This is a genomic window from Methylobacterium dankookense, from assembly GCF_902141855.1.
Classification (GTDB): domain Bacteria; phylum Pseudomonadota; class Alphaproteobacteria; order Rhizobiales; family Beijerinckiaceae; genus Methylobacterium; species Methylobacterium dankookense.
The window spans coordinates 1-214,977 of the sequence record NZ_CABFVH010000005.1 but is presented as its reverse complement, the minus strand read 5'-3'; the positions used below and the strand labels follow the sequence as shown (position 1 = coordinate 214,977).

The window sequence follows — 214,977 nt, the reverse complement described above, 5'->3', positions numbered from 1 at the left end:
GGTCCACATGGCAGATCCAGGTCAGGTTTCAGCACCCTCTTGGAATCACTGCCATCCCGGCCACTCAACCCTGCCTCAGCCCCTTATCGGACGGGCTCTAAGCGATAAGGAACTCTCAGATATATGGGCCTATTCTTCCTCCCATATCTATCCAACGAGCAAAGAGGGCTACAGGGCCTTCTACAAGCTGATCTGTGATACGGCAGACCAGCATGTGCGAGGCGTTCTGCCCAAAAGGGTCAGGGTCATACCCGACCTGTGAGGCTGTCCCTCGCAAGGCTGCGACGATCGATTGTCCAAGGGGCCAATCCCTGCGCCCGAGCCGAGGGGCGGAGCCCGTCCTTCGCGCCGCGCCACCTTCAGGGGTCTCGCCCCTGAAGACTCCAACCCAAGGGACCGGGTCCCTGGGGATCCCCGGATGAGCCGCTCATACGACATCCGGGTGCTCCCTTCGGGATGGCGGATGTCGCCTTCGCTCAAGCGCCGCGCGGGCTTGCTGAGACCGCCTCCGGTCCGATCAACCGGACGCGGTATCAGAGGGGCCGACGCACGCGAGGCGCGGCATCGCCGATCCGCCTTGGCGAGGTTCCTGCAGGGGTATAATCCCGTCGGCGGCGAACCGGTCGGCTCGGGTGTCGGCGCCGTCGCCCCTCAAGGATACCGGGAGCCGCCCTTGGCCACCATCATCCCCGTCGCCTCCTTCGACTGCGTCGTGTTCGGCGCCACCGGCGACCTGACGACCCGCAAGCTGCTGCCGGCCCTGTTCTACCGCTTCCAGGACGAACAGATCCCGGAGACGAGCCGCATCATCGGCGCCTCGCGCACCGCGATCTCGGCGGAGGAATTCCGCGAGCGGGCGCGCGACGCGATCAAGCGCTTCGTGCCGCCGCAGGACATCCGCGAGGGCGCCCTGGACGGCTTCATCGCGCATCTCGACTACGTGCACGTGGACGGCGCGGGCGAGGAGGGCTGGAGCGCGCTGGCCGCGCTGCTGGCCGAGCGGCCGGACCAGGTGCGGCCCTACTACCTCGCCACCTCGCCCGACCTCTACGGCCCGATCTGCCGCAACCTCGCCAAGCACGGGCTGATCGGCGAGAAGTCCCGCGTCGTGCTGGAGAAGCCGATCGGCAAGGACCTGACCTCGGCCCGCGCCATCAACGACGCGGTCGGCGAGGTCTTCCCCGAGCACCAGATCTTCCGCATCGACCACTATCTCGGCAAGGAGACGGTGCAGAACCTGCTGGCGCTGCGCTTCGCCAACACGATCTTCGAGCGGCTCTGGACCGCGGACGTGATCGACCACGTCCAGATCACAGTGGCCGAGACGGTGGGCGTCGAGGGCCGCGCCGGCTACTACGACAGATCGGGCGCGCTGCGCGACATGCTGCAGAACCACCTGCTGCAGCTCCTCTGCCTCACCGCGATGGAGAGCCCGCTCAACCTCGACGCCAACGCGGTGCGCGACGAGAAGCTGAAGGTGCTGCGCGCCCTCAAGCCCATCACAGCCAACGATGTTCAGCAGGTGACCGTGCGCGGCCAGTACGGCGCCGGCGCCGTCAACGGCCAGCCGGTCGAGGGCTATCTCAAGGAACTGGACGGACCGAGCCGGACCGAGACCTTCGTCGCCATGAAGGTCGAGGTGCAGTCCTGGCGCTGGGCCGGCGTGCCTTTCTACCTGCGCACCGGCAAGCGCATGCCGCAGAAATTGTCCGAGATCGTGGTGCAGTTCCGCGCCTCGCCGTTCTCGATCTTCCCGGAGGAATCCTTCGGGCGCGAGCCGAACCGCCTCGTCATCCGCCTGCAGCCGCAGGAGGGCATGAAGCTCGAGGTGATGACCAAGGATCCGGGGCCCGGCGGCATGCGCCTGCGTCCGACCAACCTCGACATCTCGTTCGAGGAGACCTTCAAGCAGCGCTACCCGGACGCCTACGAGCGCCTGCTCATGGACGTGGTGCGCGGCAACGCCACCCTGTTCATGCGCCGCGACGAGGTCGAGGCGGCCTGGGCCTGGGCCGACGGCGTCCTGAAGGCCTGGGCGGACCGGCCGGAGACGCCCCGCCCCTATCCCGCCGGCACCTGGGGGCCGACCGCGGCGATCGCCCTGATCGAGCGCGACGGCCGCACCTGGCACGAGGAACTGCGATGAAGCGGACCGCCCTCGTCCTCGCCCTGTCGCTGGTCGCGGGGCAGGCCGCGGCCCAGCCGCGTCCGGACGTGACGACGATGACCTGCGCCGCCGCCCAGGCCCTCGTCGCCCGGTCCGGCGCCATCGTCGTCACCACGGGCCCCGCCACCTATTCCCGCATCGTGGGCGATGTGAGCTTCTGCACGATCGAGAAGTCGACCCGGCCCGACTACGAGCGCACCCGCGACGTGGCTGATTGCTTCGTCGGCTATCGCTGCGTCGATCCGTTCTCGGAGGGCCGCGACGGGCCCTGACGCCACGACCGTCAGGGCGCCTCCACGAGCCGGATCTGCGGGGCCTGCCTTGGCAGGGCGTCCGCGGTCGGCGGCGCGCAGCGGGTCCGGTTGCGGCCCGCCGCCTTGGCCTCGTAGAGGGCGGCATCCGCCTGCGCGTACAGGGCTTCCGGTGCCACCGACCCGGATGCGCCGGGCGGCGCGACCGCCATCCCGACGCTCACCGTGACCGATCCGGCCGCGATCCCGGCCGAGGCGACGGCGACCCCCGCCGCAGCCTGGTGGATCCGCTCGGCGACCCGGAACGCGCCGGCCGCGTCGGTCGCGGGCAGGAGCACGGCGAATTCCTCGCCGCCGACCCGGCAGACGAGATCCTCGGGCCGATGGACGGCGGCGCTGAGGCCTCGGGCGAGCCCCTTCAGCACCGCATCGCCGGCCGCGTGGCCGTGGCGATCGTTGATGCGCTTGAAATGGTCGGCGTCGACCAGCAGGAGGGCGAACGGGGCCGCGCCGGGATGGTCGCAGACCCCCGCGAGATCCGTGTCGAACCGGCGCCGGTTCGGCAGGCCGGTCAGCCCGTCGGTGAGCGAGAGCCGGGCGAGCGTGTCCTCGATCGCGGCGCGGCGGCGCAGCTCGCGCCCGAACAGCACGGCGAGGCCGGCGGTCAGGCCGCCGAGGAGCAGCATCGTGCCGCCGATCACCACCGCCTTGCCGCGCCACTCCGCCTCGACGTCGTCCGCGCCACGGGCCACCGTCGCGATGAGCGGCGTGTCTCCCACCGGCCTGAAGGCGTAATAGCGCCGGACACCGTCGCGGATTCCGACCGCGGTGAAGCCGCCCTGGCGCTCCCGCAGGACCCGGTTGAAATTCTCGCTGCTGGCGAGGCTCGCGTTGATGTCGCTCTGGACAAAGGGATGGCGCATCAGGCGGATCCCGTCCCTGCGCAGGAGGCTCACCGCCCCGTCCCCGCCGAGATCGACGGAATCGAGCAGGGTCGCGAGGTAGGACAGCTTCAGCGTGGCCAGGACCACGCCGCCGAAGGAGCCGTCCGGCTTGTCGATGCGCCGGCTCAGCCCGATCATGTCGACCCCGGAGAGCCGCGAGCGGAAGGCCTGGCTGATGTACAGGCCGGTATCGGACCGGTCGCGCTGGATCCGGAAATAGTCGCGGTCGGCGAAGTTGCCTCTCGGCAACGGCCGGCCCAGGGAATCGGCGACGAGGTCGCCGTGCTCGTCGAGCACCACGATCATCCCCAGATCCCGCGCCGTCGAGGTCCGGTGGAACAGGAGGTGCCGGCGCATGTCGGGATTGGCCTGCGCGATGCCGGGCAGGCGCAGGTTCTCGATCACCGCCTGCAGCGAGAGATCCAGGATCTCGATGTTGCGGCCGATATCGTTCTCTACGAGGCGCAGGAGATTCTGCGCGCTCTGCTCCGCCTTGTCCCAGGCCTCCTGCCGCAGCTGCATGAGCATCCCTCCCGACAGGACCAGCATGCCGAGGGGCGCGAGGATGCCGAGCAGAACCCAGACGCGGGTCGACGGCAGGCCGCCGGCAAGGCAGCGCGGCAGAAGCATCGGAAACCCCTTCGCGGGCGCCCGGGCCGGCGCGCGGCTTCGACCGAGCGGCGCTTGGGCAGTCCCAGTCATGCGCGCGTCTTAAAACGCCGACCGACCTAACAAAATCTATACAGAAATAGATTCTTCCAGGGATCTATTGCGGAGCAGAAATTTTATTCTACCTCGCCAGGTTGCAATCCATCCGGCGAATACCCGATCCCGTTGTGGCGGGATGCGATCTCCTCGTGGCCCGGAGATGGGGCGTGCCCATCGAACGGCCAAGCTGCCCGATTCCGGCCCGTCCGGCTCCTTGTTGCGGCCAAGTCCGTTCCCGATCCTGCCGATGCGGGTGATCGCTTCCCATCGAGTGCGGGCGGCGCCCGCGCGAAGGGGCTTGTCCATGTCCGATCCAGACGCCGTCCGCCTGCAGCTCTCGGTCGCCGCGACCCTGTGGGAGATCGCAGCCGTCCGCAACGAGCGCGAGGCACCGCGGGTCAATGCCGCCCGCCGCTATCTCGGCGCGGTCCACGGTGCCAGCCGCCTGCGCAAGCGCCTGGAGCGGGACGACCGCTCGGCCTGATCCCGAACGGTCCGGATTCCCGAAGGACCGCCCCTTCGGAACCGGGGCGGAACGCCGTCAGGCCGCCGCGTCCCAGATCTCGCTGATCGGACGGCCGTCCTTCTCGAGATGGGCGCGCAGCACCACGTCGCCGGCCGGCAGCGGCTCGGGCGGCTGCCACTCCACATAGATCCGCCAGCCGCCGGTCTGCGGCACGAAGGCCGCCCCCGGCTCGACCATGGTGCCGGCCCCCGCCGAGACCACGGCCGTCACGCCGTCATCCTGCGCCTTCGGCAGGTTCGGCCCCTCGAAATCGATGGCGTAGAGCCGCCGCTGCGGGCTCGGCGGCTCGGTCGGGCGCAGGCGCTCGGCCGAGCCGACCCGGGTCGAGACCACGCGGGCAAGATCGCCGGGCAAAGCCTCGGTCGGCTCCGCGCCGACCGTGGTCAGGCGATAGGCGAAGCGCAGCGGCGTGCCGGGCTCCGCGGGCGTGGCCGGCACGAAGGCCGCCACGATGTTGTCCATGTATTCCTCGCGCGAGGGGATCTCGAAGAGCTGCACCGCCCCGTCGGCGAAGGGGCCGGCTTGCCGCGGCGAGGCCCCGCTCGCCACCATCTCGGGGCCCGGCGCGCCCTCCGTGGGCTCGATCCACAGGCCCGGCCGCGCCTCGTGGCGGGCCTCGACGTCGAGATAGGCGGCAAACGTCCGCTCGCGCTGCATCAGGCCGAAGCCCTTCAGCGGCTGCGCCCGGAAGGCCGAGATCTGCGGGCTCGGCCGCCCGTTGACGAGGGGGCGCCAGAGCCGGTCCGTGGCGGTGCGGACCGCGAGCCCGTCCGAGTCGTGCACCTGCGGGCGGAAATCGTCGAAGGCTTGCGCGTTACGGGCGCCCGGCCCGCTCTGCCCGTGCAGGAACATGCTGGTGAGCGGCGCGAGGCCGAGCCGGTCGATCCGCCGCCGCGGATGCAGCGAGGCGGTCACCGCGATGCGCGCCGGATCGCCGGGCGTGATCTCGAAGCGGTAGGCGCCGGCCACGCTCGGGGAATCGAGGAGCGAGAGCACGCTGATGCGGCGCGCCTCGGGCTCCGGCTCGCAGATCCAGTGGGCCACGAAGTCCGGGAATTCCTCGCCCTCCGGCGCGCCGGTGCCGATGGCGAGACCGCGGGCGGAGAGGCCGTATTCCTGCCCATCCCCGCGCAGGCGGAAATAGGAGGCGCCGAGGAAGACCAGGAACTCCTCCTGGAAGCCGGGCACGCGCCCCTTCGGCGCGTCCGAGAAGGCGTAGTGCAGGCGGAAGCCCGCGAAGCCGAGATCCGGCGCAAAGCTCTTGCCGGCGAGGTCCTTGCCGAGGTCGAACAGGCGCGACTCGTAGGGAACGGGCTGCGGCGCCCCGGTGCGCGGCTGCACGAAGAGCCGCACGCGCTTCTTCTGCAGGAAGCCGCGGTGGAAGAGCTGCGCGCTGAAGTGCCGCCCGAGACGCAGGGACTCGGCGGGGCGGAAGACGATGCGGCGGTAGCCGTCGTAGGAGAGGCCGGCGAGCGCGGGCGGCAGGTCATCCGGCTGGGGCGCGTAAGCGGCGGCGGCGAGGCGCTGCGCCTGCTCGACCACGCCCTCGAACGTCATGGCGGCGGCCTGGGAGCCGGCCTGGGAATCCTGTGCCATCGTTCTGGCGGTATTCAGGTCGATGGCGCTAGGGACAATCGCACCGGCAATAGCGGTCGCGGCCGTCCGAAGAACCGATCGACGGGAAGGGGAACCCGAACTGCTCAGGTGCGGCGTCTCGCGCCGCTCCGATCCCAGCCCTTCGCCTCGCTCAACGGCGTCCTCGTTCATGCGGTCCCTCGATCCTCGATGGCGGCCGGATCGTCTCCACGTCGAGTTCCACGCGCCATGTCCACCACACCGATGCCGCATGAGACACAGGCGGTCGAGGCCCGCGCAGCGGACCGCGCCGCACGGGTCGGCGCCTCTATCGAGGCTTGGCACGGCGAGGACAAGGGTCCCGGCCGGGGGAATTTCGGTCCTGCCAGCCGCGTCCTGCTGCTGCGCCGCCTCGCCCTGGCGCTGCCGACCCTCGCCACGGCGGCGGCCGTCGCGGCGCTCGCGGCCTCCGCCTATCCGGTATCCGGCTGGCTCGGCGGCACGGTGCTCGGCCTGTTCTGCGTGCTGATGGCGTGGCAGTCCTTCACCGCCTGGCAGTATCTCTACGGGCTGATCGCGGCCCTCCTCGGCGACCGGGCCAAGTCGGTGCTGGAGCAGCGCTCGGCGGGGGCGGTGCCCGCCCCGAGCGGTCGCTCGCGCACCGCCGCGGTGGTGGCGATCCACGCCGAGGACGCGGTGGCGGTCTTCGCGGCCCTGCGCGTCATGGCCCGCTCGCTCGCCCGCGAGGGCGCCGAGGACATCGACCTCTTCGTCCTCTCCGACACCCGGGACGGCGCCATCGCCGCGGTGGAGGAGCACGAATTCGCCCGCATCCAGGCCTGGCGTGAGAGCGCGGGCCCGGGCCTGCCGCAGGTGCGCTACCGCCGCCGCCGCGAGAATGTCGGCCGCAAGGCCGGCAACATCGCCGAGTTCTGCGAGACCTACGGGCACGAATACGACTTCATGATCGTGCTCGACGCCGACAGCCTGATGACCGGCGCCGCCATGCGCCGCCTCGTCGGGATGATGGAGGAGAACCCGCGCGTCGGCCTGATCCAGACCGTGTCCTACGCGGCCGGCCGCGACACCCTGTTCGCGCGCATCCAGCAATTCGCGGTGCGCCTCTACGCGCCGCTGGCCCTGCGCTGCCTGGAGACCTGGCAGGGGCCGGACGGCAGCTACTGGGGCCACAACGCCATCCTGCGCGTCGAGGCCTTCGCGAACAACGCCGCCCTCCCCGTCCTGCCCGGGCGCGCGCCGCTCGGCGGCGAGATCCTCTGCCACGACATCGTGGAGGGCGCGCTCCTACGCCGCTCCGGCTGGGAGGTGCGCCTGCTGCCCGAGATGGGCGGCACCTGGGAGGAGATGCCGACGAACCTCGTCGACCTGCTCGGGCGCGAGCGGCGCTGGTGCCAGGGCAACCTGCAGCACCTCTCGGTCCTGCCCTGGAAGGGCCTGCGCGCGGCGAGCCGCTGGCACCTCGCCACCGGCATCCTCGCCTACCTGATGCTGCCGCTCTGGATCGCCTTCCTCGGCCTCGGCACCTGGCTCGCGGCCCGCACCGGCGATCTCGGCCTCCTCGGCTACGGTCTCACCGGCGCGGGCGCGGCCGCCCATGCCCTCGCCGCCGTCACCGTGCTCGTGCTCGCCCTGCCGAAGGTCCTGAGCCTCGGCTACGTGCTGGCCTCGCCCCGGCGCCGCGCCGAGTTCGGCGGCACCGGCCGGCTCCTGGCGAGCGCCGCCCTGGAACAGGCGATCTGGGTGATCCTCTGGCCGGTGATGACCCTGTTCACGGCCGCCGCCGTGGTCTCGACCTTCTTCGGCCGGGTGGTGCGCTGGGATACGCAGGCGCGCGACGATCGCCGCGTGCCCTGGTCCGAGGCCTTCCGCCTCCAGGCGGACGCTGTGGTGGTCGGCGCGGTGCTGACGCTCGGCCTCATCCTCGCCGGCGATCTCGTCCTGGCCCTCTGGATGGCGCCCCTCGCCTTCGCGCTCGTCACCAGCCCGGCCCAGAGCATGCTGACGAGCAGCGCCGGCCTCGGCCGTCTCGCGCGGCTGCGCGGCCTGTTCCTCACGGTGGACGACACCGCCCAGGCCCCGGAACTCGCCGAGTTGCATCAGAGCCGCCTGCCGGCTCCGGCACCGCAGGCCGCCCGCGAGGCGCAAGGGGCGGTCTGGCTCGCCGCCGACGAGGCGTAAGGAACGGTCCGGGCCGTCCTATTTCTGCTCCAGCACCTGGATCGGGTTGGTGCGCTGGCTTGCCGAGGGCTCCTGCGTCAGCGCGCTCGCGCCGCCCGAACGCTCCCTCGGTGCCTGGGTCGCACCCTTCGGCGAGCCGGGGCCACCGACGGCGGTGCCGTCCGAGCCGGTCTGGGTCGGAACCGTGCCGCTCGCGAGTTCGAGGCAGGTCACCATCTCGACATAGGATGGGTAGCCGCCGGCCTTGAACTGGCTCTGGCACTGCATCTTGGCCGCCGCACTGTAATCGCCCCAGCGGCGCTGGGCCTCCTGCTTGGCCTCGCGCTCCGAGCGCATGCAGCCGTTGCGGCTCTCCTCCTCCGTGGCGCTGGAGCCGATATTGACCCGGCCCGCCGAGGCGCAGGTCTTCTCGATGTCGAGCTCGGGCACGGCGTCGGCGCGGGCGGCGAAGCTGCCGAGGAGGACGAGCACGAGGGCTCCCGGCAGGACGGTTCGGATCTGTGCCATGGTCGGGCTCCGGCAGAGATAGGCGTCCGGCCGAGCGGCCGGAGCGTGAATCTGCCGGCACAACGCGCCTGCGGCCCGATCGTCGCCGGAGCGGGGTGAAATTCCGCCGCTCCTGCCCGACATCCCGCGATCACAGGATCCTGTCGGCGTTAACCCTGCCCGCCCCGGGCCGGGCTGCACGGGGGAGCCTTCGGGCAGCTGCGCCGTTGTCGCGCATGCCCAGGCTCACGACGCTCTCCCTGCTCGCCCTTCTCGCGACGCCCCTGCCGGCCTCCGCGGCGAGCTTCCCCTGCGACAAGGCGGAGACGCCCGACGAGAAGGCGGTCTGCGCGACCCTCGCCCTCAACGACCGCGACGTCGAGATGGCCACCCGCTTCGACATCCTGAAGGAGGTGCTGCCAATGGGCGGCCGCTCCAAGATGCAGGATGATCAGGAGGCGTGGCTGAAGGACCGCCGCACCTGCGGCGGCGAGGTCGCCTGCCTGCGCGACCTCTACGACGCGCGGCTCAAGACCCTGCGCGGCCTGCTCTCGGAATTCGCCAAGCAGGGGCCGTAACGGGGCCGCTCAGCCCGGGAGCCGTGCCAGAAGCCGCTCGGCGAGCGGATTCTCCGCCGCGAAGGCGTAGTCGATCCGGCGGACGCTGATGGCCCGGGCGCCGGCCCGGACGAGGGTATCGGCGAGGTCGAACACCGCCGCCTCGGGACAGCGCAGCACGATCTCGCCGTCGATCCCGCACGGGGCGCCGTAGGGCAGCTCGGCCTCGTGCTCCGCCGCGATCGAGGCGAGGTCGATCTGGCCCGTCTCCGGCAGGCCGGCGCGCACCTCGCGGGTGGTGCGGGCACGCTCCTCGGCGCTGATCCGGCCCATCACCGCCCGGAAGGCCGTGCGCTGCGTCTCGCCCCAGGGCGCGTTGAGGGAGGCGACGAGGTTCGCCTCGGAGCGCAGGATGATGCCGTCGTCGAGGATCTTGAGGGCGTTGGCGGCGAGCGTCGCGCCGGTCGTCGTGATGTCCACGATGATCTCGGCCGAGCCCGCGGCCGGCGCGCCCTCGGTGGCGCCCAGGCTCTCCACGATGCGGTAGTCGGCGACCCCCTTCTCGGCGAAGAAGCGCCGGGTCAGGTTCACGTATTTGGTGGCGATGCGCAGGCGCTTGCCGTGGCGCGCCCGCATCTCGGCCGCGACCTCGTCGAGGTCGCTCATGGCGCGCACGTCGATCCAGGCCTGGGGCACGGCGACGACCACGGTGGCGTTGCCGAAGCCCAGCGGCGTCAGCAGCTCGACCTGGCCCTTGGCGTCCGGCAGCGTCTCGCGGATCAGGTCCTCGCCGGTGATGCCGAGATGCGATGCACCGGAGGCGAGCTGGCTCGCGATCTCCGAGGCCGAGAGATAGCGCACCTCGACATTCGGCACGCCGACGAGCTTGCCGCGGTAGTCGCGCGCGCCGGACCCTTGCGCGAGCTTCAGGCCCGCGCGGGCGAAGAAGGCGTTGGCGTTCTCCTGCAGCCGGCCCTTCGAGGGCACGGCGAGGACGAGAGGCCCCTCGGAGACGCTCACCGGCCCGCTCCCACGACACGATCGACCCAGAAGGTGCAGCCGACGGCGGGCTGCGGCGTGGCGCTGCCGAGATGGGTGAGGAGCCCGTCGTAGCGCCCACCGCCGACGAGGGTCGGCCTGCCCTCCCCGCCGGTGATCTCGAAGATGAAGCCCGTGTAGTAGTCGAGGTTGCGCGCGAAGGCCCCGCTGAAGCGGAAGCGGTCGAGGGGCAGGCCGCGGGCGGCGATGAAGCCGTTGCGCTCCTCGAACAGGTCGAGGGCGGCGTCGAGCGCGGCATGGCGGAGGCCGGCCTCCCGGACCAGATCGCGCAGGGCACGCGCGGCGGTGTCGGGATCGCCCGCGATGGCGCGGTAGCGGTCGACCAGGGTGCGGTTCTCGGCGTTGAGCCCGGCCCCGCCGCTCGCCTGCGCGGCGGCCTTGGCGAGGAAGCGCTCGGCGATCTCGCCGGCGCTGCGGCCGCCCACCGCGGAGATGCCGGCGATGGCGAGCACGTCCTCCACGAAGGCGCGCACGCCGCGCGGGTCCTGGCCCTGGATCGCCGCGAGCAGGCCCGCATGCGGGTCCTCGGGCAGGGCCGCGTTGACGACGCCGTCGAGTGACCGGCCGGCGGCGAGCGCCCGGAGCGTCCGGCGCTTGGCGGCGGGCGGCACGGCGAGCCCGTCGAGGAGCGCCACCGTCAGGCCCATGTCGCCCAGCCGGACATGCGGCTCGGCATGGCCGAACAGGGCGAGCCCTTCGAGGGCGATGCCGAGCACCTCGGCGTCGGCCGCCGGGATGTCGGGGCGGCCGATCGATTCGATGCCGGCCTGGAGGAACTCGTCGGGCTCGTCCGCCGCGAGGCGGAAGACCGGTCCGAGATAGCTGTAATCGGCGCTTGCGCCGCCGGCCCGGGCCTGGTGCAGGCGGCAGACCGGGATCGTGAATTCCGGCCGCAGGCACATCTCGGCGCCGGCCACGTCCTGCGTCACGAAGATGCGCCGGCGGATGTCCTCGCCGGACAGTTCCAGGAACGGCTCGACCGGCTGGAGCACGGGCGGCGTCACGCCGGCATAGCCGGCTGCCGTCAGATGCGCGAGGAGCCGCGCCTGCGCGCCGCCATCCGCCCCCGCATTCCCTGCCTCCGGTCGTGTCATGCGCTCCACTCGCCCGTTTCCGGCGGCTCTGTAGCAACCGGGGGGCGGCTTGGCGACTGCCGACGCATGCGCGGGGGGCGCCGATCGCGAAAGCTGGTCAACGGCTTCGGGCGGTCAGCGGCGCATCGCGTCCATGCGCAGCCCGTGCTGGGGCCGCACCGTGACGCGCTGCACCGGGATCACCGGCGGATGGTCGGCGGGCAGCGCGAGGCGGACGGCGCGGACGACATGCGCCAGCACAATCACCGCCTCCTGCAGCGAGAAGCTCTGGCCGATGCAGACGCGCGGTCCCGCCCCGAAAGGCAGGTAGGCGAAGCGCGGGATCGCCTCGCGCGCGGCCCCGAGGAAACGCTCCGGCACGAAGGCCGCCGGATCCTCCCAGAGCGCCCGGTGGCGGTGGAGCACGTAAGGGGACACCATCACCACGGAGCCGCGGGGCACCTTCACCCGCCCCAGCCGGTCCTCCTTCAGGGCCTGCCGGCTGAGGATGGCGGCGGGCGGGAAGAGGCGCAGGGCCTCCTCGATCACCGCCTTGGCGAAGGGCAGGCGCTCGATCGCGAAGCGGCCCTCCGCATCGGCCGCGGCCTCCACCTCCGCCTCCAGCCGCGCCAGGGCAGCGGGGTCCTGCGACAGGCAGTAGAGCGCCCAGGTCAGCGCGTTGGCGGTGGTCTCGTGGCCGGCGGCGATGAAGGTGACGATGTTGGCGCTGACGTCGAGGTCGGAGAGGCCCTCGCCGGTCTCCGGGTCCTGCGCGGCGAGCAGCAGCGTCAGCAGGTCCTGCGGCGCCTCCCCCGCCGCCATGACGGCGCGGCGGCGCGCGATCAGCGCCTCCACGATCTCGGCGAAGTAGCGGATCGCCGGCCGCGCCCGCAGCCGGCCGATGCGCGGCACGAAATCGGGCACGCCGAACACGTCGAGCGGATCGATCGGCCCGACCGATTCGAGGAAGCGGGTGATGGCGCGCGCCAGCGCGTCCGGATCGTTCTGCGGCCCGTTCGTGAAGATCGTCCGCTCCAGCACGTCGAGGGTGACGCGGGTCATCTCCTGGGCCACGTCGATCCGGGTGCCGGCGCGGCGGACGAGGCGCCGGGCGAGACGCTCCCCGGCCGCGTTCATCGCCGCCTCGAAGCCGCGCACGGTGCGGGCCGAGAAGATCGGCGCGAGGGTGCGGCGCTGCAGGCGCCACGCCTCGCCCTCCGCCGTCAGCAGGCCCTCGCCGAGGCCCGGCGCCAGCACGCGGCGCTGCAGGTCGTCCTTGCGGTAGGCCCCCGCATTCTCGACGAGCACGTGCCGGATGAGGGCGGGCTCGCTCACCACGGTGATGCGGCCGAGCACGCCCTCGGCAGCCACGAGCGGCGCGGTGAAGTGAGCCTCCATCCAGGTGGCGAGGGGGTTGGCGCGCACCGTCTTCAGGAATTCGAGCAGGCCCTGCGGCCGGCGCAAGGGGGCCGGCACGGGCGGGCGGAAGCGGGCGGAGAACGGGTTCTGCGGCGCGGATGCGAGCATCGGCTGGCGGCTCCGGGGCGGTCCTTACCAGGGCGACCTACAGGTCGCGGAGTTTGTCAGGGCGGCTGCGCGGCGCGTTCGCGTTTCCGTCCCGCCTTCGCTAAGTAGGTGCCGCACTGCACCAGACGTAGAGGCCACGATGTCGCCCACCGAGACCGCCACCCGCACGGAATCCGATACGTTCGGCCCGATCGAGGTCCCGGCCCACCGGTACTGGGGCGCGCAGACCCAGCGCTCGATCCAGAACTTCAAGATCGGCACCGACCGGATGCCGGCCCCGCTGGTGCACGCGCTCGGCCTCGTGAAGCAGGCGGCGGCGCTGGTGAACAAGGATCTCGGCGGCCTCGACCCGAAGGTCGCCGACGCGATCGCCGAATCGGCCGCCGAGGTGGTGGCGGGGCGCCACGACGACGAGTTCCCGCTGGTCATCTACCAGACCGGCTCGGGCACGCAGTCCAACATGAACGCCAACGAGGTGATCGCGAGCCTCGCCAACGAGCGGCTCGGAGGCAAGCGCGGCGGCAAGTCGCCGGTCCATCCGAACGACCATTGCAACCGCGGCCAGTCCTCGAACGACGTCTTCCCGACCGCGATGCACATCGCGGTGGCCCGCGAGATCCAGGAGCGCCTGCTGCCGGCGCTGTCCCACCTGCACGGGGCGCTCGACGCCAAGGCCCAGGCCTTCGAATCGATCGTCAAGATCGGCCGCACCCACCTGCAGGACGCGACCCCGGTCTCGCTCGGCCAGGAATTCTCCGGCTACACCGCCCAGGTCGCGCTCGGCGGCGCGCGCGTCGCCGCGACGCTGCCCGGCGTGCTGGCGCTGGCGCAGGGCGGCACCGCGGTCGGCACCGGCCTCAACGCGCATCCGGAATTCGCCGAGCGGTTCGCGGCCAAGGTCGCCGAGCTGACCGGGCTGCCCTTCACCTCGGCCGAGAACAAGTTCGAGGCGCTCGCCACCCACGACGCGCTCGTGTTCACGCAAGGCGCGCTCCAGGCGCTCGCCGCCGGCCTGTTCAAGATCGCGCAGGACATCCGCTTCCTCGGCTCGGGCCCGCGCTCGGGCCTCGGCGAATTGTCGCTGCCGGAGAACGAGCCCGGCTCCTCGATCATGCCGGGCAAGGTCAACCCGACCCAGTGCGAGGCGCTGACCATGGTCTGCGCCCAGGTGATCGGCAACGGCACCACGGTGAGCTTCGCCGGCTCCCAGGGCAATTTCGAGCTCAACGTGTTCAAGCCGGTGATCGCCAACGCCGTGCTGCAATCTGTGCGCCTGCTCGCCGACGCCGCGATCAGCTTCACCGACAATTGCGTGGTCGGCATCAAGGCCAACGAGGACAAGATCGCCGACCTGATGAGCCGCTCGCTGATGCTCGTCACGGCGCTCGCCCCCACGATCGGCTACGACAAGGCCGCGGAGATCGCCAAGACCGCCCACAAGAACGGCACCACCCTCAAGCAGGAGGCGCTCCGCCTCGGCTACGTCACCGAGGAGGAGTTCGAGCGCGTGGTGCGCCCGGAGACCATGCTGGCCCCCAGCGCCGAGGCGTAAGAGGAGACATCCGGCCGGCGCGAGGCTCGCGCCGGCCTTGAACGGGAGGCGGATGCGATGGGTGAGGTCATCAACCTGCGCCAGGCCCGCAAGGCACGCGAGCGCGCCGCGAAGGAGGCCCAGGCGGCCGAGAACCGCGTCGCCTTCGGCCGACCCAAGAAGGCCAGGACCCTTCAGGAGAAGCGCAAGGTGCTCGAAGAGACGCGCCATGAAGGCCACCGCCTCGAGCGGGACGAACCCGAGGCGTGAGCGGCATCCGCAAGCGCTCGGTGATGATCGCCGGGCACCCGACCAGCGTCTCGCTGGAGGAGCCGTTCTGGGAGGCCCTGCGCGCCGTCGCCGTGGCCCGCAGCCTTTCGGTCCAGGCCCTGATCGGGGCGATCGATGCGGGGCGCGGGGGCCAGAACCTGTCCTCGGCGATCCGCGTCTTCGTGCTGGAGGCGGTGCGCGCGCCCGCCGCCGTGCAGGCCGCAGGGGATGTCGCGCGGATCGATTGATCCGACCCGGTCGCCGTCGATCCCCCGCCCCACTCGCGGGGAGAGGATGCGATGCCGACCGAAACGATCCCCCCGAAGCGATCACCCCGAGGTGATCACCCCCGGCGCGGCATGAGCCGTTCCGGCCGTCAGCGCGCGAGGGCGGCCGCGACCTGCGCCCGGATCGCCTCCGGGTCGGCGAAGCGCAGGCGCACGGGCAGGATCCGGGCGCCGAACCCGGCGGGCAGGCGCACGGCGTCCTTCTCGGTGGTGACGAGATCCGCACCGAGCCGATCCGCCTCGGCCGTCAGCGCCGCGAGATCGCCCGCGCCATAGGCGTGGTGGTCGGGGAAGGGACGGGCGGCGGCGATCTCCGCGCCGCAGGCGGACAGGGTCGCGAAGAATTTCCGCGGCCGGCCGATCCCGGCGAAGGCCAGCACGCGGCGGCCGGCGAGCCCGGCGCCCTCCGGCTCCAGCACGGCCCGGTGCACCGGCAATCCCCGCGCCTCGGCCTCCGCGGCGACCCGCTCGCCCGGCTCGCCCGAGCCGACGAGGATCAGCCCGGCGACGTGGCGCCATTGCCGCGCCAGCGGCGCGCGCAGGGGGCCGGCCGGGAAGGTCCGGCCGTTGCCGACCCCGCTGCCGGCATCGACCACGGCCAGCGCCAAGTCCTTGGCGAGGCCGGGATTCTGCAGGCCGTCATCCATCACCACCGCGTCGGCGCCGGAGGCGGCGCAGAGGCCGGCTCCGGCCGCGCGGTCGCGGGCGACCACCGCGGGGGCGAGGCGGGCCAGCAGCAGCGGCTCGTCGCCCACATCGGCGAAGCCGTGGCGGGCCGGATCGACCAGGACCGGGCCGGGAAGCCGCCCGCCATAGCCGCGGCTGAGGAAGGCGGGCGCCCGCCCGAGGCCGCGCAGGATCCCGGCCAGCGCCAGGGCGGCAGGCGTCTTGCCGGCGCCGCCCAGGGTGAAGTTGCCGAGGCAGAGGACCGGGCAGGGCCCGGGCCGGCCCGGCCGGTCCATCCGCGCGGCCGTCATCCGGCCGTAGAGCGCGGCGGCCGGCGCCAGAGCCAGGGCGGCGGGGTGGTTCGGCGGGCCGTCCCAGAAGGCGGGCGGGCGCATCAGCCCTGCAAGGCCGCGAGCTTCATCTGCGCCACGAACGGGTCGAGCACCGCCAGCGTCCGCGTCACAGCCCCCTCGAAGGGGCGCAGCGCTCGCTGCCCGGCCTCCGCGACGGCGCGGGCGCGGGCGGGCTCGGCGAGGAGGTCGCCGAGGCTCGCGGCGAGCTCGCGCCCGTCGCTCACCGCCAGTGCGCCGCCGGCCGCGTCGAGGGCGCGGTAGACCTCGGCGAAGTTCTGGATGTGCGGCCCGTGCAGCACCGCCGCATCGAGGCGCAGGGGCTCGATCGGGTTCTGGCCGCCGCGCGACACCAGCGAGCCGCCGAGGAAGGCGACGGGGCTGAGACGGTAGAACAGGCCGAGCTCGCCCACCGTGTCGGCGACGTAGACGTCGACGCCCGGATGCGGACGCCCGCCCGCCGCGCGGCGCGCGCTGCGCAGGCCAGCCTCCGCGGCCCGCGCCGCCGCCTCCGGCCCGCGGCCCGGATGGCGCGGGGCGATCAGGGTGAGGAGATCGGGGAAGCGGCTCTTGAGCTGCGCGTGGGCGGAGACCGCCGCCACCTCTTCGCCGGCATGGGTGCTCGCCGCGATCCAGACGGGCCGCTCGCCGATCATCTCGCCGAGATAGGCGAGTTGCTGCCGGTCGGCCGGGGGCACGGCGGAATCGTATTTGAGGTTGCCCGCGACGCTCACCCGCGGCGCGCCGAGGCGGGCGAAGCGGGCGGCGTCGTCCTGCGTCTGCGCGAGGCAGATCGCGATGCGCGCGAGCAAGGCCTCGGCGGTGCGCGGCGAGCGCTCCCAGCCCCGGAGCGAGCGCTCCGACATCCGGCCGTTCACCAGGATCAGCGGGATCCCGCGATCGTGCAGGCCGAGGATGACGTTGGGCCAGATCTCCGATTCGGCCACCAGCGCGAGGTCCGGCTGCCAATGATCGAGGAAGCGCCCGACCCAGCGCGGCGCGTCGAGGGGCATGTACTGGTGCACGGCGCCCGCCGGCAGGCGCGTGCCGATCAGCTCGGCCGCGGTGCGCGTGCCCGTGGTGACCAGCACCGAGAAGCCGCGAGCGATCATGCCCTCCACCAGCCCGACCAGGGAGAGCGCCTCGCCGACGCTAGCCCCGTGCATCCAGACGAGGGGCCCCACCGGGCGGGCCCGGCCCGGCAGGCCGCGGCGCTCGGACAGGCGGCGCGGATCCTCCTTGCCGCGGCGCGCGCGCCAGGCGAGGAGCCCCGCCACGGCCGGCTCGCCGAGGCGCAAACCCGCCCGGTAGGCCCGGAGTGGCAGCGTCAGGGGCGGAGCCCTCACGCCGCGGCCTCGCGCCAGCGGGCGCCGACCCGATCGGGCCGGCCGACCAGGGTGTAGGCCCGGTCGTGCACGCGGTTCATCTCGACCTCCAGGCGCAGGCGCAACGCCTCGAACGCGTCGGGCTCGACCTCGCGCGGCACCAGGATCGGCTCGCCGAACACCACGGCGCCGCGGCCGAAGGGCAGGCCGAGGCAGGCCCGGTCCCAGGAGTTGAAGCGCAGGTGCCGGCTCGTCACCACGGCGACCGGCACGATCGGCCGGCCGGAGAAGCGGGCGAGCGTGAGGATGCCCGCATCGGCGCGGCGCGAGACCTTCGGCACGTCGGCGCTGAAGGCCACCGTCTCGCCGGCCTTCAAGGCCTTCAGCATGGCGCGCAGGCCCTCGGCGCCACCCTTGGCACGTGCGTCCCGCACGGCACGGCCCCGCGCGCCCGAGGCGCGGATCACCCGGACGCCCATCCGGGTCAGGGCGATCGTGTTGATGTTGCCGTCGGGGTTGCGCGAGATGATCGTGGCGATCCGGTCCTGCGGGCGGCGCGCGAAGGACACCATGATGTGCTGGCCGTGCCACATGCCCGCGATGAAGGGCGTGTTCCGGTCGAGTGCGGCATCGGCATCCGCGGGCTCCACCGTGAACCGGTTGGTGCGCCGGACGAGGCCGAGATAGCCGGCCGCGACTGCGCCGAGCAGGGACTGGACCGCCGGCAGGCGGATGATGCGTTTGGCGAGGCTCATGTCGCGCGTCTGTGGCCGGTGTCGCGGGCCAATCCGTCCGCGTCGGTCGGCAGGTCGGCGGGGCTGTCTACCCCCGGCCGTATCCCAGGCGCAACCGATGCACGGGCGCACCGCATCGTCCCGGGGCTCTTGTTTGGAATGATTCCATGATATAGATTGGAACCATTCCAGGAAGGATCACGGATATGGCGGCGGGTATGGAGGGTGGCATCGCCCTGAACGATGCGGCGGAGCGGCACCGGGCCTTCGTGCTGCGCTACGTGCAGCCGGGCCTCGCGGGGCTCATCGACGGATCGGTCTCGACCCTGGCGCCGATCTTCGCCGCCGCCTTCGCCACGCAGGCGAACGGGCCGACCTTCCTCGTGGGCCTCGCCGCCTCGATCGGCGCCGGCATCAGCATGGGGCTGACCGAGGCCCTCTCCGACGACGGCCAGGTGACCGGCCGCGGCGATCCCCGGATGCGCGGCCTCGTCTGCGGCGCGATGACGGCGCTCGGCGGCCTCGGCCATACGCTGCCCTACGCGATTCCGGATTCCTGGCCGAACGCCTTCTGGCTCGCCACGAGCCTCGCGATCCTCGTGGTGGCGGTGGAGCTGGTGGCGATCGCCGCGATCCGCACCCGCTACATGGCGACGCCGTTCGGGCGAGCCGCGCTGCAGGTGCTGGTGGGCGGGGCGCTGGTGCTCGTTACGGGAATGCTGATCGGCAGCGCGTGAGCGCGGGGCGACGGGCAGCCGCTTGACGCGCGGGCCCGGAGCCGCGATGCGCTGGCCCCGATGACGGACACGCCCTTCCGCCTCGCCCATCTCAGCGACCCGCATGTGGGGCCGCTCTCGCGCCCGCGCCTGCGCCAGCTCCTCGGCAAGCGGGCCACGGGCTATGCCAACTGGCGCCGCGGCCGCTCGCGCAGCCACGACATGGAGGTGCTCGCGGCCCTGGTGGCGGATCTCCGCGCCCAGGATCCCGACCACATCGCCTGCACCGGCGACCTCTGCAATATCGGCCTGCCGAGCGAGTGGGAGACGGCCCGCGTCTTCCTGGAGGCGCTCGGCGCGCCCGGGGCCGTCAGCTTCGTGCCGGGCAACCACGACGCCTATGTGCGCGGCTCGCTCGAAGGCCTGCTCGCCGCCTGCGATGGCTGGACCGCGGACGATGGCGGGCTCGGCGGCTGCTTCCCCTATCTGCGGCGGCGGGGGCCGCTCGCCATCATCGGCCTCTCGACCGCGATCCCGACCAAGCCCTTCGTGGCGAGCGGACGCCTCGGACCGGCGCAGATCGCCGCCGCCGAGGCGGTGCTGCGGGCGCTCGCCACGGAGCCCGGCCGGCCCTGCCGGGTGGTGCTGATCCACCACCCGCCCCATCCGGGGGGCGCCCTGCCGGGGCGCGAACTGACGGATGCGAAGGCGCTCGCCGCGATGATCGCCCGGACCGGGGCGGAGCTGATCCTGCACGGCCACAACCACGTCACCAGCCTCGCGGCGCTCACCGGCCCGAACGGGGTGCCGGTGCCGGTGGTCGGCGCCTCCTCCGCCTCGGCCCGGCCCGGCGCGCACGGCCCCTCGCCGGCACGGCGGGCGGCCTACCTGCTCTTCAGCTTCGTGCGGGAGGGGGGGCGGCACGTCATCACGGCGCGCCAGCGCGGGATGGATCCCGACGGGAACGTCGCCGATCTCGGCGCGCTGGCACTGGTCTGATGCGGGCCCGAGGCCCGGCTCGGATGCGGGCTCGAGGCCCGGCTTGGGCGGCTCAGTTGCCAGCCGCGAGCAGGCCCTGCTGCTGGCGGGCGATGCTGGCCTCATAGCGCTCCGCCTGGAGCCGGGTGAGGCCGGAGATCAAGGCAATCGTTCCGCGATAGACAGTATAGGTTCCGTCCTGGGTCGGGGTGACACGAATCATCTCGGACATCGGAGCCATCCTGCGTTGATTGTCGTTGGGATGCGGATTTTATCTTTCCAAAACGCGGCGCCTTGAGACGAAAGTCTTCCTTTCGGTTCGTTTCTGCTCGAAACATGGGTTGCAAGTTCGGGACGTTAACTGAACGGATGCCCAACGCAAGGGGCCAGACCGATCTCTACCTAAGTATTTGTTTTGCGTCGCAGCATGCTGTCGACAGCATTGAATGCTATCTTTGAGGAAGCCGGATGACGGCTTTTCGGTCCCCGGATCGGGGCTCGGCGCGCCGCCCCGCATACGCGGCCGCGCTTCCATGGCGCGGCGCAGTCGCACAGATGTCTACAGGGCGACCTCGATCAGGAACGGCCCGCGCTGCGCCAGCGCGTGGCGGAACACGTCGATGAAGGCGGCAAGCGTCTCGACGCGGCGCGCCTCGACGCCGTAGCCGCGGGCGAGGCTGACCCAATCCACCGGCGGATCGTCCAGCGTGAGCATGCCGAGGGCCTTCGGGCCCGGGTTCAGCGCGCCGACATTGGCGAGCTCGCCGCGCAGGATCGCGTAGGCGCGATTCGACCAGATCAGCGTCACCACGTCGAGGCGCTCGCGCGCCTGGGTCCAGAGGGCCTGGGCGGTGTAGAGGGCGCTACCGTCGGCCTGCAGGTTGACGACCTTGCGGTCGCGGGCCGCGAGCGCCGCGCCGGTGGCGAGCGGGATGCCGACGCCGATCGAGCCGCCGGAGAGCTGGAGCCAGCTATGGGGCGCGGCCCCGTGGGTGGCGGCGAAGAAGTTGCGCCCGGTGGTCAGCGATTCGTCGCAGATCACCGCCCCCTCGGGGATCAGGGCGCCGAGCACCTGCCCGATCGCGTCGTCCTCGAGGCGGCCGGAGCCCGGCAGCGTGGGGCGCGGCACGGCCGGCAGCGCCAGCTCGGCCGGCGCGCCGACCGCCTCGGCCAGGCGCTCCAGCGCCTCGATCTGGTCCTCCTCGGGCGTGGCGAGGGTCAGCGTCTCGGCCTCCTCGTGCGTCAGCACGCTCGGCTTGCCGGGATAGGCGAAGAAGCCCACCGGCCGGGTGGCGCCGACGAGGATCACCCGGCGATAGGGCGCGAGCGCCGCGATGGCCTGGTCGATCGGATAGGGCAGCCGCTCGATCGGCACGGATCCGGCGCCGCGGTCGATCCGGGCATTGGCCTGCATGGCCATGAGCTTCGCGCCGGTCTTCGCCGCGATGCGGGCGGCGATGCGCTTGCCCTCTCCGCGCACGGCGCGGTCGCCGAGGAACAGGAGCGCCGGCTCGCCGCTCGCCAGCGCCTCCGCCGCCTGCCGCACGGCATCGTCGGCGGCCCGCGCCCGCTCCGGGATCGCCGGCACCGGCGCAATGCCGCCGCCGGGCTCCCAGGCGGTGTCGGCGGGCAGGATCAGGGTGGCGATGCCGCCGGGCGCCGTGCGGGCGGCCGCGATGGCCGCCGCCCCGTCCCGGCCGATCTCGGCGGCGCTGGTGCCGGTGCGGGTCCAGGCCGAGACGGTGCCGGCGAGCGCCTCGATGTCCGAGGTCAGGGGCGCGTCGTACTGGCGGTGATAGGTGGCGTGCTCGCCGACGATGTTGACCATCATCGAGCGGGCGCGCCGGGCGTTGTGGAGGTTGGCCAGCCCGTTGGCGAGGCCGGGCCCGAGATGGAGCAGGGTCGAGGCCGGCTTGTCGGCCATGCGGGCATAGCCGTCCGCCGCGCCCGTGGCGCCGCCCTCGAACAGGAACAGCGCGCAGGCCATGCCCTCGACCCGGTCGAGGGCGGCCACGAAATGCATCTCCGAGGTGCCGGGATTGGTGAAGCAGACCTCGACGCCGCCCGCCACCAGGGTGCGGACGAGGCTCTCGGCGCCGTTCATCGAGTCGGACAAGGCTCAGGTTCTCCGCCGGTCGAGCCCTCATGGTGATGCGCAAGCGCGCGCCGGCAAGCCCCGGGCACCGCCGCAGCCCTGCGCCGCCCGCAAGGGAATCCGGCGCGGGACTTGCGGCCAAGCATGAGTTGCCGCCCGCGCGTGCGCCGCGCCGGAGGCACAGGCCTGCCCTCACGAAACTCGGGCCTGCCCGAGATCCGCTTGCCCGTACCCAAGTCGGGCCCGTCCCAAGTGTGGGGAGAGGGGGCCCGCGCCGGATCCGGACAACGGTGGAGAGCCGGAACCGCGCCCTCCCTCCCCCCTCTGCGGGGGAGGGAGGGCGTGGCGGCAGGGCAAAAAGACCCGCCCTAAGACAAAAAGCTTGACACGCGAGAACAAAACACGTACATCGCTGGCACGCGCTGTCCCGCGGCGCGACGGGTCCTGCAACCCGCCGCGCCGCGCGCAGGGAGCCCGGGCCGCCTGACCACGGCCCGGGTCGAGGACAGCGCAGCGGTTCCCGCGTCGCCGGCCGGTCAGCCGGCGCCCCGGGCGCCTCTGCGCGACACAGGGCCGTTCTCGGCGCCAGCCCGGACGAACACGGGACAGCGCCGATAGTCCGGCCTGCACGAGGAAGTTGGAACCGATGCCGGGCCCAATACGAGGCCTGGTGCACGACGCTTCAAGTCTGCCGGGGTGAGGCTGGGAGAGCCGGGTTACGGCAGCCACGCAGCCCGCCACGATCGGGGTCGATGCAGGTGGAAAGAGACCGCGACGGACAAATCGGGCGAGGCCGGCGCATCACCGCCCCCTCGTCCGCGGGACGCCGGGGAACTCGGTATCCGTACGCACATCATTTGGGTTCCGCGGCGTCCCGCGTCTCCCGCCTCCAGCCAAGCCTCCGGCGCCAGCGGCGCGCGGAGCCGAAGGCGCGTGGACGTCCGGGTGTCGAGAGAGGTCACCCCTCTCGCGGGGCCGGGCAGAGCCCGGAACCAAGCCGGCGTGCCTTGTCCCCGGCGAGCGACTGGCACCAGCGCCCGCAGGCGGCTATCTCGGTGTGAAGCAGGAAGGTGCCCATGGCGCACGACGATCACGACCATCATCACGATCACGCGCACGGCAGCGAGCTCTCGCCGATCGAGGCGCGGGTTCGGGCGCTCGAATCGATCCTGGTCGAGAAGGGCTACGTCGATCCGGCCGCCCTCGACGCCCTCGTCGAGATGTACGAGACCAAGGTCGGCCCGCATAACGGCGCCCGTGTCGTCGCCCGCGCCTGGACCGACCCGGATTACCGGGCGCGGCTTCTCGCCGACGCGACGCCGGCCATCGCCGAACTCGATATCGGCGGGCGAGGCGGCGAGCACATGGTGGTGGTCGCAAACACCCCCGAGACCCACAACCTCGTCGTCTGCACCCTGTGCTCCTGCTATCCCTGGCCGGTCCTCGGCCTGCCGCCGGTCTGGTACAAGGCGCCGCCCTACCGGGCGCGGGCGGTGAGCGACCCGCGCGGGGTGCTCGCCGAGTTCGGGGTGAGCCTGCCGGAGGCGACCCGCATCGCGGTGTGGGATTCCACCGCCGAGACCCGCTACATGGTCCTGCCCATGCGCCCCGCCGGCACCGAGGGCTGGGACGAGGCGGCTTTGGCCGCCCTCGTCACCCGCGACGCGATGATCGGCACCGGCCTTCCTCGGCTGCCGGGCGAGGTGGCGGCATGAACGGCGCGCAGGATCTCGGCGGCATGCACGGCTTCGGGCCGGTCCGGCCGGAGGCGGACGAGCCCGTCTTCCACGCGGATTGGGAGCGGCGCGTCTTCGCCCTCGCCCTCGCCATGGGCTTCACCGGCACCTGGAACCTCGACGGCTCGCGCGCCGCCCGCGAATCGCTGCCGCCGGCCGAGTACCTCGCGTCGAGCTACTACGCGATCTGGCTGAAGGCCCTGGAGAAGCAGGTGGCCGAGCACGGGCTCGCCACGCCGGAGGAGATGGGCAGCGGCGTCTCCGCCGGGCCGGGCCGGCCGGTCGCGCGGGTGCTGACCGCCGACATCCTGGGCCCGCGCTTCCGCGCCGGCTTCCCGAGCGACCGGCCGGCGCAAGCGCCCGCCCGCTTCGCGGTGGGCGACACGGTCCGCGCCCGCAATATCCACCCGAAGGGCCATACCCGCCTGCCGCGCTACGTCCGCGGCCATGTCGGCCGGGTCGAGCACGTGCACGGCGCCTTCGTCCTGCCGGACACCAACGCGGTGGGCGCCGGTGAGAACCCGCGCTGGCTCTACACGGTGGGCTTCGCCGCGTCCGAGCTGTGGGGCCCCGACGGCGACCCGAACCAGCGCGTGATGGTCGAGGCCTTCGAGCCCTATCTCGATCCGGAGGCCGCGTGAGCCTCGCCGATCCCGGCCCCTTCGCCGCCCCCTGGGAGGCGCAGGTCTTCGCCCTCGTCGTCTCCCTGCGCGATGCCGGGCTCTTCACCTGGTCCGAATGGGCGCAGGCGCTCGGCCGGGCGATCCGCCCCGAGGACGATGCCGAGGCGCCCGCCGATTACGGGCGCTGGCTCGCGGCCCTCGAAGGGCTGCTCGCCGAGCGCGGCATCGCCCTGCCGGAGGGCGTGACGGAGCGGAGCGACGCCTGGATCCGGGCCGCCGCCGCGACCCCGCACGGCCAGCCGATCCGCCTGGAGAACGACCCGCTGCGCGGCTGAGGGATGGAGGGATCCGCGAGATTCCCGCTCCCCGCGCGGGACATATCCATCTGCCCAATGCCTCCAAAGCTACCGTGCGGGTCCCCATCTCTCCGGTCTGTACATCCCGTACGGGAGAGGGGCCGCCCCGGGGCAATCGATCCCATCAATTGGATTTGATGCAGGTGATGACCCCGTCGATCCCCTTCTCGATCTCGTCCTGAGGTGCCGCAGCAGGGCAGAGACCTCGAAGGGGCCCTCCAGCGAACACCAGGGCTTCTGGAGGCCTCCGAGGCCGCTGACGCGGCGCCTCGGGATGAGGTGGCGGATGGGACGAACGGAATCGCGGTGAGACCGGCCGATCCCCCTGAACAGGCTCTCATACGACATCCGGGTGATCTCTTCGGGATGGCGGATGTCGCCTTCGCTCAGGCGCCGCGCGGGCTTGGCCGAGACCGCGTCCGGTCCGATCAACAGGACGCGGTCTCAGAGCGCAGCCCGCTCGGCGCGCGACAATTTCCGGCTGACGAAGGGGGAGCCGGCGAGGAGGAAGCGCCACGGCGTCTCGGCGCCGCGGGTGATGCCGATGCGGCGGCCGGCCTCGACCGCCACGGGCGCCCTGCGCGGCTCGAACCGCAGGGGCGCCCGGTCGAGCGGCCAACCGTCGAGGGCGTCGGTGACGCCGAGCGCCTGGCACAGGCGGCCCGGCCCAGCGCAGAGCAGGCGCGGCTCCGCGGTTCCGCGGCGCGCCGCCATCGCGGCAAGGCCCTCCGTCGGCTCGATCGCGCGGATCAGCACCGCGCTGCCGGGCTCGCAGACGAGGTTGAGGCACCAGTGCAGGCCGTAGGAGCGGTAGATGTAGGCGTGGCCCGGCGGCCCGAACATGCTGGCGTTGCGCCGGTTCGGCCCGGCGAAGCTGTGCGAGGCCGGGTCGGTGCGGTCGTAGGCCTCCGTCTCCACGATGAGGCCGCCCGTCTCCCCGACGAAAAGGCGCGCGCCGATCAGCTCGGGCGCGACCGCGGCGGCGCCCCGCGCGAAGAAGGACGTCGGCATGCGCGGAATCGGTTCGTCCATGCCGACGCGGGCGCTACTTCGCCGGCACGACCTGGCCGCGGATCTCGCCGCCCGGATTGGCCGCCGTGTGGACGTTGAAATAGAGCTTGCCGGCGGCGAGGTCGGCCGCCTTCGCCTCGTCGAGGGTCGCCGAGCCGGAGAAGGGGCTGGCGGGCGCCGGGGCCGGGACGAGCACGCCGGCATTCTTGCCGGGCTCCGCGGGCCCGTGGAAATGCGCCGCCGTCGCCGGCCCGGTCAGGCCGCTATAGCTGCCCTTCCAGCTGAGCTGCCGGCTCGCCGGGTCGTAGGTCGCGGTGACCTCGCCGCTGCCGGTGCTGGTGTTGGCGGGCACCTCGTTCGAACCCTTCAGCTCGGCCCGATAGGTCGCTTCGCCCGCGGCCTGGGCCGAGACGAGCGAGGCCAGCAGGGCCAGGGCGGCGACGCCGCTCCCGAATGCACGGATCATGGGAACCTCCCGATGCGCAGCCGGCGACAGCCGCTGCGCGACGGAGGATATAGGCCGCGCCGCGGACGAAATCCCGGTCCGGGGTCCCGAAGGGACGAGGTCCTCGGGTGGGTTGTCAGGGCTCTGCCCTGGACCCGCGAAAGGGGTGACCCCTTTCGGATCCCGGACTTCCCGGAGCGTTCCACCGCCTTCGCCGTTTCTCTACACGGGAGCCTGCGGAGGACAGCCAGGGATGAGCACGGAGAGGGCCAGCCCCCGTTTCAGCGAGCTCGATGCCTGGGGCAGCGCCGACATCCTGCAGGCGCTCTGGGAGGGCCAGCTCGCGGCGGTCGCCGCCATCGGCCCGGCGCTGCCCGCCATCGCTGCGGCGGCGGAAGCCGCCGAGGCCGTCCTGCGCCGCGGCGGGCGCCTCCTCTATGTCGGAGCGGGCACCTCGGCACGGATCGGCGTGCAGGACGGGGCCGAGCTGCCGCCCACCTTCGACTGGCCGGAGGAGCGCCTCGGCTTCGCCGTCGCGGGCGGAGAGGGCGCGCTCGTCACGGCCGTCGAGGGCGCCGAGGACCGGACGGAGGATGCGGCGCTCTGGGTCGAGCGCGCGGAGATCCGGCCGGAGGATGTGGTGATCGGCCTCTCCGCGAGCGGGACCACGCCCTTCACCCTCGCCGCGCTCCGCGGCGCCCGCGCGCGGGGCGCCGTCACCGTCGGCATCGCCAACAACCCGGACACGCCGGTCCTGCGCGAGAGCGCCCATCCGATCCTGGTGGCGACCGGGCCCGAGGCGGTGGCCGGCTCGACCCGGCTGAAGGCGGGAACCGCGCAGAAGATCGTGCTCAACCTGCTCTCGACGCTGATCATGATCCGGCTGGGGCGGGTCTATCGCGGCCGCATGGTCGCGATGCGCGCCACCAACACCAAGCTGCGCCGCCGCGGCGTCACGATGGTGGCGCAGATCGCCGGCTGCGAGGCCGAGGCGGCGGCCGAGGCCCTCGCCGCCGCGGAGGGCGACATCCCGCGCGCGGTGCTCCTCGCCCTCGGCCTGCCCCGCGCGGAGGCCGACCGGCTGCTGGCGGGCAGCGGCGGAAACCTGCGCGCGGCGCTCGCCGCCGCCGGGCCGGCATGAGCGGGGCCCCGCCCGTGCCCGCCGCGTCCGAAAGCGTCTCCGAAAGCTCCGAAAGCTTCATGGCGCGCGAGATCGCCGAGATCCCCGAGGCCGCCGCCCCCCTCTGCGCCGCCTGGCCGGAGGCAGAGCGCGCCGCCGCGGCGCTGCGGGGCCGCGCCTTCCCCTTCGCGGTGGTCTGCGGCCGGGGCAGCTCGGGCCATGCCGGCGTCCATCTCCGCTACCTGATCGAGACCCGCCTCGGCCTGCCCGTCTCGGCTTCGGCCCCCTCCGTCGTCACCGGCTACGGCCGGCCGCCGCGGATGGAGGGCGCGCTCTTCGTCACCATCTCGCAATCCGGCCGCTCGCCGGACCTCGTCGCGGCGACGCGCGCCGCGCGAGAGGGCGGGGCGCTGACCCTCGCCCTCCTCAACGATGCCGCCTCGCCCGCGGCGCAGGCGGCCGATCTCGTCCTGCCGATCGGCGCCGGGCCGGAGCGCGCGGTGGCGGCGACGAAGACGGTGGTGAACTCCCTGGTCGCGGGCGCGGCGCTCGTCGCGCACTGGGCCGGCGACGGCGCGCTGGCCCGGGGCCTCGCCGCCCTGCCGCCCCGCCTCTCCGCCGCGCTCGCCCTCGACTGGGGCGCCTGGGCCGCCGACCTCGCGGACGCGCCGGCCGCCTTCGTCACCGGCCGCGGGCTCGGGCTCGGGCCGGTGCGCGAGATCGCGCTGAAGCTCGCCGAGACCCTGCGCCTGCCGGCCCTCGGCTACAGCGCCGCCGAGCTGCGCCACGGGCCGCGCGCCGCCATCGCGGCCGCCACGCCGGTCTTGGCGCTCCGCCAGGACGACCCGCTCGCGGAGGGGATCGACGCGCTCGTCGCCGACCTCCGGCAGGCGGCCTTGCGCGTGCATGCCTGCGGCGGCCCCGGCGGCAGCCTGCCCTGGCTCGCCCCCGGCCACCCGGCCTGCGACCCCATCGCCATGCTCGTGCCCGCCTACCGTGCCATCGAGCGCGAGGCCCGCCGCCGGGGGCTCGACCCCGACGCGCCCGTGGGCCTCACCAAGGTGACGGAGACCCTGTGAGCCCGCCCGAGAGCGTCATCGCCGCCGAGCGCCTGTTCGACGGCGAGCGCTTCCTCGCCGACCGCGCCGTCGTGATGCGCGGCGGCCTCATCGCCGACGTGACGGCGGAGCCGCCCCCCGGCCTGAAGCTGCTCCGCCTGCCGCCCGGCGCGATCCTCGCCCCCGGCTTCGTGGACGTGCAGGTCAATGGCGGCGGCGGCGTCCTCCTCAACGACGATCCGAGCCCGGCCGCGATCGCGCGGATCGGGGCAGCCCACCGCCTCGGCGGCACCACCTCGTTCCTGCCGACACTGATCAGCGACACGCGCCCGGTGATCCGGCAGGCGGTCGGAGCGGTGTCGGCCGCCATCGCGGCAGGCGTTCCGGGCGTCCTCGGCATCCATCTGGAGGGGCCCTTCCTCAGCCCGCAGCGGCCGGGCATCCACGATCCCGCCCGGCTGGCGCGGTTCGAGCCGGAGGACGTCGCGCTCCTCACCGGCCTCGGCGCGGCGGGCGTGACCCTCGTCACCCTCGCCCCCGAAATGGTGCCGCCGGGCAGCGTCGCGGCCCTCGTCGCCCGCGGCGCCCGTGTCTGCGCCGGCCACACGGCCGATCCGGGCCCGGCGATCCGCGCCGCCCTCGCCGAGGGGCTGGCCGGGTTCACGCACCTGTTCAACGCCATGTCGCAGATGAGCGCGCGCGAGCCCGGCGCGGTCGGCCTCGCCCTCACCGCGGCGGGCGCCTTCGCCGGCATCATCGCGGACGGCCACCATGTCGGGGACGAGGCGCTCGCCGTGGCCCTGCGCATGAAGGGGCCGGGCCGGCTGATGCTCGTCACCGACGCGATGCCGCCGGTGGGCGACCCGGAGGCGCGCGCGAGCTTCACCCTGTTCGGGCGCACCATCCACCGCACGGCCCATCCGAATGGCGACCGCCTCGCCAGCGCGGACGGGACGCTCGCCGGCTCGGCCCTCACCATGGCGGGCGCGGTCCGCCACATGGTTTCGCGCGGCGGCGCGAGCCTGGAGGAGGCCCTCGCCATGGCCGCCCCGACGCCGGCCCGCTTCCTCGGCCTCGACGGGGGGATCGGGCGCGCCGCGCCGGGCTATGCCGCCGACCTCGTCGCCCTCGATCCCGGCCTCGGCGTACTCGGCACCTGCATCGGCGGCGCGTGGCAGCCGGGCCCGGCCGCTCAGGCCCGCGCCTCATAGATGGCGAGCACCTCCCGGATCTCGGGCAGGAGCTTCTCCGTCGCGCGGCGGCCGAGCGCGATCGTCTCGGCCGCGCGGTGGAACTCGAACAGACCGATCTCGGCAAGCCGCGGCGAGATCATCAGGTCCGGCGGGTCGCCGGCGAGGCGCGAGCGGGCGATGCGGTCCTGGGCGATGTTGAAGGCGTCGGTCAAGATCGTCGCGGGCCGCGCCACGCGCATCACGGGCCGGGCGCGCGCCGGCTCCGGCAGGGCGCGCCGCGCCTGCAGCCGCGCCCACCAGCCCGCCGCGCTGGTGGCGGGGGCCTGCGGCGCACGCGCGCAGCCATGGGCGGGGATCACCGTGCCGCGGGTGCGCGGGTCGCCATTGAGGTTCACGCAGATGACGATGTCCGCACCGAGCGCGCGGGCCAAAGTCACTGGGATCGGGTTGACGAGGGCGCCGTCCATCAGCAGCCGCCCGCCCGAATTGAGCGGCTCCAGGATCCCGGGCAGCGCGTAGGAGGCGCGGATCGCGTCGACCAGGGAGCCTTGCGTCAGCCAGACCTCGTGCCCGGTCGCGATCTCGGTGGCGACGGCGGCGAAGCGCAGGGGCAGGTCGCCCACCGCATAGGCGCCGAGGTCGCGGTCGAGCAGCGCCCGCAGCCGCTCCCCGCCGATCAGGCCCGCCCCGCCGAGCTGGAAATCGAGCAGGCCGAGGATGCGCCGCCGCGTCAGGGCGCGGGCGAAGGCCTCGATCCGGTCGAGCTTGCCCGCCGCGTAGCAGCCGCCGACCACCGCGCCGACCGAGCAGCCGGCGATCACGTCGGGCTCGATCCCGGCCTCGGCGAGCGCCTGCAGCACGCCGATATGGGCCCAGCCCCGCGCCGCCCCGGAGCCCAGGGCGAGGCCGATCCGCAGGCCGCCGCGCCGCGCTGGGGCGGCAGGCGGCAGATCCGGCAGCGCCAGCCCCGCGGCGCCCATGCTCTGGCGTTCGTCGTCCATGGCTCGACCCGACTGCCTTCCCCCGGCGCAGCTTCGGCCGTTCCTGCTGCCGAAAGATGAATCGCACGGGGCGGCTGAACGGATCCTGTGGCCCGGCGCGCCTCGGGCCCGGCCCCGGTCGATGCACCGGAGAGAGGCGCGCCTGCAACACAAGTGAATTCTTTGCGTTGTCAGCTTTGGTAAGCCCGTCGCGTCCGGGTCTTCAGTGCTGAGAATCCGGAATGCGGTCGGTCCAAAACTTCGCCCGTCCGGGCCGAGGCGCGGCGTTGCAGCGGCGCTCCCGGCACGAGAAGGCCGACCCGCAGGACGGCGATCCCGCAACGACGTCCCATGGAGGTACGCCCGGTGTCATCGCAGACAGGTTCGACCGACACGCTCTCCCCGCAGATCGAGCGGGCCCTCGCCGAGTGCGCCACCGGCGCGCGGATCGCCGAATGGAAGGCGGACCGGTATCTCCAGCTCTCCCAGGGCGAGGCGGACGACACGGTCTACGAGGCGTGCCGCTCGATGAGCCGGTTCTACGGGGCGATGCACGAGTTCTTCATGGAGGAGCAGCGCGCGATCGACGCCCTGCTCGGCACCTGTCCCCCCTCCGATCCGCTCCGCCCCACCCGGCACGCCTGATCTCCGCACGAGGGGTGTGTGGCATGGGGGCGGTGCACCCTTTTCGAGTCCCGAACGTTGGCATGAGCGTGCCGCCGCAACGATTGCGGGCACACGGCCCGTGTTTCGAACTCGAACTCGGAGAACGCTCATGAAGCGCACACTCCTCATCGCGACCCTCGTCCTGTCTCCCGTCGCCCTGGCCGCATCGGCCCATGCGCAGGGCACCATCCGAGGCGCCGAGCGCGGGGCCGAGGATGGAAGCCGGGCGGCCGGACCCGTCGGCGGTGTCGTCGGCGGAGCCGTCGGTGCGGCCACCGGAACGGTCGGCGGCGTGCTCGGCGTCGATCCCGAGCCGCGCCGGGACCGGATCGAGCGGCGCGAGGAGCGCACGACCGTTCGCGAGCGCCGCGAGCGCTGAGACGGTCCCGCCCGGCTGCCCCGCGCAGCCGGGCCGACCCTACGGGTTGGCGGAGGCCGGGAGCTCCCACGCCTTCTTGATGTTGGTGACCGTCTTCGCGCCGAGCTTCAGGGGCGGGACGGAGCCGCTGCCATCGAGGGGCAGCGCCTTTCCGCCGACGACCCCGCCGGTCGCGATCACCAGCTTCCCGATGAAGACATCGTCCTGGCTATGGGCCGAGTTCGTCAGCCCGATGCAATGGACGAGCTCGTGGACGAGGATGTGGATGCGCACGGGCGGTCCGGCATCGACGCCGTTGATGCGCGGATTGGCCGGCACGCGCAGCTTCAACGAGCCGAGCCGCTCCCGATCGCCCGACCCGACGAGCGACAGGATCGAGTTGCCGTGAAGGCCCGAGCCCGGGAAGGTCTCGGCGACGATCGGGTTGCCCGCCTCGCTGTCCGTCTTCCGGAAGACGAGGGCGATGCTCTTGTCCTTGAGAAGCTGGTTGATGGCCGTGATCGCCTTGTCGAGGACCGTCCCCCAGACGCTCCCGGCGAAGCCCGGCCCGGGAAACACCGTCAGCTCGCCGGTCCGCCGAACCCGGTCAGGCCAGGGAATGATCTCCGGCTCCGGCTTGGTCTCTGGTTCGGCCATGAGGTCATCCTCGGCGAGGCCCCGGTGCGATCTTAGGACCTTTTCGAAGAGCCGCACAAGAACTCGGCCATGATTTCGGCCGTCGATGCTCGCGAATTGAGTGTCCGAGAGCATACCGGTCGCGAGGTTTGTGGAATACGAGAGACTTGCAGGATTCCGGCGTCATCCCTCTGCTGGGACACATCGTCGTGTACCCGGCCGGCCGCCGCTTCGGTGATCGCGCTTCGGGTCGGAAGCCACTCAGCTTGACCATGCACAGAATCGCTTTCGACCCTGCTCGGGTTCTCGGACGGTCTGCTTGCCGGCTCGTGCCCGAGCGCCGCCTCCGGCGCAGGCTGTAAGCGAGCCTCGGCCGCCTTGATGCAGGGGCGAGGGCCGCCCCCCTTGCCATTCGTTGAGCTCGCGGTCTTGGCGGCCTATGGATAGCCCCATGGAACTCCAAGATTCTGCCGAACGAGCCTTGGCTCCCCTGGCCTGCAAATCGCCGCCTGCCGGAAAGGCCGCGCCGTTCCTGCCGATGAGCCGCGCCGAGATGGCGGCGCTCGGGTGGGAGGCCTGCGACATCGTGCTGGTGACGGGTGACGCCTATGTGGATCACCCCAGCTTCGGCATGGCCATCATCGGCCGGCTGCTCGAGTCGCAGGGGTTCCGGGTCGGCATCATCGCGCAGCCCGACTGGCAGTCCGCGGAGCCGTTCAAGGCGCTCGGCAAGCCGAGGCTGTTCTTCGGCGTCACCGGCGGCAATCTCGATTCGATGGTGAACCGCTACACGGCCGACCGCCGGCTGCGTCATGACGACGCCTACACGGCCGGCGGCGAAGGCGGCCGGCGGCCGGACCGCTGCACCATCGTCTACACGCAGCGCTGCCGCGAGGCCTTCAAGGACGTGCCGATCGTGCTCGGCGGCATCGAGGCCTCGTTGCGCCGCATCGCGCATTACGATTACTGGTCCGACAAGGTGCGCCGCTCGATCCTGGCGGACGCGAAGGCGGATCTGCTGATCTACGGCAATGCCGAGCGCGCCGTGGTCGAGGTGGCGAATCGCATGGCCGCCGGCGAGACGCCGCGCGAGCTCGATTCCATCCGCGGCGTCGCCCTGTTCCGCCGCGTGCCCGAGAACTACACCGAGCTGCCCGCCGACGATCTCGATTCCGCCGACGAGGCCGCCTCCCGCCGCCCCGGCGAGACCGTGATCCGGCTCCCCGCCTACGATGAGGTCGTGGGCGACAAGGAAGCCTATGCCCGCGCCTCGCGCGTGCTGCACCGGGAGGCCAATCCCGGCAACGCGCGCCCGCTCGTCCAGCGCCACGGCGACCGCGACCTGTGGCTGAACCCGCCGCCGATCCCGCTCTCCAGCGACGAGATGGATGCGGTCTACGACCTGCCCTACGCCCGCGCGCCCCATCCGTCCTACGGCGACGCCAAGATCCCCGCCTGGGACATGATCAAGTTCTCGGTGACGATCATGCGCGGCTGCTTCGGCGGCTGCACCTTCTGCTCCATCACCGAGCACGAGGGCCGCGTCATCCAGAACCGGTCAGAGGGCTCGATCCTGCGCGAGATCGAGCGGATCCGCGACAAGACCCCGGGGTTCACGGGCGTGATCTCGGATGTCGGCGGCCCAACCGCGAACATGTACCGGATGGCCTGCAAGGACCCGAAGATCGAGGCGGCGTGCCGGCTGCCGTCCTGCGTCTTCCCGGACATCTGCCCGAACCTGAACACCTCGCATGACGACCTGATCCGGCTCTATCGCAAGGTCCGCGAGGTGAAGGGCGTCAAGAAGGTGATGGTCGCTTCCGGCGTGCGCTACGACCTCGCGGTCAGGAGCCCCGAATATGTCGAGGAGCTCGTGACCCACCATGTCGGCGGCCGCCTGAAGATCGCGCCCGAGCACACCGAGCGCGGCCCGCTCGACCTGATGATGAAGCCGGGCATCGGCACCTACGACCGCTTCAAGGAGATGTTCGAGGCGGCGGCAAAGAAGGCCGGCAAGAAATACTACCTGATCCCGTATTTCATCGCGGCGCATCCGGGCACGACCGACGAGGACATGATGAACCTCGCGCTGTGGCTCAAGAAGAACGACTATCGCGCCGACCAGGTGCAGACCTTCCTGCCCTCGCCGATGGCGACCGCCACGGCGATGTACCACACCGAGCTCAACCCGCTGCGCGGCGTGCGGCGCGGCGGCAGCGAGCAGGTCGATGCGATCAAGGGCCTGCGGCAGCGACGGCTGCACAAGGCGTTCCTGCGCTACCACGACCCCGAAAATTGGCCCGTGCTGCGCGAGGCGCTGAGGAAGATGGGCCGCGCGGATCTCATCGGGCCGAGGCCGGACCAGCTCGTACCGTTCTCGCAGCCGCCGGGAACAGGCTCGGGTGCGGGCAAGGCGGGAGGCCAGCAGCGACCCGTGCGCCACGCGGGCGGCGGGCAGCGTTTCACCACGAAGGGCGTGCCGCTGAGGAAGTGACGGTTTCGCGCGTCCGATAAGCGGATGGTCCGGTGGCGGCCACGCCGCAATGACGGATCACCACCCTCAACAGCCCGTCACCCGGTCGAGCCGACCGGTTTTAGACCCTAGCCATCGAGGCCGAAGCGGGCGACGTCCGCCAGGAGGGCGACGAAGGCCCGGGCGCCGTGGTCGAGGGCGGCCTGCCCGGCTTCCGCCGTACCGAGCCGCGCGTCGCCGAGGGCGCCGGCCGGGTTGAGGTCCTGCGCCTTCCAGGCGAAGGCGGCCGGACGGCCGGCGCTGAGATGGGTGAAGTCCGCGCGCATCCGCTGCGCCCGGGAGGGGAAGTCGGCGACGCGCTCGCGGCGCACGAGGTCGGGCCGGAGCGCCAGCATCAGGGCGGTCTCGATGCCGCCGGCATGGATGCCGTAGGCGACCTCGTCCGCCGGGAACAGGCCGTCCGGATAGCCGAACCGGGCCCAGGCGGTGGTCACCGCGACCATCCCGAACCGCCCGCGCAACTCCGCCGCCACGAGGTCGATCAGCGCGCTGTTGCCCCCGTGCGAGGAGACGATGACGAGGCGCCCGCAGCCGGCCCGGTGCACGCCGGCGCCGATCTCGGTCCAGGCGCGCAAAGCGGTCTCGGCGGTGAGGGTGAGGGTGCCGGGGAAGGCGTCGTGCTCGTCCGACTTGCCGATCGCCTGCACGGGCAGGATCAGCACGTCGAAATCGTCGGGGACCAGGGCGGCGGCGCGGGCGAGGTAGCCCTCGGCGATCACCGTGTCGGTGGCGAGCGGCAGGTGCGGCCCGTGCTGCTCGATCGCCGCGACCGGCAGAACCGCCACGGCCGAGGCCATGTCGCGGGCGCGGATCTCCGCGGTGGTCAGGTCGGACCAGTAGCGCGCCGGCATGCAGGGATCCGTGCGGTGGGCGCGGCTGAGCGCGCGAGCCCACCTCCTAGAGCCGTTGCCGTTCCGGTGTCCACTTCGGCTCAGGAACGCTCCCGCACGGGGGGCGCTCAGGCGAAGAGCGCGTCGATGTCGTCCTGAGCCGTGGCGGGGCCGTTCGGCTGCGGGCCGTTGAGGATCAGGCGCTCGGCCCGCTCCCGGCGCTCCGCCTCGGCAGGGTCGACGCCGCCCTCGTCGCGGGCGCGCACGGCACTGGCGAAGCGGGCGAGCCTGAGCTCGAAGTTGCGCAGCGCCTCGACCACCTTCCCGATGCGCTGGCCGGTGATGTCCTGGAAGGCGCAGGCCTCGAAGATCGTGTAGATCTGCGCCTCGACGTTGGCGCGGTATTCCGCGTCGTCGGGCAGCGCCAGCATCGCCTCGGCCGCCTCCATGATGGTGTTGGTGGCGCCCGCGGTCGCCTCGAGCACGTTGCCGAGCTCCTCGTGCGCCGTCGGGATGCGGTCGCGCGTCATCTCGTTGGCGCGCAGGGCCGCGATCTCGGTGCGCATGTGGCTGATGTAGTCGGCGATCTCCATCAGCTCGGCGATCATGGATTGGGGGCAGTGCCGGTCGGCTTTGGCCTCGGGCAGGGTGGCGGCGTATCCCATCGTCGTGTCCTCAAACCCCAAGCGTCCGGCCGGCATTCTCGACACGCGCGCCTGCTTCCGGCAGGCGCGCCACCGGCGCCGGTTCGGATCGTGTTCGGCTGGCCGGTCCGCCGGGGCCGCCCTCTCCCCGCGATCCGGCGCGGCTCCGTCGGTGACGCCGGTCAGGCGCCGCAGACGGCCTCGATCTTGGACTTCAGCGTCGCCGCGTTGAAGGGCTTGACGATGTAGTTGTTCACGCCGGCCTTCTTGGCGGCGATGACGTTCTCGGTCTTCGACTCGGCGGTGACCATGATGAACGGCGTCGTGCGCAGGCCCTCGTCGGCGCGGACGTGGCGCAGCAGCTCGTAGCCCGTCATCGGCTCCATGTTCCAGTCGGAGATGACGAGGCCGTACTTGCGGTTCTTCAGCTTGGCCAGCGCCGCGGTGCCGTCCGAGGCGTCGTCGACTTCCTCGAAGCCGAGCTGCTTGAGCAGGTTGCGGATGATGCGGACCATCGTCTGGTAGTCGTCGACGACGAGGATCGGCATGTTGAGGTCGAGGGCCATGGACGAAGGACTCCAGTGTGTTCCGATAAGGAGCGGCCGTGAGGAGCGGCCATCTCCCGCGCGATCCCATTGCGGTGAAGCGCCAATGCCCGATGGCGCCTCCTGTCCGCGAAAATAGGCTTGGTCGGATTGCGAACCGGTTAACCTGGGACGGGCGCCGCGAAACCTGCGCGGATCCGCATCCCGCCCATCGCGAACGGGCTCCGGCCATGCGCCTCTCGCGCCGCCGCGCGCTTGACCCTGCCCCCGGTTTTCGACAGGGTCCGCGCCGATTCCGGGGCGCTCGCTTCACGCGCCCGCCCTCCCGCACGAGCGATCCGCAAAGCGAACGATGGCGTCAGGCGACGAGACGGCCGGGCGGCCTTTCACGATCTGCCGCGCGGACGAGGCGCTGCCGCCGCGGCTCCGGGGCGGCATCGCGGCGATCGGCAATTTCGACGGCGTGCATCGCGGCCACCGCGTCCTCGCCGAGGCCGTGCGGCGCGAGGCGGGAGACCGGCCGGCCCTCGTCCTCACCTTCGAGCCGCATCCGCGCGCCTTCTTCGCGCCCGACCTGCCGATGTTCCGGCTCACCGGCCCGCGGGCGAAGGAGATCGTGTTCGGCCGCCTCGGCCGCGAGGGGCTGCTCGACGGGCTGATGGTGCGCCGCTTCGACGCCGCGCTCGCCGGCACGGGCGCGCGCGCCTTCGTGGAGGGGCTGCTCCGGTCGGATCTCGGCCTCTCAGGGGTAGTGATCGGCCACGACTTCCATTTCGGGCGGCGCCGGGAGGGGACGCCCGCGGTGCTGGCCGAGCTCTGCCGCGAGATGGGCCTGTCCTGCCGCATCGTGGAGCCGGTGACGCTCGCGGACGAAGCCGAGCCGATCTCCTCCTCGGGGATCCGGCGGGCGCTGGCCGGCGGCGCGGTGGGCCGCGCCAACGCGCTGCTCGGCTACCGCTGGTTCGTGCTGGGCCACGTCCGCCACGGCGACAAGCGCGGGCGCACCCTCGGCTACCCCACCGCGAACGTGGCGCTCGCCGATTGCGACCTCGCCCACGGCATCTACGCGGTGCGCGTGCGCCTGCCCGACGGCGCGATGCGGGACGGGGTGGCGAGCTACGGCCGCCGCCCGACCTTCGACGACGGCGCGCCGCTCCTCGAGGTCAACCTGTTCGATTTCGCGGGCGACCTCTACGGCCAGGAGATTGCCGTCGAGTTCGTCGCCCATATCCGCGGCGAGGAGCGCTTCGCGAGCGCCGAGGCCCTCGTCGCCCGGATGGACGTCGACGCGGCGGAATCCCGCCGCCTGCTCGCCGCCGACCGCACGCCCTCCATGCTGGACTAGAGCGCTCTCCGCCGAAGTGGATGCCGGTTCGGCGGGAGAGAGCGCGTCAAAACAAAGACTTAGAGCTGTTCTTGATTGCAACGCGATCGGGAGCGGCTCTGAGCGGAAGGGACCGGCCCCGCGCTTTCCTCCGCGCCGGAATGGTTTATGGAGGAGGGTGATCGAGCGAGGATGCGGGATGCTGGGCCGGTACGAGCGGGGGGCCAACGGCGAGGCGGTCGTCGAGTACGGCGACGGCACCATGCGGGTGATCAAGCCCGGCTCCTACGTGCGCTGCGCCGTGACCGGCGAGGCCATCCCCCTCGACGCGCTGCGCTACTGGAGCGCCGTGCGCCAGGAAGCCTACGCCTCTCCGGAAGCCGTGATGCAGCGCCTGAAGCAGACCGGGCGCCCCTGAACATACGGATCGTCGGCGGCGAGCCGGAGCGGGGCCCCGGCTCCCGGGCGGTCAGTTGTCGAAGCCGACCTTGTCCACGAGCAGGCTCGCCGCCTTGCGGTTGCGGGCGATCTCGGCGAGCGGCGTCGGGTCGATGGTGAGCGGGCCCATGGCGCTGAGCAGCGGGTCGATCGCGGCGCCGGCCTTGACCGGGTACTCGTAGTTCATCTGCGCGTAGAGCCCCTGGGCCTCGTCGGAGACGAGGTATTCGAGGAGCTTCACCGCCTCGTCGCGGTTGGGCGCGTGCTTGGCCACCACCGCGCCCGAGACGTTGACGTGGGTGCCGCCGCCCTCGAAGGCCGGCAGGACCACGGTGATGGCCTCGCCCCACTTCACCTGCTCGGGGCCGCCCTTGCCCGAGCGCATCAGGCCGACATAATAGGAATTGCCCAGGCCCAGCTCGCAGCTCTCGGCGAGGATGTCGCGGGCCACGTCGCGGTCGCCGCCGGCGGGCTTGCGGGCGAGGTTCGCCTTCACGCCCTTGAGCCAGGCCTCCGCCTTCTCCGGCCCGTGCTTGACGAGGTAATGGGCGATCAGCGCCGTGTTGTAGGGGTGCTGGCCCGCGCGCAGGCAGAGCTTGCCCTTCCATTTCGGGTCGGCCAGATCCTCGTAGGCGAGGGTCTTCAGGCTGGCGAGGTCGCGGGCGTCGGCATAGGCGACGCGGGCGCGGGTCGAGAGCGAGAACCAGCGGCCCTCCGGATCGCGCAAGGGGGCCGGCACCGCGCCCTCGAGCGCGGCGGACCTCACCGGCTGGGAGAGCCCGCGGTCGACCAGCTCGATCAGGTTGCCGATGTCCACCGTCATCAGCACGTCGGCCTTGGCGCGCTCGCCCTCCGCGGCCACGCGCTCGGCGAGCCCCTTCTCCACGAAGACCGTGTTGACCGTGACCCCGGTCCTGGCGGTGTAGGCGTCGAGGATCGGCCGGATCAGGCCGGGCTCGCGGGTGGTGTAGAGGTTCACCTCCGCCGCCTCGGCGGCTCCCGCGGCCAGCACCGCGAGGGCGGCGAGGGCGGCATGGTTCGCGTATCGACTCGGCATCGGTCTCTCCCCTTGGGCGGGGGAGCTAGAGCGGCCTCGGCTACGCGAAATCAAGCTCTAAGTTTTTGATTTGAAACAGTTAAAAACTGGATCTCTGTATCCGCGGCGGATCTACCTTTAATCCCCCGGATCGACAAAAATAAACACGGCCTCGCGGTCGAGGCTGAGGCCCAGCACCGCGCCGGGCCCGTAGGGCGCGTCCGGCGGCACGGGCAGGCGCAGGGGCTCGGAGACGCCCTCCACCGCGAGGTCGAGGCGCAGCCAGGCGCCGAGATAGCTCCGGCGCAGCACCTTTGCCGGCACGCCGTCCGCGGCGAGGCTCAGCGCTTCGGGGCGGAAGGCGGCGCGGACGGGGGCGCCCTCGGCGAATCCCGGTGCCGCGAAGGGCCCGAACGGCGTATCGAGGACGCCCGCCCGGGCCGGGCCCGCCAACTCCACCAGATCGCCGAGGAAGCGCGCCGCGAAGGGCGTCTCGGGCCGGCGGTAGAGATCCTCGCCGGTGCCCGTCTGCACGATGCGCCCGGCCCGCATCAGGGCGATCCGGTCGCAGACCTCGAGCGCCTCCTCGGGATCGTGCGTGACGAGGAGGGTGGTGGCGCCGGATTCCCGCAGCACCGCGAGGGTGTCGGCGCGGACCCGGTCGCGGGTGCGCCGGTCGAGGTTGGAGAAGGGCTCGTCGAGGAGCAGCAGGCGCGGTCCCGGCGCCAGCGCCCGGGCGAGCGCCACCCGCTGCGCCTCGCCGCCGGAGAGGGTGTCCGGGTAGCGCGCGGCGCGGGGTCCGAGCCCGACCTGGGCGAGCCGCCCCTCGGCGACCGCCTCGGCCTCCCGGCGCGGCCGTCCGGAGAGGCCGAAGCGCACGTTCTCGGCGACCGTCAGGTGCGGGAACAGGGCGTAGTCCTGGAACATCATGCCGACGCCGCGCGCCTCCGGCGGAACGCCGGCCCCGACCACGCGTCCGTCGAGGCGCAGCACGCCCCGGTCCGGCGCCTCCAGCCCGGCCACGATCCGCAGGAGGGTGCTCTTGCCGCAGCCGGAATCGCCGAGCAGCCCGACGATCTCGCCGGGCGCGACCGCGAGCGACACATCGTCGAGGGCGCGCACGGCGCCGAAGCGGCAGCCGATGCCGGCGAGTTCGAGGCGGGGCGTCTCAGGCATGGATATCGGGCATGGATCTCGGCCGCGTCCGCGCAGGACAAGGCGCGTTCCTTAACCGACGCCCCACCCGGCGCAATCCGGTGCTCGAGCGCTCTCCGCCGAAGGGGGCACCGGTTCGGCGCAAGAGAGCGCGTCAAAACAAGACCTTAGAGCCGCTCCCGATTGCAACGCGATCGGGAGCGGCTCTAGGGTGCAGGCCGGGGAGAGCGCCGGGGAGGCGAGGTGGCGGCATCGCAGGGGTTTCCCCGCTTCCTCGCCCTGTTCTCGGGCCTCTACGGGGCCTATGGCTGCCTCTCGCCGCTCCTGCCGAACCTGATGGCCGCCCGGGGCCTGAGCCCGGGCGAGATCGGCCTCGTGCTGGGCACCGCGACGCTGGTGCGGCTCGTGGCCGGGCCGCTCGCCGGCCGCTACGCCGACGCCCACCGGGCGGCCCGCGCCGTGCTGGCGCTCGCCGCCGCGGGGGCCGGGCTCGCCGCCCTGGCGCATGGACCGCTCGCCGGCTTCTGGCCGGTTCTCGCGGCCGGCCTCGTCTACGCGGTGGCGACCGCGCCGCTGGCGCCGCTGGCCGACGCGCTGGCGCTGGCCGCCTCGCGCGGGGGCGCCGCCTTCGCCTATGGCCGGGTGCGCGGGGCGGGTTCGGCCGCCTTCATCGCGGCCTCCGCCGCCACCGGCTGGCTGGTGGAGGCGGCCGGCCTCGGCGCGGCCCTCGTCGCCGGGGGCGCGCTGTTCCTGGCGACCGCGGCGCTCGCCCGCGCCGTGCCGGAGGCGGAGACCGCGCCGGCGGAGGCGAGCCTGGAAGGCTGGCGCGCGCTCGCGGCCAATGCGCGCTTCCGGCGCATGGTGCTGGTGGCCGCCCTGGTGATCGGCGCCCACGCGATGCACGAGGCCTTCGCGATGATCCTGTGGCGGGGCGCCGGGATCGGCGCGGGCGCGGCGGGCCTGCTCTGGGCGGAATCCGTCGCCGCGGAGGTGCTGGTCTTCCTCCTGTTCGGGCCGCCCATCCTGCGCCGGATCGGCCCGGCCTACGCCCTGGCACTGGCCGCGGGCGCGGGCGCCCTGCGCTGGGCGGCGATGGCGCAGACGGTGGCGATCCCCTGGCTCATGGCGGCGCAGGCGCTGCACGGCTTCAGCTTCGCGCTCCTGCACCTCGCCTGTGTCGGGCTGATCGAGGAGAGCGTGCCGGACGGCGCGCGCGCCACCGCGCTCGCCCTCTACGGCAGCGTCGGGCTCGGCCTCGCCGGCGCCCTGGTGACCCTCGCCTCCGGTCCGCTCTACGGGCATTTCGGCGCCCACGCCTTCTGGGTGATGGTGGTCCTCAGCCTCTGCGCCCTGCCGCCCGCTCTCTCCCTGCGCGCGCGCTGACCGCGCGGGGCCGCCTATGGTACGGACCCGGAACGAGCCCCGTTCCGTCCCTGCCGGAGTTCCATGCCGGACGTCGCCGAGATCCTGATCCCGCTGGCCCTCGACACGGCCTACAGCTACGTCGTGCCCGAGGGGCTGCGCCTCGCCGAGGGCGACGTGGTGCAGGTGCCGCTCGGCCCCCGCGAGACGGTGGGCGTGGTCTGGGGCCTGTCGCACAGCCCCGGCGGCTCGAACCTGCGCCCGGTGACGGGCCGCGTCGACGTGGCCCCGCTCTCCGAGCCCCTGCGCCGGCTGGTCGACTGGATCGCCCGCTACACCCTCGCCCCGAAGGGCTCGGCGCTCGCCCTCGTGCTGCGCCTGCCCGACGAGGCCGCCGCCCGCGAGACCGCGCGGGTCGCGGTGCGGGTGTCCGGCAAGCCGCCCGCCCGCCGCACGGCCGCACGGGACAAGGTGCTGGCGGCGGCCGGCGACGGGGCGCTCCACGGCAAGAGCGCGCTCGCCAAGCGCGCCGGCGTCTCGCTCGGCGTGGTGGACGGGCTGATCGACGACGGCGCCCTGGAGGCGGTGGCGGTCGAGCCCGAGCCGGTGGCACCCCCGCCAGACCCGGACCATCCGCGGGTGCCGCTGTCGGAGGCGCAGGAGGCGGCTGCCGCGCTCCTCATGCCGACCGCAGCAATCCCGCTCGACCCGTCCAGCGCGGGTCCCCTCCCCCTCGCGGAGAGGGGTAGGGGTGGGGGTGGCTCAGAATCGAGCGCCCCGGTGCCTTCTGAACCATCCCCACCTCCGGCTCCTCCCCGCAAGGGGGAGGAGAGGCCCATCGCAGATCGACGCGACCACTCCGGACAATTCTCGTCCCTCACCCCAACCCTCTCCCGAACGGAAGCGGGGGCCGGTCGCGGCGCCGGCGCGGGGGCCGTCCTCCTCGAAGGCGTCACCGGCTCCGGCAAGACCGAGGTCTATTTCGAGGCCGTGGCCCATTGCGTCCGCGCCGGGCGCCAGGCGCTGATCCTGATGCCCGAGATCGCGCTGACCGCGCAGTTCCTCGACCGGTTCGCCGCCCGGTTCGGGGTGCGCCCGGCCGCTTGGCATTCCGGCATCGGGGGCAAGCGGCGCGAACGGTTGCGCGCGGCGGTGGCGGCGGGCGAGGCCCTGGTCGTGGTCGGCGCGCGCTCCGCCCTGTTCCTGCCCTTCCGGAATCTCGGCCTCATCGTGGTCGATGAGGAGCACGAGGCCGCCTACAAGCAGGAGGACGGCGTCCACTACCATGCCCGCGACATGGCGGTGGTGCGTGGGCGCCTGGAGGGCTGCCCCGTGGTGCTCGCCTCCGCCACGCCCTCGATCGAGACCCGCGTCAACGCCGAGCGCGGCCGCTACCGCCACGTGCGCCTGCCCGAGCGCTTCGGCGGACGGCGCCTGCCCGACATCACCGCCATCGACATGCGCCTCGACGGGCCGGAGCGCGGCCGTTTCTTAAGCCCGCCGCTGATCAACGCCATCAAGGCGAATCTCGCGGCCGGCGAGCAGGCGCTGCTCTTCCTCAACCGCCGCGGCTATGCCCCGCTGACGCTCTGCCGGGCCTGCGGCCACCGCTACCGCTGCCGCAACTGCTCGACCTGGCTGGTGGAGCACCGCTTCCGCAAGGCGCTGGTCTGCCACCAATGCGGCTATGCCGAGCCGCGCCCGCAGGCCTGCACCGAGTGCGGCACCTTCGACAACCTCACGCCTTGCGGCCCCGGCGTCGAGCGCATCGCGGAGGAGGTCTCCGAGCTGTTCCCGGACCGGCGCGTCATCGTGCTGTCGAGCGACTTTCCCGGCGGCGCCGAGCGGCTGCGCATGGAGCTGGAGGCGGTGGCGGCGGGGGAGTGCGACATCGTCGTCGGCACGCAGCTCGTGGCCAAGGGCCACAACTTCCCGCACCTGACGCTGGTCGGCGTGCTCGACGCCGATATCGGCCTCACCTCGGGCGATCCGCGCGCGGCCGAGCGCACCTTCCAGCTCCTGCAGCAGGTGACGGGTCGCGCCGGCCGCGGCGAGCGGCCGGGCCGGGCCCTGGTCCAGACCTACCAGCCGACGCATCCGGTGATCGCGGCGCTGCTGTCGGGGGATGCCGAGCGCTTCTACGCGGAGGAGGTGATGGCGCGCGAGGCCGCCGGCCTGCCGCCCTTCGGGCGCCTCGCCGCCCTCGTCGTCTCGGCCGCGGAGCGCGAGGCGGCCGAGGCGCACGGCCAGGCGCTCGCCCGCGCGGCGGAGCCGCCGCCCGGCGTGATGGTGCTCGGCCCCGCCGAGGCGCCGCTCGCCCTGGTGCGCGGGCGCTACCGCTTCCGCCTGCTGGTGAAGACCGAGCGCAACATCGACCTGCAGGGCTACCTGCGCCACTGGCTGGCCCGCGCGCCGAAGCCCCGCGGGAACCTGCGCGTCGCGGTGGATGTCGACCCGCAGAGCTTTTTGTAGGAGAGTGGTCCCGGCAACCGCCCCCGAGGAGCGTGATCAGTGCTCAGCTACGCCAAGAAGCCGGATTCCAACGTCGCCGAGATCGTGGTCGACGGGAAGATCACCGATGCCGAGATGGACGCGGCGATGACCGCGATGAAGGCCGACCTCGACAAGGGCGGCAAGCTCAAGCTCCTGGAGGATATCCGCGCCTTCGAGGGCATGGAGCCGGCGGCCTTCTTCAAGGACCCGCGCTTCGGCCTCTCGATGATGAAGAGCGTGAGCCATGTGGCGCTCGTCACCGACGCGCCCTGGCTGAAGGCGCTGGCCGAGACCTTCAACTTCGTCTCGCCCGCCCAGATCCGCGTCTTCGAGCGCGCCCGCATCGAAGAGGCGCGCTCCTGGCTCGCGGGAGCCTGAGAACATCCCGGGTGTCGAGAGGGATCATCCCTCTCGCGGGGGGCGGGGCAGAGCCCCGATCTGCATCCCAGGGCTCTGCCCTGGATCCGCCAAAGGGGCGATACCGCGTCCGGTTGATCAGGCCGGAGGCGGTCTCAGCCAACCAGCGCGGCGCTTGAGCGAAGGCGACATCCGCCATCCCGAAGGGATCACCCGGATGTCGTATGACCCCTTCGGAATCCCCTTACTCAGCCTGGGCGGTGCGGGTGTTGGAGCGCCGCGCCGTCCAGCGGCCCGAGCAGAGGGCCGAGACCTTCCAAGTGCCCGAGCCCGTCTGGGCCTGGAGCCGGCCCGAGGCGGTGCCGCTGGCGCTGCCGTTCGAGACGGTGAGGCCGACGGTGCCGTCGGGGCCGACGCGCCCGCTCATCCGCGCGCTCGAATCCGTCGCGGAGGCGAGGCGCATATGCCCCTCCGCGATGAAGACCGCATAGTTGTAGCGGCTGTCGCAGATCCCGCTCTCGGTGACGAGCTCCACCCGCCAGGTCCCGTTGAAGTCGCCCGCCTGCGCTGGGGCGGCCGGCAGCAGGATCGGGAGCGCGAGGCCGGCGGCGAGGGTGAGAGCGGTGATGGTCGACGTCATGGAGTCCCCAAGGCACGAACAGTCAAGGCACGAACGGTTTGGTTCACCGCGAAGGCAATCGCGGCGCATTCATTGTGAGACCCTTCGGGTCGTTCGGCAGGTGATGCGCTCAGGTAGATCTGCGAAGCGGCAAGATTATGACGCCGAATTCTTCGATCTGACCAAGCTTTGCCGTTCGGAAGCGTATCCATAGACTGCCGTACAGTCTCGGTGCCAGAGGCAACCTGTACGGAACCTGAATCAGCTCGCCCGTTCAGGCCGGCTCGGCCGACCGGAAGGTCGCGCCCACGAGCCGCAGGACGGCCTCCGTGCGCGGCTCCCCGGCGCGGGCATGCAGCACCACCTCCGCCGGCGGCAGCGCGGGCAGGCCGAAGGCGGCGCCGACCTCCACCGCGCCCGTGGGCGCGACCCGGCGGGCGAGCGCCGCGACGCCGAGCCCGGCGCTGACCGCGGCGGCCACCGCCAGCACGCCGCCGCCCACGAACACCTCCGTCCAGGGCAGGCCCGCCGCGTCGAGGAGGCGGGCGGCTGTCTCGCGCACGCCGCAGGGCTCGGCCAGGGTCGCGAGGCGCAGGGGCTCGCCCGTGCGGTGCCGGAAGCCGGGGGCCGCGAACCAGCCGAAGACCTCGCGGGCGAGCAGGCGCCCGTCCTCGCGCCCGTCCTCGTTGCGGACGATCACGGCGTCGAAGCTGCCGCGGTCATAGGCGGCGATCAGCTCCTGGGAGCGCGCCACCCGCACCTCGATGACGAGGGCCGGATCCTGCGCGGCGATGCGGCCGATCAGGACCGGCAGCTCCGGCCCGGCGACATGGTCGCTGATGCCGAGGACCAGCCGACGCCGGGCCGGAGGCTCGACCTGCTGCCAGGCCCGCTCCTGCGCGAGCAGGAGGTCGCGCGCGGCCGGCAGGAAGGCCTCGCCCCGGGCCGAGAGGCGGACCTGACGGGGCGTGCGCTCGACGAGGCGATGGCCGAGCCGGTCCTCCAGGCGCTTCAGGCGCAGGCTGACCGCGGCCTGCGAGGTGCCGAGCGCCTCCGCGGCACGGGTGAAGCTCGCGAGGTCGGCCACCAGGACGAAGGCCTGGATCGCATCGGCATCGAGAGTGCGGGACGGCCCGAGCATAACGAACGCTCATTGCTGAAATAGCAGGCCATATCTTTCTCTGATGGTCAGGATTCCGCAAGATCCCTCCGCTCCCGACGCGGAGCCCCGAGGTTCAAGGATCATCCCATGCCGCTGACCCGCATCTCCATCCTGAAGGGCAAGCCGCCGGCCCACCGGACGGCGCTCATGGAGGGCGTCTACGCCGCCATGCGCGAGACCTTCGCCGTGCCCGAGGACGACCGCTTCATGATGGTGCACGAGCACGAGCCCGCCGACTTCGCCTACGGCGCGGGCTATCTCGGCATCGCCCGCAGCGACGACCTCGCGATCATCCAGATCACCTGCACCGGCAGCCGGGATGCCGCGACGAAGCAGGCCCTCTACCGCGCCATCGTCGCGAATCTCGCCCGCGATCCGGGTTTGCGGCCGGAGGACGTCTTCATCAACCTCGTCGAGGTGAAGGCCGAGAACTGGTCCTTCGGCCACGGCCGGGCGCAATATGCCGAGCCGGCCTGAGCCGGGCGCGGAATCGCCCTCCCCTTTGGCTAAGCCGGACCGGCGTCCGCTAGTCGATCAGCGGGCGCGCCTCTTCCGGCAGCATGATCGGGATGCCGTCGCGGATCGGGTAGGCGAGCTTGGCCGAGCGGCTGATCAGCTCCTGCCGGGCGGAATCGTATTCGAGCGTGCCCTTGGTCAGGGGGCAGACCAGGATCTCGAGGAGCTTCGGGTCGACGCGGGTCGCCTCGACGGGGGCGGTGAGGTCGTTGGCCATCGGTTCAGTCTCTACGGTCTCTCGTCACTGCAGCGTCGGCTCGGGGCCGGAGCCGCGCACCAGTTCCATCTGCGTGACCGCGATCAGGATCTCGGCCCGCGTCTTCAGGTCCGCCGCCTCCAGCATGGCCTGCTTCTCGCGCACGCCGAAGGGGCTCATCATGCAGAGGGCGTTGACGAGGGCCTCGTTCGGCGCCTCCTCGATGCCCGCCCAGTCGACCTTGAGGTCGTTGGAGTCCACGAAGTCGCGCAGCGCCTTCAGCACGCCCTCGCGGTCCACCTGCTCCTCGCCCGCCCGCGCCTCGAAGTCCACCGCGAAGTCGTCGTAGGAGACCTGGCAGCGGCGATAGGCGCTCGCCGTGGCGAGCTCGCTCTCGACGCGGAAGCGCCCGATCCCGGTGAGCGAGATCAGGTAGCGGCCGTCGCCCGTCTCGGCGAACTGGGTCAGCCGCCCGAGGCAGCCGACCCGGTAGAGCTTCGGGTTCATGGGCGATCCGCCGCCGCCCTCCGGGTCCGGCTGGATCATGCCGATGACCCGGTCGGTGCGCAGGCAGTCGTCCACCATCGCGAGATAGCGGGGCTCGAAGATGTTGAGCGGCATCTGGCCCCGCGGCAGCAGCAGGGCGCCGGGGAGAGGGAAGACCGGAATCACGGCCGGGCAGTCGGCCGTGCTCCTGTAGCCCGCATGGGTGCTCAATCGCGCCTCCCCTCCGGCGATGCCGACGCTACGAGAACAGCAGGGTCGACAGCTTGCGCCGCCCGCGGATCGTGTCCGGATCCATCACGCCCCAGGCCTCGAAGAACTGGAGCAGTTGCTTGCGGGCGCCATCCTCGTTCCAGTCGCGGTCGCGCCGCCGGACCTCGATGAGATGGTCGACCGCCGAGGACCGGTCGCCGCGCGCGGCGAGGCCCAGCGCAAGGTCGAAGCGGGCCTGGTGGTCGTCCGGGTTCGCCTCCACCTGCGCCTGCAGCCCGGCGAGGTCGCCGAGCGAGGCCGCCTGCTCGGCGAGTTCGAGGGCCGCCCGCACGCTGGCCAGCGCCGGGTCGTTGGCCTTCGCCTCCGGCACCATGGCGAGCACCTGCTTCGCGCTCTCCAACTCGCCCGCGTCGAGCTGGATCTTGGCGAGCCCGGCCAGCGCCGTCAGGTTGTCCGGCTCCTGCTCCAGCACGGCGGCGTAGAGCTCCGAGGCGCCCGCGAGGTCGCCCTCGCTGGCGAGGCGGACCGCCTCCTCCAGCGCCGCCTCGACCGGGCTCGGGCCGCCGGGGCCGGCGATCCGGTCGATGAACTTCTTCACCTCGCCCTCGGGGAGCGCGCCCATGAAGCCGTCCACCGGCTGGCCGCGCTGGAAGGCGATCACCGCGGGGATCGACTGGATGCCGAGCTGGCCGGCGATGGAGGGATGCTCGTCGATGTTCATCTTGACGAGCACGACCTTGCCGGCGGCGGCCGTGACCACCTTCTCCAGGACCGGCGTGAGCTGCTTGCAGGGCCCGCACCAGGGCGCCCAGAAATCCACCAGGACCGGGCGGTTCATCGATTCGGCGATGACGTCCTGTCGGAAGCCCGCGGTGGTGGTGTCCTTGACGAGGTCGGCCGCGCCGGGCTTCGGCGTGTCGCCGGCGAGGGAATCGTTCAGCATCGGGTCGTGCCTCGGGATCTGGACGTGCCGGTCGGGGCGGCCGGCTCCGCGAGCCGAGCCCTAACCCCGATCGCGCCCGCGCACAAAACGTCGCGAGCGCCCGGGTAGATGGGATTCGGAAGGCGGCCTGACCAGTCCGCCGCGTTCAGCGCGCGGCCGGTGCCGGCGCCTGGGCGGCCTTGGTCGCCGTCACGAAGGTGCCGGAATAGGCGGCCCCGCCCGGCGCGCTGGCCTCGCAGGTGATCGCGGTCTTGCCCGGCGCCGGCGTCGAGAAGCTGCAGGCGCCGATCGCCAGGGTCGGGGCGGCACCCCCGCCCTGACCCGCGATGACGAGGTTGATCGGCTGGAGCGGATCGGTCTCCTCGGTGCGCTCCTGCTGGGCGCCGTTGCCGGCGAAGCTCAGCGTCCGGCCGTCGGCGGCCGTGAAGTCGAAGCTCGTCCGGCTGCGCGAGACCGTGTTCATCAGCGTGCCCTGGCAGGCGCCGCTGAGGTCCTGGCCCGCGATCACCAGCTTTTCGCAGGTGCCCTCGAGCTTCACCGCGGTCTGGGCCATGGCCGGGCCGGCGAAGAGCACGAGGGCGAGGGGGGCGAGGCGCAGGATCGTCATGGACGGCAGATCTAGTCGGAATCGGGCGGCCGTCGAGGGCATGGGCGAGGGCATGGGCCGGCCTCGACGGGCACCCGGGGGGGTCACGCGCCGAAGCGCAGGGCCCGGTCGTTCGGCGCCGAGAAGTCGAGGGCCGGCCCGAGCGGCACGATCCGGGTCGGGTTGATGGTGGTGTGGCTCCAGTAATAGTGCCGCTTGATGTGGTCGAGGTTCACGGTCGCGGCGATGCCGGGCAGCGCGTAGAGGTCGCGCAGGTAGTTCGACAGGTTCGGGTAGTCGGCGATCCGCTGCCGGTTGCACTTGAAGTGGCCGACATAGACCGCATCGAAGCGCACCAGCGTCGTGAACAGGCGGATGTCGGCCTCGGTGAGCCGGCTCCCGCAGAGGTAGCGCCCGCGGCCGAGGCGCTCCTCCAGGGCGTCGAGCTCGGCGAACAGCGCCTCGTAGGCCTCGGCATAGGCCTCCTGCGTGGTGGCGAAGCCCGCCCGGTAGACGCCGTTGTTCACCCGCTCGTAGACGCGGGCGTTGATCGCGTCGATCTCGCCGCGCAGGGCCTCGGGGTAGAGGTCGGGACCGGAGCCGCCGAAGGCGTCGTTCAGCATGCGGATGATCTCGGCCGATTCGTTCGAGACGATGGTGCCGCCCGCCTTGTCCCACAGCACCGGCACGGTGACGCGGCCCGTGTAGTGCGGGTCGGCCGCGCGATAGACCTCGTAGAGGCGCGCGGCGCCGTGGAGCGCGTCGGGCGTCGCCCCCGGCGTGTCGCCGAAGACCCAGCCCTCCGCGCCCATATGCGGGTCGACCACCGAGACGGAGATCGCCTCCTCCAGGCCCTTCAGCGCCCGCACGGCCAGGGTCCGGTGGGCCCAGGGGCAGGCGAGGGAGACGTAGAGGTGGTAGCGGCCCGCCTCGCCCCGGAAGCCGCCCGCGCCGGAGGGGCCGGGGCTGCCGTCGGCGGTCACCCAGTTGCGGAAGGCCGAGGCCTTGCGCTCGAAGCGGCCGCCGGCCGACGCGGTGTCGTACCATTGGTCCTGCCACACGCCGTCGACCAGCAAGCCCATCGTCGTCTCCTGTCTCCGGGCTCTCATACGACATCCGGGTGATCCCTTCGGGATGGCAGATGTCGCCTTCGCTCAAGCGCCGCGCGGGCTTGGCCGAGACCGCGTCCGGTCCGATCAACCGGACGCGGTATCAGATGGGGGCCGGCCCATGCGCGGGAAGCCCCTCAGCTTTGCGGAAACCGCCGGATCCGGAGGCCGTTTCTGAATTGTGCGATGCACGCGTGCGTGGCACTGTTCTTGTGCATCGCACAAAGCCGCCCGGCGGGCGGCCTGGAGCCGGACATGTCCTTCGCGCTGACCCTTCCCGTCGCCGAGGCAGCCCTGTTCACCACGGGCTGCCTGGTGATCCATCTGCTGCGCCGCCACGCCGAAGTGGTGACGGCGGTGCTCGCCTGCCTGCTGATGATGGTGGTGCTGGTCCTCGGCATCGCCGGGGCGCCTGAGCCCTTCCTGAAGGCGCAGGCCAGCAGCCTCTCGGCGGATGCCGAGTTGATCCACCTCGTCAACTGACGGCGGGCGCGGCCTCCGTCGGGACCGGCCGCCCGCCGGCCCGGTGGCCGGCGCGCACGTCGAAATCGTCGGCCGGCAGGCGCGCCAGGAAGCGCTCGGCCAGCTCGAAGAGCAGGATGTCGGGGCGCACCCGCTCGACATAGCCCCAGTCGAGGCTCGACGACCAGACGAAGTGCACCTCCGCGAAGCTCTCGGCGAGGTAGCCGGTGAGCAGGATCGGCGCGAAATGCGCGCAGGAATCGCCGAACAGGACGAGCCGGCGCGGGTCCGGCGCGGCTTCGTTGCGGTAGACCACATGCGCGCCGACATGCAGGTCCTTCGCCCGCCCCGCCGCCTCGTAGGCCGCGAGCAGGGTTCCGGTCTCGACGCGCACCGCGTCGCGCTGGATCTGCGGGCGGCGCAGCCGCTCGGTCGGCTGGTGCGGCAGCTTCTCGCCGAGGTCGAGCACGCGCTCCTCGGCATAGTCCGGCCGCTCGGCGATGTCGGCCGGGGGCACGGCGGCGAGCGCCCGCATGATCTCGCGATAGGCGAGCAAGCAGCCCTCGATCGTCCAGTGCGTGTCGGTGCGCAGGTAGAGCGGCACCGGCCCGTCGCGGGCGGCGCGGAAGGGGCTGAGCAGGTCGAGATAGTAGGGCTTGCCGGCGAGGCGCCGGGCGAGGCGCCGGGTCGAGGCCTGCGCCGGGTCGTAGGGCAGGTCGCGGGTGTGGTTCTCGTAGACCGAGAGCTTCTCCGGCACGATCACGTGCAGGCAGCGGATGCCGAGCCGGCCGGCGCGGGCGGCGCGCGCCTCCATCAGCCGGGCCCAGCCGCGCAGGTGCCACCAGTGGCGCAGGCCGCCCACGAGGCCCCGCGCGTAGCGGTCCATGACGCGGTTGCTGCCGCCCGTGAGGAACAGCCAGCCGTCCCGTCCCTCGTGGACCGTGTCCCATTTCCTGCCGAGCATGGCCGTGCTTTAGCGGCGGTGCCGGCTCCGCGATAGGGCGCACTGGATCCCGGCCGCCGCCGCGCCATCTCGCGCAGACGATGCCCGACGCGCCCCTCATCCTGACCCTCGCCTTCGACGAGGCCACCTTCGCCCGCTTCGACGGCCTGCGGCGACGCCACTTTCCGGACGCTCTGAACCTCATCCCCGCCCATGCCACCCTGTTCCACCACCTGCCCGGCCACCGGGAGGCCGCGGTGATCGAGACTGTGGCGAGCCTCGCCCGCGCGGAGCCCCCGCCCGAGGTGTCGGTGACCGGCCTGCGCTTCACCGGCCGCGGCGTCGCCTACGTCCTCGAATCGGCGCGGCTCGCAGCGTTCCGCGCCCGGCTGGCCCAGGCCTTCGCGGCGGACCTCACGGCGCAGGACCGGCAGGGCTGGCGCCCGCACGTCACCGTGCAGAACAAGGTGGCGCCGGAGACGGCCCGCGCGCTGCACGCGGCGCTCGAGACGGGCTTCGAGCCCCATCGTTTCGTCGCGCCGGCCACCCTGCTCTGGCGCTATCTCGGCGGCCCCTGGGAGGCGATCGCCCGCCTGAACTTCGGAGAGAATGCGTGAGGTCCGCACGGTGAGCACCTACGAGCGCCTGCGCGGCAACCCGCTGACGGGACGGGCCATGGCGGTGTGGCTGCGGCTGCGCCTCAACGAGGTCGGGCCGCTCGTGGCGCTGCTCACCGTCAGCGGCCTCGGCTACGGCTTCTTCGCCCTCGCCCACGAGGTCGGCGAGGGCTCGACCGAGGCCCTCGACCGCAGGATCCTGCTGGCGCTGCGCAACCCCGCCGACCTGTCCGATCCGATCGGGCCGCGCTGGCTCGAGGAGACGATGCGCGACATCACCGGGCTCGGCAGCGTCTTCACCATCGTGTTCCTCACGGGCGCGGTCGCGGCCTATCTGGCGCTGTCGGGCAAGGTCCGGATCGGCGCCTTCGTGATCGCGGCGGTGGGCGGCGGCGAGATCGTCTCGACCATCCTGAAGCTGTTCTACCACCGGCCGCGGCCGGACCTCGTGCCCCACGGCATGGAGGTGTTCACGGCGAGCTTCCCCTCCGGCCACGCCATGATGTCGGCCATCGCCTATCTGACGCTCGCGACGCTGCTCGCCCGCGTCGACCGCCACAGGCGGGTCAAGGCGCTGGTGCTGTTCCTCGGCGTGAGCATGACGCTCCTGGTCGGCATCAGCCGGATCTATCTCGGCGTGCACTGGCCGAGCGACGTGCTGGCCGGCTGGTGCGTCGGCGCCGCCTGGGCGGCCCTGTGCTGGTTCGTCGCCCTCCAGCTCCAGCGCCGCGGCGAGGTCGAGGCCCCGGACCCGCCGCCGCCGGCCTGAGCCGGACGGGTCGCCGCGCCGCAGGAACCGCGCCGCCGCGCGCCTCATTGGCCGGGCGAGACCAACCCTCGCAACGGCGGCGGCATCCTTCATGGCAGACGATTTCGGGCTCTCCCGGCGCAACCTCCTGGCGGCCGGCGCCGCCTTCTCGGGCGCGATCGGGCTCGGCGGCAGCGGGGCTGGCGCGGCTTCCCCGCCCGGCCCCAAGGTCCCGGCCGATACCGGCGCGGTGCAGGGCGAGCGGGTGATGTTCCCGAACTGGCGCGGCGCGGGCGACCGGCCGCCCGCGCCGATCCCGGCGCCGCAGCCGCCGGGGACGCGCGTCGGCTACTGCGTGGTCGGCCTCGGGCGGCTCAGCCTGGAGGAGATCCTGCCGGCCTTTGCCGAGACGAAGCGCGCGCGCCTCGCGGCCGTGATGTCGGGCTCGCCCGACAAGGCGCGGCTCGTCGCCCGGCAATACGGGCTCCCCGAGAGCGCGGTCTACGGCTACGGCGACTGGGAGAGGCTGAAGGCCGATCCGGCGGTGCAGGCCGTCTACGTCGTCACCCCGAACGCCGTGCACCGGGACAACGTGCTGGCCGCCGCGGGGGCGGGCAAGCACGTGCTCTGCGAGAAGCCGATGGCGGCGCATTCGGCCGAGGCTCGCGAGATGATCGCGGCCTGCGAGGCGGCGCATGTCCGGCTGATGATCGCCTATCGCTGCCAGTACGAGCCCTTCAACCGGGAGGTGGCGCGAATCACCCGCGCGGGCGAGTTCGGCCGCCCCCGCCTCGTCCAGGCCTTCAACGGCCAGACCACCGGCCTGCCGGAGCAGTGGCGCCTGCGCCGGGCGCTGGCGGGCGGCGGCGCGCTGCCCGATATCGGCCTCTACTGCCTCAACGGCGTGCGCGCGCTCCTCGGCGAGGAGCCGGCCCAGGTCACCGCGCAGGTCTTCTCGCCGCCCGACGACGGCAAGTTCGCCGAGGTCGAGGAGAGCGTGAGCTTCACCCTGACCTTCCCCTCCGGCGTGATCGCCCAGTGCATGACGAGCTACGGCGTGCACGAATCACGGCGGCTCACCGTGCACAGCGCGGGCGCCGAGATCGATCTCGAGAACGCCTTCGCCTATCGCGGGCAGCGCCTGTCGGTGACGCATCGCAGCGGCAAGGCGGTCTCCCGCGACGAGCGCCTGCTCACGCCGAAGAACCAGTTCGCCCTGGAGATGGACCACTTCGCCCGCTGCATCCAGGAGGGCCTCCGGCCTCGCACGCCCGGCGAGGAGGGGCTGCAGGATCAGGTGCTGATGGAGGCGATCTACGAGGCCGCCCGCATCGGCGCGCCCGTGAAGGTCGGTCCTCCGGCAGGCGCCGGAAGCGGGCTCGACGTGACCCGCGGGCCGGAGCCGGAGGAGGCCGGTTGACGGCTCTGCGCGACGTCCTGCACGTATAGGCGGATCCTTTAATCCCGGAAATTCTGGCCGACGCGCAAAAATTTCGTGCGTGTTCTGCAAGAAAATTCCGATTGCAAACTCCCCTGTCATTACAAATACTGCATACCAGCGATCCGGCAGGCTCATGGCTGAGCTATGCCGGGCGTGGGAAAGCATCGACCGGAGGCGTGCGTGATCTTTCGAAGATCGCGCACCAACTCGCTGCCGGCAAGGGAGAAGGAGACGCCCATGACATCCTCAGCCGCGATACGCAGCGAGGCCAAACCCGCGACAGGACGCTGGCTTCAACTCGGCCTCGGCGTCATCTGTATGGTGGCCGCCGCGAACATCCAGTACGCCTGGACGCTGTTCGTGCCCGAGATTCAGAAGACCTTCGGCTGGGACCGCGCCGCGATCCAGGTCGCGTTCACGATCTTCGTCATCGTTCAGACCTGGCTGACCCCGATCGAGGGTTACTTCATCGACAAGTACGGCCCGAGCAAGGTCGTGATGTTCGGCGGCCTGATGACCGGCCTCGCCTGGGTCACCAACTCCTACGCCGGCTCCATCTGGGGCTTCTATCTCGGCGCGGTGATCGGCGGCATCGGCGTCGGCTGCGTCTACGCCACCTGCATCAACAATGCGCTCAAGTGGTTCCCCGATCGGCGCGGCCTCGCGGTGGGCCTGACGGCCGGCGGCTACGGCGCGGGCTCGGCCCTGACCATCCTGCCGATCGCCAAGATGATCGATGCCGGCAGCTACGCGCAGGCGTTCTTCACCTTCGGCCTGATCCAGGGCTCGATCATCATCCTGGCGGCGATCTTCATGCGCGGCCCGGGCAAGGGCGAGATCAAGTTCTCGAGCACCGTGCTGCAGAGCCGGCGCGACTACACCCTGCAGGAGGCGCTCTCCACGCCGGTCTTCTGGGTGATGCTGCTGATGTTCACCTGCACGGTGACCGGCGGCCTGATGGCGGTGGCCCAGCTCGGCGTGATCGCGCAGGACCTCGGCGTGAAGAACTTCCAGGTCAACCTGTACTTCTTCGCCATGGCGGCGCTGCCCTTCGCCCTGATGCTCGACCGCATCATGAACGGCATCTCGCGGCCCCTCTTCGGCTGGGTCTCGGACAAGATCGGCCGCGAGAAGACGATGTTCATCGCCTTCTCGATGGAGGGCATCGGCATCGTGGCGCTGGGCTACTTCGGCTCGAACCCCTGGGCCTTCGTGATCCTGTCGGGCATCGTGTTCCTGGCCTGGGGCGAGGTGTACTCCCTCTTCAGCGCCACCGCCGCGGACACCTTCGGCTCGAAGCACATCGGCAAGATCTACGGCGTGCTCTACTGCGCCAAGGGCTTGGCCGCCCTGTTCGTCCCGGTCGGCAACCTGCTGATGCAGGCGACCGGCACCTGGGCGACGGTGCTCTACACGGTGGCGGCCCTGGACCTCGTCGCCGCGACGCTCGCCATCACCATGCTGCGGCCGATGCTGAAGCGGCACCATGCCAGCAACGGCGTGCTGAACCCGGTCGCCGCCGGCCACTGATCCCCGACGACGGCCACGAAGATCGGGCGGACCGGGAGACCGGTCCGCCCTTTCCCGTTTCGGGGCACCGCAGGTGCATCCGGGAATCCCGGTCGGGAGACGGGCTCCGGGTCCCCGAGAGGACGCGCCCTCTCCGAGAGCCCGGGTGGAGAAGCTCGAGCATTTTCCGTGGAAGTGGTTGCCGGTTCGGCGAAAGAGAGTGCGTCAAAACAAGGACTTAGAGCCGTTCCCGATCGCAATGCGATCGGGAACGGCTCTAGACGCGTCCGGTCACCTCACCTGCACGCTGTCGACCACCTCGCGGAACTTGGAGAGCGTCTCGCCGCGCTGATCCTCGCGCACCACGCCGACGGCGCGCAGGTAGCCGTCGGGGGCGAAGCGGATGGTCTGGGCCACCACCACCGGCTTGTTCGTCGGCACGTCGACGGCACGGGCCACGATCTCGTGCCAGTCGATGCCGTTCTGCCGGTAGCTCTGGGCCCGCTCGATCACGAAATCCTTCATGGTCTGGTTGGCGTAGAGCGCCGCGCGGGCGAAGGCGTCGCGCTGCTCGGCAGCCGGCGGCTGCTGCACCGCCTGAGCCAGGACCAGGATCGGCTGCTCCATGTTGAGCATCTGGTCCTTCGGGCCGGCGGTCAGCAGCACCGAGTTGCCCGCCAGCACCCGCACCGGCCGGAAACCCGCCGAATCGGTGATGCGGAAGGGCAGCGCCTCGACCTGCTGGGTGAGGCTGAGCGCCGGCCGCACCTTCAGGCCGGCGAGCAGGGCGCGCATGGTCGTCTCGGTCTCGGCATCGGGCAGGAACTGCGCGACGATCAGCCCGGTGACGGTCGGATCGCCGACGAGCAGCAGAAGCTTGCGCACGGCCGGGGTGCCCGCGCTCGCATCGGCGGGCTGCTCGCCGCTGTAGAGCATCGCCTCGGCCTCACCGATCTTCAGCGGCTCGCGCTTCTCCACCGCGAGGCCCTGGCTCAGCAGGTTGGCGTCGGTGAAGCTGGTGACGAGCTCCGCGAAGGCGCTCGACGGCAATTCCACCACGGAGACGGTGGCCCCGCCCTCGCGCCGCTCGAAGCCGGTGAAGCGGCGGGAAGGCACCATGTCGCCGGGCGGCTCGAAGCCGAAGCGCGAGCCCGGCGGGTAGACCGTCTCGGCCGCCCGCAGCACGCCGGTCGGCGCCGACAGCGCCACGACCAGCCCGACGATGCCCAGACCCCGCGTGATGTGTCGCAACCGCATCGAACCTGACTCTTCGGATCGGGGTTGCCGTGCGAACCCCCGTTGCCGCTAGTGGGTCGGTCCGCCGCTGGCCAGAGTCAAGCGGCGGACCGGCCCTTGGGACGCCAGGGAGGTCTGGGCCGCTGCGCCGTCAGGGCCGCGGCGGCGCCGATGCCCACTGCGTAGGCCAGGAGGTTCCAGACCGAGAAGATGCGGCCGAGCAGGAGTTGGCCCGCCAGCGTTGCCCGGAAGGCATCGAGATCCGGCGTGCGGATCAGCCGGCTCAGCTCGATCAGGAAGGCCGTGGTCGCGGCAGCGACGAGACAGGCGGCCCTGCCCCGGCCGCGCGGGCGCAGGGCCAGGGCGAGCAGGTACAGCATCATCCCCCATAGGAAGCCGCCGCCGTAATGGTGCACGGCAAGAGGCAGCCCCCAGGGCACCAGCCGCAGCAGGAGCCCGGCGCCGACGACCAGGGCCACGAGGCCGAGCGCTTGCCACCGCATCAGGCGCCGCCCTCACGCGCCCGTGCCGCTCCCGCCTCGGCCGCCCGCGCCTCGCCGGCCTCCGGCGGCGCGATGCCGTTCACCCGCGCGACCAGCGTGTAGGAGACGATCATCAGCAGGAACCAAGACGAGAGCTTGGCGAACGAGACCGGCGTCCAGCGCGCCATCTGATTCGGGTAGAGCCATGTGCCGGTGAACGTGCCGATGTTCTCGGCTAACCAGATGAACAGGGCGACGAGGCCGAGACCGAGCAGAAGCGGCATGGAGCGGTGCCGGCGCCAGGCCTTGAAGTGGACGAGCGTCGGGGCGAACAGGATCGCGGCGACCGTCATCAACCCGGTTCGCAGATCGTAGCCGGACGCATTGGTGATGAAGTTGAGGTAGATCGCCACCGATAGGGCCGAGAGAGCCCCGAGACCGGGATGGCGCGTGAAGCGAAAGTCGAACAGGCGCCAGACCCGCGCAAGGTAGCTGCCGACCGCGGCGTACATGAAGCCCGTGAACAGCGGGACGCCGCCGATCCGCAGCACGCCCGGCTCGGGATAGACCCAGGCCCCGATGGCGGTCTTGTGGATCTCCATCAGTGTCCCGATCGCGTGGAAGATCAGGATCACCCGGGCCTCCGCCCAAGTCTCCATGCGGGTGGCGAGCAGGACGATCTGGATCGCGATTGCGGCGGTGAAGAGGGCGTCGTAGCGATGGATCGGCGCCTGCGCCGGCCAGAACAGGCGCGTGGCGATCAGGAGGGCGAGGAGCAGGCCGCCGAACAGGCAGGCCCAGCCTTGCTTCACGCCGAAGCGCAGGAACTCGTAGGCGGCGCCGCGGATCCGGCCGCGGGCGATGGTGCGGCCGAGGCGATCCTCGACTTCGATGAAGCGGGCGATCGGTGGCCACTGTGCCGCGGCGCTCTCGCGTCGGCCGGGATCCGGCTTGACCATCGTCCTCGCTCCCCCGCCCGGATGCCGGCCGATCAGCGCGTCAGGAAGATGGCTTTCCGGAGGCCGGAAGATTGACCCGGCGCGCGGTGAGGTTGCAGCGCCAGCCCTGGGCGAGGCCCGGCAGCGCCTCCTCGGGCGCGAGCAGGTCCGCGTCCGGCAGGATGCGGTCGATGCCGTGGAAGGCGAGCCGCGAGGCGCCGCCGAGCACCAGGGCGTCGCCCGGCTGAAGCCGCACCGAGCGGGTCGGGTCGCCCCGCCGGGTCCCGCCGTAGCGGAACAGGGCCGGGGCGCCGAGCGACAGCGAGACCACGGGGGCGGCGAGGTCGGCCTCGTCCCGGTCCTGGTGCAGGCCCATCCGCGCGTCCGGCGCGTAGAGGTTGATCAGGCAGGCTTCCGGCGGGTGCGGGTAGCCGGCGAGCTCGGCCCAGGCGCGCAATACGGTCGGCGGCAGGGGCGGCCAGGGTGCGCCGGTCTCGGGATGGTCCGGCTGGTAGCGGTAGCCGCGCGCGTCCGAGACCCAGCCGAGCGGCCCGGCATTCGACATCCGCACCGAGAAGGGCTTGTCCGTGCGCGGCATGCGCGGCACGAAGGGCGGCGCGGCGGCGAGCACCGCCGCGACCTCATCGGCGAGGGCGGCCCGCGCCGCGGCATCGAGCCAGCCGGGGCGGTGGATCAGCCCCGGCGCGAGTTCGACGGGCCCGCTCAGACGTCGATGTCCCGCTCCAGCACCGACTTGGTCAGCACCGTGGTGTCGGCCTTGAGCCGGTAGACCAGCGGCACGCCGGTGGCGATCTCCAGCCCCGCGATGGTCTGGGTCGTCATGTGATCGAGCACCATCACGAGCGCGCGCAGGGAGTTGCCGTGGGCCGCCACCAGCACCCGGTCGCCGGCCATCACGCGGGGCAGGATGCGCTCGATGTAGTAGGGCAGCACGCGGGCGGCGGTGTCCTTCAGGCTCTCGCCGCCGGGCGGCGGCACGTCGTAGGAGCGGCGCCAGAGATGGACCTGCTCGGCGCCCCAGCGCTCGCGGGCATCGTCCTTGTTGAGGCCCGACAGCTCGCCGTAGTCGCGCTCGTTCAGGGCCTCCGAGCGGATCGTCTCGATGTCGGAGAGGTCCATCTCCCCGAGCATCAGCGCGCAGGTGCGCTGCGCCCGGCCGAGGCTCGAGGTGAAGGCCACGTCGAAGCCGTAGCCCTCGCTCTTCAGCCAGCGCCCGGCCTTGCGGGCCTCCTCGACGCCGAGCGCGGTCAGGTCCGGGTTGCGCCAGCCGGTGAACAGGTTCTTGAGGTTCCACTCGCTCTGGCCGTGGCGAGCGAGGACGAGCAGGCGCTCCATCGAGGGGTCCGATCCTTGAGATGCCGCCGGGCCAAGCCCGGCTTCGATGCCAGGGCGTCTAGCAGAGCCGGTGCCCCGCCCCCAAGCCGGGAAAAGGCCGAGCTTACAGCCCGAGCACGTCTGTCATGCCGTAGAGGCCCGGCGGCTTCGGATAGGCCCAGAGCGCCGCCTTGACCGCGCCGGAGGCGAAGAGCGCCCGATCCTCGGCGTGGTGGCTGATGGTGATGCGCTCGGAGGGGCCGGCGAAGATCACGCTGTGGTCGCCCACCACGCTGCCGCCGCGCAGGGTGGCGAAGCCGATATCGCCCGGGCGGCGCGCGCCGGTATGGCCGTCGCGCGTCGAGACGCGGGCCTCGGCGAGGTCGACGCCCCGCCCCGCCGCCGCCGCCTCGCCGAGCAGCAGGGCGGTGCCCGAGGGCGCGTCCACCTTGTGCCGGTGGTGCATCTCCAGGATCTCGATGTCGAAATCGGCCCCGAGCGAGGCCGCGACCCGGCGCACCAGCTCGGCCACGAGGTTGACGCCGAGCGACATGTTGCCCGAGCGCACGATGCGGGCGTGGTAGGCGGCCGCGCGCAGCTTGGCGAGGTCGTCCTCTGACAGGCCCGTCGTGCCGACCACGTGGACGATGCGGGCCTGGGCCGCGAGCTCGGCGTAGAACACGGTCGCGGCCGGGGCCGTGAAGTCGAGCACGCCGTCGGTGGCGGCAAACGCCGCGAGCGGGTCGTCGGTGACGGGCACGCCGAGCGGCTGGAGCCCCGCGAGCACGCCGGCATCCTGCCCGAGCACGTCCGCGCCTTCCCGCTCGATCGCGCCGGTCAGGGTACAGCCCTCGGCCTGCGCCGCCGCGCGGATCAGCATCCGTCCCATGCGCCCGCCGGCGCCGACCACCACGAGTCGCATCTGTCGGAATTCCCCGGTGTCCGGTTTCCTCTGGCCGGATGTGGGGTTACAGGCTCCGCCCGGGGCTGCCAAGCAGCCGGCGGCTCGGCCGCCGGCCCGGGCCGGATTCCGCGAAGGGGGAAGCGCAGGGTGTCGAACGCCAGTCTGCACGCCGGTCACCCGGCCGGGGCGGGGTTCGGCACGCGCCTCGCGCCACGTCTCGCATCACGCCTCGCACCGCGGATCGGGGCCGGGGCCTGCGCGCTCGCCATCCTGCTCGTCGTCGCCCTGGTTCTGAGCCCGCTGGTCTCGCTGGCGCTGTCCGCCCTCCAGGGCACGGGCGAGCTCTGGCCGCACCTGATGGCCTACGTGCTGCCGCAGGCCCTCTGGCAGACCGGGGCGCTCCTCCTCGGCGTCGGGCTGATGGTGACGGTGATCGGCACCGGTGCCGCCTGGCTGGTGGCGGCCTACGAGTTTCCCGGACGGCGCCTCCTCGAGATCGGCCTGCTCCTGCCGCTCGCGGTGCCGACCTACATCGTGGCTTACGCCTATCTCGACCTGCTGCACCCGCTCGGGCCGGTGCAATCGACCCTGCGCGGCCTCCTCGGCCTGACGCGCCCGCGCGACCTCGCCTTCCCGGAGATCCGCTCGCTGCCGGGCTGCATCCTGCTCCTCGGCTTCGTGCTCTACCCCTACGTCTACCTGCCGACCCGGGCGCTGTTCCGGATGCAGGCGGCCAACCTCATGGAGGCGGCCCGGACGCTCGGCGGCCGGCCGCTCGCCACCTTCGCCCGCGTCGCCCTGCCGCTCGCGCGGCCCGCCATCGTGCTCGGCGCGAGCCTCGCCCTGATGGAGGCGCTGAACGACATCGGCGCGGCCGAGTTCCTCGGCGTGCGCACCCTGACGGTGCAGGTCTACGCCACCTGGATCAACCGCTCCGACCTCGCCGGCGCCGCGCAGATCGCCCTGGTGATGCTGGCCCTCGTCATGCTGCTGGTCGCCGCCGAGCGCCGGGCGCGCCGGGGCCGCAGCTTCGCGGGCACGGCCCAGCGCCCGCGCCGGATGGCGCGGGTCCGGCTCGGGCGCCGCGCCGGCCTGCTCGCGCTGGCGCTCGGGCTCGTGCCGGTGGCGGCGGGCTTCCTGGTCCCGGCGGGTTTCCTCGCCACGGGCGCGGTCGCGCGGATCGCCCGCACCGGCATCCCCGCGACCCTGCCGGCCGAGATCGCCAGCACCGTGCTCTATGCCGGCATCGCCACGCTGATCGCGGGCGCCATCGGCTTCCTCGTGGCGGCGAGCCCGCGGCTGCTCGCCTACCGGAGCTGGGGCCCGGCCCTGATCCGGCTCGCCGGCCTCGGCTACGCGCTGCCGGGCACGATCCTCGCCATCGGGCTGCTCGGCCCGCTGGCCCTCGCCGACGGGGCCCTCACCGAGGCGTCCCGGGCCCTGTTCGGCGCGGCCCCGGCGCTGATCGGGCTCGGCACCGGCGGCGCCCTCGTCACCGCCTATCTCGTGCGCTTCCTCGGCATCGCGGTGGGCACCAGCGAGGCGGGGCTGGCGCGGCTCCCCGCGACCCTGCCGGATGCGAGCCGCCTCCTCGGACGCGGCCCCTTCGGGACGCTGGCGCGGGTGCAGCTCCCCCTGGCCTGGCCGGCCGTTCTCAGCGGCGCGCTCCTCGTCTTCGTCGATTGCGCCAAGGAATTGCCGGCGACGCTGCTGCTGCGGCCCCTCAACGTCGAGACGCTGGCGACCCACCTCTACGGCGAGGCCGCCCGCGGCACCTACGAGGACGGCACCGTCGCCGCGCTGCTCATCGTGCTCGTCGGGCTGATCCCGGTGGCGCTGCTGCTCCGGGTCGATGCGCCGGGCCGGCGGGATCGGAGAATCGGCTGAGGCCGTCCAGGGTGTCGAGAGGGCTCAGCCCTCTCGCGGGTCCAGGGCGGAGCCCTGGAGATCGACGATCACGGCTCCCCTCATCCATGCGCCGCCCGGAGCGCCGCGTCGAGGTCGACGTAGAGGTCGGCCGGGTCCTCGATGCCGGTGGAGAGGCGCAGCAGGTCCGTCGGGCAGGGCGTGCCCGGCCCCTCCACCGAGGCGCGGTGCTCGATCAGGCTCTCGACGCCGCCGAGCGAGGTCGCCCGCTTCCACAGGCGCACCCGCGCGGCGGTGGCGATCGCCGCCGCCTCGCCGCCCGCGACCCGGATCGAGAGCATGTAGCCGAAGCCGCCCTCCATCTGGCGCGCCGCCACCGCATGGCCGGGATCGTCGGCGAGCCCCGGATAGAGCACGTGCGCCACGTGGGGATGGGTGCTCAGCCGCGTCGCCAGCTCCAGCGCGCCCGCGGCCTGGGCGCCGGCGCGCAGATGCAGCGTGCGCAGCGAGCGCGTGAGGAGATAGGCCTCGAACGGGCCGAGGATGGCGCCGCCGCTCGCGCGGAGCGCGCCGATCCGGGCCCAGAACGCGTCGGCCTCGCGCGCGGCGAGCACACCCGCCACCACGTCCGAGTGGCCGTTCAGGATCTTGGTGCCCGAATGCATCACGAGGTCGGCGCCAAGGGCCAGCGGCCGTGTATGGACCGGCGAGGCGGCGGTGGAATCCACCGCGAGCCGGGCCCCGGCCGCGTGCGCGATCTCGGCGGCGCCCGCGATGTCGGTGACGGTCCAGAGCGGGTTGCCCGGCGTCTCGATCCAGACGAGCTTCGTCCGGCCGGCCCGCACCGCGCCGCGGAGCGCCTCGGGCCGCTCCGCATCCACGAAATCGACGCTGAGGCCCCGGCGCGGGCCCTCCTCGCGCAGCCAGCGCTTCAACGCCCAGTACATGACGGTGGGGGCGACGACGTGGTCGCCCGGCTCGAGCGCGCCGAACAGGACGGTGGCCGCCGCCATGCCGGAGCCGAACAGCATGGCGCCGGCCGCCTCTTCCAGCATGGCGAGCACGGCTTCCGCCTCCCGCACGGTGGCGTTGTCCGGCCGCGCGTAGACGAAGCCGGAGGAATAGGCGTTGTCGGGATCGCGGATGAAGGTCGTCGCCACGTGGAGCGGCGGCACCACGCCCTTGGTGATCGGGTCGATGCGGCCGAGCGCCTGCACCGCGCGGCTGCGGCGCGAGAAGCCGCCCGCATCCTCGGGCGCCTCCGGCGCGTTGCCCTGGGACCCATCAGTCCGTGACATGGCGGTCTCCCGATCTGGCGCGGGCCCTGATCGCCGGGCCGCCGCGCGCTAGGTGCCTTCAGGGCCGCGTGGCACGATCCGCGCCGGCCCCGCAAGGCGTCCGTCCGCCGGACAGGACTGCACCCCGCGAGCGAGTGAGATGAGCACCGTCACCCATGTCCCCGAACGGCCGGCGCTCGGCCCCGTGCTCCGGATCGCGGCGGCCGTGCTGCCGGTGGCGGCCACCGCGATCGTCGGCTCGGTCGCCACGCAGGGCGAGATCCCCGGCTGGTATGCGGGGCTGAACAAGCCCGCCTTCAACCCGCCGAACTGGCTCTTCCCCGTCGCCTGGACGATCCTCTACGCGATGATCGCCTACGCGGCCTGGCGGCTGCTCGGCGCCATGCCGCGCACGGGCCCCTCGCGCCAGGGCTGGTGGCTCGCCATCCTCGCCTTCGCGGTGCAGCTCGCGCTGAACGCCGCCTGGAGCCCGGTCTTCTTCACCGCCCACGCGATCGGCCCCGCCCTCGTCGTGGTGGTGGCGCTCCTCGTCATGGTGCTCTGGACCATCCGCCTGTCCTGGCGCTTCGACCGGCTCGTCGCCTGGCTCCTCGTGCCCTACGCCGCCTGGGTCTCCTTCGCGACGCTCCTCAACGCCGCGATCCTGCGCCTGAACTGATCCCGCCTTGACGCTCCCGGCCCGCGGATCCACACCGCCGCGGCTGGACAGGGGGAGACGGCATGACCGGCATCAACGCGCGCATCGCAAGCGAACTCGGCGTGGCCGAGGCGCAGGTGACGGCGGCGGTCGACCTGCTCGACGGGGGCGCCACCGTGCCCTTCATCGCCCGCTACCGGAAGGAGGCGACGGGCGCCCTCGACGACGCCCAGCTGCGCACCCTGGAGGAACGCCTCGCCTATCTGCGCGACCTCGAAGGGCGCCGCAGCGCGATCCTCGACAGCATCCGCGCTCAAGGAAAGCTCGATGCGGGCCTCGCCGCGCAGATCGCCCGAGCCGAGACCAAGGCGCGGCTGGAGGACCTCTACCTGCCGTTCCGGCCGAAGCGCCGCAACAAGGCGCAGGCCGCCCGCGAGGCCGGGCTGGAGCCCCTGGCCGAGGCGCTGCTCGCCCGGCCCGACCTCGACCCCCATCGCCAAGCCAATCCTTTTGCCGGCAAAAACGACATCGCCGATGCCGAGGCAGCGCTCGAAGGCGCCCGCGCCATCCTGATCGAGCGCGCCTGCGACGACGCGGAACTGGTCGGATCCCTGCGCGAGACCGGCTGGCAGCGCGGGCGCATGGCGTCGAGCGTGCGCAAGGGCAAACGCCGGGACGGCGAGAAGTTTGCCGACTATTTCGAATTCTCCGAGCCCCTGGCCAAGCTGCCCTCGCACCGCATCCTCGCCCTGTTCCGCGGCGAGAAGGAGGAGATCCTCGACCTCGACATCGCCGATGCGGAGGAGCCGCGCCCCGGCACCCTGCCTTGGCAGGAGGCGCGGATCGCGCAGCGGCTCGGCGTCGCCGAGCGCGGCCGGCCGGGCGACGCCTTCCTGATGGAGACGGTGCGGCAGGCCTGGCGCAAGCGCCTGAAGCCCGCCACCGAGACGGATCTGCGCGCCCGCCTCTGGACCGTGGCCGAGGAGGGCGCGGTCACGGTCTTCGCGCGCAACCTGCGCGACCTGCTGCTCGCCGCCCCCGCCGGCGCGCGCCCGACGCTCGGCCTCGATCCGGGCTACCGCACCGGGGTGAAGGTCGCGGCGGTGGATGCCACCGGCAAGGTGGTCGCCACCGACACGATCTACCCGCACGAGCCGCGGCGCGACTGGAACGGCGCCCTGATGACCCTGGCGAAGCTCGTCAGGGCGCATGGGATCGAGCTGATCGCCATCGGCAACGGCACCGCCTCGCGCGAGACCGACCGGCTCGCGGCCGAGCTCGTCGCCAAGATGCCCGAGCAGAGCCTCACCAAGGTGCTGGTCTCGGAGGCCGGCGCCTCGGTCTACTCGGCCTCGGCCTACGCCTCGGCCGAATTGCCGAATCTCGACGTGACGCTCCGCGGCGCCGTCTCGATCGCGCGGCGGCTGCAGGACCCGCTCGCCGAGCTCGTCAAGATCGAGCCGAAGGCGATCGGCGTCGGGCAGTACCAGCACGATCTCGGCGAGGGGAAGCTCGCCCGCTCCCTCGACGCGGTGGTGGAGGATTGCGTGAACAGCGTCGGCGTCGACGTGAACAGCGCCTCGGCGCCGCTGCTCGCCCGGGTCTCGGGTCTCACGGAGCGGGTGGCGGGCAACATCGTCGTCCACCGCGACGCCAACGGGCCCTTCCCGAAGCGGGCGGCGCTGCGCAAGGTGCCGGGCCTCGGGCCCAAGGCCTACGAGCTGGCGGCCGGCTTCCTGCGCATCCGCGGCGGCGAGGACCCGCTCGACGCCTCCGGCGTGCATCCGGAGGCCTATCCGGTCGTCAAGAAGATCCTGAAGGCCACGGGCCGGCCGATCGAGGCGCTGATCGGCGACGGCGCCACCCTGCGCGGCCTCTCCCCGAAGGCCTTCGCGGATGAGAGCTTCGGCCTGCCCACGGTCACCGACATCATCGCCGAATTGGAGAAGCCCGGCCGCGACCCGCGCCCGAGCTTCCGCACCGCCGCCTTCGCCGAGGGCGTCGAGACCATCAAGGACGTGAAGCCCGACATGCGGCTCGAAGGCGTGGTGACCAACGTCGCGGCTTTCGGCGCCTTCGTCGATATCGGCGTGCACCAGGACGGGCTGGTCCACGTCTCGATGCTGGCCGACCGCTTCGTGAAGGACCCGCGCGAGGTGGTGAAGCCCGGCGACGTGGTGCAGGTGCGGGTGATCGAGGTCGATGCCGCCCGCAAGCGCATCGCCCTGTCCATGCGCTCCGGCGAGGCGCCCGCGCGCCAGCCCCGGGGCGACGAGCGCCGCGATTCGGGCCCGCGGCCGGGCGCCTCGTCCAGGCCCGCCACCCAGCCCTCTGGCAGGCCCGCCGCGGAGCCGGCCGGCGCCCTCGCCGAGGCCTTGCGCCGGGCAGCCGAGGCCAAGGGGCCGGGCGGCCGGAAGGGCTGAAGCGAGGGCCCCGCGCCCAAGCGCGACGGGCCCTCACCTCCTTCCGGATGTTCAGACCGGAGACGAAGGAACGTCCATTCGAGAGAGAGGGGCTGCCCTGCGCGGCATGGCGCGCAAGATCCTCGAAGCCGATCCCGAAGGCATCCCCATCGCGAGAAGATGAAGCGCGCTGCTTGGGAAAAGGCCATCTCTTCAACCTCTTGACCCATGTGCGATAGCTCTGCCGCAAGGGAAGGCGAGGCCCGTTCCCCAGTCGAAGCGGATGCCGGTTGAGCGTGAGGGGAGCGTCACAGCAGCGGCTCCGGGCGACGCGCCGTCCACACCCCTCCACAGCTTTCCACAGGCCCGCACGAAGGCAAGACCTGGTGCAACCCTGACGCGTGCCATGTGTTCGCTTTTTGTTCTTGCGCCGTGCAAGGGTCTCGGCCATTCTCCGAATCCGCCCAAATTCCCTCTATCTGACTATAAACCTATATCGGTCCCGCAGAGGCATGGTCGACGTGAACCAGGAACGGAGACGTCTATCCGCGACTTGGCTCAACACCATCGCCTCGGGCGTGGTGTCGGCCGGGACCTGCGGCTCGCTGCTCGCCTACAGCTTCGGCACGCGCCCGGGCGTGACCGGGTTGCAGGTGCTGGCGATCGTCGCGGCCTCGATCCTGACGGGCCTCCTCCTCCATCTCGCCGCGCGCGGCATCCTCGGGCAGGAGGAGCGCGACCGGTAGCCACCTCCGCCCCGGGTCGCCTTCACACCCGTGCCGGGTGTATAGGCGCCGGACGACCGCGACGGAGAGGGCGAGGGAGCGCATGCATTGAGTTCGGCCGCACGGTCGCCCGAGGCGGATCTCACGGCCTGCGACCGGGAGCCGATCCACCGCCCCGGCACGCTGCAGCCGCACGGCTTCCTGCTGGCGCTGCACGGCGCGGAGCGGCGGATCGTGCAGGCGAGCGCGAACGTCCCGGCCGGGCCGGACGCCGTGCTGGGCCTCGAACTCGACGCAGCCTTCCCCGAGATCGCCGCCGCGCTGGCCGCGGCGCCCGTCGAGGCCGGCACGGGCGCGCGCCACCTGCGCACGCTGACGCTCGCGACCGCCGGGAAGGCCCGCGCCTACGACCTCGCCGTGCACCGCTCCGGCGACCTCACCCTCGTCGAGATGGAGGAGGCCGACGCGAGCGGCCCGGCCGGGGGGCTCGACGCGCTGTCCTCGCGCCTCGACGCCTTCGTGGAGGGCCTGCTCGCGGCGCCGACCGTGGCCGAGCTGTGCCGGCTCCTCGCCGTCGAGATCCGCCACGCCACCGGCTTCGACCGCGCCCTCGTCTACCGCTTCGACCGGGACTGGCACGGCACCGTGGTGGCCGAGGACGGCAACGGCGTGCTGCCCTCCTATCTCGACCTGCGCTTCCCCGCCTCCGACATCCCGGCCCAGGCGCGCGAGCTCTACCGGCGCAACCGCCTGCGCATCATCCCCGACGCGGGCTACGCGCCGGTGCCGATCGTGCCGGCGCTGACGCCGGGCACGGAGGCGCCCCTCGACCTCAGCCAGTCGGTGCTGCGCAGCGTCTCGCCCGTGCACGTCGCCTACATGCGCAACATGGGCACGCAGGCCTCGATGTCGGTCTCGATCCTCGTGGACGGGGCGCTCTGGGGCCTGATCTCCTGCCACGACCACGCGCCCCGGCGCGTTCCGCTGCCGGCGCGCAACGCCTGCGACTTCCTCACCCGCATCTTCGCCCTGCAGCTCGCCGCGCGCGAGCGAGGCGCCGAGGCCGAGCAGCGCCTGAGGCTCGGCGCGATCGCCCAGCGCCTGCTCGGCGCCATGGCCGAGACCGAGGATTTCCACGACGGCCTGCTCGCCCGGCCCGACGACCTGCTGGCGCTGACGGAGGCGGGCGGGGCGGCGATCGTCACCGCCGGGACCTGCCGGCTCGTCGGCCGGACGCCGCCGGAGGCGGCGGTGCGCGACATCTACCGCTGGCTCTCGGCGCGGCACGGCGGCGAGGAGGTCTACGCCACCGAGGCCCTCGCCGAGGCCCATGCGCCGGCCGCCGCCTGCACCGAGACGGCGAGCGGCCTCCTCGCCATCGCGGTCTCGCAGCGCTACGCGAGCTACGTGCTCTGGTTCCGGCCCGAGGCGGTGCGGACCGTGAAATGGGGCGGCAACCCGACCAAGGCCGCCACCCCGGACCCGGCCGGCGGACCCGCCCGGCTCCATCCGCGCACCTCCTTCGAGACCTGGAAGGAGACCGTCCAGGGGCGAGCCCTGCCCTGGTCGCTCCCCGAGATCGACACCGCCAAGGACCTGCGCGCGGCGATCCTCGGCATCGTGCTGCGCCGGGCCGAGGAGATGGCGGCGCTGAGCGTGGAGCTGCAGCGCTCCAACAAGGAGCTGGAGGCCTTCTCCTACTCGGTCAGCCACGACCTGCGCGCGCCCTTCCGCCACATCGTCGGCTATGCCGAGCTGCTGCGGACGCGGGACGGCGCCAACCTCTCCGAGAAGGGCCGGCACTACCTCGACACCCTGGTCGAGGCGGCCTTCTCGGCCGGCACCCTCGTCGACAACCTGCTCGCCTTCTCGCAGATGGGCCGCAACGCCCTGAAACGCATCGACCTCGACATGAACCTGATCGTCGAGGAGGTGCGCCGGAAGGCGATGCGCGACGTCGCCCCCGAGCGCCGGGTGCAGTGGCGGATCGGGCCGCTCGGCCGGGTCCGGGCCGACCCGATGATGTTGCGGCTCGTGGTCGAGAACCTGCTCTCGAACGCCCTCAAATACACGCGCGGCGAGCCCGAGACGGTGATCGAGGTCGCGCGCGAGCCCGACCGCGACGGCGAGGCCGCCTTCTTCGTCCGCGACAACGGCGTCGGCTTCGACATGGCCTATGTCGGCAAGCTGTTCGGCGTGTTCCAGCGCCTGCACCGCACGGAGGAGTTCGAGGGCACCGGCATCGGGCTCGCCAATGTCCGCCGCATCGTCGAGCGGCATGGCGGCCGGACGTCCGCGCAGGGCGAACTCGGCCGCGGCGCAACCTTCCGCTTCACGCTGCCGTTGTGCGCCTGACCCCCACGGACCGGACATGGCCGACCTCAAGCCGATCCTCCTCGTCGAGGACAACCCGAACGACATCGAGCTGACGCTCGCCGCCCTCGAGGAGAGCCAGCTCGCCAACGAGGTGGTGATCTGCCGCGATGGGGCGGAGGCCCTCGACTTCCTCTACCGGCGCGGCACCTATGCCCGGCGCGAGGCCCTCGACCCGGCCGTGGTCCTGCTCGACCTGAAGCTGCCCAAGGTCGACGGGCTCGAAGTGCTCGCCGCCATCAAGAGCGACCCGCTGCTGCGGATCATCCCGATCGTGATGCTCACCGCCTCGCGGGAGGAGAGCGACCTCGTCCGCTCCTACGAACTCGGCGTCAACGCCTTCGTGGTCAAGCCGGTGGGCTTCCAGGCCTTCCTCGACGCGATCCGCGACCTCGGCGTGTTCTGGGCCGTCCTGAACGAGGCCCCTCCGGGCCGGCTCCCGCGGTCGGGCGGCCGATGAGCGGGCGCGACGCGGGCGCGGCCGCGCCCATCCGCATCCTGCTCATCGAGGACAGCGACCTCGACGCCGAGCTGATCGCGGCGGCGCTCGAGGATGCGGGCCTCGATTGCCGCATCGACCGGGTGATGACACGCGAGGCCTTCGCCGCGGCGGTCGCCGAGCCCTGCCACGACCTGATCCTCGCCGACTACGTGCTGCCGACCTTCGACGGGCTCGCGGCCCTGGACCATGCCCGCGGGCATTGCCCGGACATCCCCTTCGTCTTCGTCTCGGGCACGCTCGGCGAGGACGTCGCCGTCGAGGCCCTGAAGACGGGGGCCACCGACTACGTCGTCAAGCAGCGGCTCGACCGGCTGCCGCGCACGGTGCTGCGGGCGCTCGCCGAGGCGCAGGCCCGGTCCGAGCGGCGCGCGTCGGCGGAGGCCCTGCGGAGCCTCAACGAGAGCCTGGAGGCGCGGGTCGCCGCGCGCACTGCCGAGCTCGCCGAGGCCAATGCCGAGCTGCGCCGCGAGATCATCGAACGTCAGCGCATCGAGGAAGCCCTTCGCCAGGCTCAACGCCTCGAGGCGGTCGGCCAGCTCACCAGCGGCATAGCCCACGACTTCAACAACCTGCTCACCGTCATAGCAGGCAATCTCGAATTCCTTGGCCGGGCGGTTCCGGACGAGCGCTCGCGCCGACGCATCGACACCATGCGCGCGGCGGCCGACCGCGGCGCACGGCTCACCGCGCAGCTCCTTGCCTTCTCCCGGCGCCAACGCCTGGAGCCGGTGCCGGTACGGCTCAACGATACCGTCGCGGCGATGCGCGACCTCTTGCAGAGCTCCATCGGCGGCGCCGTCGAGATCGCTATGGTGCTGGAGCCGGGGCTGTGGCCGGCGCTGGCCGACCCGACGCAGATCGAGCTGATCATCCTCAACCTCGCCATCAACGCCCGCGACGCCATGGCGGTGGGTGGGCGCCTTACCATCGAGACCGCGAACGCGATCCTCGGCGAGCCGGACCGGCCGGAGGCGCCGCCCGCCGGCGAGCATGTGACGATCGCCATCTCGGACACCGGCAGCGGCATCCACCCGGAGGTGCTGAAGCGCGTCTTCGAGCCATTCTTCACCACCAAGGAAGTCGGCAAGGGCTCGGGCCTCGGCCTCGCCCAGGTCTACGGCTTCGCAAAGCAGTCGGGCGGCGGCGTGCGCATCGAGACGTGCCTCGGCGAGGGCACCACGGTCCGCGTCTTCCTGCCCCGAGCCGCGGTGGAGCCGGGGGCTGTTGTGGGCGAAGAAAGCGAAGCGCATCCGCCGCGTCCGCAAGGCGAACGGCCGGTGGTGCTCGTCGTGGACGACGACGAGGCGGTCCGCGAGATCACGGTGACGCGCCTCTCAGAAGCCGGCTATCAGATTCACGAAGCCGGTTCCGGGTCGGCTGCGCTGCGGGTCCTCGCTGAGGGCACGGATATTGATCTCGTCGTGCTCGATTTCGCCATGCCCGGTATGAACGGGGCGGAAGCCGCCTGCGAGATACGCCGACACCGGCCTGCCCTGCCGGTGATCTTCGCCACAGGTTATGCCGACCGCACGGCTCTTATGCAGGTCGAGTCGGTCTGTGAGGACAGGATCGTGCAGAAGCCGTTCCGTGGCACGGAGCTGGAGCGCAAGGTCGCCGCAGCCTTGAGCGAGCGCCCGGCCCTGCGCCTCGTCGTCGCCCGATCGGTCGGGGTCTGACCCGGCGATCCGGGTTCGAACGAGATCATCCTTCGCCTGAGGTCAGAGGACCCGAGGCGCCCGGAGGGACCGCCGTCAGGCGGCACGCGCTGCCGGGACCTCTGTCAGGCCTTCGAATTCCGTTAGCACGCTGGCGTAGAGGCGCTTGAGCCAGACCTGCGCCTCCTGCCGGTCCGCCTGCGCGGCCCGCATCGCCTCTTCCGCCTGAGCGGCCCGGGCCTCGGCCGCACGGGCTGCCGCCTCGGCTTGCTCAGCACGCAGGAGTGCGCCCTGCGTCTCGGCCTCGGCGAGGCGCAGACGCGTCTCGGCCTCCGCGGCCTGGCGCGCGCTGCGTTCGGCGAGCGCCTCTGCGCGGCGGCCCACCTCGTCGGCTTCCGCCCGGGCCTGGCGGACGCGCGAGGCCACGTCGCGGATCATCTGGATGGCGGCCGGCCAGTCTGTCTCAGCGGAGCCGTCCTCCGCCGGGATGCCCTCCCCTGCTTCCAGAACCAGCGACACGATCGCGGGCTCGGCCTCCACCAAGACGGGGGCGAGGAGGCGCTGCAGCGCGCTCATCCGCGGGCCGGTTTCGGGGGCCGATACGGTCCGGATCTGTGCGGCCTGTGCCATCAGCCCAACGTCCTGCTCTCGGGAAACGCCGCGAATTCGCTGGTGATCGTCTCATGCACGCGGGCGAGCCAGTCCTCGGCGATGCGAGCCCGCTCCTCGGCGGCCTCCGCCCGCGCCTCTGCGGTGCGGATACGCGCCTCGGCCTGCGCCTGGATCGCCTCGGCCCGCACCTCGGCCGCGCGCACGCGCTCACTGGCCGCCGAGACATCCTCGCGGACGCGTTCCAGAAGGTCTTGGACGCGCTGGTCCTGCTCCTGGGCCTGGGCCTCGACGTCGCGGGCACGGCTCGCCGCCGCGCGGACCCGCTCGATCAGGCCGGCCCATTCCTGCGCAGAGGCCGGCGCGCCGGATTGCGGAGTGGGACGACCCTCGGAGGCGCGGACCACGCGCAGGATGCTGCTGAGGGCGGCGTCCGGCCGCGTCTCCGGCTCGGCCGCCCGCACCCGGCCTTCGAGCCGGGATGGGGGCGCCCAGTGCAACTTCTCGGCCGGTTCCATGATCGACGCACCGCAGACGGGAAGCCCACGCCGAATGCCGCGAGGCTTGCAGGTCGACGATGATGAAATGTAGTTAATGTAATATTAACGCAGATCCGTCGCCGGACGATCCGCGGCTCGGACTGGACATCCTGGCCGCCGCTAAACTGCTGCGCCAGCAAAGGCGCGTCGCCTTATGGTCTGGAGACAGTTCAGTTCTGTCCCGAGGCTGCCCCCGCTGCGGCGTTGCTCGACCGCAGCGGGCGAACGACCTGGATCAGGCCGCCTTGACCGTCGCCAGGAAGTCGCCGACCTCACGGTTGAGCATCTCCGATTGCCGCGAGAGTTCCGAGGAGGCGTCGAGCACCTGCCGCGCGGACAGGCCCGTCCGCTCGGCGGCGCCGGCGACACCTGCGATGTTGTGCGTGACCTCGGCGGTGCCGGTGGCGGCCTGGGCGACGTTGCGCACGATCTCCTGGGTCGCCGCACCCTGCTCCTCCACCGAGGCGGCGATCGAGGTCGCGACCCGGCTGATCTCCTGGATGCGGTCGGCGATGCTGCCGATCGCGCCGACCGCCTCGGCGGTCGTGCCCTGGATCTGGCCGATCTGGGCGGCGATCTCCTCGGTGGCCTTGGCCGTCTGGTTGGCGAGTTCCTTCACCTCGGCGGCCACGACGGCGAAGCCGCGGCCGGCCTCGCCGGCGCGGGCCGCCTCGATCGTGGCATTGAGCGCCAGCAGGTTGGTCTGCCCGGCGATGCCGGAGATCAGGCTGACCACGTCGCCGATCCGGCTCGTGGCGCTCGCGAGCGCCTGCACCAAACCGGCGGTGCGGGCGGCCTCGTCCGCTGCGGTCTGGGCGAGGTCGGCCGAGCCCGAGACCTGGCGGCCGATCTCCTGCACCGAGGAGCCGAGCTCCTCGGCCGCCGCGGCGACGGTGCCGACATTGGCGGAGGCCTGCTCGGCGGCCGCCGCCGCGCCGCTCGACTGGCCGGCGGTCTCGCTCGCCGCACCCGCCATGCCCTGCGCGGTCGCTTGGAGTTCGGTGGCGGAGGCGGCGACGAGACCGACGATGCCGCCGACAGCCGCCTCAAACCGTCCAGCCATTTCGCGCATCGCTGCCTTGCGCTGCGCCTCGACGCCGGCCCGGGCCTCGGCGCTCTCCGCCTCGAGGCCACGCATCCGGATCAGCCCGTCCTTGAAGACCTGGACGGCGTCGGCGATGCGGCCGATCTCGGTGCGCTCGCCCCGGTGCGGGATCGCCACCGCGAGGTCGCCGGCGGCGAGCGCCTGCATCGGGGTCACCACCGAGCCGATGCCCGTCGAGATCCCGCGGATGATCAGCCCGGCGAGCAGGATGGACAGGATGAGGCCGCTGACGATGCCCGCGATGGCGAGGCTCCGGGCCGTCTCGTAGGTGGCGAGGCTGCGCGCCTCCGCCTTGGCCGCGCCGGTATTGTTCAGGGCGATCAGGTTCTCCAGGGCCGTCGACATGGCGCGCCGCGGCAGGATGCCCTTGGCCTCGTAATAGGCGAAGGCCTCCGCCTTCAGGCCCTTGCGCGACAGCTCGAGGACCACCTGCCGCTCGGCCTCGAAGGCCTGCACCGCGGCGCGGTAGGTCTCGTAGAGCGCGCGCTCCTCTGCCGAGGCGATCAGGGGCTCGTAGGCGGCGCGCTCGTCGTCGACGCGCTTGCCGAAGCGCACGAGGTCCTTCTCGACGGTCTCGACGAGCTTCGGGTCCGTCGCCTGGGTGTGGCGCAGGAGCACGCCGTTCAGCCGCGCCGACTGGGTGTCGATGTTGCCGAGCGCCCGGACGCTGGGGAGCCAGTTGGTCTCGACCTCGAGGGCTTCCGCGCGCATCGCCTGGGTGCTCGTCAGACCGACGATGCCGAGGCCGAGGATGAAGACGGTGAGCAGGCCGAAGGCCGCGATCAGCTTCGCGCGGATGGACAGGGACGGCAGTGACACGGGAGCCTCGACGCTAAAGTGCGACCCGACCGGAAGCAGTCCCGATCTCGCACCCGCGATCGTTCGGCAGAATGGTTGCCGATCATTTACTGCATGATCTTGCAGGATCGCGATGCCGACAGGATGCGACCTTCCTGTCACGGTGACTCGGCGCCAAACAGCAAAAAGGCCCGCGCCGCAGATGCGGCCGGGCCTGATTGCAGGTTCTGGAGCGACCCGCGCCGTCGGGCGCGGGTTTCCCGTCTTACGAGGCGACGGCGGGAGCGGCAGCCTGCGCCGACGGGGCGGGGCTCGCCGAGAAGCCGCCCGGACGACGGCCGGCGCCCGGAACGCGGGGCTTCGGCTTCGGCGCGGCGATCAGGCCCTCGCGGATGGCGGTCTTGCGGGCCTGCTTGCGGGCGCGGCGGACGGCCTCGGCCTTCTCGCGAGCCTTGCGCACGGAGGGCTTCTCGTAGGCCTTGCGCTGCTTCATCTCACGGAAGATGCCCTCACGCTGCATCTTCTTCTTGAGGACGCGGAGCGCCTGATCGACGTTGTTGTCGCGAACGAGTACCTGCAACGGACTGGATCCTCTGGAACTTGCAATCGGTCTGGGGCGACCCGGGCCGGATCCGCACTTATCAGGAAACCGACAAACGCCCCTGTCCCGGGGGTCGCCCGGGCGGGACGCGGATCGGAATCGTCGCGAATCGGCGCGTTGTCGGCACCTTGCGGCTGGCTTTACACCAACTGCGCACGACTTCCAACCGCTCCGATGAGGTGCGGACGGCCCAGGGATCTGACAAGAAGGAGCGATGACGAGCGACGCGCAGCAATTCGCCAGCGACAACTATTCCGGCATCTGCCCGGAGGCCTGGGCCGCCATGGAGGCGGCCAATCGCGGCCATGCCCCGGCCTATGGCGAGGATGCCTGGACGGCGCGCGCCGCGGACGCGTTCCGCGCCCTGTTCGAGACCGCGTGCGACGTCTTCTTCGCCTTCAACGGCACCGCGGCCAACGCCCTCGCGCTCGCCGCCCTGTGCCAGTCCTACCACAGCGTGATCTGCGCCGATTAGGCCCATGTCGAGACCGACGAGTGCGGCGCGCCGGAATTCTTCTCCAACGGCTCGAAGCTGCTCGTGGCCCGCACCGAGGGCGGCAAGCTGACGCCCGACGCGATCCGGGCGCTCGCCGGGCGCACCGACATCCACTTCCCCAAGCCCCGCGTCGTCACCGTGACGCAGCCGACCGAGACGGGGCAGGTCTACACCCTCGACGAGCTGCGCGCCCTCTCGGCCACCTGCCGGGACCTGTCCCTGAGCCTGCACATGGACGGGGCGCGCTTCGCCAATGCCTGCGCCGGCCTCGGCTGCAGCCCCGCCGACATGACCTGGCGGGCGGGCATCGACGTGCTCTGCTTCGGCGGCACCAAGAACGGCATGCATGCGGGCGAGGCGGTGGTGTTCTTCAAGACCGCGCTCGCCGAGGATTTCGGCTACTGCTGCAAGCAGGCGGGCCAGCTCGCCTCGAAGATGCGCTTCCTCGCCGCCCCCTGGGTCGGCATGCTGGAGGGCGGCGCCTGGCTCCGGAACGCGGCCCACGGCAATGCCTGCGCCCGCCGCTTCGCCGAGGCCGTCGCGGATCTTCCCGGGGTCGCGCTGCTCTTCCCCGCGGAGGCCAACGCCGTGTTCCTGGCGCTGCCGCCCGCCGTGATGGAGGCCCTGCGGGCACGGGGCTGGCGCTTCTACACCTTCATCGGCGGCGGCGCCCGCTTCATGTTCGCCTGGGACGCCGACCCGGCCCGGGTCGACGCGCTGATCGCGGATCTCCGGGCGGCGGTGGCGGGCTGAGGCTCAGAGCAGCCCGAGATCGACCGGATCCACCTCGGCGAAGACGCGGCGCAGGCTGGGCCGGTCGAGCCCGTAGAGGCGGGCGAACAGGCCGGCGAGCAGCGCCCGGTAATCGGTGAGCACCGGATAGTCGCGGTTCTGGAACAGGCTCGCCTCGGCCACGCGCACCTGCGGCCCGGCGATGCGGCCGCCCTTCAGGCCGCCGCCGAGCACCCAGTAGACCGAGCCGTGGCCGTGATCGGTGCCGCGGTTGCCGTTCTCGCGGAAGGTGCGGCCGAATTCCGACAGCACCACCACCACGGTGTCGTTCCAGCCCGAGCCGATCTCCTCGGAGAAGCCCGCGAGCGCCCGGCCGAGCTCGGCGAGGCGGTCGGCGAGGTAACCGGTGGCCGCGCCCTGGTTCACATGGGTGTCCCAGCCGCCGACATCGACGAAGCCGAGGTTGAACCCGTCACGCATCAGCCGGCCGATCCGGCGGGCGGACAGCTCGAACCCTTTGGGCGAGACCGCCCCGCGGTCCGCCTGGGCGGCGTGGTCCGAGATCGACTGGTAGACGGCGTCGCGCACGCGGAACCCCTCCTCCACCGCCGGGCGGAGGCTCGAATCGCGGTACATCGCGGCGATGAGCTTGGCCTGCCGCGCGTCGATGCCGGGCTTGCCCACGCCGTTGATGGCGATGTTCGGCACGGTCTCCGCCCCGCGGAAGATCAGCGGCACCTGCTCGGTGAAGGCGATCGGGCGCACCCGCGTCAGCTCGGCGGCGAGCCGCGCCATGAAGCCGGAATTGTAGTCGCGCGCGCCCCCGATGGTCTGGCCGAGCTCGATCGTGTCCTGCGTCTCGAAATGGCTGCGGGTGACGTCGTCGGTGCCGGCGAAGGGCACGAAGGCCGCCTGCCCCTTGGCGAAGAGCGGCAGGATCGTCTCGCGCAGGGCCGGGTTGAGGCTCCAATCCGCGTCGAGGGGGAGCGCCGCGCCCGGATTGCCGGGATCGGGCTTGGCGAGCGCGAGGTTCGGCCGGGCCCGGTAATAGAAGTCGCTGCCCGTGGGGACCACCACGTTGGCGGCGTCGTAGGCGCCGCGCAGGAACACGACGAGGAGCCGCGCCTCGGCCCGCGGGGCCGCCCAGACGCGCCCGGCGACCGTCGAGGCCCCGAGGAGGGCGGCGGACCGGATGAGATCACGGCGGTTCATGGCTCTCTCCCGAAAGAACCTTGTGCCAGACGACGATGATCCCGACGCATCGTCGTCTGCCCGTGCGACGGCGCGGCGGCGATCGTTCGCAACGCGATATCAGCGCATGAAGTCCGGCGAGGCGAGGTAGAGGGTGTTCCAGTCCTGCGGCGAGACCGCCCGCGCCAGCGCCTCGCGGGTCGTCGCGCTCAGGGTGCCCGCGAGCGCCGCGAAGTAGAGGCCGTTCTGCAGCAGTGGGAAGGCCGGCTCCTCGGCGGCGTCCGGCATGGGCGGCTTGAACAGGCCGGCCGGCCCGGAGCCGATCTGCCGGGCGATCTCGAACCGGGTCGCGAGCTGGCCCGGCCCCGCCCAGGCAGCGGCGGCGAGCGGGTAGCCGTCCGGCGTCGTGCGGTTGAACAGGCCCTCGCCGAGCCGGTTGAGCCAGCCCTGCACCGGCTGGGTGTTGAGGACGACGCGCTCGTCATAGGCCATGCGCAGGGCCGAGAAGACGTAGCGCACCGGATCCTTGAAGCGCGCGGCGGCGGCATCGGTGAATTCGGGGGCGCGCAGCAGCACGGCCGTCACCTGGGCGATGTCGCCGTCGCTGCGGGCGAAGGTCTCGGCGAGGCGGGTCTGCAGGTCGGGGCTCGGCTCGGTGCCGAGCAGGTAGAGCGCCAGCGCGCGCGTGACGTTCCGCGCGGTGGCCGGGTGGCGGCAGAGGATGTCGAGGGCCTCGCGCACCTCGTCGAAGCCGCGGCCCCGGATCGCATGTCCGAGGAGGAGCTTGTCGCCGTAATCGTGCCGGTTCGGATCGAACAGGAACAGCCCGTCGCGCAGGATGTCGGCCTGCCGCTCGGGGCGGACCTTCGGGTCCTCGGCCTTCAGGGTGATGCCGCTGCCGGTGAGGATGCGCGCGAGCGCCTCGACATCGGCCTGACCGTAGCCGGAGCCGACACCCATCGTGTGCAGCTCCATGATCTCGCGGGCGTAGTTCTCGTTGATGCGCCCGGCCGCGTTCTCGGCATTGTCGAGGTAGCGCAGCATGGCCGGGTGGCGCAGGCTCGCCTCCAGGAGGTCGCGGAAGCGGCCCAGCGCGTGCGGGCGGATCGCGGCGTCGAGATAGTCGCCGACCATCGCGCGCAGGTTCGCCTTGCCCTGATGCACGTTGAGCCGGTTGAACCAGAACCAGGCGAGCCGCTCGCGGAGCTGGTCGGGGCTGTGGAGGGCGCGCAGGATCGTCAGGGCGGCGGCATCGCGCGCGGCGGCGTTGAGGGCGGCCTGATAGGCCTGCTGCGCCGCCTTGCGCGCCTCCGGATCGGTGAGCGCGTTCGCCGCCCGGCCCTGCGCGTCGAGGGCGCCGACCCGCTCGAACAGGCTCCCCTTCGGAACGAGCAGGGCGGCCTGGACGGCGGCCGCGGGCGGCAGCCGCAGCTCGGCCGGGGGGTGGAGCTGCGCGGCGAGCCAGCGCTCGCGGCCCTGGGCCTTGAGCGCGGCGAAGCTCGACGGGCTGACGCCCCAGCTCGCCCCGTCGAGGAAGGCGATGTCCTCCGCCGGCCCGGCGGCGCAGGGCTGCACCAGGGCGAGCAGGCTGAGACCGATGAGGAAGGCCGCCCGAACCATCGCGTCCCGTCCCGAATGCCGGCGCGCGCGGGAGAGGCCGCCGGCCGGGATCAGGCGTGGTCCGCGAATGCGGCGCCCGCGTGGTGCGGGATCAGGCGAGCCAGCCCGGGACCCGGTCGAGGCCGATCAATTCCTCGTAGGTCTGGCGCGGGCGCACGATCGCGGCCTCGCTGTCCCGCACCAGCACCTCCGGCACGAGGCGGCGGGTGTTGTAGGTGCCGGACTGGACCGCGCCGTAGGCGCCGGCCGTCATCACCGCGATCAGGTCGCCCGGCTTCACCGCCGGCATCTCGCGGTTGAGGGCGAGGTAGTCGCCGGTCTCGCAGACCGGGCCGACCACGTCCGCGGTGATGCGCGGGGTGTCCGCGCCGGGCTCGGCCACGGGCCGCACGGCGTGGTAGGCCTCGTAGAGGGTCGGGCGGATCAGGTCGTTCATCGCCGCGTCCACGATGACGAAGGTCCGCCCCTCCGAGTGCTTCACGTACGTGACGCGGGTGACGAGGATGCCCGCATTGCCCGCGATCATCCGGCCGATCTCGAAGACGGGCCGCAGGCCCAGCGGCGCGAAATGCGGGCGCAGCGTCGCGGCGAGCGCGGCCGGGTCCGGCGGGGGGGCGTTGTCGTCCCGGTAGGGGATGCCGAGGCCGCCGCCGAAATCGATGTGCCGGAGCGTGTGGCCGGCCGCCATCAGGTCGCGGGCGAGGCCGGCGAGCAGCCGCCCGGCGCTCTCGAAGGGCGCGAGATCGGTGATCTGGCTGCCGATATGCATGTCGACGCCGTGCACCGCGATGCCCGGCAGGGCGGCGGCCCGGGCATAGACCTCGGGCGCGCGGGTGATCGGGATGCCGAACTTGTTCTCGTACTTGCCGGTCGAGATCTTGGCATGCGTGCCCGCATCCACGTCCGGGTTGACGCGGATCGAGACGGGCGCCGTCAGCGACAGGCTCTGCGCCACCTCGGAGAGGGCGGCGAGCTCCGGCTCGCTCTCGACGTTGAAGCAGAGGATGCCGGCCTTGAGGCCCGCGGCCATCTCGCCCTGCGTCTTGCCGACGCCGGAGAACACGATGCGCTCGCCCGGCACGCCGGCGGCGAGGGCGCGGCGCATCTCGCCCTCGGAGACGATGTCCATGCCGGCGCCCTGGCGGGCCAGCGTGCGGAGCACCGCCTGGTTCGAGTTCGCCTTGGCCGCGAAGCAGACCAGGGCGTCGTCGCCCGCGAAGGCCTCGGCGAAGACGCGGTAGTGCCGCTCCAGCGTGGCGGTGCTGTAACAGTAGAACGGCGTGCCGACCGCGTCCGCGAGCGGCGTCAGGTCGACCTCCTCCGCGTGGAGGCGGCCGTCGCGATAGTGGAAGTGATGCATCGTGTCCGTGCCGGGCTCGCAGCCGGCCCTTACAGCAGGGGATCGAGGATGAACGGATCCTTCGGGATCCGGAAGCCGCGCTTGGCCCCGCGGCTCGTCTCGATGGGCGCTTCCGTGCCCGCGGGCGGCGTGGCGGAGGCGGAGAGCTCGTCGCCGGCCTGGACGGCATCGGCATCGGGGCTCGTCGAGCCGCCGCCGAGGCCGACGCTGCCGGGCAACTGGCGCGGGCTCGCGGTCGTGCCGGGGCCGGCCGCCTGCGCCGGGCGCTGCGGGGCACTGGCCTGCGGCGCCTCGAGCGCGCCGCGCCGCCCGCACGCGGAGACGGTGAGCGCGAGGCCGGTCGCGGCGAGAATCGTCAGGACACGGATCGGCAGCATCACGCGAAAGGTCCGGCGGGTCTTCTCGGAAAAGGCGGCCCTCCCAGGAGAGGGCGCGCCACCTTAGCCGCGGACGGGGCGCGAGGCGAGCGCGGGCAGGCCACACCCGGCGCAATCGCGGAACCGCCCCGGTTCCCTCACCCGCGGGACAGCCCGATCAGCAGCAGGCCGGCATGCCCGGCATTGAGGATCGCCCCCGAGAGGGCGAGCCGGGTCGCCTCCGCGCGGCTCACCCGCACCACCTCGATCGCCTCGTCGGCCTCGGGCGCCGCCGGGCCCGGCCGCACGCCGACGGCGCGCACGAGATGGGTCCGATTCGTGTAGCGGGCGGGATCGACGCTGAGCGAGACCACCGGCTCCAGGCGGCCGCCGAGATAGCCCGTCTCCTCGGGCAGCTCGCGCGAGGCGGCGGCGAGGATGTCGGCGTCCTCCGGGTCCATCACGCCGCCCGGCAATTCCAGGCTCGGGGAGGCGCTGCCGTGGCGGTACTGGCGCACCAGCACGATCCGGCCCGCCTCGTCCTCGGCGAGGACATGCACGAAATCGGGATATTCGAGCACGTAATAGGGCGTGACGGGCACGCCCGATTCGGTGGTGCAGTCGTCGGCCCGCACCCGGATCCAGCGATCCGCCAGCGGGTAGGTCGATCCGTGCACCGTCCAGCCCCGATCGCTCATGCCGTCGCCCATGCCGTCGCCCATGCCAGCCTCGCCTCCGTCCGCTGCGCAGATGCGCTATATGACGGGCTATACGGCGGCCCGGTCCCGCCGACCCTCGCCGTTCGTGAGCCGAACCCCGCGCATGCCGCAAGCCCCCGCCGGCCCTCCCGCGCGCCCGCCTCGGCCTCGCCCTGTGCCTCGCCCTCCTCGCGAGCCTGACGGCGCCCGCCTGCGCCCGCCCCTTCCGCGACGCGGCCGGGCGCGTGGTCGAGGTGCCGGACAGGCCCCTGCGCGTGATCGCCGCCGGGCCGCCGGCCTCCGTCCTGCTCTACACCCTGGCGCCCGCAAGGATGGCGGCCTGGGTCGGCGCGCCGCGCGCGGCCGAGACGCCGTTCCTGCTGCCCGAATCCCGCGACCTGCCGGTCTCCGGCCGGCTGACGGGACGCGGCGGCACGGCCAATGTCGAGGCGGTGCTGGCCCTGAAGCCCGACCTGATCGTCGATGCCGGCAGCCTCGGGCCGACCTACGCCTCGCTGGCCGACCGGGTCCAGGCGCAGACCGGCATCCCCTACATCCTCCTCGACGGGTCGCTGCCTGGGACGGCGCAGACCTACCGCCAGCTCGGCGCGCTGCTGGGCGAGGAGGCGCGCGGCGAGGAGCTGGCGCGCGCGGCGCAGGCCATCCTCGACACGGTGGCGGCCCGGGTCGATCCCCTGCCGCCGGAGCGGCGGCCGATCGTCTATTACGGCCGCGGGCCGAAGGGGCTGGAGACCGGCCTGCCCGGCTCGATCAACGCCGAGATCCTGGAGCGGGCGGGCGGGCGCAACGCGGCGCCCCCGGCCCCCGGCGGCCTCGCCGCGGTCAGCCCCGAGCAGGTGCTCGCCTGGAACCCGGCCGTGATCGTGACGGTGGACCCGGCCGTGCAGGCGCTGTTCCGCACCGATCCGCTCTGGCAGGGCCTCGCCGCCGTGCGCGCGGCCCGGATCTACCGGGCGCCGGCCCTGCCCTTCGGCTGGTTCGACGCGCCGCCGGGGGTCAACCGGCTGATCGGCCTGCGCTGGCTCGCGGGGCTGCTCCACCCGGACCTGTTCCCGGAGCCGCTGCCCGAGGCGGTGCGGGCCTTCTACCGGCGCTTCTACCACCTCGACCTCAGCGAGGCGCAGCTCGCCGCCCTCCTCGACGGCACCGGGAGCCGGGCGCCGTGAGGAGCGAGGCCGCGGCCGCCGCCCGGGATGCCGGCCGTTTCAGGGCCGGGCCCCTCGTCTGGGCGCTGCCGGTGCTCGCCCTCCTCCTCCTCACCGTGGCGGCCCTCGGCACCGGCCGCTTCGCCGTGCCGCCCCTCGACGTGGCCGCCCTGCTCTGGGCCAAGCTCACCGGGGGCACCGCCCCGGTCGACGCGACCGCCCAGACCGTGGTGCTGCAGGTGCGCCTGCCGCGGGTGGTGGGGGCGCTGGTGGTCGGGGCGGCGCTCGCCGCGGCGGGGGCGACCTATCAGGGCCTGTTCCGCAACCCCCTCGTCTCGCCCGACATCCTCGGCGTCTCGGCCGGCGCCAGCCTCGGGGCGGTCGCCGGCATCGTGCTGGCCCTGCCCGTCGCCGCGATCCAGGGCCTCGCCTTCGCGGGCGGGCTCGCGGCGGTGGCGGCGGTCTATCTCGTCGGGGTCGCGGTGCGCCGGCACGATCCGGTCCTGACCCTGGTCCTCGCCGGCGTCGCGGTCGGCGCGGTGCTGGGGGCCGGGATCTCGCTGCTCAAGGTGCTCGCCGACCCCTACAACCAGCTCCCCGCCATCACCTACTGGCTGCTCGGCAGCCTCGCCTCCGTCACGCTCGGCGATGTCGGCGCCATCCTGCCCGCGATCCTGCTCGGGCTCGTGCCCCTCGTCCTGCTGCGCTGGCGCATGAACCTGATGAGCCTCGGCGACGAGGAGGCCCGCGCGCTCGGGGTCGAGACCCGAGCCTTGCGCCCATTGCTCGTCGCCGCCGCCACCCTCGTCACCGCCGCCGCCGTCTCGGTCACGGGCGTGATCGGCTGGGTCGGGCTGATCGTGCCGCATGTCGCCCGGCTCCTCGTCGGGCCGGATTTCCGCCGGCTGCTGCCGGCCTCGGTGCTGCTCGGGGCCGGCTACCTGCTCGCCGTCGACCTAATCGCCCGCAACGCGGCGCGGATCGAGATCCCGCTCGGCATCCTGACGGCCCTCGTCGGCGCGCCCTTCTTCCTCTGGCTCCTCGCCTCCGGGCGGCGCGGCTGGGCCTGATGCTCGTCGTCGAGGAGCTCGCCTTCGGCTACGGCGCCCGCACGGTCGGCTCCGGCGTCGGCTTCCGCCTGGAGCCGGGGGAGACCCTGTGCCTGCTCGGGCCGAATGGCGGCGGCAAGACCACCCTGTTCAAGACCCTGCTCGGCCTGCTGCCCGCGCAGGCCGGGCGGATCCTGCTCGACGGGGCCGACCTCGCGCGGATGCCGCGGAAGGCGGTCGCGCGGAGCCTCGCCTACGTGCCGCAGGCGCATGCCGCCTTCTTCCCCTTCCGGGTGCGGGACGTGGTGCTGATGGGCCGCGCGAGCCGGCTCGGCCCCTTCGCCAGCCCGGGTGCTGCCGACCACGCGGCGGCGGAGGTCGCCCTCGAGGCGCTCGGCATCGGCCATCTCGCGGAGCGGATCTACACCGAGATCAGCGGCGGCGAGCGCCAGCTCGCGCTCATCGCCCGGGCGCTCGCGGGCGAGCCGCGCCTCCTCGTGATGGACGAGCCCACCGCGAGCCTCGATTTCGGCAACCAGACGCGCGTCCTCACGCAGATCCGGCGGCTCGCCGCCCGCGGCATCGGCATCGTCCTCTCGACGCACGATCCCGGCCACGCCTTCCTCTGCGCCGACCGGGTGGCGCTGCTCCATGGCGGGACGCTGGTGGCGCTCGGCCCCCCGGCCGAGACCGTCACGCCGGAGACCCTGCGCCGGATCTACGGCGTCGAGGTCGCGGTGGTGCCGCTGCCGGGGGGCGCCGGCACGGTCTGCGCGCCGGTGCTCGATTGAGACCGCGCGGCGCCTGAGCGAAGGCGACATCCGCGCGAAGGCGACGTCCGCCCTCCCGGAGGGATCACCCGGATGTCGTATGAGACCCGCTATTCCGCGGCCGGCACGCTGAGGGCGAGGAGCCGCGCGGTGCGGGCGCGGGCGCCGGCCCGGGTCTCCTCCTCGTCCGCGCCGAGCTGGCGGCGGGCATCGGCGATGGCGGCGTGGACCGCGTCGACCGCCAGGATCAGGGCGCTGACCGTGCGGGTGTCGATGGTGCGCTCGCGGGCGTAGCGCACCACGTCGGCCACCAGCCCGTCGGTCTCCAGCGCCAGCGTCTCGAGCGCCGCCCGGGTCTCGGCCACGCGCGCCTCGCGCAGGATGTCGATCAGCCGGTCGAGCACGATGTCGACGCGCTCGCGCCGCTTGCGGGCGAGACGCTGCCCGAGCCAGGCGATGCCGGAGCCGATCGTGCCGCCGAAGAAGGCGAACAGGTAGATGTAGTCCTCGTAGCGCTCCAGGAAGGTCTGCTGCTCGCGCTCGAAATAGTCGACCGCGCCGGGATGGTTCGGCAGCCGGGCGGAGGTCGCCGCCACCGTGGTGTCGAACTCGGGCGCCTTCATCAGCTTGGCGACGGGGGCCACCGCCGCGAGCCGCGAGCGCCACTCGAACAGGTGCTGCGTGACCGAGGCCACGGCGACGCGGTTCACGGAGGCGCGGGCCATCAGCCGGTAGGAGGCGCCCACCGTCTTCACCTCCTCGGCCGGCCGCTTCGGGCGGCCGCCGAAGGTGCCGGCGGGGATCGTCACCGCCTGCAGCTCGGGATAGCGCTGCAGGATCGCGTCGGTATCGGGCACCGAGACCAGGGCGACCTTGCGCTCGGGCGAGGCGAGCTCCACCGCGCGCACCGTGGCGGTCGCGACCTTCGAGGACGGGCTCGCCACCACCGCCACCGCGTCGACGCGCTTCTCGGCCACCGCCTGCGTCACCTCGGTGGCCTTCAGCGGCACGACCTGGACATGGCTCGCGCCCGCCTCGTCGCCCGCGCCCGGCCCGAGATCGTAGAAGGCGAGCATGTTGTTGAGGAAGGGCAGGTCGGCGGCATGGCGCACCACCAGCCCAACGCGCTTGCGCGCGAGATCGGGGAAGTCGTCGATATCGGCCGCCTCGGGCGCGGCGAGCAGGAGGGCCTCGTCGTGCAGGATCGCGAGCGTCAGCCCGTTCTCGGGCAGGAACACGTCGGGCCGGACGATGGCGAGATCGGCCTTGTTCGCCTGCAGCGCGCCGCCGCTGTCGCGCACGTCGCCGTAGCGCACCAGCTTGAGGCGGACATCCTCGCGGGCGCGGGCGAGCGCCGCGGAATAGGCCTCGACGAGGCCGGTCTCCGGCCCGTCCTGCGGCGCCACGGCGACCGTCAGCACGGTCGGGCGCGACAGGTACACGACCACCGCCGCCGAGGCTGCCAGCCCGAGAGCCAGCAGGACGAGGAGCCATTCCCGTCTCAAGAGGACGGCCGACACTGCGTGGACGAGACCATGCTCCGTCCTGTCGCGTTGCGTGCGTTGCATGAAGGCACCATGCAACGCAATCCTGTTCAGATCGTGAAGAACCCGTGACCCGAAAATTCGTTTCCGATGCCCCCCTGCGGCGGGATGGCCGCGCGGAGGGTGACGCCGTCCCAGCCCGCGACGCAAGACCCGCGCCGCCCGTGAGCGCGGCCTGGCTGGAGCGGGCGGCCCTGCACTATCTCGAGCGCTACAGCGCCTCGTCCGAGATGCTGCGGCGGACGCTCCTGCGCCGCGTCGAGAAGCGGGCCCGGGCGCGCGAGGAGGAGCCGGCCGCCTTCGCGGAGATGGTCGAGGCGACCGTCGCGCGCGCGGTCTCGGCCGGCCTCGTGGACGATGCCCGCTTCGCCCGCGCCCGGCTCGCGACGCTGCGCCGCCGCGGCGCCTCCGCCCGCGGCGCCTCGGCCAAGCTCGCCGCCAAGGGCGTGCCGCGCGACGAGATCGCGGCGGCGATGGCGGCGGAGCGCGCGGATTCCGCCGAGGACCCGGCCGCGATCGAGGCGGAGGCGGCCCGGGCCTACGCGAAGCGGCGCCGGCTCGGTCCCTTCCGGCCGCCGGAGACCCGCGCCGCCCATCGCGAGCGCGACCTCGCCGCGCTCGCCCGGGCCGGCTTCTCTTACGATCTCGCCCGGCGCACGCTGGATGCGGCGGACGAGGAGGCCTGACCGCTGGATTTCACGAATGGGTGCGCCACTTGCCGCCCCGGGCAGGGCCGCGCAACCCGCGTCGCCCGCCGGCTTCGCGGGAGGACGACATGATCAATCGCAGGGCGCACGCGGTCTGGCAAGGCAACGGCAAGGAGGGCAAGGGCACGATCACGACCCAGTCGGGCGTGCTCGCCGACCAGCCCTACGGCTTCAACACCCGCTTCGAGGACAAGCCGGGCACCAACCCGGAGGAGCTGATCGCCGCCGCGCATGCCGGCTGCTTCACCATGGCGCTCGCCTTCCAGCTCCAGGCGGCGGGCCTCGCGGCCACCGAGATGAAGACCGAAGCGGTGGTGACGCTGGAGAAGGAGGGCGACGGCTTCAAGGTCTCGAAATCGGCGCTCACTCTCACCGCCACCATCCCCGGCATCGACCAGGCGAAGTTCGACGAGCTCGCCCACGCCGCCGAGACCGGCTGTCCGATCTCGAAGGTGCTCAACGCCGAGATCACCCTGAAGGCGACCCTCAACCAGGGCTGATCCGCCGGAGCGCTCTCGGGCCGAAGTGGCTCCCGGTTCGGCGGAAGAGAGCGCGTCAAGGGAAAGACTTGGAGCCGAACAAGGACTTGGAGCCGAACCCGCTTGCAACGCGATCGGTCGGCTCCAAGCCGGCTGCGGCATCGCGCGCGGGGCATGCGGCCCCGCGCGCCCTTGCCTCCGCGGCACACCTGTTCATCATCCGTTCGATGGACGAGACCCTCGCGAAGAAGCTGCGCATCCTGGCCGATGCCGCGAAATACGACGCCTCCTGCGCCTCCTCGGGCGCGCCGAAGCGCGCGGCCGGCAAGGACGGGCTCGGCTCCACCACGGGCGCCGGCATCTGCCACGCCTACACGCCGGACGGGCGCTGCGTCTCGCTCCTGAAGATCCTGCTGACGAACTGGTGCCTGTTCGACTGCGCCTATTGCGTGAACCGGCGCTCCTCGAACGTGCGCCGGGCGAAGTTCAGCGTCGACGAGGTCGTGCGCCTCACCGTCGAGTTCTACAAGCGCAACTACATCGAGGGCCTGTTCCTCTCCTCCGGCATCATCCGCTCGCCCGACCACACGATGGAATTGCTGACGCGGGTGGCCAAGGCGCTGCGGCGCGACCACGGCTTCCGCGGCTACATCCACCTGAAGACCATCCCCGAGGCGAGCCCCTGGCTGATCGAGGAGGCGGGGCTCTATGCCGACCGGCTCTCGATCAACGTGGAGCTGCCGACCGAGGCCAGCCTGGAGCGGCTGGCGCCCGAGAAGGACGGCGCCGCGATCGAGGGCGCGATGGCGCAGATCGGCGAGCGCATCGCGGAGGCGCGGGCCGAGAAGCGCCGGTTCAGCCCGGCCGGGCACTCGACGCAGGTCATCGTCGGCGCGGACGACACCACCGACGCGGCGCTGATCGCCAAGAGCGCGCATCTCTACGGCCGGGTCGGCCTCAAGCGCGTCTACTACTCGGCCTTCAGCCCGATCCCGGACGGCGCGGCGATCCTGCCGCTCAAATCGCCCCCGCTCCAGCGCGAGCACCGGCTCTACCAGGCCGACTGGCTGCTGCGGTACTACGACTTCTCCCCCGCCGAGGTGGCGGAGGCCGCCGATGACGGCATGCTCGCCCTCGACATCGACCCGAAGCTCGCCTGGGCCCTGAAGAACCGCGCCCGCTTCCCCGTGGATGTGAACCGGGCCGAGCGCGAGATGCTGCTGCGGGTGCCGGGCCTCGGCGCGCGCGCCGTCGACCGGATCGTCCAGGCGCGCCGCCACACCACCCTGCGGCTCGACGACGTGGCCCGGCTCACCTCCGGGCTGAAGCGCGCGCGGCCCTTCCTGATCGCCGCCGACCACAGGCCCGTCGCCCTCACCGACCGGCTCGACCTGCGCACCCGCCTCGCCGAGCCCGCGCGGCAGCTCAGCCTGTTCTGATGCTCAGCTCCCGCGCGCGGCCTCCGCGGCGAGGCCGCGCTGCACCTTCGATTTCAGGCGCTTGTTCTGGAAGACCAGCGTGACGGTGGCGCTGCCGCCGCGATCCGACCAGAGATAGGTCTCGAAGGCGCCGAGCCCGGGGATCGTCGCGGTGCCCTCGACGCTGCCGCGGCAGCCGATGAGGGCCTCGACCTCGGCGAGCCGCATCTCCGCCTGGAGCATCTCGAAGGTGCCGAGGCTGATCGGGCACTGCATCCGCTCCGGCGGCGGCCGGTGGGCGGCGACCGGGGCGGGGCGGCCCGGCGCTTCGGGCGCCGCATGGCCCTGCTCCCGGGCGCCCCCGGTCCGGATGGCCGGGGCGGCCTCCTCCGGCACGGGCGTGACGGCCTGCGCCGCGGCGGCCTCGAGGCGCGCCTCGGCCGGGCCGGCATCCGGAAGGCTCGCGGCCGGCGGCCGGCTCTCCGGCGATGCGCCGGCTGTCCGGGCGGCGGGGATGAAGGCGGGACCCTGCCGCAGGCGGCCCGAGCCGGACGGGGCCGGGGCGGCATTCTGCGCGGCGCCGCGGCCGGAGCCGTGCGGCGGACGCTCCTCTCCGGTCTCGGCCGGGGCGAGGGCGTGGCCGACGACGATGGCCCGGCGCAGGGCGGCCTCCAGGCTGCGCAGGTCCCGGGCGAGGCGCTCGCGCCCGGTCGCCGCCGGCCCGGAGCGGCTCTCGCAGGCGGCGAAGGCCGCCAGGGCGTCGCGGATCTCGTCCTCGGTCCATTGCCCGGCGGGCTTGCCGAACAGGTCGGCCTCGCCCTGCGGCACGGCGGAGGCCGTCGCGGTGCCGAGCCCGCCGAGGCGCTCCTCGGCGAGGACGCGGTGCTGGCCGCAGCCGCCGGCCGCCGCGAGGGCGGCCCGGAAGGGGGTGGGCTCAGCCGCCGGGGCGGAGCCGCACGCGGCGAGCAGCAGCGCCGGTGCGAGGAGGATGCGCATGGCAGGGCCGTCGCCGGGGATCGATCGAGCCCCTATGCGACGCCATCGGCGTGAACGGACCCTTACCGCGATGCACGCGTCCCCGGCAGGTTCGGCCGGCGCCCTTAGCGCAGGGTTGACGCCGCCGCTCGGATTGTCCGGAGCGCCGTCAGAACAGGTGCAGGGCGTGCGGCGCGAAGAAGCCGAAGCCCAGCATGACCGCGCCGGCGATGCCGAGCAGGCCGCCCGCGAAGACCAGGGCGACGATGCCGGTGATCACCTCGGCCGAGGCCAGCACGATGCCGATCTGGAAGGCGGCCGAGGCCAATTCGTAATGGTGGTAGCGGTGGAGCGACAGGTCGCGATTCTCCTGGGCGACCTTGGCCTTCTCGGAGAGCTCCTTGCGGCCCTCGCCCGTGGCGGGCTCGGAATCCCAGCGCGCCATCGTCTTGGCCCACTCGGCGCGCTTGGCCTGGACCGCGTCCTGGTTCGGCCCCGGCGGCAGCAGGGCGATGACCTCGTCGGCGGTCTTCAGCACCGTGCCGCGGATGGTGCGGGCCTGGAAGAAGGCCCATTGGTTCGACGCCTCGACATTGGCGCCGATCGCGTCGGTCTGGGCCGCCTTGCCCAGCGTCTCGCTGAAGGCGAGGAACAGCGCCAGCACCGAGATCAGCAGCGCGACGCGCTTGTTGGATCCCTCGATTCCCCCGTGACCACCCGACATCGCCGCTCCCATCCCCTATGATTCGCGAGCGGGGGAGCTACAGCGCATCCCGTGCTGCGATGCAACGGCGCGTATCCCGGGCGCGTCCCTCAGGAGGTTTCACGATGCGGCTCACGGTCCTCGGCTGCGGCGACGCCTTCGGCTCCGGCGGGCGCCTGCATACCTGCTTCCACGTGGCCTCGGAGGGGACGGGCTTCCTCGTCGATTGCGGGGCCTCGGCGCTCATCGCCATGCGCCGCTTCGGCGTCGACCCGAACGGGATCGACACGGTGTTCCTCACCCACCTGCACGGCGACCATTTCGGCGGCCTGCCCTGGCTGATCCTCGACGGCCAGCTCGTGAGCCGGCGAACGAAGCCCCTGACCATCGTCGGCCCGCCCGGACTCCGCGAGCGGCTGCCGGCGGCGATGGAGGTGCTGTTCCCGGGCTCCAGCACGGTGGAGCGCACCTTCCCGGTCATGGTGCGGGAGATCGAGGCCGGCGCCCCCGAGACTTTTGGCGGGGTCGCGCTCACGGCCTTCGCGGTGGAGCATCCCTCGGGCGCGCCCTCGCACGCCCTGCGGCTCGCCCATGCGGGCAAGGTGCTGACCTATACGGGCGACACGCAATGGGTCGAGGCGCTGGTTCCGGCCGGCGCCAGTGCCGACCTGATGATCGCCGAGGGCTACACGGTGGAGCGGCCGGTGAAGTTCCACCTCTCCTGGGCGATGCTGAAGGCGCGGCTCCCCGAGATCGCGCCCAAGCGGCTCATGCTCACCCACATGAGCCCGGAGATGCTGGCCCACACGCCCGACGGCTACATCGCCGCCGAGGACGGGCTCGTCCTGGAGATCTAGCTACTCCGCCGCCTCGACGAAGACGGTGCCGGCGCGCGGCAGGTCGAGGGCGTCCCAGGTCTCGGCCAGAGCCGCGGTGAGCTTCTGGATCTGCGCCTCGTCGTGGAAGGGCGAGGGCGTGATGCGCAGGCGCTCGGTGCCGCGCGGCACGGTCGGGTAGTTGATCGGCTGGATGTAGATGCCGTGGCACTCCAGCAGGTGGTCGGCCGCCGCCTTGCACAGCTCCGCATCGCCCACCATCACCGGCACGATATGCGTCGGGGTGGCGAGGACCGGCAGGCCGGCCGCGTCGAGGGCGGCCTTGGTGCGGGCGGCCTGGCGCTGGTGCGCCTCGCGCTCCGTCTTCGAGCGCTTGAGGTAGCGCACCGAGGCGCGCGCCGCCGCCGCCACGGCGGGGGGCAGCGCGGTGGTGAAGATGAAGCCCGGGGCGAAGCTGCGCACCGCGTCGCAGATCGCGGCCGAGGCCGTGATGTAGCCGCCGACGCAGCCGAAGCCCTTGGCGAGCGTGCCCTCGATCACGTCGACGCGGTGCATCACCCCGTCGCGCTCGGCGATGCCAGCGCCGCGCTCGCCGTACAGGCCCACCGCGTGGACCTCGTCGAGATAGGTCATCGCGCCGTAGCGGTCGGCGAGGTCGCAGATCTTCCCGATCGGCGCCACGTCGCCGTCCATCGAGTAGACGCTCTCGAACACGATCAGCTTCGGCCGGTCGCCGGCCGCGATCAGCAATTCCTCGAGATGGGCGAGGTCGTTGTGGCGGAAGATGCGCTTCTCGCAGCCCGAGTGGCGCACGCCCTCGATCATCGAGTTGTGGTTGTAGGCGTCCGACAGGATCAGGCAGTTCGGGATCAGCTTGGCGATCGTCGAGATGCCGGCCTGGTTCGAGACGTAGCCCGAGGTGAAGACGAGGCCCGCCTCCTTGCCGTGGAGGTCGGCGAGCTCGCGCTCGAGGTCGACGAGGGGCGAGTTGTTGCCGGCGATGTTGCGGGTGCCGCCCGCGCCGACGCCGCAGCGCTTGGCCGTGTCGGTCATGGCGCCGACGACCTCGGGGTGCTGGCCCATGCCGAGATAGTCGTTCGAGCACCATACGGTGATCTCGCGGGTGGAGCCGTCCGCCCGGCGCCAGGTCGCGGCCGGGAAGCGGCCGGCGATGCGCTCGATATCGGCGAAGACGCGGTAGCGCCGCTCGCCGTGCAGCTTGTCGAGGGCGCCGCGGAAATGACCCTCGTAATCCGTCTTGATGCCGGGTCCGGCCGATGCGGAGTTCGGGGCGGCGGGCAACCGGGTCACGGGCATGAGGGTCCTTCGGATGGCTGTCTTGAGGACGGGCGAGCCGCCGATGCGCGGGAACAGACGGCCGGCACCGGTCTTCCGGGCTTGCCGGAACCGTGGCGCCGGCGCGAGGCTGGCACCTGCTGGCCGTGGCGGGCTTGGAACGTGGCTGCGGTTTCCTGGCGGCAGCGTCTTCAGGCGCTGTCGAGGTGAAGATACAGGCTGATCTGGAATCGATTCAAGATGAGTTCCAACATTCCTGATCTGCGCGCGCCGAGATAGGACGCCGGGACGGGCGACGTTGCGCCGCACAGGGTGAACGGAGCGTAACGCGGGAGCGGGTTCGCGGATGGGCGAGACGGATGGCGAACGGGCGGAGCGCCTCAAGGCGGCGCTCCGGGACAATCTGCGCCGCCGGAAGGCGCAGGAGCGGGCGCGCACGCCCGGCGAGGCCGGGGAGCGGACGGGAGAGCCGGCCCCGCCGGCGGAGGGGCGGGACGGCGAGGCCGGTCCGGACGATCAAGGCGGCGCTCCCGATTTGGACACAAGTCGACTATAGGCTGCCGCCGAGAGATAACCGCCAAGCCTCGGGCCGCGCATTGATCTGCCGCAGGCCCCGGCCACAGCCGCCGATCACCGGCACGAATCCGGCGCCACATCGGGGCTTCGCGCCCGAAGGAACCAGCATGGACCGCATCCACATCACCGGGGGGACCGAGCTGCACGGCACCATCCCGATCTCGGGCGCCAAGAACGCGGCGCTGCCCCTGATGATCGCGAGCCTGCTGACCGGCGAGACGCTGGAACTCATCAACGTGCCGCGGCTCGCCGACATCACGGCGCTGACCCGCATCCTCGGCAATCACGGCGTCGATCAGATGGTGGTGGGCAAGCGGCCCGGGCAGACCACCGAGACCGGCCAGACCATCCGGCTGACCGCCTCGAACGTCATCGACACGACCGCGCCCTACGACCTCGTCTCGACCATGCGGGCGAGCTTCTGGGTGGTGGCGCCCCTGCTCGCCCGGTTCGGCGAGGCCAAGGTCTCCCTGCCCGGCGGCTGCGCCATCGGCACGCGCCCCGTGGACCTCCTGATCATGGCGATGGAGAAGCTCGGCGCGCAGATCGAGATCGACGGCGGCTACGTGGTCGCCAAGACCAAGAACGGCCTGCGCGGGGGCGAGATCAGCTTCCCGAAGGTCACGGTCGGCGGCACGCACGTGGCCCTCATGGCCGCGGCGCTCGCCTACGGCACCACGGTGATCGAGAACGCCGCCCGCGAGCCGGAGGTGGTCGACCTCGCCGAGTGCCTGATCAAGATGGGCGCGCGCATCAAGGGCGCCGGCACGCCGCGCATCGAGATCGAGGGCGTGGCCCGCCTGCACGGCGCCCGGCACGAGGTGCTGCCCGACCGCATCGAGACCGGCACCTACGCCATGGCCGTGGCGATGACGGGCGGCGACGTGGTCCTGGAGAACACCCGCGCCGACCTCCTGCACGCCGCCCTCGACGTGCTCGCGACCACGGGCGCCGAGATCACCCAGGTGCCGGACGGGATCCGCGTGCGCCGCAACGGCGCCGGCATCGCCGCGGTGGACGTGACCACCGACCCGTTCCCGGGCTTCCCCACCGACCTCCAGGCGCAGTTCATGGCGCTGATGACCCTGGCCAGGGGCAGCTCGCGCATCCGCGAGACGATCTTCGAGAACCGCTTCATGCACGTGCAGGAACTCGCCCGCCTCGGGGCGAAGATCCGGCTCGACGGCGACGCGGCCATCGTCGAGGGCGTCGAGCGCCTGAAGGGCGCGCCCGTGATGGCCACCGACCTGCGCGCCTCGGTCTCCCTGGTGATCGCCGGGCTGGCCGCCGAGGGCGAGACCCAGATCAACCGGGTCTACCACCTCGACCGCGGCTTCGAGGCGCTCGAGGCCAAGCTCGGCCGCTGCGGCGCCCGGATCGAGCGCGTGCGGGCCTGATCGGGAGACGGACGCGCCCGGTTCGGCCGGGCACGTCCGGCGCGATCAGCCGCCGATCGCGCCGCGCTTGAAGCCGAAGCCCGGGACCTCGCAGCCGCAGGGGGCGTTGAACGGGGCCGGCCGCGTCACGCAATTGCCGCGGGCCGTCACGCAGATGCTGCCGCGGCGGCCGTAGCCGCGCCGCTCGTAGCGGTCCTCGTCGAAGTCGCGGCGGCGGCGCTCGTAGCGGTACGTGTCGTCGTAGCGCTCGTAGCGGCGCGGGCGGTCGTCGTAATATTGCGCGCTGGCCGTGGCGACCCCGAGGGTCGTGCCCAGGGTCAGGGCGGCGAGCGCCGCAAGCGTGATGCGCTTCACGAAAATCTCCTCGAAACAGCGTGCCGGCCGGCAGCCGGGCGGGTGCGTGACGCTGCGCATCGGATAGCGGGGAGCGCCTGAACGGCACATGAGCCGTTCTCGGGCTTCGACCCCAAGCTTTCGGCTCGATCGCGCCGTGCCCGGCACGCCGCGCGATCCGGTTGCCGGAGGCGGCCTGCGCCGCTACCTACCCGCCGACGTTTCACGTGAAATTCACCCTTCCGTGATCGCTCGGGCGACCGCGCGGAGCGGCCGGGACGCAGCAGGGAAGCAAGGGATCCGCATGGAGCTTCTGAAGCTCACAGCCCTCGATGCCGAGGATCTCACCGTGATCTCGGCGCATCTGCAGGACGCGGTCCTGCGGGCCGCCGACCTGACCTATCTCGCGGCCGAGCACCGCTTCGCCCTGGTGCTGCGCCGCTTCGACTGGGCGGCGCCGGAGGGCGGCCCGACCCGGCGGCGCCTCGCGGGCGTGCATTTCGAGCGGGTGCTCGGCGTGCGCACCCGCGGCATCGCCCCCGGCCGGGATCCGGAGGCGGTGCTCAGCCTGCTCGCCGTCACCTTCGATCCGGCCGAGCCGCCCTCCGGCGCGATCACCCTCGTCTTCTCCGGCGGCGCCGCGATCCGGCTCGACGTGGAATGCATCGAGGTGCAGATGAAGGATCTCGGGCCGGTCTGGGAGGCGGAGGGACGCCCCGCCCACGACGCCCTCCCCGATCCGGCCGCCTGAACCCGGCCGCAGCCCCTCAGACACCCGACAGGACGAGCACAGGTCCCGATGGTCCGCCTCGACAGTTCCGACCCGACCTTCGCGCAGGATTTCGCGCGCCTCCTCACCGTCAAGCGCGAGATCGCCGAGGACGTGGACGAGGCGGTGCGCGGCATCATCGCGGGCGTGGTCTCCGGCGGCGACGCGGCCCTCGTCGATTACAGCCGCCGCTTCGACCGGCTCGGCGAGGACTTCTCGCAAGCCTCCCTGCGGGTCGGCGAGGCCGAGCTGGCCGCCGCCGTCGCGGCCTGCCCGGCCGACCAGATCGAGGCCCTGACACTCGCCGCCGCGCGCATCGAGAGCTTCCACCGCGCCCAGGTGCCGACGGACCACCGCGCCACCGACGCGCTCGGCGTCACCGCGGGCTGGCGCTGGACCGCCCTCGAATCGGTCGGCCTCTACGTGCCCGGCGGCACCGCGAGCTATCCCTCCTCGGTGCTGATGAACGCCGTCCCGGCGCGGGTCGCGGGCGTGCCGCGCATCGTGATGGTGGCGCCCGCCCCGGAGGGCCGGATGAACCCGCTGGTGCTGGCCGCCGCGCATCTCTCGGGCGTGCACGAGGTCTACCGGGTCGGCGGCGCCCAGGCCGTGGCGGCGCTCGCCTACGGCACCGCGACCATCGCCCCGGTGGCCAAGATCGTCGGGCCCGGCAATGCCTGGGTGGCGGCGGCCAAGCGCCGGGTCTTCGGGCAGGTCGGCATCGACATGATCGCCGGCCCCTCCGAGGTGCTGATCCTGGCCGACGGCCACGCCAACCCGGACTGGATCGCCGCCGACCTCCTGGCCCAGGCCGAGCACGACGTCGCCGCCCAGGCCATCCTGATCACCGACAGCGCAGAGCTCGGCCGAGCCGTCGAGGCGGCGGTGGAGCGCGCGCTCGTCACCCTGCCCCGCCGGGAGATCGCGCAGGCGAGCTGGCGCGATTACGGCGCCATCATCCGCGTGCGCGGCTTCGACGAGGCGATCCCGCTCGTCGACCGCCTCGCCCCCGAGCACCTGGAGATCGAGACGGCGGATGCGGAGGCGCTCGCCGCCAAGGTCCGCAACGCGGGCGCGATCTTCCTCGGCGCGCACACCCCCGAGGCGATCGGCGACTATGTCGGCGGCCCGAACCACGTCCTGCCGACCGCCCGCTCGGCCCGGTTCTCCTCCGGCCTCGGCGTGCTCGACTTCATGAAGCGGACAACACTCCTCTCCTGCACGCCCGAGAGCTTGCGGGCGCTCGGCCCCGCGGCGATAACCCTCGGCCGGTCGGAGGGCCTGGACGGCCATGCCCGCTCCGTCGCGATCCGCCTGAACCTGTGAGGCTGGCCATACGATGACGGAGGGGAACAAGGAGCGCGGCCCGAACCGCCTCATGGCGGTGAAGCTCGACGAGGACTCGATCGGCCGCGGCAACCCGGACCAGGAGCACGAGCGCGCCATCGCGATCTTCGACATCCTGGAGGAGAATCACTTCGCGCTCCCCGACCGCGACGACGGCCCCTACCGGCTCAACCTCGGTCTCGTCGAGAACAAGCTCTCCTTCGCGATCAGCGCCCAGAACGGCGAGCCGGTGATGACCCACCTCTTGTCGCTGACGCCCTTCCGCCGGGTGATCCGCGACTACGAGATGATCTGCGAGAGCTACTACAACGCCATCCGCACGGCCTCGCCGACCCAGATCGAGGCGATCGACATGGGCCGGCGCGGGCTGCACAACGAGGCGTCGGAGACCCTGAAGCAGCGCCTCGAGGGCAAGGTCGACCTCGACCACGACACCGCGCGGCGCCTCTTCACCCTCATCTTCGCCCTGCACTGGAAGGGCTAGGGAGGGTGATTCGGGGCTGAGCGCCGATGGACGAGATCGCCCCCGGGACCGCACCGAAGAAGAAGCGGGTTCAGTCGGTCCTGTTCATGTGCAACTTCAACGCCGTGCGCTCGCCGGCCGCGGAGGCGATCGCGCGCCACTATTTTGGCAAGTCGATCTACGTGCAGTCGGCCGGGGTGCGCGAGGGCGAGCCGGTCGATCCCTTCATGGTCGCCGCGCTCGACGAGATCGGCATCGCGGCCGCCAAGCACCGGCCCCGCACCCTCGAGCAGCTCGAGGAGTGGGAGGGGCTGAACTTCGACCTCATCATCACCCTGGCGCCGGAGGCGCACCACGCCGCCCTGGAGCTGACCCGCTCGCTCGCCGCGGACGTGGAGTACTGGCCGACGCCCGACCCCACGATCCTGCAGGAGGCCTCGCGCGAGCAGCGCCTCGACGGCTACCGCGACGTGCGCGACGGGCTGATCCGCAGGATCAAGCAGCGGCTGAAGGGGTGAGCGCGGGCAGCCGGCGATATCCGGTCACCGGCCCGTAGCTCTTCTCCAGGATGCGCGCGACCGCCACCGCGAGGGGCTCGACGCTGACCTCCATGTGGTGGCCGTTGGCGTGGATGAGCCGCTCGCGGTCGAGCATCATGCCCACATGGCCGCGCCAGAACACGAGGTCGCCGCGGCGGAGGCCGGCCGGGTCGAGGGGGAGCGCCGCGCCGAGCCCCCGCTCCTGCTGGTCGGCGTCGCGCGGGCAGGCCAGCCCGGCCTGCTCCAGGCAGAGCTGGACCAGCCCCGAACAATCGAGGCCGAGGGTCGTCCGGCCGCCCCAGAGATAGGGCGTGCCGACGAGCCGCTCGGCGGTGCCGGCGAAATCCGGCTCCGTCGCCGCGATCGGCCGGCAATGCCCGGCGAAGACGTAGCCGCCCGGCACGGCGAGGTAGTCGCCCTCCGCGCCCGTCACGGCGAGCGCCGCGCCGAGGCTGAGATGGGCCAGCGCCGGGCGTTTCAGGTCGGGGGCGGGGTAGAGGAAGGTGCGCAGCGCACCGACCCGATGAGTCGGCGCGGGCTCGGGCGGGCCCAGGCTCTCGGCGGGCAGGTAGCCGACATAGCCGTCGCGCTCGATCTGGACCCAGGCGAAGCCGTCCGCCACCGCGTAGACGCGCAGCGCGTCGCCCATCACCGCCTCGGTGTCGATCCCGCTCTCCGGCGACGGAGCGCGGTGGAGGGCGGCGGCGGGGATTGCGAGCCGCATCGGGCGCGGCTCGACGAAGCGGGCGGCCTCGACGCGACCGCGCAGGGCGGCATCGGCGAGATCGGGCCGCGCGGGCGTGAGGCGGGGATCGAGGGGGATCGCGAGCGTCATGGTGTTCCGTCCGATGCGACAGCGGCGGTTCGATGACAGAGCCTGCGAACCGATCCTGCTCGCCCGCGGTTGACCGGACATCGCGGGAGGCACCATCATCCCGCGGCATTCTGACGCGGAAAGCCTCTCCGCCCTGCCGATAGCGGGGGCAGTTGCATAATGAATGACCTCGCTTCGCCGCGATGCGTCGCGCAAAGTGGATTTGAGGTGGGTGCGACGCGCCCGCACGCCTCCGAGACCCGGCCGGATCCAAGCGGCCGTCGTTTGATGCACTGCACAATCCCGCCGAACCGTACTATGTTCGGGCCATGACCAGTGCGAGCCGTGCCGTGAAGAAGACCCCGAAGAGCTTCGCCGATCTGCCGCCCATCCGGGTGCGCCGGGAGCCGCCGACCGTGACCGAGGCCGTCGCCGCCGCGCAGGACCTCGCCGACGACATCGAGCAGCAGGTCGAGATCGCCTGCGGCCTGATCGGCCTGCCGGCCGACGAGGTCCGCCCCCACGTCCTGGCCGCCGCCCGCAAGAAGCCCGAGCGGGCGCCCGAGCGGATCATGAGCCATGCCGGCCCGAGCCGGGCGCCGCGCACCGTCATCGTCGAGCGCCGCACCCGCGCGCCCGTCGTGGTGGAGCGGCGCGGCCGCCCCCTCGACCCGCGCCGCTGAGCCGAATCGCCCGGCCCGAATCACCAGGCGAGCGTCTCGCCCCGGTAATCGAGATAGTGGCAGCCCGGCGTCCCGAGCCGGGCCTCGACCGCATCGGCCATGCCCGCGACGCTCGTCGCCACGTCGATGTCGGCCTCCGCGCCGCCCATGTCGGTGCGGACCCAGCCCGGATGCACCAGCAGCACGCCGATCCCCGAATCGCGGTGGCGGATCTCGAAGCTGCGCGCCAGCGTGTTCAGCGCCGCCTTGCTCGCCCGGTAGGTCTCCCAGCCGCCCGATTCGTTCAGGGCGACGCTGCCGAGGACCGAGCTCATCAGGGCGATGCTGCCGCCCGGCGCCAGGCGGTCCCGGAACGCCTCCGCGAAGCGGACCGGGCTGATCGCGTTGGTGAGGTAGACCTGCGCGGCGACCGCCCGCGGCACCGCATGGGCGGGGTCGTGGGCCTGCGTCGCCACCCCGGCCACCACGAAGATCAGGTCGTAGGCCTGCGGGCCGAGCCGCTCGTGAAGCTCCGCCACGGCCGCATCGTCGTCGATGTCGACGGTCTCGATCCGCAGCGCGTCCGAGGCGAGCGCCGCGAGCTGCGGCGAGGGGGTGCGCTGGGTCGCGGTGACGCGCCAGCCGCGCTCGAGGAAGGTCTCGACGAGGCCGAGGCCGAGGCCGCGCGAGGCTCCGACGATCAGCGCGCGCTTCTGCGATGTGCGCATGTGCGATGTGCTCATGGGTCTTCTCCCCGGGGCCGGGCCCGGCCCCGTTCAGGCCCCCGAATTCGGCCCTGGGCCCGTATCGGGAAAGAGTCCGGCGGCGGCCGAGGTGCGCGGGCGCACCTTCAACCGTCGGATCATACGACATCCGGGTGATCCCTTCGGGATGGCGGATGTCGCCTTCGCTCGAGCGCCGCGCGGGCTTGGCCGAGACCGCGTCCGGTCCGATCGACCGGACGCGGTATCAGTCCGCCGCGTTGACCGACCAGGTGGCGTGGCGGACGTTCGGCGCCTTGGCGAGCTCGTCCGTCACCGCGTCGAGCTCCTCGCCCTCGACCGCGTCGGCGATCAGGGTCGCGACCACGTCGACGGCCTCCTCGCCGCGCTCCACGACCTCGACGCTGCTGACCGGATAGTTCGCGGCCTCCAGCCGCTCGACCAGCAGGTCGCGGGCCGGCCCCGCGGCCTCGGGCGCCGTGGTGATCTGCACCTCGTAGGTCGCCTCGGTCTGGTCCTCGCGGATGGGCGCGCGGTTGATGGCGTTGACGAGGGGGCGCAGCAGCGTGTTGCAGGCGAGCACGGCCGCGGTGACGAAGCAGGCCTCCAGCGGCAGGTCCGCCCCCGCGAAGGCGCCCACGGCGGCCGAGCACCAGAGCGTGGCGGCCGTGTTGAGGCCGCGCACGTTCATGCCCTCCTTCATGATCACGCCGGCGCCGAGGAAGCCGATGCCGGAGATCACGTAGGCGACGGTGCGGGTCGCGCCGTCGCCCCCGGTCAGCCGCATGCCGAGATCGACGAAGGCCGCCGCGCCGAGCGCCACCAGGACGGTGGTGCGCAGGCCCGCATTGCGCTGCCGGTACTGCCGCTCCGCCCCGATCAGGGTGCCCAGGCCGAAGGCCACGACGAGGCTGATGGCCGAGTTGAGGGTCTCGGGCAGGGGCGAGAAGGCGAGCATCGAAGGCTCCTAGGCGATGCGCGATGACGGAACCGTGACGGTTCCCGGCGGCCGGGTGACGGAGGCAAATTGTCCGGAGGCACAGCTTCGGCCGAAGGCGGGATTGACGCTCGGGCCGGGCAGCGGGCACACCGGGCTCTTATGGACCCCTCAAGAGTCCTGCGCCTGACGCGGCGCATCGAGGAGACGGTCAGGATGATGCAGGATCCGCTCGCGGCGGCCGGAGCCGCGCGCGCATGAGCAGCGCCACGCTCGCGCCCCGCCCCGCCATCGCCGCGGATGACGGCCTCCGAGGCCGGATCCTGGCGCTCCGCGACGGGCTCTCCCACGGATTGATCGGGGCCGACCGCCTCGTGGAGCGCCTGCTGATCGGGCTGCTCACCGGCGGCCATCTGCTGATCGAGGGCGCGCCCGGCCTCGCCAAGACCCGCGCGGTCAAGCGCCTCGCCGACGGGCTCGACGGCTCCTTCGCCCGCGTGCAGTGCACGCCCGACCTGATGCCCGCCGACCTCACCGGCACCACGGTCTGGCGCCAGGATGCCGGCACCTTCGAGTTCATGCCCGGCCCGCTGTTCCACTCCCTCATCCTGGTGGACGAGGTGAACCGCGCCCCGCCCAAGGTGCAGTCGGCGCTGCTCGAAGCCATGGCCGAGGGGCAGATCACGGTGGCGGGCCACACCCACCCCCTGCCCGACCCCTTCATGGTGGTGGCGACCCAGAACCCGATCGAGCATGCCGGCACCTTCCCGCTGCCGGAGGCGCAGCTCGACCGCTTCCTGCTCCACGTCGTCGTGGACATGCCGGACGAGGCCTCGGAGCGGAAGATCCTCGACCTCGTCGAGGGCGAGCTGAACCACCATGCCGAGGCGATGCCGGTGAAGCTCCGCCTCGACGAGGTGCGCGCCGCCCGCGAGGCTGCGCTGGCCACCTACGTCTCGCCCGCCCTGAAGGACTACCTCGTGCGCCTGGTGGCGGGCACCCGCACCGACGCGATCGCCCCGGACCTGCGTGCGGCGATCGAGCACCCGGCCTCGCCGCGCGGCACGCTGGCCCTGATGGTGGCCGGCAAGGCGCGGGCCTACCTGCACGGGCGCGATCACGTCGTCCCCGAGGATGTGGCGGAACTGGCCGCCGACGCCCTCGCCCACCGCATCGGCCTGACCTGGCGCGCGGCCGCCGAGGGCCGGACGGCGCGCGGCATCATCCGCGACCTCGTGCAGCGGGTGCGGGCGCTCTAGCCGTGGCGGGCTCGGCGGCGCCAGAGACGGATCCGTCCGATCCGGGCCTCCTGTCCGGCGAGGCGCTGATGGGCCTGCGCCACCTCGCCCGGCGCGGCTCCGCGCCCGCGACGCGCACGCTCGCGGGCCTGCCCGGCGGCATCGTCACGCGGCGGCGCGGGCGCGGCTCCGAGCCCGACGACGTGCGGCTCTGGTCGGAGGGCGACGACATGCGCCACATCGACCGCAACGCCACGGCGCGCACCGGCGAGCTGCACGTGCGCACGCACCACGACGAGCGCGACCGCGCCGTGGTGCTGCTCGCCGATTTCCGGCCCTCCATGCTGTTCGGCACGCGCCGCACCCTGCGCTCGGTCGCCGCCGCCGAGGCGCTGGCGCTGCTCGGCTGGCGCGTGGTCGGGGACGGGGGCCGCGTCGGCCTCGTCGTCGGCCATGCCGGCGAGCCGACCGCGCTGCGCCCGGCCGGCGGCGAGCGGGCGATGACCGCGATCACCGGGGCCCTCGCCCTCGCCCATGCCCGCGCGCTCGACGCGGCCGAGGCCGCCGACCCGCCCCTGGAGCCGCTCCTCACCATCGCCGCGAGCCTGCTGCCCTCAGGGGGCCACCTCGTCATCGCGAGCGCCCTCGACGCGCCGGGCCGCGACTTCGACCACCTGCTGACGCTCGCCGCCGAGAAGCTCTCGATCCGCCTGATCCTGGTCAGCGACGCCTTCGAGCGCGCGCGGCCCGCGGGCCTCTACCCCTTCGCCCTGCCGGACGGCCGCCGCGGCACCCTCGATGCCGGCCGGGGCCGGCCGCCGGCCGCCTCCGCCGAGGAGCGCCTCGCCGACTACGCCCACCGCGGCATCGCCGGGATCCGCCTCGACGTCGAGGCCGGCCCGGAAGCCTACGCCCCCCTGATGGAGCGGCTCGATGCGGTGCTGTGAGCTGAGCGCCGGTGCCGGATCAGGCGCAGCTCCCCTCCCCACCCGGATCGAGCATCCCCTCCCCCTTGCGGGGAGGGGTCAGGGGTGGGGGTGGTTCAGGATGATGCGCTCCGGTGCCTCCTGCGCCTCCGGCTCCTCCCCATCCGGATCGGGCCTGCCCGATCTGGACAGGCGAGGGCAGATCTCGGGCAAGCCCCGAGATCCGTGGGGAGGAGAGGCCCGGCGCGGGCCGTCGCGACCACGCCGAACACTTCTCATCCCTCACCCCAGCCCTCTCCCGAACGGGAGAGCGGGCCTGTCGCGAGTCCTGCGCGCGACCGGAGGCCGGCCTCTCATCTCGCGAGGGGCGCGGGAGATCGGCGCCCCATGAATCCCGACACCGCCCTCTCCCTCGACCAGCTCCGCGGCCTGCACCTGCCCGGCAATGCGGCGGGCGCGCTCCAGGGTGAGATCGTGGCCGCCGCCGCCCTCGGCCTCGCCGCCGCGCTCCTCGTCGGCCTGCTGCGCCTCCTGCGGGCCCGGGCGCGGGACACCCTGCGCCGGGCGGCGCTGGCGGAGCTGGCCGCGACGCGCGGGCTCGACCCGGAGGCGCGGCTCGTGGCCCAGGCCCGGCTCCTGCGCCGGCTCGCGCGCACGCGCCTCGGCGAGGCGGCAGCGGGCACGGACGGGGCCGACTGGGCCGGAAAGCTCGACCGGCTCCTCGCCACGGATTTCTTCAGCGCGGGCGCCGGCCGCATCCTCGTAGACGGGCTCTACCGCCGCCGCGAGACGCCGGATCCCGACCGGATCGACGCCGAGCTCGGCCGCCTGATCGGCCGGATGCGGGCCTGACGATGCTGCCCGCCTCCCTCAGCGCAATCCTGTCGGCCTTCGACCTCGCGACGCCGCTCGCCCTGCTGCTCCTGCCGCTGCCCCTGCTCGCCCTCCGCCTCCTGCCCGCCGAGGCGGAAGGGTCGAGCGGGGCCCTGCGCGTCCCGGCCTCCCTGGTGCCGGAGGCGGCGGGCGGCGCCGGCATCGCCGCGCGGGGCCGACGCCAGATCCTGCTGACCTGGGCGCTGTGGACGGCCCTCGTCGTCGCGCTCGCCGGGCCCCGCCTCGTCCTGCCGGGCATCGCTTTGCCGGCTTCAGGCCGCGAGATCATGCTGGCGATGGACCTGTCGGGATCGATGGAGCGGCGCGACTTCGCCCTCGACGGCGAGACCGTGAGCCGGCTCCAGGCGGTCAAGCGCGTCGGCGCCGACTTCATCCGGCGGCGCTCCGGCGACCGCATCGGGCTCGTCATCTTCGCCGACCAATCCTTCGTGGCGGCGAGCCTCACCTTCGACACGGCGAGCGTCGCCCACGCGCTGGAGGAGGCGACGATCGGCCTCGTCGGGCGCTCCACCGGCATCGGCGACGGGCTCGGCCTGGCGCTGCGCCGCCTCGACCCGCGCGATGCCGGAGCCGAGGCCGGCCAGCCGGCGCCCGCCGGCGCCAAGGTGGTGATCCTGCTCTCGGATGGGGCGAACAATGCCGGCCAGACCACGCCGCGGGACGTGGCGGCGCTGGCGCGCGAGATCGGGGTCAAGGTCTACACCATCGCGCTCGGCCCCCGCGACCTCGCCAATGCCGACGGCGAGCAGGACGTGGTCGATACCGAGACCCTGCGCGACATGGCCGAGACGAGCGGCGGCAAGGCCTTCCGCGTGAAGACCACCGAGGACCTGATCGCGGTGGCGGACGCCATCGACGCGCTGGAGGGCGGCCGCGCCAAGGCGCCGCCGCTACCCCTGCGCCGCGACCTCTGGCCCTGGCCGGCCGCCCTGGCGCTGGCCTGCGCCGGGCTCCTCCTCGCCACCCGGAGGCAGCGCTGAGCCCGTCATGACCCTCGCCGCCTTCGCCCTGCTGCGGCCCTGGTGGCTCGCGATCCTGCCCCTGGTGGCGCTGCTCGCTCTGCGCGCCGCGTGGCGCGCGGCGCCGCTCGGCGACTGGCGAAAGGCCGTCGACCCGGCGCTGATGCGCCTGATGGAGCGCCGCGGCGGCGTGCTCGGCGGGCGGCGTCAGGCCAACCTCGCGGCGGCGCTGGCCGCCGGGCTGATCGCGCTGGCCCTGACCGGGCCGGCGCTGGAGCGCCAGGAGGCCGCCACCTTCCGCAACCTCGACGCCACGGTGATCGTGCTCGACCTCTCGCGCTCGGTCGCGGAGGGCGGCAGCCTGAAGGACTTGCGCCAGACCGCGCAGAGCGTGGCCGAGGCGGCGGGCACCCGCTCCGTCGCCCTCGTGGTCTATGCGGGCGACGCCTATCTCGCCGTCTCGCCGACCACCGACCGCGACAGCCTCGGCACCACCCTGTTCGCCCTCGACGGCGACACCGTGCCCGACCGCGGCAGCCATCCCGAGCGCGGCCTCGCCCTCGCCCGCCGCACCCTGGCGGAGGCCGACGTGGTCTCCGCCGACGTGGTGCTGATCACCGACGGCGACGGCCTCGGCGAGGCGGCTTTGCGCGAGGCCCGGGCCATCCGCGAGCGCGGCTGGCGGGTCCAGGGCCTGTTCGTGCCGGCCGCGAAGGCCCTGCCGCCGGGCGTGCCGAAGCCGGACCGGGCCGCCCTCGACGGGCTCGTGCGGGCGGGCGGCGGCGTCGCGGCCGACCTGACGGCGCCCGCACCCGTCCTCGACGCGGTCGGCGCGAGCACGGCCCAGCACCTCGCCGCGGGCGGCTACACGGTGCTCGCCTTCGCCGATTACGGGCGCTGGCTCCTCCTCCTCGCCGCGCTCCCCGCGCTCCTCCTGTTCCGGAGGACGGCCTGATGCTGAATCCCCCGCTGCGGCTCCCGGCCGCCCTCGCCCTGCCCCGCCGCTGGCGCCTCTACGCCCGCACCGGCGGCCCCGCGCTCGCGGGGGCCGGCCTGCTCGCGCTCGGCGCCCTGTCCGAGCCGCGCACCGGGTTCGGGCGGCTCCTCATGGGGATCGGCCTGCCGGGCCTCGCGGCGGAGGTCATCGCGGATCCCGCCTGGCGCGGGCCCGCCCTCTACGCGGCCGGCGACTACGCGGCCGCCGCCGCGCTCTTCCGCAACGGCGGACGGCGCAACAGCTACAATCTCGGCAATGCGCTCGCCCGGGCCGGCGACCTCGCGGGCGCGGTCGCGGCCTACGACGACGCCCTGCAGTTCAACCCGCGCGACGCCGACGCCCAGGCCAACCGCTCCCTCATCGCCCGGATGCTCGCGGAGGAGATCGACCGCGGCAAGGGCGGCGGCATCGCCAACGGCACGGCGCAGTACGGGGCGCGCTACAACAACACCGCGAACCAGGACAAGAACGACGACATCAACGCCGCCTCCAGCGGCGAGGGCCTGGCCGGCAACAAGGAGGCCTCCGCGAGCGCCTCCCTGCCCGGCAACAGCAAGGTCGCCCGCCGCGGCAAGGCCGAGCAGCAATCGATCGATTCCGGCCGCGGCGAGGCCCGCGGCTCGGCGAGCGACGCCGCCGGCCGCGGCCGCACCGGGGGCGGCTCGGCCATGGTGGCCGCGGCCCCCGAGAAGGAGGCGCGGCGCGTCACCAAGAGCTTCGAGGCCCACGAGATCCGCCCCGACCGGCTCTGGCTGCAGACCCTGCCGGACGATCCCGGCCGCTACCTGAAGCTCCGCCTCAAGGCCGAGCAGGCCCGCCGGATCGAGGCCGGCACCAACATGCCCGCCGGGAGCAACCCGTGGTGAATCTTTCGGGATGGCGGCGCCTCGCGCCTCTGGCGCTTCTGGCGCCCCTGCTCGCGGCGGCGCCCGCCCGGGCCGAGATCGAGCCGGGCGACCTCACCCTCACGGTGACGGCCGAGCGCAACGGCAACGCGGCGCCCTTCGCCCGCGAGATGGTGCTGCTGCGCATCCACGGTCTCTACCGCCAGCAGATCCTCCTGGAGGAGGTCGTCCAGCCGACGCTCGCCAATTTCAGCTGGACCCAGCTCGGGCGCGACAACTGGAGCAAGGCGCGGCTTCCGGACGGGCAGGTGGGGCTCGCCTTCGACCGCACCATCGCGATCTTCCCGCATCACGCGGGCGACTTCACCCTCGAGCCCTTCATTCACCGCCTCACCGTCAACGATGCCGGCACGCGCCGGGTCGTCGACGTGCGCTCCGAGCCGATCCCGTTCCCGGTGGCGCGCTGGACGCAGGGGTCGGGCGGCCCGGACGCCAAGGAGCCCTGGTGGCTGCCCGCCCGCGACGTGAGCGTCACCGATTCCTGGAGCCCCGATCCCGAGACGGTGAAGCTCGGCGAGACCACCCGGCGCATCGTGACGGTGGAGGCGCAGGGCGTGGTGGCCGAAGGCCTGCCGCCGCGGCCCGTCATGCGCACGCGCGGCATCCTCACCTTCGCCGGACCGGTCACCCGCGAGACCATCATCACGCCGTCGGGACCCGTGGCGCGGGCCACCTACCAGTGGGACGTCCGCCCCGGCGTGCCCGAGGTGATCCCGCTGGAGGCGATCAGCATCCCCTGGTTCGATACGGTGTCGCGCACCATGCGCGAGACCGAGATCCCGGCGCGCCAGATCGGCGGCGGCCTCGTCGACCGGGACAGCGGCCTCGCGCCGCCGCAGGGCGCCTCGCCGCTCGTCGCCGCCGCGGCCGGGCTCGCCGCCTTCGGCCTCGGCCTCGTCCTCCTGGGCTTCGGGCCGGGCGGCACGCGGCTGCGCCTGAACGCTGCCCGGCGCCGCGCCCTGAGACGGGCGGCCGCGGCGGGCGATCCCGAAGCCTTCCGGGCGGAGGTGGGACGCGCGATGCAGGCCGAGCCGGAGCTGGCCGAGATCTGGCAGGCGGATCCGGCGATCGCCGCCCGGCTCACCGCCCTCGACCGCGCCGTCTACGCGCCCGCCGGCGGCGCGGCGCCGGACCTCGCCGACCTCGCGCGCCGGCTCGGGCGGGGGGCACGGATCCGCACCGCAGCGGCCTCCGCCAGCCGGCTCAAGCCGCTCGACGGGCCGGCCTGAGCACCGGTACCGGCCTGTTCTTCAGAAACGAAAACGGCGCCGGACCAGGGTCCGACGCCGCCTGACATCATCGGTGATGGAACACCGTTCAGGTGTTCATCGAGTCGAAGAAGTCGCCGTTGCTCTTGGTCTGGCGCAGCTTGTCGAGCAGGAACTCGATCGCGTCGGTGACGCCCATCGGGTTGAGGATGCGGCGCAGCACGTAGGTCTTCTTGAGCGCGTCCGGCGGCACCAGGAGCTCCTCCTTGCGGGTGCCGGAGCGGGTGATGTCGATCGCCGGGAAGATGCGCTTGTCCGAGACCTTGCGGTCCAGGATGATCTCGGAGTTGCCGGTGCCCTTGAACTCCTCGAAGATCACCTCGTCCATGCGCGAGCCGGTGTCGATCAGCGCGGTGGCGATGATCGAGAGCGAGCCGCCCTCCTCGATGTTGCGGGCCGCGCCGAAGAAGCGCTTCGGGCGCTGCAGGGCGTTGGCGTCGACGCCGCCGGTGAGCACCTTGCCGGAGGACGGCACCACCGTGTTGTAGGCGCGGCCGAGGCGGGTGATCGAATCGAGCAGGATGACGACGTCGCGGCCGTGCTCCACGAGGCGCTTGGCCTTCTCGATGACCATCTCGGCGACCTGCACGTGGCGGGTGGCCGGCTCGTCGAAGGTCGAGGCGATGACCTCGCCCTTCACCGAGCGCTGCATGTCGGTGACCTCCTCCGGGCGCTCGTCGATGAGCAGCACGATGAGGTAGCACTCGGGATGGTTGAGGGTGATCGACTGGGCGATGTTCTGCATCAGCACGGTCTTACCCGTGCGCGGCGGCGCCACGATCAGCGCGCGCTGGCCCTTGCCGATCGGCGCGACGATGTCGATGATCCGGGGCGAGAAGTCCTTCTTGGTCGGGTTCTCCAGCTCCAGCTTGAACCGCTTCGTGGGGAAGAGCGGCGTCAGGTTGTCGAAGTGAACCTTGTGCTTGATCTTCTCGGGGTTCTCGAAATTGATCGTGTTGACCTTGAGCAGCGCGAAGTAGCGCTCGCCGTCCTTGGGGCCGCGGATCGGGCCCTCGACGGTGTCGCCGGTGCGCAGGCCGAAGCGGCGGATCTGGGTCGGCGAGATGTAAATGTCGTCCGGACCCGGCAGGTAGTTCGAGTCGGAGGAGCGCAGGAAGCCGAAGCCGTCCTGCAGCACCTCGACGGTGCCGGAGCCGATGATCTCGACCTCCTTGGCAGCGAGCTGCTTCAGGATGGCGAACATCAGCTCCTGCTTGCGCATGGTCGAGGCGTTCTCGACCTCGACCTCCTCGGCGAAGGTGATGAGCTCGGTCGGCGTCTTGGACTTGAGGTCCTGGAGCTTGACCTCGCGCATGCCTTCGAGCTCGGCCGCGGCGATGGTGGAATCTGCGGGCAGGTCTGCCGGCACGAGGGCGTCGGATTGTACGGTCATGGGTGTGTTGAACCGACGGAGGCTTGAGAATGCGAAGGGTGGTTCGGTGGGGAAGATCCGCGCCGGGCTCCTGGCGGAGGCGCCGGGCATTCGGGCTCACGCGCGCCGTGCGGCGGAACCCATGGCATCGTGGGGATCGAGCCTTGTCAGACTCGCGGATGCGGTGCGGCTTTTATTTTCTAGGAGGGCCGTGAGGGCTTAGCGTGTTTTCCACGCCGGCTCAAGTCCCTCCCGGGCGCCGTAGGGCTGGCGAACCCGGCGGCCCGTGCGGCGTTGAGCGACGATCCCGCTTGCCCCGAGCCTCCAGATGATCCCTCCCTTCGCCCGCACCGCCTTCCTCCTGGCGGTCGCGGGACTGTCCTGCGCAATGCCCCTCCCCGCCGCGGCGGAGAGCCCGGCCCAGCCTACCAGTACGGCCGCCAGTTCCGGAACGCCTGCCGGCCGCCGCTCAAATACGCCGCCGGGGCTTGCGTCCGCCGCTGCCCGGCGGGCTTCCAGGACAACGGCCGCACCTGCCGCTACCGCACGATGCGCTGGTGAGGCCGGCGCGGTCTCAGCGGCGGCGCAGGCGCACGTAGAGCGCGCCGGAGCCGCCATGGTGCCGGGCCGCCTCCTCGAAGCCGAGGACGATGCCGCGCAGTTCCGGCCCGCGCAGCCAGTGCGGGACGCTGCGGCGCAGCACCCCGCGCTCCGCGAAGGCCTCGTGGAAATCGGGGCCGCCCTTGCCGGTGACCACGAGGACATGGGCATGGCCGGCCGCGCGCGCCCGCAGGATGAAGCCGGTGAGCGCGGCATGCGCCTCCGTCTGGTACATCCCGTGCAGGTCGATCCGCGCCTCGATTGGCAGGGTGCCGCGGCGCAGGGCCATCCGCTCGGGCCGGTCGATCCCCGCGGCCGGGCGGGGCAGCTGGGGCGGCGCCTGGTAGGGCGCGGCCGTCGCGGTCCGGGCCGGCAACGGGGGCGCCTTCTTCGGCGCGCGGACCGGCTTGGCCGGCCCCGCCTTCGCTCCCGCTTTCGCGGCGGGCTTGAGCGCGGCTTTGGCGGTCAGGCCCGGCGCCAGCGTCGCGCTCGGCTGGGAGGCGTCCGCGTCCGGCGCGGGCGGCCGGGCCCGTCCGCGCAAGGGGGTGATCAGCTTGGCGATCTCGGCCCAGAGCCGGGCCTCCTCGCCGCTGAGCGTCCGTGGGCGCCGGGGCCGCCGCATCGCCGCCCTCAGCGTCCGCTCGGATCGGAGGCGGGCTTCGGCAGAAGCACCACGAAGCCGACCGCGTCGCGCAGGTCCCCGGCCGCCGCCCCGGCCTCGGCACCGGTGCCGACATAGAGGTCGCCCCGCGCCGGGCCGACGATGGCCGAGCCGGTATCGGCCGCCACCACGAGCCGGCCGGCCTCGCCCGATGCCCCGCCCGGAAGCCGCCCCTCCAGCCAGAAGGGCAGGCCGTAGCGCCAGAGATTGGCGTCGACCGCGATGCTGCGGCCGGGCTTGAGGGGCGCGCCGGCCGCGCCGACCGGCCCGAGGGCCGGATCCTCGACCGGGGCCAGGCGGAAGAAGATGTAGGAGGCGTTCGCGCGGATCAGCCGGCGCGCCGTCTCCGGGTTGGCGCGCAGCCACGCGGTCCAGCGGGCCAGCGTCAGCCCTTCGAGGGGCAGGTGCCCCGCCTGCACGATGAGCTTGGCGACCGAGGTGTAGGGGCGGCCGTTGCGGCCGTCATAGAGCACGCGCACCGAGCGCCCGTCCGGCAGGCGCACCCGCCCCGAGCCCTGCACCTGCAGCACGAGAAGGTCGACCCCGTCCCGCAGCCAGAGCAGCGGCCTGGCGCGGGCCCCCAGCGCCCCGTCCTCGATCGCCGCCCGGTCGGGATAGGGCTCCAGCCGGTCGTCCACCGCGCGCGCGGCGCGCAAGGCGGGGTCGAGCCCGGGCCGGGTCTCGCCGGGATTGAGGCCGACGAGGTCGTCCGGCCGGGCGAGGACGGCGGCGGTGTAGTCCGGTCCCGGCTCCAGGGAGCCCGCGAGCTCTGGCTCGAAATAGCCGGTGAGGAAGCCGGAGCGGCGCTCGGGACCGCCCGCGGCCTCGGGCGGGCGCACCACGCGGTAGGCGTCGAAGCGCTCGGCGAAGAAGCGGGCCGCCCCGGCGGGCGCGAGAGCGCCAGCCTCCGCGCAGGCCGCGGCGAGGTCGGCGGCCGAGCCGGTCGCCGTCGGGGAGATCGGGCTGGCGGGCGGGGCGGCGCAGACCCGGCGGAAGGCGTCGAGGGCCGCGCCCGGATCGGCCCCGGGAAAGCCCGGCAGGTCGGCCGGCGCGACCGGCTCCAGACGCGCCTCGCCGACGCGAAGCGGCCCGGCCGCGTCGGCGGCCGGGCCGGGCAGGACGCTCGCGAGGAGGGCGGCCGCGGCGAGGCGGCCGCCGCATGGGCTCAGTCTCGGCACGGCGGGGCCACGAAGGGAGTCAGGCGCCCGCCTCGGTGGCGACGAGCTGCCAGTTCGGGTCGCGCGAGCCGAGCGTCCGGGCGAAGGTCCAGATGTCGGGAACCTCGACCACCGTCTCGGCGCTGCCGTCGATCACGGCGCCGCTGGCGTCGCGGGTGGCGGTGATCAGGTTCGAGATGAAGCGGACGGTGATCTGGGCGACACGGTTGCGCACCTCCACCGCCACGATCTCGGCCTTGTCGATCGAGACGAAGGTGGTCTCGAGCGTCTGCTTGTTGCGCTCGCGCTCGGAGATCGCCCGCTCGAAGGCCTCGCCGACCTCCTTCGAAAGGAGCGCGCGCAGGGTCTTCCGGTCGCCCTTGGCGAAGGCGATCATGATCGCCTCGTAGGCCCCCTTCGCTCCTTCGAGGAAGGTGCGCGGGTCGAAGCCGGGCTCGGCCTGCACCGCCGCCTCCAGCCCGCGGGCCACCTCGGAGCCGGGCTCGGCGATGCCGCGCCAGTCGCGGGCCGGCGCGTTCGCCGCGGCCTGGGTGCGCTCGGCCTGCATCACCCGGTCGGCGCCGGGCAGGCGCACCACGTTGTCGCCCTCGCCGCGGTTGCCCGTGGGCTCGGTGCGGCTGCGCTCGACCGGCTTGAAGGGCGAGCGCTCGGCCCCCGTCTTCTGGCCGAGCACGGAGCGCAGGCGCCAGATCACGAAGACCGCGAGCGCCAGGAAGATGATGGTCGTAAGGTCGAAGGTATCCTGCATCACCGATCCGATGGCGGCTGCCGGAAGCCGGCCGGCCAGAGCATTCCGCGAAGAATCCCGAGCAGCGCCCGCGAGGGGCGGACTGTATCCGTCTCCCGCGCGGCGCCGCGCCGGACGGGGTCCGGGCAGTCATCGCACGGACTGCTCTGGGTGTCTCTCACAAAGCTCCCGCTGCGCCGCCGGCCGGAGGCCGGGGCTTGCCGGCGCCCCGGGAGCTTTGTGAGGTGCACTTATCCGACCCTCGCGCAAGGATCGAGCCGGATGGCGCCGGGCACGGACCCGACCTTCAAGGGCATATGGGACATCTTCATGGCCTGTTCCAGACAAGACGCGCGGGAGATCGAGATCCGTCCCTGCGCCCCCCCGCGCCGCGTCGTCGCGGTGCGGGCCCAGGTGCAGGCTCAAGCGCGGGCCCGGCGGTCGCTTGTCCGCACCGGACGGGCGTGTTAGCGGCCTGCCCCGACCGGGTCTCTGCGGGCCCGAGATCTGAGCCGTTGCGCTGAGGCAGCGCCCCACGACCTGCCCGATCCGGACGGACCGGGCGCGAACGCTTTCTTCGAGGAGGATACCGCCATGGCCGACTCTCCGGCACCGAACGGCAACGGCGGCGCGCCGCAGGGCGAGGCGCCCACCATCAACGCGCTCGCGCAATACGCCAAGGACCTCTCCTTCGAGAACCCGAACGCGCCGCGCTCCCTGCAGCCGCAGGAGGGCCAGGGCCCGCAGATCAACATCCAGGTCAACGTCAACGCGCAGCAGCTCTCGGCGACCGACTTCGAGGTGGAGCTGACCCTCGAGGGCGACGCCAAGATCAACAACGACGTCCTGTTCGCCTTCGACCTGAAGTATGCCGGCATCTTCCGCATGCTGAACATCCCGCAGGACCAGCTGCATCCGGCGGTGATGATCGAGTGCCCGCGCCTGCTCTTCCCCTTCGCCCGCCAGATCGTGGCCGAGGCGGTGCGCAACGGCGGCTTCCCGCCCCTCTACATCGACCCGATCGATTTCGTCGGCCTCTACCGCCAGAAGGCGTTCGAGGCGCAGGGCGCGCAAGGGGCCGGCCCGCTCGCCTCCTGATCGCGGCCAGATCCACGGTTTTCCGGTTCGCCCCGGCCTGCGACGGCAGGCCGGGGATTTTTTATGCGATCCGCGGCCAACCCTGAGGCGGCCCACGGCGTTTCAGCCGGACAAGGGGGGCTTGGCCGTAGGCCGGGCTCGCAAGGGACGCGACCTCAAGGACCGCATGCTCGCCACAAGCCATCTCGCGCTCATCAACGTCTTCACCGGTGACATCCAGGGCGGGCTCGGCCCATTCCTCGGCACCTGGCTCGCCGGCGCCGCCTCGTGGAGCCCGGCGCGCGTCGGCCTCGTGACCACCCTCGTCGGCGTCGGCGCGCTCCTGCTCAGCGGCCCCTTCGGCGCCCTCGTCGACCGGCTCGGGCGCCCGCGCCTGCTGATCGCGCTGGCCTGCGGCGCGATCCTGTGCGGCACGCTCGCGCTCCTGCCGGTGCGCAGCTTCGGCGGGGTCTTCGCCGCGCAGATGATCGCCGCCGCCGGCGGCACCCTGCTCCTGCCCGCGGTGACGGCGCTGACGCTCGGCATCGTCGGCAAGGACCGCTTCCCGATGCAGCAGGGCCGCAACCAGGCCTTCAACCATCTCGGCATCCTGCTGGCGGCGGGCCTGATCAGCCTCGGCACCGGCTGGTTCGGCGCGGCGGTGGCCTTCTGGGTGCTCGGCGCCATGGCGGTGCTGGCGATCGTGGCCACCGTGACCACGCCCGGCCATTGCTACAACGAGCGCCGGGCGGTGGGCTGGAAGGAGGAGGGCGACGAGCAGCCCGCGCGCGCCGGCTGGACGAGCGTGGTGGGCAACCGCAAGCTCCTCGTCCTCGCCGTGGCGCTCACCCTGTTCAACCTCGGCAATGGCGGCATGCTCTCGCTGCTCGGCCAGAAGCTCGTGGCCACCGCCGCCGACGCCACCACCTGGACCGCGCGCTACGTGATGGTGGCCCAGCTCGTGATGGTGCCGGTGGCCCTGTTCGCGGGCTCGCTCGCCGACCGGAGCGGGCGGCGCAAGCTCCTCCTCGTCGCCTTCGCGGTGCTGCCGCTGCGCGCCCTGCTCTCGGCCTATATCGACGATCCCCTCTGGCTGATCTCGGCCGAGATCCTGGACGGGGTGGCGTCGGGCATCGTCGGCGTGGCCGTGCCCGTGGTGGTGGCCGACCTGACCTGGGGCTCGGGCCGGACCCAGACGGCCTTGGGCACGGTCAACGCGGTGCAGGGCATCGGCGGCGCGCTCTCCGCCTGGTATGGCGGCCTCGCCCAGTCGGTGCTCGGCTGGTCCGGCGCGTTCCTGGCGCTGGGCGCCCCGGCGCTCGCCGCGCTGGCCCTGGTGATCTGGCTCGACGCGACGCCCGAGCCCGGCCGCCGCTCGCGGCGCCGGCAGGCCCGCGCCGCCGCCCAGCCGGCCTGAGGCCGGGGGGCAACAGGTCCGTCACGAAACGTCGAGAGTCGGAACCGGGCGGTCGCCTGCCTGTTGCGTCCCTCTATGGTGGGGGGCGGGCGACAATTGCGAGATTCCTGACGATGCCGGCCATGATCGAGGACGCCACCGGACGTACCCTGACCGCCCATGAGCCGCGCGAGACGCCCTGGCTCAGCGTGGTGTTCGGCTACGGGCCGATGCTGCCGTTCGCCGCCGGCGCCGCCGCCGCATGGTGGCAGCGGGGCATGTGGGACGAGTTGATCCTGCTCGCCACGATCCTCTACGGCGCGGCGATCCTGCTGTTCCTCTCGGGCGTGCGCCGCGGCGTCAGCTTCCGCACACCCGGGGGCCCGCGCCTCCTCCAGATCGCGACCATGTTCGGCCTGTTCTGCCTCGGCCTCGGCGCGCTCCTCACCGTGGTGATTCTCGGCAACCGCGTGGTCGCCCTCGACCTGCTGATCGCCGGCTACGTGGCGGTCGCGGTGCTCGACCCGATCGCGGCGCGCCGCGGTGAGGCGCCGCTGTTCTTCGCGCGGCTGCGCCCGCTCCAGATCCCGATCGCGGTGCTGAGCCTCGCCGCCCTCCTCGTGCTGAAGCTGACCGCCCCGTATTGAGCGGGCGGTTGCCGCCTCCCTCCACCCTGCGATAGAGCCCGGGAAACTCTGTCCCCGATACGAAGCGAAGTCCCGACATGTCCAAGGCCGATGCCAAGAAGGCTGGTGAGAAGGGCGACACCCTGAAGCCGCGCCTGCCGCGCGGCTTCGTCGACCGGCGCGAGGACGAGATCGCGGCGCAGGGCCGGATGCTGGAGCGCATCCGCGAGACCTTCGAGCTCTACGGGTTCGAGGCGCTGGAGACGCCCTTCGTCGAGTACACCGAGTCGCTCGGCAAGTTCCTGCCCGACCTCGACCGGCCGAACGCGGGCGTGTTCTCGTTCCAGGACGACGACGAATCCTGGCTCTCGCTCCGCTACGACCTCACCGCGCCGCTGGCCCGTTTCGTCGCCGAGAATTTCGACGCGCTGCCGAAGCCCTATCGCAGCTTCCGCGCCGGCTACGTCTTCCGCAACGAGAAGCCGGGCCCGGGGCGCTTCCGCCAGTTCATGCAGTTCGATGCCGACATCGTCGGCGCCGCCTCCGTCGCGGCCGATGCCGAGACCTGCATGCTGATGGCCGACACCCTCGACAAGCTGGGGCTTGCCGGCCAGTACGTGATCAAGGTCAACAACCGGAAGGTGCTCGACGGCGTCATGGAGGCGATCGGCCTCGCCGGCGCCGACAAGGCCCCCCAGCGCCTGACCGTGCTGCGGGCCATCGACAAGCTCGACCGCCTCGGCGCCGACGGCGTGCGCCAGCTGCTCGGGGCGGGCCGCAAGGACGAGAGCGGCGACTTCACCAGGGGCGCGGGCCTCTCGGACGAGCAGATCCAGCGCATCCTGGCCTATGTCGCCTTCCAGCCCTCCGCCGATGCGGGCGCCGACCGGCTCGCCTTCTGGGAGCAGTTCTTCCGCTCCTGGCAGGATGTCGTCGGCACGTCCGAGACCGGCCGCGAGGGCATCGCGGAGCTCCACGCCATCATGCGGCTCTGCGAGGCCGCCGGCTACGGCCACGACCGGATCCGCGCCGATGCCAGCGTGGTGCGCGGGCTCGAATACTATACCGGCCCCGTCTACGAGGCGGAGCTGACCTTCCCCGTCACCAACGAGGAGGGCCAGGTGGTCCGCTTCGGCTCGGTGGCGGGCGGCGGGCGCTACGACGGCCTCGTCGGGCGCTTCCGCTCCGAGCCGGTGCCGGCGACGGGCTTCTCGATTGGCGTCTCGCGCCTGTTCTCGGCGCTCCAGCTCGTCGGCAGCCCGCTGCTGGGCGGGGCGCGCAAGCCCGGCCCCGTCGTGGTGCTGGTGCTCGACCGCGAGAACATCGCCGACTACCAGCGCCTGGTGACGGCCCTGCGCGCCGAGGACATCCGGGCCGAGCTCTATCTCGGCGGGGCCGGCATGAAGGCGCAGATGAAATATGCCGACCGCCGCCGGGCGCCGGTGGCGATCATCCAGGGCTCGAACGAGCGCGCCGCCAACGAGGTCCAGGTGAAGGACCTGATCGAGGGCGCCCGCGCCGCCGAGAACATCGCCAGCAACGCCGAGTGGAAGGCCGCGCGCCCGGCCCAGTTCTCCTGCCCGGAGAGCGAGATGGTCGCCCGCGTGCGCGAGGTACTGGGCCGGCACTATCCGGAAGGCTGATCACGACCGGGGATCCCAAAGGGATCATCCCTTTGGCGGGGCGCCGGGGCGGAGCCCTGGCTTGAAGCCCCGGGGCGCTGCCCTGGACCCGCGAGAGGGCTGACCCCTCTCGACCCTTTACTCGGCGAGCGGGGCGCCGGCGCCCGGCGCATCCGGGTTCATGCCCTCGACGGCCGGCTTGCGGCGCGGGCGGGGCGTCGCCGTCGTCGCGGTCGGCGCCGCGGCGGCGGTGTTCACGCCGAGGCGCGTCGCCAGGGCGAGCGCCCGGTTCTCGCTGAAGCGCAGGTGGCAGAAGCCGTGCGCGCCCTCGCGGGCATAGGTGCGGCAGACCTGCTCGCGGTCGGCGGAGAAGGCGGCCTGCTCGGTGACGATCGGGCGGACATCCTCGCGGCGCGCCCGCTGGGTCATCAGCTTGTAATTGTCGCGCACCGCCTTGTCGGCGACGCCGCGGGCGGTGTCGAACTCGGCCGAGCGCGGGATCAGCCCGGCGGCGGCCGGGCCCCAGAGGCCGTTCGGCGTGGTGGCGCAATCGGCCGCCGTGAAGGTGCAGAGCGGGCCGGAATTGCCCAGCGTCGAGACGAAGACGCCGCCCTCGGTCACCTCGAAGCGGAGCGGGCATTCCGCCCCCGCCGCCTCGAAGCGCGGCACGCCCTCGGGCCGCCCTTCCGAGGAGAGGGTGACCGGGCTGCCGTTGGCGAGCGGCACGGTGCAGGATTCGGTCGGCTGCGAGACCTTGGTGCCGGGCAGGCTGATCCGGACGGTGGCCGCCGTGCCCGCGCGCTCCAGCTTCAGCTTGCCCGAGAGGCCGTTGAGCTGCAGCTCCTGGCCGAGGATCGCGTCCTCGCTCGGGGCCTTCAGCACCACGGGCTTGGGCGGCGCGGCCGGGCGCGGCGCCTCGGCGGCGGGCGGGGGGGCGTTGGGATCGGCGGGCAGCGGCTCGCCGGGCTGGGGCGGCGGTGCGGTCGGCACGCCGCGCGGGGGAACGGGAGGCCGGGCCGCGCGGCCGATCCCGAACAGCTCCTCGAAGAAGTTCTGCGCCTGCGCCGCGGGGGCGAGGCTCGTCGCGGCGCCGAGGCACAGGAGCGGGATCAGGAGGCTGCGGGTCGGACGCATCGAGTCCTTCGAGCGGGTGGGCCGAGAAGCGGGAAGCCGCACGCGAACGTTAACACGCCATCGATGGCGCGGGCGTGGCAGCGCGGCAACAAAATGCACGGCGCCGATCCCGCGAATGACGCCGCGATGGCGTCGATATCGCTGGCACCCCAAAGGGATGCGGCCCATCGCAGGAAGTCGGCACGGGTCGTGCGGCTTCGCCTTGCGGCCGGAAAGTCGCCTCCTTATATCCGCTCCGACACGGGATTAAGCGCGGGTTTTTCGCCGTCTGCGGCCCTTGATCCGCCCTCGCTCCCGGACGCACATCACCTCACGTCGCACCGCCATGGGCCGAGCTGCTTCGGGGCTCGGCGGTCTGCTTGAATACGAACCAACAGAGGGATCCCACCATGGGTAAAGTCATCGGCATCGACTTGGGCACCACGAATTCCTGCGTGGCCGTCATGGAAGGCACGCAGCCCAAGGTCATCGAGAACTCGGAAGGCGCCCGCACCACGCCCTCCATCGTCGCCTTCACGGACGAGGGCGAGCGCCTCGTCGGCCAGCCGGCCAAGCGCCAGGCGGTCACGAATCCGGAGCGCACCTTCTTCGCCATCAAGCGCCTCATCGGCCGCACCTACGACGACCCGATGACGCAGAAGGACAAGGGCCTGGTGCCCTACAAGATCGTCAAGGGCGACAACGGCGACGCCTGGGTCGAGGCGGACGGCAAGAAGTACTCGCCCTCCCAGATCTCCGCCTTCACCCTGCAGAAGATGAAGGAGACCGCCGAGTCGCATCTCGGCCAGCCGGTCACGCAGGCCGTGATCACGGTCCCCGCCTACTTCAACGACGCCCAGCGCCAGGCCACCAAGGATGCCGGCCGGATCGCCGGCCTCGAGGTGCTGCGCATCATCAACGAGCCGACGGCCGCCGCCCTGGCCTACGGCCTCGACAAGAAGAAGTCCGGCACCATCGCGGTCTACGACCTCGGCGGCGGCACCTTCGACGTCTCGATCCTCGAGATCGGCGACGGCGTGTTCGAGGTGAAGTCGACGAACGGCGACACCTTCCTCGGCGGCGAGGACTTCGACAACCGCGTGGTCGAGTACCTGACGGCCGAGTTCAAGCGCGAGCAGGGCATCGACCTGACCAAGGACAAGCTCGCCCTGCAGCGCCTCAAGGAGGCCGCCGAGAAGGCCAAGATCGAGCTGTCCTCGGCCACCCAGACCGAGATCAACCTGCCCTACATCACCGCCGACGCCACCGGGCCGAAGCACCTCGCGCTGAAGCTCTCGCGCGCCAAGTTCGAGAGCCTCGTGGACGACCTCGTGCAGCGCACGATGGAGCCCTGCCGCAAGGCGCTGAAGGATGCCGGCGTCTCGGCCTCCGAGGTGGACGAGGTGGTGCTGGTCGGCGGCATGACCCGCATGCCGAAGGTGCAGGAGGTGGTGAAGGCCTTCTTCGGCAAGGAGCCGCACAAGGGCGTGAACCCGGACGAGGTCGTGGCCATCGGCGCCGCGGTGCAGGCGGGCGTACTCCAGGGCGACGTGAAGGACGTGCTGCTCCTCGACGTCACCCCGCTCTCGCTCGGCATCGAGACGCTGGGGGGCGTGTTCACCCGGCTCATCGACCGCAACACCACCATCCCGACCAAGAAGTCCCAGGTCTTCTCCACCGCCGAGGACAACCAGAACGCGGTCACGATCCGGGTCTTCCAGGGTGAGCGCGAGATGGCGGCCGACAACAAGCTGCTCGGCCAGTTCGACCTCGTCGGCATCCCGCCGGCCCCGCGCGGCATGCCGCAGATCGAGGTGACGTTCGACATCGACGCCAACGGCATCGTCAACGTGACGGCCAAGGACAAGGCGACGAACAAGGAGCACCAGATCCGCATCCAGGCCTCGGGCGGCCTCTCGGACGCGGATATCGAGAAGATGGTCAAGGACGCCGAGGCCAATGCCGAGGCGGACAAGAAGCGCCGCGAGCTCGTCGAGGTGAAGAACCAGGGCGAGAGCCTCGTCCACTCCACCGAGAAGTCGGTGAAGGAGTACGGCGACAAGGTCTCGCAGGCGGATCGTGACGGCATCGAGACCGCGATCACCGCGCTCAAGACCGCACTCGAGGGCGAGGATGTCGAGACCATCAAGGCCCGCACCACGGACCTGATGCAGGCCTCGATGAAGCTCGGCGAGGCGATGTACGCCGCGAGCCAGGCCGCCGGCCCCGACGCCGCCGCGGCGGGCGCTCAAGGCGAGGCCAAGAAGGACGACGTCATCGACGCCGACTTCCAGGAGGTCGACGAGAAGGACCAGAAGAAGCGCGCCTGAGGCGCCCTTCCCTGCTGGGACCGAGAGGGGCCGGAGCGATCCGGCCCCTTTCTTTTTGCCGGCTCGTTATCGCGGGCGGATATCTTCGAACGATCGCAGGGCCGGGGCGTTGGCCCTTCACGACGATCACAGGAAGGGACGATCCGCCATGCGCACCACGCTTGTTCTCGCTGCCGCCCTCGTCGCGCTCCCGGGCCTCGCTCTCGCCCAGACCGCACCGGGCACCGCCACGCCCGGCGCCACGCGCACGGCACCGGGCCTCGACCGCTCCACGACGACGGACAGCCCCGGCAGCAGCACGGGCACGGTGAACCCGCCCGGCCGCGTGGGCGGCTCCGGCAACATGGGCGGCGGCACCGGCCGCAGCGAGAATACCGGCGTCGGCCTCGGCAACCACGGCGCGACCCAGGCGCCGCGGCAGTAGCCTCCTTCGAGACGGGGAGGGCCGGAACGATCCGGCCTTTCCTTTCGGACGGCCCGGCGATCGCCTCTCCTTTCCAGACAGCGCGGAAAAGCCTTATATGACCATCCGGATGGTCATGTCGGTGCTGCGATGACACGGGTCAGCTTGGCGGAAGCGAAGGCGCATCTGAGCGCCCTGATCGACAGCGTCGCGGCCGGCGATACGGTGACGATCACCCGTCGCGGGAAAGCGGTGGCGCAGCTGACGGCCGCCGAGCAGGGCCTGCGGCCGGTCGATCCCGAAGCGCTGAGGGCGGTCACCGAGACCTTGCCGCACGCGGATCTGAGTGCCGGGTTTCTCCTCCGCGAGATACGGGACGGCAGCCGGTACTGACGCTCGGCGCAGCCGATGCCCTATCTGGATACCTCGATCCTCGTCGCGGCCCTGACGCATGAGGCGGAGACCGCCCGGATGCAGGCTTGGCTCGCCGCTCAGACGCCGGGCGACCTGACGATCAGCGATTGGGTGGTGACCGAGTTCTCGGCGGCGCTCTCGATCAAGGTGCGGATGGGACATCTCCTGCCCGGGCAGCAGGAAACGGTGCTTGCCCTGTTCCAAAGGGTGTCGGCCGCATCGTTTCGAAACCTGCCGATCTCCGGCCGGCAGTTCCGGACGGCGGCGCGCTTCGCCGACCAGAGCCGGTTCGGATTGCGGGCCGGAGATGCCCTGCACCTCGCCATCGCCGCCGAGGCGGGCGTCGCGCTGGCCACGCTGGACCGAAAGCTCGCCTAGGCGGGGACGGCACTCGGCCTCGACGCAGGTCTCGTGTGACGGACGCGACGCCTACGCCGCTGCCACCACCAGCACCGTCCCGGCGAGGCCCGTGATCCGCACCCGCGTCCCCGCCGGCAGGTCCGGGCCGCTGACCCGCCAATAGGTGTCGTCGAGGCGCAATGCCCCGGCCCCGCCCACGATCGCCTCGGCCAGCACCGCGTCGCGCCCAACCAGCCCGCGGTCGGCCCGGTTGAGGACCGGCTCCGCGCGGCGCCGGTTCAGGCGCGTGGCGAGCGCCACGCTCGCCAGCGACAGCACGGCCCAGACGAGGACCTGCGCCTGCCAGGGCATCGGCAGCAGGGCGGCGCCGAGGCCGGTCAGCAGGGCGGCGAGCCCGAGCCAGATCAGGAAGATGCCGGGCAGCAGGATCTCGGCCCCCGCGAGCACGAGGCCGCCGATGATCCAGAGCCATGCCGAGCCGAGGGAGGCGACGAGGGCGGCAAGGGCGGCCGGCATGTCAGGACCGCGGCGGGGTGGCGACGTTCGGCGGCTGCCCGGCCCGGCGGGGTGCGCCCTCGCCGAACACGCCGCGGGCGATCTCGGCGATGCCGCCGAGGGTGCCGGCCAGCGCCGCGGCCTCCAGGGGCACCACGACGACGCGCTGGTTCGGCGCGGTGGCGAGCGCCCGCACCGCCTCGATGTACTTCTCGGCGACCAAGAAATTAGCCGCCGAAAGATCGCCCTTGGCGATGGCCTCGCTGACGAGGCTCGTCGCCTTGGCCTCGGCCTCGGCGGCGCGCTCGCGGGCCTCGGCGTCGCGGAAGGCGGCTTCGCGCCGTCCCTCCGCCTCGAGGATGGCCGATTGCTTGCGCCCCTCCGCCCGCAGGATCTCGGCCTGTCGCTGGCCCTCCGCCTCGAGCACCGAGGCGCGCTTCTCGCGCTCGGCCTTCATCTGCCGGGCCATGGCGCCGGCGAGGTCGGCCGGCGGCACGATGTCCTTGATCTCGATGCGGGTCATCTTCACGCCCCAGGGCGAGGCCGCCGCATCCATCACCCGCAGCAGGCGCTCGTTGATCTCGTCGCGGTGCGAGAGGAGCTGGTCGAGATCCATCGAGCCGACGACGGTGCGGATGTTGGTCATCGTCAGCGTCATCATCGCGACCTCGAGGTTCGAGACCTCGTAGGAGGCGCGCGCCGCGTCGAGCACCTGATAGAACACCACCGCGTCGATGGTGACCCCGGCATTGTCGCGGGTGAAGGCCTCCTGGCTCGGGACCTCGATCACCTGCTCCATGATGTTGACCCGCCGCCCGATCCGCTCGACGAAGGGCGTGATCAGGCCGAGCCCGGCATCGAGGTTGCGGGCGTAGCGACCGAAGCGCTCCACCGTATAGACGTGGCCCTGCGGCACGATGTTGATGCCGGCCGCGAGCGTCATGATCACGAGCACCGCCACGACGACGGCGAACACGCTCAGGCCTACCGACAGATCCATCGTCCCCTCCCCGCTCTCGCCCGCATAGAGGCGGAGCGAAAGCGTGGGCGCAAGGGGGCGACCACTGGGCCGACCACTGGGCCGGTCAGCGCTTCCAGACGCCGAGGCGCTCGCTGCGGGCGTGGTCCTCGGCCGCCACGAGCTCGGGCGTCGCCTCGGGCGAGGCGCGGCCGCCGCCGTTGAACAGCACCACCTCGGAGAGGTCGCGGCCCTCGATCTGGCAGAGCTGGTTCTCGCTGCCGGGAACCGGCTGGCAGGTCACGGGCCGGTTGTTGATGTAGCGGGTGAGCTCGTCGGCCTGGCCGCCGCGCACCCATTCGACGCCGAACAGGCGCACCAGCTTGCCGTTGAGCCGCAGGGTCGCGGTGTCGATCACCTGGGCCTGGCCGGTGACGGCGTTGGGCGCCGGGCGCGGCTGCTCCGGCATCTCGGTGGGGGTCTCCGTCTCGGGCGGCGGCTCGGCGGGCCGCGCGGCGGAGGGCTTGTCGGCGGATCTGTCGGAGGGCTTGGCCGCCTGCGGCGCCTCGGCGGTCCGCGTCGGCGTCTCGTCCGGCTCGCCGCCCTCGCGCAGGCCGACGACGAGCCCGGCCGCCACGATCATGGCGAGGAGCGCGCCGGCCCCGCCCGCGATCCAGCGGCGCTGCGTGTGGTCGCCGAAGCGGTCGCGAAGGCCGCCGCCGTGAAAGCCGCCGCCCGTCCGGCGCGCCTCGACGCGCGCCCGGAAGGCGGCGAGGCCCGCGGCGGCCGAATGCGCCAGCGCCCGCCCCTGCTCGGAGGAGCGCTCGGCGAGCGCCCGGGCCCGCTCGGACTGGGTCTCGACGAAACGCGCGGTGGCGGCCCGCATCTCGGAGGCGCCGTGGGCGAGCGCCGATTCCTGGGCCGGCTCCGGCTCGGGCTCGGGGGGCGGCGCGGGCAGGAACAGGTCGGGATGCCGCGCGGCGATCTCGTCGACGAGCTCCGCCAGCGTCAGCGGCCGGCCGGGACCGCCCGCCGCCTCGTCCGGATGGCGGCGCGGCTCCCCGAGCCGGTCGATCACCCGGTAGCCCGGCTCGTCCTCGACGGGCTCCACTGCGGCGACGGCGAGAAGCTCGAGGGTGCGCAGGGCTACGGGCTTCGGGCGGCGCCGCTCGATCTCCGCGCGGATCCTGTCGCGCAGGCCCGCGCGCTCGATCCCGTCGAGGAACGGACGGGCCGGCTTCGCGCCGTCCGTCTCCGCTGCCGATGCCGCCTCAGTGACTGCCATGGGCCCGATCTAGACCATGATGCGGGATAAGGGAAATGCCGGCTTCCCGAAACATCATGCGTTCACAAGGGGATAGAGCGGCGGCGGATGGCGGTGAAGATCATGCGGCGCCAAGGGGATAAGTGTCTCTCACAAAACGCCCGCTGCGCCGTCGCGGCCAGAGAGAGGACTCCCAGCGAACGGGAGTTTTGTGAGGTGCACGAAGCCCTCAGGCGCTCCGGCCGGCGGGGGCGAGCGCGCTCACCCCGCTGCCGCGGCGCAGGACGCGGCTCGATTCCGAGACGATGGTCGGCCGCGGACCGGCGAGGCTCACCTCCAGGACCAGCTCGGCGAGGCCGCGCGAGACGGTGCCCCGGTCGGGACTCGCGGCCCGGAACTCCACCTGTGCGCGCACGATGCAGGTGCCGAGCGCCCCGTTGCAGGCGGTGCGCATGCCCCGCGGCTCATAGCTGCGGTCGGGCCAGCGCCGGACGAAGCTGCGCTTCTCGGCCATCACCGCGGCGAGGGTCATGTCGCGCCCGAAGAAGCGCACGCGCGGGGCGTAGAAGCGGGGCGCCTCGCTCACCATCCGGGCGCCCGGCGCCGAGACGACGTCGAGGTAGTCGGACGCGAGCGCCTGCGCCGCGCCTGCCCAATCGGTCAGGCGGGGCTCCGGCGCCGGGGCGGGAGCGGGTGCAGGTGCGGGGGCCGCCCGCAACGCGGGCTGGGCCGGCGGCGGGGTCTCCGCGAGGCGGCGGGCCGGGCGACGGTGGCGGGCCGAGCGCCGCTCGGCATGGCGCGCCGCCGGCTCGGCCGCCTGCCGCGCGGGCGCGGCCTGCGGGGCTTCGGCGGACGGCGAAGACTTGGGCTCGGCCCGCGGCGCCGCCCCGGGCGTCGGCTCGGGTTTGGGCGCGGGAGACGGTCCGGATCCGCGCGCGGGCGGATCGACCCAGCCCGTCTGGGCGAGCGACGGCGCCAACCCTCCCCCGGAGAGGAGCAGGCTCAGGGCGACGAGGCTGGCGGGGCGGACAGGGCGCATGGAGTTCACCGGAGCGGCCGAACGAAAAGGATGCCGGAGCGGCGCCCGGGCAGACGCCGAAAGAGAAATGCGGGGGGAAACGCGGGCGGGGGAGCGCTGGGTTCCGGCGCCGGCGCCTTCCTAGCAGAAGCCCGGCCCTCGGCGGCTGCGATTCGCCGATCATGCCCGACATCCACCGCCGTCCCGCTGTGACGGGAATTCACAGGGGCGGGGTTGCGCTCGGCCGCGTCACGCCCAAGTTTCCCCTCAACCCGGGTCCGGGCCCCTCTGGCGGTCGAGGCGTCGACCGTGATGTCGGACCGCTTCCCTGCCTTCGCTCACGCGGCGCGAACGCACCGGAGTGCCCGACCCTTGATCGTCTCCACGACTCCGTTCGACCGGTCCCGGCCCCGCGCGGGAGGCCGGCCTTGAGCGCGGGCGGCGCGACTCCGCGGCGCGCGCTCCTCGTCTGCAACGCGAAGGCCCGCAACGGCGGCTTCTCCCTCGACGCGGTGCGCGACATCCTGCGCCAGGGCGGCATCGAGCCGGTCGAAGCCTCGGGCGATTGCACCGACGTCATCACGGCCCATGCGTCCGGCGTGGATCTCGTGATCCTGGGCGGCGGCGACGGCACCATGAACGCGGCGGCGGCGGCCCTCGTCCAGACCGGGCTGCCCCTCGGTATCCTGCCGCTCGGCACGGCCAACGACCTCGCCCGCTCCCTCGGCATCCCCCTCGACCCGCTCGCCGCCGCGCGCCTGATCACCACGGCCGAGGCGCGGCCGGTCGATCTCGGCTGGGTCAACGGGCACTACTATTTCAACGTGGCGAGCATCGGCTTCTCGGCGGAGCTGGCAGGCGAGCTCACCGCCGAGTCCAAGAAGACCTGGGGCGTGCTCGGCTACGCGGTGGCCGCCGTGCGCGTGCTGCGCCGCGTGCGGCCCTTCACGGTCACGATCGAGCATGACGGGCAGGTCGAGAAGGTCACCACCATCCAGGCCTCGGTCGGCAACGGGCGCCATTACGGCGGCGGCATGACGGTGGAGGAAGGCGCCACCGTCGACGACGGCAAGCTCGACTTCTACAGCCTGGAGGTCGCCCATTGGTGGCGCCTGCTCGCGCTGCTGCCGGCGCTCCGCCGCGGCACGCACGGGCGCGCGCAGGACGTGCGCGCCTTCAAGACCACCGAGGTCCGCCTCGCCACGCGCAAGCCCAGGCCCGTGAACACGGACGGCGAGCTGACCACCTACACGCCGGCCCATTTCAAGGTGGTGCCGAAGGTGCTGCGGATCTTCGCGCCCGAGCCCGAGGCGCGGCCGGGCCGGTTCCTGCCGATCTGAGACCGCGCGGCGCTTCATCGAAGGCGACATCCGCCATCCCGAAGGGATCACCCGGATATCGTATGAGACGGCGCCCGGGGCGCGGCCCGGCCGGGAATTCCGGGCGAGCCCCCGACAGATCCTTTTGTTCGAGACGCCCCGGCGGTGCCTGCCCGCCGGACAGATTCAGGATGCGGAGACCCAATCCATGCTCGAGTCCCTGACCCAACTGGCGGCGGATCCCGCCGTCTGGGCCGCGCTCGCCACCCTCGTCGTGATGGAGGTGGTGCTCGGCATCGACAACCTGATCTTCATCTCGATCCTGACGAACAAGCTGCCGCCGGAGCAGCAGCCGAAGGCCCGCCGCATCGGCATCGGCCTCGCCCTGGTGCTGCGCCTCGCGCTGCTCGGCGCCGTCGCCTTCATCGTGCACCTGACCGAGCCGGTCTTCACGGTGTTCGGCAAGGCCTTCTCCTGGCGCGACCTGATCCTGGTCGCGGGCGGCCTGTTCCTGCTCTGGAAGGCCACCAAGGAGATCCACGAGAGCGTCGATCCGAGCCAGAAGGAGGAGAAGGGCGGCCCCTCCATCGGCTACGCCGCGGCGATCGGCCAGATCCTGCTCCTCGACCTCGTCTTCTCGATCGATTCGATCATCACCGCGGTGGGCATGACCGAGCACGTGCCGGTCATGATGATCGCGGTGATCGCCGCCGTCACCGTGATGCTGCTCGCCGCCGACCCGCTCTCGCGCTTCATCGCGGCCAACCCCACCGTGGTGATGCTGGCGCTGGGCTTCCTCATCATGATCGGCATGGTGCTGATCGCGGAGGGCTTCGGGGCGCACGTGCCGAAGGGCTACATCTACACCGCGATGGCCTTCTCGGCGGGCGTCGAGGGCCTCAACATGCTGGCCCGGCGGCGCAGGCGCGCCAAGGCCGGGGACACGCAAGCCGTGCCGGCGGGGAAGGGGACCGGCCGCGCCTGAGGGCGGCCGGCAAGGGTCCCGCAAGGGTCCCGGACGCGGCGCGCCCGGGACCTCGTCGCCTCACTTCTGCTTGGCGATGACCTTGTCCTTGATCCCGTCATAGACGTTCTGCGGGATGATCTTCTTGGAGACGAGCTCGTCCTTGCCGCGATAGGGGCGGCCCTTGATGATCGCGGCGGAGCGGGCGGTACCGATGCCGGGCAGGGCGTCGAGCTCCTCGGCGGTGGCGCTGTTGAGGTCGACCAGAGCGGTCTTGGCCGCGTTCGGCGCGCCGGCGACGGGGGCGCTCGGGGCCTTCGGCGCGGCGGGCGCGGCCGGAGCCGCGGGGGCGGGCTTGGCCGGCGCCGTCGGCGTGGCGGGGGCCGGGGACTGCGCGAGGGCTGGCGTACCGAGGAGCGCGGTCAGGACGGCGAGCGCGCGCAGCGTGGATTTGGTGGACGAGACCATGACGGTACTCCCGAAGATACGCGGCCCGTCGAAGCGAGGTTGGGACGGAACCGGTGCCGCGAAACCTGATCTTCCCTGGTTGAACCGTGGCTTAACGTGCGACAGGCTGGCACGTCACGGGATTGCGAGCGCGCCGGGGCCGTGCCGTGCATGGCGATGCGGCGGGGGCTCTAGCCAGAGTGCGCCGCGGCCGCTATAAGCGCGCCCTCGAATCTCCGTATCAAGCGGTGCATGAGGCGATCCTCACCCAGGGGGAGCCGCCCGCGCGCCGCTTTCGTCGCAATCCGCCAGTTCAAGGATCGTTGTCATGGCCGTTCCGAAGCGAAAGACCTCCCCCTCGCGGCGCGGCATGCGTCGCTCCGCCGACGCCCTCAAGGCCCCGACCTATGTCGAGGACAAGGATTCGGGCGAGCTGCGCCGTCCCCACCACATCGACCTGAAGACCGGCATGTACCGCGGCCGTCAGGTCCTGAAGGTGAAGTCGGCCGAGGCCTGAGCTTTCCTGCGGGATCGTTCGAGGCCGGTGCGGCGAGGGCCGCGCCGGCCTTTTTCGTGCGCGCGACCCTAGGCGACCTGCCGTGCCGCGGCATCGTAGAGCGCGCAGGCGCGCCGCGCCCGCTCGGAGCGCGAGGGCACGAGGCTCGGATCGGCGCTGACGATCAGCTGGGCGACGAAGCCGGCCTGCGGACGTCCGTCGCGGCGCGGGGCGGCGCGATCGGAGGCTCCAGCCGCCGCCGGCAGCACGGCGACAGCGCGCCCCGGCTCCTCGGCCGGCGCTGCCGCATCGCGGGTGGGATAGCCCTGTGCCGTCGCGGGACGGCGGGTTGCCTCGATCCGGACCATGTCGCGCATCCTCCGCACGGATCGGTGCGGGCGGTGCAAGCTTGGGACCGGCGTTAACGGTTCGTCAACCTTTGCGGGCGGTGCAGGCGCGCGGGGCGCCTCACTTCTTCGCCAATTCCTCCAGCCGCTCCTGCATCGCCAGCATCTGGCGCTTCAGGTCGTCGAGCTCGCTGGAGGAGGGCTGTGCCGGGGCGAGCGGCTTGGCCGCGGCGACGGCGGGCGTGCCGCCCGCATTGGTGGCGCCGGGCAGCCCGGCCCCGGAGAAGCCCGTGAACATCTTCATGGCGTCGCCGAAGAAGTTCATGTTGGTGCGCACCTGCTGCTCGATCGCGTTCTGGAACGCGGCCGGGCCGAAGCTCGTGGCGAACTTCTCGCGCAGGCCGTCCTGGTCGCGGGCGAAGTTCGCCATCGAGAATTCGAGGAAGCTCGGCACCATGGTGCGCATGCTGTCGCCGTAGAAGCGGATCAGCTGGCGCAGGAAGGCCACCGGCAGCAGGTTGTCGGCGCCGGCCTTGTTCTCCTGCTCGAAGATGATCTGCGTGAGCACCGAGCGGGTGATGTCGTCGCTGGTACGCGCGTCGTAGACGACGAAGTCCTCGCCGTTCTGCACCATCGTGGCCAGGTCTTCGAGCGTGACATAGGTCGAGGTGCCGGTGTGATAGAGGCGCCTGTTGGCGTACTTCTTGATGACGGTCTGTTGGGCCTTGACGTTCTCCGCCATTTTCGCGGCCTCTCCCAGTGACGACGGCGCGGCGACCACAAACATTGCGCGCGCCCGAAGACCTTAAGGCTTTCAGACGGCGTCGAAAACCGCAATCTGGCGCCTTTCCCAGCACAATCATGCATAACGCACCGGCAATGCCAATGTGGCGCTCCGCTTGAGGCGTCACCGGCGGGGCGGTTATGCGCTTGACTTCGCCCGCCCCAAGCCCTTCATCCCTCTCCAACGGACCAGAGCGCGGAAACCCTCAAGATGCGCCGGCCGCGAGAGGAGAACGTCAGATGGCAGGCAGCGAGGACATCGTCATCGTCGGTGCGGCGCGCACCCCCGTGGGCTCGTTCGGCGGCGCCTTCGGCAGCGTGCCCGCGCACGAGCTCGGCAAGGTGGCGATCCAGGCGGCGCTGGAGCGGTCGGGCGTGTCGCCCGACGACGTGGACGAGGTGATCTTCGGTCAGGTGCTCACCGCGGGCGCCGGCCAGAACCCGGCCCGCCAGGCGGCCATCGCCGCAGGCATCCCCGAGAAGGCCACCGCCTGGGGCCTCAACCAGGTCTGCGGCTCGGGCCTGCGCACGGTCGCGATCGGCATGCAGCAGATCGCCAACGGCGACGCCACGGTCATCGTGGCCGGCGGCCAGGAATCCATGTCCCTCTCCCCCCACGCGCAGTACCTGCGCGGCGGCCAGAAGATGGGCGACGTCAAGCTCGTCGACACCATGATCAAGGACGGGCTCTGGGACGCCTTCAACGGCTACCACATGGGCACCACCGCCGAGAACGTGGCCCAGGCCTTCCAGCTCACCCGCGAGCAGCAGGACCAGTTCGCGACCCGCTCGCAGAACAAGGCCGAGGCCGCCCGCAAGGAGGGCCGCTTCAAGGAGGAGATCGCCCCGGTCACCGTGCCCGGCCGGAAGGGCGACGTGGTCGTCGACACCGACGAGTACATCCGCGACGGCGCCACCATCGAGGCGATGGCCAAGCTCAAGCCCGCCTTCTCGAAGGACGGCACCGTGACGGCCGCCAACGCCTCGGGCCTCAACGACGGCGCGGCGGCGATCGTGCTGATGTCGGCCTCCGAGGCCGAGCGCCGCGGCCTCACGCCGCTCGCCCGGATCAAGTCCTGGGCGACGGCCGGCGTCGACCCGAAGGTCATGGGCACCGGCCCGATCCCGGCCTCGCGCAAGGCCCTCGACAAGGCGGGCTGGAAGCCCGGCGACCTCGACCTGATCGAGGCCAACGAGGCCTTCGCCGCCCAGGCGCTCGCCGTGAACAAGGACATGGGCTGGGACGACGCGAAGGTGAACGTCAACGGCGGCGCCATCGCCATCGGCCACCCGATCGGCGCCTCGGGCGCCCGCGTCCTCGTCACCCTCCTGCACGAAATGAAGCGCCGCGACGCCAAGAAGGGCCTCGCCACCCTCTGCATCGGCGGCGGCATGGGCGTCGCCATGTGCCTCGAGCGGCCCTGATCGGCCGGCTCCGGCGCGGGGCGGGACAACCCGGCCCGCGCTGAAACGCTTTCACGGCTCCATCAAGAATAAATTCGGTGCGCAACCTCCGCGCGACGGGCAAGATGCGCCCATCGCGCGGGGACGGTTCGTCCCCGAGATCCAGGGCCATCAAGCAAGAACATCCGGAGGAAACCCATGGCACAGGCACGCGTCGCCCTCGTCACCGGCGGCACCCGCGGCATCGGCGCGGCGATCTCGAAGCGGCTGAAGGACAAGGGCTACAAGGTCGCCGCGAATTACGGCGGCAACGACGAGGCCGCCAACGCCTTCAAGGCCGAGACCGGCATCCCCGTCTTCAAGTTCGACGTGGGCGATCTCGCGAGCTGCGAGGCGGGCATCAAGGCGATCGAGGCCGAGCTCGGGCCGATCGACGTCCTGGTGAACAATGCCGGCATCACCCGCGACGGCGCCTTCCACAAGATGACCTTCGAGAAGTGGCAGGCGGTCATCAAGACCAACCTCGACTCGATGTTCACCTGCACCCGGCCGCTGATCGACGGCATGCGCAGCCGCAATTTCGGGCGCATCATCATCATCTCGTCGATCAACGGGCAGAAGGGCCAGGCCGGCCAGACCAACTACTCGGCTGCCAAGGCCGGCGTGATCGGCTTCGCCAAGGCGCTGGCGCAGGAAAGCGCCGCGAAGGGCATCACCGTGAACGTGGTGGCCCCGGGCTACATCGCCACCGAGATGGTGATGGCCGTGCCGGAGGAGATCCGCAACAAGATCATCTCGACGATCCCGACGGGCCGCCTCGGCGAGGCCGACGAGATCGCCCACGCGGTCGAGTACCTCGCCAGCGACGAGGCCGGCTTCGTCAACGGCTCGACGCTGACCATCAACGGCGGCCAGCACTTCGTCTGATCGGACAGGACGCCGTTCTCCGGAACGGCGCGACCCAGGGCATGCGGGGCCCGGAGGAGCGAGCCTCCTCCGGGCCCCGCTCTAATCGGCCCCGACGCAATTGGCGTAGAAGGTCGTGGTCGCCGGCCAGTCGGAGAAGACGCCGAGCACCCCGACCTCGCGGTGCAGCACGTCGAGGAGCCGCAGCACGTCGCCATCGCCCGTCACCACGCGCTTGATCGACTGGTAGTAGTAGCCGCCCCCGCCCTTGAGCGGCCCCGAGCGCTCCAGCGACCAGGCGATCAGGTCGAGGCCCGCCTTCCTCGCCTCCCGCGCATAGGTCGAGGGCTCGATGGTGCCGTCGGGCCCGGGCCGGACCAGCATCCAGAGCGGCGGCGCCAGGATGCGCACGCCCTTCTGCGCCAGCTCGGCCATGCCGGGCTTCCATGTCTCGGGCTTCTCGGGGTCGAACCTGCCCTTGTCGCGCTCGTCCCGGTCGTCGAGGAACACGGCCTGCCGGCCGAAATCCGGCTCCTTCTCCAGCCAGTACAGGATGTCCCGGAGCTGGAAGCTCTGCGGGAACACGTCCGCGGCGGGGATGCCGGCGGCCTTGTAGTCGTCGATCAGCGCCTGGGCGTACCGGTCCTGCGTGTAGTCGCCCGCGAAGGGTATCGGCACCTGCGGCGCCTTCAGCTCCGGCGTGAACTTGCGGCCGAGCGACTTCACCAGCGCGACGTATTCGCGATGGGACATCAGCGTGCCGGTGGTGGCGTAGAGGTCGGTGCGCCAGCGCGGCGTCGCGTTCATGTAGCCGGCGAGGTTCGTCGCCTCCGGGTCGGCGGCGTCCATCTTGGCGTTGAGCGACTTGAACTCGGCGAGCGTCAGGTCGCTGGTGCAGCACTGGGCCGAGGCCTTGCGGCCGCTCGCGGGATCGGCGGGCACGAAGCCCGTGCTGCATTTCGCGGCGAGTTCCGGCCGGGCCAGGATGTCGGTGGTGGTGTGCAGGTCGCACTGGCTGTGGCGGCAGACGAGCTGGCGGTCCTTGGTGAAGGCGACGTCGCACTCGATGATGCCGGCGCCCATGCGGTAGGCCGCCATCACGCCCTCGCGGGTATGCTCGGGGAATTGCAGCGGCGCGCCGCGATGCGAGATCGAGAAGCGGCGCGGGGTGTAGCGCCGGTCGATCCCGCAGGCGGCGAGCCTGTCCTTCAGGGGCCCGGGCTTCAGGCTGTCGACGAGATAGAAGGGGCGCGGCCCGATCTGCGCCTCCTCGGCCGCCGAGCCGGGCGAGGCGGCGAGGAGAAGGGCCAGCGTCGCGGCGATCTTGCGCATGGGGTCGGGTCCTCCGCCGTTCCGCCGCCACTACGACAGGGCCGTGACGGCGGCATGACCGGGAGCGGAACGCCGCCGGAGCGGTGCCGGTTCGACGGGCGCGCCGCAGCGAGCCCTAGGACCGCGGCATCGGCCGCCAGTCCGGCGGGGCCATCTCGAATCCGGCGAAGTCGAAGCCGGGCGAGACCGTGCAGCCGACGAGGGTCCAGGCGCCGAGGCTGGTGGCGGTCTGCCAATGGCCGGCCGGCACCACGGCCTGCGGGCGCTGGTTGCGGGCGAGGTCGGGCCCGAGATGCAGGGCCTGCGCGTCGTGCCCGTTCGGGCTGACGGTGAGGACGAGGGGCGCGCCCGCATACCAGTGCCAGATCTCGGCGGCGTCCACCCGGTGCCAGGCCGAGACCTCGCCGACATCGAGCAGGTAGTAGATCGCCGTGCCGACCGAGCGGCCCTCGACCGCACGGGGGTCGCGGAAGGTCTCGCGATAGTGACCGCCCTCCGGGTGCGGCTGCAGCCCGAGCGCCGCGATCACCTGCGCGGCCGTCATCGCTGAGGACATCCTTGCGCTTCCCTTAAGCTCGGCCGGGGTTTTCCCGTGAAAACTACTCGGCGATCGCACCCTGCGGCAGGGTGAAGCCCGGCGGCACCTTCGGCCCGGGCTTCGGCTTCGGCGCGGCCTTGGCCGGGTGCGCCTCGCCCTCGGCTCTCTGGGCGTCCGGGTCCCGGGGCTTCGCCGCGTTGCGCTGCGGCTTGGCCTCCTTGGGATCCTTGCGGATGGCGGCGGGTGGCGGAGCCTGCACCGGGGGCGCCTCCGTGCATTCGCGGAAGCCGAGGCGCGCGAGCGGCTGGCCGTCCTCCCCGACGATGGCGAGCGGATCGGGCAAGGCGGGCAGGCCGTCCTGCCACTTGATCGCGGTGCCGAGCCGGGCCTCGATCGCGCTCGGCGGGCCGCCGCGGCGGAGCGCGTCCAGATCGGGCCCGTAGGCGGTGGCGACCTTGGAGCCGATCGTCACCTGGAGCACCTGGGTCACCTCCGGCGTGAGGGGGCGCAGCGCGTTCTCGACCTCGGCCCGGCCGGCCCGCGTGACGAAGAGCTGGAACCCCTTCTCGCCCTCGTAGCGCGCCGCCTTCGGCCCGCAGGCCAGCGAGGGCGGGGCGGCGAAGGTGGCGTCCGGCGGCGCCTTGTCGGTTCGGGGCGCGGGGGCAGGTGCGGGAACCGGTTCCGGCGGCGGCGCGGGTGCCGGAGGGGGAGGCGCCGGCTCCGGCGGCGATGCCTGGACCGGGGCGCCAGGGCCCTGCCACTCCATCAAAGCGATCGCCCCTCCGGTGAGCGTCGCGGCGAGGAGAGCCGAGCCGAGGATGGCGGTGCGGATCCCGACCATGGCTCAGTCCTCCCGCCTCGCCCCGTGCGGCAGGCGCGGCGGCGGGTGTGCGTGATGCTGCGCGTGATCCGGTTCCAGCACCTCGGCCTCCAGCACCTCGGCGTCGCGGTCGATCGGGCTGTGCGAGGGCCCGACATCGGCGAGCAGCAGCGCCTCGTCCCGCTCGTCGTGCTCGTTGCCGAGGCGCAGGGGCGGACGGCTGTGCCGCGCCGAGATCGCGATCACGGCGACTCCCGCGACGATGCAGGCCAGGACCGCGCCCAGGATCAGGATGAGTTCCATGCCGCCGTACCGTTACCCGAAGGATCGCGCCCTTGCACCTGCCCCGTGGCTGCGCGATCACGGCCGGGCTTGCTGCGCCGCGGAACGGACCTTGCCTTGCGCATCCGGACCCGCCCGCATCCGAGCGGCCGCACGAACACGATACGAACAAGCGGACAGTCGAGGGAGCGAGGAGCGCCGATGCAGCAGGAGCCAGGCCACCGGACGCCGGCGGAGCTTGAGGAGCACCTCCTCGGCCTGATCGAGGCGTCCCGCGAGCAATCGGCGGAGGATCCCTTCCGCAACCCGGTCCTCGCCGTCACCCTGGCCATCACCCGCCGCTTCGACCGCGGCGAGATCACGGGAGACGATCTCGACGCCCTGTTCGCGCGCCTGCGCGCCCAGGCCCTGGCCGCGCGGGCCGAGCGCCTGCGCGCCTATGTCGGCCTCGACGCGGCGCCCGATCCGGACGCGGCGGTGCCCGCCCGCCTCGTCGCGGCGATCCCCGAGAAGGCCGGGGATTTCGAGACGTTCCGCGACCTCGTCGGGCGCACCGCCTTCGCGATCGTGTTCACGGCGCACCCGACCTTCGGCATGCCGCGGGCGGTGGCCGCGCTGATTGCCCGCAGCGCCAGCCTGCCCGAGGCCGGCGCGCGCGCGCCCCTCGTCGCGGAGGCCGCCGCCCTCTCCACCCGGCCCGACCCGAAGATCAGCCTCGACGACGAGTTCGAGCAGGCCTGCATCGCGGCCAACAACGCCCGCCTCGCCCTCGACGGCTTCAACGGCGCGCTGCTCGATGCCGCCCGCCGCCGCTGGCCGGACCGCTGGACCGAGCTGGCGCTGCGGCCGCTCGCGGTGGCGAGCTGGGTCGGCTGCGACACCGACGGGCGCACCGATATCGGCTGGTGGGATACGCTGCGCTACCGCCTCGAATCGAAGCGGATGCAGTTCGACCGGGTGATCCGCGAATTGCCCGCCATCCCCGCCACGCAGGTGGTGCGCTCCCTCGCCGAGCAGGCCCTCGCCGCCGTCAACCGCCAGCTCGCCGTAGCGCCGAAGCTCGGCACCAAGCCCTCGCTGGAGGCGGTGCACCGCTTCGCGCTCGCCCTCATCATCGAGCGCGAGCGCGCGCAGACCGATGCCGGCGCCCTGCTCGGGGGCCTCGCCGCCGCGGTCGCCGCCGCGCCGGGGGAGGCCGACAAGCGCGCCATCGCAGTGCTGCGGGCCGGCGTGGCGACGCACGGCCTCTCGAACGCCCTGCCGCATTTCCGGCTCAACGCCAGCCAGATCCACAACGCGGTCCGCCGCGTCACCGACCTGGAGGGCGAGCCGGCCGATCCGGCCCAGCGCCGCTCGCACCTCGCCACCATCCACACGCTGCTCAACGACGTGCAGCCGGTCGCCGTCGATTTCGGGGCGCTCGCCGCCGAGCGCGCCTCGGCCGCCCGGCTGATGATGACCATCACCCAGATCCTCAAGCACGTGGACGGCACCCATCCGGTGCGCTTCCTCATCGCCGAGACGGAGACCGGCTACACCCTGCTCGCCGCCCTGTGGCTGGCGCGGCACTACGGCATCGCGGACAAGCTCGAGATCACGCCGCTCTTCGAGACGGCGGAGGCGCTGGAGCAGGGCATCCGCGTGCTCGACGACGCGCTGCGCAACCCGCACTGGCGGCAATACCTCAAGCGCATCGGCCGGCTCACCGTGCAGTTCGGCTACTCGGATTCGGGCCGCTATGTCGGCCAGCTCGCCGCCACCTTCTGGATCGAGCGGCTGCGCCTGCGCATCACCGACATGCTGGTCCAGAACGGGCTCCAGGGCGTCGAGCTCGCGATCTTCGACACGCATGGCGAGTCGATCGGGCGCGGCGCGCACCCGACCTCGCTCCGCGACCGGCTCGCCTATCTCGCCCCCGAGGATGCCCGCGCCAAGAACAAGACCGCCGGCATCCGGGTGCGCCTCGAATCGAGCTTCCAGGGCACGGACGGCTACCTGCTCTTCGGCACGCGGGCGCTCGCCGAGGCGAGCGTCGCGCGGGTGGCCGAGCACGTCTACGCCCTCGACATCGCCGACGAGGACGCTTTCTCCGACTATGCGCTCTCCGAGCCCGGCGAGGGGCCCGACGCGGACGACGACCCCGTCTATGCCGAGACCGACTTCGCCCTCGAATTCTTCACCGTGGTCCGCCAGGACATGGAGGCGCTCGTCGACGATGCCGGCTACGCGGCCCTGCTCGGCACCTTCGGCCCGAGCCTGATCGACCGCACCGGCTCGCGGCCCGTGGCGCGCCAGAGCGATTCCGGCGGCCCGGCGCTGATCACCCATCCGCGCCAGATGCGGGCGATCCCGAACAACGCGATCCTGCACCAGCTCGGCTATCTCGCGAATTCGCTGCACGGCCTCGGCCGGGCCGCCGAGCGGGCGCCCGACCTGTTCCGCGACATGCGCCGCGGCTCGGTGCGCTTCTCGCGCGCCTTCCGGCTGGCCCAGCACGCGGCGAGCGTCGGCGACCTCGACGTGCTGCGCGCCTATATCGACACCCTCGACCCGGCCGTCTGGCTGGAGCGGGCGCGCCGCACCCAGAAGGACGGGCGCCGCGAGGAGCTCGTCGTCATCGCGCACAGCCTCGACCGGCTCGGCCTCGCGCCCGGCCTGCGCCGCCTGTTCGGCCGCCTCACCTGCGACTGGCTGAGCCTGCAGATGGCCGCGCCCGACCTCAAGAAGATGTCCGTGCGCCTCACCCTGCTGCACGCCATCCGCCTCGCCCTGATCCATAAGATCTGGTTCACGGCCGTGCACGTCCCGGGCTTCCGCCCGCATGCCGGCATGACCCGCGAGCAGCTCCTGGAGCGCTTCCTGCGCCTCGACATCGAGGCCTGCCTGAAGCTCCTCGAGGACATCTTCCCGATCACGCCCGACCCGACGCTCGGCCTCAATTTCGGCGAGCCGGCGGGGCCCCGCGACGTCGGCACCTACGAGGCCGAGCATACCGGCCTGTTCGAGCCGATCCGGCGCATGTTCGCCCAGGTCCGCGAGATCTCCGGCATGATCCAGCACGAGGTCGGGGCGTTCGGGTGATGCAACCCTTGCTGGCGGGAGGCGCCCCGTCCGTGCTAACGCTACGTTCCGGCGCGGCATGAGGATGCGGCCGGGAACCGGCATCCCCATATGACCGCCTGCCCGCGGCGTCAGCCGCGTAGCGCGAAGGCTTCGTGCGGGCACCGTCGTCGTGACGGTGCCGTGCCCGCAAGTCCGCGCGGGCATGATAGATCCGGACCGAATCGACCGGACGAATCGGCAGGCCGCCCGCCCCCGCGGCGCGCGGGCGAGGGACCTTGAGGACGGGATGTCGAAGCGGGACTATTACGAGATCTTGGGGGTCGCGAAGACGGCGACGGACGGCGAGATGAAGGTCGCCTTCCGCAAGCTCGCGATGACCTATCACCCCGACCGCAACCCGGGGGACAAGGAATCCGAGATCAAGTTCAAGGAGCTCAACGAGGCCTACCAGTGCCTCTCGGATGGCCAGAAGCGCGCGGCCTATGACCGCTTCGGCCATGCGGCCTTCAGCCAGGGCGGGGGCGGCCCGGGCTTCGGCAACGAGTTCGGCGACTTCATGTCGGACATCTTCGACAATTTCTTCGGCGACGGCCGGGCCGGCGGCGGCGCCGCGCGCGGGCGCGGCGGCGCGCCGGGGCGCGAGCGCGGGGCGGACCTGCGCTACAACCTCGAGATCAGCCTGGAGGAGGCCTTCACCGGCAAGGCCGAGACCATCCGCATCCCGACCTCGATCACCTGCGAGACCTGCGCGGGCTCCGGCGCGAAGCCCGGCTCGAAGCCGCGGACCTGCTCCACCTGCGGCGGCTACGGCCGGGTGCGGGCGGCGCAGGGCTTCTTCGCCATCGAGCGGACCTGCCCGAACTGCCACGGCCGCGGCGAGATCGTGGACGATCCCTGCAGCGCCTGCGCCGGCGCCGGCCGGGTCAACCGCGAGCGCACGCTCTCGATCAACGTGCCGGCGGGCGTGGATGACGGCCTGCGCATCCGGCTCGCGGGCGAGGGCGAGAGCGGCCTGCGCGGGGGCCCGGCGGGGGACCTCTACGTCTTCCTCTCGATCAAGCCGCACGATTTCTTCCAGCGGGACGGGGCGGACCTGTTCTGCCGCGTGCCGATCTCGATGGTGACCGCCGCCCTGTCCGGCGAGATCACCGTGCCGGTCATCGACGGATCGCAGACCCAGGTGCGCATCCCCTCCGGCACGCAGACGGCCAAGCAGTTCCGCATCAAGGGCAAGGGCATGCCGGTGCTGCGCTCGCGGGAGGTCGGCGACCTCTACATCCAGGTCTTCGTCGAGACCCCGCAGAACCTGACCAAGCGCCAGCGCGAGCTGCTGCAGGAATTCGACAGGACCGCCTCCGACGAGAACCACCCCGAGAGCGCGGGCTTCTTCTCGAAGGTGCGCGACTTCTTCGGGGCCGCACGCGCCTGACGGCCGGCGCTCTTGAGCCGATAGTCCGGCCCGGGAGCGCATCGAGACAGGGAGCAGTTCCCGATCGCGCCGCGATGGGATACGGCTCTGCGGCGCTCCCCGCCGAACCGGTCGCCGGCCCGGCGGGAAGCGCATCGAGACTTGAGAAACCGTGCGCGGGCCGGATCCAAATCCGGGCTGCCCGGTTATCGCATTTGGCCGGAAGCGCGGCCTCGCCCTAGCGAGGTCGTCGCCATGACGATATGACAGCCTCGTCCTGCCCACATCACAACGAGATCAGGGAAGCCCGGACTTGCCCCCCTTCGATCGTTCCAGCGCCAGAGCTCGGGTCGTGCGGTTGGGGGACAAGCGGCGCGAGCCGCTCGAGGACGAGGCGCGCTTCCTGCGCTCCTGGCTGGAGCGGCCTCTCGTCACCGGGGCGGTGACGCCGTCGGGCAAGATGCTGGCCCGCACCATGGCGGCCTATGTCGACCCGCGCCGCGAAGGCCCGGTGATCGAGCTCGGCCCCGGCACCGGCCCCGTCACCGAGGCGCTGATCCGGCGCGGGATCCCCGCCGAGCGGCTGATCCTCGTCGAGTTCAACCCGGATTTCTGCCGCCTGCTCGCCCGGCGCTTCCCGGGCGTGACGGTGGTGCGGGGCGACGCCTACGACATCCGCAGCACCCTGGAGCATCACCTGCGCGAGCCGGCGGCGGCCACGATCTCCAGCCTGCCGCTCTTCACCAAGCCCCTGGAGCAGCGCCTCGACCTGCTCAACGCGGCGCACGACCTGATGCAGCCGAGCGCCCCCTTCGTGCAGTTCACCTACGCCGTGGTGCCGCCGATCCCGGCGCGCTGCGAGGCCGGCAGCTACACCACCGACCGCTCGAACCGCGTCTGGCTGAACCTGCCGCCCGCCCGCGTCTGGGTCTATCGCCGCCCCTGAGACCGCGTCCGGTTGATCGGACCGGACGCGGTCTCAGCAAGCCCACGCGGCGCCTGAGCGAAGGCGACATCCGCCATCCCGAAGGGATCACCCGGATGTCTCAGCCAGCCCGCGCGGCGCTTGAGCGAAGGCGACATCCGCCATCCCGAAGGGATCACCCGGATGTCGTATGAGAGCGCTCACGCCTTGAAGTCGAAGAGCAGGGCCGAGGCCTGGGACGAGCCGGCCGTGCCGCTCGCGGCGTAGCTGCCCCCGCTCTGCGAAGCCTGCAAGTGCTGGATGAAGCTCGCGAGCAGGTCGCTCGCCGAGCTGGCGTCCGACGTGTCGCTCGCGGCATCCGCCGTCATGCCGTCGGCTCCGCCCGGCGGCGGTCCGGGAGGCGGGCCGCCGGCCCCGCCGAGCCCACCCGGGCCGTCCCGTCCGCCCTCCTCGGCGAAGAGGCTCTTGAGGGTGTCGGCTTGGTCGCCGGTGAGCGTGCCGCCGCTCACCTGATCGTCGATGAGCCCGTCGATCCGGTCCTTCATCTGGGCGGGATCGAGCCGTGTCGTGCTGGCCGTGCTGCCGGAGGCGGCCGTGCCGCGCTCGGCCGAGAGGCTCGAATCGATCGAATCGAGGGCGCTCGACAGGGCGGTGGCGTCGGTCTGGCTGATCGTGCCGGCCGAGACCTCGCCATCGATCGCCGAGGAGAGGCGGCTCCGCTCGGAATGGGGCCGGTGCGGAGCGTGGCTCTGGTAGCTTTGGTTCGCGGAGATCGTGCTCATCGAGATCGCGGTCCGAGGCGTGCCGGATTCGCCCGGCTGCGGGTCCGTGTGAATATTTCACACAAATCGGTTAAGAACCGCTTTCCGAACCCCGGCTTCCGGCCGCTCGCCGCCCCGCTCAGCTGCCGAGGGCCGCGCGGGTGATGGCGTCGGCGCCGATATCGCCCGCGCCCTCCATGCCAAGTTCCGCGATCAGGCGCAGGCGCGCGCGGCTGACGCGGCTCTTGATGGTGCCGACCGCGACGCCGCAGATCTCGGCGGCCTCCTCGTAGGTGAAGCTCTGCGCGCCGACGAGGACGAGGGCCTCGCGCTGCGCCGGCGGCAGCCGGTCGAGGGCGGTGCGGAACGCTTCCATCTCCGCGTGGATCTCCTGCTCGGGCAGGCTGGTGAGCCGCCCGGCGAGGCTGCCATCGGCATCCTCCACCTCGCGCCGGCGCTTGCGCAGCTCGGAATAGAACAGGTTGCGCAGGATGGTGAACAGCCAGGCGGTGAGGTTGGTGCCGCGCCGGAAGCTGTCCGCCTTGGTCCAGGCGCGCACCAGCGTGTCCTGCACGAGGTCGTCGCTGCGGTCGAGGTCGTAGGTCAGCGAGAAGGCGAAGGCCCGGAGCGCGGGAATCGCGCCGAGCAGCAGGTCGCGCATCTCGGCATCGACCGGGGACAGGGTGGTCGGAGCGCAGGTCATCGCGGACCCTCCAGGCGTGCGGCGAGGTCGGCGACGAGGGCCTCCAGGGCAGCCGGAACGGGCTGCGTCAGGGCCTCGGCGTAGAGCAGGCGCAGACCCCGGGCGATCCGGTCCCGCGCGGCGGGATCGAGCCTGCGGGCTCGTCGGGCGGTGGGTGTCGGCACGGGCTCGGCGATGTCGGACGCCGCATGCGTGACCGCCTTCGGGTCGTGGGTCATGCGCTGGCCTCGAAAGGTCTTTCGATGCGGCCGCCGGCCGGATGGCCGGATCGCGCGCCCGCCGCTTCGGGGAGGCCGCTCGGGCGGCCGGCCGGTATGCGTGGCCCATCGACTCTGGGCCGCTTGCTAGGAGGAACGGATTTAATGCGGTCTGAAAGGCGTATTCATCCCGGCTTAATACGATCATTCCAGGCGCGCATTGCCACCTTGTAACCGAATGCCAAGCTTGTTCTTCAGCTCAAGCTTCGCCGTCGAACGGGATGAAGGTGCGAAGCCTGGATTCGGTCCGGAGAACAGGCGCGATACCGCGAAGATCCTGCGGGACGGTCCGCGATCGACGGCGTGATCTGTGGTGCCGGCGGAGGTGGAACGGCGGCTGCATATGCCGTTCGTCTTTCAGATGTACGACCGCGCAGGCCAGCCGAAGGGCCCCGCTAGTTCGTGCGACTTCATCCCGGCAGCCAATGCCGGGGCGAGCTTTCACGGCATCGACACACTGGAGCCTTCGACCCGCGCTGCGCTCGTCCTGAGTGCGGTGGGCTGCAACTGGCGGAGGGGCGGACTATGACGCGTCCAGCCATCAAGCCGCGCCTCGCCACCGAGAACGGTCGGCGCGTCGGCAAGACCACAAAGGCTCAGCGCCTTGCCGCGCACCCAGGAGCTGAGATCGCCCGGCTTATGCGCTCCTTCGCTCAGATCCGAGCCGAGATCGAGGAAGCGCAGCGCCGGTCCGACGAAGCGCTGAAGGTGCTAGAGGCTGTCTTTTTTGCAGCCGGAGGCAGCAAACCGGATCCGCTCATCGTCCGCGCTCTCGCTCGCGAGGCCCTGATCGAGTGCGGATACGCCATGTCGTTTCGGGGCATTCATCGCACAGTCGAGATGGCGGAGGAGGGCACGCTATGCGCCTGATCCGCTCAATGCTCCGTGCCAGGCATGTTCTGGCGCGGAGGCCCTCCGTGATCGTGGATGATGCTCGATCGCTCGGGGTCGCCCTTCTTTTGCGCCACCCGGATCCGCATCACCAGCGCGAAGGCCACGGCGATCACAAGTGTAATGAGCGCGAGGGTAATGATCAGCGAGCCACTTTCTGCCATAGGGTCGTCTCCTCGGTATTGAATTATCGAGGCAACGGGCGATGGATGATCGCGGTTCTACGCACCATTCATCAATTATGGCTGAGACGGCGGCATCTCAGTCCTTCGGCTTTTCAGGCTTCTCATCCTGCGGCCGCTCGGGATTATGCTCAGGCTTCGTCGTCGCACCTGGGCTGCCCTTCCCGGGATGGCCTTCCTGCTCATCGATGTTGCCGAGCGAGCCGCCTTCTCGCGACTTACTCGCGTCCGATCCAGGCTTCTCTGGTTTCCGCATCACATCCTCCGTCGAGAAGGATGAGCATTATAGTACGGACTACGCGATCCAGCAGTCATGCTGCCGGAGCATGTGGCAATATGGTGCAGGCGTGGGGCTCAGCGGCCTACCACGCGGCGATGCACGTCAGCCGTCCGCCGAGCGCGGCTTCGGATCGCCACGCCACCTCGCAGACGCCCGATCCGAAGCCGGGCGCATGCAGCAGGAACACGTCGGGCACGCCAACCGTCGTCGCCATGGTCAAGCGGACCCCGCTCTCCGACAGGTCGGTGACGGTGCACAGGATCATCGTGCGGCCATCGATGCTGATCACGCCAGCACCCGTGACCGCCGCACGCGGCTCACTACGTCGCTCCTCCATCTCAATTCAGCCAGCCCTCATTAAGTTGGGAAGCGTGTCAGGTGCGCGCCGATCGACTCCTCAGTTCGCCAAGCCACTTCACAGACGCCAGAGCCGAAGCACGGAGCGTCGAGCAGGAATGTCTCCGGCACGGCGTGGGTCGTCGGCATGGTGAGGCGGACCCCTGTTTCCGAGAGGTCGTAGACAATGCATGGGAGCGTCGTGTGCTCATCGACGGTGATGATGCCGCTCTCATCGATACGCACGCGTTCCGCGACACGACGCTCGAACATGTTTGCAAACTCGGGGCTGGGCCGATCGGTCGAGATTGAATGCAAAATCCGAAGATCGTGTGCGTGAGGTCGCTCAAATTCGAGCGATCCCCGTCCTGGCCTCAGGTGTCCCGGCTTGCATGCGGTCACGGTGGTAGGCTGGCAGACGAAATGGCTCAGCCGTTACCCTCACTGTTACCCCAGCGAGTCTACCGTTAAACCGTTTTCTCAAAAAAATGGCTTAAGTCTTTGATTTAAATGGTGCCGGCGGAGGGGATCGAACCCCCGACCTTCGGTTTACAAAACCGCTGCACTACCGCTGTGCTACACCGGCGCCCGCCTCGCTAGCTAGCAGCCGGGGAACGGGCGTTCAAGCAGCGGGCCTTCTCGGGCAAACGTGCGCCGCTCAGTCGATCAGCGGATCCGCGCGCAGCCGCGCCACCGCGAAGTCGACGAAGGAGCGCACCTTCGCCGAGGCGCCGCGCCCCTCGACATGGACGACGTGGATCGGCAGCGGCGCCGGCTCGTAATCCGCCAGCACCACCTGCAGGCGCCCGTCCCGCAGGGCGTCGGCGACCTGGTAGGACAGGACGCCGGTGAGGCCCCAGCCCTCGGTGGCGGCGGCGATCGCGGCCTCGTTGACGTTGCTGGTGAGCCGCGGCTTCAGCGGCACCACAATGCGGCCGTCCAGGCCGAAGCGCCATTCCACCGTCTCGGCCTGGGCCACGGCGACGATCCGATGCCGGGCGAGGTCGGCGGGCGTGCGCGGCGCGCCGTACGCGGCGATGTAGGCCGGCGCGGCGCAGACCACCCGGCGCACGCTGCCGCAGCGGATCGCGGTGAGGCCGGAATCGGCGAGCGGCCTGATCCGCACGGCGACGTCGATCCCCTCCTCGACGATGTTCACCACCCGGTCGAGGAAGAGCGCCCGCCCCTCGACGGCCGGGTGGTCCGCGAGATAGGCGGTCAGGAGCGGCAGCACGTAGATGCGGCCGAACAGGACGGGCGCCGTCACGATCAGGCTGCCGGTGGGCCTCGCATAGGCACCCGAGGCCGCGGCCTCCGCCTCCGCGAGGTCGGCGAGGATGCGCCGGCAATCCTCCAGGTAGCGGCCGCCGCTCTCGGTCAGCTTCACGATGCGCGTGGTGCGGGTGAGGAGGCGGGCCCCGAGCGCGGCCTCCAGCCCCGCCACCGCCCGGGTGATGGCAGGCGGGCTGAGGCTCAGCCGCCGCGCAGCCTCGGCCCGCCTGTCTCGGCGACCTTCACGAAGATCCGCATGGCCTGGAGCCGGTCCATCGCGCCGCCACCGTTCCGGAAAATGGAATAGTCCCTTGCGGACTATGGCGCTTATCCCCGGCCGGCGGAATGGCCATTCTTCACCGCGGCGGATCTGCCGGTCCGCCGGACATTGCCGGGAGACCGATCGTGAAGCTCTACCACCACCCGCTCTCGGGCCACGCCCACCGCGCCCACCTGTTCCTGTCGCTGGCGGGCGTGCCGCACGACCTCGTCGAGGTCGATCTCGCCGCCCGCGCGCACAAGGCGCCGGACTTCCTCGCGCTGAACCCCTTCGGGCAGGTGCCGGTCCTCGTCGACGGCGACGTGGTCGTGCCGGATTCGATCGCCATCATGGTCTACGCCGCCCGCAAGTTCGGGAAGCGCGACTGGTTCCCCGAGGATCCGGTGGAGGCGGCCGCGGTGCAGCGCTGGCTCTCGGTCTCGACGGGCGAGATCTACAACGGCCCCTGCGCGGCGCGGCTGGTCACGCTGTTCGGCTACGACCTCGACCCCGCCCTCGCGATCAAGCGGGCCCACGCCATCCTCGGGCAGATGGAGGCGCATCTCGCCGGGCGCGACTGGATCGCGACCGGGCGCCCGACCGCGGCCGATGCCGCGCTCTACAGCTACGTCTCGGCCGCGCCCGAGGGCAATGTCGACCTGGCCCCCTATCCCACGGTGCGGGCGTGGCTCGCCCGGGTCGAGGGCCTGCCCGGCTTCGTGCCCTTCCGGAAGAGCGCGGTCGGCCTCTCGGCCTGACCCACGGACAGAGGAGACCGGCCATGGACGATCCCGGCCGCATCGACACGGAGGTCCGCCCGACGGACCTCGCCACCGACTTCGTACCGGCGGACTTCCCCTGGCACGCGGGCGAGCGCGCCCTGCAGCGCAGCGCCGGGCTGGCGGAGCGCCTCGCCGAGATCGGCCCCCGCGTCATCCGCGACCACATGATCGAGCAGCACCGGGCGTTCTACCCGCTCCTGCCCTTCGTCGCGGCGGGCGCTGTCGACCCCTCGGGCGCGGTCTGGGCGACGCTGATCGCCGGGCGGCCGGGCTTTCTCTCGGCGTCCGATCCCGTGACGCTCGCGGTCTCGGCCGCGCGCGACCCCGGCGACCCGGCCGATGCCGGGCTGGAGGACGGGGCCGCCATCGGCCTCCTCGGGATCGAACTGCACACGCGGCGCCGGAACCGGCTCAACGGCATCCTGCGCCGCAAGGGCGCCGACGGCTTCACCGTCTCCGTGCGGGAGAGCTTCGGCAATTGCCCGCGCTACATCCGGCTGCGGAGCTTCCGCACCGTGCGCGACCCGGCCGAGCGCCCGGCCGCGCCGCCCGAACGTCTCGACGGGCTCGATGCGCGGGCGCGGGCGGCGATCGCGGCGGCCGAGACCCTGTTCGTGGCCTCCGCCGTCTCGGGGCCGGACGGCGCCCGGGTCGACGTCTCCCATCGCGGCGGGCGGCCGGGCTTCGTCCGGGTCGAGGCGGACGGCACGCTGACGATCCCGGATTTTGCCGGCAACGGCTTCTTCAACACCCTCGGCAACATCCGCGCGAACCCGAAGGCGGGCATCGCCTTCGTCGACTTCGCCAGCGGCGACCTGCTCCAGCTCTCGGGCGAGGCGGAGGTGGTGCTCGACGATCCCGCCATCGCCGCCTTCGCGGGCGCGGAGCGGCTGCTCCGGTTCCGACCGCGGCAGATCGTGCGCCGCCCGGACGCGCTGCCCCTGCGCTGGGATTCGCCCGAGGACGGGGCATCGCCGCATCTCGCGCGGACGGGCGACTGGGAGAGCGCCCGCCGCTCCGCCTGAGCGCTGGATCCGAATGAAGCCGGCGTCAGGCCGCGATGGGGCCGCGCCCGCCCTGGCCCTGGGCGGGTTGCGGCTCGACGCGGTTCCGCCCGAGCCCCTTGGCCGCGTAGAGGGCGTCGTCCGCGCGCTTGAGCAGGGCGGCCGGTCCCGTCTCCACCGGACCGGGCTGGATGGCGGCGACGCCCACGCTCACCGTGAGGATCGCCGACGGCCTGAGGCCCGGATGGGGCACAGCGAGGTCGGCGACCGCCCGGCGCGCCGCCTCGGCGATCCCGCTGCCGGCATCGAGGGCGGTGCACGGCAGCAGGGCCGCGAATTCCTCGCCGCCGTAGCGGGCGACGAGCCCGCCGGAGGCGCTGACGGAGGCGGTCAGGGCCGTGGCGATCTGGCGGATGCAGCGGTCGCCCTCGGCATGGCCGGCCGTGTCGTTGAGCAGCTTGAAATGGTCGATGTCGAACAGGGCCACGCAGAGCCAGTCGCCGCGCTTGCCCGCATCCGCCCAGGCCTCGGCGAGGCCGCGGTCGAACAGGCGGCGATTGGGCACGCCCGTGAGCGGATCGGTCTCCGAGAGGGTGGCGAGCCGCGCATTCGCCCGGGCGAGTTCCGCGGCCTGCTCCCGCTCGCGCAGGCCGAGGAGGAAGCTGCGCTTCGCCTCCCATTCCCGCGAATAGGCGAGCTTGATCGGGACCAGGGTCAGGCTCGCGACGAGGAGCGGGACCCCGTTGGCGCCCAGGCCGGCGAAGCCGAGGCCGATCACCCCCGTCGCGTAGATCAGGAAGGCCGAGCCGCAGAACCACAGGCTGTGCCGGAAGGGCAGCGGCGCGATCATGCCGACCACGAGCGGCACCAGGGCGGCGAGGATCAGGTAGGTGTTGGTGTGCTCAGGGGGCGCCAGCCGGGCGCTGTTGAGCACGACCAGCATGTCGACGAGGGCGGTGGCGAGCGCCGCAAGCGTCAGGCGCAGATGCGAGGGCCGGCCGCGCAGGGCGAGGATGGAGCCGAGCGCCACGGGCACGAAGACGCCGAGCGTCGCGATCAGGGGGATGTGGACCCGCTCCGGCCCGAAGGCGTCGAGATCGGTCTTCAGCGAGAGGATGTTGAACAGGATGAAGATCGCGAGCCAGGACTGCACGAAGCGTCCGCTCGTCGGAGCCGTCTCGATCAGGTAGCGCGCTTCGAGGTCCTTCGGCAGGGCGAGCTGATGCCAGGGTCGGTCGAGGCTGCGTTCGATACTGGCCTGCATCGTGTCGAGGCACCGTCCTGCACGTCGCGCGATTCTAGCCCGCGCGCTGTTATGCAACACTTAAGCTTGCCAAGGGGCGCGCGTAAGGCCCGGCGCAGGACGGTCATGCCCGGTTGATCCGTCCCCGCTTTGGGAGGACAAGCGCGGCCGGCGGACGGGATCCGCGCCGCGCCGACTCCAACCCGGGACCGATTGCATGACGAACCGACCGAAGCTGGCCTTCATCGGCACGGGCGGCACGATCTCCTCCCTCGGGCGCGATTCCCTGGACATCCTCGACTACACGGCCACCGGCGAGCGGCTCTCGGCGGAGGGCATCCTGGCGCGGGTGCCGGAGACCGAGCGCGTCGGCGAGATCGTCGCCGTGCCCTTCCGGACGGTGACGAGCCCCGGGATCGGCTTCGCCGACTGGCGCGAGCTCGTCCGGCTCTGCGAGGGGCTCGTCGCGGCGCATCCCGATCTCGCCGGCATCGTGATCGGCCACGGCACCGCCACCCTGGAGGAGACGGCCTACGCCCTCGGCCTGACGCTGACGGTCGCGTGCCCGGTGGTGCTCGTCGGCTCGCAGCGCCCGATGAGCGCGCTCTCGAGCGATGCGGGCCTGAACCTCGTGGCGGCCCTGCGCGTGGCGGCGGCCCCCGCATCCCGCGGGCGCGGCGTGCTCGTGGTGCTCAACGACGAGATCCACGCGGCCCGCGAGGTGACCAAGACCTCGGTGGCGCGGCTGCAGACCTTCCGCACCCCGGATTTCGGCGCGCTCGGCCATGTCGACGGGGATCACGTGCGCTACTACCGGCGGCCCGAGCGGCGCCACGCCCCCGGCACCCCCTTCGACATCCGGACGCTCGACCGGCTGCCGCGGGTCGACGTGTCCTATGCCTATGCCGATGCGGACGGCACGGCGGTGCGGGCCTTCGTGGCGGCGGGCGCGCAGGGCATCGTCTCGGCGGGGCTCGCGCCCGGCATGACGCCCCCGGCCGAGGCCGAGGCGCTGGCCGAGGCGGTGAAGGCGGGCGTCCTCGTGGTGCAGTCGACCCGCGCCGGCAGCGGCGTCGTGCCGGAGACGACGCGGCTCGCCGAGATCGGCATCCTCAGCGCCGACAACCTCACGCCGCAGAAGGCGCGCATCCTGCTGGCGCTGGCGCTCACCACCACCCGCGACCCGGCCGAGATCGCTGCGCTCTTCGCGACCTACTGAGCGCGAAGATCCCGGGTTTCCAAAGGCCTCAGGCCTTTGGCGGGTCCAGGGCAGAGCCCTGGTCATCGAAGATCGGGGCTCCGCCCCGATACCCCGCCAAAGGGACTTGTCCCTTTGGGATCCCGGTTTCAGGCGATCCCCGGCGCGTCCTGCTCGGCGACGAGTTCCAGGGTGCGCAGCACCGCCATGCCGACCATCTCGGCATCGATGCGGCCCGCGGGCGTCGCCGGCATCACGGCCACGGCCTCCACCGTGTCGCCGGGGCAGGGCCCGACCACGACCTTGAAGGACGGCCCTTCCGGCCCGTCCTCGTCCTCGATCAGGCCGACGAGGAAGGCGCCGGCCTGACCCAGCATCCGCAGCGCGTGCTCGTCCTCGTGGGCGGGCGGCTGCGGCTCGGGCGCCTTGCGGCCGAAATTCGGGCGGATGACGTTGTCCATGCGGCACTCTGTACGCGAAACGGGCGACGGCTTCATGCCGCCCTATCGCGCCTGGGCCCAGGATGCGGCCGAAGATGCGGCTGAGGTCATCGCGCCGGCCGGATCGTCCTCGCCGCCATCGGCCACCTGGTCCTCTTGCGGCTCCATCCAGTCGAAGGCGCAGGCGACGGCCATCACGGCGGTGGCGATCGAGAGGTAGAGCAGGGCGGCGATCAGGCTCCGCTGCAGCAAATCCCTGGTCAGGGTCCGGGCTCCGTTCGGTTGGGGTTCGAGACTCTCCCATCGATCCTGGGCGAGGACATGGCAGCGGCGCATCACGTCTCAGCGCGGGGCCGCGCCCGCCTCGCGCAGGAAGGCGGCGGTGGCCGGGTGGAGCCAGGCGGCCGGCACGGCCTCGACGAGGTTGCGCGGATCGCTGCCCGCGCCCAGCACGAAGCGCCGGGCGAGGCCGGCCTTGCCGCGGTCGATCGCCCGGAGGAGCCGCGCGACGGCCTCCGGGTCGAGGCCGGGCCGGGCCATGATGAAGCTCCACGAGCCCACCGTCTCGATCGGCTCGGCCTGTCCCGCGAACGTGTCCGCGGGCACGCGCATGCGCCGCAGGGAGGCGCTGAGCGCCAGGATCGCGTCGATCGCCCCGGGCTCCGGACCGAAGAAGCGGGCACCGCCGGGCTCGGCGGCCATCGTCCGGAAGCCCGGCCAGCCGACGCCGCCGCCCCAGAGCGCGGCGGCGCGGCCGTCGCGCAGCATTCCGGGCCCGTCGCCGGCCCGGTCGAGCAGGATCGGGTGGATGTCGTGCTCGGGGTCGAGGCCGGAGCCGCGCAGCACCGTCCGCCCCATCGCGGTGAGGCCGGAACTGTGCGTGCCGAGGGCGACCGGCCGGCCCTGCAGGTCGGCGATCCGCCGGACCGGGCTCGCGGCCGGAACGACGAACAGGCCCGGCGCCGCATCGATCGGCGCCACCACGGTCGGCAGCGCGGCCCGGTCGCCCTCCGCGGCGAGCGCCGCGTCGGCATACTCGCCCTGGACCAGCGCGAGGTCGAGCGCGCCCGCCTTCAGGAGGTCGAGGTTCTCGGTGGAGCCCTTGGTCGGGCGAAGCTCCAGGGTGAGCGCCGGATCGACCTCCGCGACGGCCGCGGCGAGCGCCTCGCCATAGGCCGGGAAGCCGCCCCCGGGCGTCGCCGTCCCGAGCACCAAGCGCAAGCCTTCGGCGGCTCTCGCGGCCCCTGGCAGAAGGAGGATGGGAAGGAGGGGGGTCAGCGGGGCGGCCAGGAACGAGCGGCGTCTCAGCATGGCGGGTTGCGGCCTCTCCGATCCGTGTCCGATCTGCGCGCCACGGGGGCGGCGCGGAGCTGCGGGACCATCTTGCGCAACCCCCGGGGATTGGCCACCCTGCGGCTCATGCAGGATGGTTCCGTCCCCGAGCGCCCGCTCCCGGAATGCCTCACGCGCTTCCTCTCGGCGCCCTATGCCGGGCTCGACGCGTCGACGCCCGCCGACCTGCCGCGCCCTGCCCTCGCCCCGCGGATCGTCCCGCACGGGGCCACGCCGCCGAACCGGGCGCTGCGCGTGACCCTGCTCTGGGCCGCCCTCTACAACGCCATCGGCTTCGCCATCATCGTCGCGCTGTGGCTCGCCATGCCGTGAATGCGGCCTCAGTCGAGGCGCGGCGTCAGGCTTCCGGAGGTGCTCGACCGGCGGATCGGGTCGCGCCAGGGCGCCACGGCATGCGCGCGAGCGGGCCTGTGGCCCAGGCTGAAGCGCAGGGGTCGCTGGTGGCGCCAGTGATGGCGATGGTGGCGGCGGTGATGCCAGTGCCGGTGCCGCCGATGATGATGCCAGCGCCGGTGATGGTGGTGGCGGTGCCAGCGATGCCGGTGGTGGCGCCGCCAGTGCCGGCGGTAGCGCACCTCGACGAGGCTCGAATCCGGCACCGTCGCCAGCCCGGCCGCGGTCGTGACGGGGAGCGCGGAGGCGCCCTGCGGCGCGGCGAGGAACAGGCTCCCGACGAAGGCGAGCGCGAGACAGAGTTTCTTGATCACACGGACATCCCCAGCCGCCGCGGCATCCCAGCGCGCCGCCGCTCGCGCGAAACGCCGGGGAGCGCCGTTGGGTTGCCGGAACCGGACGGGCGGCTGCGTGCAACGGCCACGGCGCAAGCCTCGTCCAAGCCAGGCCGGGCATCCTGCACGGCGGAGCGGCCGAGCGCGCGGCCGTGCGAGGCTCGTCCATGGCACGCATGTCCCCGAGAGCGGTCCCCGTGGGGATCCCGACCTCCCTCGCCGTCGCCCTCGGCTCGGCGCTCACCCTCGGCGCCGCGGTCTCGGCCGTCCCCGAAGGCTGGTGGGCGCCCGCGCCGGCACCGGTGCTGCTCCAGCCGCGCCCGGCCGGGCCGCAGGTCGACGCGACCGGGAACCGCTACCGCACCCGGGCCGACTGGTAGAGGCGGACGCGGCGTCCCGGCGACACCGGCGCCCGCCTGTGCGAAGAGACCCGCATGATCCGCATCGTGAAGCACGTCATCGTCGAGACCGGCGCGGAGAGCGACCGGCATCTGGAGCAGGTCGAGGCGGCGATCCGCGCCCGCTTCCCCGAGGCGACCACGGAGGTCGTGCAGGGCCTTCTGGACGAGGACCGCGTCGTCGAGGCGCGCCTGCCCCTGCGCCAGCTCGCCGAATGGCGGGCGGAGCGCCCGCGCCTCGTCCGGACGGATGGGGATGTGGACTCGGAGGCGCTCTAAGTCTTTGTTTTGACGCGTTCTCGTCGCCGAACCGGCGGCCACTTCGGCTGAGAGCGCTCTAGGTATTGCCCGGTATGGGCGTTTCCCGCAGCTCATTCGGCGGCCGGGGATAGAAGGTCTTCACGTAGAACAGGTCGCCCGTCTGCTCGGCCGTGCGGAAGACCACCAGCGTCATGTGGTTCACGTAGTATTCGCGCACGCCGCCGCCGAGCGCGAACCGGACCTTGAACGCCTCATCGACGCGGATGTCGGGGAAATCGGCCTTCCCGTTCCGGTTCAGCGTGCTGATGAGCTTGTCGGTGTTCTTGAACGCCTGCGACGCGGCCCGGGCGGCGTCGCGCTCGTAGGTGAAGGTGGAGATATACTGGATTCCCCCGTCCCGCGCGCCGTCGCCGGCGCGGAGCCGCTGCATCAGCTGGTCGTTCGAGAGGCCGATATGCCGGGTGCAGGGATGCCCGCCATGGTTCTCGGATTCCCGCATCAGGAAGAGGGCTTTCGCCGGGGTGATGGTGTAGCCCATGCGGCGCCTGGATCGATTCGCGGTCGGTGGTCCGGCCGCGAACTATGCAGGTCTTCGCGGCCGGTGGGCAACGGCGAAGGATAGCAGCGCGATCGGCGGTCTCATACGACATCCGGGTGATGCCTTCGAGATGGCGGATGTCGCCTTCGCTCAGGCGCCGCGCGGGCTTGGCCGAGACCGCGTCCGGTCCGATCAACCGGACGCGGTCTCAGGCGAGCCGGAGATGGCGGATGCGCCGTCCCGGGGCGATGGCCTGGGCCGCCGCGACGATGCCCTGCGCGTCGATGCCGAAATGCCGGTAGAGGTCGGCGATCGTGCCGGTCTGGCCGAAGCGCGAGACACCGAGCGCCCGCGTGCGGTGCCCGTGCACGGAGCCGAGCCAGCCGAGCGTCGCCGGGTGCCCGTCGAGCACGGTGACGAGGCCGCAGGCGGTGGGCACCGCGTCGAGCAGGCGCTCGACATGGCTCTCGGCCTCCGGGTTCCCGCCCTCGCGCAAGCCCTGCGCGGCGTTCCAGCCGGCCTGGAGCCGGTCGGCCGAGGTGATCGCGAGGAGCCCGACATCGCGCCGGTCCTCGGCCATCAGCCCCACAGCCTCGATCGCCTCGGGCGCCACCGCGCCCTGATAGGCGACCACCACCTCCGCGTTCGGGCCGGGCCTGCGCAGCCAGTAGGCGCCCGCGACCATGTCGGCGGCGAGATCCGCGTCGATCACGCGCGAGGGCTGCTCCAGGCTGCGGGTCGAGAGCCGGAAATAGGTCGAGCCGCCGGCGGCGTCGGGCAGGCAGGTCACGGGGTCGGGCTCGGGGGCGCCGTGCGCCTGCATATGCGCGAAGGCGAAGCGCATCAGCACGGCGAGCTCGTCCACGAAGGCCGGCTCGAAGGCGGACAATCCGTCCTGCCCCATGCCGATCAGCGGCGTCTTGATCGACTGGTGCGCGCCGCCCTCCGGCGCCAGCGTCACGCCGGCCGGCGTCGCCACGAGGAGGAAGCGGGCATCCTGGTAGCAGGCGTAGTTCAGGGCATCGAGCCCGCGCTCGATGAAGGGGTCGTAGAGCGTGCCGACCGGCAGCAGGCGCTCGCCGAAGATCGAATGCGAGAGCCCCAGCGCCGAGAGCGCGGTGAACAGGTTCGATTCGGCGATGCCGAGCTCGAGATGCTGGCCGCCCGGCGCGAAGGCCCAGTTGAAGGTCGAGGGAATCCGTTCCTTGCGGAAGATGTCGGCCATCTCCTGCTTGGCGAAGAGGCCGCGCCGGTTCACCCAGGCACCGAGATTGGTCGAGACGGTCACGTCCGGCGAGGTCGTGACGATGCGGCGGGCCAGCTCGTCGTCGGCCTTGGCGATCTCGTGCATGATCAGGCCGAAGCCGGCCTGGGTTGAGAGACTCGCCTGCTTCGGGGCGGCGAGGCGCTCCGGCACCGGCACGGCGGGCGCCTCGTAGCGGCGGCGCCCCCTCTGGACGAAGGGCACGGCGGCGAGGAAGCGCTTCATCCCGGCGGCATCGACGTCGAGCCCCTCGAAGGGCTCCCATTCGTGTCCGGCCCGCACCCGCATGGCTTCCTGGAAGAGCGCGAGCTGGGCCGGGGTCATCAGGCCGGCATGGTTGTCCTTGTGGCCGGCGAGCGGCAGGCCGTGGCCCTTGATCGTGTAGGCGATGAAGCAGACCGGGCGATCATGGGCGCGGGCCGCCTCGAAGGCCTCGACCAGGGTCGGCAGGTCGTGCCCGCCGAGATTGCCCATCAGGGCCGCCAGCTCCTCGTCGGTGCGGCGGTCGATCAGCGCCGAGACGTCGCCCTGGTCGCCGAGCTCGTCCGTGAGCCGCCGCCGCCACGCGGCCCCGCCCTGGAAGGCGAGCGCCGAGTAGGTCTGGTTCGGGCAGGCCTCGATCCAGTCCTTGAGCTTGCCGCCGCCGGGCTCGGCGAAGGCCGCGCGCTGGAGCGAGCCGTGCCGGAGCACGACCACGTCCCAGCCGAAATTGCGGAACATCGTCTCGAACTTCGCCCAGAGCCCCTCGCGCACCACCGCGTCGAGGCTCTGGCGGTTGTAGTCGACCACCCACCACGTGTTGCGCAGGCCGTGCTTCCAGCCCTCCAGCAGGGCCTCGAAGATGTTGCCCTCGTCGAGCTCGGCGTCGCCGATCAGCGCCACCATCTTGCCCTCGGGCCGCGCCTGCCCCCAGCCCTTGGCGCGGACGTAGTCCTGCACCAGCGCCGAGAACAGCGTCTGCGCGACGCCGAGGCCGACCGAGCCCGTCGAGAAGTCGACGTCGTCCACGTCCTTGGTGCGCGACGGGTAGGATTGCGCCCCGCCATAGCCGCGGAAGGTCTCGAGCTTCTCGCGGGTCTGGTGGCCGAACAGGTATTGCAGGGCGTGGAAGATCGGGCTCGCATGGGGCTTCACCGCGACCCGGTCCTCGGGGCGCAGCACCGCGCCGTAGAGCGCCGTCATGATCGCGCAGAGCGAGGCCGAGGAGGCCTGGTGGCCACCCACCTTCAGCCCGTCCGCGGAATCCCGCAGATGGTTGGCGTTGTGGATGGTCCAGGTGGAGAGCCAGAGGGCCTTCCGCGCCAGGGCCGCGAGATAGGGCAGTCGGGAATCGCTCATGAGGGAACGATAGCACCGCCCGCCACGCGGAAATGCCCAAACTGCGTTGCAAAGCAGGCCTGTTTTGGCTCAGATCGCGCGTCCAAGCCTGGAGAAGACGCCATCCATGCCAAAACGCGCGCTCGACGCGATCGACCGCCGCATCCTCGCCGCGCTCCAGGAGGATGCGCGCCTGACCGTGCAGCAGCTCGCCGAGCGGGCGGGACTCTCGCCCTCCCCTTGCGCGCGCCGGGTCCGGCTGCTGGAGGAGGCCGGCATCATCACGGGCTACGTGGCGGTGCTCGATCAGGTCGCGGTCGGGCTGCCGGTCAGCGTGTTCGCCTCGATCAAGCTGGAGCGCCAGCGCGAGGAGGAGCTCGACCGCTTCGCCCAGGCCGTGGCGCGCTGGCCGGAGGTGGTCGATTGCTACCTGATGACCGGGCAGCGCGACTATCTCCTGCGCATCGTGGTGGAGGATCTGGAGGCCTACGAGCGCTTCCTGAAGGACAAGCTGACCCGGCTCGGCGGCGTCGCCTCGATCGAGTCGAGCTTCGCGCTCGGCCAGGTGAAGCGCTCCAACATCCTGCCGATCCCGCACGGGGCGGAGCGATGAGGGGGGCGATGAGAGGATACCGATCGATCCTCGCCGCACTCGGGCTGGTGCTCGGCACGGCGGCAGCCCTGGCCCAGGCCCCCGCCGCGCCCGCCGAGGAGCCCGGTGGCACCGTGTTCTTTCCCGGCATCCTGGTGCGCCCGAACGGCCGGCCGGCCCATCTCAACGAGGCCGCGCCGCAGGGAGGCGCGCCCGGGCAGGCGGAGCCGCCGGCCCCGGGCGCCGAACCGGACGAGGCGCAAGCCCCGCCCCCGCGGCGGCAGGAACGTCGGCGCCCGCCGCATCGTTGACGAGCGGCTTCCGCACCAGGCGGACCGTGAGGAGAGGCTTTGACGTGGCGAGGCAGGCGCGCGAACCCGAATCCATGCTCGCCCTCATGGTGGCGGCCCTGCGCGAGGCCGGGACCCTCGCCTCCCGCACCGTCGCCCTCGCCCGGGTGGAGATCGACGGCAACCTGCGCGCGCTGGTCGGCCTCGTCGCCGCCTGCGTCACGATCATGGTGCTCGTGATCTGCGCCTTCTTCGTCTTCCTCGCCGCGGCGGTGAAGCTCCTCGCCGCGCTGATCGGCTCGGAGGCCGTGGCCGCCCTGATCGTGGCGAGCCCGTTCCTGGCTCTCGCCCTGCTGCTCGGGGTGATCGGCGCCCGCCGGATGGCCCTGAAGAACCTGGAGCCGTGGCGCAGCCTGCGGCAGGCCAAGCTCGCCGCCGAGGGCCGCCACGCCCCCTGAGACCGCGTCCGGTTGATCAGACCGGAGGCGGTCTCGGCCAAGCCCGCGCGGCGCTCGAGCGAAGGCGACATCCGGCATCCCGAAGGGATCACCCGGATGTCGTATGACGGATTCAGGCCGCCGGCCCGAGCCAGTCGGTGACGATGCGGATCTGGTCCGGGTCGAGCAGCGCCGGGGCGTGGCCGCAGCCCGGGATCTCCACGAGCTTCGCCTTCGGGCCCTGCTCCGTCATCTGCCGCGCGGTGTCGGCGCGCAGGAGGTCGGACTCCATCCCGCGCAGCAGCAGGACGGGGCAGCGCACCGCCTCCCAGTCGCGCCACATGCTGACGTTGTAGACCCGGCCCGGAGCGAAGGGCACGCCGATATTCGGGTCGTAGTGCGGGCGCCAGCCGCCGCCCGGCTCGGGATAGAAGCTGTGCTCGGTCAACTGGCGCCACTGCGCGTCGGTGAGCGGGCCGAAGCCCGCGAGCGCGGTGCGCAGGCGCCGCTCGGCGGTGGCGAGGCTGTGGTGATGGCGCGGCGCCTCGCGCAGGCGGGTGCCGATCGCCCGCAGGGCGCCCCAGGGCAGGAAGGGCCCGATATCGTTGATGACGAGGCGGCGGACCGGCGTGTTCTCGGCGCCCGCCACCATCATGCCGACGAGGCCGCCGAGCGAGGTGCCGACCCAGTCGATCCGCTCGACGCGCAGATGCGCGAGCAGGGTCGCCATGTCGCGCACGTATTGCGGCAGGCCGTAGAGTTCCGGATCGGTGAGCCAGCCGCTGCGCCCGCGCCCCGGCAGGTCCGGACAGACCACCCGGTAGCCGAGGCCGACGAGGGCCCGGGCGAGCGGGTCGAAGTCGCGGCCCTGCCGGCTCAGGCCGTGCACGCAGACCACGACGTGCGGATTGTCGGGGTCGCCCCAATCGACATAGGCGAGGTCGTGGAAGCGCCCGCGCGCGAAGCCCTGCGTGCGCCCCTCGCGGAAGGGTATCGCCTCCACGAGCCGTCCCACCGCGTTCACGGCCGCTCCGTGCCCCGGGCGCCGTCGGTGGTGCCCTGTGCGGTGCCTTGGGTCGTGCCTTGGGCCGTGGCGACGGCCATGCTCTGGGCCACCCGCGTGGCCGTCTTCTGCAGGTCGAACATCTGCTCGGCGAAGCGCGCGGCCTGGGCGCGCAGATAGGCGGCCTGCAGCTCGATCGCCTCGCGGGGATCCTTGGCCCGGATCAGGCTCTCGGCATGGTCGAAGCCGGCCCGCATGTTCGCATCGGTGGCGACCAGCACGCGCTGGGTGATCTGGCGCAGGCCCGCCCAGCTCCGGCCGGCGGCAGCCTCGTAGTCGTTGGCCGGGGCGCCCCCCAGCGTCGCGTCCGGCTGCCCCGTCCCGGCCAGGGTGCGCAGGTTCGCGACCACGCGGCCGGTCGTCGTCTCGAAGGCGTTGAGGGCGATCTCACCGGCCTCGGCGTAACGCTCGTAGGCTTCCCGCGCCCGGGCTATGCCGTCCTCGGCCAGCCGGCGACCCGCTGTCGTCATGTTGGTCTCAGCCCCTTTTTGCCGACATTTCTCGCCGCAGCGGCGCGCGCGATCAAGCGCGCGCACGGGCTCCGTGCGGTCAGCCGATCCGATGTGTCCGATTTCATGTTGCAGTGCAATAGGGCCGATCCGATCGCGCTGCGGCGGCATGTCGTCCGGGCCCGCCTGTAACGGCGGCCATCCTTGACACCCCGAAAGCCGCGGCGACACACCTGACCGAGGCCGTCCTTCCGCGCGCAACGACGGAGGCGGCCGGGAGGACAGGCCATGACGGGTCCCGGCGCGATTCCGGCGCGAGCCCATCCGTTCGAGGACGGCCTCGGGCGCGGGCCAGCGAACCACGTGGCCCTGACCCCGGCGAGCTTCCTCGCCCGCGCGGCCGCCGCGCTCGGGGAGAACGTGGCGGTGATCGACGGCGAGCGGCGCCTGACCTACGCGGCGCTCCACGCCCGCTGCCGCCGCCTCGCCTCGGCGCTCGCCGCACGCGGGATCGAACGCCTCGACACGGTGGCGATCCTGGCCGGCAACACGCCCGAGATGATCGAGGCGCATTTCGCGGTGCCGATGCGCGGCGCCGTCCTGAACCCGCTCAACACCCGCCTCGACCCGGCCACCATCGCGTTCTCGCTGGACCACGGCGAGGCGAAGGCGCTGATCGTCGATGCCGATTGCGCGGCGCTCGCGGGCCAAGCCCTCGCCCGGCTCGGCCGCGATCTCCTCGTGGTCGCGGCGGGCGGGGCCGCCCTGCCCGGCGCCGTCGCCTACGAGGACCTCCTCGCCGAGGGCGATCCGGACCACGTGCCGGCCGGCCCCGCGGACGAGTGGCAGTCGCTCTGCCTGCTCTACACCTCCGGCACCACGGGCGATCCGAAGGGCGCGGTCTACAGCCACCGCGGCGCCTACCTGCAGGCGCTCGGCAACGCGCTCGCCTTCGGGCTTACGCCGGACAGCGTCTATCTCTGGACGCTGCCGATGTTCCACTGCAACGGCTGGTCCTACCCCTGGGCCATCGTCGCGGCCGGCGGCACGCAGGTCTGCCTGCGCAAGGTCGAGCCGGCGGCGATCTTCCGGCTGATCGCCGCGCACGGCGTCACCCATCTCTGCGGCGCGCCGATCGTGCTCTCGATGATCGCGAACGCGCCGCCGGAGGAGCGCACGCCCTTCGCGCACACCGTGCGCTGCGCCACGGGCGGGGCGGCGCCGCCCTCCACGGTCCTGCGCAGCATGGAGGAGCTGGGCTTCCGCGTCACCCATCTCTACGGCGCCACCGAGAGCTACGGGCCGGCCACGATGTGCCTCGCCCAGCCCGACTGGACGGAGCTGCCGGCGGAGCAGCGCTACGCCCGCATGGCCCGGCAGGGCGCGGGCCTCGCCACCCTCGAGGCGGTGCGGGTCGCCGATCCGGCGAGCCTGGAGCCGGTGCCGCAAGATGGGGTGACCGTCGGCGAGATCTGCCTGCGCGGCAACACGGTGATGAAGGGCTACCTCAAGAACCCGGCGGCCACGGAGGCCGCCCTCGGCGACGGCTGGTACCGCTCGGGCGACCTCGCCGTCTGGCACGCGGACGGCGCCGTCGAGATCAAGGACCGGGCCAAGGACATCATCATCTCGGGCGGCGAGAACATCTCCAGCCTCGAGGTGGAGGAGGTGCTGACGCAGCACCCCGCCGTGATGCTCGCCGCGGTGGTGGCCAAGCCCGACCCGACCTGGGGCGAGAGCCCCTGCGCCTTCCTGGAGCTGAAACCCGGCGCCGCCGCGACGGCGCCGGAGATCCTCGATTTCTGCCGGGCGCGCCTCGCCCGCTTCAAGGTGCCGAGGACGGTGCTGTTCGGCCCGCTGCCCAAGACCTCGACCGGCAAGATCCAGAAGTTCGTCCTGCGCGAGCGGGCGCGCGGGGATGACCCGACCTCCGCCTGATCCGAGCGGAGACCGGATCCGGGACATCCCTCAGCCGGCCTTCAGGAAGCGCTCGACGCTGCCGCTGAGGCTCGTCGAGTGGGCGCTGAGCTTGTCGGCGACCGCGCTCACCGCCTCGGCGAGCTGGCCGGTGGCGCTCGCCGAGACCGAGACCCCGCCGATATGGCCCGACATCTCCTGCGTGGCGGCCGCCTGCTCCTCGACGGCGCTCGCCATCGCCAGGGTCAGCGAGGACAATTCGGCCACCGCCGCGCTGATCGTGCCGATGGCGCCGACCGCCGCGCCGGTCGCCGTCTGGATCGCGGCGACCTGCTGGGTGATCTCGTCGGTGGCCTTGGCGGTCTGGGCGGCGAGCACCTTCACCTCGCTCGCCACCACGGCGAAGCCGCGGCCCGCGGCGCCCGCGCGCGCCGCCTCGATGGTGGCGTTGAGCGCCAGCAGGTTGGTCTGGTCGGCGATCGACTTGATCATGGCGACGACCGCGTCGACCTTGCGCGCGTTCTCGGCGAGGTCGCGCACGGTGGCGTCGGTGGTGGCGGCCTGGGTCGCGATCTGCTGGGTGCGCTCGGTGACGCGCCCGACCTGGCCCGAGATCTCCTGGATCGAGCCCGCCATCTGCTCCGAGCCCGAGGCCACCGAGGAGGCGCGCCGGCGGGCATCCTCGGCCGAGCGCGCCAGCCCCTCGGCCGAACCCTGCATCTCGCGCACCGCCGTCGAGACCGCGTCGACCACCTGCGAGACCTCGGAGGCCATGTTCACCTGGGCCGTCACCACCGACCAGGTCAGCATCGGGCCGACATAGCGGCCATCCGGCCCGTTGATCGCCGAGACCTGGAGCTCCAGCGTCTCCGGCCCGAGCCTGATCTTGGTCCGGTGCGGCAGGCGGCTGCCGTCGGCCAGCATGGTGCGCTGGTGCTGCGGGTTCTTGTGGAACACGTCGATCGAGGCGCCGAGCAGCTCGGAGGCCTTGATCGGCAGGTAGCGCTCGATGGAGCCGAGCGTCTCCTGCGAGGTCTTGTTCAGGTAGTTGATCCGGAAATTGTCCGCCGGGTCGGCGGTCATGACGGCGACGGGCATGCCGTCGATCATCGTCATCAGGCGGCTGGTCTCGTTCTTCTTGGCGGTGATGTCGGCGGCGAACTTCATCACCGAGGCCGGCTCGCCCGCGCCGTTCAGGACGGGACAGTAGGTGGCCTCCAGCCAGACGCGGTTGCCCGACTTGCCGAAGCGCGCGAACTCGCCCGCGACCGGCTCGCCCCGGCGCAGCGTCTCCCAGAAGGTCGTGTAAGCGGCGCTCGCAGCATAACCCGCCTTGACGAAGATGCGGTGATGCTTGCCGCGGACCTCGGCGAGGTCGTAGCCGACCAGATCGAGGAAGTTCCGGTTGGCGTTCAGGATCGTTCCGTCGAGAGCGAACTCGATGGTCGCTAGCGCACGATCGAGTGCTGCGAGCCTGAATTGATCATCGTTCGTCGTCGCCTTGCGGAACATTCCAATACCCCCGTGTGGTATTAGATACATTCGCGATCCATGATTAATATCGCGTAAACGACAAGTCTCGCGCACGGGATCGGAAGGGGGCACCGGTCATCGGGAGCCGCTGTTGGCGAAACCGGATGTTCACGATATGTGCATAGCGCTCAGGGCGACCCCGCGAGCGGTTCCCCACGAGCATGGCGTGAGCAGTCCCAGATGAGCGATCCCGTCCGCGTCCTCGGCATCGATCCGGGCCTGCGCCGCACCGGCTGGGGCGCGGTGACGGTGACCGGCACCAAGCTCGCCTATGTCGATTGCGGCGTCGTCACCTCGGACGGGGACCTGCCGCTGGCCCTGCGCCTGCGCGAGCTGCACGAGGGCATCACCCGGGTGGTCCAGGGCTTCCGGCCCGACGAGGTCGCGGTGGAGGAGACCTTCGTCAACAAGGACGCGCAGGCGACGCTCAAGCTCGGCCATGCCCGGGCGGTGGCGCTCCTCGTGCCGGCGCTGCACGGCATGCCGGTCTTCGAATACGCGGCCAACCTCGTGAAGAAGACGGTGGCCGGCACCGGCCATGCCGACAAGACGCAGATCCAGGCGATGGTGCGCTTCCTGCTGCCCAAGGCCGAGTTCAAGCTCGCGGACGCGGCGGATGCGCTGGCGATCGCGATCGCCCACGTCAATCACCGCGACGCGCACGCCCTGCGCAAGGCGCACCTGCCGGCCGGCGTCTCGGGCCGCGCCGCCGAGCGCATCGCCGCGGCGCTCGCCCGCCAGGGCTGAGGCGGCGATTTCCTACTGCGCCGCCTTGAACTCGCCTTCGAGCCTGAGCGTCACCTCGTCGCCGAGGATCGGCAGGAAGGCGTTGATGCCGAAATCCGAGCGCTTGATCACCGCGCGCCCGTCGAAGCCCACCGTGTATTTCTTGTCGACCGGGCTGATGCCGGCCTGGTTGAAGGTCGCGTCGAGGGCGATCGGCTTGGTCACGCCCTTGAGCGTCAGGTCGCCGAGGATGCGCGCGGTGGTCGGGCTCGTCGGCTCGACGGCGGTCGCTGTGAAGGTCGCGGTCGGGAATTTCTGCGTGTCGAAGAAGTCCGGCGTCTTCAGGTGCGCGTCGAGCTTCGGGTTGAGGCCGCTCACGCTGTCGATGCCGACGGAGACGCTGAGGCGGCTGTTGGCCGGCGCCTTCGGGTCGAGGGTGGCCTGGCCCGTCACGTCGGTGATCTGCCCGTAATAGGTCGAGTAGCCGAGATGGCTCAGCGACCAGGTGATCTTGCCGTGGGCGGAGTCGAGCACGTAGGCGCCGGGGCGCACCTGGGTCGGGTCCGTGGTCGGCCCGTCGGCGTTCTGGGCCGCGGCGGGGGCGGCGAGGAGCAGGCCGAGGGCGAGGAGGATCGGGGTCCGGCGCATGGGCAATCCGCGGGGCTCGGTCGGGGGCGTGCCGGGCCGCGAGGGCCGGCGAGGGCCTCCTGTTTCCACGAAGGCCGGCCCGCGCTCAAGCCGCGCATGGCGCCAGGCGGGGCGGTTCTGTAGTCATCGGGACGGGGATGAAGGCGGTACGATGATCGGCAAGCTCAAGGGCGTGGTGGATTCCTTCGGCGAGGACTTCGTGATCCTCGACGTGAACGGCGTCGGCTACGTGGTGCATTGCTCGGCCCGCACCCTGCAGCGCCTGCCGAAGACCGGCGAGGCCGCTCAGCTCTCGATCGAGACGCATGTGCGCGAGGACATGATCCGCCTCTACGGCTTCCGCTCGGATGCCGAGCGCGAGTGGTTTCGCCTGCTCCAGACCGTCCAGGGCGTGGGCGCGCGCGTGGCGCTGGGCGTGCTCTCGGTGCTGGAGCCGGACCAGCTCGGCGCCGCGATCGCCACGGGGGACAAGACCTCGGTCGCCCGCGCGCCGGGCGTCGGCCCGCGCCTCGCCGCCCGGCTCGTGGCGGAGCTCAAGGACAAGACCCCGGCCTTCGCGCCGCTCGACCCGGCGCTCGCGAGCCTCGCCGGCATGGCGGAGGAGCGCGGCGCCCCCGGCCCGGTCGCGGACGCGGTCTCGGCACTGACCAATCTCGGCTACCCGCAGACCCAGGCCGCGGTCGCGGTCGCCGCCGCCCTCAAGGCCGCGGGCGAGGGCGCCGAGGCGAAGGTGCTCATCCGCCTCGGACTCAAGGAACTGGCGCGCTGAAGTCCCGCGTGCTGTGCGTTTTCGGCGCAGTCATCATTATCCGCCGGATCCCGTTCACCAATTTCGCATCGGGCGATCGAATTGCCCCCGGCAAAATCGGAAGCCCTTGACGGGGACGGCCTGGAATGCCAAGTGTCCGCCGCTAACGCGTTGAAAACGTTCTAGTTTTCAAGAATTCTAATCTAGCGCGAAGCCGGGGCGTCTTCCAGAGCGGGAGCCCTCGATCCGAGGACGGCCGGACGATCTCGTGCGGCCCGAGGCACAGAAGCAGGGTTTTGCGGCTCGCATGATCGTCTGTTCCTGCAACGTCTTGTCCGATGGCGCCGTGCGCGGCTGCCTCGATCCCGGCCCGGGCTGCCCGCGCACGCCCGCCCAGGTCTATGCCTGCCTCGGCTGCAGCCCGAAATGCGGGCGTTGCGCGCGGACCATCCGCTCGATCGTACAAAAAGCTCTGGCCGATGCGGCGATGCTGGACGCCCATGCCTGCAGCGCATCTTGCGCGAGCGCCTGCAGTCTGAAACAATTCCAAACTACGGACGAGGAGCTGGCCGCCTGACGCATCGCACCTGACTCCTCCGTCCATCTTACGGAGAGATCGGGGCATGAAGGGCGACACCAAGGTCATCGAGTACCTGAACCGCGGCCTGCGCAGCGAGCTGACGGCGGTCAACCAGTACTGGCTCCACTTCCGGATCCTGAACGATTGGGGCTACGTCGACCTCGCCAAGTTCTGGCGCAAGGAATCGATCGAGGAGATGAACCACGCCGACCGGTTCATCGACCGCATCCTGTTCCTCGACGGCTTCCCGAACCTGCAGGAGCTTGATCCGCTGCGGATCGGTCAGACCGTGCAGGAGATCATCGAGTGCGACCTCGCGGCCGAGAACGAGGCCCGCGCGCTCTACCTCGAGGCGGCGAAGTACTGCGACTCGATCAACGACCGCGTCTCCAAGCGCCTGTTCGAGGATCTCGCCGAGGACGAGGAAGGCCATATCGACTTCCTCGAGACGCAGCTCGAGCTGATCAAGCAGATCGGCCTGCCGCTCTACGCCCAGCGCCATATCGGCGGCCTCGAGCAGATCGCGCCCGAGAAGGAGTGATCCTCGGGCGTCGAGAGGGATCATCCCTTTCGCGGAGCCCTGGTAGAGACGCCGGGGCCTTGCCCCGGCACCCCACCCAAGGGACCTAGAGCGCTATCCGCCGAAGTGGGTACCGGTTCGGCGAAAGAGAGCGCGTCAAAACAATGATTTAGGGACGATCCCGATTGCAGCGCGATCGGGATCGTCCCTAATCCCTTGGGAATCCCGGGATCTACGAGCCCGGCTTCACCACCGCGAGGATGACGATGACGATCATCAGGAGCGTCGGCACCTCGTTGACCACCCGGTAGAAGGTCGGCTGGCGCGTGTTCCGGTCGGCGGCGAAGTCCTTCACCGCCCGGGCGAGGAAGCCGTGCATGCCGCTCATCGCGAGCACCAGCACGAATTTCGCCTGCAGCCAGGGGCTCGCGTAGGAGCCGCTCATCCAGGCGAGCGTCAGGCCGAGGATCCAGGTTGCGATCATGGCCGGGGTCATGATCGCCTTGAGGAGCCGCCGCTCCATCACCTTGAAGGTCGCCGACTGCACGTCCGAGCCCGCCGGCAGGCCGGCATGGTAGACGAACAGGCGCGGCAGGTAGAGCATCGCCGCCATCCACGCGATCAGCGCGATGACGTGGAACGCCTTGATCCAGTCGTAGAGCATCGCCTCGGCTCAGGCCCGCAGCCGCGCGAGCATGCGCTCGACATGGGCGACGGGCGTCGGCGGCGTGATGCCGTGGCCGAGGTTGAAGATGTGCGGCAGGCCTGCGGTGGCCTGGAGGATGGCCGCCACCGCCGCGTCGAGGGCCGGCCCGCCCGTGATCAGCAATTCGGGATCGAGATTGCCCTGGGTGACGGTGTTCGCCGGCAGACGGGCCCGTAAGGCCGCGAGATCGACCGCCCAGTCGACGCCGACGGCATCGGCGCCCGTCTCCGCCACGACGCGGGCATGGCCCTCCAGGCCCGATCCTCGCGCGAAGACGATGATCCGCGCGCCCGGCACCCGGGCGCGGATGCCCGCGATCATCCGGGCGATCGGCCGGAACGACCAGCGCGCCAGGGCGTCCGCCTCCGGGCCCGTGGCGTCGGGCAGGCTGCCGGCATGGGACTCGAAGATCTGCACCGCGTCGGCGCCCGCCTGGAACTGGCGCACGAGGTACTCGGTCTGCACCGCGACCAGCCGGTCGATGAGTTCGTCGACGAGGGCGGTGTCGGATGCGGCGAGCGCCCGGGCCGGGGCGAGGTCCGGCGTGCCGCGCCCGCCGATCATGTAGCTCGCCACCGTCCAGGGCGCGCCGCAGAAGCCGAGCAGCGTCGTCTCGGCGGGCAATTCGGCGCGCAGGCGCCGCACCGTCTCGAAGACGGGGGCGAGATGCGTGAACACCGCCGGGTCCTCGGCCGCGCGCAGGCGCTCGAATTCGGACCTCCCGGCGAGCGGATCGAGGCGGGGCCCCTCCCCTTCCACGAAGCGCACGTCCTGGCCGAGCGCGTGGGGCACGACGAGGATGTCCGAGAACAGGATCGCCGCGTCGAAGCCGAAGCGGCGGATCGGCTGCAGCGTCACCTCGACCGCGAAGTCCGGGCTGTAGCAGAGGTCGAGGAAGGAGCCGGCCTCGGCCCGCGTGGCGCGGTATTCCGGCAGGTAGCGGCCGGCCTGGCGCATCACCCAGGCGGGTGGCGGCGACAGCGGCTCGCCCGCCAGCACCCGCATGAGCCTGCGCTCGGTTCCCTGACCCTGCACCATCCGCTCCTCAAGCGCTTCCCGAAAACCCTGGTCCGGTGTCCTGCCCGGCCTTGCTCCCCTCGGATGGGGCGCGACGGCGCCGTCCCCACACCGGCCCTCTCTAAAGAGAAGAGAGAATCTAGGACTCTGTTTTTTCTCTTGGACGTTGGATGACGGGGCCGCAACCGCATCCACAGCCCGTCCCCGCCGCGTCGGCGTTAAGAGGGCTTTAACAGGTTCGCGCTAATGTCCCGGATAGGCTAGGCCGCAGAGGGCCTTGGGCGTGGCGACACGGCCGCGCGGGCCCGTGCGTCCCGGATTCTCCCAAGGACCCGGATTCCGTGCGTCCCATCGCAGCACCTGTTGAGGGCGGAGTCGAGAGATCCGGCCGCTCGCGTGCTGGACCCTGGCCGCGGGGCATCCTATCCACATCCATCGACTCCCCTGACGGCTCCGGTGGATAAGCGGCCCCCGCCCTCCCCGCCACGGCCGGAGGCGCCCGGATGAGCCGCAGCTACTTCCACCTCCACCTCGTCTCGGATTCCACCGGCGAGACGCTGATCAATGTGGGCCGCGCGGCCGCCGCCCAGTACGAGGGCATCTCGGCGATCGAGCACGTCTATCCGCTGGTGCGCTCCGGGCCGCAGCTCGAGCGCGTGATCTCGGAGATCAAGGCGGCGCCGGGCCTCGTGCTCTACACCCTGGTCGGCGGCGACCTCGGCGAGCGGCTGGAGACCGCCTGCCGCGAGACCGGCTCGCCCTGCCTGTCAGTGCTGCAGCCGGTCCACGCCCTGCTGCAATCCTATCTCGGCGCGCAGACCACGGCGCGGCCGGGCGCGCAGCACATGCTCAACGCCGAGTACTTCAAGCGCATCGACGCGATGAACTTCACGCTGGCCCACGACGACGGCAACCTGCCGGACGACCTGGAGGAAGCGGACGTGATCCTGCTCGGGGTCAGCCGCACCTCGAAGACGCCGACCTCGATCTACCTCGCCAATCGCGGCCTCAAGACCACGAACCTGCCCCTCGTCCCCGGCGTGCCCCTGCCGCCCGCGCTCGAGGCGACCCGGCGCCCGCTCATCGTCGGCCTGTTCGCGAGCCCCGAGCGCATCGTGCAGATCCGCCAGAACCGGCTGCTCAGCCTCAACGCCGACGAGTCGACGCTCTACGTCGACCGCGAGGCGGTGGCCGACGAGATCACCGCCTCGCGCCGCCTCTTCACCCGCAACCGCTGGCCGACCATCGACGTGACCCGCCGCTCCATCGAGGAGACGGCCGCCGCGATCCTCGACCTCTACCGCGACCACCGGCTGAAATTCATCGCCGTCTGACGATCCCGCCGATGCCGCGCATCCGCGGCCCCGCGTTGACCTTTGGCTAACGGCTGGCTGCCATTCTCCCCGACAGAGGCCACGTCGCGTACCGGCCTCGCCAGCAGCCCCGCCGTCCGCCCCTCCGGACGGCGGGGCTCGTCCATGTGCCGATCGCGCTTGCCCGCCGCGCGCGATCCGTGACACTGGGCCGATGAATCCGGTCTCACCCTGGCTCGGCCCCAAGCCGCTCCTCCTCGCCTCGACGAGCCCGACGCGCCGTCTGCTGCTCGAAGGTGCCGGCCTGCCCGTCGAGACCGAGGCGCCGGATGTCGACGAGCGCGCCGTCGAGGCCGCCTGCGCCGGGCTGGCGCCGCCGGAGCTCGCCCGTCGGCTCGCCGAGGCGAAGACCCTGGCCGTGGCGCGCCGGCATCCGGACCGGATCGTGGTCGGCGCCGACCAGGTGCTGGCGCTCGGCGACACCCTGTTCCACAAGCCGACCGATCTAGAGACCGCAGGCGCCCAGATCGCGCGGCTCGCCGGCCGGACCCATCACCTGCACGCGGCCTTCGCCCTGGCGCACGGGGCGGAGATCGTGGCCGGCGCGGTCGAGACCGCGAGCCTGACCATGCGGCCCCTCGATGAGGCGCAGATCGCGGCCTATCTCGCCTGCGCCGGCGAGGCCCGCCTCCGCGCGAGCGTCGGCGGCTACCAGCTCGAAGGGCTCGGCATCCACCTGTTCGCGGCGGTCGCGGGCGAGCACAGCACCATCCTCGGCCTGCCGCTGCTGCCGCTCCTGGCGGCGCTGCGCGCCGACGGCTGGCTTCGGTTCTGAAAGGACTCGGGCCTTGCACGATCACGGGCACGATCACCGCGCGCATGCGGGCCACGATCATGATGACGACCACGGGGCCGGGCATGGATCCGGTCACAGCCATCACAGCCATGGCGGCGGCCACGGCCATGTCCACGCGCCCGCGTCGTTCGGCCGGGCCTTCGCGATCGGCATCCTGCTGAACACGGCCTTCGTCGTCGTCGAGGCCGGCTACGGCTGGGCCAGCAATTCCATGTCCCTCGTGGCCGATGCGGGCCACAACCTCTCCGACGTGCTCGGGCTCGTCGTCGCCTGGGTGGCCTCGGTGCTGGTCCGGCGGCGGCCGAGCACGCGCTTCACCTACGGGCTGCGCGGCTCCTCGATCCTCGCCGCCCTGTTCAACGCCGTGTTCCTGCTCGTCGCCGTCGGCGCCATCCTGTGGGAGGCGGCCTGGCGCCTCGTCCATCCCGAGCCCGTCGCGGGGGTCACGGTGATGGTGGTGGCCGGCATCGGCATCCTGATCAACGGCTTCACCGCCTGGCTCTTCGCATCCGGCGCCAAGGGCGACATCAACATCCGCGGCGCCTTCCTGCACATGGCGGCCGATGCGGCGGTCTCGGCCGGGGTGGTGCTTGCCGGCCTCGTCATCCTCCTCACCGGGTTCGACTGGATCGATCCGCTCGTCAGCTTCGCCATCGGCGGTCTCATCATCTGGGCGAGCTGGGCCCTCCTGCGCGACAGCGTGGCGATGTCGCTCGCCGCGGTGCCGCCAGGCATCGCGTCGGAGGAGGTGGCGGCCTGCCTGCGCGGCCAGCCCGGCGTGGTGGAGATCCACGACCTCCACATCTGGCCGATGAGCACCACCGAGCCGGCGCTGACCGTCCATCTCGTGATGGCGGAGGGCCATCCCGGCAACCGCTTCCTGATCGCCGTGGCGGAGGAGCTGCGCGGCCGCTTCGGCATCGTCCACGCCACCGTTCAGATCGAGGAGGCGGGCGGACCGCCCTGCCACCTCGCCGGAGCCTGCGCCGTATGAGCCAAGCGATGAAACGCGCCTTCGTCGTCGGACACCCGATCGCCCATTCGCGCTCGCCGCTGATCCACGGGCATTGGCTTTCCGAGCACGGCATCGCCGGCAGCTACACGCGCATCGACGTGGCGCCCGCAGATTTCGCCGGCTTCGTAGACGGATTAGCCAGCTCTGGATTTGCCGGGGGCAACGTCACCATCCCGCACAAGGAGGCGGCCCGGGCCCTCGCGCACCGGCTCACGCCGCGCGCGGAGCGGATCGGCGCGGTCAACACGCTGATCGTCGAGGGCGACGGCCGGATCCTCGGCGACAACACCGACGCGCCGGGCTTCGTCGCCCATCTCGACCAGAGCCTCGGTGACGACTGGCCGGAGCGGACGGGCGGCACCGCCCTGGTGCTCGGGGCCGGGGGCGCCGCCCGCGCCGTCGTCATCGGCCTCGCCGAGCGCGGCCTGACGCGCATCCGCGTCGCCAACCGCAGCCCCGAGCGGGCGGCGGCGGTCGCGGCCCTGGTCCCGGGAATCGCGGAAGCCGTCGCGTGGTCCGAGATCCCGGATCTCCTGGCCGAGACCGGCCTTCTCGTGAACACCACCTCGCTCGGTATGGTCGGGCATCCGGCCCTGGACGTGGATCTCACCCCCCTTCCCGCCCGGGCGGCGGTGGCCGACATCGTCTACGCGCCGCTGGAGACGCCTCTCCTGCGCGAGGCCCGGGCGCGCGGGCTCGCGGCGGTCGATGGGCTCGGCATGCTGCTGCACCAGGCGGTGCCGGGCTTCGCGGCCTGGTTCGGGGTCCGACCCGCGGTCACGCCCGCCCTGCGCGCGCGCATCGAGGCGGACCTGACCGGGCGATGACCACCCTCCCCCGGCCGCTGGGCCGGCCCTTCGTGCTCGGCCTGACCGGCTCGATCGGCATGGGCAAGTCGGCCACCGCGGCGATGTTCGCCGCCCGCTCCGTACCGGTCCACGACGCCGATGCCGCGGTGCATCGGCTGTACGGACCGGGCGGCGCGGCGGCGGCCGCGATCGGGGTGGCCTTTCCGGGCACGCTGGCGGCGGATGGCAGCGTCGACCGTGCGGCCCTGCGCGCCGCCGTGCTCGGCCGGCCGGACGCACTCGCGCGCCTGGAGCGCATCGTCCACCCCCTCGTGGGCCGGGTGGCGCAGGATTTCCTCGCCCGCCACCGCGACGCGCCCCTCGTCCTCCTCGACATTCCCCTCCTCTACGAGACCGGCGGCGAGGGCCGCTGCGACGCGGTCCTCGTCGTCACCGCCCCGCCCGAGATCCAGCGCGCCCGCGTTCTGGCCCGCCCCGGCATGGACGCGGCCGCCCTCGGCGCGATCCTCGCCAAGCAGATGCCGGATGCCGAGAAGCGGGCCCGCGCGGATTTCGTGATCGACACGAGCCGGGGATTCGCGGCGGCCGAGGCCGAGGTGGACCGGATCATCGCGACCGTCATCGGCGGGGAACAGGCCGGTTAACCGGGGCCGGTTATCGGATAAGCTCGGCCGGCTTTCGGGACCTGGAACCATGCTGCGCGAGATCGTCCTCGACACCGAGACCACCGGCACCGACGCCAAGAACGGCGACCGGCTCATCGAGGTGGGCTGCGTCGAGCTGATCAACCACGTCCAGACCGGCCGCACCTACCACGCCTACGTGAACCCGCAGCGCGCGGTGCATCCGGACGCCTTCGCGGTGCACGGGCTCTCGGACGCCTTCCTCGCCGACAAGCCGGCCTTCGGCGCGATCGTCGCCGACCTCGTCGCCTTCTGCGACGGCGGCACCCTCGTGATCCACAACGCGCCCTTCGACGTGGGCTTCCTCAACATGGAATATGCCCGGCTCGGGGCGGGCGCGCCCCCGCCGATCGTGCTCGGCGACGTGGTCGATACGCTGATCCTGGCGCGCAAGAAGCATCCGGGCGCCGGCAACAGCCTCGACATGCTGTGCAACCGCTACGGGATCGACCGCAGCCGGCGCACGAAGCACGGGGCGCTCCTCGACGCGCAGATCCTGGCCGAGGTCTATGTCGAGCTGCTCGGCGGCAAGCAGACCGGGTTCGATCTCGGCGTCGCGGCCGCAGAACCGATGCGGACGGCGGCGGTTGTCGAGGCGGGCCTGGTCGAGCGCCGCGCCCGTCCGCATCGAAGCCGCCTGACGGATGCGGAGCGCGCCCGCCACGACGCCTTCCGCGCGGGCCTCGGCGGCCAGGCGATCTGGGCCGACTATATCGGCGCCGACGAGCCGGGCTGACCGATCACGAAGGCGTGATGCAATGGTGCGATGCACCAAGTACCGTTGCAACGCACAATGACAATCCCATATCCATCCCCGTGGATGGTGATGGGATGGACCGCATGCTCGACATCGCGCCGGAGTTGCCGGCTCTCGCCCGGCCGGCCGGCCGGGCGCTCGACAGCGAGAAGATCACGATCAATCTCGGGCATGTCGATCTCGGCCATGTGGATCTGCTCGTCGCCGAGGGGGTCTACGCCAACCGCAGCGACTTCATCCGCACGGCGATCCGCAACCAGATCGAGCGCCATGCCGAGGTGACGCGGCAATCCGTTGCGCGGCGCAGCGTCGAGCTCGGCCTGCGGCGGATCGACCGCCACACCCTCGAGGCGGCGCGCGCGGAGGGGCGGATGCTCGACATCCGCGTGCTCGGCCTCGCCACCATCGCCCCGGACGTCACGCCCGAGCTCGCCCGGGCCACCATCGCCTCGCTCGAGGTGCTCGGCAGCCTCCAGGCCAGTCCGGCCGTGAAGGCCGCCCTGGCCGACCGGCTGCCCTGACCGCGGCCACGCTACGCCCCTTCCACGACATCCCGCGAGGACCCATGACCGAACGTGGCAACCGGACGCATGTGCGCCTCGACGACATCATGGAGGCGACCCGTCTCACCACCCTCGGGCGGCTCGACGAATCGACCGCTCTGATCCAGCGCAGCCTGTTCGGCCTCGGCGCGCCTCCGGAGCCTGCCGGAGCGCCGGGCCGTGCCGTCGGCCATGCGGCGACCGTCGATCCGCACGACGGCGCCGCTGCGGAGAGCCTCGCCGCGGCGCAGGCCGCCCTCAGCCCCGAGCGCATGCGCGCCGCCTTCGGCAACGTGGTGCGGGGCCTCGGGCGCGGGGTCGCGCCGGTGGTCGCCCCGGTGCTGAAGGGTTTGGAGGGCTGGGCCGGTGGGGTCCAGCGTGCGCCGGAGCCCGCGCAGCCCGAGGCGCGCAGCCCGGGCGGCGACTTCGTCGCGGGCCAGTTCACCTGCGCGGCGGGGACGCGCGACTACAAGCTGTTCGTCCCGAGCCGGCCGCAGGTGCGGGCGCCCCTCGTCGTGATGCTGCACGGCTGCACCCAGTCGCCCGACGATTTCGCAGCCGGCACCGGCATGAACCCGCTCGCCGAGCGCGAGGGGATCTTCGTGGTCTATCCCGGGCAGTCCCGCCTCGCGAACGGGCAGAAGTGCTGGAACTGGTTCGAGCCGCGCGACCAGGGCCGCGAGGGCGGCGAGGCGGCGATCATCGCCGGGCTGACCCGGGCGCTGGTCGCCGAGCACGGTCTCGATTCCGGACGGGTCTACATCGCCGGCATGTCGGCGGGCGGCGCGGCCGCGGCCAACATCGCCCGCGCCTATCCCGACCTCTACGCCGCGGTCGGCATCCATTCCGGGCTCGCGGCGGGCTGCGCCCGCGACGTGTCCTCCGCCCTGATGGCGATGCAGGTGGGCGCGCCCGGCTCGACCGACCCGTCCGGCTTCGGCGCCCCCGTCTCGGGCCTGCGCGTGCCGACCATCGTCTTCCACGGCGACGAGGACGGCACCGTCAGCGTGCGCAACGCCGATCAGGTCCTGGCCCAGGCGGGCACGGACGGCCTCGCCGTCACCCGCGAGCGCTTCGAGGATGCCGGCCACCCCTTCACGCGCACCCGCTACCAGGACGCCGACGGCCGGGTTCTGGTGGAGGATTGGCGCGTGCGCGGCGCCGGCCATGCCTGGTCCGGCGGCGACCCGCGCGGCAGCTACACCGATGCGCGCGGGCCGAACGCCTCCCGGGCGATGCTCGACTTCTTCTCCCAGCACGGCCTGAAGCCGCGCCGGGCCGCTTGAGAAGCCTGTTTGAGCGGATCGTGCCGTCGTCCCTGGTCTCGACCTCATCGCGGGATGCATGGACGGAAGCGAGCAGCCAAACAGGCTCTGACACGGCTTCTGGATGATCGGAGTAGGTTGCCGCGGATCCCCTCTCCCCGCTTGCGGGGAGAGGGTCGCGACGGCCTCGTCGTCGTCGCGACAAGGCGGCAGCCGAGGGTGAGGGGGCGATTCCGATGGAGTCTCTTCCGGAATCACCCCCTCACTGCCGCTCCGGCTTACGCCTCCGCTTCCTGCCTGCACGACGAGGTGCAGGCAGGCCTCTCCCCGCCCAGCGGGGAGAGGGGGACGCGCTGTCAGCCGAAGCGATCGACTGGAAGCGCGATCACACCACCAGGTTCACGATCCGGCCCGGCACCACGATGACCTTCCGCGGCGCCCGGCCCTCCAGCACCTTCTGCACGGATTCGAGCGCCAGCGTCGCGGCCTCCACCGCCTTGACGTCTGCGTCGCGCGGCACGGTCACGTCCGCGCGCTTCTTGCCGTTGATCTGAACCGGCAGGGTGATCTCGTCCTCGACGAGCAGCGTCGGCTCGACCTGCGGCCAGGGCGCCTGCGCGACGAGGCCGGGACGGCCGAGCGCCTGCCAGCTCTCTTCGGCGAGATGGGGCATCATCGGCGCGATGAGCTGGACGAGGATGCCGGCGGCCTCCTGCGCGGCCGGGCCCGAGGCCGTGCCGCCGCGCAGGGCCTCGTCCAGGGCGTTGGCCAGGGTATAGACCTGGGCGACGCAACGGTTGAAGCGCAGGCGCTCGACATCCTCCTCGATGCCCGCCAGGGCCCGATGGGCGGCCTTGCGGAGCGCGAGGTCGGCGGCGCCGTCGCCCGCGGCCTGTGCGGCGGCGTTCACGAGGCGCCAGACGCGCTGCACGAAGCGGGCGGCGCCCTGCACCCCCTCCTCCGTCCAGATCACGTCGCGCTCCGGCGGCGAGTCGGACAGCATGAACCAGCGCGCGGTGTCGGCGCCGTAGCTGGCGATGATGTCGTCGGGGTCGACCACGTTCTTCTTCGACTTCGACATCTTCTCGATGGCGCCGATGGCGATGGGCGCCGCGGTTTTCACGTGGAACGCCTTGCGCTCGCCGCCCGCGCTCTCGAAGCGGATCTCGGCCGGCGGCACCCAGGCGCCGCTCGCGTCCTTGTAGGTTTCGTGGACGACCATGCCCTGCGTGAACAGGCCGGCGAAGGGCTCGGCCACGCCCGACCAGCCGGTCTCGCGCATCGCCCGGGTGAAGAAGCGGGCGTAGAGCAGGTGCAGGATCGCGTGCTCGATGCCGCCGATATATTGATCGACCGCGAGCCAGTGATCGACCGCCTTGCGGTCGGTCGGCGCGTCCGTGAGCCAGGGCGCTGTGAAGCGGGCGAAGTACCAGGACGAGTCGACGAAGGTGTCCATGGTGTCGGTCTCGCGCCGCGCCGCCGCCCCGCATTGCGGGCAGGGCACGGTGCGCCAGGCGTGGTCGCGCTCCAGCGGGTTGCCGGGCTGGTCGAAGGAGACCTCCTCGGGCAGCTTCACCGGCAGGTCCGCCACCGGCACGGGCACCGGCCCGCAGGACTCGCAGTGGATGATCGGGATCGGGCAGCCCCAGTAGCGCTGGCGCGAGACGCCCCAGTCGCGAAGCCTGAACTGCACCTTGCGCGCCGCCACCGGCTTGCCGGTGAGCACCTCCCCTTCCAGGCGGTTCGCCACCGCCTCGAAGGCCTCGTGCGCGCTCATCCCGTCGAGGAAGCGCGAATTGATCATCCGGCCGTCGCCGTCATAGGCCGTGTCGGTGATGACGAAGCTCGCCGGGTCCTGGTCCTCGGGGCAGACCACGGGCGTGTTGCCGAGCCCGTACTTGTTGGCGAAGTCGAGGTCGCGCTGGTCGTGGGCCGGGCAGCCGAACACGGCGCCGGTGCCGTATTCCATCAGCACGAAGTTCGCGACGTAGACCGGCAGCTCCCAGGCCGGGTCGAGCGGGTGGCGGACCGTCAGCCCGGTATCGAAGCCGAGCTTCTCGGCCGTGTCGATCGCCTCCTGCGCGGTGCCGATGCGGCGGCACTCCTCGATGAAGCCCTGCAGCGCCGGATTGCCCGCAGCCAGAGCCGCCGCGAGCGGGTGGTCGGCGGCGATCGCCAGGAACTTCGCGCCGAACAGGGTGTCCGGCCGCGTGGTGTAGACCTTGACCTCGGCCTGCTCGTGGACGGCGCGGGAGAGCGCGAAGCGGACCTCGAGCCCCTCCGATTTGCCGATCCAGTTCTTCTGCATCAGCCGGACCTTCTCCGGCCAGCGCTCCAGACCGTCCAGCGCCCCGAGCAGGTCCTCGGCGAAGTCGGTGATCCTGAAGAACCACTGGGTCAGCTCACGGCTCTCGACGAGCGCGCCCGAGCGCCAGCCGCGCCCGTCGATGACCTGCTCGTTGGCGAGCACGGTGTGATCGACCGGGTCCCAGTTCACCTTGGCGGTGCGGCGCGTGACGAGGCCCTTCTCCAGGAAGTCCAGGAACATGCGCTGCTGGTGCTTGTAATAAGCCGGGTCGCAGGTCGCGATCTCGCGGCTCCAGTCGAGCGACAGGCCCATGGCCTGGAGCTGGCCGCGCATGGCGGCGATGTTGGCGTAGGTCCAGTCGCGCGGGTTGACCTTGCGCTCCATGGCTGCGTTCTCGGCCGGCAGGCCGAAGGCGTCCCAGCCCATCGGGTGGAGCACGTTGAAGCCCCGGGCGCGCCTGTAGCGGGCCACCACGTCGCCCATCGCGTAGTTGCGCACGTGGCCCATATGGATGCGCCCCGACGGATAGGGGAACATCTCCAGCACGTAGTATTTCGGGCGGCCGTCGTCGTTCGGCGTCTCGAAGATCTTCGCCTGCGCCCAGGCCTCCTGCCAGCGCGGCTCGGCATCCTTGGCGTTGTAGCGCTCGGGCGCGGTCGGGTTCGGATTCGTCATGGCTCGGATCGAGGCGCTGGATCGGGCGCGCGCGGGCGGCTCGGGGCCCGGGATGCGCTGGGTCTCGGGCGGCACTAGCATATTCGTGGCCGATGCGGTCAACGCGGGCGTCGCAGGACCGCCCTGCGGGAGCGGAGCGCTTGCGGTCCGCGTTCGGGCTGATAGGTCCCTCGGCCAACCGCCCCGACACCCGGACACGCGCAATGGATACGCCCGAGACCGATACGCAAGAGACCGAGGCGCAGGAGGCGGCCCCCTCCCCCGCGGCGCGTCCCCCGGTCGGCGAGGCCGACGTCGCGGCGGGTCTCGCGGAGGTGAAAGCCGGCATCGTGCAGGCCGCCGAGGATTGCGGGCGCGATCCGGCCGGCGTCCACCTCGTCGCGGTGTCGAAGACGGTGCCGGCCGAGACGATCCTGCCGGCGCTGGAGGCGGGCCAGCGCCTGTTCGGCGAGAACTATGTGCAGGAATCGAAGGCCAAATGGCCCGCGCTGAAGGCGCGCTACCCGGATGTGGAGCTGCACCTCGTCGGCCCGCTGCAATCGAACAAGGCCCGCGAGGCGGTGGAGCTGTTCGACGTGATCCACTCCCTCGACCGGCTCTCCCTCGCCGCGGCGCTCGCCAAGGAGATCGCGCGCACGGGCCGGACGCCGAAGCTCCTGATCCAGGTCAATACGGGCGAGGAGCCGCAGAAGGGCGGCGTGGCGCCCGATCAGGTCGACGCGCTGCTCGCCGAGTGCCGCGACACGCACGGGCTGGCGATCCAGGGCCTGATGTGCGTGCCCCCGGTGGAGGATCCGCCCTCCGCCCATTTCGCGCTGCTGGCCCGGATCGCCGAGCGGCACAACCTGCCGATCCTCTCCATGGGCATGAGCGCCGACTATCCGGCCGCGATCCAGCTCGGCGCCACCCATGTCCGGGTCGGCACCGCGATCTTCGGGGCGCGCGCCCGCAAGGATTGATCGGAGCCGGTCAGCCGCGGCCGACCACCCGGGCGAGGGACAGGCGCAGCGCATCGGCCTCCGTGGGGCCGTACTGCGCCTCGAAGGCGGCCTGGGCGCGGCTCCACGGGTCGCGGGCCGCGTCCAGCCGTTCCAGGCCGGCGGCGGTGAGGCTCAGGGCGCGGGTGCGCGCGTCGCGGCCGGCGCCGATATGGACGAGGCCCTCGCGTTCGAGCGGGCGCAGGGCGCGGCCCGTGGCCGTCCGGTCCATCACCAGTTGCTGCGCCAGCTCGTTCACCGCGAGCGGGCCGCTCCGGTTCAGCACCGCGAGCACCGCGTACTGGGTCGAGCGCAGGCCGACCGCGGCGAGGTGGCGGTCGTAGAGCTGCGTCACGTGCCGCGCGGCCTGGCGGACGGCGAGGCAGTGGCAGGGCGAGGCCGCCATGCCGGCCGTGCGCTCGCTCCTCCGGGCAGCCCGTGGGGATGGGGACATCAGGCGGGCTCTCCTCGTGCGGTCGTCCGTGCGTGGCGGCGGGCGCGACCGCCGGGTCACGCCGTCATAACAGAATGCGCCGGGCGCAGGCTCGGCCCTGCGGCGTTTGCCGGCGCATCACCCAGAATGCAACTTCCGATTGTGACGTGGAGGCCGCACGGTCACGGTATCAATAGACGCGTCCGCGGCCCGAGGCGTCGCAGCAGGCGCAGGAGGTCGGGAAGCCGGAGGGCGACGCAACCCTCGGTCGGTTTGAAGCCGGGCCGCGCCACGTGCAGGAAGATCGCCGAGCCCCGCCCCGGCCGGATCGGCCCGCGATTGTGGCCGAGGTCGATCACCACGTCGTAGAGGCCGTCGTCGCGCCACATCCGCTCGGCGCTGATGCCGGGCGCCGGCAGGCGGATCGGCCGGTTGTAGCGCGGGTCGCGCGGGTCGTCGCACCAGCCGTCGGACGGCCGGGTCGGGCGCAGCGGCAGGGCGCTGACGGGCCGCCGCCCGAGACGGTCGAGCCGGAAGGCGCCTCCGAGCAGGCGCAGGCTTCCGCGCGGCGAGCCGCCGTCCCCCTCCCGCTTCGTCCGCACGATCCCAGCGGCGCCGAGCGCGCAGGGGATGACGGCGCCGGGCACGAGGAGCTGGCCGCGCCGCCGGTCGCCCACCTGAGGGCGCACGCGCAGGCTGGCGAGCGTGGTCCGGACCGGCCGGGCGGCCTTCGCGACGGGTCTCATCGGGCTCTCGAACGGGCGTCTCGGGCAGGGCCTTCGAGGACGGCTCGTAGGGTGGGACGGGATGAAAGGCAAAAAAGTCGACGAATTGTGCGCAAGCCAATTCCCAGACGAGAAAACCGCATTATTCTGATGCATATGCCCGGACCGAGATTGTCCGGTGCTGGGGGGGGTGCCTTCCGTCCGCCGTCCCGGTTCCCCTCGGGACGCCGCGCCGGCCCTCCTCGGCCCGGCCTGTTGCGTCCCCCGAGAGTGCCCGGACGATGAACGCCTACCGCCTCCTGATCTGCGACGACGACGCGATCCTGCGCGAGACCCTGACCGAGCAGTTCGACGCCTACGACGAGTTCACCGTCGTCGGCGCCGCCACCGCCGAGGCCGCGATCGCCACAGTGGGCGAGGACCGGATCGACCTCGCGGTGATGGATGTCGGCCTGCCCGATATGGACGGCCGCGAGGCGGTGCGCCTGATGCGCCGCAACGGCTATCGCGGCCCGGTGATCATGCTCACCGCCCAGGATTCCGAGGAGGACACGGTCGAGGGGCTGGAGGCCGGCGCCAACGACTACGTCACCAAGCCGTTCAAGTTCGCCATCCTGCTCGCGCGCATCCGGGCGCATCTGCGCAGCCACGAGGCCTCCGAGGACGCGATCTTCCAGATCGGCCCCTACACCTTCCGGCCCGGGGCGAAGCTCCTCATCGGCGAGCGCGGCTCGAAGCTGAAGCTCACCGAGAAGGAGACGGCGATCCTGCGCTTCCTCTACCGCGCCGGCCGCGAGGTGGTGGGCCGCGACACCCTGCTCGCCGAGGTCTGGGGCTACAACGCCCACGTCACCACGCACACGCTGGAGACCCACATCTACCGGCTGCGCCAGAAGATCGAGCCGAACCCCGCCACCGCCGCGATCCTCGTGACGGAAGGCGGCGGCTACAAGCTCCTGCCCTGAACCACCTGCCTGATCGCACGGACTTCGCCGCCTTTACGTCCCCCTGCCCTCTCGTGCGGCGGATACGGTTCAGCTAAAGCTCACCGGATTGCGTGCCATGCAGCCCGGGGTTGACGCGCGTTGGGGCTCGACGACGACATCGCGATTCTCGCCGCCGCGCCGCTGCTCCGCTTCTTCGGGCAGGACGCCCTGCGCCTGATCACCTTCGCCTCCGAGCGGCGCGCGCTGGCGGCCGACGAGGTGCTGTTCCGCCAAGGCGACCCGGCGGACGGGGCCTTCGTGGTGATGGCGGGCACGGTCCGGCTGATGCCGCGGGCGGCGGGCGCCGAGCCGGTGACGGCCGGCCGCTCGGCGCTGATCGGGCAGCTCGCCCTGTTCACCGGCGGCGAGCGCCCCTGCGAGGCGCGCGCGGCCGAGGCCGCCGACGTGATGCGCGTGACGCCCATCCTCGTGCGCCGGCTGATGGCGGAGTTTCCCGAGGCCGCCACCGCGATCCACGACGCCCTGGCGGAGGATCTGGCCGTGCTGTCGGCGGACCTCGCCCGCCTCGAGGCCCAGTTCTCGGGGGTCTCGGGCCCCTGAGCGCGGTCGCCGGGCGCCCCCGCCTGCGGCGCGGTGAGACAAGGGTGACAGGGCAGGCCCACCTCTGTAAGCACGGGCCTTCCCATTGCCCCAATTCGAGCCGGAAGAGCCATGTCCGAGGCTGAAGCCCACGCCGATCTCGCGCGCACCATCGAGAACGCCTGGGAGGAGCGCGCCACCATCGATACCGGCACGCGCGGCCCCGTGCGCGACGCGGTGGAGACGGCCCTGAACCTGCTCGATTCCGGCAAGGCGCGCGTCGCCGAGAAGTCGGGCAGCGACTGGCAGGTCAACCAGTGGCTGAAGAAGGCGGTGCTGCTCTCCTTCCGCCTCACCGACATGGACCTGATCGCCGGCGCCCCCGGCGGCGCCTCGTGGTGGGACAAGGTGCCCTCGAAGTTCGACGGCTGGGATGCCGAGCGCTTCCGGGCCGCCGGCTTCCGCGCGGTGCCGGGCGCCGTCGTGCGCCGCAGCGCCTTCATCGCGCCGGGCGCGGTGCTGATGCCCTCCTTCGTCAATCTCGGCGCCTATGTCGGCGAGGCGACCATGGTCGACACCTGGGCGACGGTCGGCTCCTGCGCGCAGATCGGGAAGAACTGCCACATCTCCGGCGGCGCTGGCATCGGCGGCGTGCTGGAGCCGCTGCAGGCCAACCCGGTGGTGATCGAGGACAATTGCTTCATCGGCGCCCGCGCCGAGGTCGCCGAGGGCGTGATCGTCGGCGAGGGCAGCGTGCTCTCGATGGGCGTCTATCTCGGCGCCTCGACCCGCATCGTCGACCGCGCCACGGGCGAGGTCTTCTACGGCCGCGTGCCGCCCTACTCCGTGGTGGTCTCGGGCTCGATGCCCGGCAAGCCGCTGCCGGACGGGGCGCCGGGCCCGAACCTCTACTGCGCGGTCATCGTGAAGCGCGTCGATGCCGGCACGCGCGCCAAGACCGGCATCAACGAGCTGCTCCGCGACTGAGCGCGTCCGGTCCGATGGCGGCCCTGCGGCAGGAGACGCGCAACCTCGACCTCGCGGTCGGCGCCTTCCCCTGCCCCACCCCGATCGACCTGATCGGCCACGGGGCGCCGGCCCTCCTGCTGCCGGCGCTCTCGACCATCTCGGCGCGGGCCGAGATGCACGGGCTCGCCGAAGAGCTCGGCGGCGCCTATCGCTGCGTCGTGCCCGACTGGCCGGGCTTCGGCGACCGCACGCGCCCGCGGCTCCCCCTCGATCCGCAGACCCTGCACGGCTTCCTCGACGCCCTGCTGGCGCGATTGCCCGGCCCCTACGCCCTCGGTATCGGCGCCGGCCACGCGGCGGGCTACCTCGTCGCCGCGGCGCGGCGGCATCCAGGCGCCTTCTCCCGCCTCGTCCTCGTCGCGCCGACCTGGCGCGGGCCGCTGCCCACCGCGATGGGGCCGGAGCGCAGGCCCCTCTTCGGGCGCATCCGCCGCGCCGTGGAGGCGCCCCTCGTCGGCGAGGCGCTCTATCGGATCAATATCAGCCCGCCGATCATCGGCCGAATGATGCGCGCCCACGTCTATGCCGAGGCCGCGCGCGTCACCCCCGATCTGGTGCGGATGAAGCACGCGATCACCCGGCACCGGAACGGCCGCTTCGGCACCGCCGCCTTCGTCACCGGGGGCCTCGACCCGGTCGAGACCCGGGACGACTTCCTCGCGCTGTTCGGGGACGGCCTGCCGCCGATCCAGGTGCTGCGGCCGGAGCGCGCCCCGCGCCGCTCGGGCGCGGAGATGGATGCCCTCGCGGCGAGCGGCCATGTCCAGGTCGCGCCGATCCCGGGCGCGCTCAGCCCGCACGAGGAATATCCGGCCTCCGTCGCCGCCGCGATCCGGGCCGGTTGAGAACGCTTTGGGTTTCCAAAGGCCTCAGGCCTTTGGCGGGTCCAGGGCGGAGCCCTGGTCATCGAAGATCAGGGCCCTGCCCCGATACCCCGCCAAAGGGGTGACCCCTTTGGGATCCCGGATTGGGGCTTGCGCGCGAAATTCGTGTCGCTTTGTATCGGGAATCCGCTCGAACGGGCGGGCGCGGCGCGCGCCGCCATAGGCGCGTCGCAGAACGAGACCTATTCTTGTTCGAATCACAGGATCGTGAGCCCTTCGGAGTCCGATGCCCCGCCTGCCCCTCCTGCCCGCGCTGCTGACCGTGACGCTGCTCGGCGCCGCCCCGGCCCTGGCCCAGGCGATCCAGCCCAAGCCCGCGGCCCCGCCCGAGACTGCGGCGCCCTCCGTCGGCGCGGACACGCTGAAGCCCGGCAAGCCCGCGGTGAAGCCCTATCTCAGCGAGGCCGCCGCGCCGGACACGGTGCAGATCCTGTCGCCGCCGCCCGCGAGCCACTCGCCCCTCGACAATGCGGACCGGGCCGCCTTCACCAACACCCGTGCCCTGCGCGGCAGCGCCCGCTGGGAGCTGGCCTCCAGCGACGTGGCCGAGGGCGCGGCGGCCATCCTCGACACCTATGCCTGCGTGCTCGGCACCCGGATCGACCAGACCCGCGTGCCGGCGGTGATCGCCCTGTTCGACCGGGCCCGTCTCGACATCGCCCGCGCGACGCGGGGGCCCAAGCTGCATTACCGGCGCCTGCGCCCCTTCGTCGGCAACGAGGCGCCGATCTGCGTGCAGCGGACCCAGCAGCTCGCCGACAGCTTCAGCTACCCCTCCGGCCATGCCACGCAGGGCTGGGCCTATGCGCTGATGATGGCCGCCCTGGTGCCGGAGAAGGCCACCATCATCCTCGCCCGCGGCCGGGCCTATGGCGAGAGCCGCATCATCTGCGGCGTGCACTGGCTGACCGACGTCTCGGCCGGGCGCACCAATGGCTCGGCGGTCTTCGCCGCGCTGATGGGCGATGCGGGCTTCCGGGCCGACATGGACAAGGCCAGGGCCGAGCTCGCCAAGGTGCTCGACGGCAAGGGCCCGCCCCCCGAGGCGGCTATCTGCACCCGCGAGAGCAACGCCCTGAAGGAGCCCGCCCTCCAGTTCTGAGCGGGTGCCGTCAGATTTGAACTCTTCTAAGTGTGTGATTCATAACACGTTTTCGGGTTGATCGTGCGGGCATGACTCTGCATCCCTTGGGCTCCGCGAGAGCCCGGGAGCCCGCATGTCGATCACCCTCCGCCTCACCGCCGTCGCCTCGCTCGTGGCCGCCGGGCCGGCCCTCGCCCAGCAGGCGAATGTCCAGCTCGACCAGATCTCGGTGGAGGCCACGCGGCCGGCCGGGCCTGCGAGCGGCACCGGCGGCGGAGGCGGCGTCATCGGCGGCGACAGCGCGGCGACCAGCGGTGGGGGCGGCGGCCCGAGCGGCGTGGTCGGCTACACCGCCAAGGCGAGCCCCACGGCCACCAAGACCAACACGCCGCTGATCGAGACGCCGCAATCGGTGACGGTCGTCACCCGCGAGCAGCTCAACGATCGCAACGTGCAGGACCTCAACCAAGCGCTCGCCTACGCGCCCGGCACCTCCACGGACGTGTTCGGCTTCGATCCGCGCTTCGACGCCTTCTACATCCGCGGCTTCTCGGCGACCTATGACGGCGTGTTCCGCGACGGCCTGCGGCAGGCCGCGGTCGGCCTCGCGGTGCCGCGCATCGAGCCCTATGGGACCGAGGCGCTGACCATCCTGCGCGGGCCGGCATCGGGCCTCTACGGCCTCGGCTCGCCGGGCGGCATCGTCGACGTCACCACGAAGCGGCCGGTCTTCACCCCGTTCGGCGAGGTCTGGCTCCAGGGCGGCAACTACGACCGCTACCAGGGCAATTTCGATGTCGGCGGCCCCGTCGAGGGCTCCGACGGCACGATGGCCTACCGGCTCACCGGCATCGTGCGCCAGTCCGACACCTTCCTGCCCGGCGCCACGGACGACCGCGTCAACATCGCGCCCTCCTTCACCTGGAAGCCCTCGGCCGATACCAGCTTCACCCTGCTCACCGAGTTCCAGCGCTCGAAGCTGCCCGGCACCTCGGCCTTCTACAACTTCCCCGGCTTCGTGGTGTCGCGCCTCTACCAGGGCGACGGCGCCTTCAACGCCTTCACACAGCAGCAGTATCGCGTCGGCTACGCCTTCGAGCACCGGTTCACGCCGGACCTGATCTTTCGCCAGAACCTCCGCTACTACGGCGTCAACGGCGACTTCCCCTATGTCCAGATCGACGGGATCACCGGCCTGCGGGCGCAACGCTCCAGCGGCCTGTTCATCGAGGACCTGAGCTCGATCGCCGTCGACAACCAGCTCGAGGGCCGCTTCGTCACCGGCCCGGTGGCGCACACGCTGCTCGGCGGCCTCGACTACCAGCACTACGACTGGAAGCGGCTCGGCGGCTTCGGCACGGCGCCCGGCCTCGACATCGCGACCCTCAATTACGGGCGGCAGTTCATCCCGAAGCCGGCTTTGTCCCTGGCGGTGGACCAGTCCCAGGACCAGCTCGGCCTCTACCTGCAGGAGCAGGCGAAGTTCGACCGCTTCATGCTGACCCTGACCGGGCGGCAGGACTGGGTCTCGCAGCACTCGGCGAGCGGCACGCCGGGCGCGCTCGGCACGCCGACGACCCAGAACGACAGCGCCTTCACCGGCCGCGTCGGCCTGAACTACACCCTGGCGCCCGGCATGGTGCCCTATGCGAGCTACGCCACCACCTTCACCCCCCAGGTCGGCGCCGACGTGAACGGGCGGGCCTTCAAGCCGGCCACCGGCGAGCAGATCGAGGCCGGCGTGAAATACGCCATCCCCGGCACCAACATCACCGCGGCGTTCGCGGGCTTCGACATCCGGCAGACCAGCATCCTGCGCCAGGATCCGAACAACATCGCCAACCAGGTCGCCACCGGCTCGGTGCGGTCGACGGGCTTCGAGGCCGAGCTGATCGCCAACCTCGCGCCCGGCACCAACCTGACGCTGGCCTACACGCATCTCGACTTCCGCTTCACCCGCCAGACCTCGCTGGTGACCCGCCTGCCGATCGACGGCAACGCCCTGTCCGGCATCCCGGGCGACAGCTTCAAGGCCTTCGCGACCTACCTGTTCCCGCCCTCCTCGCCGCTGGCCGGGCTGACCATCGGCGGCGGCGTGCGCTACGCGGGCCCGAGCTTCGCCGACGACGAGAACACGGTGCGCAACCCCACCGTGACCCTGTTCGACGCTCTGATCGCCTACGACTTCGCGGCCCTCGACCCGAAGTACAAGGGCTTCCGCGCCCAGGTGAACGCCTTCAACATCTTCGACCGCGACTACACCAACTGCCAGGCTGGTTTCTGCTACCGCGGCGCGCCCGCGACGGTGATCGGCAGCCTGATCTACCGGTGGTAGGGGCGGGGGCATCCACGACGGAGTGGCCTCTCGTTCACCACGCTCCTGCCGCAGAGAAATCGTAACGCTTGTGCCTCATGCTGATGGCGCGGGCACCGCCGCGCGCGTAAAGAGCGGATCGGGATGCGTCTGGGACAGGCACGGATGAGGCATCGGGCAGGATTCGGTCTCCGGGCCGCGGGCAGGCTTGCCGGCGTCGCAGTGCTGGCGCTCGGCCTGTCGGCCTGTTTCCGGCCCCTCTACGGACCGACCGCCTCGGGCGAGTCGATGGCCACCCTGCTCGCCGCGATCCAGGTCGACGACGTCAACACCGCCCAGGGCCAGGAGCGGCTTGGGCATTACCTGCGCAGCGAGCTGATCTTCGATCTCGACGGCTCCGGCCAGCCCGCGCCGAAGCGCTACCACCTGAAGCTGCAGGGCAGCGAGGTCGTGCAGACGCCGATCGTCTCGACGCAGACCGGCCGCGCCGAGGCCGGCACCCTCGTCGGCACCATCCGCTACAGCCTGGAGAGCCTCGACGGCGCCAAGGTGATCACCGAGGGCGTGGCGACCTCTACCGCGACCTATGACCGCTCGGTGCAGCGCTTCGCCAGCCAGCGCGCGGCGCGCGACGCCGAGATCCGCCTCGCGAAGGTGCTGTCCGAGCAGATCAAGACCCGTATCGCCTCGGTCCTCGTGGCCCGGCCGTAGGGCAGGGCGCGTGACCGCCGTCAAGGCGCATGAGGCGGAAGGCCTGATCCGCCGCGGCCCCGACCCGCGGATCCCCGTCATCCTCGTCTACGGGCCCGATACCGGGCTCGTCACCGAGCGGGCCAAGCGCCTCGCCGAGAGCTTCGTGACGGATCCGGGCGATCCCTTCGCGCTGGCGAAGATCGACGGCGACGTGCTGGCCGGCGATCCGGGACGACTGGTGGACGAGGCCGGCACGGTCGGCCTGTTCGGCGACAAGCGCGCGATCTGGGTCCGGCCCGGCAGCCGCAACTACGCGCCCGCCGTCGAGGCCGTGCTGAAGGTCGAGGTCTCGGGCACGCGCATCGTGGTGGAGGCGGGCGACCTCGCGAAATCCGCCCCCTTGCGCACCCTGTGCGAGCGCTCGCCGAAGGCACTCGCGATCCCCTGCTACCCGGACGACGAGCGCGCGCTCGGCGAGTTGATCGACCGGACGCTGCAGGAGCACGGCCTGCGCATCGCGCGCGAGGCCCGCGAGATGCTGAGCCAGAGCCTCGGCGGCGACCGGCGCGCCAGCCTCGCGGAGATCGAGAAGCTCGCCCTCTATGCCAAGGACCGCGGCAGCGTCGGTCTCGACGATGTCGAGGCGGTGGTGAGCGACGTGGCGCCGAGCGTGCTCACCACGCTGATCGATGCGGCCTTCGCCGGACGGGCCGGGGAGGTCGAGCGCGACTATCGCCGCTTCCGCCACGAGGGGCTCGACCCCTCGATGATGCTGGGCTCCGCCCTGCGGCATGCCCTGCAATTGCTGGCGAGCCGGCTGGAGGGGCCGGACAAGAGCCCGAGCCTGCTGGTGGCGGGCTGGCGCGGCCTGCATTTCCGGCGCAAGGCCAGCGTCGAGGCGCAGCTCGCCCGCTGGAGCCCGGCGGCCCTGCGCCAGGCGGTGCAGATCCTTCAGGAGGCGGTGCTGGCCTGCCGCCGCGCCGAGCCGAACCTCGCCCACGCCCACGCCTCGGCCGCGCTCCTGCGCATCGCCGCGGAGGCCGCCCGGCGCGGAGCCTGAGAGCGGGGTAGGCCAGGGCTCCGCCCTGGACCCGCCAGAGGGATGATCCCTCTGGACTCCCGGATCCTATCAGCCGTTGTCGATCTCTTCGTCCGAGACGCGGAAGCGCCGGCACAGGGCGTCGAGCTCCTGCGCCGTCTGGTACCGGATGCGGATCTCACCCTCGTTCGGGTTCTTCGCCTTGAGGCTGACACCGACGCCGAGCGCCCGGGCCATCCGGCGCTCCAGGCTGCGCATCTCCTCGCTCCGCTCGGCGCTGCTGCGCGGGCGGCCGGGGCGGGGGCCCTCGGCCTCCGGCGCCTCGACGGCGGCCAGGGCCTCGACCTCGCGGACCGAGAGCCCCTCCTCCACGATGCGGCGTCCCACCGCCTCGGGATCGCGCACAGCGAGCAGCGCCCGGGCATGGCCGGCGGTGAACTCGCCCGCGATCACCCGGTCCTGCACGGCGGCCGGCAGATTGAGCAGGCGCAGGGTGTTGGCGAGGTGGCTGCGGCTCTTGCCGAGGATCTCGGCGAGCTCGCGCTGCGTGTAGGCGAACTCGCTCATCAGTCGCTCGTAGCCGGCGGCCTCCTCGATGGCGTTGAGGTCGGTGCGCTGGACGTTCTCGAGGATCGCGAATTCGAGGGAGGCGCGGTCGTCGATCTCGACCACCACCACTGGCACCTCGTCGAGCCCGGCGCGCTGGGCGGCCCGCCAGCGACGCTCGCCCGCCACGATCTCGTAGGCGCCCGGCACGTCGGGGAGGGGGCGGACCACGATCGGCTGGATCAGGCCGCGGGCCTTGATCGAGGCCGAGAGTTCGTCGAGGTCGGTCTCGACGAAGCGGCGGCGCGGGTTGCGGGGATTGGGGCGCAGGAACTCCACCGCCACCTTGCGCTGCGGCGCGGGCGCCTTCTCGCTCGCGGGCGCGGCGTCCCCGAAATCGCCGATCAGGGCTGCGAGCCCTCGCCCCAGCCGAGGCCGTGGTGCCTCATCCGCCATGCCGTCCACCTTGCTACGCAACACGCCTCAAACCCTGTTCGCTTCCCGCGCGGCCGTTCAGGCCGCCTCCGGCACCCGGCCCTCGCGGCGGATCACCTCGGAGGCGAGGCGCAGATAGGCCTGGCTGCCCGCGCATTTCAGGTCGTAGAGCAGCGCCGGCTTGCCGTGCGAGGGCGCTTCGGAGATCCGCACGTTGCGGGGAATCATGGTCTCGTAGACCTTCTCGCCCATGAAGCTGCGCACATCCGCCACCACCTGGTTCGATAGGTTGTTGCGCGGATCGAACATCGTCAGGACGATGCCCTGGATCGTCAGGCGCGGGTTGAGCGCGCTGCGCACCTGCTCGACCGTGCGCAGGAGCTGGCTGAGGCCTTCCAGGGCGAAGAACTCGCATTGCAGCGGCACCAGCACCGCGTCGGAGGCGGCGAGCGCGTTGATGGTGAGGAGGTTCAGCGAGGGCGGGCAGTCGATCAGCACATAGGTGATGCCTGCCGTCTCGGGCGCCGTGGCGACATCCTTGAGGACGTTGCGCAGGCGGTGCGCCCGGTCGGGGCTCGAGGCCATCTCCAGTTCGAGGCCGAGCAGGTCCATGGTCGAGGGCGCGATCGAGAGGCGCGGCACCGCGGTCGGCACCACGGCCTGGGCGAGGCGCGCCTCGCCGGCCATCACCTCGTAGGTCGAGACGTTGCGCTGGCGCCGGTCGATGCCGAGACCCGTCGAGGCGTTGCCCTGCGGGTCGAGGTCGATCACCAGCACCTGCTCGCCGATGGCCGCGAGCGCCGTGCCGAGATTGATCGCCGTCGTCGTCTTGCCGACGCCGCCCTTCTGATTGGCCAGCGCGAGGATCCGCAGCGGACGCTTGGTCACGGCGGACGGCGCCGGTTCGGCCGGCGGAGGAGGGGCGTGGCTTGTCATGATTGTTTGGGCACGAGGGCGGTGACGCGGACGATCCGGGCCGCCGACTCGGTTCGGCTCGGAACGAGGTCGTGGGTGACTGTCCACCGGGCGGCGGCCTGGGTCAATTCCGCATCGACGTCCCGGCCCTTCGGAAACAGGCCGGTGGTGCCGGTTTTCAACAGCGGCTCCGTCCAGGCGAGGAGCTGGTCGAGGGAGGCGAGGGCGCGGGCGCAGACGATCTCGATGCCCTCGAAACGCGGGATCACCGTCTCGATGCGGGCGTTGTGGACCCGCGCCCGGGCGCCGGTGAGACGGGCCGCCTCGGCGAGGAAGGCGCATTTGCGCGCGTTGCTCTCGACGAGATCCACCGTCACATCGGGCCCCCCGGCGATGGCCAGGATCAGCCCGGGAATGCCGGCGCCGGAACCGAGATCGAGCCAGCTCTTCGCCTGCGGGGCCAGAGCGAGAAGCTGGAGCGCGTCGGCCACGTGGCGCGTCCAGACCTCGGCGAGGGTCGCCGGCCCGACGAGGTTCTTCACCGATTGCCAGCGCCGCAACTGCTCCACGTAGAGGTCGAGCCTCTCTGCGGTTTCACGTGAAACACCGGCTTCCGCAAGCACCCGGTCGCGGTCATGGTCGCGGGCCATCAGGCGCGGGCTGCCGCGTGGCCGCCGCGCCGCGCATGGGCCGCCAGCAGCGTCAGCGCTGCCGGCGTTACGCCCTCGATGCGCGCCGCCTGCCCGAGCGTGCCCGGCCGCACCGCCTCCAGCTTCAGCCGCATCTCGTTCGAGAGGCCGCTGATCCGGCCATAGTCGAGATGGGCCGGCAACTGCACCGCCTCGTCCCGCCGGAAGGAGGCGATGTCGGCCTGCTGCCGGTCGAGATAGACCGCGTAGGTGGCATCCGTGCGCAGGCGCTCGGCGACCCGCGGCGACACCTCCGCCAGCTCCGGCCAGACGGCGGAGAGGCGAGCCCAATCGAGTTCCGGATAGGACAGGAGCTGGAAGGCGCTGCGGCGGATGCCGTCCTGGTTCAGCTCGATCCCGTGGGCGCGCGCCTGGGTCGGGGTGAGGCTCAGGCCGTCGAGCCGCGCGCGCGCCGCGGCCAGCTCGGCCTGCGAGTCTGCGAAATGCGCGGCCCGCCGCGCGCCGACGCAGCCAAGGGCGAGGCCGCGCCGGGTCAGCCGCTCGTCGGCATTGTCGACGCGCAGGCTCAGCCGATACTCCGAGCGCGAGGTGAACATGCGGTAGGGCTCGCTCACCCCGTGGGTGACGAGATCGTCGATCATCACGCCGAGATAGGATTCGGCGCGGTCGAAGCTGGCCGTCTCCTGGCCGCCCGCCGCGCGTGCCGCGTTGAGCCCGGCGACGAGGCCCTGCGCCGCCGCCTCCTCGTAGCCGGTGGTCCCGTTGATCTGGCCGGCGAGGAACAGGCCGGGCAGGCGCTTGGCCTGCAGCCCGGTATCGAGTTCGCGCGGATCGACGTAATCGTACTCGATGGCGTAGCCCGGCCGCAGGATGCGCGTGCGTTCCAGGCCCGGGATCAGCGCGACGAGTTCATGCTGGACCGCCTCGGGGAGGGCGGTGGAGATGCCGTTCGGGTAGACGGTCGGGTCGTCCAGGCCCTCCGGCTCCAGGAAGATCTGGTGGCCCTCGCGGTCGCCGAAGCGCACCACCTTGTCCTCGATGGAGGGGCAGTAGCGGGGGCCGCGGCTGCTGATGCCGCCGGAATACATCGGCGAGCGGTGCAGGTTCGCCCGGATCAGGTCGTGCACGGCCTGCGTCGTCCGGGTGATGCCGCAGCGGATCTGCGGGGTGGTGATCCGCTCCGTCAGCGTCGAGAAGGGGACCGGCTCGGCATCGGCCTCCTGCATTTCCAGAGCGGCCCAGTCGATGGTCGTGCCGTCGAGGCGCGGCGGCGTGCCGGTCTTCAGCCGGCCGAGGCGGAAGCCGAGCCGGTCGAGGGTGCGGGCGAGGCCAATCGCGGGCGCCTCGCCGACGCGGCCGGCCGGCACCTGCACCGCGCCGATATGGATGAGGCCGCGCAGGAAGGTGCCGGTGGTCAGCACCGCCGCGCCGCAGCGCAGCACCTGCCCATCGCCGAGCACGACGCCCGCGACGCGGCCGGTCTCCACGAGGAGATCCTCGCACGGCGCCTCGACCACCTGGAGCTTTGCCGTTTCGGCCACCGCCGCCTGCATCGCTGCGGCGTAGAGCTTGCGATCGGCCTGGGTGCGGGGGCCGCGCACGGCCGGGCCCTTGCGCCGGTTGAGCAGGCGGAACTGGATGCCGGCGGCGTCCGCCACCCGGCCCATCAGCCCGTCGAGGGCATCGACCTCGCGGACGAGGTGGCCCTTGCCGAGGCCGCCGATAGCGGGGTTGCACGACATCGCGCCGATGGTGGCGGCCGCATGCGTCACCAGGGCGGTGCGCGCGCCGCAACGGGCTGCGGCCGCAGCAGCTTCGACGCCGGCATGGCCGCCGCCGATGACGATCACATCGAAGGCGCTGGACTGGATGAGGGGCATGCGCGTGATTACGCGCCGGGGCGCCGCGTCGTCAACGCGATCCCGACTGCGAGGGGGCGCTGCGGCTGTGTCCGCTGAAGCGCGGCATTGTCCTTGCTTGACCGATCGGCCAGGATGGCGGTGCCGGCCCGTCTTTCGGTGCTGCACCGCGTCGGCGTCCTGTGACTTGTCAGGAGGGCGGGCATGCATCTGGTTTCGATCGGTCTGGGTACGCTCTGCGTCGCCGGTGGCGCGATTGCACATTTCACCGGCAGGTCTGCGCGCGGAGAAGGCGCCCTCGGCCTTGCGGCTCTCGGCTTCCTGCTCACGGGCATGTTCCTCACCCGGAGCTGAACTGGCCCTGTTTCACGTGAAACAGGCGCCTATTTCCCGATGCAGAAACTGCTGAACAGGCGATCGAGAACATCCTCGACGCCAACGCGGCCACTGATCTCGCCCAACGCCCGCGCGGCCATCCGCAGATCCTCGCTGACCAGTTCAGGCAGGGTGCCGTCCGCCGCCGCGAGGACGCGGTCGAGATGCACGAGGCAGCGCACCAGTGCCTCCCGGTGCCGCTCCCGGGTCACCACCGCGTCGCCGCTACCGAGGGCGGTTTCCGCGCGCTCCTGAACGATGCCAAGCAAGGTATCAAGGCCGAGGCCGGTCCGGGCGGAGATCCGGACATCCTCCCGCACGTTGGCTGCCGGCCCCTCCAGATCCGCCTTGGTCCGGATCCGGACGAGGGGCACGTCCGGGAAGCCGGTCTCGGCCTCGTCCCCATCGGCCAGCAGCAGCACGAGGTCGGCCTGGGCGATGCGTCGGCGCGTGCGCGCGATCCCCTCGGACTCGATCGCATCCGCCGTCTCACGCAGGCCGGCCGTATCCACCAGGAGCACCGGCAGGCCCCCAAGATCGAGCCGGACCTCGATGGCATCCCGCGTCGTCCCCGGTACGTCCGAGACGATGGCGGCGTCGCGACGGCTGAGCGCGTTCAGAAGCGTCGACTTGCCGACATTCGGCGCACCCGCCAGCACGACGGTGAAGCCGTCCCGAAGCCGCTCGCCGCGCCGCCCATCGGCCAGTGCCGCAGCGATCTCTGCGCGCAGGGCGGCGACCCGGCCGAGCAGGGCCGCGTCGAGGGCCGCATCGTCCACATCGCCCTCGTCGGCGAAATCGAGGGCGGCTTCCGCGGCGGCGAGGCAGGTCAGCGCCTCCTCGCGCCACGCCTCCACCTGCCGGCCGAGGACGCCGTCGAGCTGGCGCAGGGCCTGGCGCCGCTGCGCCTCGGTCTCGGCCTCGATCAGGTCGGCGATGCCCTCGGCCTCGGTGAGGTCCATGCGGCCGTTGAGCACCGCGCGCCGCGTGAAGGCGCCGGCCTCCGCCGCCCGGCAGCCCGGCAGCCCGGAGAGGACGCGCAGCACGCCCGCCCGCACCGCCGCGCCCCCGTGGAGGTGCAATTCCGCCATGTCCTCGCCGCTGAAGGTCTGCGGCCCCGGCATCCAGCAGACCAGGGCCTTGTCGAGGACGGCACCGTCGGCCGGATCGCGCAGGCTCCGCAGCGACAGCCGCCGCGGCGGGGGGAGGGGGCCGGACAGCGCGTTAAGCACCGCGGCACAGGCCGGCCCGCTGAGCCGCACGACGGCGACGGCCGCGCGCCCGAACCCGCTCGCCGGCGCGAAGATCGTGCTCTGATCGCTCATCCCAACATCTGCCGTCATGCGCCGTCACACGCCCGTCTCAGCCGTGCGCTCTAGCACGGCATCCGCAGGCCGCGCGAAGCCGGCCCCTGACCGATGGCCCAAGCGGTGCCATGATGGGGCCGCTTCGCAGCGCGGGACCGACACCGTTCCCGCGGGCCGCAGGAGGATCCAGGCGCCATGTCCGACCCGACCCGCCGCCATCTCTGCCTGGGCCTGGGGACGGGCCTCGCAGCCGCCGCCTGGCCATTCCGCGCCGCCGCGGAGGAGGATGCGCAGGCGCGCCTCCTCGCCCTCGCGCGCGGATTCAGCGGGCGCCTCGGCGTCGCCGCGCGGGATACCGGCAGCGGGCGCGGCCTCGCCCATGCCGCCGACGAGCGCTTCCCCCTGTGCAGCACCTTCAAGCTCCTCGCTGCCGCCGCGCTGCTCGCCCGGGTCGAGCGGGGCACGGAGACACTGTCGCGGGCGATGCCCTATACGGCGGCCGACCTCGACAGCTACGCGCCCGTCGCGCGCCGCCGCCTCGAGGCGGGGGAGGGGCCGATGCCCCTCGGCGAAGCCTGCGCCGCGGCGCTGGTCTGGAGCGACAACACCGCGACGAACCTCGTGCTCCGGGCGCTCGGCGGGCCGGAGGCCCTGACCGCGTGGCTCCGCCAGATCGGCGACGCGAAGACCCGGCTCGACCGCTGGGAGCCGGAGCTCAACACCGCGATCCCGGGCGACCCGCGCGACACCACCACGCCCGCCGCGATGCTCGCCACCCTGGAGCTCGTCCTGCTCGGGCCGGTGCTGACGCCGGAGAGCCGTGCCCGCCTCGCCGGCTGGATGATGGAATCCCGCACCGGCCTGAAGCGGCTGCGCGCCGGGATCCCTGCGACCTGGACGGTGGGCGACAAGACCGGCTCGGGCGCCAACGGCACGGCCAACGTGGTCGCGATCGTGCGGCCTCCGGGGCGTGCGCCGCTCCTCGCGGCGGTCTACATCACGCAGACCGACGCGCCGGAGGCGGTGCGCGACTCGATCCATGCCGAGGTCGGGCGGCTGGTCGCCGCCCTTGCCGAGGCCTGAACCCGTCAAGACGAGACATCGATGGCCAAGGCCACGCCCGCCACCCGCGCCCTGGACAAGGCGGGGATCCCCTACAGCCTCCACGCCTACGCTTACGATCCGGACGCGCCGCGCATCGGCCTGCAGGCGGCCGAGGCCCTCGGCGTCGGTCCGGACCGGGTGCTCAAGACCCTGATGGCCGCGGTCGACGGCAAGCCGGTCTGCCTCCTCGTCGCGTCGGACCGCGAGGTGAGCATGAAGCGCGTCGCCGCCGCCTTCGGGGGCAAATCGGCGGCGATGCTGAAGCCTCCGGAAGCCGAGCGGCTCACCGGCTACCACGTCGGCGGCATCAGCCCCCTCGGGCAGAAGCGCACGGTGCCGACACTGATCGATTCGGGCTCCCTCGACACGGACGAGGAGATCCACGTGAATGGCGGCGGGCGCGGATTGCAGATCCGCCTGCGCCCGGCCGATCTCGTGGCGGTCCTGCAGGCCCGCACCGCCGCGCTGGCCTGAGATCCGCTAACGCCCGGTTTACCAAGTCCCGACAAGGGTTGCCTCTCGGCGGGAGCGGGACATGGGCGCGACGGTGGGACGGAGCTTGCGCATCCTCGCGGCGGTGATGCTGATCGCCCCTGCGCCCGCGGGCTCCGCCGATCTGCTCGGCGACGCCTACGGACCGCCCCGCTACGCCGTGCCCGCGAGCCCGCCGCGCTACTTCCCGCGCAGCGACGGCAACGAGCGGATCGTGCGCCGGGCGCCGCCTCCGCCCGTCGCCCCCGGCTGCGTCCCGCGGCGCGTGCCCGTCCCCACCAACGCCCCCGACGATCCGAGCTATGTCGGCTCGGCCTACGGGCTGTCGCGTCCGAGCTATTACGGGCTGACGCCGCCGCCGGGCATCGACGATCCGTTCGGCCGCGCGCTCCTGCCGTACTGTCCCTGACGAGCGGGCTGGCGCGCGGGGGAGTGAGGGATTGGAGCGCTCTCAAGCCGAAGTGGACGCCGGTTCGGCGAGAAGAGAGCGCGTCAAAACAAGGGCCTGGAGACGTTCCCGATTGCAACGCGATCGGGAACGGCTCTAGACCGGCGCGCCGTCCCCGCCCGGAGCCCGAGCCTTGAGCAGCGCGCAGCCGTCCCCCTCTCCGCAGCGCATCAGCGACATCGCCGAGATGCGCACCCAGGTCGCGGCCTGGCGCGCGTCGGGCGAGCGCGTCGCATTGGTGCCGACCATGGGCGCGCTGCACGAGGGCCATCTCGCCCTGGTGGCCGAGGCGCGCCGGATCGGGCGGGCGGTGGTCAGCATCTTCGTCAACCCGACGCAGTTCGGGCCGAACGAGGATTTCGCCCGCTACCCCCGCGACGTGGAGAGTGATCTCCGGCGCCTCGGCGCGGCCGGCACGGACGCGGCCTGGACACCGGAGGTCGCGACCATGTATCCGCCGGGCTTTGCGACCCGCATCGAGGTCTCGGGCCTGACCGAGGGCCTGTGCGGCGCCTTCCGGCCGGGCCACTTCTCCGGCGTCGCCACGGTGGTGACGAAGCTCCTCGGCCAGGTCCGTCCGGACGTCGCCCTGTTCGGCGAGAAGGATTACCAGCAGCTTCAGGTGGTCCGCCGCGCGGTGGAGGATCTCGACCTCGCCGTCGAGATCCGCGGCGTGCCGACCCTGCGCGAGGCGGACGGCCTCGCGCGCTCCTCGCGCAACCGCTACCTCGAGCCGGCCGAGCGGGCGCTCGCCCCGAACCTGCACGCGGTGCTGAGCGCGGTCGCCGCCGCCTGCCGCACCGGGGCCGCGACCGCCCCGGCCATCGCCGAGGGCATCGCGACCTTGGAGGAGGCGGGCTTTCAGGTGCAGTACCTCGCCGTCTGCGATGCCGCGACCCTCGCGCCGCTGGAGCGCGTCGCGGGCCCGGCCCGCGTGCTCGCCGCGGCCTATCTCGGCCGGACGCGCCTCATCGACAACGTCGCGGTCTGAGAGCGCGCTGCACCGAAGCGGACAAGGGTCCTTGTCCACCCGCGGCGGCGGTGCTACCGGCAAAAAACCCCGTTCCCGCAAGCACCTGCCGAAAAGACGCCCCGATGCCGAGCCCGACCGTCCGCCTCCACCGGGGCGACCTGCCCGAGGGCTATCAGCCCGGCCCGGCCATCGCCATCGATACCGAGACGCTCGGCCTCAACCCGCACCGGGACCGGCTCTGCGTGGTGCAGGTCTCCACGGGCGACGGCACGGCCGACGTGGTGCAGATCCCGCGCGAGGGGCCGGAGCCGGTGGTGCTCAAGCGCGTCCTCGCCGACCGGAACGTCCTGAAGATCTTCCACTTCGCCCGGTTCGACCTCGCGGTGCTCTACCACCGGCTCGGCGTGATGCCGGCGCCCGTCTACTGCACCAAGATCGCCTCGAAGCTCGCCCGCACCTATACCGACCGGCACGGCCTGAAGGACGTGGTCCGCGAGACGGTCGGCATCGACCTGTCGAAGCAGCAGCAATCCTCCGACTGGGGCGCGGAGATCCTGAGCCAGGCGCAGCTCGACTACGCGGCCTCCGACGTGCTGCACCTGCATGCCGCCCGCGAGCGCCTCGACGCCATGCTGGCTCGCGAAGGCCGCACCGATCTCGCCCGGGCCTGTTTCGATTTCCTGCCCGCGCGCGCCCGGCTCGACCTCGACGGCTGGCCGGAGACCGACATCTTCGCCCATACCTGAGCGGCTACGCAATCCGCACCCGGGGCACCGCAGGCGTGCGCCCGCGCACCGCCCGGACGCGCCCGTCATGCGGGTGCGCGTGTCATCTCTCGTGGTATGGTTGAACCTTCGGAAACACTTAAGCCATAACTTCGCCATCGGCCGAGCGCATGCGGCCCGTCTCGGCCGCTGCCATCGGCATGCGGCCCCGGGCCGGCTTCGTGCCGATTCGGACCGTTCCTCTCTCGCGGGCGCCCCCGGGCCGCCGCTGGGACATGTCATGCAGGTGCTCGACGCGATCGGCACGAATGGGGCCCCCGCCGGCAGCGCGCGGCGCACGCGTGCCCATGCCCGTGCCCATCGCCACAGCGCGCGCGTCCGCCTGTTCCGCCGCCTCATCCCGGTGGCCGCGGGCGGCGCCGTGATCGCGGTGGCGGCCCTCGTGCTCAACCCCTTCGCGGCCTCGCTGCCCGATGTCAGCGTCGGCCCCGTCACCCTGTCCGGCACCAAGGTGCGCATGGACAATCCGCGGCTCTCGGGCTTCCGCAAGGGCGATCGCGGCTACGAGGTCACCGCGAATGCCGCCCTCCAGGATATGCGCAAGCCGAGCCTGATCGAGCTCGAGACCATGCGCGGCCACATCGCCACCGACGACAAGGGCGGCCTCGCGCGGCTGGAAGCCGCCGCCGGCCTGTTCGACACCGCCCGCGAGACCCTCGACCTGAGCCGCGACATCCGGATCTGGACCGACAAGGGCGAGGAGGCGCGGCTCAAATCGGCGGCCGTGAACTTCAAGGCCGGCAGCGTCGCCTCCCAGGAGGCCGTGACCGTCACGGTGCCCAGCGGCTCGGTGGTGGCCGACAGCCTCGACGTGGTGGAGAACGGCCGCGTCATCTCCTTCATCGGCAACGTGCACACCGTGTTCCATCAGGACCCCGACAAGCCCGCCCGCGCGGGCAAGAAGACCGACGAGGCGGGCCCCACCGTCGATAGCGGCGCCCTGCGCCTGCTCTCCTCGGCGGCGGAGCCGGGGGAGGGCCAGCCGTGAGGTGTCTCGGTCCCACCCTGCTCGGCCTGCTCCTGCTCGCCACGCCCGCGCTCGCCGCGCCCGCGGCCCAGAAGGAGAGCAATCCCTTCGGCTCGATGGGCGGCGGCAAGGAGCCGATCAAGATCGACGCCGACCGGCTCGACGTGTTCGACCGCGAGAATAAGGCGGTGTTTGCCGGCAACGTTGTTGCCGTTCAGGGCGACAGCACCATCCGCTGCTCGACCATGACCGTGCATTACAAGCGCGGCAAGGAGAAGGACGGCGAGGCGGACAAGCCGCCCGAGGCCAGGCCCGAGAACGGCATCCAGAAGGTCGAGTGCGCGGGCCCCGTCACCGTGGTCCAGAAGGACCAGGTGGCGACCGGCGACAATGCGGTGTTCGACCAAGCGGCCAAGCGCATCGTGCTCACCGGCAACGTCGTGCTGAGCCAGTGCCAGAACGTCACCCGCGGGCAGCGCCTCGTCTACGACATGAATACCGGCCGCGCGAACATGGACCCGGTGGCGGGCGGGCGCGTCTCGGCCATGTTCGTCCCCGGGGAGAAGACCGAGGCGAAGGGCGCCAAGGCCACGGGCTGCGCGCAGCCCGCGGCGGCCTCCCGCGGCGCGCCGAAACCCGCCGACAAGGCGAACGACAAGGCCGTCGACAAGCCGGCGGATCCTCAGGCCGCCAGGGCGCGGGCGCAGGCGAATTGAGCGGCGCCGTGACGTTCGATCCGGGGCACGACCCCGCCCCGCCGGTCGCCGTCGCCCGGCCGTCGCTCCTCGGCCGCCTGCTCGGCCGCGGGCGGGCGGCCGCCGAGGCCGCCGATGCCGAGGGCGGCCCGGGCGTTCTCAGCGTGCGTGGCCTGCGCAAGAGCTACGGCGCCCGCACCGTGGTGCACGAGGCCGGCCTCGTCGTCCGCACGGGCGAGGCGGTCGGCCTGCTCGGGCCGAACGGCGCCGGCAAGACCACGATCTTCTACATGATCACCGGGCTGGTGCCGGCCGACCGCGGCCATATCAGCCTCGATGGCCTGCCGATCACGCAGCTGCCCATGTATCAGCGGGCGCGCCTCGGCATCGGCTACCTGCCCCAGGAAGCCTCGATCTTCCGCGGCCTCACCGTCGAGGACAATATCCGCGCCGTGCTGGAGGTGGCCGAGCCCGACCGCAAGGAGCGGGCGCGCAAGCTCGAATCGCTGCTCGAGGAGTTCGACATCGCGCGCCTGCGCAAGTCGCCCTCCATCGCGCTGTCGGGCGGCGAGCGGCGGCGCTGCGAGATCGCCCGGGCGCTCGCCTCCTCGCCGACCTTCATGCTCCTCGACGAGCCCTTCGCCGGCATCGACCCGATCGCGGTCGGCGACATCCAGGACCTCGTGAAGCACCTGAAGCAGCGCGGCATCGGCGTGCTCATCACCGATCACAACGTGCGCGAGACGCTCGGCCTGATCGACCGCGCCTACATCGCCCATTCCGGCCGCATCCTCACGGAGGGCACGCCCGAGGAGATCGTGGCGAATCCGGAGGCGCGCCGGCTCTATCTCGGCGAGGATTTCCGCCTCTAGAGCGCTCTCGAGCCGAACTGGATGCCGGTTCGGCGCGCGAGAGCACGTCGGAACAGCGGCCCTGGCGTCGCCCGCCGTACCTTCCCTTCCAAACCGACGCCCCGGCGGCTGCTTATTGCACGCAAGCCTTCCTTAAACGAAGTTGCGGAAGAGTGCGGCGCAGGTGCCTCACTCCGGCCCGTTCCGCGGAAAACCCGAGCCCGCCGCTTTGACGCGCAGCCGGGAAGAGGCTAAAGCTAACCGAAGACACAAGCAAGAAGCGTGCCGACGGGCGCAGGGTCCGCGGCCGGCCGTCGTCGGAAGAGGCAGGGGTCCGCATGAGTCTGTTGCAAAGACTCGAGATGCGCCAGGGCCAGGCTCTGGTGATGACGCCGCAACTCCTGCAGGCGATCAAGCTCCTGCAGCTCTCGCAGCTCGATCTCGCGGCCTATGTGGAAGCCGAGCTGGAGCGCAACCCGCTCCTGGAGCGCGTCGAGGGCGCGAGCCCGGACGGCGCCCCGGAGGCGCAGGAGGCCGCAGCGGAGGCGCGCGAGCGCTTCGAGGACGGGTCCTTCTCGGGCTCGGACGAGGCCTGGTCCGGCAGCGCCGAGCTCGATCCGGGCCGCGGCGAGATCGATACCGGCTTCGAGACCCGCCTCGACAACGTCTTCCCCGACGACACGCCTCCGCCGGCCCGCGAGGCGACCGCCGGCGACATGCTCTCGCTGACGCCCGCGCCCTACGGCAGCACCGGCGGCAGCTTCGATGCCGAGGCGCCGGATTTCGAGGCGACGCTCACCGCTGAGACCTCGCTGCGCGAGCATCTCGCGAGCCAGCTCGAACTCGCCACCCCCGATCCGGTCGACCGGCTGATCGGCGGCTTCCTGATCGATGCGGTGGACGAGGCCGGCTATCTCCGCGAATCCCTCGACGGCGTGGCCGAGCGGCTCGGCGCCTCCCTCGACCGCGTGGCCGGAATCCTGCGGCTGATCCAGGGCTTCGACCCGTCCGGGGTCGGCGCCCGCGACCTCGCCGAATGCCTCGCGATCCAGCTGCGCGAGAAGGATCGTTTCGACCCGGCCATGCAGGCGCTGGTCTCGCGCCTCGACCTCGTGGCCAAGCGCGACTTCGCCGCCCTCCGCCGCCTCTGCGGGGTGGACGACGAGGACCTCGTCGAGATGCTCGGCGAGATCCGCCGCCTGGAGCCGAAGCCCGGCCGCGCCTTCGGCGCCAGCGCCGTCGAGGTGCTGATCCCGGACGTGTTCGTGCGGCCTGCGCCCGACGGCTCCTGGCTGGTGGAATTGAACAGCGAGACCCTGCCGCGGGTGCTGGTGAACCAGAGCTACTATGCCCGCGTCTCGCGCGGCGCGGCGAACGACACCGACAAGGCCTTCCTCTCCGATTGCCTGCAGACCGCGAACTGGCTGACCCGCAGCCTGGAGCAGCGGGCGCGCACCATCCTCAAGGTCGCCACCGAGATCGTGCGCCAGCAGGACGGCTTCTTCCTGCACGGCGTGACGCATCTGCGCCCGCTCAACCTGAAGACCGTGGCCGAGGCGATCGGCATGCACGAATCGACCGTCTCGCGGGTCACCTCCAACAAGGCGATCGGCACGAGCCGCGGCACCCTGGAGATGAAGTACTTCTTCACCGCCGCGATCCCCGGTGCGGCGGGCGCGGCGGCACATTCCTCGGAGGCCGTGCGCTACCGCATCAAGCAGCTCGTCGACGCCGAGCCGCCGGACGACGTGCTCTCGGACGACGCGCTGGTGCAGAAGCTGCGCAGCGAGGGCGTCGACATCGCCCGCCGCACCGTGGCCAAGTACCGCGAATCCCTGCGCATCCCCTCCTCGATCGAGCGCCGGCGCGAGCGCTATGCCCAAGGAGGCGCGCAGGGCGGCTCGGGCGGCGGCGCGGGCGCCCTGGCGCTGCGCTGAGCAGGGGCGGACGCGTGCACCGGGGGCCTGCTGTTCCGAGCCGGCTCACGGGCGCGTTGACTTCCGCAGGCGCGGCTCCTTAACCTCATGGGCCACGCAGTGCGTTGACCGGAGGAAACATGGGGGCTTTGCGCGTCACAGGCCACGGCCTGGACCTCGGAGAGGCTCTTCGCAGCCGTGTCGAGGATCGGATGGCGGCGACGCTCGCGAAATACCTCGACAGCCATATGAGCGGCTCCTGCAACGGCCACGTCACGCTCCGGCGGGACGGCACGGGCTACCGCACGGATTGCGTGCTCCACCTCGTCTCCGGCCTCACCATCGAGGCGACGGGCGCCGACCACGATCCGCGCGCGAGCTTCGAGCAGACCGCGGACCGGCTGGATAAGCGGCTGCGCCGCTACAAGCACCGCCTGAAGGACCACGCCGCCGCGCAGACCAACGGCGCCGTGGAGGCGGCCTATGCGGTGCTCGCGGCCCCCGCCGAGGACGAGCCGGACGCTGCCGAGGAGGATGGCGCCGACCATCCGCCCATCGTCGCCGAGAGCACCAAGACCCTCCAGCGCCGCTCGGTGAGCGAGGCGGTGACCGCCCTCGACCTCACGGGCGCGCCGGTGCTGGTCTTCGTTCATGCTGGCACCGGGCGCATCAACGTCGTATATCGGCGCAGCGACGGCGCCATCGGTTGGGTCGATCCGCCCGAGGCGGGCTGAACCGAGGCGCCGGGCGGGAACCGCCGGTCCGTCCGGTAATTGACGATCAGGGGCCGTCTGCGCGGAAGACGCCGGCGGTCCTTCGTGACGGTTGCGGGGTTCGCCGTCGAACCCGGCCGAAGGGGCGACGGTCCTTCCATGCCAATCCTGGAGTTCCTCGATCCGGATTCCGTGGTGCCGGCCCTGCGCGCGCGGACCAAGAAGCAGGTTCTGCAGGAGCTGAGCGCTCAGGCGGTGCGCCGCCTGAGCGGCCTCGACGAGCGCGAGGTCTTCGAGACCCTGCTCCAGCGCGAGCGGCTGGGCTCCACCGGCATCGGTGACGGGGTCGCCATTCCGCACGGCAAGCTGCCGGGCTTCGATCGCCTGTTCGGCCTCGTCGCCCGCCTCGACAAGCCCGTCGACTTCGAGGCGCTCGACGGCCAGCCGGTCGACATCGCCTTCCTGCTCCTCGCCCCCGAGGGCGCCGGCGCCGACCACCTGAAGGCGCTCGCCCAGGTCGCCCGCGTGCTGCGCGAGCCGGGGATCCTGGAGCGGATCCGCGCGGCGCGGGATGCGAGCGCCCTCTACGCCCTCCTGACCCACACCTCGGCTCCCCAGGCGGCATGATCCCCGTACTTTTGCGCCGTGCGCTCCTCGCCGGGCTCGTGCTCGGCCCGGTCTCCGCCCATGCCCAGGCCGGTGCCGACGGCACCTGCCCACGCGACGTGCTCGTGGCCCAGTCGATGCAGCGGCAGGCCATCGACCAGCTCGAACAGGCCGACGGCGACGATACCAAGACCTGCCGGATCTGGCGCCGCCACGTCGATACCATGCGCCGCGTCGCGAGCGTGTACGGGCGCTGCCTGTCGGGCTCCGAGCGCAGCGAGCGGCTCGCCCAGGTCCAGGGTTCGGAGCGGGAATTCTCCGCAGCGATCAAGAACCGCTGTCGGGGCTCCTGAAAAGTCCATACGGGGGAGGGGGGAAGCATGCTGCGCAGCGCGCTGGCGGGTATCGCCGTGGTCTCGGGCCTGGCCGCAGGGCCGGCGCGGGCGGAGTTTCCCTGCGACGAGCTCTGGGCCGAGCGCAACGCGGTCTACAAGCAGGCCGGCTACTGCTTCCGCACGACGCGGGCGATCCGCGCCTTCGGCAATGCCGGCTGCCAGTACGACGAGATCGCGGACGTGCCGCTCTCGGCCCGCGACCGGGCGAAGGTCGCCGACATCCAGCGCCAGGAACGGTCCAACGGCTGCGCACCCTGAATCCGGGTTTCGAAAGGGGTCACCCCTTTCGTGGGGTGTCGGGGCGAAGCCCTGACGGGGGATCCCAGGGCTCCGCCCTGGACCCGCCGAAGGGATGATCCCTTCGGAATCCCGGATCAGTCGATGCGGCGGGGGAGCGGCTCGGCGACCATCTTCACCGGCTTGCCGCGGCCGATCAGGATCGCGGCGCGGGACTGCTCGGGGTCGTCCTCGAAGCGGGTGCGCAGCCAGGCGGCCACGAACTTCACGTATTCCGCCGCCAGCAGCCGCGCCGTCCCGGGGCTGCGCCACCAGCGGCCCGCGTCGAAGCCTTCGGCGATCACGGGATGGGGCACCACGCCGTCCGAGCCCTGCAGGGCGTGGTCGAGCTCGATGAGCGTGCGCGGCATGTGGTAGTTCGAGGTCACCACCGCGACCGTCCCGAAATGGTGCCGCCGCATCCAGCGGCGGGTCTCGATGGCGTTGCCGATGGTGTTGCGCGCCCGGTAGTCGAGGTCGACGCAGCAGGCGATCCAGTCGCGCTGGGTCGGGTTGAGCCGGGCGATCTCGTCGCGGCTGGTGCGCTCGTTGACCCCGGTGATCAGCAGGCGCCGCCCGTAGCCGCTGGCCAGGAGGTCGATGGCGTCGCCGATCCGCTGCGCGCCGCCGGTGAGGGCGACGATGCCGTCGGCCCGGCCCTGGGGCACCCGCTCGCTGCGCTCGAGCATCCCCACGAAGCCGAGGAAGCCGCCGAGGATTGCGAGGGCGGCCAGGCCCGTCCCGGCGGCGAGCGCCGCGAGCGGCCCGCGCCGTCCGGCCCGGGGCTGCGCCGTGCGCTCGGCACGGGCTCCGCGCGCGACGTCCCAGCGCCAGCCGAAGGGCTCGGCGAAGTTCGGATCGAGGGCGCGCGTCATACGCGTGGACATTCTCCGACAGGATAGGGGCGATTGCGGCGGCCCGGAGGCGGGCCCCCGCAGGGCGCCGGTGCGGTCAAGACATTGCGCGTCCCAGAGGTTGACGAATGGTTAACGCGTTCTCGTCCCTGTGGACGCATCACGCTTTGCGCGGAAATCCCCAGGCGGGCGCGGGCCTTCGCATCAGGCGAGGAAGCGCCGCACCGTCAGGCGGGAGACCACGCCGGTCACCAGCGAGGCGATCACGCCGATGGCGAGCACGCTGGCATAGCCGCGCCAGCCGACGCTGAAGGCGCCGAACAGGGCCTCGATCTCGTCGCCGGCCGGCCCCGAGCGCCAGGCCCGGGACAGGAGGCCCGCCAGCGCGAAGGCGAGGAGGGCGCTGCCCGCGCCGATCGCGCCGCCGCGCAGGCCCAGGCCGAAGAAGCGGCGCTGGAAGGCCCGGGCGATGAAGTCGTCGTCGGCGCCCACGAAGTGAAGCACCTCGACCACCTCCTTGTTGCCCGCCATCGCCCCGCGCGTGGCGAAGGCGACGGCGAGGCCCGTGGCGACGAGGACCAGCGCGACGATGCCGATGCCGACGCCGACGAAGGTGTTGGCCATGGTCGAGAGCCGCTGCAGCCAGAGCACGTGGTCGTCGAGGCTGGCGACCCCGGGCAGCGCCTCGGTGAGGCTCGCGCGCAGGTGCTTCAGGTCGGGCGTGGGCGTGCCGAGCTTCAGGGTGATGAGGCGCGGCACCGGCAGGTCGGAGAGGTCGAGGCCGCTGCCGAGCCAGGGCTCCAGCAGGCGCTCGGCCTCGGCCTTGGAGAAGGTCCGCGCCTCGGCGATGCCTGGCTCGGCCTTCGCGATCCCCTGCGCCTTGGCGAGATCCGCCTCGATGTCGCGGCCGGGGCCGGGCCGGACCTGGATCGTCACCTCGCGGGCGACGCTGCCCTGCCACTGGCCCGCGCTCGTCGCCACCATCTCGGCGGTGCCCGCGCAGAGACCGGCCAGGAAGGTGAGGATGGCGATGACCGCCGCGAGCGAGCGGCTCGCGGCCGAATCCGTCGGCACCAGGGCCGCGTTGCGCCGCAGCGGCAGGCCGGGATCGGGCGCGGCCGCCACCGCCGCGCGGGCGGGCGCCCGCTCCGGGGCGCTCCCCTCGGCCGATAGGCGCTCCTCGGCGGGCGTCTGGGGCGCTTCCGGGCGCCGGGTCGTCGGATCCACCATCACTCCTCGATTCGCAGGCGGCCCTCGCCCAGCACCATGCGGCGGGCGGGCACCGCGTCCATGATGCCGAAATCGTGGGTGGCGATGATCACCGAGGTTCCGAGCTTGTTCAATTCGAGGAACAGCCGCAGCAGGCGCCGGCCGAGGCCGGGATCGACGTTGCCGGTGGGCTCGTCGGCGAGCAGCAGGTCCGGGCGGCCGATCAGCGCGCGGGCGATGGCCGCGCGCTGCTTCTCGCCGCCGGAGAGGAGCGGGGGCAGGGCGTGCATGCGCTCGCCCAGCCCCACCCAGCGCAGGAGCTCCACCACCTCGGCCCGGTAGCTCGTCTCCGCCCGGCCCTGCACGCGCAGGGGGAGCGCCACGTTCTCGTAGGTGGTGAGGTGGTCGAGCAGCCGGAAATCCTGGAACACGACGCCCATGCGCCGCCGCAGGGCGGTGAGGCTGCCGCTGGAGATCCCGCTCACCTCCTCACCGAACACCGAGACGACGCCGCGGGTCGGGCGTGCCGAGAGCAGGATCAGGCGCAGCAGCGTGGTCTTGCCCGCGCCGGACGGGCCGGTGAGGAACTGGAAGGAATGGGGCGCGATGCGGAAGCTCACGTCGGACAGCACCTCCGGCCCGAGGCCGTAGCGCATGCCGACATTCTCGAACTGGACCACCGGCACTTCCGCGCCGGGCAGCAGGCTTCCCGTCTTCACCGGTCCGTCACCTCAAGGCCTCGGCCTGCCGGGATGAAGCCCGGAGCCGGCGTTTTCAAGCCCGTGCCGCGGAATCCCTGGTTCCGCGCGGCCGCGGCGCTTACCGGAGCTTAACCGCGTTCGCTGACACTCGCTTAAGAAGTTCCGCGCCCAAGCCCGGGCCGGCTCCGTCCGAGCGTCGCCCGCGCATGCTGATCGTCTGCCCCACCTGCGCCAGCGCGTACCGGGTCGAGACCGGGCGCCTCGGCATGGAGGGGCGCTCGGTGCGCTGCGCCGCCTGCCGCGAGACCTGGTTCATCACACCCGCCGACGTGCTGGCCGCGCACGCGGCCGAGCTGGAGGCCGATGGCGGCACGGCCGCTCCCGACGCGCCCTCCGACGCCGCCTGGGCTGAGGCCTCGGCGGCCGTGCGCAGCGCCGTGGGCGAGGACGTCGTCGACAACGTGCCGGCGGAGCCCCCGTCCGCGCCGCGCCGCCGCAATCCGCAGAAGCGCGTCAAGACATCCACCAAGCGCAGGACGCTCTCGCCCGCTCTCGCCGCCGGGCTCGCCCTGCTCGCCGCGCTGCCGCTCGCCTGCCTCGCCCGGACCTCGGTGGTGCGGGCGATGCCGCAGAGCGCCGGCCTCTACGCGCGCATCGGCCTGCCGGTGAACCTGCGCGGCCTCGAGATCCGCGACGTGGTCGCCTTCCGCAACCCCGCCGAGGCCGGGCGCCCGGCCGAGCTCGTGGTGGAGGGCGACCTCGTCGGCCTCGCCCGCGGCTCGACGCCGGTCCCGCCGCTCGCGGTCGAACTGCGCGACGAGGCCGGCACGGGCCTGCGGAGCCTGCAGATCGCGGCGCCGCGCGCCAGCCTCGCCGCGGGCGAGACCGCCCGCTTCCGCGCGAGCTTCGCCGACCCGCCGGCGAAGGCGCGCGGCCTGCAGCTGCGCTTCGCCGAGACGGCGCCGGCGGTCGCGGATCCGGCCCCGCCGCACTGACGCGGGGCCCGCGCCGGCCGCGAAAAGACCGTGGCCGCATGCGTGAAAAGATGGTCTAAGGCGGCATGACCACACCTTCCCGCCGCGTCCGCGTCCTGTTCGACGAAGCCGCCATCGCCCGGCGCAACGAGGAGATCGCCGCCTCGATCGTCGCGGCGAAGCCTGAGAACCTGCTCGTGGTGGCGGTGCTCAAGGGCAGCTTCATGTTCGCGGCCGACCTGCTGCGGTCGCTGCACCGGGCCGGGCTGTCGCCGCAGGTCGAGTTCGTCCACCTGTCGAGCTACCGCACCAGCACCGTCTCCTCCGGCCAGGTCGAGATCCTGCGCGACGTCCAGAGCGAGGTGCGCGGCCGCGACGTACTCCTGATCGACGACATCCTGGAATCCGGCCGCACCCTGGTCTTCGCCAAGGACCTGCTGATGGCCCGCGGCGCGCAGCGGGTGCTGACCGCGGTGCTGCTGGAGAAGCCCGGCAAGCGCGCCGTGACCATGGATGCCGATTTCGTCGGCTTCACCTGCCCCGACGTGTTCGTGGTCGGCTACGGAATGGATGCGGCCCACGCCTTCCGGCAATTGCCCTTCGTGGGCGTGGTCGATTTCGACAGCACCGACGCCGATCTGTTCGACGGGACCTGATCCCGCGCGGCGTCTGCGCGCGGACGATATCCGCCATCCCGAAGGGATCGGTCGCATGTCGCAGGAGCGGGCTGGAACCGGCCGCCGAGCGCGGCATTTTTGCCTCCGGGCCGGTTCTTGCATCGTCGCGCACCGGCTCCCGGACAATCCCGTCTTGACAGACGGCCCGGTCCATCGGTGTCTTTCGAGTGATCGCCGGTCGGGCGGTTCTCACGGCAGGGCGAAATCGGACGGACATGGCGCGCATCCTGCTCGTGGATGACGAGGAGACGGTTCGGGGCTTCCTCAAGCGGGGCCTGGAGATCGACGGCCACGCCGTCGTCACCGCGATCGACGGCAGCGACGGCCTCGACCGGCTGAACGAGGCCGATGGCGGCTTCGACCTGATGCTCACGGACATCCGCATGCCGCTGATGGACGGCATCGCCCTGGCGCTCGCTGCCAAGCGCGACTTCCCGAACCTGACGATCCTGCTGATGACGGGCTTCGCCGATCAGCGCGAGCGCGCCCGCGGCCTCGACGCCATCGTCACCGACGTGCTGACCAAGCCCTTCTCGCTCGCGGACCTGCGCGCCACGGTGAACCGGGCGCTCGCGGCCTGACGGAATCCCTGCGTCCTTCACGCCGGCTTAAGCATGCCGGTTAGGACCGAATTCACGAAGCGCAACCTAACATAGGTTTGCGGAACGGTCCGCACGGGTGTGGTTCGCGCGATCCATGAACGTCAACGAGCGCCGATACGCCGATAGCCGCGACGAGCGGGACCGCGACGATGCGTGGGACGACAGGCGCGCCGCACGCCCGCGCCGGGGGCCTCTCTCGCGCCTGTTCGGGCTCGTGAAGCTCGCCCTGTTCCTGACCCCGCTGGCCTTCCTGCTCTACGGCTACGTCCTCGCCGATTGCCGCTCCGGCGGGCGCGGCCTGACGTCGAGCGGGGGGCTCGATCAGTTCCTTCAGGCCGGCATCTGCGCCCGCGACGAGATCGTCGGCAACGCCGCCTCGCTCCAGGAGAATCTGAGGCTGATCCGCCGCGTCATCGACTGATCCGGGCCCCTGCTGCGACAGGCCCGCCTGTCGATGAGCCGGCTCACCAACGCTGTCGAAGAGGTTGACCCATGGCGCTGCTGCCGCCCGACCCCGGTGAGGCCGGACGATTCCATGAGCGCATGACGCGCGCGGGCGCGCCCGGCGCCGTGCGCGGCCGGCGGGCTCCCAGCGGGCGCCGGGGCGGCCTGCGCCTCGACTGGAAGATCTGGCTGGCGATCGACGCGGCCGGCCTGCTGGTGTTCGTCACGATGATCGCGGTGTGGCCACCCCTCAGCACCTGCCGGACGCAGGCTCGCGAGGTCGGCCTCTATGCCGGCGACTCGATCGAGACATGCACCCGCCGCGGCGTGGCCGAGCGCCTCGGCCGGGCGGACCAGCGCATCAAGATGCTGATCCGCGGCTCGGGCCAGTGAGGCGAGGGCCGGCGGCGCCGGCCCCAGTCTCTTTCAGAACAGTCTCTCAGAACAGGCCGTCGATCTGCCCGTTCGCGTCGAGGCGGATCGTGTCGGCGGCCGGGACCCGGGGCAGGCCCGGCATGGTCATGATCTCCCCGCAGATCGCCACCACGAAGCCGGCGCCGGCCGAGAGCCGCACGTCGCGCACCGCCACCACGTGGCCGTCCGGCGCGCCGATGAGCGCGGGGTCGGTGGAGAACGAGTACTGGGTCTTGGCCATGCAGATCGGCAGGTTGCCGTAGCCCTCCTTCTCGAAGGCGGCGAGCTTCTGCGCGGCCTTGGACTCGATCTGGACGTCGGCCGCCCCGTAGAGCTTGGTCGCGATCGAGCGGATCTTGTCGGTGAGCTTGGCCTCGGTCTCGTAGGCGTAGGAGATCGGCTGCGCGCCGCCCTCCGCGAGCCGGACCACGGCATGGGCGAGCTGCTCGGCGCCCGCGCCGCCATCCGCCCAGTGCTTGCAGGTAATGGCCTCGATGCCGAGCTTCTCGCTGCACAGCTCCCGCAGCTTGGCGTGCTCGGCATCGGTGTCGGCGTAGAAATGGTTGACCGCCACCACCACCGGCAGGCCGAAATTGCGCACGTTCGTCACGTGGCGGGCGAGGTTCGCGAAGCCCTTCTCCAGGGCGCCGATATTCTCGGAGCCGAGGTCCTTCTTGTTGACGCCGCCATGCATCTTGAGCGCGCGGACCGTGGCGACGATGACGACGGCCGAGGGGCTGATCCCGGCCTGACGGCACTTGATGTCGAGGAACTTCTCGGCGCCGAGATCGGCGCCGAAGCCGGCCTCCGTCACCGTGTAGTCGGCGAGCCGCAGGCCGGCGCGGGTCGCGATCACCGAGTTGCAGCCATGGGCGATGTTGGCGAAGGGGCCACCATGGATGAGGGCCGGGTTGCCCTCCAGCGTCTGCACGAGGTTCGGCTGCAGCGCGTCCTTCAGGAGCACGGTCATCGCGCCCGTGGCTTTCACGTCCTTCAGCGTGACGAGCTTGCGGTCGCGGGTCTCGGCGATGACGATGCGGCCGAGCCGCTCCTCAAGGTCCTCGAGGTTCCTGGCGAGGCAGAACACCGCCATCACCTCGGAGGCCACCGTGATGTCGAAGCCGTCCTCGCGCGGGAAGCCGTTGGCGACGCCGCCGAGGGACTGGTTGATGGCGCGCAGCGCCCGGTCGTTCATGTCGACCACGCGGCGCCAGAAGATGCGGCGCACGTCGATGTTGAGCTCGTTCGCCCAGTAGACGTGGTTGTCGATCAGCGCCGCGGCCAGCGAGTGCGCCGAGGTGATGGCGTGGAAGTCGCCGGTGAAGTGCAGGTTGATCTGCTCCATCGGCACGACCTGCGCCTTGCCGCCGCCGGCCGCCCCGCCCTTCATGCCGAAGCAGGGGCCGAGCGAGGGCTCGCGCAGGCAGATCATCGTCTTCTGGCCGATGCGGTTCAGCGCGTCGCCGAGGCCCACCGTCGTGGTGGTCTTGCCCTCGCCCGCGGGCGTCGGCGAGATCGCGGTGACGAGGATCAGCTTGCCCTCGGGCCGGCCTTCCAGGGAGCCGATGAAGCCGTGGTCGAGCTTGGCGATGTGCTTGCCGTAATTGTGCAGTGCCTCGTCCGGGATGCCGAGCTTCTCCGCGACCTGCGCGATCGGCTTCAGGGTCGCCGCGCGGGCGATCTCGATGTCTGACGGCATGGTTTCCTCACCTTGGTCCGCACGAGGCGCTTTGTTGTGCGTCGTGTCGCCAGCGGGCTCGGGTTCCCGGCCCGGCCGGATGCCCGTGCGTCCGCATCGCGACCGTGCTTGAAGCAGGATCGACGCAGGATCCCGCCAGTGTGCGTCAAGGCGCGGGGAAATGCGCGTCGAAATTTTTCGACGCGCCCGCAAATTAACTTTCGCTGATTTTCGAGGCGCTTCGGGCTCGCGGCGCGCTCCGGACAGGCCTCAGCCGGTCATCGCGGTGGCGGTGTAGCCGGCCTTGGTCAGCGCGTCGGCGATCGCGAGGCTCTGCGCCCGGGTTCGGATGGCGACGCGCCCCTGCGCCCGGTCCACCGCGACGGTGGCCTCCGGATCGAGCCGGCGCACGGTGCGGCGCACCGCCTCGGCGCAGCCGTCGCAGGTCATGCCCTCCACGCGCATCAGGAGGTCGGCGGTCTCGTCCATGGGCGCTCCCATCGTCGCTGCCGGATGGATGTCGGCATCCGCGCGCGGGCCCGCAATCCCCCCATGCGCCCCCCATGCGCCCCTCGGGCGACCGCGGACTGTCACCGTGGAATGTCACACAGCGGCGAATTCCGCGTTCGCGCCGAGCCGCCCGCCTTGCCGGGCCGGCTGCCCTCGGCGACAACGGCCGGTGCTCCCCGATTCGGCAGGACCGGTCGGGATTTGTCCCGCGTATCTCGTGTCAGGTGCCAGCCTAGCGATGTTCCGGTTCCTCGGCCGGCATGCGAGCCTCTGGGCCTTCGGGCTCCTGGCCGCCGTCGTGCTCGGGCCGCTCGCGGTGTTCCTGCCGCAGGCCGGGGCGCTGGCGCTCGCCGCTCTCGCCGGCCTCGCGGCGCTCGCCGCCCATGCCCGCGCCGCCGCCCTGAAGGCGCGCTGCGACGTGCTCTCGCGCGAGGTCGACACCCTGTCCAAGCGCCTGCTGCGGACCGAGGCGGCGGCCGGCGCCCTCGCGCAGCCGGAGCCCGAGCGGGCGCTCGTCTCCGACATTGAGGATCTCTCGGTGGAGATCGGCCTGCTCAGCGGCATCGTGCGCGACCTCACCGCCGTCGTCACGGCGCAGGACGAGGAGGTGGCCCGCCTCAAGGCCGCCGCCAGCGCGCCGCCCGCGCCGCGGCCTCCCCCGCCGGAGCCGCCGGCCCCCGCGCCGCGCTTCGTGGCCGCG

The 214,977-nt window shown here is 72.2% G+C and carries 225 protein-coding genes, 1 tRNA gene and 4 pseudogenes; 127 read left to right on the top strand and 103 right to left on the bottom strand.

Going from position 1 to position 214,977, the window contains the following annotated elements; genetic code table 11:
* Positions 1-673: 673 nt before the first annotated feature.
* Entirely contained in the window at positions 674-2,146 is a 1,473-nt protein-coding gene (zwf, locus tag MTDSW087_RS06995; RefSeq protein WP_144762022.1) for a glucose-6-phosphate dehydrogenase, read from the top strand.
* Positions 2,143-2,439, top strand: coding sequence for a hypothetical protein (locus MTDSW087_RS06990; protein WP_144762019.1), 297 nt, complete (start codon positions 2,143-2,145; stop codon positions 2,437-2,439). The genes zwf and MTDSW087_RS06990 overlap by 4 nt, the downstream gene beginning before the upstream one ends.
* 11 nt (positions 2,440-2,450) lie before the next feature.
* Here MTDSW087_RS06990 and MTDSW087_RS06985 read toward each other — a convergent pair whose 3' ends face one another.
* The gene (locus MTDSW087_RS06985) at positions 2,451-3,992 is read right to left on the bottom strand and encodes a GGDEF domain-containing protein (RefSeq protein ID WP_144762016.1); all 1,542 of its coding nucleotides are present in this window, start codon (positions 3,990-3,992) and stop codon (positions 2,451-2,453) included.
* 382 nt (positions 3,993-4,374) lie between these two features.
* On the opposite strand from MTDSW087_RS06985, the gene MTDSW087_RS06980 reads away from it, so the two are divergent.
* A complete protein-coding gene (locus MTDSW087_RS06980; protein WP_144762013.1) occupies positions 4,375-4,554 on the top strand; it encodes a hypothetical protein in 180 nt (59 codons plus the stop codon).
* 57 nt (positions 4,555-4,611) lie between these two features.
* On the opposite strand, the gene MTDSW087_RS06975 is transcribed toward MTDSW087_RS06980, so the two are convergent.
* Positions 4,612-6,153: an OpgD/OpgG family glucan biosynthesis protein gene (locus tag MTDSW087_RS06975; RefSeq protein ID WP_144762105.1), complete on the bottom strand. Its 1,542-nt coding sequence runs from the start codon at positions 6,151-6,153 to the stop codon at positions 4,612-4,614.
* A 267-nt stretch (positions 6,154-6,420) separates the two neighbouring features.
* Here MTDSW087_RS06975 and mdoH point away from each other — a divergent pair, with 267 nt between their 5' ends.
* Entirely contained in the window at positions 6,421-8,370 is a 1,950-nt protein-coding gene (gene mdoH, locus MTDSW087_RS06970) for a glucans biosynthesis glucosyltransferase MdoH (protein ID WP_144762010.1), read from the top strand.
* 18 nt (positions 8,371-8,388) lie between these two features.
* Here mdoH and MTDSW087_RS06965 read toward each other — a convergent pair whose 3' ends face one another.
* Complete coding sequence (locus MTDSW087_RS06965) at positions 8,389-8,877, bottom strand: hypothetical protein (protein ID WP_144762007.1); 489 nt, start codon at positions 8,875-8,877, stop codon at positions 8,389-8,391.
* 215 nt (positions 8,878-9,092) lie between these two features.
* On the opposite strand from MTDSW087_RS06965, the gene MTDSW087_RS06960 reads away from it, so the two are divergent.
* Entirely contained in the window at positions 9,093-9,434 is a 342-nt protein-coding gene (locus tag MTDSW087_RS06960) for a lysozyme inhibitor LprI family protein (protein ID WP_144762004.1), read from the top strand.
* A 9-nt stretch (positions 9,435-9,443) separates the two neighbouring features.
* Here the strand turns inward: MTDSW087_RS06960 and hisG are convergent, their stop codons facing one another.
* The 3 genes from hisG to MTDSW087_RS06945 form a co-directional block, all read right to left on the bottom strand.
* A complete protein-coding gene (gene hisG, locus MTDSW087_RS06955) occupies positions 9,444-10,433 on the bottom strand; it encodes an ATP phosphoribosyltransferase (RefSeq protein ID WP_144762001.1) in 990 nt (329 codons plus the stop codon).
* Complete coding sequence (locus MTDSW087_RS06950) at positions 10,430-11,566, bottom strand: ATP phosphoribosyltransferase regulatory subunit (protein ID WP_144761999.1); 1,137 nt, start codon at positions 11,564-11,566, stop codon at positions 10,430-10,432. The genes hisG and MTDSW087_RS06950 overlap by 4 nt, the downstream gene beginning before the upstream one ends.
* A gap of 114 nt (positions 11,567-11,680) precedes the next feature.
* Positions 11,681-13,072, bottom strand: a complete 1,392-nt coding sequence (locus MTDSW087_RS06945) for a cytochrome P450 (RefSeq protein ID WP_144761996.1) — start codon at positions 13,070-13,072, stop codon at positions 11,681-11,683.
* 139 nt (positions 13,073-13,211) lie between these two features.
* On the opposite strand from MTDSW087_RS06945, the gene fumC reads away from it, so the two are divergent.
* From fumC to MTDSW087_RS06930, 3 genes are read left to right on the top strand one after another with little or no spacing between them, the layout of a single operon-like run.
* Entirely contained in the window at positions 13,212-14,624 is a 1,413-nt protein-coding gene (gene fumC, locus MTDSW087_RS06940; RefSeq protein WP_144761993.1) for a class II fumarate hydratase, read from the top strand.
* Between the two features lie 57 nt (positions 14,625-14,681).
* Positions 14,682-14,873 (top strand): DUF4169 family protein, encoded by a 192-nt coding sequence (locus MTDSW087_RS06935; protein WP_144761990.1) that lies wholly within the window; start codon positions 14,682-14,684, stop codon positions 14,871-14,873.
* Complete coding sequence (locus tag MTDSW087_RS06930; protein WP_280525254.1) at positions 14,870-15,121, top strand: ribbon-helix-helix domain-containing protein; 252 nt, start codon at positions 14,870-14,872, stop codon at positions 15,119-15,121. Before MTDSW087_RS06935 ends, MTDSW087_RS06930 begins: the two co-directional genes overlap by 4 nt.
* A 128-nt stretch (positions 15,122-15,249) precedes the next feature.
* Here MTDSW087_RS06930 and lpxK read toward each other — a convergent pair whose 3' ends face one another.
* Genes lpxK through MTDSW087_RS06915 form a run of 3 tightly spaced genes read right to left on the bottom strand, consistent with a single transcriptional unit; the run spans position 15,250 to position 18,256 of the window.
* Positions 15,250-16,221, bottom strand: a complete 972-nt coding sequence (gene lpxK / locus MTDSW087_RS06925; protein ID WP_144761987.1) for a tetraacyldisaccharide 4'-kinase — start codon at positions 16,219-16,221, stop codon at positions 15,250-15,252.
* Complete coding sequence (locus MTDSW087_RS06920) at positions 16,221-17,522, bottom strand: 3-deoxy-D-manno-octulosonic acid transferase (RefSeq protein ID WP_144761984.1); 1,302 nt, start codon at positions 17,520-17,522, stop codon at positions 16,221-16,223. Before MTDSW087_RS06920 ends, lpxK begins: the two co-directional genes overlap by 1 nt.
* Positions 17,519-18,256 (bottom strand): lysophospholipid acyltransferase family protein, encoded by a 738-nt coding sequence (locus MTDSW087_RS06915; RefSeq protein WP_144761981.1) that lies wholly within the window; start codon positions 18,254-18,256, stop codon positions 17,519-17,521. The genes MTDSW087_RS06920 and MTDSW087_RS06915 overlap by 4 nt, the downstream gene beginning before the upstream one ends.
* 224 nt (positions 18,257-18,480) lie before the next feature.
* Between MTDSW087_RS06915 and MTDSW087_RS06910 the strand changes: the two are divergent.
* A pseudogene (locus MTDSW087_RS06910) lies at positions 18,481-18,972 on the top strand (VIT1/CCC1 transporter family protein); the annotation flags it as partial.
* Between the two features lie 60 nt (positions 18,973-19,032).
* The gene (locus MTDSW087_RS06905) at positions 19,033-19,950 is read left to right on the top strand and encodes a metallophosphoesterase family protein (RefSeq protein ID WP_144761978.1); all 918 of its coding nucleotides are present in this window, start codon (positions 19,033-19,035) and stop codon (positions 19,948-19,950) included.
* A 52-nt stretch (positions 19,951-20,002) separates the two neighbouring features.
* On the opposite strand, the gene MTDSW087_RS30020 is transcribed toward MTDSW087_RS06905, so the two are convergent.
* Positions 20,003-20,161 carry a hypothetical protein gene (locus MTDSW087_RS30020; RefSeq protein ID WP_186383758.1) on the bottom strand — a complete coding sequence of 53 codons (159 nt, stop codon included), beginning with the start codon at positions 20,159-20,161 and terminating at the stop codon, positions 20,003-20,005.
* A gap of 327 nt (positions 20,162-20,488) precedes the next feature.
* Complete coding sequence (locus MTDSW087_RS06900; protein WP_144762096.1) at positions 20,489-22,033, bottom strand: acetolactate synthase large subunit; 1,545 nt, start codon at positions 22,031-22,033, stop codon at positions 20,489-20,491.
* A 1,067-nt stretch (positions 22,034-23,100) separates the two neighbouring features.
* On the opposite strand from MTDSW087_RS06900, the gene nthA reads away from it, so the two are divergent.
* Genes nthA through MTDSW087_RS06885 form a run of 3 tightly spaced genes read left to right on the top strand, consistent with a single transcriptional unit; the run spans position 23,101 to position 24,718 of the window.
* A complete protein-coding gene (nthA, locus tag MTDSW087_RS06895; RefSeq protein WP_144761975.1) occupies positions 23,101-23,739 on the top strand; it encodes a nitrile hydratase subunit alpha in 639 nt (212 codons plus the stop codon).
* Positions 23,736-24,401 (top strand): nitrile hydratase subunit beta, encoded by a 666-nt coding sequence (nthB, locus tag MTDSW087_RS06890; protein WP_144761972.1) that lies wholly within the window; start codon positions 23,736-23,738, stop codon positions 24,399-24,401. Before nthA ends, nthB begins: the two co-directional genes overlap by 4 nt.
* On the top strand, positions 24,398-24,718 hold the full coding sequence (locus MTDSW087_RS06885) for a nitrile hydratase accessory protein (RefSeq protein WP_144761969.1): 321 nt from the start codon (positions 24,398-24,400) through the stop codon (positions 24,716-24,718). Before nthB ends, MTDSW087_RS06885 begins: the two co-directional genes overlap by 4 nt.
* A 465-nt stretch (positions 24,719-25,183) precedes the next feature.
* On the opposite strand, the gene MTDSW087_RS06880 is transcribed toward MTDSW087_RS06885, so the two are convergent.
* A complete protein-coding gene (locus MTDSW087_RS06880; protein ID WP_144761965.1) occupies positions 25,184-25,750 on the bottom strand; it encodes a DNA-3-methyladenine glycosylase in 567 nt (188 codons plus the stop codon).
* A gap of 34 nt (positions 25,751-25,784) precedes the next feature.
* Positions 25,785-26,216 (bottom strand): CHRD domain-containing protein, encoded by a 432-nt coding sequence (locus tag MTDSW087_RS06875; protein WP_144761962.1) that lies wholly within the window; start codon positions 26,214-26,216, stop codon positions 25,785-25,787.
* 232 nt (positions 26,217-26,448) lie between these two features.
* On the opposite strand from MTDSW087_RS06875, the gene MTDSW087_RS06870 reads away from it, so the two are divergent.
* The 3 genes from MTDSW087_RS06870 to nagA are packed head-to-tail and all read left to right on the top strand — an operon-like array spanning position 26,449 to position 29,584.
* A complete protein-coding gene (locus MTDSW087_RS06870) occupies positions 26,449-27,336 on the top strand; it encodes an N-acetylmuramic acid 6-phosphate etherase (RefSeq protein WP_144761959.1) in 888 nt (295 codons plus the stop codon).
* Between the two features lie 59 nt (positions 27,337-27,395).
* On the top strand, positions 27,396-28,394 hold the full coding sequence (locus MTDSW087_RS06865) for an SIS domain-containing protein (RefSeq protein WP_186383757.1): 999 nt from the start codon (positions 27,396-27,398) through the stop codon (positions 28,392-28,394).
* Entirely contained in the window at positions 28,391-29,584 is a 1,194-nt protein-coding gene (gene nagA / locus MTDSW087_RS06860; protein ID WP_144761953.1) for an N-acetylglucosamine-6-phosphate deacetylase, read from the top strand. The genes MTDSW087_RS06865 and nagA overlap by 4 nt, the downstream gene beginning before the upstream one ends.
* Here nagA and MTDSW087_RS06855 read toward each other — a convergent pair.
* On the bottom strand, positions 29,566-30,567 hold the full coding sequence (locus MTDSW087_RS06855; RefSeq protein ID WP_144761950.1) for a patatin-like phospholipase family protein: 1,002 nt from the start codon (positions 30,565-30,567) through the stop codon (positions 29,566-29,568). The two genes, nagA and MTDSW087_RS06855, sit on opposite strands and share 19 nt — an antisense overlap.
* A 345-nt stretch (positions 30,568-30,912) precedes the next feature.
* On the opposite strand from MTDSW087_RS06855, the gene MTDSW087_RS06850 reads away from it, so the two are divergent.
* Positions 30,913-31,191, top strand: a complete 279-nt coding sequence (locus tag MTDSW087_RS06850; RefSeq protein WP_144761947.1) for a hypothetical protein — start codon at positions 30,913-30,915, stop codon at positions 31,189-31,191.
* 130 nt (positions 31,192-31,321) lie between these two features.
* Positions 31,322-31,591, top strand: a complete 270-nt coding sequence (locus MTDSW087_RS06845) for a hypothetical protein (protein WP_144761944.1) — start codon at positions 31,322-31,324, stop codon at positions 31,589-31,591.
* Between the two features lie 39 nt (positions 31,592-31,630).
* On the opposite strand, the gene MTDSW087_RS06840 is transcribed toward MTDSW087_RS06845, so the two are convergent.
* Entirely contained in the window at positions 31,631-32,227 is a 597-nt protein-coding gene (locus MTDSW087_RS06840) for a hypothetical protein (protein ID WP_144761941.1), read from the bottom strand.
* A 430-nt stretch (positions 32,228-32,657) separates the two neighbouring features.
* Between MTDSW087_RS06840 and MTDSW087_RS06835 the strand changes: the two genes are divergently transcribed.
* The gene (locus tag MTDSW087_RS06835; protein WP_144761938.1) at positions 32,658-34,700 is read left to right on the top strand and encodes a YgiQ family radical SAM protein; all 2,043 of its coding nucleotides are present in this window, start codon (positions 32,658-32,660) and stop codon (positions 34,698-34,700) included.
* Positions 34,701-34,807: 107 nt separating this feature from the next.
* On the opposite strand, the gene MTDSW087_RS06830 is transcribed toward MTDSW087_RS06835, so the two are convergent.
* The 3 genes from MTDSW087_RS06830 to MTDSW087_RS06820 all read right to left on the bottom strand — a co-directional run bounded on the left by MTDSW087_RS06830 (position 34,808) and on the right by MTDSW087_RS06820 (position 36,779).
* On the bottom strand, positions 34,808-35,590 hold the full coding sequence (locus MTDSW087_RS06830) for a creatininase family protein (protein ID WP_144761935.1): 783 nt from the start codon (positions 35,588-35,590) through the stop codon (positions 34,808-34,810).
* Positions 35,591-35,697: 107 nt separating this feature from the next.
* A complete protein-coding gene (locus MTDSW087_RS06825) occupies positions 35,698-36,234 on the bottom strand; it encodes a protein phosphatase CheZ (RefSeq protein ID WP_244948374.1) in 537 nt (178 codons plus the stop codon).
* 161 nt (positions 36,235-36,395) lie between these two features.
* Positions 36,396-36,779 (bottom strand): response regulator, encoded by a 384-nt coding sequence (locus MTDSW087_RS06820; RefSeq protein ID WP_142582530.1) that lies wholly within the window; start codon positions 36,777-36,779, stop codon positions 36,396-36,398.
* Between the two features lie 331 nt (positions 36,780-37,110).
* On the opposite strand from MTDSW087_RS06820, the gene ribF reads away from it, so the two are divergent.
* Together ribF and MTDSW087_RS06810 are read left to right on the top strand one after the other, a co-directional pair.
* On the top strand, positions 37,111-38,103 hold the full coding sequence (gene ribF, locus MTDSW087_RS06815) for a riboflavin biosynthesis protein RibF (RefSeq protein WP_144761931.1): 993 nt from the start codon (positions 37,111-37,113) through the stop codon (positions 38,101-38,103).
* Positions 38,104-38,281: 178 nt separating this feature from the next.
* Complete coding sequence (locus MTDSW087_RS06810; RefSeq protein WP_144761928.1) at positions 38,282-38,500, top strand: DUF2093 domain-containing protein; 219 nt, start codon at positions 38,282-38,284, stop codon at positions 38,498-38,500.
* Between the two features lie 51 nt (positions 38,501-38,551).
* On the opposite strand, the gene MTDSW087_RS06805 is transcribed toward MTDSW087_RS06810, so the two are convergent.
* Together MTDSW087_RS06805 and MTDSW087_RS06800 are read right to left on the bottom strand one after the other, a co-directional pair.
* The gene (locus tag MTDSW087_RS06805) at positions 38,552-39,577 is read right to left on the bottom strand and encodes an extracellular solute-binding protein (RefSeq protein WP_144761925.1); all 1,026 of its coding nucleotides are present in this window, start codon (positions 39,575-39,577) and stop codon (positions 38,552-38,554) included.
* A gap of 117 nt (positions 39,578-39,694) precedes the next feature.
* Positions 39,695-40,732 (bottom strand): ABC transporter ATP-binding protein, encoded by a 1,038-nt coding sequence (locus MTDSW087_RS06800; RefSeq protein WP_144761922.1) that lies wholly within the window; start codon positions 40,730-40,732, stop codon positions 39,695-39,697.
* 222 nt (positions 40,733-40,954) lie between these two features.
* On the opposite strand from MTDSW087_RS06800, the gene MTDSW087_RS06795 reads away from it, so the two are divergent.
* From MTDSW087_RS06795 to MTDSW087_RS06780, 3 genes are all read left to right on the top strand, one after another.
* A complete protein-coding gene (locus MTDSW087_RS06795; protein ID WP_186383756.1) occupies positions 40,955-42,094 on the top strand; it encodes an MFS transporter in 1,140 nt (379 codons plus the stop codon).
* Positions 42,095-42,157: 63 nt separating this feature from the next.
* Positions 42,158-44,545 carry a primosomal protein N' gene (locus tag MTDSW087_RS30015; protein WP_186383755.1) on the top strand — a complete coding sequence of 796 codons (2,388 nt, stop codon included), beginning with the start codon at positions 42,158-42,160 and terminating at the stop codon, positions 44,543-44,545.
* 39 nt (positions 44,546-44,584) lie between these two features.
* Positions 44,585-44,944: a SpoIIAA family protein gene (locus MTDSW087_RS06780; protein ID WP_142582524.1), complete on the top strand. Its 360-nt coding sequence runs from the start codon at positions 44,585-44,587 to the stop codon at positions 44,942-44,944.
* 223 nt (positions 44,945-45,167) lie between these two features.
* Here the strand turns inward: MTDSW087_RS06780 and MTDSW087_RS06775 are convergent, their stop codons facing one another.
* Both MTDSW087_RS06775 and MTDSW087_RS06770 read right to left on the bottom strand, forming a co-directional pair.
* Complete coding sequence (locus MTDSW087_RS06775) at positions 45,168-45,563, bottom strand: hypothetical protein (RefSeq protein WP_144761919.1); 396 nt, start codon at positions 45,561-45,563, stop codon at positions 45,168-45,170.
* A gap of 253 nt (positions 45,564-45,816) precedes the next feature.
* On the bottom strand, positions 45,817-46,683 hold the full coding sequence (locus MTDSW087_RS06770) for a LysR family transcriptional regulator (RefSeq protein WP_144761916.1): 867 nt from the start codon (positions 46,681-46,683) through the stop codon (positions 45,817-45,819).
* 108 nt (positions 46,684-46,791) lie between these two features.
* Between MTDSW087_RS06770 and MTDSW087_RS06765 the strand changes: the two genes are divergently transcribed.
* Positions 46,792-47,181: a tautomerase family protein gene (locus MTDSW087_RS06765; protein ID WP_144761913.1), complete on the top strand. Its 390-nt coding sequence runs from the start codon at positions 46,792-46,794 to the stop codon at positions 47,179-47,181.
* 49 nt (positions 47,182-47,230) lie between these two features.
* Here the strand turns inward: MTDSW087_RS06765 and MTDSW087_RS06760 are convergent, their stop codons facing one another.
* From MTDSW087_RS06760 to MTDSW087_RS06740, 5 genes are all read right to left on the bottom strand, one after another.
* On the bottom strand, positions 47,231-47,437 hold the full coding sequence (locus tag MTDSW087_RS06760) for a Trm112 family protein (RefSeq protein ID WP_142582519.1): 207 nt from the start codon (positions 47,435-47,437) through the stop codon (positions 47,231-47,233).
* A 24-nt stretch (positions 47,438-47,461) separates the two neighbouring features.
* Positions 47,462-48,133 carry an LON peptidase substrate-binding domain-containing protein gene (locus tag MTDSW087_RS06755; protein ID WP_144761910.1) on the bottom strand — a complete coding sequence of 224 codons (672 nt, stop codon included), beginning with the start codon at positions 48,131-48,133 and terminating at the stop codon, positions 47,462-47,464.
* A 28-nt stretch (positions 48,134-48,161) separates the two neighbouring features.
* Positions 48,162-49,076, bottom strand: a complete 915-nt coding sequence (gene trxA / locus MTDSW087_RS06750; protein ID WP_144761907.1) for a thioredoxin — start codon at positions 49,074-49,076, stop codon at positions 48,162-48,164.
* Positions 49,077-49,221: 145 nt separating this feature from the next.
* Entirely contained in the window at positions 49,222-49,683 is a 462-nt protein-coding gene (locus tag MTDSW087_RS06745) for a hypothetical protein (protein WP_144761904.1), read from the bottom strand.
* 83 nt (positions 49,684-49,766) lie between these two features.
* Entirely contained in the window at positions 49,767-50,744 is a 978-nt protein-coding gene (locus MTDSW087_RS06740) for a glutathione S-transferase family protein (protein WP_144761900.1), read from the bottom strand.
* A gap of 225 nt (positions 50,745-50,969) precedes the next feature.
* Here MTDSW087_RS06740 and MTDSW087_RS06735 point away from each other — a divergent pair, with 225 nt between their 5' ends.
* Positions 50,970-51,254 (top strand): hypothetical protein, encoded by a 285-nt coding sequence (locus MTDSW087_RS06735; protein ID WP_238179217.1) that lies wholly within the window; start codon positions 50,970-50,972, stop codon positions 51,252-51,254.
* Here MTDSW087_RS06735 and MTDSW087_RS06730 read toward each other — a convergent pair.
* A complete protein-coding gene (locus MTDSW087_RS06730) occupies positions 51,247-52,197 on the bottom strand; it encodes an alginate O-acetyltransferase AlgX-related protein (RefSeq protein ID WP_144761897.1) in 951 nt (316 codons plus the stop codon). The two genes, MTDSW087_RS06735 and MTDSW087_RS06730, sit on opposite strands and share 8 nt — an antisense overlap.
* Before the next feature lie 80 nt (positions 52,198-52,277).
* Here MTDSW087_RS06730 and MTDSW087_RS06725 point away from each other — a divergent pair, with 80 nt between their 5' ends.
* From MTDSW087_RS06725 to oxlT, 4 genes are all read left to right on the top strand, one after another.
* Entirely contained in the window at positions 52,278-52,793 is a 516-nt protein-coding gene (locus MTDSW087_RS06725; protein WP_144761894.1) for a 2'-5' RNA ligase family protein, read from the top strand.
* Positions 52,794-52,851: 58 nt separating this feature from the next.
* Entirely contained in the window at positions 52,852-53,562 is a 711-nt protein-coding gene (locus MTDSW087_RS06720; protein WP_238179221.1) for a phosphatase PAP2 family protein, read from the top strand.
* A gap of 91 nt (positions 53,563-53,653) precedes the next feature.
* The gene (locus MTDSW087_RS06715) at positions 53,654-54,961 is read left to right on the top strand and encodes a Gfo/Idh/MocA family protein (protein ID WP_144761890.1); all 1,308 of its coding nucleotides are present in this window, start codon (positions 53,654-53,656) and stop codon (positions 54,959-54,961) included.
* Positions 54,962-55,219: 258 nt separating this feature from the next.
* Entirely contained in the window at positions 55,220-56,512 is a 1,293-nt protein-coding gene (oxlT, locus tag MTDSW087_RS06710; protein WP_144761887.1) for an oxalate/formate MFS antiporter, read from the top strand.
* A gap of 270 nt (positions 56,513-56,782) precedes the next feature.
* Here the strand turns inward: oxlT and MTDSW087_RS06705 are convergent, their stop codons facing one another.
* From MTDSW087_RS06705 to dapB, 6 genes are all read right to left on the bottom strand, one after another.
* The gene (locus MTDSW087_RS06705) at positions 56,783-57,748 is read right to left on the bottom strand and encodes a hypothetical protein (protein WP_144761884.1); all 966 of its coding nucleotides are present in this window, start codon (positions 57,746-57,748) and stop codon (positions 56,783-56,785) included.
* Positions 57,749-57,825: 77 nt separating this feature from the next.
* Positions 57,826-58,230, bottom strand: coding sequence for a ribosomal maturation YjgA family protein (locus tag MTDSW087_RS06700; protein ID WP_144761880.1), 405 nt, complete (start codon positions 58,228-58,230; stop codon positions 57,826-57,828).
* Positions 58,230-59,168 (bottom strand): DUF817 domain-containing protein, encoded by a 939-nt coding sequence (locus MTDSW087_RS06695; RefSeq protein WP_144761877.1) that lies wholly within the window; start codon positions 59,166-59,168, stop codon positions 58,230-58,232. Before MTDSW087_RS06695 ends, MTDSW087_RS06700 begins: the two co-directional genes overlap by 1 nt.
* A 40-nt stretch (positions 59,169-59,208) precedes the next feature.
* Positions 59,209-59,874, bottom strand: a complete 666-nt coding sequence (locus tag MTDSW087_RS06690) for an alpha-ketoglutarate-dependent dioxygenase AlkB (RefSeq protein WP_144762084.1) — start codon at positions 59,872-59,874, stop codon at positions 59,209-59,211.
* Positions 59,871-60,503, bottom strand: a complete 633-nt coding sequence (locus MTDSW087_RS06685; protein ID WP_144761875.1) for a 2,3-bisphosphoglycerate-dependent phosphoglycerate mutase — start codon at positions 60,501-60,503, stop codon at positions 59,871-59,873. Before MTDSW087_RS06685 ends, MTDSW087_RS06690 begins: the two co-directional genes overlap by 4 nt.
* A 103-nt stretch (positions 60,504-60,606) precedes the next feature.
* Positions 60,607-61,404 carry a 4-hydroxy-tetrahydrodipicolinate reductase gene (gene dapB, locus MTDSW087_RS06680; protein ID WP_144761872.1) on the bottom strand — a complete coding sequence of 266 codons (798 nt, stop codon included), beginning with the start codon at positions 61,402-61,404 and terminating at the stop codon, positions 60,607-60,609.
* 222 nt (positions 61,405-61,626) lie between these two features.
* Here dapB and MTDSW087_RS06675 point away from each other — a divergent pair, with 222 nt between their 5' ends.
* A complete protein-coding gene (locus MTDSW087_RS06675; RefSeq protein WP_144762081.1) occupies positions 61,627-63,273 on the top strand; it encodes an ABC transporter permease in 1,647 nt (548 codons plus the stop codon).
* A gap of 80 nt (positions 63,274-63,353) precedes the next feature.
* On the opposite strand, the gene MTDSW087_RS06670 is transcribed toward MTDSW087_RS06675, so the two are convergent.
* Entirely contained in the window at positions 63,354-64,550 is a 1,197-nt protein-coding gene (locus tag MTDSW087_RS06670) for a trans-sulfuration enzyme family protein (RefSeq protein ID WP_144761869.1), read from the bottom strand.
* 139 nt (positions 64,551-64,689) lie between these two features.
* Here MTDSW087_RS06670 and MTDSW087_RS06665 point away from each other — a divergent pair, with 139 nt between their 5' ends.
* The 6 genes from MTDSW087_RS06665 to MTDSW087_RS06640 all read left to right on the top strand — a co-directional run bounded on the left by MTDSW087_RS06665 (position 64,690) and on the right by MTDSW087_RS06640 (position 72,865).
* Positions 64,690-65,208 (top strand): TspO/MBR family protein, encoded by a 519-nt coding sequence (locus MTDSW087_RS06665; RefSeq protein WP_144761866.1) that lies wholly within the window; start codon positions 64,690-64,692, stop codon positions 65,206-65,208.
* Positions 65,209-65,270: 62 nt separating this feature from the next.
* A complete protein-coding gene (locus MTDSW087_RS06660; protein ID WP_144761863.1) occupies positions 65,271-67,610 on the top strand; it encodes a Tex family protein in 2,340 nt (779 codons plus the stop codon).
* A gap of 491 nt (positions 67,611-68,101) precedes the next feature.
* On the top strand, positions 68,102-68,335 hold the full coding sequence (locus MTDSW087_RS06655) for a hypothetical protein (RefSeq protein WP_144761861.1): 234 nt from the start codon (positions 68,102-68,104) through the stop codon (positions 68,333-68,335).
* A gap of 87 nt (positions 68,336-68,422) precedes the next feature.
* Entirely contained in the window at positions 68,423-70,669 is a 2,247-nt protein-coding gene (locus tag MTDSW087_RS06650; RefSeq protein ID WP_144761858.1) for an ATP-binding protein, read from the top strand.
* 16 nt (positions 70,670-70,685) lie between these two features.
* Positions 70,686-71,147: a response regulator gene (locus MTDSW087_RS06645; RefSeq protein WP_144761855.1), complete on the top strand. Its 462-nt coding sequence runs from the start codon at positions 70,686-70,688 to the stop codon at positions 71,145-71,147.
* Positions 71,144-72,865, top strand: a complete 1,722-nt coding sequence (locus MTDSW087_RS06640; RefSeq protein ID WP_144761852.1) for a response regulator — start codon at positions 71,144-71,146, stop codon at positions 72,863-72,865. The genes MTDSW087_RS06645 and MTDSW087_RS06640 overlap by 4 nt, the downstream gene beginning before the upstream one ends.
* 75 nt (positions 72,866-72,940) lie before the next feature.
* On the opposite strand, the gene MTDSW087_RS06635 is transcribed toward MTDSW087_RS06640, so the two are convergent.
* The 4 genes from MTDSW087_RS06635 to rpsU all read right to left on the bottom strand — a co-directional run bounded on the left by MTDSW087_RS06635 (position 72,941) and on the right by rpsU (position 76,475).
* Positions 72,941-73,474, bottom strand: a complete 534-nt coding sequence (locus MTDSW087_RS06635; RefSeq protein WP_144761849.1) for a hypothetical protein — start codon at positions 73,472-73,474, stop codon at positions 72,941-72,943.
* A complete protein-coding gene (locus MTDSW087_RS06630; protein ID WP_238179215.1) occupies positions 73,474-73,971 on the bottom strand; it encodes a hypothetical protein in 498 nt (165 codons plus the stop codon). Before MTDSW087_RS06630 ends, MTDSW087_RS06635 begins: the two co-directional genes overlap by 1 nt.
* Before the next feature lie 256 nt (positions 73,972-74,227).
* The gene (locus MTDSW087_RS06625; RefSeq protein ID WP_144761847.1) at positions 74,228-75,916 is read right to left on the bottom strand and encodes a methyl-accepting chemotaxis protein; all 1,689 of its coding nucleotides are present in this window, start codon (positions 75,914-75,916) and stop codon (positions 74,228-74,230) included.
* Between the two features lie 244 nt (positions 75,917-76,160).
* Positions 76,161-76,475 carry a 30S ribosomal protein S21 gene (gene rpsU / locus MTDSW087_RS06620; RefSeq protein ID WP_142585131.1) on the bottom strand — a complete coding sequence of 105 codons (315 nt, stop codon included), beginning with the start codon at positions 76,473-76,475 and terminating at the stop codon, positions 76,161-76,163.
* Positions 76,476-76,710: 235 nt separating this feature from the next.
* Here rpsU and MTDSW087_RS06615 point away from each other — a divergent pair.
* Positions 76,711-77,745 (top strand): annotated as a pseudogene (locus MTDSW087_RS06615) (threonine aldolase family protein).
* A 3-nt stretch (positions 77,746-77,748) separates the two neighbouring features.
* Here the strand turns inward: MTDSW087_RS06615 and MTDSW087_RS06610 are convergent.
* From MTDSW087_RS06610 to MTDSW087_RS06590, 5 genes are all read right to left on the bottom strand, one after another.
* Positions 77,749-78,936 (bottom strand): DUF1501 domain-containing protein, encoded by a 1,188-nt coding sequence (locus MTDSW087_RS06610; RefSeq protein WP_144761844.1) that lies wholly within the window; start codon positions 78,934-78,936, stop codon positions 77,749-77,751.
* Positions 78,937-79,035: 99 nt separating this feature from the next.
* Positions 79,036-80,535 carry a DUF1800 domain-containing protein gene (locus tag MTDSW087_RS06605; RefSeq protein WP_144761841.1) on the bottom strand — a complete coding sequence of 500 codons (1,500 nt, stop codon included), beginning with the start codon at positions 80,533-80,535 and terminating at the stop codon, positions 79,036-79,038.
* A gap of 91 nt (positions 80,536-80,626) precedes the next feature.
* On the bottom strand, positions 80,627-81,895 hold the full coding sequence (gene lysA / locus MTDSW087_RS06600; RefSeq protein WP_144761838.1) for a diaminopimelate decarboxylase: 1,269 nt from the start codon (positions 81,893-81,895) through the stop codon (positions 80,627-80,629).
* Positions 81,896-81,924: 29 nt separating this feature from the next.
* Positions 81,925-82,272, bottom strand: a complete 348-nt coding sequence (locus tag MTDSW087_RS06595) for a lipoprotein (RefSeq protein ID WP_144761835.1) — start codon at positions 82,270-82,272, stop codon at positions 81,925-81,927.
* A 137-nt stretch (positions 82,273-82,409) separates the two neighbouring features.
* Positions 82,410-82,973, bottom strand: a complete 564-nt coding sequence (locus tag MTDSW087_RS06590) for an NUDIX hydrolase (RefSeq protein ID WP_238179213.1) — start codon at positions 82,971-82,973, stop codon at positions 82,410-82,412.
* Positions 82,974-83,122: 149 nt separating this feature from the next.
* Between MTDSW087_RS06590 and MTDSW087_RS06585 the strand changes: the two genes are divergently transcribed.
* The 3 genes from MTDSW087_RS06585 to MTDSW087_RS06575 are packed head-to-tail and all read left to right on the top strand — an operon-like array spanning position 83,123 to position 85,955.
* Entirely contained in the window at positions 83,123-84,136 is a 1,014-nt protein-coding gene (locus MTDSW087_RS06585) for an iron ABC transporter substrate-binding protein (protein WP_144761832.1), read from the top strand.
* Positions 84,133-85,185: a FecCD family ABC transporter permease gene (locus MTDSW087_RS06580; RefSeq protein WP_144761830.1), complete on the top strand. Its 1,053-nt coding sequence runs from the start codon at positions 84,133-84,135 to the stop codon at positions 85,183-85,185. The genes MTDSW087_RS06585 and MTDSW087_RS06580 overlap by 4 nt, the downstream gene beginning before the upstream one ends.
* A complete protein-coding gene (locus MTDSW087_RS06575) occupies positions 85,182-85,955 on the top strand; it encodes an ABC transporter ATP-binding protein (RefSeq protein ID WP_144761827.1) in 774 nt (257 codons plus the stop codon). Before MTDSW087_RS06580 ends, MTDSW087_RS06575 begins: the two co-directional genes overlap by 4 nt.
* Positions 85,956-86,044: 89 nt before the next feature.
* Here the strand turns inward: MTDSW087_RS06575 and MTDSW087_RS06570 are convergent, their stop codons facing one another.
* A complete protein-coding gene (locus MTDSW087_RS06570; protein ID WP_144762072.1) occupies positions 86,045-87,439 on the bottom strand; it encodes a TAXI family TRAP transporter solute-binding subunit in 1,395 nt (464 codons plus the stop codon).
* 203 nt (positions 87,440-87,642) lie between these two features.
* Here MTDSW087_RS06570 and MTDSW087_RS06565 point away from each other — a divergent pair, with 203 nt between their 5' ends.
* The 3 genes from MTDSW087_RS06565 to MTDSW087_RS06555 all read left to right on the top strand — a co-directional run bounded on the left by MTDSW087_RS06565 (position 87,643) and on the right by MTDSW087_RS06555 (position 90,103).
* On the top strand, positions 87,643-88,164 hold the full coding sequence (locus tag MTDSW087_RS06565) for a RecX family transcriptional regulator (RefSeq protein ID WP_186383754.1): 522 nt from the start codon (positions 87,643-87,645) through the stop codon (positions 88,162-88,164).
* Between the two features lie 89 nt (positions 88,165-88,253).
* Positions 88,254-88,685, top strand: coding sequence for an OsmC family protein (locus MTDSW087_RS06560; protein WP_144761825.1), 432 nt, complete (start codon positions 88,254-88,256; stop codon positions 88,683-88,685).
* Between the two features lie 206 nt (positions 88,686-88,891).
* Positions 88,892-90,103, top strand: a complete 1,212-nt coding sequence (locus tag MTDSW087_RS06555) for a putative DNA modification/repair radical SAM protein (protein ID WP_144761822.1) — start codon at positions 88,892-88,894, stop codon at positions 90,101-90,103.
* A 3-nt stretch (positions 90,104-90,106) separates the two neighbouring features.
* On the opposite strand, the gene MTDSW087_RS06550 is transcribed toward MTDSW087_RS06555, so the two are convergent.
* The gene (locus tag MTDSW087_RS06550; protein WP_144761819.1) at positions 90,107-91,078 is read right to left on the bottom strand and encodes a hypothetical protein; all 972 of its coding nucleotides are present in this window, start codon (positions 91,076-91,078) and stop codon (positions 90,107-90,109) included.
* A gap of 148 nt (positions 91,079-91,226) precedes the next feature.
* Positions 91,227-91,781, bottom strand: coding sequence for a DUF4337 domain-containing protein (locus MTDSW087_RS06545; protein ID WP_144761815.1), 555 nt, complete (start codon positions 91,779-91,781; stop codon positions 91,227-91,229).
* A 104-nt stretch (positions 91,782-91,885) separates the two neighbouring features.
* Between MTDSW087_RS06545 and MTDSW087_RS06540 the strand changes: the two genes are divergently transcribed.
* Complete coding sequence (locus MTDSW087_RS06540; protein ID WP_144761812.1) at positions 91,886-92,617, top strand: MBL fold metallo-hydrolase; 732 nt, start codon at positions 91,886-91,888, stop codon at positions 92,615-92,617.
* On the opposite strand, the gene hemA is transcribed toward MTDSW087_RS06540, so the two are convergent.
* Positions 92,618-93,913: a 5-aminolevulinate synthase gene (gene hemA / locus MTDSW087_RS06535; protein WP_186383753.1), complete on the bottom strand. Its 1,296-nt coding sequence runs from the start codon at positions 93,911-93,913 to the stop codon at positions 92,618-92,620.
* A 662-nt stretch (positions 93,914-94,575) separates the two neighbouring features.
* Here hemA and murA point away from each other — a divergent pair.
* Positions 94,576-95,865 carry a UDP-N-acetylglucosamine 1-carboxyvinyltransferase gene (gene murA / locus MTDSW087_RS06525; protein WP_144761806.1) on the top strand — a complete coding sequence of 430 codons (1,290 nt, stop codon included), beginning with the start codon at positions 94,576-94,578 and terminating at the stop codon, positions 95,863-95,865.
* A 45-nt stretch (positions 95,866-95,910) separates the two neighbouring features.
* On the opposite strand, the gene MTDSW087_RS06520 is transcribed toward murA, so the two are convergent.
* Complete coding sequence (locus MTDSW087_RS06520; RefSeq protein WP_373322061.1) at positions 95,911-96,219, bottom strand: hypothetical protein; 309 nt, start codon at positions 96,217-96,219, stop codon at positions 95,911-95,913.
* A gap of 283 nt (positions 96,220-96,502) precedes the next feature.
* Between MTDSW087_RS06520 and MTDSW087_RS06515 the strand changes: the two genes are divergently transcribed.
* The 4 genes from MTDSW087_RS06515 to MTDSW087_RS06500 are packed head-to-tail and all read left to right on the top strand — an operon-like array spanning position 96,503 to position 99,295.
* A complete protein-coding gene (locus MTDSW087_RS06515; RefSeq protein WP_144761803.1) occupies positions 96,503-96,949 on the top strand; it encodes a DUF2948 family protein in 447 nt (148 codons plus the stop codon).
* Between the two features lie 48 nt (positions 96,950-96,997).
* Positions 96,998-98,293 (top strand): histidinol dehydrogenase, encoded by a 1,296-nt coding sequence (hisD, locus tag MTDSW087_RS06510; protein WP_144761800.1) that lies wholly within the window; start codon positions 96,998-97,000, stop codon positions 98,291-98,293.
* Positions 98,294-98,306: 13 nt separating this feature from the next.
* A complete protein-coding gene (locus tag MTDSW087_RS06505; RefSeq protein WP_144761797.1) occupies positions 98,307-98,798 on the top strand; it encodes a UPF0262 family protein in 492 nt (163 codons plus the stop codon).
* 26 nt (positions 98,799-98,824) lie between these two features.
* A complete protein-coding gene (locus MTDSW087_RS06500) occupies positions 98,825-99,295 on the top strand; it encodes an arsenate-mycothiol transferase ArsC (protein ID WP_144761794.1) in 471 nt (156 codons plus the stop codon).
* Here the strand turns inward: MTDSW087_RS06500 and MTDSW087_RS06495 are convergent.
* The gene (locus MTDSW087_RS06495) at positions 99,273-100,151 is read right to left on the bottom strand and encodes a C40 family peptidase (protein WP_144761791.1); all 879 of its coding nucleotides are present in this window, start codon (positions 100,149-100,151) and stop codon (positions 99,273-99,275) included. The genes MTDSW087_RS06500 and MTDSW087_RS06495 overlap by 23 nt on opposite strands.
* A gap of 329 nt (positions 100,152-100,480) precedes the next feature.
* Between MTDSW087_RS06495 and MTDSW087_RS06490 the strand changes: the two genes are divergently transcribed.
* Entirely contained in the window at positions 100,481-100,813 is a 333-nt protein-coding gene (locus MTDSW087_RS06490) for a hypothetical protein (RefSeq protein WP_238179686.1), read from the top strand.
* A 20-nt stretch (positions 100,814-100,833) separates the two neighbouring features.
* Here the strand turns inward: MTDSW087_RS06490 and MTDSW087_RS06485 are convergent, their stop codons facing one another.
* Positions 100,834-101,520, bottom strand: a complete 687-nt coding sequence (locus MTDSW087_RS06485; protein WP_144762060.1) for an SDR family oxidoreductase — start codon at positions 101,518-101,520, stop codon at positions 100,834-100,836.
* Between the two features lie 241 nt (positions 101,521-101,761).
* A complete protein-coding gene (locus MTDSW087_RS06480; RefSeq protein WP_144761785.1) occupies positions 101,762-102,472 on the bottom strand; it encodes an MgtC/SapB family protein in 711 nt (236 codons plus the stop codon).
* A 236-nt stretch (positions 102,473-102,708) separates the two neighbouring features.
* Between MTDSW087_RS06480 and MTDSW087_RS06475 the strand changes: the two genes are divergently transcribed.
* The 7 genes from MTDSW087_RS06475 (at position 102,709) to MTDSW087_RS06445 (ending at position 109,599) form a co-directional block, all read left to right on the top strand.
* Entirely contained in the window at positions 102,709-103,710 is a 1,002-nt protein-coding gene (locus MTDSW087_RS06475; protein WP_144761782.1) for an AAA family ATPase, read from the top strand.
* A gap of 2 nt (positions 103,711-103,712) precedes the next feature.
* Positions 103,713-104,636: a DUF58 domain-containing protein gene (locus MTDSW087_RS06470; RefSeq protein WP_186383752.1), complete on the top strand. Its 924-nt coding sequence runs from the start codon at positions 103,713-103,715 to the stop codon at positions 104,634-104,636.
* 366 nt (positions 104,637-105,002) lie between these two features.
* Positions 105,003-105,467, top strand: coding sequence for a DUF4381 family protein (locus MTDSW087_RS06465; protein WP_144761779.1), 465 nt, complete (start codon positions 105,003-105,005; stop codon positions 105,465-105,467).
* 2 nt (positions 105,468-105,469) lie between these two features.
* Positions 105,470-106,489: a VWA domain-containing protein gene (locus MTDSW087_RS06460; protein WP_373321912.1), complete on the top strand. Its 1,020-nt coding sequence runs from the start codon at positions 105,470-105,472 to the stop codon at positions 106,487-106,489.
* Positions 106,490-106,496: 7 nt separating this feature from the next.
* The gene (locus MTDSW087_RS06455; protein WP_144761776.1) at positions 106,497-107,423 is read left to right on the top strand and encodes a VWA domain-containing protein; all 927 of its coding nucleotides are present in this window, start codon (positions 106,497-106,499) and stop codon (positions 107,421-107,423) included.
* On the top strand, positions 107,423-108,331 hold the full coding sequence (locus tag MTDSW087_RS06450; RefSeq protein WP_144761773.1) for a tetratricopeptide repeat protein: 909 nt from the start codon (positions 107,423-107,425) through the stop codon (positions 108,329-108,331). The genes MTDSW087_RS06455 and MTDSW087_RS06450 overlap by 1 nt, the downstream gene beginning before the upstream one ends.
* A complete protein-coding gene (locus MTDSW087_RS06445) occupies positions 108,325-109,599 on the top strand; it encodes a BatD family protein (RefSeq protein ID WP_144761770.1) in 1,275 nt (424 codons plus the stop codon). The genes MTDSW087_RS06450 and MTDSW087_RS06445 overlap by 7 nt, the downstream gene beginning before the upstream one ends.
* 88 nt (positions 109,600-109,687) lie before the next feature.
* Here the strand turns inward: MTDSW087_RS06445 and rho are convergent, their stop codons facing one another.
* Positions 109,688-111,031, bottom strand: a complete 1,344-nt coding sequence (gene rho, locus MTDSW087_RS06440) for a transcription termination factor Rho (RefSeq protein WP_144761767.1) — start codon at positions 111,029-111,031, stop codon at positions 109,688-109,690.
* A gap of 360 nt (positions 111,032-111,391) precedes the next feature.
* On the opposite strand from rho, the gene MTDSW087_RS31395 reads away from it, so the two are divergent.
* Positions 111,392-111,571, top strand: a complete 180-nt coding sequence (locus MTDSW087_RS31395) for a hypothetical protein (RefSeq protein ID WP_144762051.1) — start codon at positions 111,392-111,394, stop codon at positions 111,569-111,571.
* Positions 111,572-111,584: 13 nt separating this feature from the next.
* Here MTDSW087_RS31395 and MTDSW087_RS06430 read toward each other — a convergent pair whose 3' ends face one another.
* The 3 genes from MTDSW087_RS06430 to MTDSW087_RS06420 are packed head-to-tail and all read right to left on the bottom strand — an operon-like array spanning position 111,585 to position 114,197.
* Entirely contained in the window at positions 111,585-112,232 is a 648-nt protein-coding gene (locus MTDSW087_RS06430; RefSeq protein WP_144761764.1) for a Smr/MutS family protein, read from the bottom strand.
* An 8-nt stretch (positions 112,233-112,240) separates the two neighbouring features.
* Positions 112,241-113,449: an MltA domain-containing protein gene (locus tag MTDSW087_RS06425; protein WP_238178743.1), complete on the bottom strand. Its 1,209-nt coding sequence runs from the start codon at positions 113,447-113,449 to the stop codon at positions 112,241-112,243.
* 19 nt (positions 113,450-113,468) lie between these two features.
* Complete coding sequence (locus MTDSW087_RS06420) at positions 113,469-114,197, bottom strand: Tim44/TimA family putative adaptor protein (RefSeq protein WP_144761761.1); 729 nt, start codon at positions 114,195-114,197, stop codon at positions 113,469-113,471.
* 573 nt (positions 114,198-114,770) lie between these two features.
* On the opposite strand from MTDSW087_RS06420, the gene secB reads away from it, so the two are divergent.
* From secB to hisS, 4 genes are all read left to right on the top strand, one after another.
* The gene (secB, locus tag MTDSW087_RS06415) at positions 114,771-115,274 is read left to right on the top strand and encodes a protein-export chaperone SecB (protein WP_144761758.1); all 504 of its coding nucleotides are present in this window, start codon (positions 114,771-114,773) and stop codon (positions 115,272-115,274) included.
* A 166-nt stretch (positions 115,275-115,440) separates the two neighbouring features.
* Positions 115,441-116,670: an MFS transporter gene (locus MTDSW087_RS06410; protein ID WP_144761755.1), complete on the top strand. Its 1,230-nt coding sequence runs from the start codon at positions 115,441-115,443 to the stop codon at positions 116,668-116,670.
* Positions 116,671-116,792: 122 nt separating this feature from the next.
* Complete coding sequence (locus tag MTDSW087_RS06405) at positions 116,793-117,296, top strand: DUF3429 domain-containing protein (protein WP_144761752.1); 504 nt, start codon at positions 116,793-116,795, stop codon at positions 117,294-117,296.
* Between the two features lie 77 nt (positions 117,297-117,373).
* Positions 117,374-118,918: a histidine--tRNA ligase gene (gene hisS, locus MTDSW087_RS06400; protein ID WP_144761749.1), complete on the top strand. Its 1,545-nt coding sequence runs from the start codon at positions 117,374-117,376 to the stop codon at positions 118,916-118,918.
* A 117-nt stretch (positions 118,919-119,035) separates the two neighbouring features.
* On the opposite strand, the gene MTDSW087_RS06395 is transcribed toward hisS, so the two are convergent.
* A complete protein-coding gene (locus MTDSW087_RS06395; protein WP_144761746.1) occupies positions 119,036-120,031 on the bottom strand; it encodes a hypothetical protein in 996 nt (331 codons plus the stop codon).
* A gap of 389 nt (positions 120,032-120,420) precedes the next feature.
* Between MTDSW087_RS06395 and dnaK the strand changes: the two genes are divergently transcribed.
* The 4 genes from dnaK to MTDSW087_RS06375 all read left to right on the top strand — a co-directional run bounded on the left by dnaK (position 120,421) and on the right by MTDSW087_RS06375 (position 123,535).
* On the top strand, positions 120,421-122,340 hold the full coding sequence (dnaK, locus tag MTDSW087_RS06390) for a molecular chaperone DnaK (protein WP_144761743.1): 1,920 nt from the start codon (positions 120,421-120,423) through the stop codon (positions 122,338-122,340).
* Between the two features lie 148 nt (positions 122,341-122,488).
* A complete protein-coding gene (locus MTDSW087_RS06385) occupies positions 122,489-122,764 on the top strand; it encodes a hypothetical protein (protein ID WP_144761740.1) in 276 nt (91 codons plus the stop codon).
* Between the two features lie 129 nt (positions 122,765-122,893).
* Entirely contained in the window at positions 122,894-123,136 is a 243-nt protein-coding gene (locus tag MTDSW087_RS06380; RefSeq protein ID WP_144761737.1) for a type II toxin-antitoxin system Phd/YefM family antitoxin, read from the top strand.
* Positions 123,137-123,151: 15 nt separating this feature from the next.
* The gene (locus MTDSW087_RS06375; RefSeq protein ID WP_144761734.1) at positions 123,152-123,535 is read left to right on the top strand and encodes a type II toxin-antitoxin system VapC family toxin; all 384 of its coding nucleotides are present in this window, start codon (positions 123,152-123,154) and stop codon (positions 123,533-123,535) included.
* 51 nt (positions 123,536-123,586) lie between these two features.
* Here MTDSW087_RS06375 and MTDSW087_RS06370 read toward each other — a convergent pair whose 3' ends face one another.
* The 4 genes from MTDSW087_RS06370 to MTDSW087_RS06355 form a co-directional block, all read right to left on the bottom strand.
* Positions 123,587-124,033, bottom strand: a complete 447-nt coding sequence (locus tag MTDSW087_RS06370; RefSeq protein ID WP_144761731.1) for an NfeD family protein — start codon at positions 124,031-124,033, stop codon at positions 123,587-123,589.
* 1 nt (position 124,034) lies between these two features.
* The gene (locus MTDSW087_RS06365; protein WP_144761728.1) at positions 124,035-125,012 is read right to left on the bottom strand and encodes an SPFH domain-containing protein; all 978 of its coding nucleotides are present in this window, start codon (positions 125,010-125,012) and stop codon (positions 124,035-124,037) included.
* Positions 125,013-125,097: 85 nt separating this feature from the next.
* Entirely contained in the window at positions 125,098-126,255 is a 1,158-nt protein-coding gene (locus MTDSW087_RS06360) for a nuclease (RefSeq protein ID WP_144761725.1), read from the bottom strand.
* Positions 126,256-126,463: 208 nt separating this feature from the next.
* Complete coding sequence (locus MTDSW087_RS06355) at positions 126,464-127,273, bottom strand: hypothetical protein (protein WP_144761722.1); 810 nt, start codon at positions 127,271-127,273, stop codon at positions 126,464-126,466.
* Between the two features lie 407 nt (positions 127,274-127,680).
* On the opposite strand from MTDSW087_RS06355, the gene MTDSW087_RS06350 reads away from it, so the two are divergent.
* Together MTDSW087_RS06350 and MTDSW087_RS06345 are read left to right on the top strand one after the other, a co-directional pair.
* Positions 127,681-128,592 (top strand): lipid kinase, encoded by a 912-nt coding sequence (locus MTDSW087_RS06350; RefSeq protein WP_144761719.1) that lies wholly within the window; start codon positions 127,681-127,683, stop codon positions 128,590-128,592.
* A 187-nt stretch (positions 128,593-128,779) separates the two neighbouring features.
* The gene (locus MTDSW087_RS06345) at positions 128,780-129,556 is read left to right on the top strand and encodes a TerC family protein (RefSeq protein WP_144761716.1); all 777 of its coding nucleotides are present in this window, start codon (positions 128,780-128,782) and stop codon (positions 129,554-129,556) included.
* 60 nt (positions 129,557-129,616) lie between these two features.
* Here MTDSW087_RS06345 and MTDSW087_RS06340 read toward each other — a convergent pair whose 3' ends face one another.
* Positions 129,617-130,003, bottom strand: a complete 387-nt coding sequence (locus MTDSW087_RS06340) for a ComEA family DNA-binding protein (protein ID WP_144761713.1) — start codon at positions 130,001-130,003, stop codon at positions 129,617-129,619.
* A 307-nt stretch (positions 130,004-130,310) separates the two neighbouring features.
* Here MTDSW087_RS06340 and rpmF point away from each other — a divergent pair, with 307 nt between their 5' ends.
* A complete protein-coding gene (gene rpmF / locus MTDSW087_RS06335) occupies positions 130,311-130,499 on the top strand; it encodes a 50S ribosomal protein L32 (RefSeq protein WP_003601373.1) in 189 nt (62 codons plus the stop codon).
* A 68-nt stretch (positions 130,500-130,567) separates the two neighbouring features.
* On the opposite strand, the gene MTDSW087_RS30730 is transcribed toward rpmF, so the two are convergent.
* Both MTDSW087_RS30730 and phaR read right to left on the bottom strand, forming a co-directional pair.
* Positions 130,568-130,846 carry a hypothetical protein gene (locus tag MTDSW087_RS30730; protein WP_144761710.1) on the bottom strand — a complete coding sequence of 93 codons (279 nt, stop codon included), beginning with the start codon at positions 130,844-130,846 and terminating at the stop codon, positions 130,568-130,570.
* A 100-nt stretch (positions 130,847-130,946) separates the two neighbouring features.
* Positions 130,947-131,567 carry a polyhydroxyalkanoate synthesis repressor PhaR gene (gene phaR / locus MTDSW087_RS06325; protein WP_144761708.1) on the bottom strand — a complete coding sequence of 207 codons (621 nt, stop codon included), beginning with the start codon at positions 131,565-131,567 and terminating at the stop codon, positions 130,947-130,949.
* 281 nt (positions 131,568-131,848) lie between these two features.
* Here phaR and MTDSW087_RS06320 point away from each other — a divergent pair, with 281 nt between their 5' ends.
* On the top strand, positions 131,849-133,033 hold the full coding sequence (locus MTDSW087_RS06320; RefSeq protein ID WP_144761705.1) for an acetyl-CoA C-acetyltransferase: 1,185 nt from the start codon (positions 131,849-131,851) through the stop codon (positions 133,031-133,033).
* 177 nt (positions 133,034-133,210) lie between these two features.
* Positions 133,211-133,939: an acetoacetyl-CoA reductase gene (phbB, locus tag MTDSW087_RS06315; RefSeq protein ID WP_144761702.1), complete on the top strand. Its 729-nt coding sequence runs from the start codon at positions 133,211-133,213 to the stop codon at positions 133,937-133,939.
* A gap of 81 nt (positions 133,940-134,020) precedes the next feature.
* Here the strand turns inward: phbB and MTDSW087_RS06310 are convergent, their stop codons facing one another.
* The 4 genes from MTDSW087_RS06310 to MTDSW087_RS30005 form a co-directional block, all read right to left on the bottom strand.
* A complete protein-coding gene (locus MTDSW087_RS06310) occupies positions 134,021-135,250 on the bottom strand; it encodes a glycerophosphodiester phosphodiesterase family protein (RefSeq protein WP_144761699.1) in 1,230 nt (409 codons plus the stop codon).
* Positions 135,251-135,365: 115 nt separating this feature from the next.
* Complete coding sequence (locus tag MTDSW087_RS06305) at positions 135,366-135,806, bottom strand: cupin domain-containing protein (RefSeq protein WP_144761696.1); 441 nt, start codon at positions 135,804-135,806, stop codon at positions 135,366-135,368.
* 43 nt (positions 135,807-135,849) lie between these two features.
* Positions 135,850-136,629 carry a hypothetical protein gene (locus MTDSW087_RS30010; RefSeq protein ID WP_186383751.1) on the bottom strand — a complete coding sequence of 260 codons (780 nt, stop codon included), beginning with the start codon at positions 136,627-136,629 and terminating at the stop codon, positions 135,850-135,852.
* Positions 136,630-136,632: 3 nt separating this feature from the next.
* The gene (locus MTDSW087_RS30005) at positions 136,633-136,911 is read right to left on the bottom strand and encodes a hypothetical protein (RefSeq protein WP_186383750.1); all 279 of its coding nucleotides are present in this window, start codon (positions 136,909-136,911) and stop codon (positions 136,633-136,635) included.
* Positions 136,912-137,091: 180 nt separating this feature from the next.
* On the opposite strand from MTDSW087_RS30005, the gene MTDSW087_RS06285 reads away from it, so the two are divergent.
* The 3 genes from MTDSW087_RS06285 to MTDSW087_RS06275 all read left to right on the top strand — a co-directional run bounded on the left by MTDSW087_RS06285 (position 137,092) and on the right by MTDSW087_RS06275 (position 142,307).
* Entirely contained in the window at positions 137,092-139,971 is a 2,880-nt protein-coding gene (locus tag MTDSW087_RS06285) for a phosphoenolpyruvate carboxylase (protein WP_144761685.1), read from the top strand.
* A gap of 268 nt (positions 139,972-140,239) precedes the next feature.
* A complete protein-coding gene (gene dnaJ, locus MTDSW087_RS06280) occupies positions 140,240-141,382 on the top strand; it encodes a molecular chaperone DnaJ (RefSeq protein WP_144761682.1) in 1,143 nt (380 codons plus the stop codon).
* Between the two features lie 292 nt (positions 141,383-141,674).
* Entirely contained in the window at positions 141,675-142,307 is a 633-nt protein-coding gene (locus MTDSW087_RS06275; RefSeq protein WP_144761679.1) for a class I SAM-dependent methyltransferase, read from the top strand.
* Between the two features lie 179 nt (positions 142,308-142,486).
* Here MTDSW087_RS06275 and MTDSW087_RS06270 read toward each other — a convergent pair whose 3' ends face one another.
* The 3 genes from MTDSW087_RS06270 to MTDSW087_RS06260 form a co-directional block, all read right to left on the bottom strand.
* A complete protein-coding gene (locus MTDSW087_RS06270; protein WP_144761677.1) occupies positions 142,487-143,068 on the bottom strand; it encodes a hypothetical protein in 582 nt (193 codons plus the stop codon).
* Positions 143,069-143,186: 118 nt separating this feature from the next.
* A complete protein-coding gene (locus MTDSW087_RS06265; protein ID WP_186383749.1) occupies positions 143,187-143,750 on the bottom strand; it encodes a sigma-70 family RNA polymerase sigma factor in 564 nt (187 codons plus the stop codon).
* Positions 143,747-143,968 (bottom strand): NepR family anti-sigma factor, encoded by a 222-nt coding sequence (locus MTDSW087_RS06260; protein WP_144761674.1) that lies wholly within the window; start codon positions 143,966-143,968, stop codon positions 143,747-143,749. Before MTDSW087_RS06260 ends, MTDSW087_RS06265 begins: the two co-directional genes overlap by 4 nt.
* 564 nt (positions 143,969-144,532) lie before the next feature.
* On the opposite strand from MTDSW087_RS06260, the gene MTDSW087_RS06255 reads away from it, so the two are divergent.
* Positions 144,533-144,877 carry a hypothetical protein gene (locus tag MTDSW087_RS06255; RefSeq protein ID WP_144761649.1) on the top strand — a complete coding sequence of 115 codons (345 nt, stop codon included), beginning with the start codon at positions 144,533-144,535 and terminating at the stop codon, positions 144,875-144,877.
* Between the two features lie 5 nt (positions 144,878-144,882).
* Here MTDSW087_RS06255 and MTDSW087_RS06250 read toward each other — a convergent pair whose 3' ends face one another.
* The 6 genes and pseudogenes from MTDSW087_RS06250 to MTDSW087_RS06230 all read right to left on the bottom strand — a co-directional run bounded on the left by MTDSW087_RS06250 (position 144,883) and on the right by MTDSW087_RS06230 (position 147,244).
* Positions 144,883-145,062: a hypothetical protein gene (locus MTDSW087_RS06250; protein WP_144761646.1), complete on the bottom strand. Its 180-nt coding sequence runs from the start codon at positions 145,060-145,062 to the stop codon at positions 144,883-144,885.
* Between the two features lie 97 nt (positions 145,063-145,159).
* Positions 145,160-145,336 (bottom strand): hypothetical protein, encoded by a 177-nt coding sequence (locus tag MTDSW087_RS30000; protein ID WP_186383748.1) that lies wholly within the window; start codon positions 145,334-145,336, stop codon positions 145,160-145,162.
* Positions 145,337-145,442: 106 nt separating this feature from the next.
* Complete coding sequence (locus tag MTDSW087_RS06245; protein WP_342353832.1) at positions 145,443-145,697, bottom strand: PilZ domain-containing protein; 255 nt, start codon at positions 145,695-145,697, stop codon at positions 145,443-145,445.
* Positions 145,698-145,717: 20 nt separating this feature from the next.
* Positions 145,718-145,969, bottom strand: coding sequence for a PilZ domain-containing protein (locus tag MTDSW087_RS06240; RefSeq protein ID WP_144761640.1), 252 nt, complete (start codon positions 145,967-145,969; stop codon positions 145,718-145,720).
* A gap of 238 nt (positions 145,970-146,207) precedes the next feature.
* Positions 146,208-146,282: transfer RNA gene (locus tag MTDSW087_RS06235), tRNA-Thr, on the bottom strand.
* A gap of 72 nt (positions 146,283-146,354) precedes the next feature.
* A pseudogene (locus tag MTDSW087_RS06230) lies at positions 146,355-147,244 on the bottom strand (LysR family transcriptional regulator).
* A 129-nt stretch (positions 147,245-147,373) separates the two neighbouring features.
* Here MTDSW087_RS06230 and MTDSW087_RS06225 point away from each other — a divergent pair.
* Entirely contained in the window at positions 147,374-147,985 is a 612-nt protein-coding gene (locus tag MTDSW087_RS06225; protein WP_144761637.1) for a glutathione S-transferase family protein, read from the top strand.
* A 23-nt stretch (positions 147,986-148,008) separates the two neighbouring features.
* Positions 148,009-149,034, top strand: a complete 1,026-nt coding sequence (locus MTDSW087_RS06220) for a pyridoxamine 5'-phosphate oxidase family protein (protein WP_144761634.1) — start codon at positions 148,009-148,011, stop codon at positions 149,032-149,034.
* A 25-nt stretch (positions 149,035-149,059) separates the two neighbouring features.
* Here MTDSW087_RS06220 and MTDSW087_RS06215 read toward each other — a convergent pair whose 3' ends face one another.
* Positions 149,060-150,277, bottom strand: coding sequence for a GGDEF domain-containing protein (locus MTDSW087_RS06215; protein ID WP_144761631.1), 1,218 nt, complete (start codon positions 150,275-150,277; stop codon positions 149,060-149,062).
* A gap of 196 nt (positions 150,278-150,473) precedes the next feature.
* Here MTDSW087_RS06215 and MTDSW087_RS06210 point away from each other — a divergent pair, with 196 nt between their 5' ends.
* Positions 150,474-151,475, top strand: coding sequence for an asparaginase (locus MTDSW087_RS06210; protein ID WP_144761628.1), 1,002 nt, complete (start codon positions 150,474-150,476; stop codon positions 151,473-151,475).
* A gap of 128 nt (positions 151,476-151,603) precedes the next feature.
* Here the strand turns inward: MTDSW087_RS06210 and MTDSW087_RS06205 are convergent, their stop codons facing one another.
* From MTDSW087_RS06205 to MTDSW087_RS06195, 3 genes are all read right to left on the bottom strand, one after another.
* Positions 151,604-151,915, bottom strand: coding sequence for a hypothetical protein (locus MTDSW087_RS06205; RefSeq protein WP_144761625.1), 312 nt, complete (start codon positions 151,913-151,915; stop codon positions 151,604-151,606).
* Between the two features lie 42 nt (positions 151,916-151,957).
* The gene (locus MTDSW087_RS06200) at positions 151,958-152,146 is read right to left on the bottom strand and encodes a hypothetical protein (RefSeq protein WP_144761622.1); all 189 of its coding nucleotides are present in this window, start codon (positions 152,144-152,146) and stop codon (positions 151,958-151,960) included.
* A 90-nt stretch (positions 152,147-152,236) separates the two neighbouring features.
* The gene (locus MTDSW087_RS06195) at positions 152,237-153,205 is read right to left on the bottom strand and encodes a TAXI family TRAP transporter solute-binding subunit (RefSeq protein WP_144761619.1); all 969 of its coding nucleotides are present in this window, start codon (positions 153,203-153,205) and stop codon (positions 152,237-152,239) included.
* 72 nt (positions 153,206-153,277) lie between these two features.
* Here MTDSW087_RS06195 and MTDSW087_RS06190 point away from each other — a divergent pair, with 72 nt between their 5' ends.
* A complete protein-coding gene (locus MTDSW087_RS06190; protein WP_238179537.1) occupies positions 153,278-153,559 on the top strand; it encodes a hypothetical protein in 282 nt (93 codons plus the stop codon).
* 8 nt (positions 153,560-153,567) lie between these two features.
* Here the strand turns inward: MTDSW087_RS06190 and MTDSW087_RS06185 are convergent, their stop codons facing one another.
* A complete protein-coding gene (locus MTDSW087_RS06185) occupies positions 153,568-153,954 on the bottom strand; it encodes a hypothetical protein (protein WP_186383747.1) in 387 nt (128 codons plus the stop codon).
* Between the two features lie 218 nt (positions 153,955-154,172).
* Here MTDSW087_RS06185 and MTDSW087_RS06180 point away from each other — a divergent pair, with 218 nt between their 5' ends.
* Positions 154,173-154,355, top strand: coding sequence for a hypothetical protein (locus MTDSW087_RS06180; protein ID WP_144761616.1), 183 nt, complete (start codon positions 154,173-154,175; stop codon positions 154,353-154,355).
* Between the two features lie 54 nt (positions 154,356-154,409).
* Positions 154,410-154,652, top strand: coding sequence for a hypothetical protein (locus MTDSW087_RS06175; protein WP_144761613.1), 243 nt, complete (start codon positions 154,410-154,412; stop codon positions 154,650-154,652).
* A 58-nt stretch (positions 154,653-154,710) separates the two neighbouring features.
* Here the strand turns inward: MTDSW087_RS06175 and MTDSW087_RS06170 are convergent, their stop codons facing one another.
* Together MTDSW087_RS06170 and MTDSW087_RS06165 are read right to left on the bottom strand one after the other, a co-directional pair.
* Positions 154,711-155,172 (bottom strand): RNase A-like domain-containing protein, encoded by a 462-nt coding sequence (locus MTDSW087_RS06170; RefSeq protein ID WP_144761607.1) that lies wholly within the window; start codon positions 155,170-155,172, stop codon positions 154,711-154,713.
* A 208-nt stretch (positions 155,173-155,380) separates the two neighbouring features.
* Entirely contained in the window at positions 155,381-157,774 is a 2,394-nt protein-coding gene (locus tag MTDSW087_RS06165) for a transketolase (protein WP_144761604.1), read from the bottom strand.
* Positions 157,775-157,880: 106 nt separating this feature from the next.
* On the opposite strand from MTDSW087_RS06165, the gene MTDSW087_RS06160 reads away from it, so the two are divergent.
* The 3 genes from MTDSW087_RS06160 to MTDSW087_RS06150 are packed head-to-tail and all read left to right on the top strand — an operon-like array spanning position 157,881 to position 159,093.
* A complete protein-coding gene (locus tag MTDSW087_RS06160; RefSeq protein ID WP_144761601.1) occupies positions 157,881-158,366 on the top strand; it encodes an Lrp/AsnC family transcriptional regulator in 486 nt (161 codons plus the stop codon).
* A gap of 8 nt (positions 158,367-158,374) precedes the next feature.
* Positions 158,375-158,656, top strand: coding sequence for a hypothetical protein (locus MTDSW087_RS06155; RefSeq protein WP_144761599.1), 282 nt, complete (start codon positions 158,375-158,377; stop codon positions 158,654-158,656).
* A gap of 44 nt (positions 158,657-158,700) precedes the next feature.
* Positions 158,701-159,093, top strand: a complete 393-nt coding sequence (locus tag MTDSW087_RS06150; protein ID WP_238179158.1) for a phage holin family protein — start codon at positions 158,701-158,703, stop codon at positions 159,091-159,093.
* Positions 159,094-159,205: 112 nt separating this feature from the next.
* Here MTDSW087_RS06150 and MTDSW087_RS06145 read toward each other — a convergent pair whose 3' ends face one another.
* Together MTDSW087_RS06145 and MTDSW087_RS29995 are read right to left on the bottom strand one after the other, a co-directional pair.
* Positions 159,206-160,096 (bottom strand): alpha/beta fold hydrolase, encoded by an 891-nt coding sequence (locus MTDSW087_RS06145; RefSeq protein WP_144761597.1) that lies wholly within the window; start codon positions 160,094-160,096, stop codon positions 159,206-159,208.
* Positions 160,093-160,605, bottom strand: a complete 513-nt coding sequence (locus MTDSW087_RS29995) for a phasin family protein (protein WP_186383746.1) — start codon at positions 160,603-160,605, stop codon at positions 160,093-160,095. The genes MTDSW087_RS06145 and MTDSW087_RS29995 overlap by 4 nt, the downstream gene beginning before the upstream one ends.
* Before the next feature lie 267 nt (positions 160,606-160,872).
* On the opposite strand from MTDSW087_RS29995, the gene MTDSW087_RS06135 reads away from it, so the two are divergent.
* Positions 160,873-162,522 carry an AMP-binding protein gene (locus MTDSW087_RS06135; RefSeq protein ID WP_144761591.1) on the top strand — a complete coding sequence of 550 codons (1,650 nt, stop codon included), beginning with the start codon at positions 160,873-160,875 and terminating at the stop codon, positions 162,520-162,522.
* A 30-nt stretch (positions 162,523-162,552) separates the two neighbouring features.
* Here the strand turns inward: MTDSW087_RS06135 and MTDSW087_RS06130 are convergent, their stop codons facing one another.
* On the bottom strand, positions 162,553-164,013 hold the full coding sequence (locus MTDSW087_RS06130; RefSeq protein WP_144761588.1) for a methyl-accepting chemotaxis protein: 1,461 nt from the start codon (positions 164,011-164,013) through the stop codon (positions 162,553-162,555).
* A 201-nt stretch (positions 164,014-164,214) separates the two neighbouring features.
* Between MTDSW087_RS06130 and ruvC the strand changes: the two genes are divergently transcribed.
* Positions 164,215-164,781: a crossover junction endodeoxyribonuclease RuvC gene (gene ruvC / locus MTDSW087_RS06125; protein WP_144761586.1), complete on the top strand. Its 567-nt coding sequence runs from the start codon at positions 164,215-164,217 to the stop codon at positions 164,779-164,781.
* Between the two features lie 12 nt (positions 164,782-164,793).
* Here the strand turns inward: ruvC and MTDSW087_RS06120 are convergent, their stop codons facing one another.
* Entirely contained in the window at positions 164,794-165,408 is a 615-nt protein-coding gene (locus MTDSW087_RS06120; RefSeq protein ID WP_144761584.1) for a YceI family protein, read from the bottom strand.
* Positions 165,409-165,559: 151 nt separating this feature from the next.
* Between MTDSW087_RS06120 and ruvA the strand changes: the two genes are divergently transcribed.
* The 3 genes from ruvA (at position 165,560) to bfr (ending at position 167,277) form a co-directional block, all read left to right on the top strand.
* Positions 165,560-166,177 carry a Holliday junction branch migration protein RuvA gene (gene ruvA, locus MTDSW087_RS06115; RefSeq protein ID WP_144761581.1) on the top strand — a complete coding sequence of 206 codons (618 nt, stop codon included), beginning with the start codon at positions 165,560-165,562 and terminating at the stop codon, positions 166,175-166,177.
* 286 nt (positions 166,178-166,463) lie between these two features.
* Positions 166,464-166,733, top strand: a complete 270-nt coding sequence (locus MTDSW087_RS06110) for a (2Fe-2S)-binding protein (protein ID WP_144762036.1) — start codon at positions 166,464-166,466, stop codon at positions 166,731-166,733.
* A gap of 46 nt (positions 166,734-166,779) precedes the next feature.
* On the top strand, positions 166,780-167,277 hold the full coding sequence (gene bfr / locus MTDSW087_RS06105; protein WP_144761578.1) for a bacterioferritin: 498 nt from the start codon (positions 166,780-166,782) through the stop codon (positions 167,275-167,277).
* A 211-nt stretch (positions 167,278-167,488) separates the two neighbouring features.
* On the opposite strand, the gene hemJ is transcribed toward bfr, so the two are convergent.
* Positions 167,489-167,920, bottom strand: coding sequence for a protoporphyrinogen oxidase HemJ (gene hemJ, locus MTDSW087_RS06100; RefSeq protein WP_144761575.1), 432 nt, complete (start codon positions 167,918-167,920; stop codon positions 167,489-167,491).
* 9 nt (positions 167,921-167,929) lie between these two features.
* Positions 167,930-169,000 (bottom strand): uroporphyrinogen decarboxylase, encoded by a 1,071-nt coding sequence (gene hemE / locus MTDSW087_RS06095; protein WP_144761572.1) that lies wholly within the window; start codon positions 168,998-169,000, stop codon positions 167,930-167,932.
* 482 nt (positions 169,001-169,482) lie between these two features.
* Here hemE and MTDSW087_RS06090 point away from each other — a divergent pair, with 482 nt between their 5' ends.
* From MTDSW087_RS06090 to MTDSW087_RS06055, 8 genes are all read left to right on the top strand, one after another.
* Positions 169,483-170,313, top strand: a complete 831-nt coding sequence (locus MTDSW087_RS06090; RefSeq protein WP_144761569.1) for a pyruvate, water dikinase regulatory protein — start codon at positions 169,483-169,485, stop codon at positions 170,311-170,313.
* A gap of 193 nt (positions 170,314-170,506) precedes the next feature.
* The gene (locus tag MTDSW087_RS06085) at positions 170,507-171,127 is read left to right on the top strand and encodes a Maf family protein (RefSeq protein ID WP_144761568.1); all 621 of its coding nucleotides are present in this window, start codon (positions 170,507-170,509) and stop codon (positions 171,125-171,127) included.
* Between the two features lie 13 nt (positions 171,128-171,140).
* The gene (locus MTDSW087_RS06080; protein WP_144761565.1) at positions 171,141-172,142 is read left to right on the top strand and encodes a cation diffusion facilitator family transporter; all 1,002 of its coding nucleotides are present in this window, start codon (positions 171,141-171,143) and stop codon (positions 172,140-172,142) included.
* On the top strand, positions 172,139-172,990 hold the full coding sequence (locus tag MTDSW087_RS06075; RefSeq protein WP_144761562.1) for a shikimate dehydrogenase: 852 nt from the start codon (positions 172,139-172,141) through the stop codon (positions 172,988-172,990). Before MTDSW087_RS06080 ends, MTDSW087_RS06075 begins: the two co-directional genes overlap by 4 nt.
* Entirely contained in the window at positions 172,987-173,616 is a 630-nt protein-coding gene (gene coaE / locus MTDSW087_RS06070; RefSeq protein WP_144761559.1) for a dephospho-CoA kinase, read from the top strand. Before MTDSW087_RS06075 ends, coaE begins: the two co-directional genes overlap by 4 nt.
* A 49-nt stretch (positions 173,617-173,665) precedes the next feature.
* The gene (dnaQ, locus tag MTDSW087_RS06065) at positions 173,666-174,391 is read left to right on the top strand and encodes a DNA polymerase III subunit epsilon (RefSeq protein ID WP_144761556.1); all 726 of its coding nucleotides are present in this window, start codon (positions 173,666-173,668) and stop codon (positions 174,389-174,391) included.
* Between the two features lie 104 nt (positions 174,392-174,495).
* Positions 174,496-174,933, top strand: coding sequence for a CopG family transcriptional regulator (locus MTDSW087_RS06060; protein ID WP_144762033.1), 438 nt, complete (start codon positions 174,496-174,498; stop codon positions 174,931-174,933).
* A 44-nt stretch (positions 174,934-174,977) separates the two neighbouring features.
* A complete protein-coding gene (locus MTDSW087_RS06055) occupies positions 174,978-176,240 on the top strand; it encodes an extracellular catalytic domain type 1 short-chain-length polyhydroxyalkanoate depolymerase (protein WP_144761553.1) in 1,263 nt (420 codons plus the stop codon).
* Positions 176,241-176,604: 364 nt separating this feature from the next.
* Here the strand turns inward: MTDSW087_RS06055 and leuS are convergent, their stop codons facing one another.
* Positions 176,605-179,202 carry a leucine--tRNA ligase gene (gene leuS, locus MTDSW087_RS06045; protein WP_144761550.1) on the bottom strand — a complete coding sequence of 866 codons (2,598 nt, stop codon included), beginning with the start codon at positions 179,200-179,202 and terminating at the stop codon, positions 176,605-176,607.
* 203 nt (positions 179,203-179,405) lie between these two features.
* Here leuS and MTDSW087_RS06040 point away from each other — a divergent pair, with 203 nt between their 5' ends.
* A complete protein-coding gene (locus tag MTDSW087_RS06040) occupies positions 179,406-180,161 on the top strand; it encodes a YggS family pyridoxal phosphate-dependent enzyme (RefSeq protein WP_144761547.1) in 756 nt (251 codons plus the stop codon).
* 10 nt (positions 180,162-180,171) lie between these two features.
* On the opposite strand, the gene MTDSW087_RS06035 is transcribed toward MTDSW087_RS06040, so the two are convergent.
* Positions 180,172-180,633: a MarR family winged helix-turn-helix transcriptional regulator gene (locus MTDSW087_RS06035; RefSeq protein WP_238179157.1), complete on the bottom strand. Its 462-nt coding sequence runs from the start codon at positions 180,631-180,633 to the stop codon at positions 180,172-180,174.
* A 161-nt stretch (positions 180,634-180,794) separates the two neighbouring features.
* A complete protein-coding gene (locus MTDSW087_RS06030) occupies positions 180,795-181,358 on the bottom strand; it encodes a L,D-transpeptidase family protein (protein WP_144761544.1) in 564 nt (187 codons plus the stop codon).
* Positions 181,359-181,618: 260 nt separating this feature from the next.
* Here MTDSW087_RS06030 and MTDSW087_RS06025 point away from each other — a divergent pair, with 260 nt between their 5' ends.
* From MTDSW087_RS06025 to holA, 8 genes are all read left to right on the top strand, one after another.
* Positions 181,619-182,302, top strand: coding sequence for a response regulator transcription factor (locus MTDSW087_RS06025; protein WP_144761541.1), 684 nt, complete (start codon positions 181,619-181,621; stop codon positions 182,300-182,302).
* Positions 182,303-182,422: 120 nt separating this feature from the next.
* On the top strand, positions 182,423-182,884 hold the full coding sequence (locus MTDSW087_RS06020; RefSeq protein WP_144761538.1) for a Crp/Fnr family transcriptional regulator: 462 nt from the start codon (positions 182,423-182,425) through the stop codon (positions 182,882-182,884).
* Positions 182,885-182,995: 111 nt separating this feature from the next.
* Positions 182,996-183,850 (top strand): 2,3,4,5-tetrahydropyridine-2,6-dicarboxylate N-succinyltransferase, encoded by an 855-nt coding sequence (gene dapD, locus MTDSW087_RS06015; RefSeq protein ID WP_144761535.1) that lies wholly within the window; start codon positions 182,996-182,998, stop codon positions 183,848-183,850.
* A 14-nt stretch (positions 183,851-183,864) separates the two neighbouring features.
* Positions 183,865-184,737, top strand: coding sequence for an alpha/beta fold hydrolase (locus MTDSW087_RS06010; protein WP_144761532.1), 873 nt, complete (start codon positions 183,865-183,867; stop codon positions 184,735-184,737).
* A gap of 265 nt (positions 184,738-185,002) precedes the next feature.
* Positions 185,003-185,878, top strand: coding sequence for an acid phosphatase (locus MTDSW087_RS06005; protein WP_144761529.1), 876 nt, complete (start codon positions 185,003-185,005; stop codon positions 185,876-185,878).
* Positions 185,879-185,993: 115 nt separating this feature from the next.
* Positions 185,994-188,195, top strand: a complete 2,202-nt coding sequence (locus MTDSW087_RS06000) for a TonB-dependent siderophore receptor (RefSeq protein ID WP_144761526.1) — start codon at positions 185,994-185,996, stop codon at positions 188,193-188,195.
* Between the two features lie 144 nt (positions 188,196-188,339).
* Entirely contained in the window at positions 188,340-188,885 is a 546-nt protein-coding gene (gene lptE, locus MTDSW087_RS05995) for an LPS assembly lipoprotein LptE (RefSeq protein WP_144761523.1), read from the top strand.
* 10 nt (positions 188,886-188,895) lie between these two features.
* Positions 188,896-189,927, top strand: a complete 1,032-nt coding sequence (gene holA, locus MTDSW087_RS05990; RefSeq protein ID WP_144761521.1) for a DNA polymerase III subunit delta — start codon at positions 188,896-188,898, stop codon at positions 189,925-189,927.
* Positions 189,928-189,996: 69 nt separating this feature from the next.
* On the opposite strand, the gene MTDSW087_RS05985 is transcribed toward holA, so the two are convergent.
* Genes MTDSW087_RS05985 through mnmG form a run of 4 tightly spaced genes read right to left on the bottom strand, consistent with a single transcriptional unit; the run spans position 189,997 to position 194,332 of the window.
* Positions 189,997-190,908: a ParB/RepB/Spo0J family partition protein gene (locus MTDSW087_RS05985; RefSeq protein WP_144762028.1), complete on the bottom strand. Its 912-nt coding sequence runs from the start codon at positions 190,906-190,908 to the stop codon at positions 189,997-189,999.
* Between the two features lie 57 nt (positions 190,909-190,965).
* Entirely contained in the window at positions 190,966-191,823 is an 858-nt protein-coding gene (locus tag MTDSW087_RS05980; protein WP_144761518.1) for a ParA family protein, read from the bottom strand.
* On the bottom strand, positions 191,820-192,452 hold the full coding sequence (gene rsmG, locus MTDSW087_RS05975) for a 16S rRNA (guanine(527)-N(7))-methyltransferase RsmG (protein ID WP_144761515.1): 633 nt from the start codon (positions 192,450-192,452) through the stop codon (positions 191,820-191,822). The genes MTDSW087_RS05980 and rsmG overlap by 4 nt, the downstream gene beginning before the upstream one ends.
* Complete coding sequence (mnmG, locus tag MTDSW087_RS05970; protein ID WP_144761512.1) at positions 192,452-194,332, bottom strand: tRNA uridine-5-carboxymethylaminomethyl(34) synthesis enzyme MnmG; 1,881 nt, start codon at positions 194,330-194,332, stop codon at positions 192,452-192,454. Before mnmG ends, rsmG begins: the two co-directional genes overlap by 1 nt.
* Before the next feature lie 183 nt (positions 194,333-194,515).
* Between mnmG and MTDSW087_RS29990 the strand changes: the two genes are divergently transcribed.
* Positions 194,516-194,665, top strand: coding sequence for a hypothetical protein (locus MTDSW087_RS29990; protein WP_186383745.1), 150 nt, complete (start codon positions 194,516-194,518; stop codon positions 194,663-194,665).
* Between the two features lie 29 nt (positions 194,666-194,694).
* Here MTDSW087_RS29990 and mnmE read toward each other — a convergent pair whose 3' ends face one another.
* Positions 194,695-196,011, bottom strand: a complete 1,317-nt coding sequence (gene mnmE, locus MTDSW087_RS05965; protein ID WP_144761509.1) for a tRNA uridine-5-carboxymethylaminomethyl(34) synthesis GTPase MnmE — start codon at positions 196,009-196,011, stop codon at positions 194,695-194,697.
* A 177-nt stretch (positions 196,012-196,188) separates the two neighbouring features.
* On the opposite strand from mnmE, the gene bla reads away from it, so the two are divergent.
* From bla to MTDSW087_RS05900, 13 genes are all read left to right on the top strand, one after another.
* Complete coding sequence (gene bla / locus MTDSW087_RS05960; RefSeq protein WP_144761506.1) at positions 196,189-197,076, top strand: class A beta-lactamase; 888 nt, start codon at positions 196,189-196,191, stop codon at positions 197,074-197,076.
* A 21-nt stretch (positions 197,077-197,097) separates the two neighbouring features.
* Complete coding sequence (ybaK, locus tag MTDSW087_RS05955; RefSeq protein ID WP_144761503.1) at positions 197,098-197,571, top strand: Cys-tRNA(Pro) deacylase; 474 nt, start codon at positions 197,098-197,100, stop codon at positions 197,569-197,571.
* Positions 197,572-197,632: 61 nt separating this feature from the next.
* Positions 197,633-197,998: a hypothetical protein gene (locus MTDSW087_RS05950; protein WP_144761500.1), complete on the top strand. Its 366-nt coding sequence runs from the start codon at positions 197,633-197,635 to the stop codon at positions 197,996-197,998.
* Between the two features lie 172 nt (positions 197,999-198,170).
* The gene (gene panC / locus MTDSW087_RS05945) at positions 198,171-199,028 is read left to right on the top strand and encodes a pantoate--beta-alanine ligase (protein ID WP_144761497.1); all 858 of its coding nucleotides are present in this window, start codon (positions 198,171-198,173) and stop codon (positions 199,026-199,028) included.
* Positions 199,029-199,132: 104 nt separating this feature from the next.
* A complete protein-coding gene (locus MTDSW087_RS05940) occupies positions 199,133-199,756 on the top strand; it encodes a ribonuclease D (RefSeq protein WP_144761495.1) in 624 nt (207 codons plus the stop codon).
* Between the two features lie 259 nt (positions 199,757-200,015).
* A complete protein-coding gene (locus tag MTDSW087_RS05935; RefSeq protein WP_144761492.1) occupies positions 200,016-200,783 on the top strand; it encodes a lipopolysaccharide-assembly, LptC-related protein in 768 nt (255 codons plus the stop codon).
* Entirely contained in the window at positions 200,780-201,478 is a 699-nt protein-coding gene (locus MTDSW087_RS05930) for an LptA/OstA family protein (protein ID WP_144761489.1), read from the top strand. The genes MTDSW087_RS05935 and MTDSW087_RS05930 overlap by 4 nt, the downstream gene beginning before the upstream one ends.
* A gap of 8 nt (positions 201,479-201,486) precedes the next feature.
* The gene (gene lptB, locus MTDSW087_RS05925; RefSeq protein ID WP_144761486.1) at positions 201,487-202,329 is read left to right on the top strand and encodes an LPS export ABC transporter ATP-binding protein; all 843 of its coding nucleotides are present in this window, start codon (positions 201,487-201,489) and stop codon (positions 202,327-202,329) included.
* Between the two features lie 317 nt (positions 202,330-202,646).
* Complete coding sequence (rpoN, locus tag MTDSW087_RS05920; protein WP_144761483.1) at positions 202,647-204,245, top strand: RNA polymerase factor sigma-54; 1,599 nt, start codon at positions 202,647-202,649, stop codon at positions 204,243-204,245.
* A gap of 119 nt (positions 204,246-204,364) precedes the next feature.
* Complete coding sequence (gene hpf / locus MTDSW087_RS05915) at positions 204,365-204,958, top strand: ribosome hibernation-promoting factor, HPF/YfiA family (protein WP_144761481.1); 594 nt, start codon at positions 204,365-204,367, stop codon at positions 204,956-204,958.
* Positions 204,959-205,096: 138 nt separating this feature from the next.
* On the top strand, positions 205,097-205,564 hold the full coding sequence (gene ptsN, locus MTDSW087_RS05910; protein WP_144761478.1) for a PTS IIA-like nitrogen regulatory protein PtsN: 468 nt from the start codon (positions 205,097-205,099) through the stop codon (positions 205,562-205,564).
* Positions 205,561-205,896 (top strand): hypothetical protein, encoded by a 336-nt coding sequence (locus tag MTDSW087_RS05905; protein WP_144761475.1) that lies wholly within the window; start codon positions 205,561-205,563, stop codon positions 205,894-205,896. Before ptsN ends, MTDSW087_RS05905 begins: the two co-directional genes overlap by 4 nt.
* 27 nt (positions 205,897-205,923) lie before the next feature.
* Positions 205,924-206,196, top strand: a complete 273-nt coding sequence (locus MTDSW087_RS05900) for a YARHG domain-containing protein (RefSeq protein ID WP_144761472.1) — start codon at positions 205,924-205,926, stop codon at positions 206,194-206,196.
* Positions 206,197-206,312: 116 nt separating this feature from the next.
* Here MTDSW087_RS05900 and MTDSW087_RS05895 read toward each other — a convergent pair whose 3' ends face one another.
* The 3 genes from MTDSW087_RS05895 to ftsE form a co-directional block, all read right to left on the bottom strand.
* Positions 206,313-207,089, bottom strand: coding sequence for a YdcF family protein (locus MTDSW087_RS05895; RefSeq protein ID WP_144761468.1), 777 nt, complete (start codon positions 207,087-207,089; stop codon positions 206,313-206,315).
* Between the two features lie 183 nt (positions 207,090-207,272).
* Entirely contained in the window at positions 207,273-208,298 is a 1,026-nt protein-coding gene (locus MTDSW087_RS05890; protein WP_244948373.1) for a cell division protein FtsX, read from the bottom strand.
* A complete protein-coding gene (ftsE, locus tag MTDSW087_RS05885) occupies positions 208,298-208,996 on the bottom strand; it encodes a cell division ATP-binding protein FtsE (RefSeq protein WP_144761465.1) in 699 nt (232 codons plus the stop codon). Before ftsE ends, MTDSW087_RS05890 begins: the two co-directional genes overlap by 1 nt.
* Before the next feature lie 188 nt (positions 208,997-209,184).
* Between ftsE and MTDSW087_RS05880 the strand changes: the two genes are divergently transcribed.
* From MTDSW087_RS05880 to MTDSW087_RS05860, 5 genes are all read left to right on the top strand, one after another.
* Entirely contained in the window at positions 209,185-209,973 is a 789-nt protein-coding gene (locus MTDSW087_RS05880; RefSeq protein WP_144761462.1) for an MJ0042-type zinc finger domain-containing protein, read from the top strand.
* A 65-nt stretch (positions 209,974-210,038) separates the two neighbouring features.
* Positions 210,039-210,608, top strand: a complete 570-nt coding sequence (gene hpt, locus MTDSW087_RS05875; RefSeq protein WP_144761458.1) for a hypoxanthine phosphoribosyltransferase — start codon at positions 210,039-210,041, stop codon at positions 210,606-210,608.
* Between the two features lie 236 nt (positions 210,609-210,844).
* The gene (locus tag MTDSW087_RS05870) at positions 210,845-211,210 is read left to right on the top strand and encodes a response regulator (RefSeq protein WP_142586208.1); all 366 of its coding nucleotides are present in this window, start codon (positions 210,845-210,847) and stop codon (positions 211,208-211,210) included.
* Positions 211,211-211,325: 115 nt separating this feature from the next.
* On the top strand, positions 211,326-211,652 hold the full coding sequence (locus tag MTDSW087_RS05865; RefSeq protein WP_144761455.1) for a hypothetical protein: 327 nt from the start codon (positions 211,326-211,328) through the stop codon (positions 211,650-211,652).
* A gap of 71 nt (positions 211,653-211,723) precedes the next feature.
* Positions 211,724-212,068 carry a hypothetical protein gene (locus MTDSW087_RS05860; protein ID WP_144761452.1) on the top strand — a complete coding sequence of 115 codons (345 nt, stop codon included), beginning with the start codon at positions 211,724-211,726 and terminating at the stop codon, positions 212,066-212,068.
* Between the two features lie 46 nt (positions 212,069-212,114).
* On the opposite strand, the gene MTDSW087_RS05855 is transcribed toward MTDSW087_RS05860, so the two are convergent.
* Positions 212,115-213,788, bottom strand: a complete 1,674-nt coding sequence (locus MTDSW087_RS05855) for a formate--tetrahydrofolate ligase (RefSeq protein ID WP_144761449.1) — start codon at positions 213,786-213,788, stop codon at positions 212,115-212,117.
* 249 nt (positions 213,789-214,037) lie between these two features.
* Complete coding sequence (locus MTDSW087_RS05850) at positions 214,038-214,256, bottom strand: heavy-metal-associated domain-containing protein (RefSeq protein WP_144761447.1); 219 nt, start codon at positions 214,254-214,256, stop codon at positions 214,038-214,040.
* A 259-nt stretch (positions 214,257-214,515) separates the two neighbouring features.
* On the opposite strand from MTDSW087_RS05850, the pseudogene MTDSW087_RS05845 reads away from it, so the two are divergent.
* Positions 214,516-214,977 (top strand): annotated as a pseudogene (locus MTDSW087_RS05845) (EAL domain-containing protein); the annotation flags it as partial.

Excerpts from the sequence above, each read along its gene's own strand:
- hisD (WP_144761800.1), top strand. The coding sequence starts at position 96,998 with ATGGTCCGCCTCGACAGTTCCGACCCGACCTTCGCGCAGGATTTCGCG.
- MTDSW087_RS06465 (WP_144761779.1), top strand. The coding sequence starts at position 105,003 with ATGAATCCCGACACCGCCCTCTCCCTCGACCAGCTCCGCGGCCTGCAC.
- trxA (WP_144761907.1), bottom strand. The coding sequence starts at position 49,076 with ATGCTGAACGATTCCCTCGCCGGCGACACGCCGAAGCCCGGCGCGGCC.
- lysA (WP_144761838.1), bottom strand. The coding sequence starts at position 81,895 with ATGCATCACTTCCACTATCGCGACGGCCGCCTCCACGCGGAGGAGGTC.
- MTDSW087_RS06450 (WP_144761773.1), top strand. The coding sequence starts at position 107,423 with ATGCTGAATCCCCCGCTGCGGCTCCCGGCCGCCCTCGCCCTGCCCCGC.
- secB (WP_144761758.1), top strand. The coding sequence starts at position 114,771 with ATGGCCGACTCTCCGGCACCGAACGGCAACGGCGGCGCGCCGCAGGGC.
- MTDSW087_RS06215 (WP_144761631.1), bottom strand. The coding sequence starts at position 150,277 with ATGCAGGCCAGTATCGAACGCAGCCTCGACCGACCCTGGCATCAGCTC.
- MTDSW087_RS06240 (WP_144761640.1), bottom strand. The coding sequence starts at position 145,969 with ATGTTCGAGCGTCGTGTCGCGGAACGCGTGCGTATCGATGAGAGCGGC.
- MTDSW087_RS06475 (WP_144761782.1), top strand. The coding sequence starts at position 102,709 with ATGAGCAGCGCCACGCTCGCGCCCCGCCCCGCCATCGCCGCGGATGAC.
- MTDSW087_RS06655 (WP_144761861.1), top strand. The coding sequence starts at position 68,102 with ATGGTCGACGTGAACCAGGAACGGAGACGTCTATCCGCGACTTGGCTC.
- dapD (WP_144761535.1), top strand. The coding sequence starts at position 182,996 with ATGTCCGAGGCTGAAGCCCACGCCGATCTCGCGCGCACCATCGAGAAC.
- MTDSW087_RS30000 (WP_186383748.1), bottom strand. The coding sequence starts at position 145,336 with ATGCGGAAACCAGAGAAGCCTGGATCGGACGCGAGTAAGTCGCGAGAA.
- MTDSW087_RS06370 (WP_144761731.1), bottom strand. The coding sequence starts at position 124,033 with ATGCCGGCCGCCCTTGCCGCCCTCGTCGCCTCCCTCGGCTCGGCATGG.
- MTDSW087_RS06855 (WP_144761950.1), bottom strand. The coding sequence starts at position 30,567 with ATGGACGACGAACGCCAGAGCATGGGCGCCGCGGGGCTGGCGCTGCCG.
- MTDSW087_RS06170 (WP_144761607.1), bottom strand. The coding sequence starts at position 155,172 with ATGGGCTACACCATCACCCCGGCGAAAGCCCTCTTCCTGATGCGGGAA.
- dnaQ (WP_144761556.1), top strand. The coding sequence starts at position 173,666 with ATGCTGCGCGAGATCGTCCTCGACACCGAGACCACCGGCACCGACGCC.
- MTDSW087_RS30730 (WP_144761710.1), bottom strand. The coding sequence starts at position 130,846 with ATGGTCCGGATCGAGGCAACCCGCCGTCCCGCGACGGCACAGGGCTAT.
- MTDSW087_RS06310 (WP_144761699.1), bottom strand. The coding sequence starts at position 135,250 with ATGCGCAAGATCGCCGCGACGCTGGCCCTTCTCCTCGCCGCCTCGCCC.
- MTDSW087_RS06545 (WP_144761815.1), bottom strand. The coding sequence starts at position 91,781 with ATGTCGGGTGGTCACGGGGGAATCGAGGGATCCAACAAGCGCGTCGCG.
- bfr (WP_144761578.1), top strand. The coding sequence starts at position 166,780 with ATGAAGGGCGACACCAAGGTCATCGAGTACCTGAACCGCGGCCTGCGC.
- MTDSW087_RS06960 (WP_144762004.1), top strand. The coding sequence starts at position 9,093 with ATGCCCAGGCTCACGACGCTCTCCCTGCTCGCCCTTCTCGCGACGCCC.
- mnmE (WP_144761509.1), bottom strand. The coding sequence starts at position 196,011 with ATGAGCGATCAGAGCACGATCTTCGCGCCGGCGAGCGGGTTCGGGCGC.
- hemE (WP_144761572.1), bottom strand. The coding sequence starts at position 169,000 with ATGGTGCAGGGTCAGGGAACCGAGCGCAGGCTCATGCGGGTGCTGGCG.
- MTDSW087_RS06590 (WP_238179213.1), bottom strand. The coding sequence starts at position 82,973 with ATGGGCGACGGCATGGGCGACGGCATGAGCGATCGGGGCTGGACGGTG.
- MTDSW087_RS06255 (WP_144761649.1), top strand. The coding sequence starts at position 144,533 with ATGACGCGTCCAGCCATCAAGCCGCGCCTCGCCACCGAGAACGGTCGG.
- MTDSW087_RS06360 (WP_144761725.1), bottom strand. The coding sequence starts at position 126,255 with ATGGCAGTCACTGAGGCGGCATCGGCAGCGGAGACGGACGGCGCGAAG.
- MTDSW087_RS06175 (WP_144761613.1), top strand. The coding sequence starts at position 154,410 with ATGATCCGCATCGTGAAGCACGTCATCGTCGAGACCGGCGCGGAGAGC.
- MTDSW087_RS05860 (WP_144761452.1), top strand. The coding sequence starts at position 211,724 with ATGGCGCTGCTGCCGCCCGACCCCGGTGAGGCCGGACGATTCCATGAG.
- MTDSW087_RS06975 (WP_144762105.1), bottom strand. The coding sequence starts at position 6,153 with ATGACGTTCGAGGGCGTGGTCGAGCAGGCGCAGCGCCTCGCCGCCGCC.
- MTDSW087_RS06265 (WP_186383749.1), bottom strand. The coding sequence starts at position 143,750 with ATGACCTGCGCTCCGACCACCCTGTCCCCGGTCGATGCCGAGATGCGC.
- MTDSW087_RS06480 (WP_144761785.1), bottom strand. The coding sequence starts at position 102,472 with ATGCTCGCCTTCTCGCCCCTGCCCGAGACCCTCAACTCGGCCATCAGC.
- MTDSW087_RS05895 (WP_144761468.1), bottom strand. The coding sequence starts at position 207,089 with ATGACGCGCGCCCTCGATCCGAACTTCGCCGAGCCCTTCGGCTGGCGC.
- MTDSW087_RS06395 (WP_144761746.1), bottom strand. The coding sequence starts at position 120,031 with ATGCGTCCGACCCGCAGCCTCCTGATCCCGCTCCTGTGCCTCGGCGCC.
- MTDSW087_RS06305 (WP_144761696.1), bottom strand. The coding sequence starts at position 135,806 with ATGTCCTCAGCGATGACGGCCGCGCAGGTGATCGCGGCGCTCGGGCTG.
- rsmG (WP_144761515.1), bottom strand. The coding sequence starts at position 192,452 with ATGGCCCGCGACCATGACCGCGACCGGGTGCTTGCGGAAGCCGGTGTT.
- MTDSW087_RS29990 (WP_186383745.1), top strand. The coding sequence starts at position 194,516 with ATGCATCTGGTTTCGATCGGTCTGGGTACGCTCTGCGTCGCCGGTGGC.
- MTDSW087_RS06665 (WP_144761866.1), top strand. The coding sequence starts at position 64,690 with ATGAGCACCGTCACCCATGTCCCCGAACGGCCGGCGCTCGGCCCCGTG.
- MTDSW087_RS06420 (WP_144761761.1), bottom strand. The coding sequence starts at position 114,197 with ATGCAGGATACCTTCGACCTTACGACCATCATCTTCCTGGCGCTCGCG.
- MTDSW087_RS06765 (WP_144761913.1), top strand. The coding sequence starts at position 46,792 with ATGCCGCTGACCCGCATCTCCATCCTGAAGGGCAAGCCGCCGGCCCAC.
- MTDSW087_RS06670 (WP_144761869.1), bottom strand. The coding sequence starts at position 64,550 with ATGTCACGGACTGATGGGTCCCAGGGCAACGCGCCGGAGGCGCCCGAG.
- MTDSW087_RS06505 (WP_144761797.1), top strand. The coding sequence starts at position 98,307 with ATGACGGAGGGGAACAAGGAGCGCGGCCCGAACCGCCTCATGGCGGTG.
- MTDSW087_RS06500 (WP_144761794.1), top strand. The coding sequence starts at position 98,825 with ATGGACGAGATCGCCCCCGGGACCGCACCGAAGAAGAAGCGGGTTCAG.
- MTDSW087_RS06005 (WP_144761529.1), top strand. The coding sequence starts at position 185,003 with ATGCCCCGCCTGCCCCTCCTGCCCGCGCTGCTGACCGTGACGCTGCTC.
- MTDSW087_RS06550 (WP_144761819.1), bottom strand. The coding sequence starts at position 91,078 with ATGCGCATCCTCCTCGCACCGGCGCTGCTGCTCGCCGCGTGCGGCTCC.
- MTDSW087_RS06155 (WP_144761599.1), top strand. The coding sequence starts at position 158,375 with ATGAGAGGATACCGATCGATCCTCGCCGCACTCGGGCTGGTGCTCGGC.
- MTDSW087_RS06805 (WP_144761925.1), bottom strand. The coding sequence starts at position 39,577 with ATGCCGAGTCGATACGCGAACCATGCCGCCCTCGCCGCCCTCGCGGTG.
- MTDSW087_RS06845 (WP_144761944.1), top strand. The coding sequence starts at position 31,322 with ATGAAGCGCACACTCCTCATCGCGACCCTCGTCCTGTCTCCCGTCGCC.
- MTDSW087_RS06460 (WP_373321912.1), top strand. The coding sequence starts at position 105,470 with ATGCTGCCCGCCTCCCTCAGCGCAATCCTGTCGGCCTTCGACCTCGCG.
- MTDSW087_RS06605 (WP_144761841.1), bottom strand. The coding sequence starts at position 80,535 with ATGGTTCGGGCGGCCTTCCTCATCGGTCTCAGCCTGCTCGCCCTGGTG.
- MTDSW087_RS05880 (WP_144761462.1), top strand. The coding sequence starts at position 209,185 with ATGCTGATCGTCTGCCCCACCTGCGCCAGCGCGTACCGGGTCGAGACC.
- MTDSW087_RS05850 (WP_144761447.1), bottom strand. The coding sequence starts at position 214,256 with ATGGACGAGACCGCCGACCTCCTGATGCGCGTGGAGGGCATGACCTGC.
- MTDSW087_RS06875 (WP_144761962.1), bottom strand. The coding sequence starts at position 26,216 with ATGATCCGTGCATTCGGGAGCGGCGTCGCCGCCCTGGCCCTGCTGGCC.
- MTDSW087_RS30010 (WP_186383751.1), bottom strand. The coding sequence starts at position 136,629 with ATGGTCGGGATCCGCACCGCCATCCTCGGCTCGGCTCTCCTCGCCGCG.
- rho (WP_144761767.1), bottom strand. The coding sequence starts at position 111,031 with ATGACCGTACAATCCGACGCCCTCGTGCCGGCAGACCTGCCCGCAGAT.
- MTDSW087_RS06555 (WP_144761822.1), top strand. The coding sequence starts at position 88,892 with ATGGACGAGACCCTCGCGAAGAAGCTGCGCATCCTGGCCGATGCCGCG.
- ribF (WP_144761931.1), top strand. The coding sequence starts at position 37,111 with ATGGCGTCAGGCGACGAGACGGCCGGGCGGCCTTTCACGATCTGCCGC.
- MTDSW087_RS06770 (WP_144761916.1), bottom strand. The coding sequence starts at position 46,683 with ATGCTCGGGCCGTCCCGCACTCTCGATGCCGATGCGATCCAGGCCTTC.
- MTDSW087_RS06865 (WP_186383757.1), top strand. The coding sequence starts at position 27,396 with ATGGCGCGCGAGATCGCCGAGATCCCCGAGGCCGCCGCCCCCCTCTGC.
- MTDSW087_RS06090 (WP_144761569.1), top strand. The coding sequence starts at position 169,483 with ATGAGCCGCAGCTACTTCCACCTCCACCTCGTCTCGGATTCCACCGGC.
- hisS (WP_144761749.1), top strand. The coding sequence starts at position 117,374 with ATGTCCAAGGCCGATGCCAAGAAGGCTGGTGAGAAGGGCGACACCCTG.
- MTDSW087_RS06725 (WP_144761894.1), top strand. The coding sequence starts at position 52,278 with ATGCCCGACGCGCCCCTCATCCTGACCCTCGCCTTCGACGAGGCCACC.
- MTDSW087_RS06810 (WP_144761928.1), top strand. The coding sequence starts at position 38,282 with ATGCTGGGCCGGTACGAGCGGGGGGCCAACGGCGAGGCGGTCGTCGAG.
- MTDSW087_RS06800 (WP_144761922.1), bottom strand. The coding sequence starts at position 40,732 with ATGCCTGAGACGCCCCGCCTCGAACTCGCCGGCATCGGCTGCCGCTTC.
- MTDSW087_RS06380 (WP_144761737.1), top strand. The coding sequence starts at position 122,894 with ATGACACGGGTCAGCTTGGCGGAAGCGAAGGCGCATCTGAGCGCCCTG.
- MTDSW087_RS06160 (WP_144761601.1), top strand. The coding sequence starts at position 157,881 with ATGCCAAAACGCGCGCTCGACGCGATCGACCGCCGCATCCTCGCCGCG.
- dnaJ (WP_144761682.1), top strand. The coding sequence starts at position 140,240 with ATGTCGAAGCGGGACTATTACGAGATCTTGGGGGTCGCGAAGACGGCG.
- MTDSW087_RS06870 (WP_144761959.1), top strand. The coding sequence starts at position 26,449 with ATGAGCACGGAGAGGGCCAGCCCCCGTTTCAGCGAGCTCGATGCCTGG.
- MTDSW087_RS06685 (WP_144761875.1), bottom strand. The coding sequence starts at position 60,503 with ATGGAGCGCCTGCTCGTCCTCGCTCGCCACGGCCAGAGCGAGTGGAAC.
- hemJ (WP_144761575.1), bottom strand. The coding sequence starts at position 167,920 with ATGCTCTACGACTGGATCAAGGCGTTCCACGTCATCGCGCTGATCGCG.
- MTDSW087_RS06985 (WP_144762016.1), bottom strand. The coding sequence starts at position 3,992 with ATGCTTCTGCCGCGCTGCCTTGCCGGCGGCCTGCCGTCGACCCGCGTC.
- MTDSW087_RS06695 (WP_144761877.1), bottom strand. The coding sequence starts at position 59,168 with ATGGTCAAGCCGGATCCCGGCCGACGCGAGAGCGCCGCGGCACAGTGG.
- bla (WP_144761506.1), top strand. The coding sequence starts at position 196,189 with ATGTCCGACCCGACCCGCCGCCATCTCTGCCTGGGCCTGGGGACGGGC.
- MTDSW087_RS05865 (WP_144761455.1), top strand. The coding sequence starts at position 211,326 with ATGAACGTCAACGAGCGCCGATACGCCGATAGCCGCGACGAGCGGGAC.
- dapB (WP_144761872.1), bottom strand. The coding sequence starts at position 61,404 with ATGCGACTCGTGGTGGTCGGCGCCGGCGGGCGCATGGGACGGATGCTG.
- oxlT (WP_144761887.1), top strand. The coding sequence starts at position 55,220 with ATGACATCCTCAGCCGCGATACGCAGCGAGGCCAAACCCGCGACAGGA.
- nthA (WP_144761975.1), top strand. The coding sequence starts at position 23,101 with ATGGCGCACGACGATCACGACCATCATCACGATCACGCGCACGGCAGC.
- MTDSW087_RS06595 (WP_144761835.1), bottom strand. The coding sequence starts at position 82,272 with ATGCTGCCGATCCGTGTCCTGACGATTCTCGCCGCGACCGGCCTCGCG.
- MTDSW087_RS05985 (WP_144762028.1), bottom strand. The coding sequence starts at position 190,908 with ATGGCGGATGAGGCACCACGGCCTCGGCTGGGGCGAGGGCTCGCAGCC.
- nthB (WP_144761972.1), top strand. The coding sequence starts at position 23,736 with ATGAACGGCGCGCAGGATCTCGGCGGCATGCACGGCTTCGGGCCGGTC.
- MTDSW087_RS06720 (WP_238179221.1), top strand. The coding sequence starts at position 52,852 with ATGGCGGTGTGGCTGCGGCTGCGCCTCAACGAGGTCGGGCCGCTCGTG.
- MTDSW087_RS06900 (WP_144762096.1), bottom strand. The coding sequence starts at position 22,033 with ATGAACGGCGCCGAGAGCCTCGTCCGCACCCTGGTGGCGGGCGGCGTC.
- MTDSW087_RS06915 (WP_144761981.1), bottom strand. The coding sequence starts at position 18,256 with ATGAGCCTCGCCAAACGCATCATCCGCCTGCCGGCGGTCCAGTCCCTG.
- MTDSW087_RS06820 (WP_142582530.1), bottom strand. The coding sequence starts at position 36,779 with ATGGCCCTCGACCTCAACATGCCGATCCTCGTCGTCGACGACTACCAG.
- MTDSW087_RS06950 (WP_144761999.1), bottom strand. The coding sequence starts at position 11,566 with ATGACACGACCGGAGGCAGGGAATGCGGGGGCGGATGGCGGCGCGCAG.
- MTDSW087_RS06260 (WP_144761674.1), bottom strand. The coding sequence starts at position 143,968 with ATGACCCACGACCCGAAGGCGGTCACGCATGCGGCGTCCGACATCGCC.
- MTDSW087_RS05980 (WP_144761518.1), bottom strand. The coding sequence starts at position 191,823 with ATGACAAGCCACGCCCCTCCTCCGCCGGCCGAACCGGCGCCGTCCGCC.
- MTDSW087_RS06405 (WP_144761752.1), top strand. The coding sequence starts at position 116,793 with ATGATCGAGGACGCCACCGGACGTACCCTGACCGCCCATGAGCCGCGC.
- MTDSW087_RS06880 (WP_144761965.1), bottom strand. The coding sequence starts at position 25,750 with ATGCCGACGTCCTTCTTCGCGCGGGGCGCCGCCGCGGTCGCGCCCGAG.
- MTDSW087_RS06775 (WP_144761919.1), bottom strand. The coding sequence starts at position 45,563 with ATGACGTCGACCATCACCGCTCTCACCCTCGCCGCCGGCCTCGCGCTC.
- hpt (WP_144761458.1), top strand. The coding sequence starts at position 210,039 with ATGACCACACCTTCCCGCCGCGTCCGCGTCCTGTTCGACGAAGCCGCC.
- MTDSW087_RS06515 (WP_144761803.1), top strand. The coding sequence starts at position 96,503 with ATGGAGCTTCTGAAGCTCACAGCCCTCGATGCCGAGGATCTCACCGTG.
- ybaK (WP_144761503.1), top strand. The coding sequence starts at position 197,098 with ATGGCCAAGGCCACGCCCGCCACCCGCGCCCTGGACAAGGCGGGGATC.
- MTDSW087_RS06320 (WP_144761705.1), top strand. The coding sequence starts at position 131,849 with ATGGCAGGCAGCGAGGACATCGTCATCGTCGGTGCGGCGCGCACCCCC.
- MTDSW087_RS06075 (WP_144761562.1), top strand. The coding sequence starts at position 172,139 with ATGAGCCAAGCGATGAAACGCGCCTTCGTCGTCGGACACCCGATCGCC.
- MTDSW087_RS06410 (WP_144761755.1), top strand. The coding sequence starts at position 115,441 with ATGCTCGCCACAAGCCATCTCGCGCTCATCAACGTCTTCACCGGTGAC.
- MTDSW087_RS06345 (WP_144761716.1), top strand. The coding sequence starts at position 128,780 with ATGCTCGAGTCCCTGACCCAACTGGCGGCGGATCCCGCCGTCTGGGCC.
- MTDSW087_RS06195 (WP_144761619.1), bottom strand. The coding sequence starts at position 153,205 with ATGCTGAGACGCCGCTCGTTCCTGGCCGCCCCGCTGACCCCCCTCCTT.
- MTDSW087_RS06935 (WP_144761990.1), top strand. The coding sequence starts at position 14,682 with ATGGGTGAGGTCATCAACCTGCGCCAGGCCCGCAAGGCACGCGAGCGC.
- MTDSW087_RS06760 (WP_142582519.1), bottom strand. The coding sequence starts at position 47,437 with ATGGCCAACGACCTCACCGCCCCCGTCGAGGCGACCCGCGTCGACCCG.
- MTDSW087_RS06835 (WP_144761938.1), top strand. The coding sequence starts at position 32,658 with ATGGAACTCCAAGATTCTGCCGAACGAGCCTTGGCTCCCCTGGCCTGC.
- MTDSW087_RS06085 (WP_144761568.1), top strand. The coding sequence starts at position 170,507 with ATGAATCCGGTCTCACCCTGGCTCGGCCCCAAGCCGCTCCTCCTCGCC.
- MTDSW087_RS06495 (WP_144761791.1), bottom strand. The coding sequence starts at position 100,151 with ATGACGCTCGCGATCCCCCTCGATCCCCGCCTCACGCCCGCGCGGCCC.
- MTDSW087_RS05900 (WP_144761472.1), top strand. The coding sequence starts at position 205,924 with ATGCTGCGCAGCGCGCTGGCGGGTATCGCCGTGGTCTCGGGCCTGGCC.
- MTDSW087_RS06455 (WP_144761776.1), top strand. The coding sequence starts at position 106,497 with ATGACCCTCGCCGCCTTCGCCCTGCTGCGGCCCTGGTGGCTCGCGATC.
- MTDSW087_RS06030 (WP_144761544.1), bottom strand. The coding sequence starts at position 181,358 with ATGAGACCCGTCGCGAAGGCCGCCCGGCCGGTCCGGACCACGCTCGCC.
- MTDSW087_RS05935 (WP_144761492.1), top strand. The coding sequence starts at position 200,016 with ATGCAGGTGCTCGACGCGATCGGCACGAATGGGGCCCCCGCCGGCAGC.
- MTDSW087_RS06560 (WP_144761825.1), top strand. The coding sequence starts at position 88,254 with ATGATCAATCGCAGGGCGCACGCGGTCTGGCAAGGCAACGGCAAGGAG.
- MTDSW087_RS29995 (WP_186383746.1), bottom strand. The coding sequence starts at position 160,605 with ATGACGACAGCGGGTCGCCGGCTGGCCGAGGACGGCATAGCCCGGGCG.
- MTDSW087_RS06635 (WP_144761849.1), bottom strand. The coding sequence starts at position 73,474 with ATGGCACAGGCCGCACAGATCCGGACCGTATCGGCCCCCGAAACCGGC.
- MTDSW087_RS06250 (WP_144761646.1), bottom strand. The coding sequence starts at position 145,062 with ATGGCAGAAAGTGGCTCGCTGATCATTACCCTCGCGCTCATTACACTT.
- MTDSW087_RS30015 (WP_186383755.1), top strand. The coding sequence starts at position 42,158 with ATGCCGGACGTCGCCGAGATCCTGATCCCGCTGGCCCTCGACACGGCC.
- MTDSW087_RS06040 (WP_144761547.1), top strand. The coding sequence starts at position 179,406 with ATGGATACGCCCGAGACCGATACGCAAGAGACCGAGGCGCAGGAGGCG.
- MTDSW087_RS06025 (WP_144761541.1), top strand. The coding sequence starts at position 181,619 with ATGAACGCCTACCGCCTCCTGATCTGCGACGACGACGCGATCCTGCGC.
- MTDSW087_RS30020 (WP_186383758.1), bottom strand. The coding sequence starts at position 20,161 with ATGTCCGAGATGATTCGTGTCACCCCGACCCAGGACGGAACCTATACT.
- murA (WP_144761806.1), top strand. The coding sequence starts at position 94,576 with ATGGACCGCATCCACATCACCGGGGGGACCGAGCTGCACGGCACCATC.
- coaE (WP_144761559.1), top strand. The coding sequence starts at position 172,987 with ATGACCACCCTCCCCCGGCCGCTGGGCCGGCCCTTCGTGCTCGGCCTG.
- leuS (WP_144761550.1), bottom strand. The coding sequence starts at position 179,202 with ATGACGAATCCGAACCCGACCGCGCCCGAGCGCTACAACGCCAAGGAT.
- MTDSW087_RS06245 (WP_342353832.1), bottom strand. The coding sequence starts at position 145,697 with ATGGAGGAGCGACGTAGTGAGCCGCGTGCGGCGGTCACGGGTGCTGGC.
- MTDSW087_RS05940 (WP_144761495.1), top strand. The coding sequence starts at position 199,133 with ATGCCGAGCCCGACCGTCCGCCTCCACCGGGGCGACCTGCCCGAGGGC.
- MTDSW087_RS05905 (WP_144761475.1), top strand. The coding sequence starts at position 205,561 with ATGATCCCCGTACTTTTGCGCCGTGCGCTCCTCGCCGGGCTCGTGCTC.
- MTDSW087_RS06365 (WP_144761728.1), bottom strand. The coding sequence starts at position 125,012 with ATGGATCTGTCGGTAGGCCTGAGCGTGTTCGCCGTCGTCGTGGCGGTG.
- lpxK (WP_144761987.1), bottom strand. The coding sequence starts at position 16,221 with ATGCGCCCGCCCGCCTTCTGGGACGGCCCGCCGAACCACCCCGCCGCC.
- MTDSW087_RS05870 (WP_142586208.1), top strand. The coding sequence starts at position 210,845 with ATGGCGCGCATCCTGCTCGTGGATGACGAGGAGACGGTTCGGGGCTTC.
- MTDSW087_RS06990 (WP_144762019.1), top strand. The coding sequence starts at position 2,143 with ATGAAGCGGACCGCCCTCGTCCTCGCCCTGTCGCTGGTCGCGGGGCAG.
- MTDSW087_RS06610 (WP_144761844.1), bottom strand. The coding sequence starts at position 78,936 with ATGAACCGCCGTGATCTCATCCGGTCCGCCGCCCTCCTCGGGGCCTCG.
- MTDSW087_RS06385 (WP_144761740.1), top strand. The coding sequence starts at position 122,489 with ATGCGCACCACGCTTGTTCTCGCTGCCGCCCTCGTCGCGCTCCCGGGC.
- MTDSW087_RS06060 (WP_144762033.1), top strand. The coding sequence starts at position 174,496 with ATGCTCGACATCGCGCCGGAGTTGCCGGCTCTCGCCCGGCCGGCCGGC.
- MTDSW087_RS06355 (WP_144761722.1), bottom strand. The coding sequence starts at position 127,273 with ATGCGCCCTGTCCGCCCCGCCAGCCTCGTCGCCCTGAGCCTGCTCCTC.
- MTDSW087_RS06700 (WP_144761880.1), bottom strand. The coding sequence starts at position 58,230 with ATGCGGTGGCAAGCGCTCGGCCTCGTGGCCCTGGTCGTCGGCGCCGGG.
- mdoH (WP_144762010.1), top strand. The coding sequence starts at position 6,421 with ATGTCCACCACACCGATGCCGCATGAGACACAGGCGGTCGAGGCCCGC.
- MTDSW087_RS06830 (WP_144761935.1), bottom strand. The coding sequence starts at position 35,590 with ATGCCGGCGCGCTACTGGTCCGACCTGACCACCGCGGAGATCCGCGCC.
- MTDSW087_RS06055 (WP_144761553.1), top strand. The coding sequence starts at position 174,978 with ATGACCGAACGTGGCAACCGGACGCATGTGCGCCTCGACGACATCATG.
- MTDSW087_RS06965 (WP_144762007.1), bottom strand. The coding sequence starts at position 8,877 with ATGGCACAGATCCGAACCGTCCTGCCGGGAGCCCTCGTGCTCGTCCTC.
- rpmF (WP_003601373.1), top strand. The coding sequence starts at position 130,311 with ATGGCCGTTCCGAAGCGAAAGACCTCCCCCTCGCGGCGCGGCATGCGT.
- MTDSW087_RS06035 (WP_238179157.1), bottom strand. The coding sequence starts at position 180,633 with ATGTCCCCATCCCCACGGGCTGCCCGGAGGAGCGAGCGCACGGCCGGC.
- MTDSW087_RS06945 (WP_144761996.1), bottom strand. The coding sequence starts at position 13,072 with ATGCTCGCATCCGCGCCGCAGAACCCGTTCTCCGCCCGCTTCCGCCCG.
- MTDSW087_RS06730 (WP_144761897.1), bottom strand. The coding sequence starts at position 52,197 with ATGCTCGGCAGGAAATGGGACACGGTCCACGAGGGACGGGACGGCTGG.
- MTDSW087_RS06120 (WP_144761584.1), bottom strand. The coding sequence starts at position 165,408 with ATGCGCCGGACCCCGATCCTCCTCGCCCTCGGCCTGCTCCTCGCCGCC.
- MTDSW087_RS06220 (WP_144761634.1), top strand. The coding sequence starts at position 148,009 with ATGGACGATCCCGGCCGCATCGACACGGAGGTCCGCCCGACGGACCTC.
- MTDSW087_RS06905 (WP_144761978.1), top strand. The coding sequence starts at position 19,033 with ATGACGGACACGCCCTTCCGCCTCGCCCATCTCAGCGACCCGCATGTG.
- rpoN (WP_144761483.1), top strand. The coding sequence starts at position 202,647 with ATGAGTCTGTTGCAAAGACTCGAGATGCGCCAGGGCCAGGCTCTGGTG.
- dnaK (WP_144761743.1), top strand. The coding sequence starts at position 120,421 with ATGGGTAAAGTCATCGGCATCGACTTGGGCACCACGAATTCCTGCGTG.
- MTDSW087_RS06430 (WP_144761764.1), bottom strand. The coding sequence starts at position 112,232 with ATGCGGCGGCCCCGGCGCCCACGGACGCTCAGCGGCGAGGAGGCCCGG.
- MTDSW087_RS06270 (WP_144761677.1), bottom strand. The coding sequence starts at position 143,068 with ATGAGCACGATCTCCGCGAACCAAAGCTACCAGAGCCACGCTCCGCAC.
- MTDSW087_RS06135 (WP_144761591.1), top strand. The coding sequence starts at position 160,873 with ATGACGGGTCCCGGCGCGATTCCGGCGCGAGCCCATCCGTTCGAGGAC.
- MTDSW087_RS06210 (WP_144761628.1), top strand. The coding sequence starts at position 150,474 with ATGACGAACCGACCGAAGCTGGCCTTCATCGGCACGGGCGGCACGATC.
- MTDSW087_RS06340 (WP_144761713.1), bottom strand. The coding sequence starts at position 130,003 with ATGGTCTCGTCCACCAAATCCACGCTGCGCGCGCTCGCCGTCCTGACC.
- mnmG (WP_144761512.1), bottom strand. The coding sequence starts at position 194,332 with ATGCCCCTCATCCAGTCCAGCGCCTTCGATGTGATCGTCATCGGCGGC.
- phaR (WP_144761708.1), bottom strand. The coding sequence starts at position 131,567 with ATGGCGGAGAACGTCAAGGCCCAACAGACCGTCATCAAGAAGTACGCC.
- fumC (WP_144761993.1), top strand. The coding sequence starts at position 13,212 with ATGTCGCCCACCGAGACCGCCACCCGCACGGAATCCGATACGTTCGGC.
- MTDSW087_RS06540 (WP_144761812.1), top strand. The coding sequence starts at position 91,886 with ATGCGGCTCACGGTCCTCGGCTGCGGCGACGCCTTCGGCTCCGGCGGG.
- MTDSW087_RS30005 (WP_186383750.1), bottom strand. The coding sequence starts at position 136,911 with ATGGAACTCATCCTGATCCTGGGCGCGGTCCTGGCCTGCATCGTCGCG.
- MTDSW087_RS06110 (WP_144762036.1), top strand. The coding sequence starts at position 166,464 with ATGATCGTCTGTTCCTGCAACGTCTTGTCCGATGGCGCCGTGCGCGGC.
- MTDSW087_RS05855 (WP_144761449.1), bottom strand. The coding sequence starts at position 213,788 with ATGCCGTCAGACATCGAGATCGCCCGCGCGGCGACCCTGAAGCCGATC.
- MTDSW087_RS06980 (WP_144762013.1), top strand. The coding sequence starts at position 4,375 with ATGTCCGATCCAGACGCCGTCCGCCTGCAGCTCTCGGTCGCCGCGACC.
- MTDSW087_RS06130 (WP_144761588.1), bottom strand. The coding sequence starts at position 164,013 with ATGTTCCGCAAGGCGACGACGAACGATGATCAATTCAGGCTCGCAGCA.
- MTDSW087_RS06825 (WP_244948374.1), bottom strand. The coding sequence starts at position 36,234 with ATGGGATACGCCGCCACCCTGCCCGAGGCCAAAGCCGACCGGCACTGC.
- hpf (WP_144761481.1), top strand. The coding sequence starts at position 204,365 with ATGGGGGCTTTGCGCGTCACAGGCCACGGCCTGGACCTCGGAGAGGCT.
- MTDSW087_RS06165 (WP_144761604.1), bottom strand. The coding sequence starts at position 157,774 with ATGAGCGATTCCCGACTGCCCTATCTCGCGGCCCTGGCGCGGAAGGCC.
- MTDSW087_RS06645 (WP_144761855.1), top strand. The coding sequence starts at position 70,686 with ATGGCCGACCTCAAGCCGATCCTCCTCGTCGAGGACAACCCGAACGAC.
- phbB (WP_144761702.1), top strand. The coding sequence starts at position 133,211 with ATGGCACAGGCACGCGTCGCCCTCGTCACCGGCGGCACCCGCGGCATC.
- MTDSW087_RS06485 (WP_144762060.1), bottom strand. The coding sequence starts at position 101,520 with ATGCGCACATCGCAGAAGCGCGCGCTGATCGTCGGAGCCTCGCGCGGC.
- MTDSW087_RS06285 (WP_144761685.1), top strand. The coding sequence starts at position 137,092 with ATGCAGCAGGAGCCAGGCCACCGGACGCCGGCGGAGCTTGAGGAGCAC.
- MTDSW087_RS06000 (WP_144761526.1), top strand. The coding sequence starts at position 185,994 with ATGTCGATCACCCTCCGCCTCACCGCCGTCGCCTCGCTCGTGGCCGCC.
- MTDSW087_RS06010 (WP_144761532.1), top strand. The coding sequence starts at position 183,865 with ATGGCGGCCCTGCGGCAGGAGACGCGCAACCTCGACCTCGCGGTCGGC.
- lptE (WP_144761523.1), top strand. The coding sequence starts at position 188,340 with ATGAGGCATCGGGCAGGATTCGGTCTCCGGGCCGCGGGCAGGCTTGCC.
- MTDSW087_RS06745 (WP_144761904.1), bottom strand. The coding sequence starts at position 49,683 with ATGACGATCCTGCGCCTCGCCCCCCTCGCCCTCGTGCTCTTCGCCGGC.
- MTDSW087_RS06740 (WP_144761900.1), bottom strand. The coding sequence starts at position 50,744 with ATGGGCTTGCTGGTCGACGGCGTGTGGCAGGACCAATGGTACGACACC.
- ruvA (WP_144761581.1), top strand. The coding sequence starts at position 165,560 with ATGATCGGCAAGCTCAAGGGCGTGGTGGATTCCTTCGGCGAGGACTTC.
- MTDSW087_RS06840 (WP_144761941.1), bottom strand. The coding sequence starts at position 32,227 with ATGGCCGAACCAGAGACCAAGCCGGAGCCGGAGATCATTCCCTGGCCT.
- MTDSW087_RS05950 (WP_144761500.1), top strand. The coding sequence starts at position 197,633 with ATGGGCGCGACGGTGGGACGGAGCTTGCGCATCCTCGCGGCGGTGATG.
- ptsN (WP_144761478.1), top strand. The coding sequence starts at position 205,097 with ATGCCAATCCTGGAGTTCCTCGATCCGGATTCCGTGGTGCCGGCCCTG.
- MTDSW087_RS06375 (WP_144761734.1), top strand. The coding sequence starts at position 123,152 with ATGCCCTATCTGGATACCTCGATCCTCGTCGCGGCCCTGACGCATGAG.
- MTDSW087_RS06660 (WP_144761863.1), top strand. The coding sequence starts at position 65,271 with ATGACCGGCATCAACGCGCGCATCGCAAGCGAACTCGGCGTGGCCGAG.
- MTDSW087_RS06630 (WP_238179215.1), bottom strand. The coding sequence starts at position 73,971 with ATGGAACCGGCCGAGAAGTTGCACTGGGCGCCCCCATCCCGGCTCGAA.
- ruvC (WP_144761586.1), top strand. The coding sequence starts at position 164,215 with ATGAGCGATCCCGTCCGCGTCCTCGGCATCGATCCGGGCCTGCGCCGC.
- MTDSW087_RS06715 (WP_144761890.1), top strand. The coding sequence starts at position 53,654 with ATGGCAGACGATTTCGGGCTCTCCCGGCGCAACCTCCTGGCGGCCGGC.
- MTDSW087_RS06640 (WP_144761852.1), top strand. The coding sequence starts at position 71,144 with ATGAGCGGGCGCGACGCGGGCGCGGCCGCGCCCATCCGCATCCTGCTC.
- MTDSW087_RS06705 (WP_144761884.1), bottom strand. The coding sequence starts at position 57,748 with ATGCGGTTGCGACACATCACGCGGGGTCTGGGCATCGTCGGGCTGGTC.
- hemA (WP_186383753.1), bottom strand. The coding sequence starts at position 93,913 with ATGCCCGTGACCCGGTTGCCCGCCGCCCCGAACTCCGCATCGGCCGGA.
- MTDSW087_RS06205 (WP_144761625.1), bottom strand. The coding sequence starts at position 151,915 with ATGGACAACGTCATCCGCCCGAATTTCGGCCGCAAGGCGCCCGAGCCG.
- MTDSW087_RS05890 (WP_244948373.1), bottom strand. The coding sequence starts at position 208,298 with ATGGTGGATCCGACGACCCGGCGCCCGGAAGCGCCCCAGACGCCCGCC.